Source organism: Massilia eurypsychrophila, assembly GCF_002760655.1.
Lineage (GTDB): Bacteria > Pseudomonadota > Gammaproteobacteria > Burkholderiales > Burkholderiaceae_D > JAFCUW01.
Window position 1 is genome coordinate 399,941 of the sequence record NZ_PDOC01000001.1, and the last position, 198,618, is coordinate 598,558.

General features: G+C 64.4%; 178 protein-coding genes and 3 tRNA genes (1 of these 181 running past the window's edge). 98 read left to right on the top strand and 83 right to left on the bottom strand.

What is annotated here, in order from left to right; translation table 11 throughout:
* The 3 genes in view from CR105_RS01895 to CR105_RS01905 are tightly spaced (at most 11 nt apart) and all read right to left on the bottom strand, a layout consistent with a single transcriptional unit that may run on beyond the window.
* Positions 1-168: the 5' end (the start) of an ABC transporter permease gene (locus tag CR105_RS01895; protein WP_099786727.1), read on the bottom strand. It extends 2,250 nt beyond the left edge of the window; the window shows 168 of its 2,418 coding nt (coding positions 1-168); it begins with the start codon at positions 166-168; its stop codon lies off the left edge, out of view.
* A 10-nt stretch (positions 169-178) separates the two neighbouring features.
* Positions 179-862 (bottom strand): ABC transporter ATP-binding protein, encoded by a 684-nt coding sequence (locus CR105_RS01900; RefSeq protein ID WP_099786728.1) that lies wholly within the window; start codon positions 860-862, stop codon positions 179-181.
* A gap of 11 nt (positions 863-873) precedes the next feature.
* Positions 874-2,160 carry an efflux RND transporter periplasmic adaptor subunit gene (locus CR105_RS01905; protein WP_229413549.1) on the bottom strand — a complete coding sequence of 429 codons (1,287 nt, stop codon included), beginning with the start codon at positions 2,158-2,160 and terminating at the stop codon, positions 874-876.
* Between the two features lie 282 nt (positions 2,161-2,442).
* Between CR105_RS01905 and CR105_RS01910 the strand changes: the two genes are divergently transcribed.
* Both CR105_RS01910 and CR105_RS01915 read left to right on the top strand, forming a co-directional pair.
* The gene (locus CR105_RS01910) at positions 2,443-3,783 is read left to right on the top strand and encodes a sigma-54-dependent transcriptional regulator (RefSeq protein ID WP_099786730.1); all 1,341 of its coding nucleotides are present in this window, start codon (positions 2,443-2,445) and stop codon (positions 3,781-3,783) included.
* Positions 3,773-4,996 carry a sensor histidine kinase gene (locus CR105_RS01915; RefSeq protein WP_099786731.1) on the top strand — a complete coding sequence of 408 codons (1,224 nt, stop codon included), beginning with the start codon at positions 3,773-3,775 and terminating at the stop codon, positions 4,994-4,996. Before CR105_RS01910 ends, CR105_RS01915 begins: the two co-directional genes overlap by 11 nt.
* Here the strand turns inward: CR105_RS01915 and CR105_RS01920 are convergent.
* The 9 genes from CR105_RS01920 to CR105_RS01960 form a co-directional block, all read right to left on the bottom strand.
* Entirely contained in the window at positions 4,993-5,445 is a 453-nt protein-coding gene (locus CR105_RS01920) for a GNAT family N-acetyltransferase (RefSeq protein WP_099786732.1), read from the bottom strand. The two genes, CR105_RS01915 and CR105_RS01920, sit on opposite strands and share 4 nt — an antisense overlap.
* 15 nt (positions 5,446-5,460) lie before the next feature.
* Positions 5,461-6,504, bottom strand: a complete 1,044-nt coding sequence (locus CR105_RS01925; protein WP_099786733.1) for a histone deacetylase family protein — start codon at positions 6,502-6,504, stop codon at positions 5,461-5,463.
* A gap of 29 nt (positions 6,505-6,533) precedes the next feature.
* Positions 6,534-8,126: a glutamate--cysteine ligase gene (gene gshA / locus CR105_RS01930; protein ID WP_099786734.1), complete on the bottom strand. Its 1,593-nt coding sequence runs from the start codon at positions 8,124-8,126 to the stop codon at positions 6,534-6,536.
* A gap of 122 nt (positions 8,127-8,248) precedes the next feature.
* Positions 8,249-10,003 carry a DUF885 domain-containing protein gene (locus CR105_RS01935; protein WP_229413550.1) on the bottom strand — a complete coding sequence of 585 codons (1,755 nt, stop codon included), beginning with the start codon at positions 10,001-10,003 and terminating at the stop codon, positions 8,249-8,251.
* Between the two features lie 79 nt (positions 10,004-10,082).
* The gene (gene prmC, locus CR105_RS01940; RefSeq protein WP_099786736.1) at positions 10,083-10,904 is read right to left on the bottom strand and encodes a peptide chain release factor N(5)-glutamine methyltransferase; all 822 of its coding nucleotides are present in this window, start codon (positions 10,902-10,904) and stop codon (positions 10,083-10,085) included.
* Positions 10,901-11,371 (bottom strand): disulfide bond formation protein B, encoded by a 471-nt coding sequence (locus CR105_RS01945; protein ID WP_099786909.1) that lies wholly within the window; start codon positions 11,369-11,371, stop codon positions 10,901-10,903. The genes prmC and CR105_RS01945 overlap by 4 nt, the downstream gene beginning before the upstream one ends.
* Before the next feature lie 56 nt (positions 11,372-11,427).
* Positions 11,428-12,504 (bottom strand): peptide chain release factor 1, encoded by a 1,077-nt coding sequence (prfA, locus tag CR105_RS01950; protein WP_099786737.1) that lies wholly within the window; start codon positions 12,502-12,504, stop codon positions 11,428-11,430.
* Positions 12,505-12,585: 81 nt separating this feature from the next.
* Positions 12,586-13,860 (bottom strand): glutamyl-tRNA reductase, encoded by a 1,275-nt coding sequence (hemA, locus tag CR105_RS01955; protein WP_099786738.1) that lies wholly within the window; start codon positions 13,858-13,860, stop codon positions 12,586-12,588.
* A gap of 381 nt (positions 13,861-14,241) precedes the next feature.
* Positions 14,242-14,931, bottom strand: coding sequence for a response regulator transcription factor (locus CR105_RS01960; protein WP_099786739.1), 690 nt, complete (start codon positions 14,929-14,931; stop codon positions 14,242-14,244).
* 242 nt (positions 14,932-15,173) lie between these two features.
* Here CR105_RS01960 and CR105_RS01965 point away from each other — a divergent pair, with 242 nt between their 5' ends.
* Positions 15,174-15,677: a hypothetical protein gene (locus CR105_RS01965; RefSeq protein WP_099786740.1), complete on the top strand. Its 504-nt coding sequence runs from the start codon at positions 15,174-15,176 to the stop codon at positions 15,675-15,677.
* Positions 15,678-15,700: 23 nt separating this feature from the next.
* Here CR105_RS01965 and minE read toward each other — a convergent pair whose 3' ends face one another.
* Genes minE through minC form a run of 3 tightly spaced genes read right to left on the bottom strand, consistent with a single transcriptional unit; the run spans position 15,701 to position 17,587 of the window.
* Positions 15,701-15,952 carry a cell division topological specificity factor MinE gene (minE, locus tag CR105_RS01970; RefSeq protein WP_099786741.1) on the bottom strand — a complete coding sequence of 84 codons (252 nt, stop codon included), beginning with the start codon at positions 15,950-15,952 and terminating at the stop codon, positions 15,701-15,703.
* Position 15,953: 1 nt separating this feature from the next.
* Positions 15,954-16,769, bottom strand: a complete 816-nt coding sequence (gene minD, locus CR105_RS01975; protein WP_099786742.1) for a septum site-determining protein MinD — start codon at positions 16,767-16,769, stop codon at positions 15,954-15,956.
* A 41-nt stretch (positions 16,770-16,810) separates the two neighbouring features.
* A complete protein-coding gene (minC, locus tag CR105_RS01980) occupies positions 16,811-17,587 on the bottom strand; it encodes a septum site-determining protein MinC (protein ID WP_099786743.1) in 777 nt (258 codons plus the stop codon).
* A gap of 266 nt (positions 17,588-17,853) precedes the next feature.
* Here minC and CR105_RS28165 point away from each other — a divergent pair, with 266 nt between their 5' ends.
* From CR105_RS28165 to CR105_RS02015, 8 genes are all read left to right on the top strand, one after another.
* The gene (locus CR105_RS28165; protein ID WP_180288057.1) at positions 17,854-18,000 is read left to right on the top strand and encodes a hypothetical protein; all 147 of its coding nucleotides are present in this window, start codon (positions 17,854-17,856) and stop codon (positions 17,998-18,000) included.
* 80 nt (positions 18,001-18,080) lie between these two features.
* The gene (locus CR105_RS01985; RefSeq protein WP_099786744.1) at positions 18,081-19,259 is read left to right on the top strand and encodes an acetyl-CoA C-acetyltransferase; all 1,179 of its coding nucleotides are present in this window, start codon (positions 18,081-18,083) and stop codon (positions 19,257-19,259) included.
* A 45-nt stretch (positions 19,260-19,304) separates the two neighbouring features.
* Positions 19,305-20,045, top strand: coding sequence for an acetoacetyl-CoA reductase (gene phbB, locus CR105_RS01990; RefSeq protein WP_099786745.1), 741 nt, complete (start codon positions 19,305-19,307; stop codon positions 20,043-20,045).
* Positions 20,046-20,129: 84 nt separating this feature from the next.
* Positions 20,130-20,879: an AAA family ATPase gene (locus CR105_RS01995; protein WP_099786746.1), complete on the top strand. Its 750-nt coding sequence runs from the start codon at positions 20,130-20,132 to the stop codon at positions 20,877-20,879.
* Positions 20,876-22,195, top strand: coding sequence for an amino acid deaminase (locus CR105_RS02000; RefSeq protein WP_099786747.1), 1,320 nt, complete (start codon positions 20,876-20,878; stop codon positions 22,193-22,195). Before CR105_RS01995 ends, CR105_RS02000 begins: the two co-directional genes overlap by 4 nt.
* Before the next feature lie 49 nt (positions 22,196-22,244).
* A complete protein-coding gene (pip, locus tag CR105_RS02005) occupies positions 22,245-23,201 on the top strand; it encodes a prolyl aminopeptidase (protein ID WP_099786748.1) in 957 nt (318 codons plus the stop codon).
* Positions 23,198-23,644, top strand: a complete 447-nt coding sequence (locus CR105_RS02010) for a DUF2721 domain-containing protein (protein WP_099786749.1) — start codon at positions 23,198-23,200, stop codon at positions 23,642-23,644. Before pip ends, CR105_RS02010 begins: the two co-directional genes overlap by 4 nt.
* A 34-nt stretch (positions 23,645-23,678) precedes the next feature.
* Positions 23,679-24,134 (top strand): hypothetical protein, encoded by a 456-nt coding sequence (locus tag CR105_RS02015; RefSeq protein ID WP_099786910.1) that lies wholly within the window; start codon positions 23,679-23,681, stop codon positions 24,132-24,134.
* A 15-nt stretch (positions 24,135-24,149) separates the two neighbouring features.
* Here the strand turns inward: CR105_RS02015 and CR105_RS02020 are convergent, their stop codons facing one another.
* Positions 24,150-24,701 (bottom strand): SRPBCC family protein, encoded by a 552-nt coding sequence (locus CR105_RS02020; protein ID WP_099786750.1) that lies wholly within the window; start codon positions 24,699-24,701, stop codon positions 24,150-24,152.
* A gap of 205 nt (positions 24,702-24,906) precedes the next feature.
* Between CR105_RS02020 and CR105_RS02025 the strand changes: the two genes are divergently transcribed.
* Positions 24,907-26,937 carry an NADPH-dependent 2,4-dienoyl-CoA reductase gene (locus tag CR105_RS02025; protein ID WP_099786751.1) on the top strand — a complete coding sequence of 677 codons (2,031 nt, stop codon included), beginning with the start codon at positions 24,907-24,909 and terminating at the stop codon, positions 26,935-26,937.
* Between the two features lie 76 nt (positions 26,938-27,013).
* Here the strand turns inward: CR105_RS02025 and CR105_RS02030 are convergent, their stop codons facing one another.
* Positions 27,014-28,135: a beta-ketoacyl-ACP synthase III gene (locus tag CR105_RS02030; protein ID WP_099786752.1), complete on the bottom strand. Its 1,122-nt coding sequence runs from the start codon at positions 28,133-28,135 to the stop codon at positions 27,014-27,016.
* Between the two features lie 112 nt (positions 28,136-28,247).
* The gene (locus CR105_RS02035) at positions 28,248-29,687 is read right to left on the bottom strand and encodes a S41 family peptidase (RefSeq protein ID WP_099786753.1); all 1,440 of its coding nucleotides are present in this window, start codon (positions 29,685-29,687) and stop codon (positions 28,248-28,250) included.
* 261 nt (positions 29,688-29,948) lie between these two features.
* Between CR105_RS02035 and CR105_RS02040 the strand changes: the two genes are divergently transcribed.
* From CR105_RS02040 to CR105_RS02055, 4 genes are all read left to right on the top strand, one after another.
* Positions 29,949-30,962, top strand: a complete 1,014-nt coding sequence (locus tag CR105_RS02040) for an NAD-dependent epimerase/dehydratase family protein (RefSeq protein WP_099786754.1) — start codon at positions 29,949-29,951, stop codon at positions 30,960-30,962.
* Positions 30,959-32,011, top strand: a complete 1,053-nt coding sequence (locus CR105_RS02045; RefSeq protein ID WP_099786755.1) for a bifunctional UDP-4-keto-pentose/UDP-xylose synthase — start codon at positions 30,959-30,961, stop codon at positions 32,009-32,011. Before CR105_RS02040 ends, CR105_RS02045 begins: the two co-directional genes overlap by 4 nt.
* A gap of 530 nt (positions 32,012-32,541) precedes the next feature.
* A complete protein-coding gene (locus CR105_RS02050; RefSeq protein WP_180288069.1) occupies positions 32,542-34,545 on the top strand; it encodes a M13 family metallopeptidase in 2,004 nt (667 codons plus the stop codon).
* 72 nt (positions 34,546-34,617) lie between these two features.
* A complete protein-coding gene (locus tag CR105_RS02055; protein ID WP_099786757.1) occupies positions 34,618-36,666 on the top strand; it encodes a M13 family metallopeptidase in 2,049 nt (682 codons plus the stop codon).
* 64 nt (positions 36,667-36,730) lie between these two features.
* On the opposite strand, the gene rfbA is transcribed toward CR105_RS02055, so the two are convergent.
* From rfbA to CR105_RS02070, 3 genes are all read right to left on the bottom strand, one after another.
* Positions 36,731-37,600, bottom strand: a complete 870-nt coding sequence (gene rfbA / locus CR105_RS02060; protein ID WP_099786911.1) for a glucose-1-phosphate thymidylyltransferase RfbA — start codon at positions 37,598-37,600, stop codon at positions 36,731-36,733.
* 2 nt (positions 37,601-37,602) lie between these two features.
* The gene (gene rfbB / locus CR105_RS02065; RefSeq protein ID WP_099786758.1) at positions 37,603-38,646 is read right to left on the bottom strand and encodes a dTDP-glucose 4,6-dehydratase; all 1,044 of its coding nucleotides are present in this window, start codon (positions 38,644-38,646) and stop codon (positions 37,603-37,605) included.
* Between the two features lie 136 nt (positions 38,647-38,782).
* Positions 38,783-39,655 (bottom strand): c-type cytochrome, encoded by an 873-nt coding sequence (locus tag CR105_RS02070; protein ID WP_099786759.1) that lies wholly within the window; start codon positions 39,653-39,655, stop codon positions 38,783-38,785.
* Positions 39,656-39,848: 193 nt separating this feature from the next.
* Between CR105_RS02070 and CR105_RS02075 the strand changes: the two genes are divergently transcribed.
* From CR105_RS02075 to CR105_RS02120, 10 genes are all read left to right on the top strand, one after another.
* Positions 39,849-39,924 (top strand) — tRNA-Arg (locus CR105_RS02075).
* 261 nt (positions 39,925-40,185) lie between these two features.
* Positions 40,186-40,950, top strand: coding sequence for an NIDO-like domain-containing protein (locus CR105_RS02080; protein WP_099786760.1), 765 nt, complete (start codon positions 40,186-40,188; stop codon positions 40,948-40,950).
* A gap of 487 nt (positions 40,951-41,437) precedes the next feature.
* On the top strand, positions 41,438-42,727 hold the full coding sequence (locus CR105_RS02085) for a nucleotide sugar dehydrogenase (protein ID WP_099786761.1): 1,290 nt from the start codon (positions 41,438-41,440) through the stop codon (positions 42,725-42,727).
* Between the two features lie 55 nt (positions 42,728-42,782).
* The gene (locus CR105_RS02090; protein ID WP_370660664.1) at positions 42,783-43,829 is read left to right on the top strand and encodes an SDR family oxidoreductase; all 1,047 of its coding nucleotides are present in this window, start codon (positions 42,783-42,785) and stop codon (positions 43,827-43,829) included.
* A gap of 113 nt (positions 43,830-43,942) precedes the next feature.
* Positions 43,943-45,343, top strand: coding sequence for a TIGR03013 family XrtA/PEP-CTERM system glycosyltransferase (locus CR105_RS02095; RefSeq protein WP_180288058.1), 1,401 nt, complete (start codon positions 43,943-43,945; stop codon positions 45,341-45,343).
* Positions 45,344-45,433: 90 nt separating this feature from the next.
* Positions 45,434-47,518 carry an XrtA/PEP-CTERM system histidine kinase PrsK gene (prsK, locus tag CR105_RS02100; protein WP_099786763.1) on the top strand — a complete coding sequence of 695 codons (2,085 nt, stop codon included), beginning with the start codon at positions 45,434-45,436 and terminating at the stop codon, positions 47,516-47,518.
* 17 nt (positions 47,519-47,535) lie between these two features.
* Positions 47,536-48,897: a PEP-CTERM-box response regulator transcription factor gene (gene prsR, locus CR105_RS02105; RefSeq protein WP_099786764.1), complete on the top strand. Its 1,362-nt coding sequence runs from the start codon at positions 47,536-47,538 to the stop codon at positions 48,895-48,897.
* Positions 48,898-48,905: 8 nt separating this feature from the next.
* The gene (locus tag CR105_RS02110) at positions 48,906-49,673 is read left to right on the top strand and encodes a YdcF family protein (protein ID WP_099786765.1); all 768 of its coding nucleotides are present in this window, start codon (positions 48,906-48,908) and stop codon (positions 49,671-49,673) included.
* A 13-nt stretch (positions 49,674-49,686) separates the two neighbouring features.
* Positions 49,687-51,123 carry a right-handed parallel beta-helix repeat-containing protein gene (locus tag CR105_RS02115; RefSeq protein ID WP_099786766.1) on the top strand — a complete coding sequence of 479 codons (1,437 nt, stop codon included), beginning with the start codon at positions 49,687-49,689 and terminating at the stop codon, positions 51,121-51,123.
* 39 nt (positions 51,124-51,162) lie between these two features.
* Complete coding sequence (locus CR105_RS02120) at positions 51,163-53,376, top strand: VanZ family protein (protein ID WP_099786767.1); 2,214 nt, start codon at positions 51,163-51,165, stop codon at positions 53,374-53,376.
* A 42-nt stretch (positions 53,377-53,418) separates the two neighbouring features.
* Here CR105_RS02120 and CR105_RS02125 read toward each other — a convergent pair whose 3' ends face one another.
* The 6 genes from CR105_RS02125 to CR105_RS02150 all read right to left on the bottom strand — a co-directional run bounded on the left by CR105_RS02125 (position 53,419) and on the right by CR105_RS02150 (position 58,493).
* Positions 53,419-54,060: a tetratricopeptide repeat protein gene (locus CR105_RS02125; protein WP_099786768.1), complete on the bottom strand. Its 642-nt coding sequence runs from the start codon at positions 54,058-54,060 to the stop codon at positions 53,419-53,421.
* Between the two features lie 70 nt (positions 54,061-54,130).
* Complete coding sequence (locus CR105_RS02130; protein WP_229413551.1) at positions 54,131-55,018, bottom strand: hydrolase 1, exosortase A system-associated; 888 nt, start codon at positions 55,016-55,018, stop codon at positions 54,131-54,133.
* Positions 54,957-55,832: a hydrolase 2, exosortase A system-associated gene (locus CR105_RS02135; protein WP_099786770.1), complete on the bottom strand. Its 876-nt coding sequence runs from the start codon at positions 55,830-55,832 to the stop codon at positions 54,957-54,959. The genes CR105_RS02130 and CR105_RS02135 overlap by 62 nt, the downstream gene beginning before the upstream one ends.
* A complete protein-coding gene (locus tag CR105_RS02140) occupies positions 55,829-56,077 on the bottom strand; it encodes an acyl carrier protein (protein ID WP_099786771.1) in 249 nt (82 codons plus the stop codon). Before CR105_RS02140 ends, CR105_RS02135 begins: the two co-directional genes overlap by 4 nt.
* Positions 56,078-56,154: 77 nt before the next feature.
* Positions 56,155-57,183, bottom strand: a complete 1,029-nt coding sequence (locus CR105_RS02145) for a polysaccharide deacetylase family protein (protein ID WP_099786772.1) — start codon at positions 57,181-57,183, stop codon at positions 56,155-56,157.
* A complete protein-coding gene (locus tag CR105_RS02150; protein ID WP_099786773.1) occupies positions 57,180-58,493 on the bottom strand; it encodes a putative O-glycosylation ligase, exosortase A system-associated in 1,314 nt (437 codons plus the stop codon). The genes CR105_RS02145 and CR105_RS02150 overlap by 4 nt, the downstream gene beginning before the upstream one ends.
* A gap of 234 nt (positions 58,494-58,727) precedes the next feature.
* Here CR105_RS02150 and CR105_RS02155 point away from each other — a divergent pair, with 234 nt between their 5' ends.
* The 13 genes from CR105_RS02155 to CR105_RS02215 all read left to right on the top strand — a co-directional run bounded on the left by CR105_RS02155 (position 58,728) and on the right by CR105_RS02215 (position 77,466).
* A complete protein-coding gene (locus CR105_RS02155) occupies positions 58,728-60,320 on the top strand; it encodes an acyl-CoA ligase (AMP-forming), exosortase A system-associated (protein ID WP_099786774.1) in 1,593 nt (530 codons plus the stop codon).
* Positions 60,317-61,552, top strand: a complete 1,236-nt coding sequence (locus CR105_RS02160; RefSeq protein WP_099786775.1) for a pyridoxal-dependent decarboxylase, exosortase A system-associated — start codon at positions 60,317-60,319, stop codon at positions 61,550-61,552. Before CR105_RS02155 ends, CR105_RS02160 begins: the two co-directional genes overlap by 4 nt.
* 54 nt (positions 61,553-61,606) lie before the next feature.
* Positions 61,607-63,457, top strand: coding sequence for an asparagine synthetase B family protein (locus tag CR105_RS02165; protein ID WP_099786776.1), 1,851 nt, complete (start codon positions 61,607-61,609; stop codon positions 63,455-63,457).
* A gap of 12 nt (positions 63,458-63,469) precedes the next feature.
* Positions 63,470-64,639 carry a DegT/DnrJ/EryC1/StrS family aminotransferase gene (locus tag CR105_RS02170; protein ID WP_099786913.1) on the top strand — a complete coding sequence of 390 codons (1,170 nt, stop codon included), beginning with the start codon at positions 63,470-63,472 and terminating at the stop codon, positions 64,637-64,639.
* Entirely contained in the window at positions 64,636-65,757 is a 1,122-nt protein-coding gene (locus tag CR105_RS02175) for a GNAT family N-acetyltransferase (protein ID WP_180288059.1), read from the top strand. Before CR105_RS02170 ends, CR105_RS02175 begins: the two co-directional genes overlap by 4 nt.
* Positions 65,758-65,846: 89 nt before the next feature.
* Complete coding sequence (locus CR105_RS02180; protein ID WP_099786778.1) at positions 65,847-66,881, top strand: polysaccharide deacetylase family protein; 1,035 nt, start codon at positions 65,847-65,849, stop codon at positions 66,879-66,881.
* Complete coding sequence (locus tag CR105_RS02185) at positions 66,878-67,474, top strand: arsenate reductase/protein-tyrosine-phosphatase family protein (protein WP_218968644.1); 597 nt, start codon at positions 66,878-66,880, stop codon at positions 67,472-67,474. The genes CR105_RS02180 and CR105_RS02185 overlap by 4 nt, the downstream gene beginning before the upstream one ends.
* Positions 67,471-68,610, top strand: a complete 1,140-nt coding sequence (locus CR105_RS02190) for an acyltransferase family protein (RefSeq protein WP_099786779.1) — start codon at positions 67,471-67,473, stop codon at positions 68,608-68,610. Before CR105_RS02185 ends, CR105_RS02190 begins: the two co-directional genes overlap by 4 nt.
* On the top strand, positions 68,607-69,845 hold the full coding sequence (locus CR105_RS02195) for a carboxylate--amine ligase (protein ID WP_131021632.1): 1,239 nt from the start codon (positions 68,607-68,609) through the stop codon (positions 69,843-69,845). The genes CR105_RS02190 and CR105_RS02195 overlap by 4 nt, the downstream gene beginning before the upstream one ends.
* 485 nt (positions 69,846-70,330) lie before the next feature.
* Positions 70,331-73,600 carry a hypothetical protein gene (locus CR105_RS02200; protein WP_099786781.1) on the top strand — a complete coding sequence of 1,090 codons (3,270 nt, stop codon included), beginning with the start codon at positions 70,331-70,333 and terminating at the stop codon, positions 73,598-73,600.
* Positions 73,601-73,875: 275 nt separating this feature from the next.
* Positions 73,876-74,877, top strand: coding sequence for an NAD-dependent epimerase/dehydratase family protein (locus CR105_RS02205; RefSeq protein ID WP_180288060.1), 1,002 nt, complete (start codon positions 73,876-73,878; stop codon positions 74,875-74,877).
* A gap of 44 nt (positions 74,878-74,921) precedes the next feature.
* Positions 74,922-76,310 carry a GMC oxidoreductase gene (locus CR105_RS02210; RefSeq protein WP_180288061.1) on the top strand — a complete coding sequence of 463 codons (1,389 nt, stop codon included), beginning with the start codon at positions 74,922-74,924 and terminating at the stop codon, positions 76,308-76,310.
* 28 nt (positions 76,311-76,338) lie between these two features.
* The gene (locus CR105_RS02215; protein ID WP_099786784.1) at positions 76,339-77,466 is read left to right on the top strand and encodes a glycosyltransferase family 4 protein; all 1,128 of its coding nucleotides are present in this window, start codon (positions 76,339-76,341) and stop codon (positions 77,464-77,466) included.
* Between the two features lie 38 nt (positions 77,467-77,504).
* On the opposite strand, the gene CR105_RS02220 is transcribed toward CR105_RS02215, so the two are convergent.
* The 17 genes from CR105_RS02220 to CR105_RS02300 form a co-directional block, all read right to left on the bottom strand.
* Positions 77,505-78,977, bottom strand: a complete 1,473-nt coding sequence (locus CR105_RS02220; RefSeq protein WP_180288062.1) for a lipopolysaccharide biosynthesis protein — start codon at positions 78,975-78,977, stop codon at positions 77,505-77,507.
* Between the two features lie 49 nt (positions 78,978-79,026).
* A complete protein-coding gene (locus CR105_RS02225) occupies positions 79,027-80,298 on the bottom strand; it encodes a glycosyltransferase family 4 protein (RefSeq protein WP_099786786.1) in 1,272 nt (423 codons plus the stop codon).
* A gap of 126 nt (positions 80,299-80,424) precedes the next feature.
* On the bottom strand, positions 80,425-81,180 hold the full coding sequence (locus tag CR105_RS02230) for a class I SAM-dependent methyltransferase (RefSeq protein ID WP_099786787.1): 756 nt from the start codon (positions 81,178-81,180) through the stop codon (positions 80,425-80,427).
* 100 nt (positions 81,181-81,280) lie between these two features.
* Positions 81,281-82,234 carry a glycosyltransferase family 2 protein gene (locus CR105_RS02235; protein ID WP_099786788.1) on the bottom strand — a complete coding sequence of 318 codons (954 nt, stop codon included), beginning with the start codon at positions 82,232-82,234 and terminating at the stop codon, positions 81,281-81,283.
* Between the two features lie 73 nt (positions 82,235-82,307).
* On the bottom strand, positions 82,308-83,702 hold the full coding sequence (locus CR105_RS02240; RefSeq protein WP_099786789.1) for a phenylacetate--CoA ligase family protein: 1,395 nt from the start codon (positions 83,700-83,702) through the stop codon (positions 82,308-82,310).
* Positions 83,699-84,811, bottom strand: a complete 1,113-nt coding sequence (locus CR105_RS02245) for a glycosyltransferase family 4 protein (RefSeq protein WP_229413552.1) — start codon at positions 84,809-84,811, stop codon at positions 83,699-83,701. The genes CR105_RS02240 and CR105_RS02245 overlap by 4 nt, the downstream gene beginning before the upstream one ends.
* Entirely contained in the window at positions 84,808-86,025 is a 1,218-nt protein-coding gene (locus tag CR105_RS02250; RefSeq protein WP_099786916.1) for a TIGR04063 family PEP-CTERM/XrtA system glycosyltransferase, read from the bottom strand. The genes CR105_RS02245 and CR105_RS02250 overlap by 4 nt, the downstream gene beginning before the upstream one ends.
* A 35-nt stretch (positions 86,026-86,060) precedes the next feature.
* Positions 86,061-87,965 (bottom strand): XrtA/PEP-CTERM system amidotransferase, encoded by a 1,905-nt coding sequence (locus CR105_RS02255; RefSeq protein WP_099786790.1) that lies wholly within the window; start codon positions 87,963-87,965, stop codon positions 86,061-86,063.
* Positions 87,950-89,131, bottom strand: coding sequence for a TIGR03088 family PEP-CTERM/XrtA system glycosyltransferase (locus tag CR105_RS02260; protein ID WP_099786791.1), 1,182 nt, complete (start codon positions 89,129-89,131; stop codon positions 87,950-87,952). The genes CR105_RS02255 and CR105_RS02260 overlap by 16 nt, the downstream gene beginning before the upstream one ends.
* A complete protein-coding gene (gene xrtA, locus CR105_RS02265) occupies positions 89,131-90,687 on the bottom strand; it encodes an exosortase A (RefSeq protein WP_229413553.1) in 1,557 nt (518 codons plus the stop codon). Before xrtA ends, CR105_RS02260 begins: the two co-directional genes overlap by 1 nt.
* Complete coding sequence (locus CR105_RS02270) at positions 90,684-91,898, bottom strand: TIGR03087 family PEP-CTERM/XrtA system glycosyltransferase (RefSeq protein WP_099786792.1); 1,215 nt, start codon at positions 91,896-91,898, stop codon at positions 90,684-90,686. The genes xrtA and CR105_RS02270 overlap by 4 nt, the downstream gene beginning before the upstream one ends.
* Positions 91,899-91,903: 5 nt before the next feature.
* Positions 91,904-93,007: a FemAB family XrtA/PEP-CTERM system-associated protein gene (locus CR105_RS02275; RefSeq protein ID WP_099786793.1), complete on the bottom strand. Its 1,104-nt coding sequence runs from the start codon at positions 93,005-93,007 to the stop codon at positions 91,904-91,906.
* A complete protein-coding gene (locus CR105_RS02280) occupies positions 93,004-93,888 on the bottom strand; it encodes an XrtA system polysaccharide deacetylase (protein WP_218968645.1) in 885 nt (294 codons plus the stop codon). The genes CR105_RS02275 and CR105_RS02280 overlap by 4 nt, the downstream gene beginning before the upstream one ends.
* Positions 93,885-94,961 carry an XrtA/PEP-CTERM system-associated ATPase gene (locus tag CR105_RS02285; protein ID WP_099786794.1) on the bottom strand — a complete coding sequence of 359 codons (1,077 nt, stop codon included), beginning with the start codon at positions 94,959-94,961 and terminating at the stop codon, positions 93,885-93,887. Before CR105_RS02285 ends, CR105_RS02280 begins: the two co-directional genes overlap by 4 nt.
* A gap of 17 nt (positions 94,962-94,978) precedes the next feature.
* The gene (locus tag CR105_RS02290) at positions 94,979-96,553 is read right to left on the bottom strand and encodes a TIGR03016 family PEP-CTERM system-associated outer membrane protein (RefSeq protein WP_180288063.1); all 1,575 of its coding nucleotides are present in this window, start codon (positions 96,551-96,553) and stop codon (positions 94,979-94,981) included.
* Positions 96,534-97,532 (bottom strand): XrtA-associated tyrosine autokinase, encoded by a 999-nt coding sequence (locus CR105_RS02295; RefSeq protein WP_099786796.1) that lies wholly within the window; start codon positions 97,530-97,532, stop codon positions 96,534-96,536. Before CR105_RS02295 ends, CR105_RS02290 begins: the two co-directional genes overlap by 20 nt.
* Positions 97,533-97,556: 24 nt before the next feature.
* Positions 97,557-99,107, bottom strand: a complete 1,551-nt coding sequence (locus CR105_RS02300) for an XrtA system polysaccharide chain length determinant (protein WP_099786797.1) — start codon at positions 99,105-99,107, stop codon at positions 97,557-97,559.
* A gap of 696 nt (positions 99,108-99,803) precedes the next feature.
* Between CR105_RS02300 and CR105_RS02305 the strand changes: the two genes are divergently transcribed.
* The 6 genes from CR105_RS02305 to CR105_RS02330 all read left to right on the top strand — a co-directional run bounded on the left by CR105_RS02305 (position 99,804) and on the right by CR105_RS02330 (position 104,521).
* Positions 99,804-100,586, top strand: a complete 783-nt coding sequence (locus CR105_RS02305) for a S1 family peptidase (protein ID WP_229413554.1) — start codon at positions 99,804-99,806, stop codon at positions 100,584-100,586.
* 174 nt (positions 100,587-100,760) lie between these two features.
* Positions 100,761-101,396 carry an XrtA/PEP-CTERM system exopolysaccharide export protein gene (locus CR105_RS02310; protein ID WP_229413555.1) on the top strand — a complete coding sequence of 212 codons (636 nt, stop codon included), beginning with the start codon at positions 100,761-100,763 and terminating at the stop codon, positions 101,394-101,396.
* 214 nt (positions 101,397-101,610) lie between these two features.
* Positions 101,611-102,216, top strand: a complete 606-nt coding sequence (locus tag CR105_RS02315) for a hypothetical protein (protein WP_131021634.1) — start codon at positions 101,611-101,613, stop codon at positions 102,214-102,216.
* A gap of 84 nt (positions 102,217-102,300) precedes the next feature.
* Positions 102,301-102,546, top strand: a complete 246-nt coding sequence (locus tag CR105_RS28770) for an HPr-rel-A system PqqD family peptide chaperone (RefSeq protein WP_267873875.1) — start codon at positions 102,301-102,303, stop codon at positions 102,544-102,546.
* A complete protein-coding gene (locus tag CR105_RS02325) occupies positions 102,543-103,457 on the top strand; it encodes an HprK-related kinase A (protein WP_099786800.1) in 915 nt (304 codons plus the stop codon). Before CR105_RS28770 ends, CR105_RS02325 begins: the two co-directional genes overlap by 4 nt.
* Positions 103,457-104,521, top strand: a complete 1,065-nt coding sequence (locus tag CR105_RS02330; protein ID WP_099786801.1) for a nucleotidyltransferase domain-containing protein — start codon at positions 103,457-103,459, stop codon at positions 104,519-104,521. Before CR105_RS02325 ends, CR105_RS02330 begins: the two co-directional genes overlap by 1 nt.
* 112 nt (positions 104,522-104,633) lie before the next feature.
* Here CR105_RS02330 and pepA read toward each other — a convergent pair whose 3' ends face one another.
* Positions 104,634-105,500 carry a flocculation-associated PEP-CTERM protein PepA gene (gene pepA, locus CR105_RS02335; RefSeq protein ID WP_099786802.1) on the bottom strand — a complete coding sequence of 289 codons (867 nt, stop codon included), beginning with the start codon at positions 105,498-105,500 and terminating at the stop codon, positions 104,634-104,636.
* A 315-nt stretch (positions 105,501-105,815) separates the two neighbouring features.
* Between pepA and CR105_RS02340 the strand changes: the two genes are divergently transcribed.
* Positions 105,816-106,691, top strand: a complete 876-nt coding sequence (locus CR105_RS02340; protein WP_099786803.1) for a class I SAM-dependent methyltransferase — start codon at positions 105,816-105,818, stop codon at positions 106,689-106,691.
* 19 nt (positions 106,692-106,710) lie between these two features.
* On the opposite strand, the gene CR105_RS02345 is transcribed toward CR105_RS02340, so the two are convergent.
* From CR105_RS02345 to CR105_RS02365, 5 genes are all read right to left on the bottom strand, one after another.
* Positions 106,711-107,778 (bottom strand): nitroreductase family protein, encoded by a 1,068-nt coding sequence (locus CR105_RS02345; protein WP_099786804.1) that lies wholly within the window; start codon positions 107,776-107,778, stop codon positions 106,711-106,713.
* Positions 107,775-108,689 (bottom strand): ThiF family adenylyltransferase, encoded by a 915-nt coding sequence (locus CR105_RS02350; RefSeq protein ID WP_099786805.1) that lies wholly within the window; start codon positions 108,687-108,689, stop codon positions 107,775-107,777. Before CR105_RS02350 ends, CR105_RS02345 begins: the two co-directional genes overlap by 4 nt.
* A 58-nt stretch (positions 108,690-108,747) precedes the next feature.
* Positions 108,748-109,407 (bottom strand): N-acyl amino acid synthase FeeM domain-containing protein, encoded by a 660-nt coding sequence (locus tag CR105_RS02355; RefSeq protein ID WP_229413556.1) that lies wholly within the window; start codon positions 109,405-109,407, stop codon positions 108,748-108,750.
* 238 nt (positions 109,408-109,645) lie between these two features.
* Positions 109,646-112,411: an XrtA/PEP-CTERM system TPR-repeat protein PrsT gene (prsT, locus tag CR105_RS02360; protein WP_099786807.1), complete on the bottom strand. Its 2,766-nt coding sequence runs from the start codon at positions 112,409-112,411 to the stop codon at positions 109,646-109,648.
* Between the two features lie 198 nt (positions 112,412-112,609).
* A complete protein-coding gene (locus tag CR105_RS02365; RefSeq protein WP_099786808.1) occupies positions 112,610-112,915 on the bottom strand; it encodes a hypothetical protein in 306 nt (101 codons plus the stop codon).
* 111 nt (positions 112,916-113,026) lie between these two features.
* On the opposite strand from CR105_RS02365, the gene CR105_RS02370 reads away from it, so the two are divergent.
* Entirely contained in the window at positions 113,027-113,296 is a 270-nt protein-coding gene (locus CR105_RS02370; protein ID WP_099786809.1) for a ubiquitin family protein, read from the top strand.
* Complete coding sequence (locus tag CR105_RS02375) at positions 113,297-114,385, top strand: WD40/YVTN/BNR-like repeat-containing protein (protein ID WP_099786810.1); 1,089 nt, start codon at positions 113,297-113,299, stop codon at positions 114,383-114,385.
* Between the two features lie 211 nt (positions 114,386-114,596).
* Here the strand turns inward: CR105_RS02375 and icmF are convergent, their stop codons facing one another.
* Both icmF and CR105_RS02385 read right to left on the bottom strand, forming a co-directional pair.
* Complete coding sequence (icmF, locus tag CR105_RS02380; protein WP_099786811.1) at positions 114,597-117,884, bottom strand: fused isobutyryl-CoA mutase/GTPase IcmF; 3,288 nt, start codon at positions 117,882-117,884, stop codon at positions 114,597-114,599.
* Positions 117,885-118,012: 128 nt separating this feature from the next.
* A complete protein-coding gene (locus CR105_RS02385) occupies positions 118,013-121,567 on the bottom strand; it encodes an indolepyruvate ferredoxin oxidoreductase family protein (protein WP_099786812.1) in 3,555 nt (1,184 codons plus the stop codon).
* A gap of 272 nt (positions 121,568-121,839) precedes the next feature.
* Between CR105_RS02385 and CR105_RS02390 the strand changes: the two genes are divergently transcribed.
* The 13 genes from CR105_RS02390 (at position 121,840) to CR105_RS02450 (ending at position 134,672) form a co-directional block, all read left to right on the top strand.
* Positions 121,840-123,060 (top strand): HD-GYP domain-containing protein, encoded by a 1,221-nt coding sequence (locus CR105_RS02390; protein ID WP_099786813.1) that lies wholly within the window; start codon positions 121,840-121,842, stop codon positions 123,058-123,060.
* Between the two features lie 299 nt (positions 123,061-123,359).
* Entirely contained in the window at positions 123,360-123,548 is a 189-nt protein-coding gene (locus tag CR105_RS02395; protein ID WP_099786814.1) for a Flp family type IVb pilin, read from the top strand.
* Positions 123,549-123,613: 65 nt separating this feature from the next.
* Positions 123,614-124,147: an A24 family peptidase gene (locus CR105_RS02400; protein ID WP_099786815.1), complete on the top strand. Its 534-nt coding sequence runs from the start codon at positions 123,614-123,616 to the stop codon at positions 124,145-124,147.
* Between the two features lie 116 nt (positions 124,148-124,263).
* Positions 124,264-125,688 (top strand): DUF8689 domain-containing protein, encoded by a 1,425-nt coding sequence (locus CR105_RS02405; RefSeq protein ID WP_180288064.1) that lies wholly within the window; start codon positions 124,264-124,266, stop codon positions 125,686-125,688.
* Positions 125,688-126,536 carry a Flp pilus assembly protein CpaB gene (cpaB, locus tag CR105_RS02410; RefSeq protein WP_099786816.1) on the top strand — a complete coding sequence of 283 codons (849 nt, stop codon included), beginning with the start codon at positions 125,688-125,690 and terminating at the stop codon, positions 126,534-126,536. The genes CR105_RS02405 and cpaB overlap by 1 nt, the downstream gene beginning before the upstream one ends.
* Positions 126,537-126,568: 32 nt before the next feature.
* Positions 126,569-128,125 carry a type II and III secretion system protein family protein gene (locus CR105_RS02415; protein WP_099786817.1) on the top strand — a complete coding sequence of 519 codons (1,557 nt, stop codon included), beginning with the start codon at positions 126,569-126,571 and terminating at the stop codon, positions 128,123-128,125.
* Between the two features lie 10 nt (positions 128,126-128,135).
* On the top strand, positions 128,136-128,423 hold the full coding sequence (locus CR105_RS02420; protein WP_099786818.1) for a hypothetical protein: 288 nt from the start codon (positions 128,136-128,138) through the stop codon (positions 128,421-128,423).
* Between the two features lie 156 nt (positions 128,424-128,579).
* A complete protein-coding gene (locus CR105_RS02425) occupies positions 128,580-129,755 on the top strand; it encodes a CpaE/TadZ family protein (protein ID WP_099786819.1) in 1,176 nt (391 codons plus the stop codon).
* Between the two features lie 15 nt (positions 129,756-129,770).
* Positions 129,771-131,117 carry a TadA family conjugal transfer-associated ATPase gene (locus CR105_RS02430; RefSeq protein ID WP_099786820.1) on the top strand — a complete coding sequence of 449 codons (1,347 nt, stop codon included), beginning with the start codon at positions 129,771-129,773 and terminating at the stop codon, positions 131,115-131,117.
* A gap of 14 nt (positions 131,118-131,131) precedes the next feature.
* Positions 131,132-132,109 carry a type II secretion system F family protein gene (locus CR105_RS02435; RefSeq protein WP_099786821.1) on the top strand — a complete coding sequence of 326 codons (978 nt, stop codon included), beginning with the start codon at positions 131,132-131,134 and terminating at the stop codon, positions 132,107-132,109.
* 13 nt (positions 132,110-132,122) lie between these two features.
* Entirely contained in the window at positions 132,123-133,073 is a 951-nt protein-coding gene (locus tag CR105_RS02440) for a type II secretion system F family protein (protein ID WP_099786822.1), read from the top strand.
* Positions 133,074-133,258: 185 nt separating this feature from the next.
* Entirely contained in the window at positions 133,259-134,266 is a 1,008-nt protein-coding gene (locus CR105_RS02445; RefSeq protein ID WP_267873876.1) for a LytR C-terminal domain-containing protein, read from the top strand.
* Positions 134,267-134,360: 94 nt separating this feature from the next.
* Entirely contained in the window at positions 134,361-134,672 is a 312-nt protein-coding gene (locus CR105_RS02450) for a BON domain-containing protein (RefSeq protein WP_099786824.1), read from the top strand.
* A 71-nt stretch (positions 134,673-134,743) separates the two neighbouring features.
* Here CR105_RS02450 and CR105_RS02455 read toward each other — a convergent pair whose 3' ends face one another.
* The 4 genes from CR105_RS02455 to CR105_RS02470 all read right to left on the bottom strand — a co-directional run bounded on the left by CR105_RS02455 (position 134,744) and on the right by CR105_RS02470 (position 136,827).
* Positions 134,744-135,514, bottom strand: coding sequence for a GIN domain-containing protein (locus CR105_RS02455; protein WP_099786825.1), 771 nt, complete (start codon positions 135,512-135,514; stop codon positions 134,744-134,746).
* Between the two features lie 31 nt (positions 135,515-135,545).
* The gene (locus tag CR105_RS02460) at positions 135,546-135,749 is read right to left on the bottom strand and encodes a hypothetical protein (RefSeq protein ID WP_099786826.1); all 204 of its coding nucleotides are present in this window, start codon (positions 135,747-135,749) and stop codon (positions 135,546-135,548) included.
* Between the two features lie 193 nt (positions 135,750-135,942).
* Positions 135,943-136,338, bottom strand: coding sequence for a YXWGXW repeat-containing protein (locus CR105_RS02465; RefSeq protein WP_099786827.1), 396 nt, complete (start codon positions 136,336-136,338; stop codon positions 135,943-135,945).
* A 129-nt stretch (positions 136,339-136,467) separates the two neighbouring features.
* Positions 136,468-136,827 carry a hypothetical protein gene (locus CR105_RS02470; RefSeq protein WP_180288065.1) on the bottom strand — a complete coding sequence of 120 codons (360 nt, stop codon included), beginning with the start codon at positions 136,825-136,827 and terminating at the stop codon, positions 136,468-136,470.
* Between the two features lie 245 nt (positions 136,828-137,072).
* Between CR105_RS02470 and CR105_RS02475 the strand changes: the two genes are divergently transcribed.
* The 3 genes from CR105_RS02475 to CR105_RS02485 all read left to right on the top strand — a co-directional run bounded on the left by CR105_RS02475 (position 137,073) and on the right by CR105_RS02485 (position 139,936).
* Entirely contained in the window at positions 137,073-137,936 is an 864-nt protein-coding gene (locus CR105_RS02475; protein ID WP_099786828.1) for a sensor histidine kinase, read from the top strand.
* A 124-nt stretch (positions 137,937-138,060) separates the two neighbouring features.
* Positions 138,061-138,462: a hypothetical protein gene (locus CR105_RS02480; RefSeq protein ID WP_131021635.1), complete on the top strand. Its 402-nt coding sequence runs from the start codon at positions 138,061-138,063 to the stop codon at positions 138,460-138,462.
* A gap of 13 nt (positions 138,463-138,475) precedes the next feature.
* On the top strand, positions 138,476-139,936 hold the full coding sequence (locus CR105_RS02485; protein WP_099786830.1) for a DUF7125 family protein: 1,461 nt from the start codon (positions 138,476-138,478) through the stop codon (positions 139,934-139,936).
* A 474-nt stretch (positions 139,937-140,410) separates the two neighbouring features.
* On the opposite strand, the gene CR105_RS28170 is transcribed toward CR105_RS02485, so the two are convergent.
* Together CR105_RS28170 and CR105_RS02490 are read right to left on the bottom strand one after the other, a co-directional pair.
* Positions 140,411-140,505, bottom strand: a tRNA-OTHER gene (locus CR105_RS28170).
* Positions 140,506-141,307: 802 nt separating this feature from the next.
* Positions 141,308-141,877: a recombinase family protein gene (locus tag CR105_RS02490; protein ID WP_099786921.1), complete on the bottom strand. Its 570-nt coding sequence runs from the start codon at positions 141,875-141,877 to the stop codon at positions 141,308-141,310.
* 924 nt (positions 141,878-142,801) lie between these two features.
* On the opposite strand from CR105_RS02490, the gene CR105_RS02495 reads away from it, so the two are divergent.
* Together CR105_RS02495 and CR105_RS28175 are read left to right on the top strand one after the other, a co-directional pair.
* Positions 142,802-143,263 carry a hypothetical protein gene (locus tag CR105_RS02495; RefSeq protein ID WP_131021636.1) on the top strand — a complete coding sequence of 154 codons (462 nt, stop codon included), beginning with the start codon at positions 142,802-142,804 and terminating at the stop codon, positions 143,261-143,263.
* Between the two features lie 120 nt (positions 143,264-143,383).
* Positions 143,384-143,530 (top strand): hypothetical protein, encoded by a 147-nt coding sequence (locus CR105_RS28175; RefSeq protein ID WP_180288042.1) that lies wholly within the window; start codon positions 143,384-143,386, stop codon positions 143,528-143,530.
* Positions 143,531-143,767: 237 nt separating this feature from the next.
* On the opposite strand, the gene CR105_RS02500 is transcribed toward CR105_RS28175, so the two are convergent.
* The 9 genes from CR105_RS02500 to petA form a co-directional block, all read right to left on the bottom strand.
* Positions 143,768-144,118 (bottom strand): hypothetical protein, encoded by a 351-nt coding sequence (locus tag CR105_RS02500; protein WP_099786832.1) that lies wholly within the window; start codon positions 144,116-144,118, stop codon positions 143,768-143,770.
* Between the two features lie 851 nt (positions 144,119-144,969).
* Positions 144,970-146,316, bottom strand: coding sequence for a type II toxin-antitoxin system HipA family toxin (locus CR105_RS02505; RefSeq protein WP_099786833.1), 1,347 nt, complete (start codon positions 146,314-146,316; stop codon positions 144,970-144,972).
* A gap of 2 nt (positions 146,317-146,318) precedes the next feature.
* Positions 146,319-146,582: a helix-turn-helix domain-containing protein gene (locus CR105_RS02510; RefSeq protein WP_099786834.1), complete on the bottom strand. Its 264-nt coding sequence runs from the start codon at positions 146,580-146,582 to the stop codon at positions 146,319-146,321.
* 318 nt (positions 146,583-146,900) lie between these two features.
* Positions 146,901-146,976 (bottom strand) — tRNA-Thr (locus CR105_RS02515).
* Between the two features lie 19 nt (positions 146,977-146,995).
* On the bottom strand, positions 146,996-147,487 hold the full coding sequence (locus CR105_RS02520; protein WP_099786835.1) for a ClpXP protease specificity-enhancing factor: 492 nt from the start codon (positions 147,485-147,487) through the stop codon (positions 146,996-146,998).
* Positions 147,488-147,612: 125 nt separating this feature from the next.
* Entirely contained in the window at positions 147,613-148,224 is a 612-nt protein-coding gene (locus CR105_RS02525) for a glutathione S-transferase N-terminal domain-containing protein (RefSeq protein ID WP_054265664.1), read from the bottom strand.
* Between the two features lie 89 nt (positions 148,225-148,313).
* Complete coding sequence (locus CR105_RS02530; protein ID WP_099786836.1) at positions 148,314-149,075, bottom strand: cytochrome c1; 762 nt, start codon at positions 149,073-149,075, stop codon at positions 148,314-148,316.
* A gap of 34 nt (positions 149,076-149,109) precedes the next feature.
* A complete protein-coding gene (locus tag CR105_RS02535; RefSeq protein WP_099786837.1) occupies positions 149,110-150,522 on the bottom strand; it encodes a cytochrome b in 1,413 nt (470 codons plus the stop codon).
* Between the two features lie 2 nt (positions 150,523-150,524).
* A complete protein-coding gene (petA, locus tag CR105_RS02540) occupies positions 150,525-151,139 on the bottom strand; it encodes a ubiquinol-cytochrome c reductase iron-sulfur subunit (RefSeq protein WP_099786838.1) in 615 nt (204 codons plus the stop codon).
* Between the two features lie 285 nt (positions 151,140-151,424).
* Here petA and mscL point away from each other — a divergent pair, with 285 nt between their 5' ends.
* From mscL to CR105_RS02560, 4 genes are read left to right on the top strand one after another with little or no spacing between them, the layout of a single operon-like run.
* Positions 151,425-151,847 (top strand): large conductance mechanosensitive channel protein MscL, encoded by a 423-nt coding sequence (gene mscL / locus CR105_RS02545; protein ID WP_099786922.1) that lies wholly within the window; start codon positions 151,425-151,427, stop codon positions 151,845-151,847.
* Positions 151,848-151,867: 20 nt separating this feature from the next.
* Positions 151,868-153,034, top strand: a complete 1,167-nt coding sequence (locus tag CR105_RS02550) for a Do family serine endopeptidase (RefSeq protein WP_099786839.1) — start codon at positions 151,868-151,870, stop codon at positions 153,032-153,034.
* Positions 153,035-153,086: 52 nt separating this feature from the next.
* Positions 153,087-153,791, top strand: coding sequence for a DUF2461 domain-containing protein (locus CR105_RS02555; protein WP_099786840.1), 705 nt, complete (start codon positions 153,087-153,089; stop codon positions 153,789-153,791).
* A 13-nt stretch (positions 153,792-153,804) separates the two neighbouring features.
* Positions 153,805-154,188, top strand: a complete 384-nt coding sequence (locus CR105_RS02560) for a cupin domain-containing protein (RefSeq protein WP_099786841.1) — start codon at positions 153,805-153,807, stop codon at positions 154,186-154,188.
* Positions 154,189-154,265: 77 nt separating this feature from the next.
* Here the strand turns inward: CR105_RS02560 and CR105_RS02565 are convergent, their stop codons facing one another.
* From CR105_RS02565 to CR105_RS02580, 4 genes are all read right to left on the bottom strand, one after another.
* Positions 154,266-155,288, bottom strand: a complete 1,023-nt coding sequence (locus tag CR105_RS02565) for an NAD(P)H-dependent glycerol-3-phosphate dehydrogenase (protein ID WP_370660660.1) — start codon at positions 155,286-155,288, stop codon at positions 154,266-154,268.
* A 90-nt stretch (positions 155,289-155,378) separates the two neighbouring features.
* Entirely contained in the window at positions 155,379-155,852 is a 474-nt protein-coding gene (gene secB / locus CR105_RS02570) for a protein-export chaperone SecB (protein ID WP_099786843.1), read from the bottom strand.
* Positions 155,853-155,985: 133 nt separating this feature from the next.
* On the bottom strand, positions 155,986-156,255 hold the full coding sequence (gene grxC, locus CR105_RS02575) for a glutaredoxin 3 (protein ID WP_099786844.1): 270 nt from the start codon (positions 156,253-156,255) through the stop codon (positions 155,986-155,988).
* Between the two features lie 19 nt (positions 156,256-156,274).
* Complete coding sequence (locus tag CR105_RS02580) at positions 156,275-156,676, bottom strand: rhodanese-like domain-containing protein (RefSeq protein WP_099786845.1); 402 nt, start codon at positions 156,674-156,676, stop codon at positions 156,275-156,277.
* A 117-nt stretch (positions 156,677-156,793) separates the two neighbouring features.
* Here CR105_RS02580 and gpmA point away from each other — a divergent pair, with 117 nt between their 5' ends.
* The 19 genes from gpmA (at position 156,794) to CR105_RS02675 (ending at position 175,683) form a co-directional block, all read left to right on the top strand.
* Positions 156,794-157,540: a 2,3-diphosphoglycerate-dependent phosphoglycerate mutase gene (gene gpmA / locus CR105_RS02585; protein WP_099786846.1), complete on the top strand. Its 747-nt coding sequence runs from the start codon at positions 156,794-156,796 to the stop codon at positions 157,538-157,540.
* Between the two features lie 15 nt (positions 157,541-157,555).
* The gene (locus CR105_RS02590; RefSeq protein WP_099786847.1) at positions 157,556-159,004 is read left to right on the top strand and encodes a murein hydrolase activator EnvC family protein; all 1,449 of its coding nucleotides are present in this window, start codon (positions 157,556-157,558) and stop codon (positions 159,002-159,004) included.
* Positions 159,005-159,012: 8 nt separating this feature from the next.
* Positions 159,013-160,551 (top strand): S41 family peptidase, encoded by a 1,539-nt coding sequence (locus tag CR105_RS02595; protein ID WP_099786848.1) that lies wholly within the window; start codon positions 159,013-159,015, stop codon positions 160,549-160,551.
* A 14-nt stretch (positions 160,552-160,565) separates the two neighbouring features.
* Complete coding sequence (locus tag CR105_RS02600) at positions 160,566-161,327, top strand: HesA/MoeB/ThiF family protein (protein ID WP_099786923.1); 762 nt, start codon at positions 160,566-160,568, stop codon at positions 161,325-161,327.
* Between the two features lie 134 nt (positions 161,328-161,461).
* Positions 161,462-161,929 (top strand): type II secretion system major pseudopilin GspG, encoded by a 468-nt coding sequence (gspG, locus tag CR105_RS02605; protein ID WP_307189605.1) that lies wholly within the window; start codon positions 161,462-161,464, stop codon positions 161,927-161,929.
* 40 nt (positions 161,930-161,969) lie between these two features.
* Positions 161,970-162,449 carry a type II secretion system minor pseudopilin GspH gene (gene gspH / locus CR105_RS02610; protein ID WP_099786849.1) on the top strand — a complete coding sequence of 160 codons (480 nt, stop codon included), beginning with the start codon at positions 161,970-161,972 and terminating at the stop codon, positions 162,447-162,449.
* Positions 162,446-162,829: a type II secretion system minor pseudopilin GspI gene (gspI, locus tag CR105_RS02615; RefSeq protein ID WP_370660661.1), complete on the top strand. Its 384-nt coding sequence runs from the start codon at positions 162,446-162,448 to the stop codon at positions 162,827-162,829. The genes gspH and gspI overlap by 4 nt, the downstream gene beginning before the upstream one ends.
* On the top strand, positions 162,826-163,461 hold the full coding sequence (locus CR105_RS02620; RefSeq protein ID WP_099786850.1) for a PulJ/GspJ family protein: 636 nt from the start codon (positions 162,826-162,828) through the stop codon (positions 163,459-163,461). The genes gspI and CR105_RS02620 overlap by 4 nt, the downstream gene beginning before the upstream one ends.
* A complete protein-coding gene (gene gspK / locus CR105_RS02625) occupies positions 163,458-164,426 on the top strand; it encodes a type II secretion system minor pseudopilin GspK (RefSeq protein WP_099786851.1) in 969 nt (322 codons plus the stop codon). Before CR105_RS02620 ends, gspK begins: the two co-directional genes overlap by 4 nt.
* Positions 164,427-164,442: 16 nt before the next feature.
* Positions 164,443-165,660, top strand: a complete 1,218-nt coding sequence (gene gspL / locus CR105_RS02630) for a type II secretion system protein GspL (RefSeq protein ID WP_180288066.1) — start codon at positions 164,443-164,445, stop codon at positions 165,658-165,660.
* Positions 165,657-166,178, top strand: a complete 522-nt coding sequence (locus CR105_RS02635) for a type II secretion system protein M (protein ID WP_099786853.1) — start codon at positions 165,657-165,659, stop codon at positions 166,176-166,178. The genes gspL and CR105_RS02635 overlap by 4 nt, the downstream gene beginning before the upstream one ends.
* Positions 166,175-166,948 (top strand): type II secretion system protein N, encoded by a 774-nt coding sequence (gene gspN, locus CR105_RS02640; protein WP_099786854.1) that lies wholly within the window; start codon positions 166,175-166,177, stop codon positions 166,946-166,948. Before CR105_RS02635 ends, gspN begins: the two co-directional genes overlap by 4 nt.
* Positions 166,945-169,197: a type II secretion system secretin GspD gene (gene gspD / locus CR105_RS02645; protein ID WP_099786855.1), complete on the top strand. Its 2,253-nt coding sequence runs from the start codon at positions 166,945-166,947 to the stop codon at positions 169,195-169,197. The genes gspN and gspD overlap by 4 nt, the downstream gene beginning before the upstream one ends.
* A 13-nt stretch (positions 169,198-169,210) precedes the next feature.
* Positions 169,211-170,632: a type II secretion system ATPase GspE gene (gene gspE / locus CR105_RS02650; RefSeq protein WP_099786856.1), complete on the top strand. Its 1,422-nt coding sequence runs from the start codon at positions 169,211-169,213 to the stop codon at positions 170,630-170,632.
* Between the two features lie 6 nt (positions 170,633-170,638).
* The gene (gene gspF / locus CR105_RS02655; protein ID WP_099786857.1) at positions 170,639-171,859 is read left to right on the top strand and encodes a type II secretion system inner membrane protein GspF; all 1,221 of its coding nucleotides are present in this window, start codon (positions 170,639-170,641) and stop codon (positions 171,857-171,859) included.
* A gap of 32 nt (positions 171,860-171,891) precedes the next feature.
* Positions 171,892-172,530 (top strand): type II secretion system protein N, encoded by a 639-nt coding sequence (locus CR105_RS02660; RefSeq protein ID WP_229413560.1) that lies wholly within the window; start codon positions 171,892-171,894, stop codon positions 172,528-172,530.
* 48 nt (positions 172,531-172,578) lie between these two features.
* On the top strand, positions 172,579-174,822 hold the full coding sequence (locus CR105_RS02665; protein ID WP_099786858.1) for a patatin-like phospholipase family protein: 2,244 nt from the start codon (positions 172,579-172,581) through the stop codon (positions 174,820-174,822).
* Between the two features lie 67 nt (positions 174,823-174,889).
* Positions 174,890-175,159: a hypothetical protein gene (locus CR105_RS28775; RefSeq protein ID WP_099786859.1), complete on the top strand. Its 270-nt coding sequence runs from the start codon at positions 174,890-174,892 to the stop codon at positions 175,157-175,159.
* A gap of 2 nt (positions 175,160-175,161) precedes the next feature.
* Entirely contained in the window at positions 175,162-175,683 is a 522-nt protein-coding gene (locus tag CR105_RS02675) for a helix-turn-helix transcriptional regulator (RefSeq protein WP_099786860.1), read from the top strand.
* Positions 175,684-175,954: 271 nt separating this feature from the next.
* On the opposite strand, the gene CR105_RS02680 is transcribed toward CR105_RS02675, so the two are convergent.
* On the bottom strand, positions 175,955-176,692 hold the full coding sequence (locus tag CR105_RS02680) for a helix-turn-helix domain-containing protein (protein ID WP_099786861.1): 738 nt from the start codon (positions 176,690-176,692) through the stop codon (positions 175,955-175,957).
* A gap of 471 nt (positions 176,693-177,163) precedes the next feature.
* Between CR105_RS02680 and CR105_RS02685 the strand changes: the two genes are divergently transcribed.
* The 8 genes from CR105_RS02685 (at position 177,164) to CR105_RS02720 (ending at position 187,095) form a co-directional block, all read left to right on the top strand.
* The gene (locus CR105_RS02685; protein ID WP_099786862.1) at positions 177,164-179,887 is read left to right on the top strand and encodes a TonB-dependent receptor plug domain-containing protein; all 2,724 of its coding nucleotides are present in this window, start codon (positions 177,164-177,166) and stop codon (positions 179,885-179,887) included.
* 73 nt (positions 179,888-179,960) lie between these two features.
* Positions 179,961-181,457, top strand: coding sequence for a sodium:solute symporter (locus CR105_RS02690; RefSeq protein ID WP_099786863.1), 1,497 nt, complete (start codon positions 179,961-179,963; stop codon positions 181,455-181,457).
* Positions 181,454-182,230: a GntR family transcriptional regulator gene (locus tag CR105_RS02695; protein ID WP_099786864.1), complete on the top strand. Its 777-nt coding sequence runs from the start codon at positions 181,454-181,456 to the stop codon at positions 182,228-182,230. The genes CR105_RS02690 and CR105_RS02695 overlap by 4 nt, the downstream gene beginning before the upstream one ends.
* A complete protein-coding gene (locus CR105_RS02700; protein ID WP_099786865.1) occupies positions 182,223-183,425 on the top strand; it encodes an anhydro-N-acetylmuramic acid kinase in 1,203 nt (400 codons plus the stop codon). Before CR105_RS02695 ends, CR105_RS02700 begins: the two co-directional genes overlap by 8 nt.
* A gap of 11 nt (positions 183,426-183,436) precedes the next feature.
* On the top strand, positions 183,437-184,327 hold the full coding sequence (gene murQ, locus CR105_RS02705) for an N-acetylmuramic acid 6-phosphate etherase (protein WP_099786927.1): 891 nt from the start codon (positions 183,437-183,439) through the stop codon (positions 184,325-184,327).
* 203 nt (positions 184,328-184,530) lie between these two features.
* Complete coding sequence (locus CR105_RS02710; RefSeq protein ID WP_099786866.1) at positions 184,531-185,184, top strand: hypothetical protein; 654 nt, start codon at positions 184,531-184,533, stop codon at positions 185,182-185,184.
* 114 nt (positions 185,185-185,298) lie between these two features.
* Entirely contained in the window at positions 185,299-186,174 is an 876-nt protein-coding gene (locus tag CR105_RS02715; RefSeq protein ID WP_099786867.1) for a DUF6920 family protein, read from the top strand.
* Between the two features lie 477 nt (positions 186,175-186,651).
* The gene (locus tag CR105_RS02720; RefSeq protein ID WP_131021862.1) at positions 186,652-187,095 is read left to right on the top strand and encodes a hypothetical protein; all 444 of its coding nucleotides are present in this window, start codon (positions 186,652-186,654) and stop codon (positions 187,093-187,095) included.
* A 184-nt stretch (positions 187,096-187,279) separates the two neighbouring features.
* Here CR105_RS02720 and CR105_RS02725 read toward each other — a convergent pair whose 3' ends face one another.
* The 11 genes from CR105_RS02725 to CR105_RS02775 all read right to left on the bottom strand — a co-directional run bounded on the left by CR105_RS02725 (position 187,280) and on the right by CR105_RS02775 (position 197,678).
* A complete protein-coding gene (locus tag CR105_RS02725; protein WP_099786869.1) occupies positions 187,280-187,585 on the bottom strand; it encodes a DUF6841 family protein in 306 nt (101 codons plus the stop codon).
* Between the two features lie 49 nt (positions 187,586-187,634).
* Positions 187,635-187,835: a hypothetical protein gene (locus CR105_RS02730; RefSeq protein ID WP_099786870.1), complete on the bottom strand. Its 201-nt coding sequence runs from the start codon at positions 187,833-187,835 to the stop codon at positions 187,635-187,637.
* Positions 187,836-187,849: 14 nt separating this feature from the next.
* Positions 187,850-189,190 (bottom strand): ATP-dependent protease ATPase subunit HslU, encoded by a 1,341-nt coding sequence (gene hslU / locus CR105_RS02735; RefSeq protein WP_180288067.1) that lies wholly within the window; start codon positions 189,188-189,190, stop codon positions 187,850-187,852.
* Positions 189,191-189,198: 8 nt separating this feature from the next.
* Positions 189,199-189,735, bottom strand: a complete 537-nt coding sequence (gene hslV / locus CR105_RS02740; protein ID WP_099786871.1) for an ATP-dependent protease subunit HslV — start codon at positions 189,733-189,735, stop codon at positions 189,199-189,201.
* Between the two features lie 74 nt (positions 189,736-189,809).
* Positions 189,810-191,132, bottom strand: a complete 1,323-nt coding sequence (locus CR105_RS02745; RefSeq protein WP_099786872.1) for an STAS domain-containing protein — start codon at positions 191,130-191,132, stop codon at positions 189,810-189,812.
* Between the two features lie 210 nt (positions 191,133-191,342).
* Complete coding sequence (gene dksA, locus CR105_RS02750) at positions 191,343-192,038, bottom strand: RNA polymerase-binding protein DksA (RefSeq protein WP_229413568.1); 696 nt, start codon at positions 192,036-192,038, stop codon at positions 191,343-191,345.
* A 57-nt stretch (positions 192,039-192,095) separates the two neighbouring features.
* Positions 192,096-193,157, bottom strand: a complete 1,062-nt coding sequence (locus CR105_RS02755; protein WP_099786874.1) for a CobW family GTP-binding protein — start codon at positions 193,155-193,157, stop codon at positions 192,096-192,098.
* Between the two features lie 135 nt (positions 193,158-193,292).
* Complete coding sequence (locus tag CR105_RS02760; protein ID WP_099786875.1) at positions 193,293-194,240, bottom strand: tyrosine recombinase XerC; 948 nt, start codon at positions 194,238-194,240, stop codon at positions 193,293-193,295.
* Position 194,241: 1 nt separating this feature from the next.
* Positions 194,242-194,904, bottom strand: a complete 663-nt coding sequence (locus CR105_RS02765) for a DUF484 family protein (RefSeq protein WP_099786876.1) — start codon at positions 194,902-194,904, stop codon at positions 194,242-194,244.
* A 129-nt stretch (positions 194,905-195,033) separates the two neighbouring features.
* Positions 195,034-196,374, bottom strand: coding sequence for a porin (locus CR105_RS02770; protein WP_099786877.1), 1,341 nt, complete (start codon positions 196,372-196,374; stop codon positions 195,034-195,036).
* Positions 196,375-196,613: 239 nt separating this feature from the next.
* Complete coding sequence (locus tag CR105_RS02775) at positions 196,614-197,678, bottom strand: porin (RefSeq protein WP_099786878.1); 1,065 nt, start codon at positions 197,676-197,678, stop codon at positions 196,614-196,616.
* A gap of 431 nt (positions 197,679-198,109) precedes the next feature.
* Between CR105_RS02775 and CR105_RS29330 the strand changes: the two genes are divergently transcribed.
* Positions 198,110-198,618: tetratricopeptide repeat protein (locus CR105_RS29330; protein WP_370660662.1), on the top strand; the 509-nt coding region annotated here is incomplete at its 3' end.

Here is a 198,618-nt window from a genome sequence, read left to right on the forward strand (position 1 = left end):
CTGCGCGGCATCGGGCACCTGTGCGTCGTAGCTGAACGAAAAGCGCACGAGGCCAAGCAGCAGGAAGCAGGCGGCAAAGCCGATTGAGAGCCCGAACACCACGACCGCCGAATAGCCCGGCTCCTGGACCAGCATGCGCCAGCCGATGCGGAAATCACGCAGGTTCATGGCGTCCCCCTCACGCTGCCGCTTGCAGCGCGTCGACCACGATGCGCCCGTCGAGCAGGTGCAGCGTGCGCGAAGCCTGCGCAGCGTGCGACGGCGAGTGCGTCACCATCACCACGGTGGTGCCCTCGGCATTGATGTCGCGCAGCAGGCGCATCACTTCGTCGCCGTGCGCGGTATCGAGGTTGCCGGTCGGTTCATCGGCCAGCAGCATCGCCGGGCCGGCCACCAGTGCGCGGGCGATCGCCACGCGCTGCTGCTGGCCGCCCGACAGCTGCGACGGCCGGTGCGTGGCGCGGTGCGCGATGCCGAGCCGCGCGAGCATGGCGCCGACCCGCGCGCGCCGCTCGGCGGCCGGGGTGCCGGTGTATTCGAGCGCCAGTTCGACGTTCTCGAACACCGACAGCTCCTCGATCAGGTTGAAGCTCTGGAAGATGAAGCCGACCCGCCCGCGCCGCAGCGTGTTGAGCTTCGCTTCGCTCCAGCCGGCCACGTTCTGGCCTTCGAACCAGTACTCGCCGCTGTTGGGCACATCGAGCAGACCCAGAAGGCTGAGCAGGGTCGACTTGCCGCAGCCGGACGGGCCGGTGATGGCGACGTATTCGCCGGCGTCGATCGCCAGGTCGATGCGGTCGAGCGCGGTCGTCTGCACTTCGCCGGCCAGGTGGATCTTGCTGACGCCTACAAGTTTGAGCATGATGGTTCCTCTTATTTGGACAACTGAAGGCGTTCGTTTTTTCCGAACGCCGCGTAACTCGATACGATCACTTTGTCGCCGGCGGCAAGGCCCGACAGCACTTCGACCTGGCTGTTGCTGCGCCGGCCGCTGCGAATCGCCCGCCGCGTCACCGTTTCGCCGTCGGTGCCGACGACGAACACCCAGGCGCCGCCGGTCTCGTTGATGAAGGCGCCGCTTGGCAGCAGCATCGCCTTGCCCGGCTCGCCCAGCGTCACCTGCGCGTCCAGGCTCTGGCCGGCTCTGAGCACCGGCGGCTGGCCATTGGTAAATACCATCTCGAGCGTGAAGCGGCCCTCCTTGATCTGCGGGTAGATCGTGCTGACGTCAGCCGCATAGGTCTGCTCGCCCTGTTTCACGGTGGCGTGGCGGCCCACCGCCACCCGGTTCAGGTAGAACTCGTCGACCAGCGCCGACAGCTTGAAGCGGTTCGGATCATCGATGCGGCCGATGTTCTGGTTGGTCTTGACCGTTTCGCCGATCTGCAGCCGGAAGCCGGTCAGCATGCCGGCGACCGGCGCACGCACCGCCAGCGCATCGACCGTCGCGTTCACCAGCAGCAGGCCCGATTGCAGGCCCTTGATCGCGCTTTGCATCTGCGCCAGCGCGTCGCCGCGCACGCGCGACTCGGTCTCGGCCGCCTCGCTTTGCTGGCGAAACGCGCGGCGCTGCTGCGCCAGCTTGTCGGCTGACTCCTCCAGGCTGACATCGGAGATGAAGCCCTGCGCCGCCAGTTTGCCGTTGCGACCGTGCTGCTTCTCCGCCTGCGCCAGCGCGAACTCGAGGTCGGACAGGCGGCGCTGGTGATCGGTGCGGCCCGCTTCCTGCGCCACGCGCAGGTTCGACAGGTTCGAGATCTGCTGCGCGTGTTCGGCCTGGCGCGCCAGCAGTTCGAGGTTGCGCTGCGGGTTTGACAAGCGAAACAGCAGTTGGCCTTTTTTCACCATCGCGCCGTCTTTGGCGAACACCTCTTCGACGCGGCCCGATTCGACCGAGTCGAGGATGACGGCGTTGAGCGGCTCGGCGCTGGCGCGCACCACGAGGTCGTCGAGGAACACGCCTTGTTCGACGCTGGCGATGCGCACCTCCTGCGCCGGCACCTGCAAGCCGCGCGGCATGAAGTGCCAGGCCGCGTAGGCGCCGGCGGCGGCCAGCACGACGACGGCGGCGACGCGCGCCAGCAGCGGGCCGCGCCGGCGCGGCACCCGCACATCCATCGCGGCGCCGCTGGCGGCGAGTTGCGCACTAATTCGATCCATCTGCCGCTTCCATCAAAAGTGAGATACCACCTTTACTGCAAGCGCCGTGCCAGCCCGTTTCCGGGGCATTTGCGTGCACTTTTGGCGCTCCCTGTCCGGATCCGGACAAGCGCGGGTGTTCGGAAGTGAACACTTGTTCGCCAAGGCCGAAATAGCGATGCGGCAAAAGCTGGTGTCAGGTCTGACATTCGGACATTTCGTTTGGAAATGTCCGAATGTCAGACCTGACACCAGAAATTCTGCTGCTAGAATGGCTGCGACTTCACTCTGGGCTCGCACCGAATGGCCGATAACGCAGCCAGCATCCTGATTCTCGATGACGACCTTGATGTCGCCTGCGCCGCGCAATTGCTGCTGCGCCGCCGCTACGGCAAGGTCGCGACGCTGAACGATCCGGCGGGCCTGGCCGCCGTGCTGGCTGCCGGCGTGCCCGACGTGGTGCTGCTCGACCTCAATTTCACGCCCGGCCGCATCGACGGCGCGCAAGGCCTGGCGGTGCTCGACCAGCTGCGCGCGCAAGCGCGACCGCCCGCAGTCATCGCGCTGACCGCTTATGCCGACGTGCCGCTGGCGGTCGAAGCGCTCAAGCGCGGCGCCGGCGACTTCCTCACCAAGCCGTGGGACAACGCGCAGCTGGTGGCGGCGGTCGACAACGCGCTGGCGCGCCGCGCCGCCGGGCCGTCGTCGGCCGCTGCCACCGGCTTGATGGGCGAGTCGGCGGCGATGCGCGAAGTGAAAGCGATGGTGGCCAGCGTCGGCCCGACCGAAGCGAACGTGATGGTGTTAGGAGAGAACGGCGTCGGCAAGGAATTGGTGGCGCGCGCGATCCACCTGGCGTCGCGCCGCGCCGGCGCCATCTTCATGCCGATCGATATGGGCGCGCTGCCGGAATCGACCTTCGAGTCCGAATTGTTCGGCCACCGCAAGGGCGCCTTCACCGATGCCAGGGCCGACCGCGCCGGCCGCTTCCAGGCCGCGCGCGCCGGCACGCTGTTCCTCGACGAGATCGGCAACATGCCGCTGCCCGGCCAGGCCAAGCTGCTCACGGCGCTCGAACGGCGCGAGGTGACCCCGCTTGGCGCCGACCGCGCCGAAGCCATCGACGTGCGCGTCGTCAGCGCCACCAACCTCGACGAAGCGCGCCTGTTCGACCCGGCCGTGTTCCGGCCCGACCTGCTGTTTCGCCTCAATACCATCGTCATCCGCGTGCCGCCGCTGCGCGAGCGCCGCGACGACATCCCGGCGCTGCTGCTGCACTACCTCGCACTGTACGAACACCAGTACCAGCGCCCGGCGCGGACCTTGGCCGACAGCGCGCTCGACCAGCTGTGCCGCTTTGACTGGCCAGGCAACGTGCGCGCCTTGCGCCACGCGTGCGAACGCGCCGTCATCCTCGGCAGCGAACTGCAGTACCGCTACGCCGACTTCGGTCTCGGCGCCACCGCGGCGACGCCGCAAGCCGCGCCGGTGATCGCGGCCGACGCCTTGCGTCTCGGCGCGGTCGAACGCGACACCATCGCCGCCGCGCTGGCGCAGGCGCAGGGCAACATCAGCCACGCCGCCCGCATGCTGGGCGTGAGCCGCGCGGCGCTGTACCGCAAGCTCGGCAAGCATGGCATCTGAGCGGCGCCTGAAGGGCGGCGTGCTGGCGGCGGTGGCCGGGCTGCTGGCGCTGGCCGCCTGCGCCGGCGCCGCGGCCGACTCGCCGCGCCTGCTGGTGCTGTGCGCGCTGGCGGCGCTGCCGCTGGCCGGCCTGCTGTGGCATGCGATGAATGGCCTGGTGTCGCGCAGCGCGGTGCGCGCCGAACTGCGCGACCCGCTGCCGGTCGACCAGCAAAGCCTGGTCGACAATGCGCTGGCGCTCGAAGCGCGCCTCGAGCACGCGCCGATCGCGCTGTTTCGCGTCGAGACGGCCGGCACGGTGTCGCCGCTGAACGCGAATGCGCGCCGGCTGGTAGCGCCCGGCCGCGCCGCCGACCCGGCCGACCTGTATCGCCAGCTGGCGGCGCAGCCGCTCGACGTGCGCGGCATGATCGGCTTCGACACCGAGCGCGGCGTCGAGCGCGCGCTGGTGTCGGTGTCGGCGCTGACCTTGCACGGCAGCGCCCAGCGGCTCGCCGCGCTGATGCCGGTCGAAAGCGAACTCGAAGCCGAGGCCCTCAACGCCTGGCGCCAGCTGGTGCACGTGCTGACCCACGAAATCATGAATTCGCTCACGCCGGTGGCGTCGCTGTCGCGCACCGCCCATGAACTGCTGGAGGAATTTCGCGCCGGCCTGCCGGATGACGTCAGCGCCGACCTGGTGACCGCGCTCGACGCCATCAGCCGCCGCGCCGACAGCCTGGTCGCGTTTGTCGGCAGCTATCGCAGCCTGTCGAACCTGCCGGCGCCCAATCCGGAACGGGTGCGCCTGGCCGAGCTGTTCGAGCGGGTGTCGGCGCTGGTCGACCCGGCCTGGCGCGCGCGCGGCGGGCGCACCGCGTTCAGCGTCGAGCCGGCCACGCTTGAACTGATGGTCGACGCCGGACAGCTCGAACAGGCCCTGATCAACCTGCTGAAAAATGCGTTTGAAGCGACCGCTCTGGTGGCCGGCGCCGAAGCGCACGTGGTGGCGCGCCTGGGCCGCGGCGCACGCTTGCGCATCGAAGTGGGCGACAACGGCGCCGGCGTGCCTGACGCGCTGGTGGCGCATATCTTCACGCCGTTTTTCACCACCAAGAAGCAGGGCGGCGGCATTGGCCTGGCGATGGTGCGCCAGCTAATCCACGGCAATGGCGGCACCGTGCGCTACGCCAAATCGGTCAGCGCCGGCGCCCGCTTCATCGTCAGCTTCTAGCGCAGCATGTCGATGTGCTGGATGCCGTCTTCATCGTACGGCGCGCTGATCGTGACGAAACCGAAGCTGGCATAAAACGACTCGAGGTACTGCTGCGCGCCGATCTTGATGCGGTGGCCCGGATACTGGCGCTCGGCGTGCTCGATGCCGCGCGCGATCAGTTCGCGGCCGATGCCGGTGCCGCGCGCCGCCTTTGCAGTGAGCACGCGGCCGAGCGACATTTCGTCGTACTTGGCGCCAGGCGCCAGGCAGCGCAGGTAGCCGGCCAGCTGGCGCTTGCCGTCGATGACGCGCCAGCCGAGCAGGTGGTGGGCATCGAGGTCAAGGCCGTCGAAATCGTTCCACAGGCATTCCTGTTCGAGCACGAACACATGCTGGCGCTGGGCCATCACTTCGTACACGTCGTAGTTGCTAAGTTCGGCGAAGCTGCGCCACTGCCATTCTGTCATTGCGTATCCAAATGCTTATGCCGCCGTCTCGAAACCTTCGAGCACGTTGACGACGTTGATGCCGATTTCGCCGACCGCGTAACCGCCTTCGAGCACGAACACGGTCGGCATCCCGAGGTGGGCGATGCGCTCGCCAATGCGCAGGAAATCGCCGCTTTGCAGCGCGAAGTGCGACAGCGGGTCGCCGGCGAAGGTGTCGACGCCGAGCGACACCACCAGCGCGTCCGGCCCGTAGCTGGCCAGCTTGATGCACGCCGTTTCCAGCGCGGCGAACCATTGGGCGCTGCTGGAGCCGGCCGGCAGCGGCAGGTTCATGTTGTAGCCGGCGCCAGCGCCTTCGCCCGTTTCGTCGGCGTGGCCGAGATAGAACGGGAATTCGGTGCGCGGGTCGGCGTGGATCGACGTAAACAGCACGTCGCCGCGGCCGTAGAAAATGCTCTGGGTGCCGTTGCCGTGATGGTAGTCGATGTCGAGGATGCCGACCCGCTTGGCGCCGTCATCGAGCAGGTGCTGGGCCGCCAGCGCGGCGTTGTTGAGGAAGCAGTAGCCGCCGAAGAAATCGGCGCCGGCATGGTGGCCGGGAGGGCGCGTCAGCGCGAAGGTGCCGCGCTCGCCGAGGCGCAGCGCGTGCGCCGCATTGACGGCGCAGTCGGCGCCGGTCTTGGCGGCGATCCAGGTGCCGGCCGTCAGCGGCGTGCCGCTGTCCATCGAGTACAGGCCCATGCGGGCGGTGAAGTTGTCCGGTTCGACGTCGGCGCGCAGGCCGCGGATCGGCCACACCGACGGGAACGCGTCCTTGCCGGCGTTGGCCGGATCGAGCGCCACCCAGTCGTTCCAGGCGCCGCGCAGGAAATGCAGGTAGCGCGGCGTGTGGATGCGCTCGAGCGACACCAGCGGCACGCCGTGCGGCGTGACGATCTGGCCGAGGCCGCGGCGTCCCAGTTCGGCGACGACCATGTCGGCGCGTTCCGGTTTTTCGAAGCAGGGCGTCAGCTCGCCGCGGAACATCTCGAAGCGGCCGCGGTGCTGCGCATGGTGTTCGTTATAGAAGGTGAGCACGGGACTCCTCGGCGGGTTATTGGACCTTGTCAGTCACCGCACAGTGTACTTGAGTTATAGGCGGCGACGAAGTCGTCGAAGCCCGGCCCCGGCGTTTTTTCGATCGCGGCCTGCTCGGCCAGCGACGCCTGCGCCATCTCGTCGAACATGCTCATTTCGGCCGGCATCAGCGCGCTCTCGCGGAAGTACGCCGCGTGCAGCTCGCTCTGGCGCAGACCGAATGCGGAAGACGAGCCGATTGCGCGCACTTCGTCCAGCACGCGCGCCGATGGCGTCAGCGCCGGGTTGTCGATCTTGGCCTGCTGCGCCGCCAGCGAGGCGGCATGCACGCCGCCGTCGTTGTGCTGCTCGTCGAGCAGCGCCGCGACCGGGCGGATCCGCTCGATCAGTTCATTCGCCCATGCCTGCAGGCTTACTTCTTCGTCGCCGCGCGTCAGCAGCAGGCCCGGACGGCGGCCTTCCTTGACGGTGCGGGCAAAATTGCGTGCGTGGACCGCGCTTTCGGCGACGTTGATCGCCGGGCTCTCGTCGAGCGCGCAGAACAGCAGGAAGGCGTCAAGGAAGCGCCCGGTCTCGACACTGATGCCGATCGGCTCGAACGGATCGACGTCGAGGCAGCGCACTTCGATGTACTGCACGCCGCGCTTGCACAGCGCCTGGATCGGCCGCTCGCCGGTGCGGATCACGCGTTTGGGCCGGATCGTCGAATAGTATTCATTCTCGATCTGCAGCACGTTGGTCGACAGCTGGATCCACTCGCCGTCCTTCTTGGTGCCGAGTTCCTGGTATGGCGCGTACGGCCGGTTGACCGCGTCCATCAAGGTGGTGACGTAGCTCTCCAGGCTGTTCTCGTGCGGTGTCAGGCCCGACTGCGCGTCGTTCTGGTAACCGAGGTCGCTCATGCGCAGGCTGGTGGCGTACGGCAGGTACAAGGTGTCGTCGGACAGCGTCTCGAGCTTGTGCTCGCGGCCGCGCAAGAAGCCTTTCGACAGCGCCGGCGAGGCGCCGAACAGGTACATCAGCAGCCAGCTGTAGCGGCGGAAGTTGCGGATCAGGGCGATGTAGCTTTCGGACTGGAAGTCGCGCAATCCCTTGCGCCTTTCTTCGGGAATGCCTTCGCTGGCCAGCAGCAGCTGCCACAGCTTTTCCGGCAGCGAGTAGTTGTAGTGGATGCCGGCGATGCACTGCATCGCTTTGCCATAGCGCAGCGCCAGGCCGCGCCGGTAAACGTGCTTGAGCATGCCGATGTTGGAGGTGCCGTAGTTGGCGATCTCGATCTCGTCCTCCCCAGGCAGCTCGCACGGCATCGATTCGCTCCACAGCATCTCGTCGCCCAGCCTGGTATAGGCGTAGCGGTGGATCGCGTCGAGCTTGTGCAAGGTCAGGCCGATGTCATGCTCGGCCGGCGTGATGAACTCGAGCAGCGCTTCGGCGTAGTCGGTGGTGATTTGCGGATGGGTCAGGGCCGAGCCGAGTTGTGGCGGGTGCGCGCTGCGCGCCAGCCGGCCTTGCGGGTCGACGCGCAGCGTCTCCCTTTCGATGCCGCGCAGGCCCTGGGCGAGCAGCGCGCGGTGCGCATCGTCGTCCAGCAGGGCCAGGCGGCGGGTCAGTTGGTTCGGCACGGTGAATCCTTTCTTGTCCTGCGTAGCATGTACGGCGCAATAATTGGTGCAGAGAGTAACCGAAAATCGCCATCTTCGCCCGGCGGCACGGAAAACCGGGGGGCCCCCCGGGCAGCGCGCCGCTAACCGGCCGGCGCCGTTTTTGGCATCGCCACGCCTTCGCGTGCGCTGGCGCGGATCCAGCGTTCGACCTGCTGCTCGAGGATAGTCAGCGGCAGCGCGCCGTTGTCGAGCACCGCGCCGTGAAAGCGCCGCAGGTCGAACTTCGGCCCCAGCGCCGCCTGTGCCTTGTCGCGCAGCGCCTTGATGCGCAGCTGGCCGATCTTGTAGGCCAGCGCATGGCCCGGCGCGGCGATATAACGGTCTACTTCGATCTCGTTGTCGGACGCCGGATTGGCGGTGGTGGCGGCCAGGTAGTCGATCGCCTGCTGGCGGCTCCAGCCAAGCGCGTGGATGCCGGTGTCGGCCACCAGCCGCGCCGCCCGCAGCAGGTCGGCGTTCAGGTGGCCGAAGGCGGAAAACGGCTCGGCAAAGAAGCCCAGCTCCGGGCCCAGGCTCTCGGCGTACAGCGCCCAGCCCTCGCCGAATGCCGGGTACCAGCCGAAGCGCCTGAACTCGGGCAGCTCGGCCAGTTCGTGGGCGCGCGCGACCTGCAGGTGGTGGCCCGGCACGCCCTCGTGCAGGGCCAGCGTCTCGGTTTCCCACAGCGCCCGCGTGGCCAGCCGCGCCGTGTTGATGACCAGCGCGGCCGGCTGGCCGTCGACCGCCGCTTCATAGTAGGCGGCGCCCTGGAAGTCGGCGCCGGCTTCCTGCGCCGCCTTGACGCCAAGCGGTTCGGCCGGCCGGGTCTCGAACAGCCGCGGCAAGCCGGCGCTGGCGCGCGCCACCAGCTTGCGGTAGCGCGCCAGCAGCTGCTCCGGGGTGCTGTAGAACAGCCGCGGGTCGCTGTTGGCAAACGCCGCAAACTGGCGGAAGGTGCCGCGAAAGCCGGTGCGCGCGATCGCCATGCGCATCTCGGCGCCGATGCGCGCCACTTCCTTCAGGCCCAGTTTGTGGATGGCGGCCGCGCTCATGTCGGTGCCGGTGTTGTCGGCAATGGCGAACTGGTAGTAGTCGGCGCCGCCGGGCAGGCTGCTGGCGGCAATGGTGTCGCGCGCGGCCGGCAGGTATTCGATGCGCACGAAGTCTTCCAGCTTTTGCAGCGCCGGCGCCGCCCTGGTGCGCAGCGCGGCCGGGCCGGCGGCCGCCAGTTCGTCGCGCACCGGCTTGGCGATGGCGCCGGGGATGGCGCGAAACGGCAGGCTCAAGGTCCCAGCGGCCAGGCTCTCGCGCAGCTGGCGCAGCATCGCCGGCAGCGCGCGCAGCGCAGGTTTGGGCGTCGACCAGCCGCTGCGCAGCGCTTCGCGCATCTGCTCGATCAGGCCGTCGACGTGGGCCGGCAGCGCGTCGATGCGCGACAGGTAGTTGCGGTAGTCGGCCTCGGTGGCGAACGGCATTTGTGCGACCAGGCGCGGAAACGTCAGGTGGATGCCGTCCTGCGCGGTGAGCGGCTGCAGGCGGTAGGGATAGAAGGCGGCAGCTTTCAGCGCGCGTTCCTTCTGTTCGACGAACAGGTCGTATGACAGCTGGGTCTGGCCGGTCAGGCGTTCGCGTTCGATCGCGCGGGCCTGCTCGAGCATCGTGCGTTCGTGCGCGGTGGCGGCGCGGCTGGCGGCCAGCGTGGTGTCGGACAGGGTGGCGTCGTAGCGGTTGTCGCCGACCGTGGTGGCGAATTCGGGATTGTTTTGCATGCGCCATTGCCAGTCGGCGGCGAACATGGCGCGCGCCTGCTGGTCCGCGCTGTCCGCGGCCCAAGCCTGCCCGGGCGGTGCGAACATCAGAACACAGATGGCGAACAGTCTACGCATGGGTCATTTTAGCAAAACCGGCCAGGGTGCAGCGCCGGGTTGACGCCGATTACGCTGCCGCCGCCCGGCCGCCCGAGACGCGTTCGATGCCGGACAGGTCGCGCCAGCTTTGCACGTCGGTGTAGCCGTCGGCCAACATGGCGCGCACCGCCGCCGCCTGGTCATAGCCGTGTTCGAGCAGCAGCCAGCCGCCGGCGGCCAGGTGCGCCGCGGCGCCGGCGACGATGGTGCGCAGCGCCGACAGGCCGTCGGCATGGTCGGTCAGCGCCGCTGCCGGCTCGAAGCGCAGGTCGCCTTGCGACAGGTGGACGTCGCCGCTGGCGATGTAGGGGGGATTGGACGCGATCAGGTCGAACTTTTCGCCGGCCAGCGCGGCGTACCAGTCGCTGTGCAGGAAGCGCACCTGCGCGCCGTTGGCGGCGGCGTTGGCGCGCGCGACGTCGAGCGCGGCGGCGCTGGCGTCGAGCGCGCTGACGCGGGCGTCGGGCCGGCTGTGCGCGACGGCCACCGCAATGGCGCCGCTGCCGGTGCCCATGTCGAGCAGCGCGGCGCCAGGGGCGAGCCGTTCGAGCGCCAGTTCGACCAGCAGTTCGGTGTCGGGTCGCGGGATCAGCACCGCGTCGCTGACCTTGAAGTCGAGGCCGAAAAACTCGCGCTTGCCGACGATGTAGGCGATCGGTTCGCCCAGCTGGCGGCGCGCCACCAGCGCTTCCAGCGCATCGGCTTCAGCGGCGCTTAGCGTGCGGTGCGACTGGGTGATCAAGCCGACGCGGGTCAGGCCCAGCGCGTGGCACAGCAGGATGCGGTTTTCCAGCGCATCGAGCGGCAGCGCCGCCTGCGCCGCGCTGACCGTGGCGCCGGTCAGGTTCATGCGCGGCGGCGAAACAGCAGGTACGCCAGCGAGACGGCCAGCAGCACGAACCAGACCGCCGACCACTGCGGGATCGACAGGCCGAGCAGGGTGTCGCGCGCGTCTTCGCACAGGCCGTCGGCCTGGAACAACCACGGCATCATGGTGGCGGTGGGGATCTTGTTGAGCATCGTCTCCATCGGGTCGATGCCGCACGACAGGCCGGGATGGGCCAGCACCCACAGGTGCTTGCCGACCACGCCGAGGCCGCCGAGTGCGCCCAGCAGGCCAAGGCCGGCGCCGATGCGCGGCTTGCCGCCGTAGGCGCCGACCGCGCAGCACAGCGCGATGGCGAGGAACAGGTAGCGCTGGATCACGCACAGGGGGCAGGGCAGCAGGTTCTGCACGTGCTGCAGGTACAGCGCGACGCCGATCAGGGCGAGGCAGACGGAGGCGATGGCGAGCAGCAGGCTACGGGATGTGATCATGGTTTTCGGTTTGGCGTTGAGGGCAGCGGTGATTTTCGCATACAACCACGATAGGCTTAGTCGCCGAGCGCGGCGAGCAGTTCGGCCTGGTGCTCGGCGGCGAGGGCGTTGGTCAAGTCGGTCAGCTCGCCGTCCATGATGAAATCGAGCTTGTAGAGCGTCAGGTTGATGCGGTGGTCGGTCATGCGCCCCTGCGGGAAATTGTAGGTGCGGATACGCTCGCTGCGGTCGCCCGAGCCGATCAGGCTCTTGCGGGTGGCCGCTTCCTTCGACTGCTGCTCGCGCAGCTGCACGTCCTTGATGCGAGCGGCCAGCACTTTCAGCGCCGAGGCCTTGTTCTTGTGCTGGCTGCGGTCGTCCTGGCACTCGACCACGATCCCGGACGGCAGGTGGGTGATGCGCACCGCCGAATCGGTCTTGTTGATGTGCTGCCCGCCGGCGCCGGACGCGCGGTAGGTGTCGATGCGCAGGTCGGCCGGGTTGATGTTGACGTCTTCGACTTCATCGGCCTCCGGCATTACCGCCACCGTGCAGGCCGAGGTGTGGATGCGGCCTTGCGTTTCGGTGGCCGGCACGCGCTGCACGCGGTGGCCGCCCGACTCGAACTTGAGCTTGGAGTAGGCGCCGTTGCCGACCAGGCGCACGATCACTTCGCGGTAGCCGCCCAGGTCAGAGGCCGACTCCGACACCATCTCGACCTGCCAGCGATTGCGCTCGGCGAAGCGCGTGTACATGCGCAGCAGGTCGCCGGCGAACAGCGCCGACTCGTCGCCGCCGGTGCCGGCGCGGATCTCGAGGAAGATGTTGCGATCGTCGTTGACGTCCTTCGGCAGCAGCATCTTCTGCAGCTCGGTCTCGAGCTGGGCCTGGCGGGCGCGCGCCGTCTCGATTTCTTCCTGCGCGAAGTCCTTCATGTCCGGGTCGGCCAGCATGTCCTGCGCTTCGGCGAGGTCGGCGCCGGCGGCCTGGAACTGGTGGTACAGCGCCACCAGCGGGCCGATCTCGGCGTGCTCGCGCGTCATTTTGCGGTAGCTGTCCATGTTCGACGTCGCGCCTTCGGTCATCAACAGTTCGTCGAGTTCGACCAGGCGGTTGGCCAGTTGGTCCAGCTTGGCCAGCATGGATGGTTTCATAGGAGTGCCTTGAACGGGAATGGGGAACGACAGCGGAACGGCGGGAGGACCGCGCGGGCGGCCGGTGGTGCGGGAGGGACGCTAACGGCGGCCGCGGAACAGCTGCGGCAGCAGCGCGGCCAGGCGGGCGCGCTCGTCGCCCTGGGCGCGGTGCAGCGCCTGCTGCGGGCCGTGCAGGAACTTGGCGGTCAGCCCTTTCGACAGGGCGTCGAGTACCGCTTCGACGTCGTCGCCGCGCGCCAGCATCTTGCGCGCGCGTTCGAGTTCGAACAAGCGCATTACTTCGCTCGATTCGTGCAGGTCCTGGATCACCGGCACCACCGCGCGATCGCCCACCCAGTGCATGAAGGACTGCACGCGCGTGTCGATGATCGCTTCGGCCTGCGCCACCGCGGCCTGGCGGCTTTCGAGGCCGGTCTGCACCACCTGGCCGAGATCGTCGACGGTGTAGAGGAAGACATCGTCGAGGCGCGCCACTTCCGGCTCGATATCGCGCGGCACCGCCAGGTCGACCATGAACATCGGCTTGTGGCGGCGCGCCTTGATTGCGCGCTCGACCAGGCCCAGGCCAATCAGCGGCAGCGACGACGCGGTGCACGAGATGACGATGTCGAACTGGCCCAGCTGCTCGGGCAGCGCGGCGAGCGTGATGGCGCGGCCGTTGAAGCGCTCGGCGAGCGTCTCGCCGCGCTCCATGGTGCGGTTGGCAACCGTGATCGATTTCGGGTTGTGCGCGGCGAAGTGGGTGGCGCACAGCTCGATCATTTCGCCGGCGCCGATGAACAGCACGTTCTGGTCGGAGATCTTGTCGAAGATGCGCTGCGACAGGCGCACCGCGGCGGCGGCCATCGACACGCTGTGGGCGCCGATCGCGGTGGTGCTGCGCACTTCCTTGGCCACCGAAAAACTGCGCTGGAACATCTGGTGCAGGTAGGTGCCGAGGCCTCCGGCCTCGTCGGCGTGGCGCACCGCGTCCTTCATCTGGCCGAGGATCTGCGGCTCGCCCAGCACCATCGAGTCGAGGCCGGAGGCGACGCGGAAGGCGTGGCGCACCGCCTGGTCCTGCGGCAGCATGTACAGGTGCGGGCGCAGTTCGGCGACGTTCAGCTGGTGGTAATCGGCCAGGAAGCAGGCGCTCGCCTCGAGCGGATTGGGCGCGCGGCTGGCGGCGTACATCTCGGTGCGGTTGCAGGTCGACAGGATCGCCGCTTCGTCGCCGCCTTGCTGGTCGATGCGGGCAAACCAGCCGCGCGCCGCCCGCACCGCCTGACCGAGCTGGTCAGGCGCCAGCGCCAGTTGCTCGCGTAGCGAGACCGGTGCGGTGGTGTGGTTGAGGCCGACGGCGATCAGTTGCATGTTGGTGCAGATGGGGGAATCAAGCCGACATTATAACTTGGATGGCCCGGGACATTCACGGCGTCGCCCAAAATTGGTGCGTTGCGGCAACCAGTCGTTTCCCCAAAACCAGGGTCAGACCCCGTTTTTATTCGGTCGAAGGACGATGCGCCGCTTGATCAAACGGGTCTGACCCTGGTTTTGAGGCAACAAACCGGGTCTGGCCCCGGGTTTGGAATGTTGCGGCAACCAGTCGTTTCCCTAAAACCAGGGTCAGACCCCGTTTTTATTCGGTCGAAGGTCGATGCGCCGCTCGATTAAACGGGTCTGACCCTGGTTTTGAGGCAACACCGCGGCTGATCCCCGGTTTTGGCGTGCGCAAGCGTGGGCGGTGCAAGTTTGCTAGGCGCCCATCTTTTCGAGGCGGTAGCCGTAGCTGTAGACGGGCACCAGGCGAAAGCCGTTTTCGGGGCGCAGCTGCAGCTTGTTGCGCACCCGCGACACGTGGGTGTCCATGGTGCGCGACGGCAGCGCCGTCTCGCGGATCCATACCGCTTCGTGGATGTAGGCGCGCGACAGCGGCCGGCCGATGTTGCGAAAGAACAGCAGCGCCAGGTAGAACTCCTTGTGGGTGACGTCGATTACCGCGCCGTCCATCAGCAGCCGCCCGGGCCGCGTCTCGAACACGTACTGGCCAAACTGCAGCTGCTCGGCGCCGTTTTGCGACGGATAGGCGCGCCGCAGCAGGGCCTGCACGCGCGCCAGCAACTCGCCGCGGCGCAAGGGCTTGATCATGTAGTCGTCGGCGCCGGCGCCAATGCCGGCGACGATGTCGTCTTCACCGGAGTTGCCGGTGACGAACATCATCGGCGTGTGCGCCGGCAGCTTCTCCTTGGCGCTCCGCAGGATTTGGGCGCCGGACAGGTCATCGACATGCCAATCGAGAATCAGCATATCGAAGCTGTCTTTCTTGAGCATGCCGAGCATGTCCTTGCCGCTGTCGAAAGCCTGGCAAGCATGCCCGGCCCCTGTCAGCACCTGGCAGATCAGGTCGGCCTGGCTGCGATCGTTGTCGAGGACGGCTATTCTCATAGGTGCGGGCTATCGGCAGGATGTTGAGCGATTTGTAGGAGCTAACCTACATGCGCTAATGAATAGTTACCTGAAATACTACAGACATTTACAAACCAATGCTACAAAAATAGCAAGTTTTTTAGGTCCGCCAGAGCCCGCCCTAGCGTGCATTTCACGAAACAATAACAAGGTACACTGGAAAAACCCCGATATCAATGGGCCTTTATCGATCGATAGAGTCCACCAACAGGAGAGTGGCGATGGCAGATGCGCTGGCAACTGACTGGGGATTAATTCCCGGTAACAATAAGGAGATCGCCCTGGTGCGCGAGCGGTGCCGCCGGCTGGTGCGCAAGCGCGCGACGATGGCGGCCGGTTTTTCGGCCATCCCGGTGCCGGGGCTGGACGTGGTGTCGGACCTGTCGCTGTTTACCCGCCTGGTCGACGAGGTCAACGAGCAGTTTGGCCTGACGCAAGAGCAGGTCGACCGGCTGCAGCCGAAGTTTCGCCTGATGGCGTACGAAGCGGCCGTCAGCGTCGGCGGCATGCTGGTCGGCCGGCTCGTCACGCGCCAACTGCTGCTGAAGGTATTCAGGATGGTCGGCGTCAGGATCGCCAGCAAGACCGCGGCCAAGCTGGTGCCGATCGCCGGCTCGCTGGTGTCGGCGGCGATCGGCTTCGCCATGTTCAAAAAGCTGGGCTACCAGCACGTGGAAGCGTGCGCCCGGGTCGCCGACCAGCTGCAGGTCGCCCGCCCGGCGTAACGCCGGCGCGGCGGCCCGGCAGATCAGGCGTCCGGCAGCACCACGTTGACCTCGAGGACCTCGAGGTTGCCCTGGCGGTCGAGCGAGAGCTTGATGTTGTCGGCGCTGACCTTGGTGTACTTCGAGATCACCTCGATCAGCTCGCGGTGCAGGGCCGGCAGGAAATCCGGTCCGGCCCGGCCGGTGCGTTCGCGCGCGATGATGATCTGCAGACGTTCCTTGGCTGCGGTCGCGGTTTTCGCCTTGGGGGGGAACAGGAAAGAAAGCAGGGCCATATCACTTCGTCCCAAAGATACGCTGCAGGAATCCTGGCTTTTCATAGCTGGTAAACCGCAGCGGCAGGTCGGCGCCAAGGAAGCGCGAAACCACGTCTTCGTATGCCTCGGCGACGTCGGTGCCCTTGAAATGGATCGCCGGATTGCCCTGGTTCGAAGCGTGCAGCACCGATTCCGATTCCGGAATGATGCCGATCAGCGGAATGCGCAGGATTTCCTGCACGTCCTGGTACGACAGCATCTCGTCGTTCTCCACCCGCTTCGGCGAATAACGCGTGATCAACAGGTGCTCCTTGACCGGCTCGGCGCCGGTCTGGGCGCGGCGCGACTTGGCCTGGATGATGCCCAGGATGCGGTCCGAATCGCGCACCGACGACACTTCCGGGTTGGTGACGATGATCGCTTCGTCGGCGAACGTCAGCGCCATCAGGGCGCCGTGCTCAATGCCGGCCGGCGAATCGCAGACGATGTACTCGAAGCCCATGTTGATCAGGTCGTGCAGCACGCGCTCGACGCCTTCTTCCGACAGCGCGTCCTTGTCGCGCGTCTGCGATGCCGGCAGGATGAACAGGTTCTCGCAGTGCTTGTCCTTGATCAGCGCCTGGTTCAGCGTCGCTTCGCCGTTGACGACGTTGATCAGGTCATACACGACGCGCCGCTCGCAACCCATGATCAGGTCGAGGTTACGCAGGCCAACGTCGAAGTCGAGTACCGCGGTCTTGTGGCCGCGGCTCGCCAGGCCGGTGGAAAAGCTGGCGCTGGAGGTGGTCTTGCCGACGCCGCCCTTGCCGGATGTCACAACAATAATTCGTGCCACTTATAGGTCCTTTGAAGTGTTGGGAGATAAGGCTCGAGCCATTAGGCTCGGGAAGCCGGACTGAGCGATAGTATATCGATTCGGTCCCCCACTAATCGGATTTGCGCCGGCTGGCGCGCCATCTCGGGCGGGAAGCCGTCGTCGAAGGTGCGGTACACGCCGGCAATCGAAACGAGCTCGGGTTGCATGGACAGCGCGAAGATGCGCGCCTCGGCATTGCCCGAAGCGCCAGCGAGCGCGCGCCCGTTGAGCGGTGCATAAATATGGATGCTGCCGTCGGCGATCACTTCGGCGCCGTTGTTGACGGCGGCGGTGATGATCAGGTCGCAGCCACGCGCATAGATGCGCTGGCCGGCGCGCACCGGGGTGTCGATGATCATCGCGCCGGGCGATACGACTGCGGTGACCGCCGCCGGTACCGGCGTTGCCGCTGCCACCGGCGTTGCAACAGCCGCCGGCGCACTGGCCGGCGCGTCGTCGGCGCGCGGCTTGGCGCCGCTGCTGCCGTCGTCGAGCGACAGGCCGCGCGCGCGGATGGCGTCGGCCATCGCCGGCGTGGCGCCGCGCACGGCGACCGCGTTCAGGCGGTATTTCTTGAGCAGGTCGACCAGCGCGCGCCAGTCGATGGCCGGTGCGCCCTCGGCAATCGCGCCGACGTCGATGACGGCAAACTCATCTTCAAAAAAGTCCGACACGCCACCGGTCATTTGCTTCAATGCAGCGTCGATGGCCAGCGGGTCGGCCGAGTGAAGGATCGCCGAGATGGCGACGACGGTGGAAATCTTGATTTCGATAGGCAGTTTGGAACTTTTTTGCATAGACCGAGTTCGTGAGAGTTGGGCAGGTGTCGCCCAATTGCTGCAGGCCCGTGCATTCTACTGTGAAATTTGCTGGAGGGGGAGTGTTTGCAAGGTGGTTCCGCTTGGCAACAAACCCTAGGGCCGCTTGGCTCGCCGCAAGGTTGGCCCCTGCGCCGATGAACTGCGGCGCGAAATTTCAGCCTAACGATAAAGACAGCTTTCCTTTCGTGAATAAGCTGATAAGATTGATCGTGCTCAGATTCCGACATGAACCGAAAACTACCATGGATCCTTTGCCGCTTCGGGCACTCCCGGTTTTCGATGGCTGCAGCAACGGCGGCGCGCCGACCTGGCGCGCGCCGATGCCGGAGCTGCCGCCGCCGGCCACTCCCGGCGCCGCGGCGCACCGGCCAGCCTTGCCGGACACGTAGCGCCGGCGCCTTCCGCCTTTGGGCCGGACGCCGACTTGACAACCACACTGGCCCAGCGCCAGCAAAACTCGGAGATTGACATGGAAGAAGTCGTAATCGTGGCCGCAGGCCGCACCGCCGTCGGCAAGTTCGGCGGCACACTGGCGAAGATCCCGGCCGTCGAGCTGGGCGCGCAAGTCATCAAGACGCTGCTCGAGCGCATCGGCGTCGATCCGGGCACTGTCGACGAAGTCATCATGGGCCAGGTGCTCACCGCCGGCGCCGGCCAGAACCCGGCGCGCCAGGCCAGCATCAAGGCCGGCGTGCCGAACATGGTGCCGGCAATGACCATCAACAAGGTCTGCGGCAGCGGCCTGAAGGCGACCCACCTGGCGGCCCAGGCCATCATGTGCGGCGACGCCTCGATCGTCGTCGCCGGCGGCCAGGAAAACATGAGCGCCTCGCCGCACGTGCTGCCCAATTCGCGCGACGGTTTCCGCATGGGCGACGCCAAGCTGGTCGACACCATGATCACCGACGGCCTGTGGGATGCGTTCAACCAGTACCACATGGGCGTCACCGCCGAAAACGTCGCCAACAAATACGGCGTCTCGCGCGCCGAGCAGGACGCGTTCGCGCTGGCCTCGCAGCAGAAGGCCGAAGTTGCCCAGAAAGAGGGCAAGTTCAAGGATGAGATCATCGCCATCGAGATCCCGAGCAAGAAGGGCGCCGTGATGTTCGATACCGACGAGTATCCGAAGCACGGCAGCACGATCGAGGCGCTGTCGTCGCTGCGCCCGGCTTTCAACAAGGAAGGCAGCGTCACCGCCGGCAATGCCTCGGGCCTGAACGACGGCGCCGCCGCGGTCATCATGATGTCGGCGTCGAAGGCGAAGGAGCTGGGCCTGAAACCGCTGGCGCGCATCAAGGCCTACTCGTCGGCCGGCATCGATCCCGCCATCATGGGCATGGGCCCGGTCTCGGCGGCCAAGCTGTGCCTGAAAAAAGCCGGCTGGACCCACGAGCAGGTCGACCTGATGGAAATTAACGAAGCGTTCGCCGCCCAGGCAGTTGCGGTCAACAAGGAAATGGGCTGGGACACCAGCAAGATCAATGTCAACGGCGGCGCCATTGCGCTCGGCCACCCGATCGGCGCCTCCGGCGCGCGCGTGCTGGTGACCTTGATTCACGAAATGATCCGGCGCGACGCCAAGAAGGGACTTGCCATCCTGTGCATCGGTGGCGGCATGGGCGTCGCGTTGGCAATCGAGCGGGATTGATACCCGATTTTTTAGCAGTAGAAACGCACGACGGAGGAGACAAAAATGGCTAGAGTTGCATTAGTAACCGGCGGTATGGGTGGTCTGGGCGAAGCGGTGTGCATCAAGCTGGCCGCGCTCGGCTATACGGTAGTGACGACGTATTCGCCAGGCAGCACCAAGGTGCAGGGCTGGCTCGCGTCGACGCGCGACATGGGCTTCGATTTCAAGGCCTACGAGTGCGACGTCGCCGACTACGATTCGTCGGCCGCGTGCGTGGCGAAGATCGTCGCCGAAGTGGGCGAGGTCGATGTGCTGGTCAACAACGCCGGCATCACGCGCGACATGACGTTCAAGAAAATGGACAAGCCGAACTGGGACGCAGTGATGCGCACCGACCTCGACTCCGTCTTCAACATGACCAAGCCGATCTGCGATGGCATGGTCGAGCGCGGCTGGGGGCGGATCATCAACATCTCGTCCGTCAACGGCCAGAAGGGCGCGTTCGGCCAGACCAACTATTCGGCCGCCAAGGCCGGCATGCACGGCTTTACCAAGGCGCTGGCGCTGGAAGTGGCGCGCAAGGGCGTCACCGTCAACACCATCTCGCCCGGCTACATCGGCACCAAGATGGTGATGGCGATTCCGCAGGAGGTGCTCGACACCAAGATCATCCCGCAGATTCCAATGGCGCGCCTGGGCAAGCCGGAAGAAGTGGCCGGCCTGGTCGCTTACCTGTCGTCGGACGAAGCGGCCTTCGTCACCGGCGCCAACATCGCCATCAACGGCGGCCAGCACATGTCGTAAGCGTTCGTCGTTACACGAAAGACCGTCGTGCCCGCCACTGGCGGGCACGACGCTTTTAAGTCGACGTATTCCTGTGAGGAACGTATGACGCTGAGTGCCAAACCCTACCTGCGCGACATCTCGATGCGCGACGATGACGACATCGACCTCGATCGCTACCCCTTCAACATCCCCGCCGTGCGCGACCTGAACCGCCTGTCGTTCCACCCTGACGTGACGTTTTTCGTCGGCGAAAACGGCGCCGTCAAGTCGACCATGCTCGAAGCGATTGCCGTGGCGATGGGCCTGCCGGCCGAAGGCGGCTCGCGCAATGTCTCGCGCCAGCAGCAGGAGGTATCGCCGCTGCAAAGCGTGCTGCGCCTGTCGAAGGGCTTCAAGGCGCCGCGCTGGTCGTACTTCCTGCGCGCCGAAAGCGCCTTCGACGTCATCAGCTACATCGACGAGACCTGGAAGGATTCGTTTCCGCGGCGGCCGCCCCCGGTGTCGCTGCACAAAAGTTCGCACGGCGAAGCGTTCATGCAGCTGCTGCTCGACCTTGGCCCCGACGGCTTTTACCTGCTCGACGAACCGGAAGCGGCGCTGTCGCCGAACCGCCAGCTGGCGGCGCTGTCGGCCATCGACCAGCTGGTCAAGCGCGGCTCGCAATTTATCATCGCCACCCATTCGCCGATCCTGCTGGCCTACCCAAACGCTAAAATCATGGTGTTCGACCAGGCCGGCCTGTCCGAGGTCGCCTACGAGGACACCGAGCACTACGCGGTCACCCGCGATTTCCTCAACCACTACCAACGGCGCATCGAGCAGCTGCTCGGCGACGACGAGGACGACGAATGAACTCTTTGCCCCACGGCGGCCTGGCGCTGGCAGCACTTGACGAACAGCTGCTGCAGCCCGGCGTGAAAGGGCTGCCGATCACCGCGCCGCTGCGCCAGGGCGCGCTCGGCGTGCAAGGCTGGAACGTGCTGCGCGGCGACACCAGCTTCCCGGTCGCGCTGCTCAAGGCGTCGGCGCTGCGCCACAATCTCGACTGGATGCGGCGCTTCTGTGCGCAGTACGGCGTCACCCTGGCGCCGCACGGCAAGACGACCATGAGCCCGCAGCTGTTCGGCGCCCAGCTGGCCAACGGCGCGTGGGGCATCACGCTCGCTAGCGCCACCCAGGTCCAGGTCGCGCACCGCTTCGGCGTGCGCCGCGTGCTGCTGGCCAACCAGCTGGTCGCGCGCGCCGACATCAACAGCGTGCTGCAGCTGATGCACGACGATCCGGCGTTCGAGTTTTTCGCGCTGGTCGACTCCGTCGCCGGCGTCACGCGGCTGGCCGATGCGCTGGCCGACCATCCACTGGCGCGCCCGCTGCCGCTGCTGGTCGAGCTGGGCCTGGCCGGCAAGCGCGCCGGCTGCCGCACCGACGCCGAAGCGATGGTCGTGGCGCGCGCGGTGGCCGCCGCGCCCAACCTGCAGCTGGCCGGCATCGAGGGTTACGAGGGCTTGCTGGTGTCGGACCAGCGCGACGACGACCTGCGCGCGGTGAACGACTTCGTCGCGCGCCTGGCCGCGCTGGCCCGCGCCTGCGACGAGGAGCGCCTGTTCGGCGGCGCCCAGATTGTGCTGTCGGCCGGCGGCTCCGGCTACTTCGACCTGGTCGCGCGCGGCTTCGCCGGCATTGAAGGCATGTCGCGTCCGGTGCTGGCGGTACTGCGCAGCGGCTGCTACCTGACGTCCGATCACGGCTCCTACCTGCGCCAGATCGGCGAACTCGACGTGCGCGAGGAAGGCCATGCGGCGCTTGGCGGCGCGGCGCTGCAGCCGGCGCTGGAAGTGTGGAGCGTGGTGCAGTCGCGGCCCGAACCGGGCCTGGCGATCCTCGGCATGGGCAAGCGCGACGCCTCGTACGACATCGAGCTGCCGATTCCGCTGGTGTGGCATCGCCCCGGACCCGGCGCGCCCGAGCCACTGCCGGCCGGCTGCGCCATTGTCAAGATGAACGACCAGCACGCCTACCTGCAGCTGCCTGCCGGCTTTGATCTGGAAGTGGGCGACCTGGTCGGCTGCGGCATTTCGCATCCGTGCACCACGTTCGACAAATGGCCGCTGCTGCTGGCGGTGGACGACGACTACGCAGTGCGCTACGCGATCAATACCTTCTTCTGAGTGCTGGCCGGCAGGGTACAATCGCGGCTCCACCATGATGAGAAACGCCATGCACGAGAGCCCGCCATCGCTGTTCCCGCCGATCCAGCCGAACCGGCACGGCATGCTCGACGTCGACCCGCTGCACAGCATCTACTGGGAAGAAGTCGGCAATCCCGACGGCGTACCGGTGCTGTTCCTGCACGGCGGCCCGGGCGCCGGCCTGTCGCCGCAGCACCGCCGCTTTTTCGATCCGCAGCACTACCGCGTGATCCTGTTCGACCAGCGCGGCGCCGGCAAGTCGACGCCGCTGGGCGAATGGCGCAACAACACCACCCAGCTGCTTATCGAAGACATTGAAACGCTGCGCGTCAAATTCGGCATCGAACAGTGGCTCGTGTTCGGCGGCTCGTGGGGTTCGACCTTGGCGCTGGCATACGGCCAGGCGCATCCGCAGCGCTGCCTCGGCTTCGTCTTGCGCGGCATTTTCCTTTGCACCGCCGCCGAGATCGACTTCTTTATCAACGGCGTGCAGTCTTTCTATCCTGAGCTCTACGATGAATTCATCGCGCCGATTCCCGAAGCCGAGCGCGGCGACCTGCTCAAGGCCTACACCACGCGCATGCTGTGCGACGACCCGGCGAGCTACTGGCCGGCGGCGCGCGCCTGGAGCCGCTTCGAAGGCCGCCGCGTATTCCTGCTGCCGCAGCCGGAAGACCCGGCGTCGGACACGCTCGACCTTGGTGTCGGCCGGCTCGAGTCGCACTACATGAGCCACCTTGGTTTTTTCGACGAGGGCCAGCTGTTGCGCGACATCGGCCGCATCGCGCATTTGCCGGCGGTGATCGTGCAGGGACGCTACGACGTCATCTGCCCGCCGGTGTCGGCCTACCGGCTGCACCAGGCCTGGCCGGGATCGCGGCTGCGCATGATTGCCGACGCCGGCCACGGCGCGCTCGAAACCGGCATCGCGCAGGCGCTGGTGGCGGCCACCGAGCAGTTCAAGCGGCTGGGCCGATTCGAATGAATATCCAGATCAGCGATATCGGCCACGTGATCCAGCTGGCGATCGCGCCGGTGTTCCTGCTCACCGGCGTGGCCACCAAGCTGACGGTGCTGACGAACCGGCTGGCGCGCATCATCGACCGTTCGCGCGTGCTCGAAGACCGGCTCCAGGTCAACCACGACATCCAGTACACGGCCGAACTCGACATCCTGTACGGCCGCGCGCACCTGATCAACGCCGCCATCACGCTGTCGACCGCCTGCGGGCTGCTGATCTGCGTCGTCATTGCGATGCTGTTCCTGGGCGACACCACCAGCCTGCCGCTCGACCGCTACATCGCCGCCTTCTTCGTGCTGGCGATGGTTGCGCTGATCGGCAGTTTCTGCTTCCTGCTGCGCGAGATCTTCATCGCCTCCAAACACATGCGCATCGCCCATGTCGCGCGCCGCGCGCGTGGCCGCTGATCGCGCCCACACCATTACCGGATCAATTCACACCATGCACGACTACAAACGCCCACCAACCCTCCACCGCTACGGCCAGCGCGCCGAACTCGAACTGGCGCTGCGCGAAGGCCAGTTCCGCCTGGTGCCGGCCAATCCCTTCATGACGCTGTCGTTTTCCACCGTCTGGGACAAGTCGCTGTTCGACCTGCTCGGCCAGGCCGACAGCTGCCTGGTCATTCATAACACCGACGCATTCGGCGAGATGCTGCACCGCGCAGTGCAGAAGGTGCTGCCCACCTGGGCCGGCATCGACGGCGAAGTCGAATACGGCGTGCGCGCCGCGCTCGGCGCCGCGTTCACCAAGTCGAGCGCCGAAGCGCACGAACACGAGTGGCTGTTCGCCTGGCGCCCAATGACGCCGCAAAGCAGGATGAATCCGCTGACGATCAAGATCGGCAGCATCGAGTCGTTTGCCGAACTGCGCGAGCGCGATAGCTACCAGGCGTAAGGCCGCGAGGGTTGTCTAGTCGGTGCGGTCGAGGCGCTGCAGCACGGCGGCCATCATCTTTTCGATGTCGCCGCGGATCAGGTTTGAGCCGAGCATCCCCGGCACATGGAACTTCGGCGCCAGCGTGCCGCTGTAGAGCACCCGCGTGCCGCCCGTCTGCGCCACCGGCACCAGCTGCCAGGTGCAGCGGTAGACCCGCATGTCGCCGTCCACCAGGCTGATGTCGATCTGCGTGATCGGCTGCTCGCGCACCTGCACCACCAGGCGGATCTCGCGCCGCAAGAACAGCAGGCGCGCTTCGCCGAACTGCTCGATGACCGCCTCGTCGCCGCTGCGCGAGATCACCCGCGCGCTGCGCAGGTCGGGCACGAATTCGGGCATGCGCTCGTAGTCGGTCAGGATGCGCCACACCGCCGCCGGCGCCGCCGCTACTTCGCCGCGCGCGCTGATCTGGTAGACCTTGCCGTCGGCGCCGTCGACCCGCTCGACGCTGACGTCGACCGCAGGCTGCGCCAGCGCCGGCAGCGCGGCAGCCATCATCAAACAAAAGCACAGTCGCGCGATCATGGTCTTAGCCTACGGTAAAGCGTTGCGGCTGACAAGCGTGCGCCCGTGTCGTCAGCGTCAACAACACCGGGGTCTGACCCAGAAAACGGGTCAGCCCCCTCGGCGAGCGCCGCGGCTTGTCAAAATTTAGAAGCCGGCGTCTACGGAAGTGGGTTTTAATGCGGTTGTGCCGCGCACTCGCGCGGCAACCCCTCTTGAAGCGCCCATGACCGCCACTTACCCGCACCTGCTTGCTCCGCTCGACCTTGGTTTCACCACGCTGCGCAACCGCGTCATCATGGGCTCGATGCACACCGGCCTCGAAGACCGCTTCTACAATTACGGCAAGCTGGCCGAGTTCTACCGCGAGCGCGCCCGCGGCGGCGTCGGGCTGATCGTCACCGGCGGCATCTCGCCGAACATGCAAGGCTGGCTGCTGCCGTTCGGCGGCACCCTCAACTTCGCCGGCGACGTCCTCAATCACCGCCGCGTCACGCGCGCCGTGCACGAGGAGGGCGGCAAGATCCTGATGCAGATCCTGCACGCCGGCCGTTACGGCTACCAGCCGCTGGTGGTGTCGGCGTCGGGCGTGAAGTCGCCGATCTCGCCGTTCAAGCCGCGCGCGCTGACCGAACGCGGCATCGCCAGGACGATTGCCGCCTACGCACGCTGCGCCCGGCTGGCCAAGCAGGCCGGCTACGACGGCGTCGAAGTGATGGGTAGCGAGGGTTATCTGCTCAACCAGTTCCTGTGCGCGCGCACCAACCAGCGCCAGGATGCCTGGGGCGGCAGCATCGAAAACCGCATGCGCCTGCCGGTCGAAATCGTCAAGCGCATCCGCGCCAAGGTCGGCCCCGACTTCATCATCATGTACCGCCACTCGCTGCTCGACCTGGTCGACGGCGGCAATACCTGGGACGAAGTGGTCGCCGTCGCCCGCGCGCTCGAACTGGCCGGCGTCACCATCCTCAACACCGGCTTCGGCTGGCACGAAGCGCGCGTGCCGACCATCGTCACCTCGGTGCCGCGCGGCGCCTTCGCCAGCGTGGCCGGCCGCCTGCGCCGCGAAGTGAGCATCCCCGTGGTGGCGTCGAACCGCATCAACATGCCGGCCGACGCCGAGGACATCCTCGCCCGCGGCGACGCCGACATGGTGTCGATGGCGCGCCCGTTCCTGGCCGACCCCGAGTTCGTCGCCAAGGCCGCCGCCGGCCGCGCCGACGAAATCAACACCTGCATCGGCTGCAACCAGGCCTGCCTCGACCACACCTTCGCCAACAAGCGCGCCAGCTGCCTGGTCAACCCGCGCGCCTGCCACGAGACGGAGCTGGTGTATGCGAAAACGTCCGCGCCGAAAAAGGTGGCGGTGGTCGGCGCCGGCCCGGCCGGGCTGTCGGCGGCGACGGTGGCGGCCGAATGCGGCCACGACGTCACCCTGTTCGACGGCAGCGACAGCATCGGCGGCCAGTTCAAGATCGCCATGCAAATCCCCGGCAAGGAAGAATTCAGCGAGACGATCCGCTATTTCGGCCGCCGGCTGGAGCTGCTCGGCGTGAAAGTGATGCTGGGCCAGCGCGTCACCCGCGAACAGTTGCTCAAGGGCGGCTTCGATGACGTCATCGTCGCCACCGGCATCAAGGTGCGCATGCCGCCGATCGAAGGGATCGGGCATCCGAAGGTGCTGTCGTACGTCGACGTGCTGCAGCATAAGGCGCCGGTCGGCAAGCGCGTGGCGATCATCGGCGCCGGCGGCATCGGCTTCGACGTCGGCGAATACCTGCTGCACGATCCGTCGCACCGGTTGCCGGTGCCGATCGCCGAGTGGACGCGCGAGTGGGGCGTCGACCTGGCAGCGACCACCAAGGGCGGGCTGGTGAAGCCGGCCGATCCGGCGCCGGTGCGCCAGCTGTACCTGATGCAGCGCAAGGCATCGAAGCTTGGCGCCGGCCTGGGCAAGACCAGCGGCTGGGTGCACCGCGCCACCTTGCAGCGCAACGGCGTGGTGATGATGGCGGGGGTGCAGTACGACAAAATCGACGACCAGGGCCTGCATGTCACCGTCGGCGGCGAGCGCAAGGTGATCGAGGTGGACAACGTGGTGATCTGCGCGGGACAGGACAGCCTGACCGAACTGATGCCGGCGGAAGGGGAGAGTGGCGGGCCGCGCTTTCACAAGATTGGCGGGGCGGCGCTGGCAGCGGAGCTGGATGCGAAGCGGGCGATCAGGGAAGGTGCCGAACTGGCGGTGAGCTTGTGAAGTGCGGGTCTGACCTAGGTCAGACCACATCTACAGCGTGTTAGTTCCCGATGATCGGCACGTTTGCGATATCGGGTTATTTTTTGCGGACGACGACGCAGCCGATCGAGTAGCCGGCGCCGAACGAGCAGATGACGCCGAGCGCGCCAGCCGGCATGTCGTCCTGGTGCTTGTGGAAGGCGATAATCGAGCCGGCCGACGACGTGTTGGCGTAGGTGTCGAGAATGACCGGCGCCTCGTTCGGCTCGGCGTCGCGTCCGAGCAGCATCTTGGTGATCAGGAGGTTCATGCTCAGGTTGGCCTGGTGCAGCCAGAAGCGCGATACTTGCGCCACTTCGAGGCCGGCCGCCGCCACCGTGTCGCGGATCATCTCGGCGGCCATCGGGCACACTTCCTTGAACACCTTGCGGCCTTGCTGGCGAAACAGCTTGTCGGCCTTGCCGACGCCGGATTCGTCGAAGCGGTTCATGAAGCCGAAGTTGTTGCGGATGTTGTTGGAGAACTTGGTCTTGAGCTTGGACTCGAGGATCTCGAACTGGTGTTCGCCGACTGCGTTGTCGGCGCCTTCGATGACGATGGCGGTGCAGGCGTCGCCGAAGATGAAGTGGCTGTCGCGGTCGCGGAAGTTCAGGTGGCCGCTGGTGATTTCGGGATTGAGCACAAGCGCGGCGCGGGCCTGGCCGCTTTGCACGGCCGCCATCGCGGTCTGGATGCCGAACGTGGCCGACGAGCAGGCAACGTTCATGTCGAAGCCGTAGCCGTCGATGCCGAGCGCTTCCTGCACTTCGACCGCCATCGCCGGGTAGGCGCGCTGCATGTTGCTGCAGGCGACGATCACCATGTCGATGTCGGCGGCGACGCGGCCGGCGCGCGCGAGCGCCTGGCGCGCCGCGGCGACGCAGATTTCGGCCTGCAGCGACAGTTCGTCGTCGGGCCGCTCGGCGATGCGCGCCGTCATGCGGGTCGGGTCGAGGATGCCTTCCTTTTCCATCACGTAGCGCGACTTGATGCCGGACGCTTTTTCGATGAAGGCGGCGCTCGAGCCTTCGATCGCGGCGACGTCGCCGGCGGCAATCGCGGCGGCGTTGTCGGCGTTGAACAGTTCGGCGTAGGCATTGAAGGCGACCACCAGTTCTTCGTTGGAGATGGAGTGGGTTGGCGTAAACAGGCCAGTGCCGCTGATGACGACTTGTTTCATGTTGGTGCTTTCAGAGAAGTGCCAGGCGGGCCGGCGTGTGCACATATTTTACACATGCGCGTTGCGGCCGGGGAGTTTTGAAGCTGCAGAGCGCAGGCGGCCCTGCGGCGGCTCAATGCGCCGGCGCCTTCGGCTCCTGGCGCGCCAGTTTCGACGCCGGCGTGCTCTTCGACAGCTGTACCGGCAAGCCCTTCAGGTGGTTCAGCGCCTGTCTGAGCTGGAAGTCGTCGGCGCTGCCGTATTCGAGCGGCGTGCGCTTGCGCTCGATGGCGGCCAGGCGCAGCTCGTCCTCGGCGTCGTCGCGCGCGGCGCGCGCTTCTTCCTTGCTGCGGTCGTTGGCCAGGTGCTTTTGCAGGTCGGCTTCGCGCATGCGCAGGCCGTTCAGCGCGTCGCCGTCGGCGTTTTCGTCGACCAGGAAATCGGGCACGATGCCGCGCGCCTGGATCGAGCGGCCGGCCGGCGTGTAGTAGCGCGCGGTGGTGAGCTTGACGGCGGCGTCGTTCGACAGCGGCCGGATGGTCTGCACCGAGCCCTTGCCGAAGGTCTGGCTGCCCATGATGATGGCGCGCTTGTAGTCCTGCAGCGCGCCGGCGACGATTTCGGACGCCGACGCCGAGCCGGAGTTGACCAGCACCACCAGCGGCACGCTCTTGACGGCGGCCGGCAGGCGCGCCAGCGCGTCGCTGTCGCCGCGCAGCGAGTAGAACTCGGCGCGGCCGTAGAAGCTTTGTTTGGAGTCGGCCAGCTGGCCGTTGGTCGAGACGATCTCGGCGTCCTTCGGCAGGAACGCGGCCGACACGCCGATGGCCCCTTGCAGCAGGCCGCCGGGATCGTTGCGCAGGTCGAGCACCAGGCCTTTCAGGTTCGGCTCCTGCTTGTACATGGCGGCCAGGCGGGCGGCCAGGTCGTCGACGGTGGGCTCCTGGAACTGCGACACGCGCAGCCAGCCGTAGCCCGGTTCGACGATTTTCGCCTTGACGCTTTTCTGCACGATTTCTTCGCGCGCGATGACGAAGGTGAGGGGCGCGGCGGCGCTCTTGCGCAGCACCGTCAGGGTCACCCTGGTGCGCGGCTCGCCGCGCATCAGCTTGATCGCTTCGTCGAGCGCGAGGCCCTGCACCGGCAGCGCGTCGATGCGGGTGATCAGGTCGCCGGGCAGGATGCCGGCGCGCCAGGCGGGCGAATCCTCGATCGGTGCGACGATCCTGATGTAGCCTTCCTCGCTCTGGGAGATCTCGATGCCGAGGCCGACGAACTTGCCCTGGGTGCCTTCGCGCAGCTCGCGGTAGGCTTTCTTGTCGAGGTAGGCCGAGTGCGGGTCGAGCGAGGCGACCATGCCGGCGATCGCTTCGGTGAGCAGCTTGCGGTCTTCGGTCGCTTCGACATAGTCCGACTTGATCAGGCCGTACACGTCGGACAGCTGGCGCAGTTCTTCGAGCGGCATGCCGGCGTCGACCGGCTTTTGCGCCAGCGCCGAAAACTGCATCGAGACGGCCACGCCGGCAATCAGGCCAAAGCCGACCAGGCCGGCGTTCTTCAGTGTAGTGCCCATGATGGTCCTGACGGCGGCGGTGGCTGCAAGTGGAAACGGTTTTCGCGCCAGCGTGGCGGCGCGCCGATCCAGTATACGCTCGATTGCCGCGCACGCGTGTTGCCCGCGCAAGACTTGCCGCTTCGCACGCCAGCGGCGCGCGCGCAGCAGACCGCGCTCCTGCTGACCAAGATCACCTGCCGCTGCCGCGCGCTCTGTCACGCTTGGACGCGGCCGTGCCACTTTCGGTCAGCGCCGCCATCTTCTCGGGAACAGGCAACCATGACAGCGGGAAAACAGACGATATTGGTGACGGGCGCGGCCGGCTTCATCGGCAGCTTCGTGGCGGCGCGGCTGGCCGGGCTCGGGCACCAGGTCGCCGGCTGCGACAATTTCAACGATTACTACGATCCGCGCCTGAAGATCGGCCGCGTGCGCGCGCTGCTCGGGCCGCTGGAAGTGCCGTGCCGCGCGGCCGAACTGGCCGACCCGGTGCAGGTGGCGGCGCTGTTCGCGCGGGTGCGCCCGACCCTGGTGGTGCACCTGGCGGCGCAGCCCGGCGTGCGCCACTCGCTGGTGGCGCCGGGCGCCTACTTGCAGTCGAATCTGGTCGGGTTCGGCAACGTGCTCGACGCGTGCCGGCGCCACCATGTCGAGCACCTGCTGTATGCGAGCAGCAGCAGCGTGTACGGCGGCAATACCAAGTTGCCGTTCAGCGAGGACGACCCGACCGACGCGCCGCTGTCGCTATACGCGGCGACCAACAAGGCCAACGAGCAGATGGCGCATGCGTACAGCCACCTGAGCCGGCTGCCGGCCACCGGCGTGCGCCTGTTTAGCGTCTACGGGCCGTGGGGCAGGCCGGACATGGCGTACTTCAGCTTCACCGAAAAGCTGCTCAAGGGCGAAGCGATCCCGGTGTTTGCCGAAGGCCGGCTGCTGCGCGACTTCACCTACATCGACGACATCGTCGAAAGCGTGGTGCGGCTGCTGTTCAAGCCGTGGACCGGCAGCGACGTGGCCGCGCCGCACTGGGTCGTCAACGTCGGCAGCGAGCGGCCGGTGACGGTGCTCGACTTCATCAATACGCTCGAGCGGGTGCTGGGCGTACGCGCCGAACTCGATTTTCAGCCGATGCAGCCGGGCGACGTGGCAGCCGCCCATGCCGACGCCAGCCGCCTGCAGGCGTGGGTCGGATACGCGCCGACAACGCCGCTGGAAACCGGTTTAACCCTCTTTGGAGAATGGTATAATCCGCGCTCTCTCATCCGGCCAAACGCAGCCCCTTCAAAATGAAAAAAGTCCTTATCCTCGGTGTCAACGGCTTTATCGGTCACCACCTGTCCAAGCGCATCCTGGAAACGACCGATTGGCACGTGTACGGCATGGACATGCAATCGGAGCGCATCGAGGACCTGCTGGCGAACGAATCGTACAAATCGCGCCTGCACTTTTTTGAAGGCGACATCACGATCAACAAGGAATGGGTCGAGTACCACGTCAAGAAGTGCGACGTGATATTGCCGCTGGTGGCGATCGCCACGCCGTCGACCTATGTGAAGGAACCGCTGCGCGTGTTCGAACTCGACTTCGAGGCGAACCTGCCGATCGTGCGCTCGGCCGCCAAATACGGCAAGCACCTGGTGTTCCCGTCGACGTCCGAGGTGTACGGCATGAGCCCGGACGCCGAATTCGATCCGGAATCGTCCGACCTGGTGTACGGCCCGATCAACAAGCCGCGCTGGATCTACGCGTGCTCGAAGCAGCTGATGGACCGCGTGATCTGGGGCTACGGCATGGAAGGGCTGAACTTCACGCTGTTCCGCCCGTTTAACTGGATCGGCGCCGGCCTCGACTCGATCCACACGCCGAAAGAAGGTTCGTCGCGCGTGCTGACCCAGTTCCTCGGCCACATCGTGCGCGGCGAGAACATCCAGCTGGTCGACGGCGGCGAGCAGAAGCGCTCGTTCACGTACGTCGACGACGGCATCGACGCGCTGGTGCGCATCATCGCCAACGTCGACGGCATCGCCACCGGCAAGATCTACAACATCGGCAACCCGAGCAACAACTACTCGATCCGCGAACTGGCCCACATGATGCTCGAGCTGGCCGCCGAGTACCCGGAGTACCGCGCGTCGGCCAAGCAGGTCAAGCTGGTCGAGACCAGCTCCGGCGCCTACTACGGCAAGGGCTACCAGGACGTGCAGAACCGCGTGCCGAAGATCGACAACACGATGACCGAGCTGGGCTGGGCGCCGAAGTTCGCCATGCGCGACGCGCTGGTCGGCATTTTCGATTCGTACAAGGACAAGCTGGTCGATGCGAAGCAGTTGAATAACTGAGTCGAGGTCGATCAAGAATAAAACGGGCTGCTTCTGCAGCCCTTTTTATTTTGCAATGACCGCAAGACCGTCGTGGGTTGGCGGCTATCACGAACTCAGCGGTAAGCAAATGTAAGGTTTGGCATTATTGCCGAAATGCCAGCTTATAGTGCTTCCGTTTCTCCCCTCCACCTTAAGTGGTTTTGCCCATGGTCCGCCGTGGGCTTTTTTCATTGTGCGCACGACAAAACAACGCGTTGTGTATCGTAAAGTAAAAAACGGGGAGGGCGCGGCTGCGCGATGCGGGCCAGGGCTAGAATTGCTTTCTCGAGCAGCGACCCGGTTCCCCCGCGCCCTATGCATACACTCATTTTGATGGCCGCCAGACGTATGCATACCTGGCAAAAAATGACATTGCGGCTACGAAGTAGTCACCAGGCGCGGGGGCGCCATGTTACATTTGCGCTCGGCTTATCCGCCGACTCTTTAATCCTGCCCCATAAGGACAACCCGTGAAACGATATTTCCTGAGCACCCTGACCCTGAGCCTGATGGCCGCCTTCGCCGGCGCCGCCGACAACGCCAAGCCGGCCGCGCCGATCTCCGGCATCGACACGCAGTACATCGACAAGACGGTGCGCGCGCAGGACGACTTCTTCACGTACCTGAATGGGGAGTGGCTCAAGACGACTGAAATCCCGGCCGACAAATCGAGCTGGGGCACGTTCGCCAAGATGCGCGACGATCTCAACCCGCAGCTGCGCGGCCTGATCGAAGCGGCGCAGAAGGATCCGAAGAAAAAGGCCGGCACCGACACCCAGAAAATCGGCGACCTGTACACCAGCTACATGGACGAGTCGAAGATCGACGCGCTCGGCTACCGTCCGCTGACGGGCGAGCTGCAGCGCATCCGCGCACTGAAAGACAAGAAGGCGCTGCCGGCGCTGATCGCCCACCTGGCCAAGATCGGCGTGGCCGCGCCATATTCGATCGGCATCGGCCAGGACCAGCGCGAGTCGACCCGCTACGCGACCTACATCAGCCAGGGCGGCCTCGGCCTGCCGGACCGCGACTACTACCTGAAGAAGGACGACGCCAAGCTGGCCAACGTGCGCGCCAAGTATGAGCTTCATGTGGCGAAGATCCTCGGCATGGCCGGCGAAAAGGACGCCGCCGGCGCCGCCGCTAAGATCCTCGCGCTGGAAACCGCGCTGGCCGAAGTGCAGTGGACCAAGGTCGACAACCGCGACCCGGTCAAGCGCTACAACAAGATGGACTTTGCCCAGCTGGCCGCGCTCACGCCTGGCTACGACTGGAAGGGCGCGCTGTCCGCGGCCGGCGTCGCCGGCAAGGTCGACTACGTGATCGTCAACCAGCCTAGCTACTTCGCCGCGATGGACAAGATCGTCGCCAACACCGACCTGGCAACGTGGAAGTCGTACTTCGAGTGGCAGCTGCTGCGCAGCTATTCGGCCTACCTGTCGAAGCCGTTCTACGACGCCAACTTCGCGTTTTACACCGCCACCTTGTCGGGCGTGACTGCGCAGCAGCCGCGCTGGAAGAATGGCGTCTCGACGGTCGAAGGCGTGATGGGCGAAGCGGTCGGCCGCCAGTACGTGGCGCAGTACTTCCCGCCGGAGCGCAAGGCGCGCATGGAAGTGCTGATCGCGAACCTGCTCGAAGCGTACAAGCAGAGCATCGACACGCTCGACTGGATGAGCCCTGAGACGAAGAAGGAAGCGCAGGCCAAGCTGGCCAAGTTCAAGCCGAAGGTCGGCTACCCGAACAAGTGGCGCGACTATTCGGCGCTGACGATCAAGCAGGACGATTTGGTCGGCAACATGATGCGCGCGCGTACCTTCGGCTACAACCGCGGCGTCAACAAGCTCGGTAAGCCGATCGACCGCGAAGAGTGGGGCATGACGCCGCAAACGGTGAACGCCTACTACAGCTCGACGATGAACGAGATCGTGTTCCCGGCGTCGATCCTGCATCCGCCGTTCTTCGACATGCGCGCCGACGACGCGGTCAACTACGGCGCCATTGGCGCGGTGATCGGCCACGAGATCAGCCACGGCTTCGACGACAAGGGCAGCCAGTCCGACGGCGACGGCAACCTGCGCGACTGGTGGACCAAGGAAGACCGCGTCAAGTTCCAGGCCAAGGCCGACGCGCTGACCAAGCAGTACGACGCCTACAGCCCGGTCAAGGGCTACAACGTCAACGGCGCGCTGACGCTGGGCGAGAACATTGGCGACAACTCCGGTGTGGCGGTCGCGTACAAGGCCTACAAGCTGTCGCTCAAGGGTCAGCCGGCGCCGGTGATCGACGGCCTGACCGGCGACCAGCGCTTCTTCATGGGCTTCGGCCAGGTATGGCGCATGAAGATGCGCGACGAAGCGCTGATCGTGCAGGTCAAGACCGACCCGCACTCGCCAGGCCAGTTCCGCGCCAACGGCACCATGATGAACCAGCCGGCCTTCTATGAAGCGTTCGGCGTCAAGGAAGGCGACAAGATGTACCGCGCGCCGGCCGACCGCGTCATCATCTGGTAGTCGCAGCATCGGTAAAGGGAGGGGCGCGTCGCGCCCCTTTTTCGCATTCTGGCGAAGACATTGGAGTATTGAATGAACAAATATTTATTGAGCGCGCTGACGCTTAGCCTGATTGCCGGCCTTGCGCAGGCAGGCGGCGCAACCAAGGCGGTCGCCAAGGCGCCGGCGTCGGGCATCGCGGTCGAGTACATCGACCCGGCGGTGCGGGTGCAGGACGACTTCTTCAAGCACCTGAACGGCAAGTGGCTGACGTCGACCGAGATCCCGGCCGACAAGTCGAGCTGGGGCACCTTCGTCAAGCTCGACGACGACCTGCGCCCGCAGCTGCGCGCGATCATCGAGGACGCCGCCAGGAGCCCGAACGGCAAGGCCGGCACCGACGCCCAGCGCATCGGCGACTTCTACGCCAGCTACATGGACGAGCAGCGCGCCGACGCGCTGGGCCTGGCGCCGTTGAACGCCGAACTGGCGCGCATCGCGGCGATGAAGGACAAGGCGGAACTGCCGGCGATGCTGGCGCACCTGGGCCGCCAGAGCATCGACACGCCGTTCGATTTTGCGATCCACCAGGACGCCAAGGATTCGACCAAGTACGTCGCCGACATCATGCAGGGCGGGCTTGGCCTGCCGGACCGCGAGTACTACCTGAAGGCGGACGACGCCAAGCTGGCCGACGCGCTGGCGAAATACCAGGTGCACGTCGAGAAGATGCTGGCGCTGGCCGGCTCGAAGACGGCGGCGCTTGATGCCGCGCGCATCGTCGCGTTCGAGACCGCGCTGGCCAAGGTGCAGTGGACGCCGGTGGAAAACCGCGACCCGGTCAAGACGTACAACAAGGTCGACCTGGCGAAGATGGCGGAAGTGGCGCCGGGCTTCAACTGGAAAGCCTACCTGGACGGCGCCGGCATCAGCGGCAAGACCAGCTACGTCGTGGTCAGCCAGCCGAGCTACCTGAAGGGTTTTGCGCAGGTGTCGAACGAGACCTCGCTCGACACCTGGAAGGCGTACCTGCAACTGCGCCTGATCAGCAGCTACGCCAACGTGCTGTCGAAGCCGTTCGTCGACGAGCGCTTCGCCTTCAACGGCACCGTGCTGGCGGGGATCAAGGAGATGCAGCCGCGCTGGAAGCGCGCGGTCGGCACGGTCGAAACGGCGATGGGCGAGAGCCTGGGCAAGCTGTACGTCGAGAAGCACTTCCCGGCCGAGCGCAAGGCGCGCATGGAGGTGCTGGTGAAGAATCTGCTGGCGGCCTACAAGGTCAGCATCGACAAGCTTGACTGGATGAGCCCTGCGACCAAGAAGGAAGCGCAGGCCAAGCTGGCCAAGTTCACTTACAAGATCGGCTACCCGAACAAGTGGCGCGACTACTCGGCGCTGGTGGTGGTGCGCGACGATTTGGTCGGCAACGTGATGCGCTCGCGCGTGTTCGAATCGAACCGCCAGCTGGCCAAGCTTGGCCAGCCGATCGACCGCGAAGAGTGGGGCATGACGCCGCAGACGATCAACGCGTACTACAACCCGGAGATGAACGAGATCGTGTTCCCGGCGTCGATCCTGCAGCCGCCGTTTTTCGATGCGGACGCCGACGACGCGGTCAATTACGGCGCCATCGGCGGCGCGATCGGCCACGAGATCAGCCACGGTTTCGACGACCAGGGTTCGCAGTACGACGGCGACGGCAACCTGCGCAACTGGTGGACCGCGCAGGACCAGAAGAACTTCGCGGCCAAGACGCAGAAGCTGGTGGCGCAGTACGGCGCCTACAGCCCGCTGCCGGGCTATAACGTCAACGGCGAACTGACGCTGGGCGAAAACATCGGCGACAACTCCGGCGTGGCGATCGCGTACAAGGCGTACAAGCTGTCGTTGAAGGGCAAAAAGGCGCCGGTGATCGACGGCCTCACCGGCGACCAGCGCTTCTTCATGGGCTTCGGCCAGGTGTGGCGCGCGAAGATGCGCGAGCAGCAGCAGATCGTGCAGGTCAAGACCGATCCGCACTCGCCGGGCCAGTTCCGCGCCAACGGCACGATGATGAACCAGCCGGCGTTCTACGAAGCGTTCAAGGTCAAGCCGGGCGACAAGATGTACCTGGCGCCGAAGGATCGCGTGATTATCTGGTAGGGGCTCGCAGGTTAGGGCACTAATGCAGAAGGGCCGCATGCGCGGCCCTTCTTTGTCGATGACACTATTTCAACAGGCCGAGCAGGTAGCGGCCATACTCGCTTGCCGCCAAGGGTGCGGCAAGTTCGCGCACCTTGTTCGCATCGATCCACCTTTGCGCGTACGCGATCTCTTCAGGGCAGGCAACCATCAGGCCCTGGCGCCGCTGCAGCGTCGAGATGAAGCTCGACGCCTCAAGCAGGCTGTCGTGGGTGCCGGCATCGAGCCATGCGTAGCCGCGGCCCATTAGTTCGACGTTTAACTGGCCTTGCTCGAGGTAGCGCCGATTGAGATCGGTGATTTCGAGTTCGCCACGCGCCGAGGGCGCGATGCCGGCTGCGATATCGCATACCTGTTCATCGTAGAAGTACAGGCCGGTGACGGCGTAGCTGCTTTTCGGATGCAGCGGCTTTTCTTCGATGCTGACGGGGAGCTGGTTCCTATCGAATTCGACCACGCCATAGCATTCTGGATTGTGAACGTGGTAGGCAAAGACGGTCGCGCCACTGGCGCGGCTGCCGGCATTCTGAAGTTGCCTGACGAGGTCATGGCCGTAGAAGATATTGTCTCCCAAGACCAGCGCGCTTGGATGCGAGCCGACGAAGTCGCGCCCGACGATAAACGCCTGGGCCAGCCCGCCCGGAGATGGCTGCTCCTTGTATTGGATGCTCAATCCCCACTGCGCGCCGTCGCCGAGTAGCTCGGCGAAACGGGGCAGGTCGTGTGGCGTCGAAATGATCAGGATGTCGCGTATGCCCGCCAGCATCAGCGTGGTGAGAGGATAGTAAATCATCGGCTTGTCGTACACCGGCATCAGCTGTTTTGAAAAGGCTTTGGTCGCAGGATAGAGCCGCGTGCCGGACCCGCCGGCGAGGATGATTCCTTTGCGTGGCAAGTTCATACGCCGCGCTCTTGTTGCGCACCGCCAGTGACGGCGGCCACCCAGTCCTGATGTTCCAGGTACCACAGCACCGTCTTGCGCATGCCGCTGGCGAAGGTCTCGCGCGCTTGCCAGCCAAGTTCGCGTGCGATTTTGCCGGCGTCGATGGCATACCGGCGGTCGTGGCCGGGACGGTCGGCGACAAACGTGATCTGCGCCGCATAAGACTGTCCATCGGCCCTGGGTTTAAGCTCGTCGAGAATCGCGCAGGCCGTGCCGACGACATCGAGGTTGGACATTTCGCAGCCGGCGCCGACGTTGTACGTCTCGCCGGGAGTGCCGACGTCCAGCACGCGCCGGATGGCGGCGCAATGGTCCTTTACATAAAGCCAGTCGCGAATTTGCCGGCCGTCCCCATACAGTGGAAGCGGTCGACCAGCGAGCGCATTCTGGATGATCAGCGGGATCAGCTTCTCAGGATAGTGATAGGGGCCGTAATTGTTGGAGCAATTCGTCGTTACGACGGGCAGGCCGTAAGTGTGGTGATAAGCGCGCACCAGATGGTCGGAAGCGGCCTTGCTCGCAGCATACGGGCTATTCGGCGCGTAGCGGTCCGTTTCCCGGAATGCAGGTGCAGGGTCGCTCAAGGCGCCGTAGACTTCATCGGTGGATATGTGCAGGAAGCGAAAACTTGCCTTGGCGTCGGGGTCGAGGCTGCTCCAGTAGGCGCGTGTCGCCTCCAGCAAGTGAAAGGTGCCGACGATGTTGGTCTGTATGAATGGCGCCGGGCTGTCGATCGATCGGTCGACATGCGACTCGGCAGCGAAGTGAACGATGCCGCGCGGACGATGTTCACGCAGCAGGCGTGTGACAAGTGGCTGGTCCGCGATATCGCCTTGCACAAAGATAAGGCGCGGGTCGCCGTTCACGCTGGACAGCGTAGCCATGTTGCCGGCGTAAGTCAGCTTATCGAGGGTGAGGATGCGCTCGGCCGAGCCGGCAAGCCAATCGATTACAAAATTCCCGCCTATGAATCCAGCGCCTCCGGTTACTAAGATCATCCCGCCGCCTCTCTGTGGATCGTCGCACGCGCAGTCATCGTAAGCGTCGTGCCCATTTCAGTCTACTGCGGCAGAACGAGCCGACGAAAAAAAACCGCTCATGCAACCGAGCGGTATTTTGCGTCAAGCGAATGACTTATTTCACTGCGGCGGTCATGTAGTCGACTGCTGCCTTCACTTCGTCGTCCGAAGCGGTCGAGCCGCCCTTTGGTGGCATCATGCCTGCCTTGCCCTGGAAGCCCTTGATTGCGTGCTCGTACAGAAGTGCGTCGCCCTGCTTGACGCGATCTGCCCAGGCTGCCTTGTCGCCGAGCTTCGGCGCGCCGGCGATACCTGCGCCGTGGCAAGCCACGCACGAGGCGTTGTAGACGTTCTTGCCGGTATCGACAGCGAGCTTCGGTGCGGCGGCGGCTGGCGCCGGCGCTGCTGCGGCCGGTGCGGCTGCAGCAGGAGCTTCCGCCACTGGCGCGGTGGCCGCTGGTGCGGCTGGCGCCGCTGCCGGCACTGCAGGCTCCTTGAACTTGCCGCCGGACTGGTTGGCCAGGTAGACCACTGCACGGGCCACTTCCACGTCGTCGAGGTCCGGGTTGCCGCCTTTGGCAGGCATGCCGCGGATACCTTCGATAGCGTGCTTGAGCAGCGTGTCGTAGCCTTGCGCGATACGTGGCGCCCAGCCAGCGGCGTCGCCGAGCTTAGGAGCACCGGCGGCGCCGCTGGTGTGGCATGCGGCGCAGATGGCCGTGTAGACGGATTCGGCCGACTGCAGCACTTTCGGTGCGTTGACGTCTTTCAGCGTGAAGCCCTCTTCGGCCACCGGACGCAGGCGCGCCGCAATCGCTTCCGCGCTCTGGCTCTCGGTGCCCTCGCCGGTCAGCTTGCTGGTGGTGACAAACGACACCAGCAAAATGATGCCGATGACGGTGACCAGGAAGAAGCCGGCCACGGCAGCAACTAGCTGCTTTGGCGTACGGATCGCGGATTCGTGGTGTTCGTTGTGTGCGTCGCTCATGATGTCCTTAATACAATTTTGAAATCTGCCGGGCCGGAGTGGTTTGTTTGAGATATGCAAACACTCGCCAAACCCGCGATTATAGACGCAATGCCCTTGTTTTGGAACGGAAATTGCCCTTGCCGCGACACTTTCCATGGACGGCGCGACGGAAAAACTGTATCCTTCGCATCTCTTCAGATATTCCCCCTACGCGGCTGTAGCTCAGTGGATAGAGTATTGGCCTCCGAAGCCAAGGGTCGTGGGTTCGATCCCCGCCAGCCGCACCAAATTCCCAGCGTTCGACCCAGCCAGGCTCTTACAGGTCAGGCAGCTCTGCCACCAGCGGTTGCCCCGGCTTTGCTCTCTTCCAGGTTTGTTCATTTATCCTTTGCCGTACTGAGGCAGCCGTCTCCGCGCCAAAGGGTGTCGAAATATCTTACAGCTGCTTTGCACCGGAAGCGTCAAGTGATTGTAAACGCAGCAATATATCTGTTGGCCTGCTTCTTGCTTCTACTATTTTTGGTAAGCAAAGTCGATCCGGGGGATGTATGAGAAAAATATTACGAGTTCTATTGATTGCAGTCGGAGCGCTCGCGTGGATACCAGCTGCGAACGCGGGGCTGTTCACGACGAACTACGGCGGGTTGGTTGCCGAGTTGAGTGACTGCGACGATTGCGCAAGTTCGACTCCCACACTGTTCGGCGGCGGGCAATCGATTAATTTTTTCGGGAACAACTACACCGGACTGTATATCAGCAGTAACGGTTACCTGACTTTCGACGCTCCCCACACCCGATTCGACACGCAACCTATCGATACACAGACGGTTGGCCCCATGATCGCGGGGCTGTTCACCGATCTAGACACAACTGCCGACAGCGAATCGAACGTGTACGTCAACAATTTGACCGTCGGCGAAATAATCGTCACCTATGAAATGGTATTTCATAGTGGTGACAACACAATGCGGAGCACTTTTCAACTGCTGGTCCGGTCTGATCAGAAGAGCATTCCTGCGGGCGAAGGCCAACTGGGGTTTTTCTACGGCGATATCAACGATAGCAACCTCGTATCCGCAGGCTTCGGTGATGGACTAATCACGGTCGACCCCCGTGAGGTCTCCTTTGCGTCGGATGTTCCCGGAATCACGTTGAGTAATAATGCGCCGCGCTTTTATACCCTGGAGGGCGGCGGTACTGTCGAGCCGCCGCCTGCCGGTGTGCCTGAGCCGGCGTCGCTAATGCTAATTGGCGTTGGAATGGCCGCGCTGGCCGCCTGCCGATTTCGACTCCGACCTCGATCTGCAACCTGATATTGAGGGCCGCCATGTGCGGCCTTTTTTTTGCCTGGTCGATCTTCCACACCCTCAACGCTGTTCGGTCGCAGAACCCGGTATTCAACATCGCGTCGCCCGCACACGACAGACACATATCGTTTGGAAACATTCTCATGTGTCGGTGCTAGAATTGCATCCTCAAACGCTGTGGATGTGCTTTCACAGCAGTTTTTGCTGCGCAAGGAGCAACATTAGGTTCTCTAGAGATCCAGTGCAGCCCGCGAATCCCTTAGCGGCGCATTATTTTTGCAGCCGATAGGGGATTTTTTTCGGTGCGCGCGCAGGTTTGGTTCAGCGGGGGAGCCGAAGTTGTCGGTGCCCGCATAGCATGATGACAACGGATTCGGTTGGGTGTTGTTTCTTTTGGACAAATTTAATTGCTTTTTGACGTGGCGCATGTATTTCTGTGATATATTTGTTGTTAATATAATTGCAAAACTGATTTTCGAACGGAACCTGGAAAATGAAACTTGATGACATCGTAGCAGTGGTGGGACTTGGATATGTTGGCATGCCGCTGGCAGTCGAATTTGGCAAGAAGCGCACGACGATCGGATTCGATCTTTCCAGCAGCAAGATCGAAAGCTACAAAAAATATATCGATCCGACCGGCGAATTGTCGTCGGCGGAATTGAAAGCGGCCGACCAGCTGTCCGTCAGCACCGATCCGGCCGCGCTGGCTGATGCCAAATATATCGTCGTGGCGGTACCGACCCCGGTCGACCAGGCACACAATCCGGATTTCACGCCATTGGCCGGCGCCAGCAAGACCGTCGGCATGCACATGAAAAAGGGCGCGATCGTCATTTTCGAGTCGACCGTGTATCCGGGCGCGACCGAAGAAGTCTGCATCCCGATCCTGGAACAGCACTCCGGCCTGAAATGGAAAGAAGATTTCCACGTCGGCTTTTCGCCTGAGCGGATTAATCCGGGCGACAAGGAACACACGCTGACGACGATCTTGAAAGTGGTTTCCGGCGACGACGCCGAAACGCTCGAACTGGTCGCCCAGCTATATGAATCGATCATTACCGCCGGCGTGCACCGCGCCTCCAGCATCAAGGTGGCGGAAGCGGCCAAGGTTATCGAGAACACCCAGCGCGACCTGAATATCGCGCTGATGAACGAACTGGCGATCATTTTCGACAAGATCGGCATCGATACGCTGGAAGTGCTGAAAGCGGCCGGCACCAAGTGGAATTTCCTGCCATTCCGCCCGGGCCTGGTCGGCGGCCATTGCATCGGCGTCGATCCGTATTACCTGACGCACAAGGCCGAAATGATCGGCTATCACCCGCAAGTGATTCTGGCAGGCCGCCGCATCAATGACGGCATGGCCAAGTTCGTTGCCGAGAAAACCGTCAAGTCGATGATCGCCGCCGGTTTCCACGTCAAAGGCTCGAAAGTCAACGTGATCGGCCTGACGTTCAAGGAAAACTGCCCGGACCTGCGCAATTCGAAAGTGGCCGACATCGTCTACGAATTGAAATCGTACGGCGTCGATGTGCACGTCTACGATCCAGTGGCGTCCGCCGCTGAAGCCAAGCACGAATACGACATCGACCTGGTCAGCTGGGAAGACCTGCCGCGCGCCGACGCCATCATCGCGGCGGTATCGCACAAGGAACTGCTGGCCCGGCCGCTGTCGGACCTGCAATCGAAACTGAACGAAGGCGGCTGCTTCATCGACGTCAAATCGCAGTTCGACCAGAAGGCGATCACCGAAGCAGGTTTTAGCGTCTGGCGCCTGTAAGGCTTTGCAGTAACGGTGCCGGCGCGGCTTGCGGCGGCACCGGCATCAACCAGGAATAACAGTGACGAAATTTAACGACATCCAGCAGCACCTCAGCACGCATAGCTACCACTGGCTGGTGACCGGCGCGGCCGGCTTCATCGGCTCGAACCTGGTCGAAGCCTTGCTCAAGCTGAACCAGCGCGTCACCGGGATGGACAATTTCGCGACCGGCCACCAGCACAACCTCGACCAGGTGCAACAGCTGGTCGGCGCCGATGCCTGGCAGCGCTTCGACTTCGTCAACGGCGACATCCGCCAGCTGGCCGATTGCGCGCGCGCCTGCCAGGGCGCCGATTTCGTGCTGCACCAGGCCGCGCTCGGTTCGGTGTCGCGCTCGATCCAGGATCCGATCGCCACCAACGAGACCAACGTCACCGGTTTCCTCAACATGCTCACCGCCAGCCGCGACGCCAAGGTCAAGCGCTTTGTCTACGCCGCCTCGAGCTCGACCTATGGCGACCACCCGGACCTGCCGAAGCAGGAGCCGGTGATCGGCAACCCGCTGTCGCCGTACGCGGTGACCAAATACGTGAATGAGCTGTATGCAAATGTGTTCGCGCGCACATACGGCAGCGAGACGATCGGATTACGATACTTCAACGTTTTCGGTCCACGCCAGGATCCGCATGGCGCTTACGCCGCGGTGATTCCGCAGTGGATCGCCGCCCTGATCGGCAACAAGCCGCTGTTCATCAATGGCGACGGCGAGACCAGCCGCGATTTTTGCTTTATCGATAATGTAGTGCAGGCGAACCTGCTCGCCGCGCTGGCCGACCAGCCGGGCGCGGTCAACCAGGTGTACAACGTGGCGCTGAATCAGCGCACCAGCCTGAACCAATTGCACGCGATGATGTGCGAACTGCTGCGCGACCGCTTCCCCCATGTGCTCGAGCACAAGCCGGAACATGCGGGCTTTCGCGCCGGTGACGTGCGTCATTCGCAAGCGGACATCAGCAAGGCGCAGACGCTGCTCGGTTTTGCGCCGACCCACCGTATTGGCGAAGGCCTGAAGCAGGCGATGGACTGGTATGTCGACAGCCTGACCAAAGACAGCAAGTGATTGAGCAATTGATACAGCAAGTGATCGCTCAAATGAAATTGCCGCTTCTGAATTGCGGACAGGCACTTGCCTGATGCAGCGCGGAGCGGCAAAGAAGAAAGCGGGAGATTAACGTGTTAAAAATTTCGAATCACTATGTATCGAAGATCGTCTTCGTGCTGTTGTTCGTCGAAGTGCTGGTGCTCATTGGCGCCGCCTACGCCGGCGCGGCCGTGCGCCTGCTCGACCCCGGCGCGCCGGCCACGCCGCAGCTGGAACACTTTTTCATTTCCGCCGTCGCCTTTGCCGGCGCCATCATCTTCAGCATGAGCGCAATGGGCATGTACCAGCTCAACTTCAGCGAAGGGCTGCGCAATCCGTTTTTCCTGAAGCTGATGCCGTCGTTCCTGATGGGCTTCGCGATCCTGACCCTGGTGTTCTATGTCGCCCCGGAGCTGTACTTCGGCCGCGGCATCCTGCTGCTGGTGTTTGTCATCGCCGCCTGCGGCATTTTCCTCGCCCGCATCATCTTCTTCAAGACGTCCGAGCAGCGCTTCTTCGAGTCGCGCATCATCTTCCTCGGTGGCGGGCCGCTGGCCAAGGAATGCGCCGACCTGGCGAAACAGAACAACAAGTACCACAAGTACGACATCGCCGGCTTCATCCCGAGTCCGTCCGAGGAGCTGTGCGTGCCGGCCGACAGCCTGCTGACGATCCGCGACGGCGATTCGCTGGTATCGCTGGCCAACCAGCACAACGTCAGCGAAATCGTGGTGTCGGTGCAGAACCGGCGCGGCGGCTTCCCGATCAAGGAGCTGCTCAACTGCAAGCTGCAGGGCGTCAAGGTGACCGACGCGGCCACCTTCTTCGAGCGCGAAACGTGCCAGATCCGGGTCGACTCGCTGCAGCCGTCGTGGCTGGTGTTTGGCGGCGGCTTCGACCAGAGTTTCTTCCGCATCTTCATGAAGCGCGGCTTCGACCTGATCTGCTCGACGATCATCCTGGCCGTGTCGTTCCCGGTGATGATGGTGACCGCGCTGCTGATCTACCTGGAAGACGGCGCGCCGATTTTCTACTCGCAGGAACGGGTGGGCCTGGACGGCAAGTCGTTCAACGTGCTCAAGTTCCGCAGCATGCGCAACGACGCCGAAAAAGGCGGCAAGCCGCAGTGGGCGGCGCAGAACGATCCGCGCGTGACCCGCATCGGCAACTTCATCCGTCGCGTCCGCATCGACGAACTGCCGCAGATTCTCAACGTGTTCAAGGGCGAGATGTCGTTTGTCGGCCCGCGCCCCGAGCGGCCATTCTTCGTCGAACAGCTGATCGAGGTGGTTCCTTACTACAACGTGCGCCACAGCATCAAGCCGGGCATCACCGGCTGGGCGCAAGTGCGCTACGGCTATGGCTCCTCGGCCGAGGATGCTTTGCAGAAGTTGCAGTATGACCTGTATTATGTGAAGAATAACAGCCTGTTCCTGGATATCCTGATCCTGATCGATACGCTGAAGGTGGTGCTGTTTCGCAGCGGCCGCTAAGCGCATCGCCGAACGGCCGACCACCTTCGATGTCGACTTAAACCGGGAACAACGCATGCGCACAATCGCTGAACAGATGGACGGTCCACGTTGACCACCATCGCCAGCTTCAGCTATGCGACCGCCGCGCTGGCGTTCTTGCTGCTCAGCGTGCTGCTGTCGACCACCTGGCGTGGCCGCGCCCACGGCCGCGTGCTGGTACTGGCGTCGGCCATCACCGCCGGGTCGAACGCGCTGCTGGCGTGGGAAGCGCTGCACCCGATCCAGTGGTCGGTCGCCACCGACAGCGTCGAGATCCTGCGCAACGGCGCCTGGTCCGCCTTCCTCATCATCCTGCTCGGCCATTTCGAAGACAAGGACAGCAAGCTGCCGTTCCGGCTGCGCCCGAGCCTGGCCCTGATCATCGCCTTCTACGTGCTGTTCTTCGGCGCCACCTTGCTCGGCTATTTCCGCCTCGAGCTGGTCAGCGAGTCGGGCCTGATGCCGGGCGTGGCGGGGCGGATGGGCATGGCGGTGCTGGGCATGCTGCTGGTCGAGCAGCTGTACCGCAACAAGCCGGAGCAGGAGCGCTGGGCGATCAAGTTCGCCTGCCTTGGCATCGGCGCCATGTTCGCCTACGATTTCTACCTGTACAGCGACGCCATGCTGTTCCACAAGGTCAATGCCGACATCTGGGCCGCGCGCGGCGCCGTCAACGCGCTGACCGTGCCCTTGATTGCAGTGTCGGTGGTGCGCAGCGCGTCCTGGTCGGCCGAGCTGGCCGTGTCGCGCCGCGTCATGTTCCACTCGGCCGCGCTGTTCGGTTCGGCGATCTACCTGCTGACGATGGGCTCGGCCGGCTACTACCTGCGCTACTTCGGCGGCAGCTGGGGCTCGGTGATGCAGGTGACGTTCCTGTTCGGCGCCGTCATCCTGCTGCTCGGCATCTTGTTTTCCGGCTCCTTCCGCGCCTGGCTGCGCGTATTCATCAGCAAGCACTTCTACAGCTACAACTACGACTACCGCGAAGAGTGGCTGCGCTTTACCAGCACCTTGTCGAAGCCCGGTCCGGGGCTGGGCGACCGCGCGGTGCAGGCGGTCGGCGCGCTGGTCGAGAGCTCGGCCGGCTTGATGTGGATCCGCCGCGAGTCCGGCTTGTTCGAGCCGGCCGCCAACTGGCAGGTGGCGCCGGCAATGGTGTCGGAGCCGGCCGATTCGCCGTTCTGCCAGTTTCTCGACAGTAAAGAGTGGGTGGTCGACCTGCAGGAATACGAGGAGTGGCCCAGCAAGTACGACGACGTGGCGATGCCGGCCTGGCTGCAGGCCTACCCGCGCGGCTGGCTGGTGGTGCCGTTGATGATGCAGGGCCGCCTGTTCGGCTTCATGCTGCTGATGCAGCCGCGCAGCGCCATCAAGCTGAACTGGGAAGTGATCGACCTGCTTAAAATTGCCGGCAACCAGGCGGCCAGCTACCTGGCCCAGTACGAGGCGGCCAACGCGCTGATGGTGGCGCGCCAGTTCGAGTCGTTCAACCGGATGTCGACCTTCGTCGTGCACGACCTGAAGAACCTGGTGTCGCAGTTATCCTTGCTGATGTCGAACGCCGAGCGTCACAAGCACAACCCCGAATTCCAGAACGACATGATCGAGACGGTCAATTTCTCAGTGCAGAAGATGAAGCTGCTGCTGCAAAAGCTGAGCCGCACGGTGACGCCGGAAAATCCGGTGGCGCTGCCGATCGAGCGCCTGCTGCGCCAGGCCGTCGCGATGAAGGGCGGCTTCGAGCCGCAGCCGGCGCTGACGGTGGCCGACGCCGGCCTGACCGTGCGCGCCGACTGGGAGCGGCTCGAGCGCGTGGTCGGCCACCTGATCCAGAATGCGATCGAGGCGACCGCGCGCGACGGCCGCGTCGAGATCGGCCTGGCCAGGCGCGGCGAGAGCGTCTTGATCCGCATCACCGACAATGGCGAGGGCATGAGCGAGGACTTCATCCGCGAGCGCCTGTTCAAGCCGTTCGAGTCGACCAAGTCGGCCGGCATGGGCATCGGCGCCTTCGAAAGCCAGGAATATATCGAGGAACTGGGCGGCACGCTGGAAGTGACCAGCGAGCGGGGCCGCGGTTCCACGTTTACCATCATCTTGCCGCTGCTAAAGCAAGAGCGGCAGGACGCGCACACCCTCAATCAGGCAGCATGAGTACCTAAGGATTTGCCGTGACGACAACCAAACAAAAACTGCTGATCATCGAGGATGATCCCGGCCTGCAAAAGCAGCTCAAGTGGAGCTTCGACGCCTACGACGTGGTTGTGGCGGGCGACCGCGAAAGCGCGCTGGCGCAGATCCGCCGCCACGAGCCGGCGGTGGTGACGATGGACCTGGGCCTGCCGCCCGATCCGGACGGCTCGACCGAAGGGCTGGCCACGTTGCAGCAGATCCTGGCGCTAGCGCCGGACACGCGCGTCATCGTCCTGACCGGCAACCAGGAGCGCGGCAACGCCGTCAAGGCGATCGCCATGGGCGCCTACGACTTCCACCAGAAGCCGTGCGACCCCGAGGTGCTGGGCCTGGTGATCGAACGCGCCTTTTTCCTCAACGCGCTGCAGCAGGAAAACCGCCGCATGCAGCAGTCGCAGGCCGATTCGCCCATGTCGGGCGTGATCTCGCGCGACGCCGGCATGCTCAAGGTGTGCCGCAATATCGAGAAAGTGGCGCCGACGTCGGCGTCGGTGATGATTCTCGGCGAAAGCGGCACCGGCAAGGAAGTGCTGGCGCGCGCGCTGCATGCATTGAGCCCGCGCGCGTCGAACCGCTTCATGGCGATCAACTGCGCGGCGATTCCCGAAAACCTGCTCGAGAGCGAACTGTTCGGCTACGAAAAGGGCGCGTTTACGGGCGCGGCCAAGCAGACCAAGGGCAAGGTCGAACTGGCGCACGGCGGCACCTTCTTCCTCGACGAAGTGGGCGACCTGCCGATGGCGCTGCAGGCAAAGCTGCTGCGCTTCTTGCAGGAGCGCGTGGTCGAGCGCGTCGGCGGCCATGAAGAAATTCCGGTCGACGTGCGCATCGTCTGCGCGACCCACCAGAAGCTGCGCGACCTGACCGCCACCGGGCGCTTCCGCGAAGACTTGTATTACCGCCTGTCGGAGATCGTCGTTACCATCCCGCCGCTGCGCGACCGCGTCGGCGACGCGGCGCTGCTGGCGCACCACTTCAAGAACAAGTTCAGCGCGCAGGAATCGCGCTCCGCGCTGCACTTTTCCAACGAGGCGATCGGCGCCATCGAAGCATACGGCTGGCCGGGCAATGTGCGCGAAATGGAAAACTGCATCAAGCGCGCCGTCATCATGACCGACGGCCAGTACATCGCCGCCGACGACCTTGGCCTGAACGGCCCGGCGCCGGAGGAAGAGCCGTTAAATCTGCGCCAAGTGCGCGACGAGGCCGAGTACAAGGCGATCGTCAAGGCGCTGGCGCGCGTCGACGGCAACATCGTCAAGGCGTCCGAGATGCTAGGCATCAGCCGCCCGACCATGTACGACCTGCTGGGACGGCACGGCATCAAGTCGCCCGGCTAAGCCGGCCCATGGGACTGACGACGGTGCTGGCAACGGCGTGCAAGCTGCTGGTACTGCCGCCTGGCGGCATGTTCGCGCTCGCCGCGCTCGGGCTGCTGGTGTGGCGGCGCCGGCCGCGCCTCGGCAAGGCGCTGTGCGGCGTGTCGCTGGCGCTGCTGTATGTGCTGTCCACCGGTGTGGGCAGCTGGCTGGTCGTGCATCCGCTCGAGTCGCTCGAGCCGGCCCTTGGCGCCGGGCCGTCGCCGGCGCAGGCAATCGTCATGCTGACGGCCGGGCGCGTGCGCAACAGCCCTGAATACGGCCTGCAGCCGGTGCCCGACTTCACCGCCCTCAAGCGCATCAGCTATGCCGCCCACCTTTTTCGCAGCCGCCAGCTGCCGCTGCTGGTAACCGGCGGCATGGCCACCGATCTCGCCAACGAAGTGCCGCTGGCGATCATTACGCGGCGGGTGCTGGAAAACCAGTTCCAGATTCCCGTCACCTGGACTGAAATTGCGTCGCGCAATACGTCGGAAAATGCGCGCTTTTCGGCCGCGATCCTCAAGCGGGCCGGCATCGGCCACGTCATCCTTGTCACCGATGCGGTGCACATGCGGCGCGCGCGCCTGGCGTTCGAGCGCGCCGGCATCGCCGTCACGCCGGGCCCGACGTTTTACCAGGAGCCTGGCCCGTTCGGACCGCTGCGGCTGTGGCCATCGGCCGAAGGCCTGCGCCGCTCGCATGCCGCGCTGTACGAGTGGCTGGGGCTGGCCTGGTATGCCCTCACCGACAACTAACCGGGCAAGCTCCATGTATCCACGTCGTCACCGCGCTGTCCGCACCTGGTCGACCCTTGCCTTGCTGGCGCTGGTCGCTGCCGGCGCCGTTGCGGCCGTGGTGGTGCAGTCGGCCGGGGTCGCCCCACGTGCGCTGGCCAGGCATATCGATCGCCATGCCGAAGGCCACCCTGCGCTGCTTACCAACAGCGCCGGCTGGGTGGCGCGGACCTTGACCACGCTCGACCGCGGAGACGGCGCGCCACTGGCCATACCCGGCATCGGCGCACTGCCGCGGGCGATGGCGTCACGGCAAACTGGCCGCGAAGTCTTGCTCGGCAGCGCCACGGAAGTGCGCAGCGCAATTGCGCAAGCATTGCCGGGCGACGTACTGACGATGCTGCCGGGTCACTACAAGTTCAGCCAGACGCTGTCGCTGGCGCAGCCGGGGCGGCCCGACAGCAAGATCACGCTGCGCGCGCGGCGGGCCGATACGGTGTTGATCGATTTCGCGACCGCGCAGGGCGTCGTCGTCACCGGGCCGGACTGGCGGGTGGAAAACCTGACGGTGCGCGGCGCCTGCACGGCGCAGCCGGATTGCCAGCACGCGTTCCATGTGGTGGGCGGCGCCGTTCGCTTCACCGCGGTCAACAACACCATCTCCGACTTTAACGCCCATTTCAAGATCAATGGCGAGCAGGGCCGCTTTCCCGATGACGGCCTGATCGAAGGCAATACGCTGACCAATGCCAGCGTGCGCGAGACCGCCGGCGCCGTCACGGTGATCGACATGGTGGGGGTGAACGGCTGGACCATCCGGCGCAACCTGATCAGCGACTTCGTCAAGGGCGGCGGCGACCGCATCAGCTACGGCGCATTTGCCAAGGGCGGCGGCGCACGCAACGTGTTCGAGCAAAACGTCGTCATCTGCGAGTCGCGCCTGCGCGGCCTGGCCGGCCAGCGCGTCGGCCTGTCGCTAGGCGGGGGCGGCAGCGGCAAGCAATACTGCCGCGACAGCAAATGCATCACCGAGCAGGACCAGGGAGTGATCCAGTCGAACCTGGTGGCGTCGTGTTCCGACGCCGGCATTTACCTCAACGGCGCCGCGCGCAGCCAGGTGCTGCACAATACGCTGCTCGACACCAGCGGCATCGAGGCGCGCTTTGCCGGTTCCACCGGCGACATCGAGGGCAACCTGGTCGATGGCCAGATCGTTCAACGCGACGGTGCGCTATTGCGCCTGCGCGAGAACCGCACGACGGTGGCGGCGGCGCTGTTCGTCGGCCAGCATCCGGTGCGCCGGCTGTTTTCCACCGATGGCGCGGCGGTACTGGCATGGCGCGGGGCGCCACCGCGCCGCACAGCGCCCACGCCAGCGCTGCCTGACTTGTGCGCGGCCGCGCGGCCGCAACTGGCGGCGTTGGGCGCGTTTGAAGACCTGGCCCGGTGCAGGCACAAAGCGGCGCCATGATCGTGGCGACCTATCTCAATCTCACGGCCAGGATGAACCATGTCTGAAATCAGCCCGGCGTTAAAGTCCCGCCTACACCACGTACGGCCGCCTGCGGTATCGACGCTGCCGGCGCGCTTGTTCCTGGCGGCGGTGGTGGCGTTCATCGTCTACGGTTCGCTGTTCCCGTTCGATTTCTCCGGCCAGGCGCAGTCGCTCGAAATGTTTTTCGCCGAGTCGCGCATTTTTGCCAACCGCGCGGACGCGACCGACAACTTCATCCTGTTCCTGCCGCTCGGCGTCGCGGTGCACCTGGCGTTTCGCAGCTACGCCGCGCGCGCCACCGCCGTGCTGCTGGCGGTGCTGCTGCTGGCGCTGGGCATCCAGCTGCTGCAGCTGTATCTGCCGAGCCGCATCGCGTCGGTGGCGGACGCGTTCTGGAATACCGCCGGCCTCGCCGTCGGCCTGCTGGTGGCCGCGCGTGTGCGCCATGCGTTGCGCGCCCAGCTGTCGGCCGACACCGCACACCGCGACCTGTTCCTGGTGTGCCTGGTGCTGCTGTGGTTCCTCTACGAGTCGTTCCCGTTCGTGCCCACGCTCGACATCGGCCTGCTGCGCGCGCACGTCAAGTCGGTGGTGTTCGCCCCGCCTTTCGAACCAATGCGCCTGTTCCAGCACGGCCTGGCGGCCACCCTGGTCGGCATTGCGGTGACGCGCATCGGCATGCTGCGCCGCCCTGTGGCCGGCGTGATCGGCCTGGGCGTGGTGGCGGTCGGCCTCGAAGTGCTGGTCGCCTACGGCAGCCTGCGGCGCGAAACGCTGCTCGGCATCGTGGCGGGGCTGGCGGCAGGCTTCGTCGTCGGCCGGCGCGTCAGCGCGCGCAGCCACGACCTCGCCTTTGCGCTGGCGCTCGGCGCCTACCTGATCACCGTGCTCACGCCGTACCGCGGCCAGGCGCTCGATGGCGGCTTCACGTTGACGCCGTTTTCGCACCTGGTCTGGCGCGGCGTGCTCAAGGAAGTGCCGCCGGCGGCATTCGAGGCGCTGGCGATCGGCGCCATGCTGTGGGCCGGGATGGCCGGGCCGGCACGCTGGCGCCAGCGCCCGCTGTTGTGGAGCGCGCTGGTGGTGCTGCTGTTGCTGGTGCTCGAATGGGTGCGCGTGGCGCTGGTTGGCGTGCACGGCGACACCACCACGCTGGCGATTGCGCTGATGCTGGTGCCGGCTGCCGTCGCCCTGCATGCCGGCGCGGGTGGGGAGGCACCCGTCGCTGCGGTGGAGCCGCTATCGCCGCCGCAGAGCCAGTCGACGCGTGCTGGCCATCCGCTGCTGCCGCTGGCCGCCACCGCCGCCGTGCTGACCTTGGCGATGTGGCTGGTGCTGCAGCTGCCCGGTATTCCGTACAACCTGAAAAAGCTGTTCGGCGAGCATGCGCTCGCGGGTGCGGCGGTGTTTTCGCTGGCGCTGCTGTGGCTCGGCGGCGGACCGTGGCTGGCCGCGCGCGCGGTGCTGCAGCTCGATGCGCGGCGCCGCCACGGCGCCTTCTGGACGCCGCTGATGGTGATCGGCCTGGCGCTGGTCAGCTACGCACTGGTCAACATCGCCACGCCGGCCATCATGCTCGAGAAGATCATCGGCGCGCCAGACCTGTATCGCCGCGTCGTCGACGACAATTACTGGGGCGAGGCCTGGCGTGCCGGCTTGGCCGGCTGGCCGCGCGTTGCGGTCGACGCGGCCGAACGGCTGGTGCGCTTCGTCGCGCTGTACGCGGTGTTTGCGATCCCGCTGGTGATCGGCTTGGCGGTGATCGCACGGCGCGACCGGCGCGCGCGCGTCATCGTCTTGGTACTGTGCCTGCTGCCGTTCTGGGTGCTGGCCAAGTACGTCGTGCTGGACTGGGCGATCACCGATAATCTCACCGAACTGGTGGTCGACGGCGGCGCATTCTACCTGGCGCTGGCGGTGGCGCTGTTCGCCGCCAATGCGGTGCTGATCGGAGGAGGGCTGGGTCGTTTGCCGGTGATGGCGGCGGCGACTGCGGCGCTGCTGGGCGCCAGCTGGATGCTGCTGAACCATGCCATCGAGACGGTGGTAATCAACGGCGGCAGGGTGTTCGGCGGCTTGCAGTTTCTACTCGGCGCCGACCGCACCACCTTGCTGGCGGCGCCGGAGCTGTTCGCCCGCTGGGGCGCGCTGTACCTGGCTGCGCTGGCCGCGGTGGTCGCCGGCATCGTGCTGGCCAGGAGATTGCGGCCGCTGCCGGCCGCGTCTTGATTACGCCTTCTTTTCGTGCGGTAAGGCACCGTAACTCATGGATTATTTAGGCTTAGGCTCGTTCGACCCCTGCCGTACCTGGGCCAGGCGGTTGCGCAGGCCCGGCAGTGGAAAGCCGAGTGCATAGGCCTTGTCGGCGTACTGGGCTGCCTTGTCGTACTGTTTCGTCTTCATGTACTGCAGGCCGAGATTGTAGTTGATGGTCGCATTCTCCGGCGCCAGTTCGACGCCCGTCTCGAACATGGCGATCGCTTCCTTCGTCCTGCCGAGGGAAGCGAGATAGTTGCCATACACGGCACGCACCAAGGGGTCATCCGGGGTGAATCGAATCGCGCGAATGAAATAGCATTCAGTCGGGAAGCGGGCACCCGGCATGTGCAAGGATTTGTCGCGCAGCGATATCCTGCCCATGGTTTCAAGCGCCCGGGGATGGTTTGGGATCGCCCGCAAGGTGTAGTCGATGTCGCCGGCGATCAGACCGGAAACGCCGCGAATCCCTTTTTCCACGTCCGCCGTGAAGTGCGCGTCTTCGACCAGGTCAAAGCCACCCGGCCCGCGAGTGCGGAAATCGAATGGTCCATAGTGGTTCTTCAATTCGCCGCAATAATTGGCTTTCGCGGCGAATACCGGGCCCGCCAACACCAGCAAGGCGCACGCAATGGCGTAGCTCACATTTTTTTTCATGGATTTCCCCGTGATTGACTCGCACCTGCGTGCGGCGATAATGTACAAAACTGTTCCCGTCGGCCAGAGCTTACCATGTCGTTAACCATGCGCCAGTCCAGCTGGACACCTGGTCCCGCCAGTGGCGTCGCGAAAACGTATGGTCGGCCGCTTCCAGGGTCTGGCGCGAGATGCGGGGCGCGTCGAGCAGCGCGCGCCATTGGCTCGTGCCATTGGCCATGTCGAGAAATTCCTTAGCCGTCAAGTCGGCGCCGCTGATCACCAGCAGCACTTTTCCGTCGAAACGCGCCAGCCCGGTCTGCATGCGGGTGTGGAATGAAGGCCGGGATGGCGTATTGTCCGAAGTGGCAGCGGCCCGGCCTAACACCGTGGCGAGCTGGTTCCAGAACGAGCGGGCGGCGGCGCCGTAATCGAAACGCAGCAACACGATCTTCCTCCACATCGCAGGGTCGAGCAGGCGCGCACGGTAGTAATGTTTGAGCGTGGTCTTGGCAAATCCCTGCGCGCTGCGCGCCCATGGATTGAGCAGCACCAGGCCGGTCACACGCGGATCCTGATTTGCGTAAAACAACGCTGCCGACGCGCCGTCGCACAGGCCCCAGATCACCACGTCCTCGAGCTGCGGAACGGCGGCGAAGAACTGGTCGATGGCAGCGCGCAGGTCCTCGTCGACTTGCTCAAAGTCGCGCATCTCGCCGCCGCTGTCGCCCATGCCGCGATAGTCGAACCGCAGCACGGCGAAGCCCTGCTCGGCGAGCGAGCGGGCCAACAAGGTGAATTGACGGTGGCTGCCGACGCGATATTGCGGGCCGCCGACAAGCACCAGCACGCCGCGTTTGGCCGGTTGTTCAGGCACGCTGGCTATGCCATATAAGGCCTCGTCGCGGCAGGCAAATTTAAGCCCAAGTTCTTGATAGTTCATGAGAATTCTGCAATAAAACTTGCGTGGTTGCGGCAACCAGGTCGGGCGCCTCGGCAATTTCCTGGGTCGCCCAGAATGCCGTCACGACTGCCCGGTGCATCTGCAGCGCCACGCCCTGGTCGCGCCAGCGCGCCGTCAGCTTGGTCACGGCGACACTTTCCGGGCGGTCGAGCGCCGATACTACCTCGAACCAGGCGACCGGACAAGTGGTGACGGCCAGGTGGGCGGCGTCCAGCCGGTCGATCGCCGCGCCCAGTTCGGGCGCGATTTCATAGCCGCCGACCTCGAGCATCTGGCCACCGATCAGGGTGTCGCGCAGCGACAGTCCGGCCGCGCTTTTATTGCTCTCCTTGTCCTCCGACAGGATCTCGCCGGCCGTCAGCAGGCGTAGAAACTGCTTGAGGAAGATGGCGCCGTTTTGCACCGGCTGCCACAGCACCAGACCCGCCAGCGGCAAGGCGCAGGCACACGCATAGTCGAGCGCAAGCAGGGCGCCCAGGCGCAATCCAAGCAAGCTGACTGGCTGGCCGAGGCGGTCGGAAAGCCATTGGTGGCCGGCCGCCAGGTCCTGCTTCCACAGATCCCAGCGCGCATCGCTGAAGTCGCCGCTACTGTCGCCGCAGCCATACAGGTCGATCTGCAACACGCCAAACCCGGCCGCAGCCAGGGCGCGCGCCTGCAGCGCGGCCACGCGGCGCGACTTGTTCATCTCGTCGGCAAATGGATGGACGTACAGCACCGCGCCGCGGCAGGGACCAGGCGCGGGGGGATGGAACAGGCAGAAGCGCTGGCCCGGACTGCTCTCTAAAAAGAAAGGGTCGGCGCTAGCACCCGGTAACGCTGGTTTCATTCGCCGAGCTTTTCCTGCACGAAAGCGGCCAGGCTGCCGAGAGTTTCGAACGTGCTGGCGCTGATTTCGTCATCCTCGACAACGATGCCGAAGTGCTCCTCGAGCGCTGTGATGAGAGTGACGACGGCCATCGAGTCGAGCTCGGGGATGCTGCCAAGCAATCCCGAACTGGCGGTCATCGTGTTGCGCGCGTCGCCCAGGCTGAGCACATCGGCGACGATATTTTTGACTTCCTCAAGATACATGCTAACTCCATTTTTTATTGGCTGTCATAGTACACCGCGGCGAGCTGGACAGTCCACACGGGATGTTGCCGATTTGCTCAGACGGTATCGCCAGCCGAACGCAGGTTCTTCATCATGCGCAAGGTAAAGCGCAGCCGGTCGCGGTCCCATGGGGTAAAGCGCGGCAATTGAAACTGGTCGCCGCCCGGCCGCGCCGCGCCCCACGACGTCGATACCGCCGCCTCGAAACCGAGCTGGCGCACCATCGCGACGTGTTCGGCGTGGTAGTCCTGGCCTGGTTTGCCGTTCGGGTAGGCAAATACGGTCACCGGTGCGTCGATCAACGCTTCGAGCGCGTGCTTGCCATCGGCAATTTCCTGCCGGGCCGCCGCTGACGGCAGGCGCGCAATAATCGGGTGATTGACGGTGTGGCCGCCGATTTCGATTCCGGCCTTGTGCAGCTGGCGCACCTGGGCCGAGGTCATCATCAGGTCGTTCGGCAGTACGACAGGCACGAGCGCGGCGATGGCATCAACATGCTGCTGGCGCTGCTCCATCGGAACATACTTGAGCTTGCCGAGCAGGGCCGTGATCGCCTGGCGGCGCTGCTCGATGGAGTCAAGCGTGAACGCGCCGTAGCCGACAGCAGACAAGTCGATCACTGATGGCGCATTGCGGATCAACTCGATGATCGTGTCGTTCCACATTCGTCCGCCGTTGAGAAAGCCGGTCGCCACGAACACGGTCGCCGGCACCCCATGCTTTTGCAGCAGCGGCAGCGCGATCTCTGCGTTGTCGGCATAGCCATCGTCAAATGTCAGGCAGGCTGCGCGCGCCGGCAGCGTGTTGTCGCGCAAACCGGCGACGGCCTCGCGCAACGAAATAATGTTGAAGTTTGCTTTAAGGAACGCCAAATGCTGCTCGAAGCGGGGTGCATCGATTTCGTCCGGGAACAATGGGTCCGGCCGCGCCAGGACCCGGTGATAGATCAGGATCGACAGCCGGTTTCGCAATGGCCGAAGCGAACCGAGCTGCTTGAGGGCGCCACAGGCCAGTGAAGGCAGTGCGTCACCGAGCCCACCGGAGGTGGCGCCGGCGCGTGTCGTAAGTGCGTTAGTCAGATTCATGCATGTACCTGTGGTGCCGCCGCAACGGCGCGCGGCTGTTGATTTGCCGAGGCGCGCGCCGCGGCCGCTTCAGCCTTCAAGGTGTTTTCGACCAGATAGCCGGTGCACACCACCAGAGCCATTAGATAATACGGTACGTCGTAGTACGCAAGGCTGAGAAAGGCGCCACCCACTGCAAACCCGAGCAAGCTGACCTGAATCATTGTACCGAGGGTCGCGGCCCACTTCAGGTCATCGCGTTTGGCCGTCATGCGCACTATCCAGGAACAACGCCTGAAGGCAAGGGTAGCCAGCAGCAAGTACAGCCCGAGGCCGACGAACCCGTGCTCCCCCAACACTTGGAAATAGATGCTGTGTGCGGCATGAACATCGTTCGGGTTGGGTGCATACAGGGCGAAGATGTTGCCGGTCCAAATGTGAAAACCGCCGCCAACCAGTGGGCGCTCCAGGGCCAGGTTGGTCGCCATTTTCCAGGCGTTAATGCGGCCCATTGCCGATTCATCTTGCTCGTACGTATTAATAGTATCCATTCGCGCGGTCCATTTGTCCGGCATGAATGCGATCGCCGCTGGCAGCAGCAGGACCATTACCGTTCCCATCACTGCTTTCTTTGGACTCTTCCACCACAGGTATCCCATCATGGCGACGATTCCGACTAAGGCCCCACGCGAATACGAACCGAGCGCAGCCATCGCACACAGCGCCATTACGGCGAGAATGCCCCGCTTGATCCATTTGTTGGGCGTCTCATGTACCAGAAAATACATCATTGGGATAATTGTGATGAAGGCCAGCGCGACCTCGTTGTTGCCCTCGATATAGCTGCCCTCGGGCCCCCACACCGTACTCGCACCGCCGCTCGCGACGGTAAATACGCCGCCCTTTGCGCCGTAGTAGCCAATCGACAGGCACAGCGCACACACAACCAGGTAAATCTGCCGGCGGGTCTTAATCAGCAGGATCATCGCCACCGTCATTACTGCCGTTTTCCACATGCGGATTAGCAGATCGGTGCACTCGGCCGGAAAGAACGCAAACAACGTGGTGACTACCATCCAGACGCAAAAAGCAAGATACGTCCAAACGATGGACGATCGGGGAAGCTGTTTTGGATCTTTTGTCAACAGCAGTGCGACCAGGGTGGTGGCGGCGACAATTGCTGCGAAAGGATAGGAGAATGCAAAGCCCCAGCTCAACCGGTGGGGATTCATCACGCTGATCCAAATATACATCAGGATTCCGATGTAGGGCCGCTTGAAAATGAAGGGCAGCGAGCCGAACACGATCAGCGTGATGATGATGTCTCTCATGGGATCGCTCGGCGAGGATGCGTTAGGGTTCTGAACAGTTGCATTGTCGACCGATAACGAAATGTTTGGCAACACATAATTGATATTGTTATTCTTCAAGTGTTAAGATTGCGTTGCAATTTTCTGCAATATGGTATGTTGCTGGGCGAACAGATAAGCTCCCCGCGTGGCGGTCGGCGTTGAATGGTTCATCAATCCGTAGTAACTACCCAACCAGCAACACACAAGGTTTTCATGAGCGCCCTGATCCACGACTTTATTTATCGCTCCGAGGGGCGAACTCCGGACGCGGAAGCACTTGTATACGGCAAACAACACCTCGACTACGCGTCGCTCGCCACAGCCGTACGCACTGTAGCTACGGGGCTGCTGCGCGCCGACATCGGACGCGGCGAACGAGTCGCCGTCTATTTGGAAAAGCGCGTTGAAAACGTGACTGCGATGTTCGGCGCCGCCGCCGCGGGCGCCGTGTTCGTACCCGTCAATCCGCTGCTCAAGCCCGAGCAGGTCAGCTACATTTTGGCCGACTGCAACGTGCGCGTGCTGGTCACCTCGGCCGACCGGCTCAAGCAGCTGGCGCAGGCGCTGCCGCAATGCCACGACCTGCACACGATCGTCGTGGTCGGCGACGGCGCCGAGCTGACGACGATTGGCCACATCCGGGTGCTGGCGTGGGAGTCGGCGATGAACGGCGCGGCAGGCGACACGCCGGCGCCACACCGGGCCATCGACGCCGACATGGCGGCGATCCTGTACACGTCGGGCAGCACCGGCAAGCCGAAAGGCGTTGTGTTGTCACACCGCAACATGGTCGCCGGCGCCGAGAGCGTAGCCAGCTATCTTAATAACACGGCAGCGGACCGCATCCTGGCGGTCTTGCCGCTCAGCTTCGATTACGGCCTTAGCCAGCTGACGACCGCCTTCAGCGTCGGCGCCACCGCGGTATTGATCAACCATCTGCTGGCGCGCGACGTGCTGCGCGCCGTAGTGGCCGAACGCATCACCGGCCTGGCCGCAGTGCCGCCGCTGTGGATCCAGCTGGCCCCGCTCGACTGGCCGGCCGATTGTACGCTGCGCTACCTGACCAATTCGGGCGGCGCGATGCAGCGCCCGACCCTCGACGCTCTGCGCGCGGCGCTGCCGAAGGCGCAGCCGTTCCTGATGTACGGGCTGACCGAAGCATTCCGTTCAACCTATCTGCCGCCGGCCGAACTCGACCGCCGTCCCGATTCGATGGGCAAGGCCATTCCGAATGCCGAAGTGATGGTGCTGCGCCCCGACGGCAGCGAATGCGCGCCGGGCGAGCCGGGCGAACTGGTGCACCGGGGCGCGCTGGTATCGCTGGGGTACTGGAACGATGTGGCCAAAACGGTCGAGCGGTTCAAGCCGGTCGTGTCGGTTCACCATGGCCTGCCGCTGACCGAAATGGCGGTGTGGTCGGGCGACACCGTCCGCAAGGACACCGAAGGCTTCCTGTATTTCATCAGCCGCAATGACGAAATGATCAAGACATCTGGCTACCGGGTCAGCCCGTCGGAAGTCGAGTCGGTCGTGTATGGCTGCGATGCGGTCGCCGAGGCGGCCGCACTCGGGGTGCCGCATCCGTCGCTGGGCCAGGCCATCGTGGTCGTGGCGTTCCTGAAAGAGGGCGCCGACATCGACGCGGCCGGCCTGTTGGCCGCCTGCAAGCCGCACCTGCCCGGTTACATGCTGCCCGCCCGTATCATCGTGGCGCCGGCCAGCCTGCCGCGCAATCCGAACGGCAAGATCGACCGCAAGCTGCTCAGCATGCAGCTCGAATCGAGCTTCGATGGCAGCGCGGCATGAACGCGCCGCGCCCAAAACACGCCGAGCTGACCCAGTTCGCCGTCGTCGACGACGTGCTGCAGGTCGGCGGCATCGCCTTGACCCGGCTGGCCGAACGGATCGGCCACACCCCGTTTTATGCTTATGACCGCGCCAGCCTGACGGCGCGCGTGGCGCTGCTGCGCGAGCACCTGCCGCCTGAAATTCACTTGCACTACGCAATGAAGGCCAATCCGATGCCGGCCGTGGTGCAGCACATGGCGTCGTTGGTGGACGGCATCGACATCGCCTCCGGTGGCGAGCTGCGCGTCGCGCTCGATACCCCAATGGATCCCGGCCTGATCAGTTTCGCCGGTCCCGGCAAAAGCGATGCCGACCTGTCGTGTGCGGTCGCCGCCGGGGTAGTGCTGAACATGGAATCGGAAGCCGAGATGGAGCGGCTGGCGCTGGTCGGCAAGCGGCTGGGCATCACGCCGAAGGTGGCGATCCGCGTCAACCCAGACTTTGAACTGAAATCGTCCGGCATGAAAATGGGTGGTGGACCGAAGCAGTTCGGGGTCGACGCCGAGCGCGTGCCCGAGATGCTGGCGCGCCTTGGCCAACTTGAGCTGGCGTTCCAGGGCTTTCACATCTACAGCGGCTCGCAGAACCTGAAGGCGGCGTCGCTGCAGGACGCGCACGAAAAAACGTTTGCCCTGGCGATCCGGCTGGCGCAGCACGCGCCAAGCCCGGTGCTGACGCTCAATATCGGCGGCGGCTTCGGCATTCCCTATTTTCCGGGCGAGGAGCGGCTCGACCTGGCTGCTGTCGGCGTCAACCTGAAGCGCTTGCTGCCAGATGTTCAGCGCGCACTGCCGGGCGCCCGGATCGACATCGAACTGGGACGCTACCTGGTCGCCGAAGCCGGTGTCTATGTCAGCCGGGTGATTGAGCGCAAGGTCTCGCGCGGCCAGGTGTACCTGGTCACCGACGGTGGCTTGCACCACCACCTCGCCGCGTCGGGCAACTTCGGCCAGGTGATCCGCAAGAATTATCCGGTCGTGGTCGGCAACCGCGTGCGCGGTGGCGAGCGCGAAACCGCTTCCGTGGTGGGGCCACTGTGCACGCCGCTGGACTTGCTGGCCGACCAGATGGACCTGGCGCGTGCCGACGTCGGCGACCTGGTGGTGGTGCTGCAATCTGGTGCCTACGGCCTGTCGGCCAGCCCGGGCGGATTCCTTAGTCATCCTGCCGCGCTCGAAGCGTTGGTCTGAACAATAAAATTGCAATAAGAGGAAAGCGATGACGGTATTTTGCGGAGTGGCGCAATGAGCGGCCTGTGCGGCTGGATCGGTCACGGCGCCAGTGCGGCGGATAATCGGGGTTTGATAGAATCGATGGCGGCGCCGCTGGCGCGCTTCGATGCGAGCGCGGTCACCAGTGCGCAAGGCAGCAGCAGTGCGGCGGCGGTAGCCGCCAGCGCCGCCAGCACCCACGTGTACCAGCAGGACGGCCTGATCATTGCCTTGTGGGGAAATGCGCGGGCTGGCGATGGCCTGCTGCACGCGCAGGCACAGGCCGAAGGGCTGGCGCCGGCGCTGGCACAGGCGTGGCGGCGTGACCCGGGCTCGGTGTGCGCACAGCTGCGCGGCGCCTTTTCGCTGTGCATCCTCGACGAAACCAGCGGCGAAGCGCTGCTGGCGATTGACCGCATGGGCACCCAGCCGATGGCCTACCAGAGCGTCCGCGGCGCGCTGGTGTTCGGCTCGTCGGCCGATGCCATCTTGCGCCATCCGCTCACGCCGGCAAAAATCGACCACCAGGGACTGTTCAACTACGTCTCGTTCCACATGGTGCCGGCGCCTGGCACCGTCTACCAGGGACAGCAGCGCCTGCTGCCGGGCGAGTCATTGCGCTTCAAGAACGGCGCCATCAGCAAGCAGCGTTACTGGCGTATCGAGTTCAAGGAAGACCACGCGCGCCAGTTCGGCGAGCTCAAGGAGCAGTTCATCCAGACGCTGCGCGACAGCGTGCGCGAAGCGAGCACCGGCGCCGAAGTCGGCGCCTTCCTCTCTGGCGGCACCGACAGTTCGACCATCGCCGGCATCCTGTGCGAAGTTGGCGGCAAGCCGGCAAATACCTATTCGATCGGCTTTCAGGCCGAAGGCTACGACGAGATGGAGTACGCGCGGCTGGCGTCGCGCCATTTCGGCACCGCCCACCATGAGTATTACGTCACGCCCGACGACATCGTCGCCGCCATACCGCAGGTAGCCGGCGTGTTCGACCAGCCGTTCGGCAATGCCTCGGCGCTGCCCGCCTTCTATTGCGCCCAGCTGGCGCGCAAGGATGGCATCACGCGCATGTTCGGCGGCGACGGCGGCGACGAACTGTTCGGCGGCAACGAACGCTATTCGAAGCAGCATATATTCGCGTTGTATCAGCAAGTGCCGGCGGCGCTGCGCTCCGCGTTGCTGGAACCGGTGATCGGCAATTTCCCGGGCGGCGAGCACATCAAGCTGATCCGCAAGGCGCGCAGCTACATCGAGCAAGCCAATGTGCCGATGCCGGACCGTCTCGAAACGTACAATCTGCTCGGCTTCTACGGCCACGACAAGGTGTTTACCTCCGATTTCATGGCTGGCGCCGATGCCAGCGGTCCGATCATGAGCCTGCGCCAGAGCTACGCCGAGAATCAGGCGTCGTCGCTGATCAACCGCATGCTGGCGCTGGACCTGAAGGTCACGCTGGCCGACAACGATCTGCCAAAAGTGCTGAAGGCCTGCGAACTGGCCGGAATGGAAGTGGCGTTTCCGTTCCTGTCGGAAGAAATGGTGGCGTTTTCAGCCGGCCTTACGGCGAAGCAGAAGCTCAATGGCACCAAACTGCGCTACTTCTTCAAGGAAGCGCTGCGCGGTTTCCTGCCCGACGAGATCATCACCAAGCAAAAGCATGGCTTCGGGCTTCCGTTCGGCGTCTGGCTGCAGCAGCACAAGCCGCTGCAGCAGCTGGCCAGCGACAGCCTGACCGACCTGAAGAAACGCAACATCATTCGGCCCGAGTTCATCGATACGCTGGTCGGCCAGCACCTTAACGAGCATGCCGGCTACCACGGGACCATGGTGTGGGTGCTGATGATGCTCGAGCAATGGTTCCGCCAGAGGGAGCAGCGCGTCTAGTGCCGTAACTCTATGTTGACGTTCCAACGATTCGATGCTGCAGGCTGCGATTTTCCGCCGCCGCGGGTACCGCTGCTGCCGGTCCCGAGGGCGCGCGACCTGACGTTTCGCCGGTCGCCGTCCGCCCGCGCGCTGAGTGGCGCCGGCGTGCGCCATTTTTCGCGCGGCCGCTATGCATTGCATGCGGCCTACCAGGCGGCCGGCGTAGGCGGTGGCGGCACTTTGCTGGCGCCGGCTTACCATTGCCGCACCATGCTCGATCCGGCCCTCGCGCTAGGCGCCGAGATCATGTTTTACCCACTCGGCGAAGACTTGCGGCCGGACGTCGCAGCAATCGCTGCGCTGCTGAGCGAAGTGAGCCAGCCGGTCAGGGCGCTGCTTGTGCCGCACTATTTTGGCTTCCCTCAGCCTGCCGAAATGATGTCCTCGCTGGCCGAACTTTGCCGCATGCGTGGCGTTTTCCTGATCGAAGACTGCTCGCACGGCTGGCAAATCGCCACCGAGCAGGGCCCACGTTGCAACTCTGGAACTGGCCGCATGGTCGTGGCCAGCCCGTATAAATTTTTCCCCTCTCCTGACGGCGGCACGCTGTGGGCCAATGAGTCGCAGCTCGACAACGCGGCGCCGTCAAAAGCGAGTGCAGCAGTCGACGAACTGAAGGCGCTGGTTAAGGTGCTCGCTCACGGGGGCGGCGCAGCCGGGCTCGGCGTCGCCGCCGCCGCCGGTGCGCAAGCCGCGCGCGGCCAGGACTATTGCGAAACCGGTGCGCTCATTTCAATCCACTATCAGCGCGCGGCTGAGAATCAGCGCGGTCTGGCGCTGTCGCGCGCGATTGTGCGGCATACGTGTGCGGATGTTGCGGCAGCGAGAAGGCGAGCAAACTACGTGCGCTGGCTCGGTGTCACCGCCAAGTTGGGTAGCGCTGAAGCGCTGTTCGATGCGCTGCCGCCCGACTGCACTCCCTACATGTTCCCATTGCTGCTGCAGGCGCCCGATCCGCATTTCTTTCAGCTCAAGCAACTCGGCATGCCGGTATGGCGATGGGACGACATGGCCGTTTCGCCGTGCAAGGTAGCGGCCCGGATGCGGCTGCACCTGCTACATCTGCCTTGCCATCAAAGTCTAAGCGAGCGTCAGATGGACTGGATGACCAGTGCCGTGACGCAGGTGCTGGCAGAATGACGACGATCCCTCCACTTGCCGGCCCGATGGCCCCGCACGCGACCGGTGTTGAAGTCGTGCGTAGTCCCGACCTGCTGGCGGCCGATGTAAGGGCGTTCCTGGATGATGCAGAAACACGCTGCGTTGAATTCGGTCTGGCGTGGTTCAGCAATCTGGCAGCGACCGTCTACCCCGGCAGTGACGAGTTGCGCTTTTACGTGCTGCGCCGCCACGGTGCCGTGCTGGCGGTACTGCCGCTGCGCGCCGAGCGCGCACGTCTTGGCTGGACCTTGCACGCCTTCGGCAATTTCTATACGACGCAGTTCGAGCCTTTGTTTGCGCCCCGGTGCTGCGCGGCCGACCTGGTGCCGCTGATGGCGGCGATGCAGTCCGACTTTCCCGGCTTGAGCGCCTTGCGCCTTGCGCCGATGGACCCCACCGGCCAGCCGTTCCAGTTGGTGATCGAGGCGATGCGCCTTGCCGGTTGGCGACCGTTCGATTTTTTTTGCTTCGGCAACTGGTATCAGCCGGTGGACGGTTCGTGGATCGCTTACCTGGCGCAACGGTCCGGCACGTTGCGCAGCACCATCAAACGCATGACGAAAAAATTCGGCGGCGACGGCGGCACGCTTGAAATCGTCACTGGCAGCGCCGATGTCGCGCGCGCGATCGACGCCTACAACCTGGTGTACGCCAGCAGCTGGAAGCAAGCTGAGCCTTATCCTGAATTCATGCCTGGCCTGGCGCGCACCTGCGCTGGTAACGGGTCGTTGCGCCTTGGGCTGGCATGGCTGAACGGCAAGCCGATCGCCGCGCAGTTGTGGATCGTCGCGCACGGCCGCGCGGAAATTTATAAGGTCGCGTACGACGAAGGCTTCAAGGCGTACGCGCCGGGCACACTGCTGACGGCGCTGTTGATGGAACACGCCATCGAAGTGGACAAGGTCATCGAGGTCGATTACCTGATCGGAGACGATCCGTACAAAAAAACCTGGATGAGCCACCGGCGCGAACGATGGGGCATCATCGCTTACAACCCGCGCTCGGTTGGGGGACTGGCCGGCTGGGCCCGTGAAGTGCTGGGCCGGCGCGTCAAGGCGCTCAGGGCCAGGCTCAAGGCAGTTTCCGCACCGGCCTGAGGTGCCAACGCCGGCCGGCGTCCACAGATCAGGCGCCGACATTTAGCTGCTGCGTGATAACATTTCCATATTGAATATCCTGTTGAATTATGCGCACACGAGTTTGCCTCACCATCGACACCGAATTTAGCATCGCCGGCGCGTTCCAGGACGCGGCCTGTGTGCCGGTTGCCGAGCCGATGGTGTGGTGCGACGTCGACGGCCGGTCTGAAGGCCTCGGTTTCCTCTTGCAGCAATTCGCCGAGCACAATATTCCTGCTACATTTTTTGTCGAAGCGCTGCACCGGGCCTACTTTAAACACGATCCGATGGCTCCCATCGCGCGCCGCATTCATGACAGCGGCCACGAAGTGCAGTTGCATGTGCATCCCTGCTGGTCGGTATTCGACCATGACGACTGGGCCGCGCGCGTGCGCGCGCAGCCGCGCCAGGATGACTTTTTTGGCCGCAGCGAAGACGACTCGCTGCGCCTGATCAAGCAGGGCATCGCGGCGTTCGGCGACTGGGACGTGCCGCGGCCGCGCGTGTTTCGCAGCGGCAGCCTACAGCACGACGATGTACTGTACCGGGCGCTGGCCCGTGCCGCCATTCCATACAGTTCGAATGTCGGCCTGGCCATTTTCGATAGTGGCGATCCCGACTACCAGATGTACAGCGGGCGGCACGTGCGTCACGGCGTGGCCGAGTTTCCCGTGCTGACGTTTTGCGACTGGCGCCTGGGCAGCCGGCGCCACCTCAAGTCGCTGACCATTGCCGGCACCAGTTTTGCCGAGATGCGTACGCTGCTCGACCAGGCACAACGGGCCGGCGTCGCGCTGGTCGTCATCTTGACCCATCCGTTTGAGTACGTGCAAAGCCGCGACCTCGGGCGCCAGCGGGCGCGCCGGCATGGGGTCAATCAGCACAGGCTGGCGTCGCTGTGCCAGTACCTCGACCAGAACCGCGACCGGTTCGAACCGAGCGGCATGGCGGCGGCGGCCGATCATGCCGGCCCCGACACCACGGCCAACAATTTGCAGCTTGAAAGCGGCCTGTTGCACAGCGTCTGCCGCATGGCGGTCCAGGTTTCCTATGACAATTATGGCGCGCTGGCGTTGGCCGGCAATACAGGAGTGAGACATTGAAAGCGTGGATCGATCGCCGTTTCGGCACTTCGCGAGGCCTGCTGCGCCTGCTGCTGGCGTATGCAGAACTGGGCACTGGCCGGCTGCGCCAGTTCCGGCTGCATCGACCCGAGCAGGTACAGCGTTTGGTCTACGTTTGCCTCGGCAATATCTGCCGTAGCGCGTTTGGTGACCAGGTCGCGCGCGAAAGCGGCCTGAAGGTGGCATCGTTCGGCCTGTCGACCAGCACCGGGGGCGGCTCGCCGGTCGCAGCGCTCGAGGCGGCGCGGCGCAACGGCATCGACATGGCGGCGCACCGCGCGGTGGACTGGACCGACTTCAAAGTCCAGCCTGGCGACCTGTTTCTGGTGATGGAGGTGCGTCAAGCGCACGAAGTGCGGCGCCGGCTTGGCGACCGCGATGACGTCCAGGTTTGCCTGCTGGGCATGTGGTGTTCGCCGCCGGTGCCGCACCTGCATGACCCGTTCACACTCAGCCCGGGCTATTTCGACACCTGTTTTGCGCGCGTACGCCAAGCCACGGACAAGCTCAGCGGCGAACTTTCCGGATCGGTGCGAGTGGCGCCAGGGCCCACGATGCCGGAAGCGAAATGAACAAGGAATTCTCGATCTATCTGGACCTGGTGCGATTTCTAGCATCGGTGCTGGTGGTGGTGTATCACTCGAACATTCGCGCCGTGATCACCGAAAAGCTGCCTTTCAGCAATCACGGCCATGCAGCGGTGATCGTTTTTTTCATTCTGTCGGGCTACGTCATTTCGTATATCGCCGCCACGCGCGAAAAGACGCCCGTCGCCTACTGGTCAAGCCGGCTGTCGCGGTTCTATTCGCTGGCCATTCCCGCCGTCCTGCTGTGCCCGTTGCTGGACATGGCCGGCGAAGCGCTGGCGCCGAAATTCTACGTCGACGCCACCACCCACAGCTTTGCCTGGCTGCGCGTGATGACCAGTCTGCTCTACCTGAACGAGATCTGGACAATTTCGATCATGTCGTTCTCGAACGTGCCGTACTGGTCGCTGTGCTACGAGATGTGGTACTACGTCCTGTTTGCCATTATTACCTTCACCCGCGGCAAGGCCCGCGTGCTGCTGTTTGCCACGACGGTGGTGTTTCTCGGTCCCAAGATCCTAGTGCTGGCGCCGTTATGGATGCTGGGAGTGGCGTTGCATCGCTGGCAAGCCTTGGGGCGCTTGCCGGAATGGCAGAACTGGTTGCTGTTTCTCGCTTCCTGGCCGGCCTATTTCGTCTTTCACCACTTCGACCTCACCGAATACGGCAGCCAGATATTGCGCAGCCTGATAGGTGACAAGTGGCACACCACAGCGGCTTTCTCGAAATTCTTCATTACCGACTACCTGTTGGCCCTGATTATCGCCGCCAATTTTGTCGGCTTTCGCGGCGTCGCCCACCGATTCGCCGCGCCGCTGCTGCTCGCTGAAAGACCGATTCGCTGGCTGGCCGGTTATACCTTTTCGCTGTACATCCTGCACCAGCCGCTGCTGCAGTTCTTCGCCGCGCTGTTCAACGGCGATCCGTCGGGAATCCTGTTCTATTGCGAGGTCATGGGCGCCACCGTGCTAACCATCGGCGTGATCGGCGCCTTTACAGAACATAAGCGGCATCACCTGAAGGCATGGATCGGTAAGGTGCTGACGTCGCTGATGGCGAGCAGATGGTGGCGCCAGGGCGTGACGCCGGCGCTGGCCGGAAAAGCGGAAGCGGGCAGATGATGAGCGAGTTGAAGCCCGCAGTCGTACTCGGCATTGATACCCCGATCGGCCTGGCCATCATTCGCGACCTGGGAAGCCGCGGCGTCGCCGTCACCGGCATTGGGCGCCATGCCGGCGCGCTCGGCATGTCGTCGCGCTACCTGCATCAGGGGCTGCTGCGCGCCAGTGGCGAAGCGGCGCTGGTGGCGCAGTTGCGGGCGCTCGGTCGCCAGCTAGGTCCGGCGTGCCTGTTCGCCATTTCAGAAAGCGACATCGCGTTGCTCAACCGGCACCGCGCAAGTCTGAGCGGGTTTGCACTGATGTTCGCCGATGAGGCGCGCATGACGAGCGTGCTCAACAAGGAGCAAACATACGCGGCCGCCGCGCGGGTCGGCATCCGCGTCCCCCGCACCGAACAGCCAACCTGCATGGCGGACGTGCTTGCGCTGGCCGGCGTGTTGCGGTTTCCGGTTGTGTTGAAGTGGGCCAATCCGAACGATATTGCGGCAACCCTGGCCGACGCCGGACTTGCGCTCGACAAGACGCATTACTGCGACTCGGCCGGCGAACTGGCCGCCTATCTGCAGCCTTACGAACAGGTCGGCATCTATCCGCTGGTCCAGGAGTATTGTGCCGGCTACGGGCTCGGCCAGTTCATCCTGATGCACAACGGACAAGCCCACTACACCTTCCAGCACCGCAGGGTCCACGAATGGCCGCCGGAAGGCGGTTTTTCCAGCATGTGCGAATCGCTCCCGGTCGATGCGCACCAGGGCCAGATGGCACACTCTATTGCGCTGTTGCGCGAATTGAACTGGGAGGGCGTGGCCATGGTGGAATATCGCCATGACCCTGTTACGGATACTTCCGCGCTGATGGAGATAAACGGGCGCTTCTGGGGCAGCCTGCCCCTCGCCTACCATGCCGGCGCAGCTTTCCCATGGCACATGTATTGTCTGTTTGGCATGGGCGAACCAATTGATCAGCAGGCTTACCGCAGTGGCCTGCGCTGTCGTTTTATCATTCCGGAAACGAAGCGGCTTCTACGCATCTTGTTTCAGCAGCACGCCATTGCCGACCGCACGCTGGCATTTCGCCGACTGCCTGAGCTGGCCGGGTTTCTGGCGGATTTTGTGCGCCCCCAAACACGCTATTACGTGTTCGAATGGCGCGACCCGATGCCTCTGCTCGCAGACCTAGGCCAAATGGTAGTAACGATCGGACGCCGCCTGCTGTATCAAGGACGTCGCGCCTGATTCGCGGCGGGGGGGCCGGCCCTTGCCGGTCTTCATCAGGTCACCGTAGTATATCACTGACCAGCGGACGCTACGATGCGTCCCCCACCCTGCATGCCTGCGCCCTGCGGCGTCAAAGTCGCATGTGGGAAGCTAGTGCCGCACCTCTGTCCAATGACAATGCGTAAGACGATACCTAAGAGATAATTACTTTTAGCCATCTTCATTGCTCAATCAAAACATTGCCCTCTACATACAGTCTTTTATTGGCTTAACGCAACAGAACGCAAATTATTCGTTGATAATCGGCATTTCTTGCCAACCGGACATTTTCATCGCTAATTCTGAGCAGTAGAATCGGACCAGCTCATCCATAAAGGCATTAAAGATTTCCTAGCAGCACTAAACTGCGCGGTAGCCGCTGCACCTGGCGCGCTTCTCTCCTCCTAGGACCATTGGACCTCTGCCGTGTCCCTAGCATCTAATCGACCAAGTTCGGAAAAATCATGATCAACAACGACCGTCGTAATTTCATCTTTAAATCAACCATGCTGGCCGCATCAGGGGTCCTCACGGCCTGTGGCGGAGGTGGCCCCGGCCACGCCGGCGTTGATCCGGTCTCGCCGGGCGTGCCGGGCGATCCGTCCAGCCCGGCGCCGACCGAGCCGCCGCAATCGGCGGCCGTCGCGGTGATCGGCCCGCCGTTGGCCAATGCAACAATACGCCTGTCAGGCACATCCGCCGTGAGGGCTGCGCCGTATTGCCTGGGCTATGCCTTCCGCCGCGGCGATGTCCCCGCCGGCAAAGTGCTGATTGGCGCGACGGGCAGCATGCAGGTAGTGCCCAAAAATGTCTGGCCTGACGGGTCGCTAAAGTTTGCCGTCATTTCCGGGCACGCCGATGTGACGGCCGCCGCCGACACGATCCTCAATGTGGTGGTGACGTCGCCGCCGGCCAGTGCGCCAAGTCAGCTGTCGACCGCCAAGCTGCGGGCCACTGAAATCGTCGCCGAGGTCGGTTGTGGTAGCTTTGGCACAGTCCGCTGGACCGGGGCGGATTGGGACGCGCCGTTCCAGACTTGGGTGCAGGGACCGGTCATGTCTTCCTGGATCTATCGCAAGCCGGTTGGCGCCGATAAGCACCTGGTCGCTTGGCTCGAAGTAAGGCTGTGGGCGAGCGGTGCGGTAGAAGTACTGCCATGGATCGAAAACGGCTACCTTAAGGTTGCCGCGCCAACCAACAAATCTGCAACGTTCACTTTTACACTTGGCAAGACGCAACGCATGAGTGCCGCCATTGACCTCAAACACCATCAACGCACTCCGCTCATCAATGGAGCAGCGTTGTCGTATTGGCTTGGGGTCGATCCGGGCGTAATTGCCCGCCACAATACAGCGTACTTGCAGGCTACCGAACTGGTGCCATCGTACCAGGCGGTAGTTGACGCAAGCGCAACCGCCGTGACCCGTTTGCCGACGACTTATCTGCCCCTGCAGGCCGGCAGCTTCAATTTCGACAGCGACTCGATGGGCTCGTCAGGTTACCAGGATCCGATTGGATTGTTGCCGCAGCACGATGTACTTTACCTTACGACCGATGCCAAAATTGCGCATGCAGGGGTGATCCGGAACGGTTTCAGTGCCGGCCGGTACGCACTGCACTATCGGGACGAAAGCACAAACCGACCTCTTCGGTTCAGTAGTTATCCGACCCTAAATATTGGCAATAGCCAAGCATTCAAGGACAATGGTGGGTCTACCACCAACTCGTACACACCGACCCCGACGGGCGGCAACGGTCCCAGTTGGGATGTCGCACACAGCCCGTCAGTCGGCTACATGGCGTATCTGGTAACCGGTCGCTGGTACTTTATGGAGGAGGTCCAGTTTGCCACTACCGCTAACTACTTGGGCAACGGCGACAATCAGTACCTGCGCCTGGGCAGCAAGGGCTTGGTCCGGGCCGCGCCTGGCGCCTGGCAGACGCGCAGTTGCGCATGGGACTGGCGCGCCCGCGTCCAAGCCCTTTGTGTCACACCAGACGCTGACACTGTGTTGCGATCAGAATTCATAGCGTCGGTCGAAGCAAACATCGACTATTTCCATAGCCTGTATATCGTGCAACCTAACAATCCGTTCGGCTGGATCAAGCCGGGAGAAGGCTATGGCGATGGCAGTCTACGCCAAGGCGCGTCTTGGCAGCAAGACTTCGTGACGGCCGCTTTCGGCTACTCGGTTTCGCTCGGATTGCCGATATCGGCCAAGGCGACATCGGATCTGGCTGCGTTCTTCCAGTGGAAAGCACGCAGCGCAGTGATGCGACTCGGGCCAAAGAGTGGCTTCTGGTATGTCAACGGCGCGCCGTACACCATGATAATCACTCCAAGCAGCGCACCTAACTATGATAACGGTACCGGCCCTTGGTACCAGTCGGACGCCGAGGTCTACAACGCGACCTACGCTGTTGCACCTCCCTGGATGGGAAAGGTAGAGGGAACATTGGCTGCGGAAATACTGCCGGGAGCAGACGCAATGTGGGGCAATCTGATTCCTGCAATCGCTTACGCGGTACGGCACAATGTACCGGGCGCCCTGGAAGCTTACAGCCGCATTCAGAGTGCGAGCAATTGGCCTGCCTTGCGTGCTGCATTCAACACCCGGCCGGTGTGGTCAATAAAGCCTGCCGACGGGTCGCTAGTATTGCCGCCTGTTGTGGTCGCACCAGTAGAGCAGAGTTCGACGACCGCTGGCGCGCCGGCATGGGCTGTAAATGCGCCGCTTAACGCTTGGATGGAGATTCCGGGCACTGCGGGCGCAGGTGGAACCCAGATCGAGTCGTACTCTGGTTGGGCTAAGCTACCCAACGGGAAAATCGCCATCACCTTGGCAGGAGGCCACGGCGACGGGACCAGGAACAGTACGGCCATGATCGATATGCTGGCCAATGCACCGGCCTGGGTAGAGATTGGCGCACCGAGCCCAACCAATACATACGACGTTGCTTACAGAGAAGACGGAAAGCCAAATACTTCGCATACTTACTACACGACAATGTGGGTGCCTGCCACGAACCGCTTGATGCGTATTGGTTCGATCTACACCTCCGGCGCGTCAACCATGATCTTCCCGACTGTTGACGGCTTCGACATGGCCTCGAAGACGTGGGCGCCGGCAGGAACCTACCCCAACGTACCGGTGGGCGGCCAAGGCTTCGGATACAACCCAGTGACAAACCAGGTATTCTTGGGTAATAAATACTACAACCCCCTTAACGGCGCTATTACCAACATTGCCACTGGCGGGGTCATCATGCCCCGGTCACCGTGGGCTTGGGATACCAAACGCAATCAGTTCTTTGGGATCTGCCTGGGCGACAACCAGCGTTACAGCATTAGCCTCGGAGTGTTGGCGGCAAAAATCGCGGGCACGACGGCGGCTGCCATTACGATCGGCGACAGCCTTGCGAAAGCACGTTTTGCCAGCGAATACCCGGAATACGCAGCGCTGGAATACGACCCTGTAAATGATTGTTACCTTCTTTATTCTGGTGCACCGACCCCTTCGGGTGCTTCGACGGCAGGCCATCTGTACAAGATCAAACCTAATGATTCTTCGGTGTGGCCGATCGATTTCTTTAACTACGGACTGGGTGGCATTACGCCGATTTCATCGGTGGCATCAGGCGTGCTCAACAAGTTTTCGTACATTCCTGAGCTGAAGGGATTCGTGATGATGGCGACCAAATCTTCGAACCTTTACTTCCTACGTACCGCATGATGCATTGATGTGACTGGGCTCGAATGAGGCAACTATTGCCCTAGTTCCCACAGTCTCGCAAGAGCTGTGGGATTTTTTTATCGACGACGCTGCGTAAAGAATACGTATTGCTTACGGCATTGAATATGGGCAAAATGGTTCCTTTGATGAAATTGAAATTTCATTGAAGTACACGCGATTCGGCGCTTCCCAAGGTCGGTCCATCAAGCTGTCGAGCTACGCTATTTAATTACTGGTACCGAATGCATCCTCTTATATCGCGCCCGGAAAGGTGCTTGATTACCGGCGCCTCTGGCTTTATCGGAACGCGCCTGTGCGAACTGCTCGATCAACAGGGTGTTCAGCCGTACACGCCGCTGGTGCGTAGCCCCATTGCCGCAACTGCGCTGCGGGCACGCTGGCCGCATCTGGCAGTGGCCGATCTGCTCAATACCGCTGACCTGAAGCGGGCGATGCAAGGGTGTGATTCCATTATTCACTTGGCCCATAGCGACCGCGGCCCCGAGGCGACCCGGCGGCTCGTCGATTGCGCGATCGAGCGCGGCATTGCGCGCTTCGTCCACGTCAGCACGATGTCAGTCCATGGACCTGCGCCCGGGCCCGAGGCGGCGCGCGAGGACACGGCTCGTATCGGGCGCTACGATCACGATTACTCCGATTCAAAAGCAGAGCAAGAGGAAATCGTGCAGTCCGCGCATGACCGGGGCGACCTGCAAGTCGTTATCCTCAGGCCGACGGTGGTGTATGGCCCGAACAGCCACTTTGTGCTGCAAGTCATCGAGCAGGCGCGCGATGGCACAGTGACCGTGTTCGACCACGGCACTGGACTTTGCAATGCCGTGTATGTCGATGACGTGTGCGACGCAATCGACGCCGCCCTGGTACGCGCAGAAGCGACCGGACAGGCGATGTTCATCAACGGCGATCAGACAGTCACCTGGGGTGAATTTATCAACGCCTTTGCCGCGATGGTCGAGCCGGCACCGCAGGTAACCAATCTTTCGTCGGCCGACGCGCTTAGCTACTGGGCGGCGCATCCGCCGGTGCACGCCAGAAGTCTGCTCGGCCGGATCGGTATCAAGTTGAAAAAGCTGGGTGGCTGGCAGCCACCGGTGGCGCCATGGCCAAACGCCGGCAGGGTCCAGCGTGAAATATTCCCGGTCGCCTTCCATAACGAGAAGGCCAAGCGCGTGCTTGACTGGGCCCCCAAATTCGACTTTCCGCACGGCGTTTCTGCAACCCGAAGCTGGCTTGGCGCAGCGGGTTACCTGGCATGACGCGTCCAAAGGCAGTAATTGTCGGCGCCGGGCTTGGCGGGTGCATGCTTGCCAATGCATTGCTGGCGACCCACGACGTGACGATGATCGAACGCGGTGCCGCAACGATCGATCCACGGTTTCCCGTCATCGATGTCGGTTTGCCGGCGCGTACCGAACCGCACTTCGGCGCCGGCCTGGGCGGGTCCACCCAGCTCTGGCACAACGGCCTCATCGAGATCGACGACCAGACCTTCGCCAGGCACTGGCCGATTGCGAAAACCGACCTCGATCCGTATTACGAAGAGGCATTTCCATTGCTGTCCGGCGTCCCCATGCAGCAGGTGCACGCGGCGATCGCCGCGCTGCGGGAGAAATATCGCGCGCTTGGGCTGCCTGCTGAGTCGCTGCCGGGATTGTTCTACCCGCGCTGGCCGCTGAACGTTTGGGACAGCCTCAAGCTCGATGGCCGCGTGACGCTGGTGCGCGGGGACGTTACCGGCTTTCAGCTGACAGAGCAGGGTGCGGTGGCCGCACTGACCGTGGCTGTCGACGGCGTTGCCGAGCAGGTTGGCGGCGATCGGTTCGTGTTGTCGGCCGGCGGTCTCGGTTCGCCTGTCTTGCTCCAGAAGCTGGCGACCAAGGTCGACTTGCCGGCGCTTTCCCATGCCGGCTACCACTACGAAGATCATCCGATGGGCTTCGTCGGCGAGGTGGAGCTGAGCGTGCCGCTGTATCAGCTATGGAATTATCACGTGCCAGGCACCGGTGGCAACTTGCGCCTCCCGCTGGTCGTCTCCACAAACGGCATGGACATCTCGTTTCAGTTAAGGCCGGCGGCATCATTTCATCGCGACAGTCGCCGCGAGCGGGTTGGTAGCGTACTGCACCAACTGCGCCAGCGCCCGTGGAACCTGTTTAACTATGTGAAGCTGCTGACGCATTGGGACGACGTGTTCGACATATTGTCGTTCAAGCTGGGCATTCATTTGCCGACCAAGCGATACACGCTGCTGATGATGGCGCAAATGCCGCCTTCCAAAGAGCGGGCGGTCTGGAGCGAAGCTGATCCAGCCAGCGGCCAGGAGCGACGGATCCGTGACTGGCGCTTTACGCCCGCCTATCAGGACGACCTGCGCGCCGCCGTCGGCGCCGTACTGAACCAGTTGAGTCCCGTGCTCAAGAGCGCCAGACAATTCCCGGACTGGCTCAGCGGACTGGCGACCGGCGCCCATCATTCGGGTACGGCGCGCATGTCCGATTCGCCCGCATCCGGAGTATGCGACCGCGACTGCCGGGTCCACGGCATGGCCAACCTTTACGTCTGCGACGGGGCGGTCATACCGGCCAGCGGGGTGGCCAACACAGGCCTGACGATCAGCGCCCTTGCGCTTCGCCTGGCCAAGCATTTAGGGCAGCGCGCCGACGCCAGCGCGCTGCCAAACGACCAGTAGTCCTGCACCGCTGCCGCGCCGTGTATCCATGGAGAATACCGAAATGACCTTACGAGTTGGGATTACTGCCCAGACACTGAACGTACAACATCTGCGTGGTACCGGACGCTACGTCCAGGAACTGCTAAGGAATACGACCGCGAGCGATGACGTTAAATGGACGGCATACGCACAGGACGCCAGCAAGCCGTTTCGGGTGCCGTCGCCGCTGTTGGGTAATACCGATGTATTTAATTTCCCCGGCGATCGCTTTCAGCTGTGGGAACAAGTCGGCTTGCCGCAGCGGCTGAAGCGATCCGGCGTGGCGCTGTTACATTGCGCCGAGAACACTGTGCCCGTATGGCAGCCGGTGCCGACGATCGTGACAATCCACGATACGGTGCTGTGGGAGGAAGAGCGGGCTCGACTTGACCACTTTTACCTGCACAAGGTCCAGGCGCTGGCGTACAGTCGTTGCGCCGCCGTGATTACCATCAGCGAGTCGTCGAAGCGCGATATTGCCGCGCGATGGCCGGTGCTTGCTGATCGCCTCACTGTGATACCGCATGGGATTGCAGATGAGTTCTTCGACGATCGCCGGGCAACCATCCCGGCCGTGCTGCAGCAGGCCTTGGGCACATCTCCCTACCTGTTGTTCATGGGCGGGCCACAGCCGCGCAAGCGTTTCGGCTGGGCGTTGCAGTTGTTGGCGCAATGCGGACGCGCCGACCTCCATCTGGTCGGGTGCGGCTTCGGCGCCGGCACCACATCGATTGATCAGATTCCGCCGGCGTTGCGCCACCGGGTTCATTTCGCCCCGTTTGTCGAAGACAGCGAGCTCGTCGCGCTGTATCGCGGCGCGCAGGCAGCGGTTTACCCCACCTTGTACGAAGGCTTCGGTTTTCCGGCGGTCGAGTCGCAAGCAGCCGGCACACCCATCTTGTTCAGTCCAGTCAGCAGCCTGGTCGACCTGATTGGCCCGCTGGCATGGCCGGTCGATGCCGAAGATCTTTCCGCCTGGATTGCCGCGCTCAAGGAAGTCTTGACGCTGCCTGCGCAAGCAAGGAGCGAACTTGCCGCCCGCAGCATTGAGTGGGCTCGTCAGTTCTCCTGGCGCAAGAGTGTGGAGCGGCATTTCGACGTCTATCGAGACGTGCTGGCGCGTTCGCGCCAGTGATGACCGCACAAAGCAGGTGCGGCGCTTAGCGCCGCAGCCTAAGTTCCGGTCGTTTTGCGCAGCCGTCCAGCGTTGCGCATTTTTTGGAATATGGGCTCGCTCGCCAGTGGATGCCGAACCGCAACTAGCGCCGCTGCCCAACACGCGACACAAACCAGCGCCGCGCATGCAAATGCGAACCAGCCGATCGCCGTGTCACGGCTGCCACGGGTATAGAACGCTATTACAGACGGCACGATCAGACAGGCCAGAGTCACTTTCGCGCTTTGCCCCAGCCCGAAAAACAGTGCACGATAGTCGTTGGCGATGCACCGGCCCTTGGCGTAGTAAACCATCGGCAGCTGTATCAACAGCGATATGGCGAGCGCCAGCGCACAAGCCATCGTGGTCTGAAAGATGAGCGCCGCTGCGACGATCATCGCTGCGCGTAGTGGTTGAAATGACAGTTCAACCTTCGTGACAAGGTCGATGCGTCTCACCGCCAGGATTACGCTGGACGCGAGGCTCGAGATCGCAGCGATCGCGCCGGCGAGGCAAAAGATCGGCACGAGTGGCGCCGCAGCATCCCATTGCGGCCCGAACATCAGCCGCAAGATCTCATGCGAATACAACGCCAAAAAGCCATAAAAAGGCCATGCAACCGCCGTCACATTGGTGACACTGGTGATATAAACCGGCTCAAGTGCTTGATTATCGCGGTGCGCCTGCGCGTACGCGGGGTAGGCGACATTTCTGATCGCCGCCATCATGTCGCGGTGGAACAGATTCATTAAACCTTGCGCCCGGCTGAGGATGGCAACGGGGCCAAATCCCATCAGTTTGCCGACCACCAGATCATTCGTGTCCATGGCCAGACTGGTCACGATTCCCGAAACAGAACTTTGTGCGCCGAAATTGATGACCCTGCGCCATTCGGCAAACGCCGGCATCAGAATCCGGCGATCCTCGCGCACTATCCATGCGCCAATGCCGGTCACGGCGTTGAGCAGCACGGAGCCGATCGCCAGACTGATGACCCCGTAGCCGAGAAAGGCCAGGCCGGTCGTGGCAATCGCTCCTGCCGCAGTGGCGGCCAGATTGACTGCAGCAAGTCGCTTGAACTGCATATTTCGTCGAAGGATCGCAAGCGAGACGGTACAAAACGGTATCAGCAGAAAATTGAGCGCGCAAACCCGCAGCGTCGGTATCATCCGCGGTTCGCCGTACAGGGCGCCGATGTAGGGTGCTGCGAACAGGAGAACGATCGCCACGCCCACGCCGAGTACCAGCAAGATGCCGAAGGCTGCTTGGATATACTCATCCTTCAGGTCTTTTTCTTGAATCAGGTAGCTGGCTACACCGAAGTCGCGTAGCACCTGCGCAACCCCGACAATGGCCATGCTGACCGAGTAAATACCGATTGCCTCGGGCGTCAGGAGCCGCGCAATGGCCATGTTGCTGGCCAATGCGATCACCAGCATGACATAGCGTTCGCCGATCGAGAATGCCAGGGCGCGGCGTACGCCGCTCATGACTCGGCTTCCCGATCGGAAAGACAGGCGACAAGAAAAGGTGGCATTTTCATGTCTTCGCAATCGCATTGAGTGCCAGTGCGAGCTTACCTGTCAGGTTGCGCCTTGTGTACATAGCTAATTCTTCTGCGCAGCGCGTGGAGAACAGTTCGGCTTCGGCACCATCGCACAGGCGGGCAAGTGCCTTGGCGAGGGCATCGACATCGCCGGGGTCGACGCGGTGCGCCCCGCCAACTTGGGTCAGCGTGGAGGCCACTTCGCTGTTGGCTTGCGCGGACGCCAGCACCGGACGTCCGCAACCCAGATACTCGAACAGCTTGCCTGGCATGCTGGCAAATTCGTAGAGCCCTTGTGACACGGGGAGATAAACGGCGCTGGCCCCGGCCATTAGCGTGATTGCGTCGGCGTGCGTGACGCGCCCCTTCTCCTCAACAAAATCGGCAATGCCGTATTCGGCAGCGCGGCCAGGGGGGAACCCCGCCATGACGACCTTGAGCCGCGCCAGGTTTTTCAGGCCATGATCTTTCAACAGCTTTACCGCCTTGTACAGGTCCTCTGGACTGTAACCCGGGCGCCACACACCCGTGTAGACAATCCTGATACTGTCGTCGCCGGGCGCACGCAGCGGCGTTGCGGAATGGAAATCGTTTTCGTCGAAACCGTTCGTGATCGCAAACCGTTTCTCTGGCAGCACATCTTGCGGAAGCAAGGTGAGGAATGTCTTGGTCGTAGCGATCACGCCCGCCGCCCTGCGCAACACTTTTCTTTCGAGCATAGGATTTAGGCGGCGCTGCAGCCATGTGCGCTTGTCCCACTCGACATCCGACGCTTGCCAAAGGTCGCGATAATCGATAATGAAGGGCACGCCAGTGACCCGGCTCAATTTCTCGGCGACAAGGAAAGAAGTCCACGGCCCGCCGGTGGCGTAAATCGCATCGTAGGATTCGTTCGCCAGCAACTGGCGGCCTTTAGCGACGACCGAAGGCCCCCAGCTGGCGATGTTGTCAGGCACATTCCAAAAGCGCTGCAGGCGCCAGTTTACGGCGTCGAACATCCTTTGCTCACTCACCATACCGGACGTCTTCGACGCGATTGCACGCGCGATGACTTCGCTCGATAAAGGCGCCCGCTCAATGCGCGTTCCCTCCCTAACTTCGGCCAGCAAAGTGTCGTCGCAAAATCGCTCTTCCGGATCTGCGATCGTCAGGACGGTCGGCGACCATCCGTGGTCAGGAAGGTGGTTGACAAACTCCAGGCTCCGGCGCGTGCCGGAATTGAAGATCGGTGGATATAAATACGCAATAAACAGAACTTTTTTCATCGTTATTCATTTCTTTTTTATACAACGCGCTCGGCGCGACGCCAGGTCGCCAAGGCGAACCGCACTACTGCGGCGACGAAACTGCTTTTGCCCCATGTTCGCCGCGTTAGAATCCGTTGCCGTACTTTATGCGTTCGCCGGTTTGTTGATCACTGCGCAGCCTTTCTCGCAATACGCCATTTGATAAGCATAGTCGGGAAACTCGCTTGCCCACCGCTGCAAGGTCGCCTTTTCGGTGGCCCGATTGGCATCGTCCAAGTAAACCCTCGCGCCGCTTGCAAGTCGGGGAAACAAGGCCGGACCTGCCGGATAGCGCGCCAATGGGCCTGTTGTTTCCGGTGGGCCATCAACGACGAGCATTTCGATCGATAGCTGTCCTGGAAGGTTTTCTACGGCGTACCAGTGCCATGATTTGCCATTCAAATCGATTGCTCTCAATGGCGCATGGATTACCTCGGCATACTCGCTCAGCCCATGCAGCATCAGCTGTTCTGTGGTCTTTGCCGCATATATGGCGTCGTGTTCCAAACTGTAGACTTTACCGACTCCATTCATCTGCATGCAGCGCGCCAGTACGATCGTCGACGTGCCACTGCTGCATTCGACCACGATCGCCGGCTTCGCCCTGAGCGCATAGCGGCTTAGTTCCATTAAGAAATCCGGTGACGCTGCCCACCCGCGCGTGCCAGGCAGACTCTTCGTGATGCCGAGGTCAATGTACAGTCCGCGCAAGCACTCGGCTTGGTGGTAGGCGGACTCTATTTGAGATTGCAACTGGTCTCTGGATGAATAAACAAGTAGATGAATATTCCGCACTTTCCTGAGCGTGTATAAACAGATCAAGCAAACTGCTAAGACGAGCAAAAAAGTTGCCTCATTCATTGAATTCTCCAATATGTGTAACTGCGCTTCGGAAACTTCCCCTTTTAAATCTACTTATGCATTCATCGTGGCGGGCGAAACGTCAATCCTTCTCCAGGAACTACGCCGTCCGCTTCATTGTTTTACGGATGCCTGCATATGTCTTGATGAGTGTTTTCCAGCCGGCTACATTAGCTGGAAATTCGCGCAGCGATTGCCACCCGCATCGCTTAGCGTCTGCCACGTGACCGGCATGCAAGAGTGCGGCAGCGAAATCGCTCCAGCTTCTTGAGAGCATGCGGCGAACGGCCTTGGGATCGGCCTGTCTGCCGTCGGGAGAACGAACGCCCCACTGCGACAGCGCCCGCCCGATCACCTTGGCGCGATGATTTTCGGTCGGTCGCGAGTGCGTGATACTGGCCGGATGGATGCGGTACAAGGCGTAGGGACGGGCCACGCGCAGGATCGGCGTAACGCGCGAAGCACGCAGCCACAGGTCATAATCTTCGCCAAGGCGCAGGGTAGTGTCAAAGTTGCCGATCTCGTCGAATAGCGAGCGGTGCGCCAGCACAGTCGAGGTCCACACCACGCAGTCGAGCAGCAACTCTGGATAAATCCAGCCGCTCGGGCCATCCCAGCGCGCCGAATCGCCAACTGTTAGCGCCAGTTCTGCGAGGTAGGCTGGCGTTGGCCGGGGCGCATCGTTAGTCCAGACCTGCCAGGCGCAGTAACTCATCCGGCACTGCGGGTTGGTGGCGAGCTGTTCGCGCTGGGCCGCGAGTTTGCCAGGAACCCAAATGTCGTCGGCGTCGACAAAGGCAATCCATTCGCCGCTGGCCACGCGCATGCCATTATTGCGTGCGGCAGCCACCCCCTGGTTTGGCTGCTGCTCGACTCGTACTTGCGGGAACGTTGCGCGGACCATTTCGACCGAACGATCGGAAGAACCGTCGTCGACGACGATGATCTCGAGGCCGGCCCGGTCTTGCGCCAGCACCGATTCAATGGTCGCGACGATATAACGCTCGGCGTTATAGCAGGGAATAACAACGGATATGGTGGCTTCGGGATGCACGGTTGGCTTTGTTGTCGACTAAAAAAAAAGAATGTGTAAATGGGGTCTGGCTGGTGGTGTGCAGCCGACTAGCTCAGGTCGCAACGGCCGCCGTCGCGTCGACCTTGCTGACGACGTAGCGGAACTTGCCGGATTTTTCCGGCAGGATGGCCGGCACCTGCTCGACCTCGATGGCGACGGCGGCGCCGAGGCGCGCCTTGAAGCCGGCTTCGATTTTTTGCAGCAGCGCCAGCGCCAGCGGCGCGTCGGCCACCATCTGCACCCGCGTCAGGTCGAGCGTTTCCTGCACGATCTTGAACGCCTTGACTTCCGGCAGGTCGCGCAGGATGTACACCAGCGCCAGGCCGTGCATGACGGTGCCGTCATGCGCGACCAAAAAGTCGGTGCTGCGGCCCTGGATTTCCTTCAGCAGCGGCAAGCCGCGCCCGCAACTGCACGGCGCCGTGTCGAGCACGCCGACGTCGCCGGTGCGGTAGCGGATGAACGGGAAGTCGCCGGTGGCCAGGTGGGTGACGACGATTTCGCCGGCGTTGCCCTTCGGCACCGGCTGGCCGTCGGCGTCGAGGATCTCGACGATGATGTCTTCGGCGGTCAAATGCATGCCGCCGGCCGGGCACTGGTGGGCGATGAAACCGGCGTCGCGCCCGCCGTAGCCGTTGGCCACCGGGCAGCCGAACGTTTCGGATATCTGCTGGCGCTGCTCGTCGTACAGCCGCTCGGACGTGACGAAGGCGACCTTGATGCCGAGGTCGTCCATGCGCACGCCCTTCGACTTGGCGTGGCGCGCGATGTGCGACAGCGCCGACGGGTAGCCGAACAGCATGCGTGGGCGCACCGCGCGGATGCGCGCGAGGAAGCCGTCGAGCTTGGCTTCGGACATGGCGAACGCCGGCAGCAGCTCGGTGCGCAGCATGCGGTCGCGCACGGCGCGCACGCTGTCCTGCGCGCCCAGTTCGATGGGCGAACCCCAGACGACGATTTCGGCGTCGCCAATGTCGACATCCCACCAGCGCGTGGCGCGCCACTTTGCGGCGACGTCGTGGCTGACGCGTTCCTTGCCGATGTAGAAAATCAGCGGCTCGCCGCTGGAGCCGCCCGTGTTAAAGCGCGCCAGGCCGTCGGCGTTGGAAGCTTTCATGCCTTCGCCGGCGGCGCGGATGCGCGCCTTGTCCAGCAGCGGCAGGCGCTGCAGGTCGGCCAGCGTCTTCAAGTCGCGTTCAGGGTCGAAGCCGGCGGCGGCGAACAGGTCGCGGTAGTACGGCACCTTGGCCTGGGCGCGCAGCAGCAACCGGCGCAGGCGCTTCAGTTGCAGCGCTTCGAGTTCGGCGGCCGGCCACCATTGCGATTGCTCCATCGACTCGCGCACCGCGACGGTGGTGTGGCGCTTCATGCGCTCGTGCAGCGGAAACAGCAGGCGCGACACCACCGAGGTGTACAGGCCGGTGTTGGGCAATGTCTGGGTACTCATGAGTGGCTTGCTACCTTGGCTAGGCTGGTGTTGGTGACCGATCGGTAGACCGCGAGCAGCCGCGGCCGTACGCCTGGCCACGCGTATTGTTGCACATAACTAAGTCCTGCCGCGCGTAAACGCGACGCCAGTTCGGGCGAGTCGGCCAGGCGCAACATGGCGTCGGCCATCGCCTGCGGCGCACGCGGCGGCACCAGCAGCGCCGTCTTGCCGTCTTCGACCATGAACGGCACGCCGCCGACATCGGTGCTGACGACGGCCACGCCGCTGGCGAGCGCTTCGAGCACCGAATTGGGCATGTTGTCGACCGTGCTCGGATTGAGCATTACGTCGGCGCCGCGATACAGCGCGCCCATGCCGGCGTTGTCGACGCGGCCGGTGAAGGTGACGGCGGCGGCGACGCCGAGGTCACGCGCAAGCTGTTCAAGGTCGGCGCGCAGCGGGCCGGAGCCGGCCACTACCATTGTGGCGCCGGGAATGCGCGCGGCGACGAGGGCGAACGCGCGCAGCGCCGTTTCATTGTCGTAGATCGGTTCGAGGTTGCGCGCCACCAGTACCCGCAGCGGCACTGCGGCGCCGGGAACGGCCGCCGAGAAGCGCTCCAGGTTGATGATGTTGGGGACCACCGTGGTGGGCACGCCGTACTTGCTGAACACGTGCTCGAGAAAGCCCGACGGCACCACCACGGCGTCGGCGCGCAGCAGGCTAGGGCGCACCCAGCGCTGCGACTTTTGCATGAAGACGTCCGCTTCGCCGCCCCGGTAGTTGACCACCACCGGGCAGCCGCGCAGGTGGCCGATCCAGATCGCCGGCGCGGCGAACAGGTGCCACGACCAGCCGGAATTGGCCATCACGTGAAACAGCTGAACGCGGCCGGCCGCGCCCCACAGGTGCGCCAGGTAAGGCACGAGGCGAAACAGCGCGCGCAGGCCCGGCAGCTTGCCGGCCCACGCCGGCGTGTAGGGCGCGTTGACCTGGATGACTTCGACCTGGTGGCCTTCGCCTTCGAGCAGGCCGATGAGCTGCAAGGTCTGGTTGGCCATGCCGCCCGACGGCGGCGGCAGCGGGCCGACCACGCCGATGCGCAGGGGCGCTTGTTGAGAGATCAAGGCGTCGCCTTGCCGGTCACGCCCTTGTAGACGTTCTTGTAGCGCGCGACGCTGGCCTTCCAGCTGCGTTCATTTTCCACAAAACTGCGGCCCTGGGCGCGCAAGGCGGCCCAGCGTTCCGGGGCGCCGAGCAGCGCCAGGGTTTTCTGCGCCAGCGCTAGCGGGTCGCCGGCGCGAAACAGCACGCCGGTCTTGCCGTCTTCGATCAGTTCCTTGTGGCCGCCGACGTCGGAGGCCACCAGCAGGCGGCCCTGCGCCATCGCTTCGAGCGGTTTCAAAGGCGTTACCAGGTCGGTCAGGCGCATCTTCAGGCGCGGATACACCAGCACGTCGACCAGGTTGTAATAGCGCTGCACGTCGTGGTGCGGCACGCGGCCGGTGAAGATGACCTTGTCGGCCACGCCCAGCTGCGCGGCCTGCGCTTTCAGCGCGGCGTCCTGCGGGCCGCCGCCCACTAACAGCACGCGGATCGCGGGGTTCGCTTCCAGCATCGCCGGCAGCGCCTGCAGCAGCACGTCAAGGCCCTCGTACGCATAGAACGAGCCGATGAAGCCGAGCACCGACTTGCCCTGCAGGCCAAGGCTGGACGCGAGCACTTCGTCGCGCGCGCCGTCGACCGAAAAGTCGCCGATGTCGACCGCGTTCGGGATCACCGTGATCTTGTTGGCCGGGATGCCGCGGGTGCCGACGATTTCGGCGCGCAGTCCCTCGCAGATGGTGGTGGCGGCGTCGACGCGTTTGAGCGCGTACGTTTCCATCGCGCGGGTGATGCGGTAGCGCAGGCCCCATTCGCTGGCGGTGCCATGGTCGACGGCGGCGTCTTCCCAGAAGGCGCGGATTTCATACACCACCGGGATGCCGAGCTTTTTGCCGACCCGCAGCGCGGCGATCGCGTTCAGCGCCGGCGAGTGCGCGTGCAGCACGTCGGGCTTGATTTCGCGCGCCACTTCCAGCAAGCGCGCGGCCAGATGGTCGATGACGGCCAGCTGGTTCAGCACCGGCAGGCGGTCGAGCAGGCCGGTGCTGGGCGCCGTGCGGTAGAAGCCGAGGCCATCGACATCTTCGTGGGCCTTCGGCGCCGCGCCTTGCTTGGGGCTGGTCAGGTGAAACGTCTGCCAGCCGAGCGCGCGCTGCTGCTGCAGGATCGAGCGGGTGCGGAAGGTGTAGCCGCTGTGCAACGGGATCGAGTGATCGAGCACGTGCAATATGCGCAGCGGCGCGCTCAAGGCATCCGCCTTCGGCAGCGCGCTCATGCCTCTTCGCCCTGCAGTTCCTTGCGCAGGAACGCTTCGAACATCAGCACCGTCCAGATCGGGGCGCTGTAGTCGCGCCGGCCCGACTCGTGCTGCTCGACCATCTGGGCGAGGTAATTGGTGTTGAAGATGCCGGTCGAGGCCAGCGTGTCGCCCAGCAGCGACTCGCGCACGCGCTGGCGCAGCGGACCGCGGAACCAGCTCGCCAGCGGCACGGCAAAGCCCATCTTCTTGCGGTACAAAATATCATCCGGCAGGTACGATTCGAGGCTCTTCTTGAAGACGTACTTGCCTTCGCTGCCGTTCAATTTCATCGACGGCGGCAGGCCGGAAATCCATTCGACCAGCTTGTGGTCGAGCAGCGGCACGCGCACTTCGAGCGCGTGCGCCATGCTGGCGCGGTCAACCTTGGTGAGGATGTCGCCCGGCAGGTAGGTCTTCATGTCGAGGTACTGGATCATCGACAGCGGGTCGTCCGTCGGCGACGCGGCCGCGTGGCCCTTCATGACCTCAATCGCCTGGTAACCCTGCAGGTTCTTGCGGAACTTGTCGGAGAACAGCTGCGCGCGCATGTCGTCGGACATGATCGAGACGCCATGGAAATAGCCTTCGACCAGGTCGCGCGACAGCGCCTCGAAGGTGGTCTTGGCGCGGAACACGCGCGGCGCCCAGTCGGCCTTCGGATAGTATTTGCCGAGCGGGCCGAAAATGAGCTTGCGCATGGTCGGCGGGATCTTCGAGCGCACGCTGTCTTCGGCCATCGCGTAGCGGTAGCGGCGGTAGCCGGCCAGGTTCTCGTCGCCGCCGTCGCCGGACAGCGCCACCGTCACGCGCTTGCGCGCGAGCTGGCAGACGCGGTAGGTCGGGATCGCCGAGCTGTCGGCATACGGTTCGTCGTACAGGTCGGCCAGCGTGTCGAGCAGCGCGTAGTCGTCGGTGTCGACCGTTTCGGTGACGTGTTCGGTCTTGTACTGGCGCGCGACCTGTTCGGCGTACTGCGACTCGTCGAAGGCCTTTTCCTGGAACGCGATCGAGCAGGTGTTGACCGGGTCCTTCATCAGGCCGGCCATCATCGCCACGATGGCGCTCGAGTCGACGCCGCCGGACAGGAAGGCGCCAAGCGGCACCTCGGCCTTCAGGCGGATCTTGACCGCTTCGCGCAAGCGCACGATCAGCTCTTCCTCGGCGTCCTTCGCGCTCATCGGCGCGTGCAGCTTGAACGGCACGTCCCAGAATTTTTTCGGCTGCGGCACCGGCTGGCCGATATGGATCGTCAGCGTGTAGCCTGGCGAGAGTTTCTTCGCGCCGAGGTAAATCGTTTTCGGCTCCGGCACGTAGCCGTAGGCGAAATAGTCCTCGACCGCCTGCGGGTCGATCGCGTGCGGCAGGTCCGGATGCGCGCGCAGGGATTTCAGTTCGGAGCCAAAAATGAACATCCCGTCGGGCAGCAGCGCGTAGTAGAACGGTTTGACGCCGAGGCGGTCGCGCGCCATGAACATGACCTGTCTGGTGCGGTCCCAGACGCAGATGGCGAACATGCCGCGCAGCTTGTGGACGCAGGCTTCGCCCCATGCCGACCAGGCGTGGACGATGGTTTCGGTGTCGCTCTTGGTGCGGAATACGTAGCCGAGCTGCTGCAGTTCTTCGGTCAGCTCGGGGTAGTTGTAGATCTCGCCGTTGAACACCACGCCGACGTCGCCGGCGGCGTTGAACATCGGCTGCTGGCCGCTGGCGATGTCGATCACCGACAGGCGCCGGTGGCCGAAGCCGACACCGGGTTCGGTATAGATGTCGCCTTCGTCCGGCCCGCGGTGGTGATGCCGCTCGTTCATGCGGCTCAGCAGCACGCGGTCGATCGGTCGCGCGCCGCGCGTATCAAAAATTCCTACGATTCCACACATGATTTTATGTTCTTTCTGAAGCTCGTTTTTCGTTCACACAGCGTGTCGTACATCGATTGGTAGCCCGCTACCATCGCATTCATGTTGTAGTGGCGCTGCACGCGCTCGCGCCCGGCGGCGCCGTGTTCGCGCGCCATCGCCGGCGAGCGGGCGTAGCGCTCGAGCGCCTGCGCCATCGCCGCCGGATCGGAGGCCGGCACCAACAGGCCGGTAACGCCGTCGGCGATCACTTCGGGGATGCCGCCGACGCGCGTGCCGACCACCGGCAAGCCACTGGCCATCGCTTCGAGCGCCGAGCCGGGCGTGCCTTCGGCGATGGACGACATGGCGAAGATGTCGAGGCCGCGGAGGATGTCGGCAATGTCGGTGCGCGAGCCGGGCAGCCAGACCTGGTCGGCGATGCCGGCGGCGGCTACCCGGGCGCGCAGCTTTTCCAGCAGCGGGCCGTCGCCGACGATGGCCAGGCGCAGCTGCGCGCGCTGTTCGGGCATGCGATCGAGCAGCTGCACAAAGGCGTCGACCAGGGTGGCATGGTCCTTGACATCCTGGATGCGCCCGACCGTGCCGATGACGATGCAGCCGGCGGCGAAAAAGGCGTCGCTGCGGTCGCCGGCGGCAGGGCGGAACTTGTCGCTGTCGATGCCGTTCGCCAGCAGGCGGCTTTTATGCGCCGGCACGCCGATGATGGTGCGGTTCCACTCGAGCATGTCGGCCGAGTTGGCGTAGCAGCAGTCGTAGAACGGCACCATCATGCGGCGCAAAAAATTGTGCTTGCGGTTGCGGCCCTGCGGGTCGGCGGCGTCGCGGCCGTGGGCGCCGTTGACGCGCACCGGCACGCCGGCCAGCAAGGCGGCCGGGGCGTATTCGATCGCCGACAGGTTGTAGCTGTGCAGGACGGCGGGTTTGAGCTTGCGCAGCAGCTTCCACAGCGCGGCGTGGGTGCCGAGCGACAGGCCGGATTTTTTTCCGAGCGAGTACAGGTCGACGCCGGGCCGGGTGATCTTTTTCGAGAAATCGGTGTAGCCGGTCAGGCACACCACCGCGTGGCGGTAGGCGTCGGCCGGCATGCGGTTGATGCGCTCGACCATCAGGTTTTCCAGCCCGCCGAAGTCGAGCCGGTAGATCAGGTGGACAACCAGCGGCGCCTCGTTGCACGGGGCGGCCATCAGCGCCGCCGGGTCTGATCGAGCGCCGCTTCCACCGGCGCCAGGTTCGCCGCCAGGAAGGCGCGCAAGGTGGCGCGCGCGTGCTCCGGGTCTTCGTCGAAGCGGGCATAGACGATGATGGCCGCGCCGTCGTCGCTGCCATGCAGCGCCTTCTGCGCTACCTGGTAAGCCTTGCCGATATAATCGCTGCGGGTGTCCTTGCCGTCGATGCGATACCAATGCCAGAACAGCACCTTGCCGCGTCGGTCGGACAGCACTTCCTCACGCAAGCCCAGCACGCGGGCGCCGACCGTTTCGGTTCGCACAGCCGTTGCGTGGCTACGCCAGCTGCTCTTTGCCGTTACCAGATGGTTAGTCGAACTGATCAACCTGGTGCCGAGGCGCTGACCCCGGTAGTACAGCAGCGACAGACCGGCCGCCTGGCCGCCGTTGGCGTAGAAGGCCTGAAACTGAGCGGCCGGCTTGGCAAAGCCCGGCGTCCATTCGGCGAACGGCGCAGTAACCTGCCAGGCCGCCTGCGGCGCGCTCAGCTGCGGCGCGGCCGGATTGACGGCGTTGTGTTCGAGCCAGGCGGCGTACAGCGGAAAGGCGCCGATGCAGACGGCAACGGCCAGCGCGGCCGCAGCCAGTTTGGCGGTCGATGCCGGCGGTCCTTGCGGCGGCAGGACGCGCGGCGCGCTCTTGGCCGGCTGGCGGTCTTCGCGCCAGAAGGTGCCGATCCAGAACAGCACGAACATGACGATGCCGAAAAATACCCAGCCGTAGATCAGGTGGTCGACGCCGACGGCCATCGTCATGCCCGACAGGTGGCCCATCATCACGATCATGTAGGCGCGGCCGGTGTTGGCGACGATTGGCACAATGATCGCCAGCAGGATGAACAGCGCCTGGCGCCAGCGCGAACGGTAGGTCAGGTGGGCGTACAGAGTGCCGAGTGTGACCGAGGCGATCAGGTAGCGCAGGCCGCTGCAGGCCTCGACGACCGACCAGTTGCCCGACGGGATGGAGAAGTTGTTGCCCTCGCGCAGAACCGGAATGCCGGTCGCGCGCAGCAGGTCGATGGTGAAATTGGCGGTGATGTTGATCAAGGGGTCGATGAAGACTTCGCCGAACGGCACCGCGAACAGCAAGAACAGCAGCGAGAAGGCAAGCACACGGGAGATGCGGCGCCCGAGCACGGCCAGCGCGGTCAGCGGCAGCATGGCGGCGAACGCATACTGCTTGACGATCTGCACGTCGCCCAGGTCGGCCAGCAGCCAGCCGAAGCCGCACAGCGCCAGCAGCACGAAGCCGGGCCAGAAGGGCGAGGCCGTCATCTGGACCAGTGTGGCGCGCCGTTCCCACGCCAGCCACAGGCTGATCGGCACGATGATGTAGCCATGGGCGAAGGTTTCGGAGCGGTTCCAGATCGAGACGATCGAACTGGCGGTGGCATAGTGGATCAGCAGCGGCAGCAGCAGCGCGACGGCGATGATCAGGTAGCGCGTCATGCTGCCGCGTTCGGCCGTGGCGATGGCCTGCGTCAGCTTGGTGGTGGAGGGCGTGATGGCGCTCATGCGGTTTCCGTCATGGTGGTTTTGTTGTCGAGCAGGGAGTCGACCCGCGCCAGGTTGGCCGACCAGCCGTAGCGCGCTTCTACCTTGCGGCGCGCGGCCTGGCCAATGGCGGCATCGGGATGGGCCAGCGCGTGCAGCACGGCGGCGGCAAATTGCGGCGCGTCGCCGGCCAGCAGCAGTTCGCTTCCCGGTTCGGCTTCGATGCCTTCGAGCGCCTGCGGCGAGACGACGATGGTCTTGGCCAGCGACATCGCCTCGAGGACCTTGTTCTGGATGCCGCGGGCGATGCGCAGCGGCGCCACCGACAGCGCGGCGTGGGTGACGTACGGGCGCACGTCGTCCACGGTGCCGGTGACGAACACGTTCGGCAGCGCCGCCAGCGCCTGCACCGCCGCCGACGGGCGCGCGCCGACGATGTAGAACGCCGCCGCCGGTTCTTGCGCCAGCACCGCCGGCAGCACTTCGGATGCGAACCACTGCACCGCGTCGATGTTGGGCCAGTAGTCCATGGCGCCGGCAAAGGCGATCACTTTCTGGCCTGGGGCGTACGGATTCGGCGAGGCGGCATTCGGCGCGAAGAACTCGGTGTCGACGCCGTTGTTGAAGTAGCCGATGCTTGAAGCGCTTTCGGGCGCCAGCTGCTTGAACAATGCCGCTTCCGGCTCGGAGACGAACAGCGAGGCGTCGCATTCGCGCGCGACTTTTCTTTCGTAGGCGAGCAGCTGGCGCGCTTCATGGCCGTACAGCCAGCTCATGGGCCCGGTTTTTTTCTGTGCGTACTGGCGCCACTTGTCGGAATCGACGTCGCAAAAATCGATCACGCGGCGCGCCGCCGGATAGGGCTGGGCGTACTGCGCCATCGGCGACGAGAACACGACGATCTTGCTGATCGCGTGCGCCTGCATCGTGCGCGCGACCCATTCGTGCATGCCGGCGTCGTGGTAGTAGTCGAGCGACAGGGCGCGGTTGCCGAGCAGCGCGCCCAGGCTTTTGACGCGCGCCAGGGTCGGGTTCAGTTTGGCGAAGTGGCTGCTGGCGCACATGCGCTGCACCAGCGGCACGTGCTGCCAGTCGTCGGCGTCGTCGACGAACGTGCCCAGGTGCACCCGGTAGTGCTGCGCCAGGTGCTTGAGCAGGTTGTAGGAGCGGATCTTGTCGCCCTTGTTGGGCGGATACGGCATACGGTGGATCAGCAGGAGCAGGTTTTCCACGTCGGTCAGCCCAGGTTCCTGACGATGTGCGGCCCGATGATGTTGGCCAGCTTCAAAGGCATTTTTTTCCACATCTTGATGAACAGCTGGTACTTCGGATTGAGCGGATTGTTGTCCGGCAGCTCGGTCGACTCGTACAGGCGGTATTCGTACGGCAGCGGCTGGGCGGTGAAGCCCCAGTTCTTCTTGAAGTCGTAGGCGCCGGTGCCAAGCTTGCTGCGGCCGAAGTCGAACAGGCGGGCGCCGCGCGCGGCGGCGGCCTGCATCAGGTTCCAGTACATGAAGTCGTTGCCGGCGACGTCGCGCGCCAGCGGCATGCCGCCGCCGTAGTAGGGCACCACTTCGTCGCGCCAGTAGAACGACAGCACCGCGGCGACCAGCGCGCCGTTCTGGGTGATGACGCGCACTTCGCAGTCGTCGCCGAATTCTTCCTTCAGCAGCGCGAAATATTTTTTCGGGAAGACCGGCGTGCCGAGCCGGTGCACGCTGCTGGCGTAGGCGTCGAACATGCGGTCGACGTTGTCGTCGACTTCGCCCACCAGGCCCAGTTTGATGCCCTTGCGCACCATCGCGCGCTGCTTGCGCGGGATCGCGTTCAGGTTTTCTTCGTCGTCGGCGGAAATCGCCTTGCGGAACGTGACGTACAGTTCCTTGGTGTGCCAGGCCGCGTCGCCCGGGTGGGCAGCGACCATGTTGCGGTATTCGAGGTGGCCGACCTTCAACTGGCGCGCGAGCGCATCGGCGGCGGCGTCGAGCGCGGCGCGGGCCGGCTCGCTGATGGCTGCAACGCCGCCGTAGACGCAGAACTGCATGGCGCCGAGCGCGTGGCCGAACAGCCTGCTGTTGATCTCGCACAGCGGCAGCACGCCCTGGATCTGCCCGCCCTGTTCGGCGTAGTAGAACCAGGTGTTGAGCTTGAACGACTGCTCGATGACGCGTTGCCAGCCGGCGCGGTGGAAAAACGTCGCTTCTGGACAGGCGGCGACGAACGCGTCCCAGCGCGCCTTGTCCTGCGGGCCCATCAGCTTGACGGTGAGCGGGCCGCCGGCGGCCTGCGGCGTCACGTGTTCAGGTGCTGCTTCGATGTGACTGACTGCGATCGAACTCATTGCTTACCCAGGAAAATGCGGTCCATGCGGTCCCACGCGAAGTCGCGCGTCAACGCGCCGATGCGCGCTTCCATGCGCTCCAGATTGACGTAATGGCGGAAGCGGCTCTTGGCGCCGACGCCTTCCGGACGCGGCTGGCCGGGATCGACTTCCCACGGATGGAAATAGAAAATGGCCGGCTGGCGGTCGGCCTGGTTGACCTGTTTCATCATCCAGCGCGACAGCGCGTACGGCAGCAGACGGAAGTAGCCGCCGCCGCCGGCCGGCAGGTTGCGCCCCATCAGCTGCACGGTGGTGATCGGCACTTCGAGGAGGCCGTCGGGGCCGTTCGGGTAGAACGCGAAACGCGGCGCGTCGGGCATGCCGTAATGGTCGTGCTTGATCGGGTAGATGCTCGAGCTGTAGCGGTAGCCGGCTTCCTTGAGCACGTCGAGCGCCCACAGGTTGCCGGTGCCGATCGAAAAGCTCGGTGCGCGGTAGCCGAGCACTTCATTGCCGCCGATGTCTTCGAGCAGCGCCTTGCTGCGGGTGACGTCGTCGGCAAACTCGGCGCGGCTCTGGTCGGACGCGCGCAGGTGGCCGTAGCCGTGGCTGGCCAGTTCGTGGCCGCCGGCGACGATGCGGCGCACCATGGCCGGATAGCGCTCGGCTATCCAGCCGAGCGTGAAGAAGGTGGCGTGGACGTTGCCGGCGGCGAGGATGGCGAGGATGCGGTCGATGTTCGCTTCGACCCGGCATTCGAGGTTCGGCCAGCTGTCGCGGTCGATGTAGGGCGCGAACGCCGAGACCTGGAAATAATCCTCGACGTCGATCGTCATGGCGTTGCGGATCACCGCACCAGGGGCCGCGCCCTGGTGCGCGGTTGGGACGTCGCGCTTCATTGGCGCTGGTCCAGCGTTTCGGCCGGCAGGTCGGCAGCGTCGGCGGCAGGCGCAGAGGCGGCAGGTGCAGGAGCGGCGGCAACGGCTGCGACGGCGGCAGCCGGCGTGGCGACGATCTTTTTCAGGATCGACAGCACCGACACGATCGACTTTTCCAGCCGCATCATGCGTTCGTCCATCTGGCCGCTGCTGCCGACCGGTTCGGCGGCGACCGGCTCGGACGCTTCAGCGCGCTCGGCTTCAGCGGCGCCTGGCGGCAGCTGGAATTCCTCGTCGATGTCGGCGATCACGGCGTTGACCTCGGTTTCGGTAAACGCGTGCAGCTCTTCCAGGTAGCCCATCAGCAGCAGGCGGTCGCACAAGGTGTTGGTCTTGCGCGGGATGCCGCCGGTGTAGCCGTAGATGGCGGCGTAGGCGCCGGGCGAAAACGCCGGGTCGCCGTTCCAGCCGACCGTGTGCAGGCGGTGCTCGATGTAGGCTTGCGTCTCGTCGGCGTCCATCGGGCCGAGGTGATAGCTGGCGATGACGCGCTGGCGCAGCTGCAGCATGCTGGCGCTGTGCAAGGTGGTGCGAAACTCCGGCTGGCCGAGCAGGAAGGTTTGCAGCAGCGACTTTTCGTCGGTCTGGAAGTTCGATAGCATGCGCAGTTCCTCGACCGTGCGGGCGGTCAGGTTCTGCGCCTCGTCGACGATCAGGAGGGCGCGCTTGCCTTGCTGGTCGGCGGCGCGCAGGAATTGCTCGAGCCGCGTCAAGAGGTCAGGCTTGCTGGCGTTTTCGTAGGGCAGGCCGAACGCCGACACCACCATCCGCAAGGTGTCGTCCGAATCGAGATTGGTGTTGACGATGTGGGCGGCGATGATCTGCTCTGACGGCAGGTTGTTGAGCAGGTTGCGCACCAGCGTGGTCTTGCCGGCGCCGACTTCGCCGGTGATGACGATGAAGCCCTCGCCCTGCGACAGGCCGTAGTCGAGGTAAGCCATGGCGCGCTTGTGGCCCTTGCTGCCGTAGAAGAAGTGCGGGTCCGGACGCAGCCGGAACGGCTTGGCGCTGAGGCCATAATAGGTTTCGTACATCGCTTGCTCGACTTTCGCTATAACTGATATGAAAGGGACGCGCTGATTGAATTCTCGCGGTACTCGTTGCCGCCCGGGATAGCGGCCGTGCCTCGCTGGTGGCGCACTTCGACAATGCCGCGGATGCTGCGCTGGAACTGCCGCGTCAACGCCAACGACATCAGGCTCTGGTCGCCGGTAAAGCCGGTGGTCAGCGATTCGGTACGGGTCTTGCCGAGCGACGCGTTGACATTGCTGCGCGGCGACAGGCGGTAGGTCGCCGCCAGTGTCGCGCCGACCGTGCGCAGGTCGTCGTTGAGCGAGGGCAGGCTCGGCGGCAGCAGGGCGCTGTCGGCCCGCTGCGGCGACAGCGCGGTGCGCTCGGTGGCATTGAACGACAGGATCGCGCTGCTGCGCGAACCGATCAGGCCGACCGACGCCTGCAGCGTTTTCTGCAGCAGGAAGCGGTTGGTCAGCACATTGGTCGCCTGGCCCTGCACGATCGGCACACCGGTGGCGCGCATGTAGGCCTCGACCGCCAGGCGCCGCTCCACCGGATCGGGGTAGGTGGCGATGAACAGGCGCTCGAGGATGCTGAAGGTGGTGATCGGGGCCGGCAGCAGGAACTGCTCGCGGGCGGTGGTGACGGCGTCGTTGTAGGTGATGTTCCAGGTGGTGTTGCGGCTGCGGTGCAGCGCGCTGAGCGAGTAGCTGTCGCCATAAAAACGCTTGCCGATGCTGGCGTCGATGCTGGTACGCAGCGACGGCGTCCAGATGAAACCGACCGAGCGGCTGCTGCCGGCAGTCTCGCCACCCTCGCCATCGTAATCGTAGCGGTCGTAGCCGCCGGATGCCTTCAGGCTGAATTCGTTGGTCACGCGCAGCCGCAGGTTCAGGGCCGACGTGTCGACGCGCGAGTCGCCCCTGAGCGAGTCGTCGATTTCCTGGCGGCTGGCCTGGAAGCCCCAGCCGACGGTGCGGAAGGTCGGGCCGCTGGCGAGCGTGACCGCGGCGGTGTTGGAGGTGCTGTTGCCGAACGCGGCATTGCTCGTCTGCACCGAGTCGCGCGTGTAGCGCGCTTCCGCGCTGGCCAGGTTGCCAAAACGGCGCCGCAGGTAAGGGCTGGCGCGCCAGGTGCGCACTTCGTCGCGCTTGGCGTCGGAATAACCGTTGCCGGACTGCGGGCCGAACGCGGAGACGCTTCTCTGGCCGATTGTGGCGTTGCCGTCGAAATACAGCAGCTCGTCGATCAGGTTGGCGCGGGCATCGGCCGACAGGTCACGGGAGGAACTGTTGGTGCCGCTGACGCGCTCGCCCGAATAGGCGTACATGTGGACGGCGGCCCGCGCGTGCAGCTTGAGCCGCGGGGTGTTGCTGACGATCGCCACGGAAGGCGACAGCTCGGTGACGAACTGGCCGCGTGCCAACTCGTCCGATGTCAGGCTGACATTGTCGGAATAGGTCGCGCGCAGGTCGACCGCCGGGGTGACCTTGATTTCGGCGCCGGCGTGCGGCGCCCACAGCATGGCCAGCAGCGCTGCCGGCGCCGCCATGGGCAGCGTCGTCGCGCCCATCGCCGGCGCCCGCACCCGCTTAGCCATAGTGATAGTCATACGTTTCTTCGATGCCCGGGAATTCGCGCGTCTTGTTGTAGATGAGGTTGACGTTGGTGCAGCCCTCGAGCTGGCGCAGCGATTCCTTGACCGCATGCTGGGTTGTCGTTTCGGACTCGACAACGAGGACGATCTGGCCCATGTGGGTGGCCAGCACGTGTGCTTCGGAGGTCAGCAGCAGAGGCGGCGAATCGAAAATGACGATCCGGTCCGGATAGCGGTTGGCGATTTCGTAGACGAAGGTGCTCATCGTCTGGCTCGCCAGCAGCTCGGTGGCGCGCGGCGTGCTGGTGCCGGCCGGCAGGATGCTGAGGGTGTCGACGTTGGTGCGCAGCATGACGTCGGCCAGTTCGAGCTTGTCGTCGAGCAGGATGTCCATCAGGCCGCGCTGGGCCGGCAGGCCGAGCGTGCGCAGCACCGACGGGCGGGCCACGTCGGCGTCGATCAGCAGCACCGTGTGGTCCAGTTCCATGGCGATGCTCATGGCCAGATTGATGGCGCAATAGGTCTTGCCTTCGCCCGGCAGCGAGCTGGTGATCATGATCAGGTTGCCCGGCGGCGTGCCTGGCGTGTGCTCGGCGAACGCGCGCTTGATCAGCGGGCGCTTGATGATGCGGAAGTCTTCCACCAGCAGGGTGCGCCCGCCGGCGGCGGTGACCATGCCCATCTCGCGCATCCGGTTCAGGTCGAGTTCGACCTTGCGGGTGCTCTGCTTGCGCGGCGCTGCCGCCGGTTCGGCTGCGGGGGCCGGTGCAATGACCGGCATTTCGACCGGCGCCGGCACCGGCACTGCTGCCGGAACTGCGCGCGCGACCACCGGCGCCGGGGCGGCATGACTGGCCGCGGCGGCTGCGGCGGCGACGATGATCGGCGTGTGCGCCACTGGCGCCGCTATCGGCACGGAGATCTCGACAGGGGAGGCCGGTGCGGCTTCCCTCTTGTGGTCGATCCGACTTGCTGCTTTTTCGATAATACTCACATGTTCTCCCGGGATTCAATCGCGTTACAGCGAAGGCCTGATCAAGATCGCTGCCATTACGCCGCCGTACGCGCCAAACAGCGCAAATACGGAGGCTCCCATCGCGTACAGCCGTCGCCGGCGCTTCACTTTTTGTTCGGTGGTCCAGTTCATGCCGATGGTGCCGAGGATCGGCACGCCGGTCACTTCACGCAGCGCCGCCTGGCTGAGGAAGGTCGGACGGACCTGGCTCATCAACAGGGCGACGACCAGGCCGGCCACCAGCGCGCCGGCAAACACCAGCGAGAACAGGCGTGGACGGTTCGGTCCGGCCGGGCTCAAAGGCACGGTCGGCGGATCGATGACGCGGAACGTCAGCATGTCGGTCGCCGAGCTCAGGTCGCCCGACAGCTTGGCCGATTCACGCCGCTCGACCAGCTTCTGGTAGTTGTCGCGGTTGACGGCGTAGTCGCGGTTGAGCTGGGCCAGCTGCGCTTCGACTTCGGGCGCTTCGTTGCTCTGGCTGCGCATGCGGGCCATGCGGGCCATGCGGGTGTTGTATTCGGCCACGCGGGCGCTGAGCGAAGCGACGCGCGCTTCGGCCACCGACAGCGCCACGTTCATCTGTTGCAGCATCGGGCTGTAGTTGATGCCAGGATCGCTACTGCGCTTGCGCTTCTTGGCTTCTTCCTTCTTCTTCGCGTCGAGCTGGGCCATCAGGCGCTTGGCCGCGACGATGTCGGGATGCGCCTCGGTGTATTGCAGGCGCAGCAGGTCGAGTTGCTTGTTGAGCGCCGAGATGCGGCCGTCGAGTTCCGGATTGTCGCTGGTGTCGCCCGCCTCGGCCGGCGCGGTGACCGGCGCCGGGTCGTCGCCGGCGATCTGGCGCTTGATGGCGTTGCGCGACTGTTCAGCTTCGAGCAGCTCGAGCTTGGCGGCGCTGAGCAGGTCGGCCGTTTCGACCATCTTGCCGCTGTAGTCGCTGCCGGTGCGCGGCAGCATGCCCATGTTGCGGATCTTGAAATCCTTCATCGCGTTTTCGGCGGCGGCGAGCTTTTCTTCGTACGTCTTGATCTGGTCGTCGATGAACTGGACGGCCTTCTCGGAATCCTGTTTTTTTCCGCCAAAGCTGCCTTCGACGAAGATGGTCAGCAGCGACTGCACGATGTCCTTGCCCAGCTTCGGGTTCGGGTTGTTGTAGGTAATCGTGTAGATGTCATCGCGCTCGGTGCCCAGAATCTTGATGTTATTCATCAGCTCGTCGACCTGGCGCTCGTGATCCTTGGCGTTGCTCGACTTGACGTCGAGGTCGACCATGCGCATGACGCGCTCGACGTTGGGCCGGCTGATCAGGGTGCGGCGCATGAACACGACCTGCTGGTCGAGGTTCGGCAACGTCGTCATGCCCGACAGCAGCGGCTTGAGGATGCTCTGGGTATCGACATAGACGCGGGCCGAAGCCTGGTAATCGTTCGGCAACTTGTAGACCACGGCCCAGCCCACGAGCGCGACGATCCAGGAAATGGCCACTGCATACCAGCGATATTTGCCGATCGCCTTGAGGAAGCTTAGTACTACGGCTGTCAATTCTGCCATCTCGTCAATCTCGGGTTAATGCTACTTCTGGGGTTGGGGGCGCCGATGCGCACAGGGAACTCAACATATCATCGCTTGTACTGGGAGCAATTGCAATTGCATAATGGAAAAAGCCCGACCGGCGTGCAATAAATGCTATGTATTGCAACACATTGCTCGGCCGCCATTCTAGCCTGATTGCGATTGGCTATCGAATTTCGCTTGTGCGAAGGCTTCGTCTTCCCGTTGCGCGATCTGGGACCATTGTATTGTTGCTTCGCAAAAAATGCCACAAGTAATGTAATAAACACACGCAATTTGCACAGCGCCACTTAAAAATGCCTTGCGGAATCGTTTTTCTTGCATCGGAGAGCGCGTGGAGCAGTAGTAGAACTGCAAGCAGTGCGAGGCGTGGGAAATCAGACACACTGTTTACCGTTGACAACACAATGAATGCGGCCGGCGCCGCCTCGTCGCGCGTGCGTTCATCACGCCAGGAACGGCAGGGCGATGCCGAATCACGCTATATATATAGTGTCGTCGACATGCACGGCGGAAAATAGGCGGACAGCCGTAACCTGCTGCGGATGACGGCTTGCGATCAAAAGCGTTTCGCCAGGAAAATCTGTTATGGTTGGCGGACACGACAATCATGCCGCAGACACGCAGATTCAAGCGATTTGTCGGGCATCCACCAACCATTCAGTATTCGAAACCATGCACATGTCGCCCCGCGTTCTTGCCCGCCCGTTCGTCCTGCTGGCCGCCTGCGCGCTGGCGCTGCCCGCGTTTGCTGCCGGCGAGCTGGCGCGCACCATCGCCGCCGTCAAACCGTCGGTGGTCGGCGTCGGCACCTTCCTGCAGACGCGCAGTCCGGCCACCGCCTTCAACGGCACCGGCTTTGTGGTCGGCGATGGCCTCTCGGTAATTACCAATTCGCACGTGGTGCCCGAGCTGCTCGACAGCGAGAAGCGGGAAACGCTCGGCGTGGTCATCTCGCGCGGTGGCCAGATCGAGTTCCGCCCGGCCGTGCTGGCCGGGCGCGACCGCGCGCACGACCTGGCGCACCTGCGCATCAGCGGCGCGCCGCTGCCGGCGCTGGCGCTGGGCGACTCCGACGGCGCCGTCGAGGGCCAGGACCTGGCGTTTACCGGTTATCCGCTGGGCATGATCCTCGGCCTGCATCCGGCCACCCACCGCGCGCTGCTGGCGGCGATCACGCCGATCGTGATGCCTTCGCTCAGTTCGCGCGCGCTCAACGTGCGCGCCATCGTCCAGCTGCAGCGCACCCCGTTCGCCATCTTCCAGCTCGACGGCACCGCCTATCCGGGCAACAGCGGCAGTCCGGTGTACGACCCGGCCACCGGCAAGGTTCTGGCGGTGATCAACATGACGTTCGTAAAGGGGCTCAAGGAAAACGCGATCAGCCAGCCGAGCGGCATCGCGTACGCGATCCCGGCCAAATATGTTCGTGACTTATTGCAACAAAAATCGCCGTAAGCAAATATTTGTCATCGGTGGCAGCCTGAATCGCATGCTTGATGGTATAAAATACAGTCGAGCAAAAAATATTCAAATTACAATTATTCGGCGCCACAGCAAGTATATTTTGGCAAACAACACGGACCGCATGCGCATTTTTTCGCCGCCGCGTGTCATCAAGGGGATATCGACGTGACTACACTATCAACAAAATCGTTCAAATGGCTGGCCGTTGCCGCGCTCGCGCTGTCGGCGCTGGCGCTGGGCGGCTGCGCAACCAAGGGCGGCGCCAGCAACGCGGCCAACATGACGCAGGCGGACAACCACGACTACCTGATCGGGCCGGGCGACAATGTCAACATCATCGTCTGGCGCAATCCGGAAGTGTCGATGTCGGTGCCGGTGCGCCCTGACGGCAAGATCACCACCCCGCTGGTGGAAGACTTGCCGGCCAGCGGCAAGACGTCGACCCAGCTGGCGCGCGACATCGAAAAATCGCTGGAGAAATTCATCCAGCAACCGGTGGTCACCGTCATCGTTACCGGCTTCGTCGGCACCTACGGCGAGCAGATCCGCGTCATCGGCCAGGCCGCCAAGCCGCAGGCGCTGCCGTACCGGCGCGACATGTCGCTGATGGACGTGCTGATCGCCGTCGGCGGCGTCACCGAGTTTGCTTCGGGCAACAGCGCAAGCATCATCCGGAATGTCGGCGGCAAGATGGAAAAAATGCCGGTGCGCCTGAATGACCTGATCAAGAAGGGCGATATCTCGGCCAACGTGGCGATGCGCCCGGGCGATGTGCTGGTCATTCCCGAAAGTTTTTTCTAACATTGCCGGATAGCGCCTTGTCGATTTATCTTACAGATTCATCGCTTTACCGGGCGTTACGGGAAAAACGGGCACGGGTCCGTTCCTAAGTCGTTGAATCCATGGTGAAATGTTGCCGGGTGTAACGTCTGGAACGACTTTTGCTTAGTGTTTCTATAGAAATTTCTTCCGTCAGGCATGTGGTTTGACGGCGCCAATATTGAGGAATACAGACGTGTCCAACCAACGACCAACCGATGCCGAGGGCGGCGCAGTGAGCGCCGCAGCCGACCAGCCCGCCGCGATGACGCCTTCGGGCGCCAGCCGCCGCCGTTTCGCCAAGAGTGGCGCCGGCGTGTCGGCCGGCGTGTTGCTGACACTGGCCAGCCAGCCGGCAATGGCGACGGTGTGCACGTCGCCGTCGGGCACGACGTCGGCCGCTTCAAGCCGGAAAACCGGCACGGCGAGTGCCTGTGTTGGACGCTCGCCGGGCTACTGGAAGACCCATCACTATGACTGGAGAAGCGCCGGCACCAACGGCGGCGCGTTGTTCAAGTCGACGTTCTATTGTGGCGGCCGCTGTTCGGCGTTAGCAAAATACAGTTGCTTCGATGTCGTCGACCCCGACAAGGTCACCAATGGCGACGATCCCGACAACGTCGCGATGCATATCATGGCAACGCTGCTCAATGTCCGTTCGGGAAAAATCTCCTTCCTGACGATCAATCAGGTGGTGGCGATCTGGTACGCGTACGCCACCACTGGCACTTACAAGCCGACTGTCGGCGTGACCTGGGATGGCGCGAGGATCGTCACCTACCTGAAAAGCACGATGATCTGACCGTAGCCGAGCAACGCCATCACCGCACTTCGCATCACCCCTTCGCAGCCAGACCTGGCCTGGTGCCTGACACCGGGACAGGCGCTGCGCCATCGCCAGTGGCAGGGCGAATCGGTACTCTACAACGACCTGTCCGGCGACACCCACCTGCTGAGCGAGGCCGGCCTTTTCCTGTTGCTCGCATTGCAGGCCGGGCCGCTGACCGAGCGCGCCTTGCTGGCCGGCGTGCGCGCCGAATTCGACGCCGATGATGGCGAGGTCGGCGACGCCATGGTGGCCGAGTTGCTCGACGAGCTGCAGGCGCTGGTGCTGATCGAGCCGGCCGCATGAGCACCGTCTCGAGCCTGTCGCGCGCCGAACTTGGCGAGCGCCTCGGCGCCGGCGGCATCCGGTTGCGCACCGGCGCGTTTGTCACGTCGATCAGCAGCCCGATCGCCAGCGTGGCCGACGGCATCAGCCTGATGTACGCCGACTATTCGCTGGCCGACGCCGCCGACTTCGCCGACTTCCACATCAGCCTGTCGCCGACCGGCGGCCTGCGCCGCTGGTTCAGGCGCCAGGTGTTGTTCGATGCGGACGGCACCTCGCCGTTCTTGCCGCTGCCGATCGCGCAGGCCTACCCGCTGTTCGAGTGGTCGATGAACGCGTGCGTATCGAGCCGCGCCAACGCCAACCTGATCATCCACGCCGCGGTCGTCGAAAAGGACGGCCTGGCCGCGATCCTGCCGGCGCCGTCCGGCTCGGGCAAGAGTACGCTGTGCGCCGCACTGGTGACGCGCGGCTGGCGCCTGCTCTCCGACGAGCTGGCGCTGGTGCAGCTTGGCAGCGGCCAACTGCAGGCGCTGCCGCGCCCGATCAGCCTGAAGAATGCATCGATCGACATCATGCGCAGCTATGCCCCTGGCGCGGTGTTTTCGCGCGCGGTACGCGACACGATCAAGGGCGCCATCGCGCACATGAAGCCGCCGGCGGCGAGCGTCGCGCGCGCCCTCGAGAGCGCACGGCCGGCGTGGATCATCTTCCCGCAGTATCAGGCAGGCGCGGCCGCGAGCCTGGCGCCGGTGGCGCCGGCGCGCGCCTTCATGGACCTGGCCGGCAACTCGTTTAACTACAGCCTGCTCGGACCCGATGGCTTTGCGGCCATGGCCGGCCTGATCGAGTCCTGCGCTCACTACCAGTTTACCTACAGCTCACTCGACGAGGCGGTCGAGGTGTTTGCGCGTCTGCGGCCGATCCCGTGATGGCCCTGCCGCTGGCCGTGCAGGCCTTTCGCCAACCGCAGCGGATGTCAGCTTTCAGCCTGACCGAATGGGAAATGCTGCTGCGCCAGGCGGCCAGCGCCAACCTGACGGCGGCGCTGTACTACCTGGCCGAACAGCACGGCCAGCTCGAGGCGATGCCGGCGCGCGTGCGCGAACACCTTGCGTGGGCGCATGTGCAAGGCGAGCGCCATCGGCAAGGAGTGCGCTTCGAAGTGCGCCAGATCCGCCGCGCACTGGCCGAGCTCGACGTGCCGCTGATCCTGCTCAAGGGCGCCGCCTACACGATGGCCGGCCTGCCGCCGGCGCCGGGGCGGCTGTTTTCCGACATCGATATCCTGGTGCCGAAAGGGCGGCTGGCCGAAGTGGAAGCGGCGCTGATGCTGCACGGCTGGGCCGCCAATCACCACGACGAATACGACCAGCGCTACTACCGCGAATGGATGCATGAATTGCCGCCGATGGAGCACGTCATGCGGCAGAGCCTGATCGACGTGCACCATGCGATCTTGCCGGAAACATCAAAGGCACGGCCCGATCCGGCGGCGCTGCGCGCGGCCTCGCAGGCCATCGCCGGCGACGACGGCCTGCGCGTGTTCGCGCCGGCCGACATGGTGCTGCACAGCGCCGTGCACCTGTTCTACGATGGCGAGTTCGATCATGGCATGCGCGACCTGATCGACATTCACCGGCTGCTGCAGCAATTTGGCCAGGAACCCGGTTTCTGGGCCGAACTGCCACGGCGCGCTGCGCAGCTGCAACTGGAGCGGCCGCTGTTTTACGCGCTGCGCTACGCCGAGCGCCTGCTCGGCGCGGCCGTGCCGGCCGACGTGCTGGCGGCGGGGCGCCCGCCGGCGCCGCTGCTGGCGCTGATGGATGCGCTGTTCGGCCGCGCGCTGCTGCCGGCGCATCCGAGCTGCGCCGACCGCTACACCGGCATCGCCCTGCGCCTGCTGTACATCCGCGCCAATTGGCTGCGCATGCCGCCGCTGCTGCTGGCGCGCCACCTGTTCCACAAAGCGTTCATCTCCCCCAAAGCAAGCTGAAATCGCGGCGGGCGCTGGCGCGGCCGACCGGCCCTCGCTTGCCCGCGGCATTGCGTAAACGAAAAAAACTGCCTGGCTTTCACCAGGCAGTTTTTAAGCAAGCTTGCTGCGATTACTTTTTGTTTTTGCGGCTGCGAGCAGTTGCTACGCCAGCCAGTGCCAGGCCGAACAGTGCCAGCGACGCTGGCTCTGGAACTTCGGTGATGGCGTTGCTGAAAGTGGTCGCGCCGCTTTCGTCGGTGATGGCGAATGCGGTGCCATCGGTGGCCAGGCCGCCGGTGTTGTTGTTAAACGAGTTGAACGTCAGCGTGTAGAACGGGTCTGGCTTGACGAAGAACGCCGAGCCTGCAGCGGTCAGCGCGATGTTGGTGTTGACGTTCTGGTAAGCGCCACCCAGTGTGTTCAGACCAGCAACGCCGTAGGCGAAGTTGCCCGATGCCAGCAGGACCTGGGTGCCGACGCCGGTGACGGTCGGATCAGCTGCGAGCGTCGCTTCGGTGAAGAGAGCAGCGCCGTCAGCAATAGCGTCAGCGAACAGGTTCAGGTTGATCGAGGTCACGCTGCACTCGACGCCGACGGACAGGGCGCTGGCGCACGAGAACGTCTGGGTGAAGGTAGCGTACAGGTTGTAGCCCTGGACAGTGCCGAATGGGGTGATCAGATCTACACCGAGGTAGCTGTCGTTGATGTTGCTGCTGGCCAGTGCAAATCCGCTGTACTGGATGTAGCCAGTGCCGGTGTAGTTAAAGCCAGGACCGGCTTGGGTCAGCAGGCGAACGGTCGAGTTACCGACGATTTTGTCAGCGTCGAATTGAGCGGCTGGGGTCGGTGCTACAGGCGTACCATTGACGCTGACCAGACCGTTGCTGGTTGGATCGACGGTGAAGACCATGCCGGCGTTAGCGTTGGCAGCGGCGAAAACGCCGACAGCCAGTACTGCTTTGACGATGGTGCGCAGGCGAGGGGTAAATTTGATCATGGTAACTCTCCAATTAATTCGAATGATGTTCTAAATGTTTTTATTGCTGCTCAACACTATGGCGGTTAAACTTGTTTCGCCTGATGTTTAGCGCTGCTGTTTTGTCTGACTACGATCAACATAAAGCAATCATCGTGCCACCATATGCGGGATGTATACGAATCAAGGACTTACGATCACAGCCTCGTGTTTTTGATCGGTTAGAAAATCGTACTGTAAGAAATCTCGACACCACTACTCAATTATATTTTCCGGGTGGCATCTATCCGCGCCGCCGCTCTCCGATCTGCGCAGCATCGAATAATAGGAATCACAATGCCTAGTCCACAACTGGTTCAATCGGTCATCCGAGAGTTGTTCACTTCCGAGCGCAGCCCACGCCGTACCGAGCCCGATCTGGTGATGGACGATCCGGCCAATGTCGCCGCGTATGTCGAGGCGGGCCGCGAGCACGCGGTGATGGCGCCGGTCTACTTGTTTCATGCCGCTAATATCTGCGAAGTGATCCGGCCCGGCGACACCGTCGTCGACCTGGCCTGCGGACCGGCCAACCAGCTGGCGATGGTGGCGCGGCTCAATCCGCTAACAACCTTTATCGGCGTCGACCTGTCGCCGCCGATGCTGGCGCAGGCGCAGGAGCTGATCACGCGCCAGGGCCTGACCAACGTGACGTTTCGCCACGGCGACATCACCGACCTGTCGATGTTCGCCGACGGCTCGATCGATGCGGTGGTGTCGACGATGGCGCTGCACCACCTGCCCGACAGCGATTGCCTGGCGCGCACGTATGCGGAAGTGGCGCGCATCCTGAAGTCCGGCGGCGGCATTTACATGGTCGACTTCGGTCACCTGAAGGCGCAGCGCAGCATCGACTATTTCGGCAACCAGTACGCCGACCGCCAGCCGGCGTTGTTTACCGAGGACTACATCAATTCGCTGCACGCGGCGTTCTATCCGGACCAGTTCCGCGCGGCGGCGGCGCCGCTGCTGCAGCGCGCCAAGCTGTATGCGACGATTGCGCTGCCGTTCATGGTGGCGCTGAAAAGCCCGGCGCGGCGCGGCGACGATCCGGCGCTGCGCACGACACTGGCGGAGATGAAGAAGAATTTGCCGCAGTGGCATCATGCCGACATCGCCGACCTGATCCGTCACTTCGGCATGAACGGCATGCGCTGCGCGCTGTTGCCGTAAGACGAAAGAAGCGCTGCGGCTAGCGCTGCAGCAGTTCTTCCAGCGGGCGCCGCTCCGAGCGCGCGCGCGCGACGGGGCCGGCGCCGAGCCGGCCCATGTAGACTGGAAACGCATTGCCGTTGAAGATCAGCTTGGCCGTCTGCTCCTGCAGGCGGGCGGCGCGGCCATGCAGGTTTTTTGCATGCGTGAAATGGCGCTCTTCGCGCACATACTTCGAAAAAATCAGCGGCGTCATTTCCGGCTGCATCACCAACCCGAGCTCGGTCAGCGTCAGCCAGTAGCGCTGCACGGCGCGGCCGGCGGCGACGTAATCGTCGATCGTCTGCGGCTGACGCCTGGCCTTGATGACGAAGTGGGCGGCGCAGGCGATACCCGGCACGAAATCCATTTGCAGGCGCGGCGCCCAGGTGCCCATCAACGTGTTCATCATCGACAGCCGGCCCCAGCTGACCATTGCCCACTTCATCAGCTTCAGGGTGGCGGCATCGACGCCGAGGGCCTGGTCGGGCACGCGGTCGTCGCTGCGCTCGACACCCCAGTGGATGATGCGGCGGTGCACTTCGTATGCTTCGGGCATCGTCAGGCGCAGCTTGGCGTTGTTGAACATTATCCGCGCGGTGCGGAACTTGACGCGCAGTCCTTCCAGCCACTGCACTTCGTAGTCGTCGCCGACGGCGTGCTCGAGGGCGAGCTTTTCGGCTGCCGTCAGGGCCCGCGTTTTCATCGGCCGGCGCTGCACGCTGCGCACCGCGATCGACCCGAGCAAGGGACTTGGCGTGACGGCGGCGTCGGCCACCAGCTCGACGTCGAACAGGTAGCGGTGTTCGGCGCCGCTGTCGCGCCGCGTGATGTCGGCGCGCAGGCCGTGCGCGCTGGCGGCAATGGCGATCGTCTCGAGCAGGGCGCCGAGCGAAATCTGGCTCGGATGGCCGTCGAGGTCGTAGACGCAGTCCTCACGTGTGTCGAAGCCGTGCACGACGAAGCGGGCGCTGTCGATCAGCTCGAAGCGCCAGCACTGGGTGTTGTCGCCCGAAGGCGCCCAGCGCGCCAGTTCGAGGATCTGACGGATCACGGACGGTTCGCTCATTTTGCCGCCGCCATGCGGGCGAACTGGCGCTTGCCGATCGCAATGGCGATGCGGTGCAGCCAGTTGTTGTTGCCCCACGGGCGCCAGGTGCGCGCCAGCCGGTTGCGGTAGGCGTCGAACTGCAGCCCGTGCGGCGCGGCATGCACGTCGCCGCGGCCGAGCAGGATCTTCAGCGCTTCGGTGGCGGCGATGCCGGCGCACAGCTGGCAGGCCATGAAGGTCGACGGCCCGCGCCGTTCGGCGAAATTGACCGCCGACGGCTCGACCAGGTAAGGGCGATGCAGGCCGGCCGGCGCCAGGCCGACGACGAAGCGGATCGCCTTGTCTTCCTCGGGCAAGCTGCCCCAGCGGAAGTATTCTTCGAACGTCATCTTGCCGGGCATGAAGTTGAGCAATGCGGCGCCCATGCCCAGCGGCGCCACCGTGGTGGCCGGAATGCCGCGCTCGGCGCACAGGGCGAAGGTTTTCTGGCGGATGTCGAAGGCAAAGAAATCGAGGCCGTCGATGTACAGGTCGACGCCGTCGAGGAAGGCGGGCAGGTTGCCCGCATCGATGCCCTTGTCGAAAATCTTGATGTCGAGTTCGGGATTGACGTCGCGCGCCATGCGCGCCATCACCGCCGCCTTCGGCTGGCCCAGGGTCGAGACGTTGGCGCCGACCTGGCGGTTGAAGTTGACGTAGTCGAAGCTGTCGAAATCGGCGATGTGAAAGCTGCCGATCCCCAGCCGCACCAAGGTCATCAGGTGAACGCCGCCGACGCCGCCGCCGCCGGCGATCGCCACCCGCTTGCCGCGCAGGCTGGCCTGCTCGGCCTTGGTGACCCAGCCGATGTTGCGCGCGAACGCTTCCTCATAAGGAAAGGACGACTCCGCGGCGGTTGCGGCGGAACTTGGCTGGAGAGATGATTTCATTCTGGGCTAGGGAGACGGTGCCGAACGGCGGTGCGGCGAAGGCGGCTGCCTGCGCAGCTCAAGCGGCGTGTTGCTCGTGGTCGACGCGCAGCAGGCGGTTGAGAATACCGGCTTCCTCGCGTGGCGAAAAGAAATAGGGGTAGAACGAGCGTTCGGCCGTGTCGCTGCCGAAGGTGCCGCCATGCTTGCCGATCTGTTCGGTGACGTATTCGAGATTAACGCGCAGCAGAAAGGCCGGCGCGTTGACGCGCGGATTGTTGCGCATTTCCGCTTCGCGCTGAAAGCCGAGCATGTGCTCGTAGAAGCGGCGGTGGCGCGGATTGACCTCGATGAGGATGTCGGTGCAATTGTGGATGTCGCGCGCATAGATGACGGCCAGGTGGAACAGGTTGGCCAGCGCGGTCTTCGACTTGACCTGGGTGTCGAACGCAAACTTGGTAAATTCACACAGTTTCGCGCCGCGCATGCGATGCGCGTCCATCTCGGGCTTGAACACCTGGTCGGCCATCAGTCCGATCGGTGAATCGATGCCGATCGTCAGCGTGCCAATGACTTCGCCATTGTCGGTCGCTGTCAACGTGATCCGGTTTGGATCGTCGTTGAACTGGTGGGTTCCGGCATAGCCGCGCCAAGCGTACATCTTGCTGATGAGCAGGCTGGCGGAATTCCGGCCTTCCGCAGTGTCGGTCAGCCGGATACCGTAATTATCTTGATTCACGATAATATCCTCGTATTCGGTGGACGCTATAGTAGCCTGTTCCGTCATAACTTGCGCGGGTGAATCGGACTCAAGCGAATCCTGGGTTAACTCGAGAGCAACCTCTGCAGCCATGGTATTCACGGGATCCTCACCATTTCTCATTGCGTTCGTGCAGCGAAGTAGCGTGTGCCGGTGACCGTCGCTGCAACGGTCACCGGCATTGTATTCGATTACATTTGCTTACCAAAAAGATGCTTTAAAGTACCTTCAGCAAGGCCTTAGCTTCTTCCATTTGGGCGAAGGGCTTATTGTCCGAGAGCAACTTGTTCAATTCTAGCTTGGCATTGGCCTTATCGCCAGACTTATTCAGTGCAACCGCCAGGTGGTAGCGGAACTCGGTGGCCGCCGGCGCCAGCGCGACGGCGCGCTTGAGGATCGGCAGCGCACGCGCGGTGTTGCCCTGCTCGACGAGCATCCAGCCGAGCGTATCCATCACGGCCGGGCTCTCGGGTGCGGCGGCCAGCGCCTTTTCGGCCGTCGGCAAAGCGCGCGCGTCGCCCAGTTGCTGGTAGGTCCAGGCCAGGTTGTTCAGCGCCACCGGGCTGCCTGGCGCGATCTTCAGCACCGCCTCGAACTGGGTTGCGGCCTGCTTGTACTGCTTGCTCGCGAGCGACATTTCAGCGACGTAGGCGGCGATGATGACATCGTTCGGATTGGCCGCCTGCCATTGCTGCAGGCGCGGCATCGGATCCTTGCCGGTCGCCTTCATCACCTCGGAGATCTTGACCAGCATCTGCGGCGTCTTGGCATTGGCAAACGCCTTTTCCATCGCCGCCAGCGCCAGCGCCGGCTTCTTCAAGCCGAGCTGCAGCTCGCCTTCCATCATGAACCCGGCGGCCGACTTCGGATCGAGCCGCTGCACTTCGCGCACGATGGCCATCGCCTCGTTCGAATTGCCTTTCCGCATTGCCAGCTCGGCCAGCGCGACGCGCGCCGGCAGGTAGGACGGATCGGCCGCGCTGGCGCGCTTCAGGTCCTGCACCGCGGCCGGCTCGTTTTTCATCATCATGTGCACCGACGCCAGGCGCATGTGGACGGCGGGCGCCTTCGGCGTCAGGCCGGCCAGCTTGCTGTACGTCTCGAGCGCGCCGGCCTGGTCCTTGTTGACCAGCTGCATCTGGCCCATCATGTCGAGCACGGCGGGATTGGTCGGATTGGCCGTTTGCAGCTTGCTCATCAGGCTGAGCGCTTTTTGCTCCTGCTTGTTGCGCGCGTAGTGCTCGGCCAGCTTGATGGCCGGATCGACCGCCTCCGGCTTTTCGGCGGCGGCTTTTTCCAGCCAGCTGCCAGCCTGGGCCGGCTGGTTGCGCACGGCGGCAACCTCGGCCAGCGCCATCATGGCCGGCACGTTTTTCTTGTCTTTCTCGAGGACCGCTTCGAAGCGCTTCTGGGCCGCCTCGGGCTTGCGGTCCTGCATGTCGAGGCGCGCCAGGTTGGCCACCGCCGGGAAAAACGTCGGCTGCAGCGCAACGGCTTTTTCGAAGCTGGCGCGGGCGCCGGCCATGTCGCCCTTGGCGACCGACACGCCGCCTTTCAGGTTGTGCACCTGTGGATCTTGCGGATGGGCTTTTTCGAGCGCCAGTGCGGCGGCCATCGCCTTGTCGTAGTGCTTCAGCGCCATTTCGGTCTGCACCAGCGTGACGCCGGCGCGCGTCGATTTCGGGTCGAGCGAGGCGGCCGCTTCGAGTTCGGTGACGGCGCCGGCCTGGTTGCCCTGGGCCAGTTTCGACAGGCCGAGCGAAGTGCGCAGGTCGGCCGATTTCGGCTCCAGCGCGCTGGCTTTTTCGAAGAATTCAGCGGCCTTGCCGTAGTCCTTGTTCTGCATGTGCGACTGGCCGGCCAGCGCCATCAGTTGCGGGTCGAGCGAGGCTTCCTTCGTCAGCGGCGCCAGCAGCGCGAGGGCATCGGCCGGCTGCGCGCCCTTGAGCATCGCATGGGCCAGCAGCTTGCGCGCCGCCGCGTCTTGCGGGAACGCTTCGAGGTATTTCTTCAGGTGGGCTTCGGCTTGCTGGGTGGCGCCGGTGCGCAGTTCCAGCTGGCCGGCCAGCAACAGGCTCGGCATGTGATCGGGCGCCACGCCGAGCACTTTCGTCACCCCGTCCAGCGCCGGCTGCAGTTTTTCCCGGCGGGCATCGAGCAGCGCCTGCACATACGTGATCATCAGGTTACCAGGCGCATACTTGCGCGCCGTCTTCAGGTCTGCCTCGGCGACGTCGTACTTGCCGTCGCCGATTTCGATGTATGCTTTTTCGATGTAGGCGCTGCGGTGCGTCGGGCGCAGCTTGATCGCCTGCTCGTAGCCCTTGCGCGCTTCGGCCGGCTTGCCGTGCTTGCGCAGCAGCATTGCGTTGACCATCCACACTTCCGGATTGGTCGGGTCCTTGACCAGGCTTTCGGCCGAATAGCGGTCGGCGCCGGCGATATCGTTCTGCGTCAGCGCATACATCGTCATGCCGATCAGCGCGCCGCCGGCGTCGCCTTGCAGCGCCAGCGCCTGGTCGTACGCCGCTTTTGCCTTGGGCGCATCACGCAGCGCCAGGTAGGCGTTGCCGCGCATGGTCGACAGCTGCGCCGACCTGGCGGCCGCCGCCTCCGGGATTTCATCGAGCACCTTCTGGAACTGGTTGGTGGCGATCAGACTCTTGCCCAGCAGCGGCATGGTGCGCTCGGCCGGGATGCCCAGGCTGCTCGCCTTGCGCACTTCCTTTTCGGCCGAGACGGCGTCGCCGCTGTCGCTGTACAGGGTGGCGAGCAGCATGCGCGCTTCGCCGTCTTCAGGACTCTTGGCGACGGCATTCTTCAGCTGGATCAGGGCGGCCTTGGTATCGCCCTTTTGCTGGTATTGCTTGGCATCGGCCAACAAGGTTTCGGTCGTTTCGGTACGGCTGCAGGCGCTGATGGCTACGCTCAGGAGCAAGGTGAGGAGGAGTGCGGCGTTTTTCGATCGCGTCTGGACGGCCATGTAATTTCCCTTTTTCGGGTCGCAGCGGCAAAACGCCGGCAACCAATTCGATAATATTTAGTCACCTAGTAGCTAATAATACCCCAAAGAACGCACTTGTTGTCCAGGGTAACGAATTGGTGTTGCAAATCTGGCTTGGCGGCCGCACGGCAGCGGCCAAGCGTGGTGGTTTGGCACTGTTTTGACGGCGTCACCCGACTATTCAGGCTTGCGCAGGCGCGCCAGCAAGGCCTCGACGCCGTCGCCGACCGGCAAGCCGTGGCGGCGCAGCAATTGCAGGTGCAGCACCAGGTTTTCCAGCACCAGCTTGGCCGACACCGCGAGCAGGGTCAGCAGGCGGTCCTCGGTGCTGAAGTTTTCCATCGCCGCGGCCATCTCGCACAGGTGCGACGCCACCAGCTCGCGCAGTTCGTCCTCGGCAAAGGGCAGGTCGGCAAAATCGATCGGGTCTTCCTGTTCCACTTCGTGCATCAGCGCAGCTAACTGCTCGGGCTTGATCGGCATGGCACTCTCCGCGGGTTTGCTCGCTTCCATTTTAGGCCAGCAGGGCCGGCGGAATCGGCTAAAATCGTCGTCACTGGCTTATTCGTCATTATTGTCATAGGCGGCACCGCGATGGCGCGACTGTACTTTACCCGGCAACTGGCGCGCTTCACGGCGCTGCCGCAGGTCGACAGCACGGCCGGCGACCTGCGCGGCGCGCTCGAGACCGCCTTCGCCGTCAATCCGGCGCTGCGTGGCTACGTGCTCGACGACCAGGGCCACCTGCGCGAGAACGTCGTCATCTTCATCGATGCGCGCCGCTGCAGCGAGCGGGTGGCGCTGAGCGACGTCCTGCAACCCGACAGCAAGGTCTACGTGCTGCAAGCACTTTCCGGAGGTTAAATGAGCGATCGCGCATACCTGTCGACCCGCAAGGGCTTGTTCGAGCTGGACCGCATCGATGGCCGCTGGCAGGTCGGCGCCAGTCACCTTCTCGGCGAGCCGGTGTCGCTGACCCTGGCCGACGGGCGCGACGGCACCTTGTATGCGGCGCTGAACCTGGGCCACTTCGGCGTCAAGCTGCACCGGCGCGACGCCGGCAGCCAAGAGTGGCGCGAGATTGCCGCGCCGGCCTATCCGCCCAAGCCGGACGGCAGCGTCGACACGGTGGACTGGACCAACCGGCTGATCTGGTCGCTGGAAGCGGGCGGCGCCGACCAGCCCGGCGTGCTGTGGGCCGGCACCCTGCCGGGCGGGCTGTTCCGCTCGGGCGACCGCGGCGACAGCTGGGAACTGGTGCGTTCGCTGTGGGACGTGCCGCAGCGCGCCGAATGGTTCGGCGGCGGCTACGACGTGCCCGGCATCCACAGCATCTGCGTCGATCCGCGCGACAGCGACCGCGTGCTGGTGGCGGTGTCGTGCGGCGGCGTGTGGCAAAGTGGCGATGGCGGCGCCAGCTGGACCATCAGCGCGACCGGCATGCGCGCCGACTACATGCCGCCCGAGCTCAACGAGAACGAGGCCGTGCAGGATCCGCACCGGGTGGTGCGCTGCGCCGGCAGCCCGGACGTGCTGTGGTGCCAGCACCACAACGGCATGTGGCGTTCAAGCAACGGCGGGCGCCAGTGGGACGAGATCAAGGCGGCGCCGTCGAGCTTCGGCTTTGCCGTCGCGGCCCATCCGACCGATCCGCTTACCGCCTGGTTCGTGCCGGCCGAGGCCGACCAGCGCCGCATTCCGGTCGGCGCCGCGCTGGCCGTGAGCCGCACCACCGACGGCGGCGCCAGCTTCACGCAACTGCGCAGCGGCCTGCCGCAGCAGCACTGCTACGACCTGGTGTACCGGCACGGGCTGGCGGTCGACGCCGACGGCCGCACCTTGCTGATGGGCTCGACGACGGGCGGCGTCTGGATCTCCGCCGACGCCGGCGAGCACTGGGACACCTTGTCGACGACGATGCCGCCGGTGTACGCGGTGTGCTTCGCGCCGTGATGCCCTGAATTTCCTCCCGCCCCATTGCACCGCTTCTGTGCAAGCGCCAGGTCAAGCGCGCGCCTGCCGCGCCGCTTCAGCAAGCGCCGCACGTATCCGGCCTAGCGCTGCGTTGACGCGCGCCAGCGCTTCGCGGTTGTCGAACTGGGCGTGCGCGCCGGCTCTGTCGATGAGGCATGGCGGCGCAACTGCTTGCCGCTCTTTTCCAGCCTTACATGTTGCGGCGGTACTGGCCGCCCACCTCGAACAGCGCGGTGGTGATCTGGCCGAGCGAGCAGACGCGCACCGCGTCCATCAGCTTGTCGAACACGTTGGCGTTGTCGATCGCCGCCTGCTGCAGCGCCGCCAGCGCCTGCGGCGCTTCGGCCGCGTGCAGCTGGTGGAACTGCTCTAGGCGGCTCAGCTGCGACTGCTTCTCCTCGTCGGTGGAGCGCGCCAGTTCGATCTTCTGCGGCACGTCGGTGGCCTTCGGATTGCGGAAGGTGTTCACGCCGATGATCGGCAAGGTGCCGTCGTGCTTCTGGTGCTCGTACAGCATCGACTCTTCCTGGATCTTGCCGCGCTGGTAGCCGGTCTCCATCGCGCCCAGCACGCCGCCGCGTTCGGCGATGCGCTCGAACTCCTGCAGCACCGCTTCCTCGACCAGGTCGGTCATCTCGTCGATGATGAACGAACCCTGGTTCGGGTTCTCGTTCTTGGCCAGGCCCCACTCGCGGTTGATGATCAGCTGGATCGCCAGTGCGCGGCGCACCGATTCGTCCGTCGGCGTCGTGATCGCCTCGTCGTAGGCGTTGGTGTGCAGGCTGTTGCAGTTGTCGTAGATGGCGATCAGGGCCTGCAAGGTGGTGCGGATGTCGTTGAAGTCGATCTCCTGCGCGTGCAGCGAGCGGCCCGATGTCTGCACGTGGTACTTGAGCTTCTGGCTGCGGTCGTTGGCGCCGTACTTGTCGCGCATCGCCACCGCCCACAGGCGGCGCGCCACGCGCCCCAGCACCGTGTACTCGGGATCCATGCCGTTACTGAAGAAGAACGACAGGTTCGGCGCGAAGTCGTCGATGTGCATGCCGCGCGCCAGATACGCTTCGACAAACGTGAAGCCGTTCGACAGCGTGAACGCCAGCTGCGAGATCGGGTTCGCGCCGGCTTCGGCGATGTGGTAGCCGGAGATCGACACCGAGTAGAAGTTGCGCACCTGGTGGTGCACGAAGTACTCCTGGATGTCGCCCATGACCTTGAGCGAAAACTCGGTCGAGAAGATGCAGGTGTTCTGGCCCTGGTCTTCCTTCAGGATGTCGGCCTGCACGGTGCCGCGCACGTTGGCCAGCACCCATTCGCGGATCTTGGCCGCTTCGTCATCGGTCGGCAGGCGCTTGTTCTCGGCGACGAACTTGTCGATCTGCTGGTCGATCGCGGTGTTCATGAACATCGCAAGGATGGTCGGCGCCGGGCCGTTGATCGTCATCGATACCGACGTCGATGGGCTGCACAGGTTGAAGCCGTCGTACAGCACCTTCATGTCGTCGAGCGTGGCGATCGACACGCCGGAGTTGCCGACCTTGCCGTAAATGTCGGGGCGCAGCGCCGGATCGGCGCCGTACAGGGTGACCGAATCGAATGCGGTCGACAATCGCTTGGCGTCCATGCCGGTCGAGACGAGCTTGAAGCGGCGGTTGGTGCGGAAAGCGTCGCCTTCGCCGGCGAACATGCGGGTCGGGTCTTCGTTCTCGCGCTTGAAGGCGAAGACGCCGGCGGTGAACGGGAACGAGCCGGGCACGTTTTCGAGCATCAGGAATTTGAGCACTTCGCCGTGGTCTTCGTACTTCGGCAGCGCCACCTTGCGGATCACTGTGCCCGACAGCGTGTGCTGCACCAGCTGCGTGCGGATTTCCTTGTCGCGGATCTTGACGACGTAGTCGTCGCCGGCATATGCGGCCTGCATGTCGGGCCACATCGCCAGCAGCTTCTTGGCGCCGGCGTCCATCGCGCTATCGCGCTCGGTGATCAGGTCGTCGAAGTCGGTGGCCTTGTTGGCCGCGGCCAGCATGCGCTTGGCGCTGATGAGCTGCTGGCGTTCGCGCGCCAGCGTGACCTGCTTGCGGGTGTTCTTGTGGTAACCGCGCACGGTGTCGGCGATTTCGGCCAGGTAGCGCGCGCGCGCTGGCGGCACGATGACGTGCTTGCCGCTCGAGTGCTTCGCGTCGACGACCGGCAGCTTGCCCGGCTGGAGGGCCAGGCCGAGTTCGGCCAGTTTCGGCAGCAGGCCCTGGTACAGCGCGGTGACGCCGTCGTCGTTGAAGCGCGACGCCTGGGTGCCGAAGACGGGCATCTGGTCGGGCGGCACGCTCCACATTTCGCGGTTGCGCTGGTACTGCTTGGCGACGTCGCGCAGCGCGTCCTGCGCGCCCTTGCGGTCGAACTTGTTGATGGCGATGAAGTCGGCGAAATCGAGCATGTCGATTTTTTCCAGCTGCGAGGCGGCGCCAAATTCCGGCGTCATGACGTACATCGACAGGTCGACGTGCGGCACGATGGCGGCGTCGCCCTGGCCGATGCCGGACGTCTCGACGATGACGAGGTCGAAGCCGGCCACCTTGCAGGCGGCGATGACGTCGGGCAGCGCGTGCGAGATTTCGGAGCCGGCTTCACGCGTGGCGAGCGAGCGCATGAACACGCGCGGCTGGCCGCTCCAGGGATTGATCGCGTTCATGCGGATGCGGTCGCCCAGCAGCGCGCCGCCGGACTTGCGGCGCGACGGATCGATCGAGATGATGGCGATGTTGAGGGCGTCGCCCTGGTCGAGGCGGATGCGGCGCACCAGTTCGTCCGTCAGCGACGACTTGCCGGCGCCGCCGGTGCCGGTGATGCCGAGGGTCGGCACCGCGCGCGCGGCGGCCGCTTGCGTCAGCTGTTCGCGCAGCGCGGGCGCGGCCTTGCCGTTTTCGAGCGCCGTGATCAGCTGGGCGAGCGGGCGGTGGCGTTGTGCCATCTCGCCGGTTTGCAGCGGCTCGAGCGAGGTCGGCGAATAGTCGGTCAGGTCGATGTCGCACTGCTGGATCATCGACTGGATCATGCCCACGAGGCCCATGCGCTGGCCGTCCTGCGGGCTGAAGATCTTGGTCACGCCATAGGCGTGCAGTTCGTCGATTTCTTCGGCGACGATGACGCCGCCGCCGCCGCCGAACACCTTGATGTGGGCGCCGCCGCGTTCGCGCAGCAAGTCGATCATGTACTTGAAGTATTCGACGTGGCCGCCCTGGTAGCTGGAGATGGCGATGCCCTGCACGTCTTCGGCCAGCGCCGCCGTCACCACTTCGTCGACCGAGCGGTTGTGGCCGAGGTGGACCACTTCGACGCCGTTCGACTGCAGGATGCGGCGCATGATGTTGATCGAGGCGTCGTGGCCGTCGAACAGCGAGGCGGCGGTGACGAAGCGGACCTTGTTGGCCAGCTTGGGTGCTTCAGGAGGGGTCAGTTTGGCGGCGGCGGTGTTGTCGTTCATATTGATCCTTGGTGATCTTGTACGGTATATGACGTTTACGTTAACGTCAAGTAGGGTCTGAGCCCCGGTGTGTTGACGTCAGCACAACCGGGGTCAGACCCTTTGGAAGCAGAAATCGGGTCTGGCCCCTAGGCAACTTTCTGCTGCGTACTGACGGACAGCAAGCGCGCTTTTTCTGCGCGGAACTTTGTTACCGCCGCTTCCTTGACGTGGCCAAAGCCGCGCACCTGCTCCGGCAGATTCGCCAGGTCGACCGCCGTGGCCAGGTTGTCGGCATTCAGGCCGGCCAGCAAACCTTCGACCATCTCGCGGTACTCGATAATCAGCGCACGTTCCATCTTACGCTCTTCGCTGTAGCCGAAGATGTCAAATGCGCCGCCGCGCACGCCCTTGAATTTGGCCAGCAGCTTGAACGCGCTCCACGTCCATGAGCCGAATTCGGCCTTGACCAGGTGGCCCTTGCCGTCCTTTTTCGCGAACAGCGGCGGCGCCAGGTTGAATTTCAACGAGAAGTCGCCTTCGAACTGCGACTTGAGTTGCTCGACGAAGCGCCCGTCCGTGTACAGGCGCGCGACTTCGTATTCGTCCTTGTAGGCCATCAGCTTGAAGTAGTACTTCGCCACCGCGGTCGACAGTTTGGTGCCCAGGCCCTGCGCCGCTTCGGCGCTGCGCACCCGCGCCACCAGGTCCGTATAGCGCGCGGCGTAGGCGGCGTCCTGGTAAGCGGTGAGGAATTCGACGCGCTTGTTGATGACGTTGTCGAGGCTTTGCGGCATCTGCACGACGATGGCCTGGGTCGGGGTGGCGATGCGGGTCACGCGCGCCAGGTCGACGGCGGCGCGGCGGCCCCACAGAAAGCTCTTCTTGTTCGACGCGGCGGCCACGCCATTGAGTTCGATCGCGCGCAGCAGTGCCGCTTCGCCCAGCGGGATGCGGCCCTTCTGCCAGGCATAGCCGAGCATGAACAGGTTGGCGGCGATCGAGTCGCCCATCAGCGCAGTGGCAAGCTTGGTGGCGTCGATGAAGTCGGCGCCGGCGCCGGCCGATTCGCCGATCAGCGCGCGCACTTCTTCGACCGGATACTGCCAGTCGGCGTTCTGCGCGAAGGTGCCGGGCGGCTGCTCGTGCAGGTTGATGACGGCCATGGTGCGGCCCACGCGCATCTTCGAGATGGCGTCCTGGGCGCCGGCGGTGAGCATGTCGCAGCCGAGCACCAGGTCCGCTTCGCCTGTGGCGATGCGCTGCGCGTGCAGGTCGGAAGGCAAGCGCGCGACCTTGACGTGCGAGGTGACCGAGCCGTTTTTCTGCGACATGCCGGTCATGTCGAGCACCGACGCGCCTTTGCCTTCGAGGTGCGCGGCCATGCCCATCAGCGCGCCGACGGTGATCACGCCGGTGCCGCCGATGCCGTTGATGAGGATGTTGTACGGCGCGTCGAGCGCCGGCAGCACCGGTTCCGGCAGCGGGCCGAAGCCGTCGTCGGCGTTGTCCTTGGTGACGCCGGTCTTCGATTTTTTCAGCGCGCCGCCTTCGACCGTGACAAAACTCGGGCAGAAGCCCTTCACGCACGAGTAGTCCTTGTTGCAGGACGACTGGTCGATGGTGCGCTTGCGGCCAAACTCGGTTTCCTTCGGCAGGATCGAGGTGCAGTTGGACTGGATGCCGCAGTCGCCGCAGCCTTCGCAGACCGCTTCGTTGATGACCATGCGCTTGGCCGGGTCGGGGAACTCGCCCTTTTTCCGGCGGCGCCGTTTTTCGGCCGCGCAGGTCTGGTCGTAGATCAGCACCGACACGCCTTCGATCTCGCGCAGTTCGCGCTGCACCGCATCCATGTCCTTGCGGTCGTGCAGCGTGACGATGGCCGGCAGGTTCGACCTGTCGGTGTAGCGCGACAGGTCTTCGGTGACCAGCGCGATGCGCTTGACGCCTTCGGCGGCCATCTGCTGGGCGATCATCGGCACCGAGGTCTGGCCGTCGACCGGCTGGCCGCCGGTCATGGCGACGGCGTCGTTGTAGAGGATCTTGTAGGTCATGTTGACCTGCGCGGCGACGGTGGCGCGGATCGCCAGGTAGCCGGAGTGGAAGTAGGTGCCGTCGCCCAGATTCTGGAACACGTGCGGCACCTTCGAGAACGCGGCCTGGCCGATCCACGGCGCGCCTTCGCCGCCCATGTGGGTGGTCAGCTTGTTCATCTCCGGGTAGATCGAGGTGGCCATCACGTGGCAGCCGATGCCGGCCAGCGCGAACGAGCCGTCCGGCACCTTGGTCGAGGTATTGTGCGGGCAGCCGGAGCAGTAGAAGGCGGGGCGGAACGGCGTGTTGATGGCCTTTTGCAGCACGGCGTCCTTGGCGTCGAGGAAGGCCAGGCGGGCGCGGATCAGGTCACAGGTTTTCTCGTCGGTGATCAGGCGCGACACGCGCGAGGCGATCACGCGCGCCACCTGCGAGACCGAGAAGTCGGCCTTTGAGGTCAGCAGCCATTCGCCGCGCGGCGCCACCCATTCGCCCTTGTCGTCGAACTTGCCGACGATGTGGGGACGGACATCGTCGCGCCAGTTGTAGAGCTGCTCCTTGAGCTGGTACTCGACCATCTGGCGCTTTTCTTCGACCACCAGGATCTCCTCGAGGCCCTGGGCGAATTCGCGCACGCTGTCGGGTTCGAGCGGCCATGGCATCGCCACCTTGAACAGGCGCAGGCCGACTTCGGCGGCCATCGGCTCGTCGATGCCGAGCGCCTCGAGCGCTTCGAGCACGTCGAGGTAGGACTTGCCGGAGGCGATGATGCCGAGCCTGGCGTTGGGGCTGTCGATGGTGGTGTGATTGAGCTTGTTTTCACGCGCATACGCCAGCGCCGCGTAGATCTTGTAGTCCTGCATCAGCGCTTCCTGGTTGCGCGCCTGCTGGCCCAGCGGGACCGACGACAGCCGTGCGTTCAGGCCGCCTTCGGGCATGACGAAGTCAAGCGGGATCTTCACTTGCACGCGGTGCGGGTCGGCGTCGACCGACGCGCTCGACTCGACCGTGTCGGCGAGCGCCTTGAAGGCGACGGTGCAGCCGGAAAAGCGCGACATGGCCCAGCCATGCACGCCGAGGTCGAGATACTCCTGAACGTTGCAGGGATACAACAGCGGCACCATGCAGGCGGAGAAAATGTGGTCGGACTGGTGCGGCAGGGTCGACGAATAGGCGCCGTGGTCGTCGCCGGCCACCAGCAGCACGCCGCCGTGCCTGGCGGTGCCGGCGTGGTTCATGTGCTTGAAGACGTCGCCGCAGCGGTCCACGCCCGGTCCCTTGCCGTACCACATGGCGAACACGCCATCGTATTTGGCCGGTCCGATCAGGTCGACGGTCTGGGTGCCCCAGACGGCGGTGGCGGCCAGGTCTTCGTTGACGCCGGGAATAAACTTGACGTGATGCGCCTCGAGGTGGCCCTTGGCCTTCCACAGCGTTTCGTCGAGGCCGCCCAGCGGCGAGCCGCGGTAGCCGGAGATGAAGCCGGCGGTGTCGAGGCCGGCGGCGAGGTCGCGCTCGCGCTGGATCATCGGCAGGCGCACCAGCGCCTGGATCCCTGACAGGAAAATGTTGCCGGACTTGGCGGTGTATTTGTCGTCGAGGGTGACGGTGGTGAGACGCGTTGAGACGTCCTGCGCGCGGGCAGGATTGGCCGCCGTGGTATCTGGCATGGGGTGCAGCTCCAAAAGGGTGTTTCAGAATGTCGCCCACGAATCGATGACGCCGGGTAGGCGCCTGGATGGCGGGCCAGGGGGCCGCGGTTGGCGGCAGCCGGTCATTTTACCCCGGCCGCGCCCGGTCGCGGACCGCGATGCCGACTGGCTAATCAAAAATTAAACTTGCGCTTTGGTACAGTGCAATGCTTTTAGGAAATATCTTCTATATACTTGTGGTACCGCGGAATCGGCGGATCTTTACCAAACAATGATAGCGGGACAAGAAAATGTTGAAGAAAATCGACGCCTCGCAACTAAAGGTCGGAATGTTCATCCACGATCTCAGCTGCGACTGGATGACCCACCCGTTCGCGCGCAACCGGTTTCTGCTGACGACGGACGACGAAATTGGCAAGATCCGCAGTGCCGGCATCCATGACGTCGTCATCGACAACACGCGCGGACTGGACGTGCGCGATGCGCCGACGCTGGCCGAGGCCGAGGCATGCATCGAGGCCGAGCTGACGGTGCTCGCCGCCAAGCCGGTGATCGTCACGCGCGTCTCGCTTGGCGAGGAGTTGCAGCGCGCCGAGATGATCCGCCACCAGGCGACCGGGCTGGTGCGCACGGTGATGCAGGACGCGCGGCTGGGCAAGGCGGTCGAGCTGGACCAGGTCGCGCCGGTGGTGCAGGACATTACTGCGTCGATCCTGCGCAATCCCGGAGCACTGATGAGTTTGTTGCGCATCAAGACCGCCGACGACTACACGTTCTTGCATTCGGTCAGCGTGTGCACGCTGCTGGTGGCGTTCTGCCGCTCGCGCGGGATGGATGCCGCCATCATCTATGAGGCCGGACTCGGCGGGCTGCTGCACGATACCGGCAAGGCGCTGGTGCCGGACAAGATCCTCAACAAGCCAGGGCCGCTGACGCCGGAGGAGTTTGCCATCATCAAGAAGCACCCGCGCGACGGCTACGACCTGTTGGTCAAGACGCCCGGGATTGGACCGATTCCGCTCGACATCACTTTGCACCATCACGAGCGGCACGACGGCAGCGGCTATCCGGACAAGCAGGGCGGCGCGGCGATCAGCGAGCTGGCGCAGATGGCGGCGATCGTCGACGTGTATGACGCCATTACCGCCGACCGCTGCTATCACAAGGGGCTTTCGGCGGCCGAGGCGCTGCGCAAGATCTACGAGTGGAGCAAGTTCCACTTCAATCGAGGGTACGTGCAGGAATTCATGCGCTGCGTCGGCATTTATCCGGTCGGCACCATGGTGATGCTCGAGTCGGGCCGGCTTGGCGTGGTGATTGAGCCGCACGAGACGAATCTGCTGGCGCCGAAGGTCAACGTGTTTTTCAACAGCAAGAGCAAGGTCTATATCAAGCCGGAGACGGTCGACCTGTCGCGCGCGCTCGGCTTTGGCGGTGGCGACAAGATCGTCGGCCACGCGGCGCCGGCCAAGTGGAACGTCGACCCGAAGAAATTTCTCCAAATCGCCTGAGATCCTGCGCCCCCGCCGGGCGGTGCTGCACTTGCGGCAACACCGCCCGCGCGCCCTCCTCGTTGCACCCTGCATTTTTCCCGCCAAAAATTCCCACCTCAGCAGTTTCGCTGCGTCATTAAAAAATGCCGTGTGGAAAAGTTGCGCATAGTCAAGTTGCCGTGTTGAATCAACCTCTATAGTTACTTCAATGGCGCGGCACTTGAAAGACAGCAGTCAGGTCAGACAGGTGAAGGTCGCAGTCGGACGCTTGTCACACGCCAGGGTTTGCACTTTTATCCACTTCACAGGAGTTAGCCATGAGCAAGATCATCTCGACAGTACGCGCTTTTGTTGCCGATGAAGACGGAGTAACGGCGCTGGAGTACGGCATGCTGGCAGCTGCGATCGCTGCCGTCATTGCTGCTACCGTCATGGCGATTGGTCCGGTCATCAAGGACGCCTTTGGCGACGTCTTGGTGGCCATGGGCGGTACTTTACCTACGTAACCTGCCCAGCTTCCCCGATGGGGCCCCGTCGGGGAAGCTTTTTCTCCCTTCAAAGCGAGTCGTCCATGACTTTGCAAAATTCCCTCGAATTGTCCCTGGTCGTTCTGCTGCTCGTGGCCTGTGGCTACGACCTGGCGCAACGCCGCATTCCGAACCGGCTGCTCGCGTGCGGGCTGCTGTGTACCGTCGGCCTGCACCTTGCCGCCGGCGCGCCGCTCGCGCTGCTGACCACGGTGCTGGCCGGCATGTGCATCGGCCTGTTGATGTTTCTCCCCCTTTATATAGTGCGTGCGATGGCCGCCGGCGACGTCAAGCTGATGGCCACCGTCGGCGCCTTTTGCGGCCCGATGCTGACATTTCACATCGGCCTGGCCACCTATTGCTGCGGCGGCCTGCTGGCGTTCGCCATCGTGCTGTGGCGCGGCAAGACGCGCGTCGCCGCAGTCAACGTCGGCGCGCTGCTGCGCCCGCTGCTGCTGCGCATGACCGGGATGCCGCTGGTGGCCGAGCCGATGCCCTCGCCTAGCGTCGGCGGCATGCCGTATGCATTGGCGATCGCCCTCGGCGCCTTCCTGATGCTGGGACTGCGCCACCTGTGAGGCGACGAAAAATTTCCCCGGAGGATGAGCTTGCTAACCGTCAATAGGCGCTCGGCAACGCTCGATAAAATGAATCTTAATCCAGCGAAACAGTCTGGCCCCGTGGGAGATACGCCATGTTCGAAACCGAAACGATGACTGCGCTGGTGGCCCCGTGCGGAGCCGCAGGCGTCGCGCCGGGCCCCGGCGAGATCGTCGCCCGCCTGCCGCCGCAACCGAAGACCGTCAGCGACACCGGCCTCGAGCTGAGCTTGCTGGTCGAACTGGCCGCCAAGACGATGTATGCGGTCGGCAAGATGCACTTGCCGGTGCTGATGGGCAAGATGCGCCTGTCGTTCAGCGTGCTGCGCGAAGTGCTCGGCTTCATGGTCGCCGAACAGATCGTCGAGGTGGCCTTGCGCGGCGACTCCGACCTCGACGTGCATTACCAGCTGACCGCCACCGGCAAGCTGCGCGCGGCCGAATACCTGGCGCGCTGCCGCTATGTCGGCGCCGCCCCGGTGACCTTGCACGCCTACCGCGAGCTGGTGCTGCGCCAGTCGCAGCGGCAGGCGCGCGTGAACCGCGTCGGCGCCGCCGAACTGGCCGCCGCCTTCTGCGACGACGGCCTCGACGCGTCGGTGCGCGAACTGATCGGCGCGGCGCTGCAGTCGGGCCGCTCGCTGATGCTGCACGGCCCGTCCGGCAGCGGCAAGAGCACGCTGGCGCGCAAGCTCGGGCAGCTGCAGTGCGGCCTGGTGGCCACGCCGTACGCGATCCTGGTCGACCACGATATCGTGCAGTTTCACGACCCGCTGCTGCATCCGGCGCCGCTGCAGCTGCGCCAGGCCGAAGACCGGCGCAGCAGCGACAGCCGCTGGGCACTGTGCCAGCGGCCGGTAGTGCAGGTCGGCGCCGACCTGAGCGCCGAGATGCTCGACCTGCGCCACGACAAGGCCGGCGGCGTCTATCACGCGCCGCCGCACTTCCTGGCCAACAACGGCATGCTGGTAGTGGACGATCTGGGCCGCCAACGCATTGCCGCCGCTCAGCTGCTCAATCGCTGGAGCGGGCCGCTCGACAGCGGCACCGACCAGCTGACCATCGAAGGCGGCCACAAGATCAGCGTGCCGTTCGACGTCACGCTGGTGCTGGTGACGCACCGCGCCCCGCACGACCTGCTCGACGAATCGGCGATGCGGCGGGTCGGCTACAAGATTCATATCGGCGCCCTCAGTGAAGCGGGCTACCGCGGCCTGTTCCGGGGCCAGTGCCTGCTGAGCGGACTCGAGTGCGACGAAGGCGTGCTGGCGCACCTGATCGACGTGCTCCACGGCGGCGGCGGCCCGCCGCTGCTGGCGAGTTACCCGCGCGAACTGATCGAGCGCATCGCCGATTTCGCCAGCTTTGCCGGCGCCGCGCCGCGCCTGACGATCGGCGCGCTCGAGCAAGCCTGGACCAGCCTGTTGGCCGGGGAGGGCGGCGCCAGCGCCGCCCGCAGCAGCGCCCACCCGGTTCCCTATTTCGTCGCCGCCGGCGACCCACTGAGCGAGACAATCTGATGAAAAATAAGCGCGCACTGGCGATGATGGCGGTCGCGGTCCTGTTAGGGACCGTGGCTGTGGTGCTGGCCTCCTTCTGGCTGTTGCGCCAGTCGGCCGGCAATATGGGGCGCATCGTGGTGGCCACGGCCGATGCCAACCGCGGGCAGCGCCTGACGCCCGAAATGCTCGGCTTTGCCGAGTGGCCGAAGAAGGACATTCCGGCCGACGCCTTCACCGACCCGGCCCGGCTGCACGACCGCGTGCTGAAAGGCAATCTGCTGAAGAACGAGCCGATCAGCGAATCGAAGCTGGCGCCGGCCGGCACGCTGGGCGGTTTGTCGGCGTTGATCAGCGAGGGCAAGCGCGCCATCACGGTGCGGGTCAACGACGTCATCGGCGTGGCCGGCTTCGCACTGCCGGGCAACTACGTCGACGTCATCGTGCACACCGAACGCGAGCCCGGACAAAACACCATGCCCGGCGCCGCCCAGCACATCTCGAAGATCGTGCTTGAGCGCATCCTGGTGCTGGCGGTGGCGCAGGAAGTGAGCCGCGACGAAACCAAACCGAAGGTGGTCAACGCCGTCACGCTCGAGGTCTCGCCCGAGCAGGCCGAACACCTCGACCTGGCGCGCGGCGTCGGCACCTTGTCGCTGGCCTTGCGCAACCAGGTCGATCCATCGCTGCCGTCGACGATCGGCGCGACCAAGCGCACCTTGCTCAATGAACAGCAAGCGGCCGTGGCCAAGGTGCTGCCTGCGGTCGCCAGGCCAGCGCCGAAGCCGGCCGTTGTGCTGGCGGCACCGGTCAAGCGTCAATGCGTGAGTGTGCTCAACGGCTTGCAGTCGTCGCAAGAGTGCTTCTGATGTTTCACTTTCCACTTTGCGGGAGCAGCGAGATGAACCTACTCATCAAGAATGGCCAACCAGGGCGCGCCGCGCGTCTTGCCGTGTTCGGCGTGCTGGCCGTGGCCCAGGGGCTGGCCGGCGCCGCGCAGCCGAAGGCAAATCCGGCCGAGCGCGCCGACAGCGGCCCGCACTGCGTCGGCCAGGCCGCGCGGCCGGCCAGCATGACACTGCAGATGGGCAAATCTACGCTGATGCGCCTGCCAGAACAGGTGCGTCACCGCAGCGTCGGCAATCCGGCCGTGGCGCAGGCGATGCTCGTCGCGCCCGATACCTTGTACCTGGTCGGCGTCGACGTCGGCAGCACCAACATGATCATCCAGGGCCGCAGCGGCAGCTGCAGCATCGTCGACCTGGTGGTGACGATGGATACGGCGCCGTTGCGCGCGGCGCTGGCAGCGGCCATGCCGGACGAGCGCAACATCAGCGTGAGCACCGCCGGCGACACCATCGTGCTGAGCGGCGTAGTGGCCGACGCGCCGGCGGTGGCGCGGGCGATGGAACTGGCCGCCGCGTTCGTGCGCAGGCCGCTGCGCTCGCTGGCAAAGAATGTCGAGGGCAGCGGCGCCCAGGCGGCTCCCGAGGCACCCGGCGCCGGCAACGTTGCCGGCGTTCGCGTGGTCAACTTGCTGTCGGTGAGCGCGCCGCAGCAGGTGATGCTGGAAGTGAAGATCGCCGAAGTGTCGAAGAGCCTGCTCGAACGGCTCGACGTCGGCCTGACGTGGCGCTTCTCGTCGGGTAGCTGGGCGGCGACATTGTTGTCGAACTTCCTCGCCGGTAACGCCAACAGCGTGTCGCCGGCCAACGGTGTGCTCGACCTGCGCAAGTCGAACGGCAACCGCATCGGCGCCGATGCCGAGCGCAAGGACGGGCTGGTGCGCATGCTGGCCGAGCCGACCGTGATGGCGCTCAGCGGCCAGGAAGGCAGCTTTCTCGCCGGCGGTCGCATCTTCATCCCGGTCGCCCAGGACAACAACAAGGTCACGCTGGAAGAACGTGAATTCGGTGTCGGCCTGCGCTTCACCCCGACCGTACTGGCCGGCGGGCGCATCAACCTGAAGGTGGCGCCGGAAGTGTCCGAGGTCTCGCGCGAGGGCATCGGCATCACCGCCGGCGGCGGCCTGGCGGTGCTGCCGCTGATCACCACCCGGCGCGCCAGCACCACGGTGCAGCTGTACGACGGCCAGAGCTTCGCCATTGGCGGCCTGATCAAGAACAACACGGTCACCGGCATGAACGGCCCGCCCGGCATGTCGGAGGTGCCGATTCTCGGCGCGCTGTTCCGCAGCACTGATTACCAGCAGGACAAGACGGAAATGGTGTTTGTCGTGACGGCGCACCTGGTCAAGCCGTTGGCGCCGAACTATGCGCTGCCGACCGACGTGGTGACGCCGCCGACCCGCACCCAGCTGATGCTCGGTGGCCGCCTCGAGGGCGACGCGCCGGCGGCGATCCAGCGCCAGACGCCGGCGCCGGCAGTGCCGCCCCAGCCGCCAATGGCGCAAGGCGAGGCCTCGGCCGCCGCCGCACGCGGTTTCGAACTCAAATAAGGGAGTGACCATGGCAACGCGACATACCAAGGCAATCTTCAGCGCCGTGCTGGCGCTGGCGGCGACGCTGTCCGGCTGCGCCCACAACAGCTATCGCAGCGACAGCGGCAACGGCCTGTCCGGCGACGCGGTTCGCCTCACGCTCGCCGCGCAGGTCATCAATCCGGCGGCGGCGCTGAATCCGAATCCTGCAGCCGGGGTGGACGGCAACAACGCACGCGCCGCCATCCAGCGCTATGAAGCGCCGCCGGAGAAGAACAACGGCGCCGTGTCGACTATCCCCCTGATGACCAAATGAAACGGCGCGGCGCCGCACGATCGGGTATGGCTGCGCACCCGCTTCACTGACGCCGCGGCGTGTCGCCACCACCCCGATCGGCACGCCGGGCGACAGCGAGGTGTTGGCGCCTGCACCTGCACCTGGAATGGTACCGTCCATCGACAAGGATAGTTTATGAAAGCCTTACTTATCACCCGCGACGGCGACTTGCAGGCGGAACTCGCCGCGCAGGGGGCGGCGCGGGTACCGCCGCTGAGCCTTGGCGCGTGCCGCAGCAGCATCCAGGATGCGCTCGACCGGCCGCTGCCGGACCAGCCGGCGCTGGTGATTATCGACGCGAGCGAGCTCGACGATAACGATGCCGCCCACCTCGAGCGGCTGGCCAAGCATTACCCCGGCGCCAGCCTGATGCTGCTGACCCGGGCGCACCACCAGGAACTGCTGATTCGCGCCATGCGCGCCGGCGTGCGCGAAGTGCTGCAGCTGCCGCTGGTGCACCGCGCCTTGCACGAAGCGATCGACCGCGTCGCCGCCGCCGCCGGCGTGACCAACATGCGCGACGGCAAAATCCTCGCGTTTATCGCCTGCAAGGGCGGCAGCGGGGCGACCTTTCTGTCGACCAATTTTGGCTATGCGCTGGCCGCGCTGGCCGACAAGAAAGTGTTGCTGATCGACCTGCACGGCCAGTTCGGCGACGCCACGCTGTACGTGTCGGACCAGAAGGCGGCGATGACCTTGTCGGACGTGTGCCGCCACATCGCCCGCCTCGACGCCGCCTTCCTCGAGTCGTCGCTGGTGCACGTGTCGCCCGGCTTCGGCATTCTCGCCGCCGCCGACGACCCGAGCCAGGCCGTCGAACTCAAGCCCGAACACATGGACGCAATCTTGCGCGTGGCGCGCCAGCACTATGACTACATCGTGCTCGATGTCGGCCGCCAGATCGACGCCATTTCACTGCGCGCGCTCGACAACGCCGACGTCATCTACCCGATCTTGCAGCTGGGCCTGCCGGACATCCGCGATGGCCGCCGCCTGCTCGACATCTTCCGCTCGCTCGGCTACCCGATCGAGCATACCCGGCTGATTGTCAATCGCTACGAAAAGGGCGGCAAGCTGCGCCTGCAGGACTTGCAAAGCGCGCTCGGCGCCGAGGTGGTGCACACCATCCCGAACGACTACATTGCCGTTACCGATTCGGTCAACCAGGGCGTGCCGGTGCTGCGCCTGTCGCGCGCGGCGCCCGTCTCGCGCAGCCTGGCCGACCTGGTCGAACTGGTGACGGCGCGCCGCGTCGTGGAAAACAAGGGCCTGTTCGACCGCCTGTTCGGCCGCGCCGACGCCGACCAATAACCGAGGAGACCGTTGATGACTTTACGCGAGCGTTTGAATGGGTCCGACGACCTGCGCACGGCCGCTCCGGCCGCACCGGGGGCAGCCACCCAGGCCTACCAGGAACTGCGCAAGAATGTGCACCAGCTGATCCTCGACCGGATCGACCTGGAGCGCCTCAAGCGCCTCACCACCGAGCAGTTCAAGCACGAACTGGCGCTGCTGATCCAGCGCATCATCGAAGACGAGCGGATCGTCCTGAACCAGACCGAGCGGCACAACCTGGTGCTCGACATCCAGCACGAGATGCTCGGCTTCGGCCCGCTCGAACCGCTGTTGGCCGACCCATCGGTGTCCGACATCCTGGTCAACACCCATTCCAGCGTGTACGTCGAGCGGCACGGCAAGCTCGAGCTGACCGACACCAGCTTTCACGACGCCGCCCACCTGATGAAGATCATCGAGAAGATCGTCTCGCGGGTCGGGCGCCGGGTCGACGAGTCGAGCCCGATGGTCGATGCGCGCCTGCCCGACGGCTCGCGCGTCAACGCCATCATCCCGCCGCTGGCGGTGGACGGGCCGATCCTGTCGATCCGCCGCTTTTCGGCCTCGCCGCTGACGGTCGACAACCTGCTCGCCTACAAGAGCATGACGCCGCCGATGGTGCAGGTGCTGCAGGCGCTGGGCCACGCCAAGATCAACATCCTGATCTCCGGCGGCACCGGCAGCGGCAAGACGACCTTGCTGAACCTGCTGTCGGGCTTCATCCCGCCCAACGAGCGCATCATCACCATCGAGGACGCGGCCGAGCTGCAAATGCGCCAGCCGCACGTGGTCAGGCTCGAGACGCGCCCGCCGAACATCGAAGGCAGGGGCGAGGTGTCGCAGCGCGCACTGGTGCGCAACGCCTTGCGCATGCGCCCCGACCGCATCATTCTTGGCGAGGTGCGCGGCGCCGAGGCGCTCGACATGCTGCAGGCAATGAACACCGGTCACGAAGGCTCGCTGGCGACGATCCACTCGAACACCCCGCGCGACGCGCTGGCGCGGCTCGAGAACATGGTCGGCATGGCCGGCGTCAACCTGACCCCGCGCGCCACCCGCCAGCAGATTTGCTCGGCGGTGACGGTGGTGCTGCAGGTCACGCGGCTGACCGACGGCGCGCGCAAGCTCGTCAGCATGCAGGAGATCACCGGCATGGAGGGCGACATCATCGCCATGCAGGAGATCTTCCGCTTCGACCAGACCGGTGTGGCGGCCGACGGCAAGGTACTCGGCCATTTCATCGCCACCGGCGTGCGGCCGCGCTTCGCCGAGCGGGTGCGCCTGTTCGGCGCGCCGGTACCCGATTCGGCGTTCGATCCGAGCCGCATCTACGAATAGCGCCAGGAGACGACATGGATGCATTGTTCTACGGCTTTGCGGTACTGACGTTCGCCGCGGTCATCCTGATCATCGAGGGCGCCTACCTGTGGTGGACCGGCGCCCACGGCAGCGCGGCGCGGCGCATCTCGCGGCGCCTGCGCCTGATGTCGGGCGGCATGGAAGACAGCGGCGAGCGCGTATCGATTCTCAAGCAGCGCCGTTACGCCAGGTCGGAGTGGCTCGACCGTCGCCTGCACCGCCTGCGCGCCGCGCACACGATCGACCGCCTGCTGCTGCAGTCCGGGCTGAAGTGGTCGGTCGAGCGGTTCCTCGGCGCCACCGGCCTGGCGCTGGTGGTGGCGCTCGCGCTCGGCGTGCTGCAGCCGATGCCCGGCGCGGTGCAACTGCTGCTTACCTTGCTGCTGGTATCGATGCCGGTGATGTTCCTGCGCCGCGCCCGTACCGCGCGCCTGCGCCGCATCGAACGCCAGCTGCCCGAGGCCGCCGACTTCCTCGCCCGCGCGATGCGCGCCGGCCATTCCTTCAACAACGTGATGCAGATGGTCGGCAACGAATTGCCGGAGCCGCTCAGCGGCGAATTCCGTACCGCGCACCAGGAAATCAACTACGGCGTGCCGATGAACGAGGCGCTGCACAACCTGGCCGAACGGGTGCCGCTGACCGACCTGCGCTATCTGGTGATCGCCGTGGTGATCCAGCGCGAGTCGGGCGGCAACCTGGCGGAAATTCTCGGCAACATCAGCCACATCATTCGCGAGCGCCTGAAGCTCGCCGGCAAGGTGCGGGTACTGTCGGCCGAGGGCCGGCTGTCGGCCTGGATTCTTGCCTCGCTGCCGTTCGTCATGATGGGCGTGATGATGCTGGTCAACCGCGGCTATGTCAGCACGCTGTGGACCCACCCGCTTGGCATCCGCATGCTGTGGGTCGGCACCGTCATGATCATCCTGGGCGGTCTGTGGACCCGCCGTATCGTCCGCATCCGCGTCTGAGGAGCCTGGCACCATGACCACTTCGCACATCATCTTCCTGCTGATCCTGTTCGGCGTCGTCGTCGGTCTCGTCATGCTGGCGCTGGCCATTTTTTCGCCCAACTACATGCGCGAGCGCCTGGCCAGTTTCGACCAGCCGAGCGAACCGAGCGAGCCGAGCGCGCTAGAGAGCAATGGCTGGGTCGAGAAGGTGGTCAAGGCGGCGCAGCCGTTCAGCCGGCTGTCGTTGCCGGAAGAAGGCTGGGAGCAGTCGGCGCTGCGCACCCGCTTCATGAATGCCGGCTGGCGCACCTCGGGCGCGGCGACGCTGTACTTCGCCGCCAAGACCGTGCTGGCGCTGATCGTGCCGTCGATCGCCGCCGCCGTGATGGTGTGGGTGGCGCCGAAATGGGCGGCGCACCAGTTCATGCTGCCGCTGCCGCTGCTGCTGGCGGTGGCGTTGGGCTACTACCTGCCCAACGTGGTGCTGCGCCGTATCGCCGCGCGCCGCCAGCGCGAGATTTTCGAGACGATCCCGGACGCGCTCGACCTGCTGACCGTCTGCGTCGAGGCCGGCCTGAGCCTGGAGCGCGGACTGATCAAGGTCGCCGGCGAGATCCACATCAAGAGCATGGTGCTGGCGCAGGAACTGCAACTGGTGCTGATGGAAATGCGCGCCGGCTTCACCAAGGAAAAGGCGCTGCGCAACTTCGCGCTGCGCAGCGGCGTCGAGGATGTCGACACGCTCGTCGCCATGCTGATCCAGTCGGAGCGCTTCGGCACCAGCATGGGCCTGTCGCTGCGGGTGCATTCGGACACGCTGCGCTCGAAGCGCCAGCTGGTGGCCGAGGAAGCGGCGGCGAAGATCGCGCTCAAGCTGCTGTTCCCGCTGATCTTCTTCATTTTTCCGACATTGCTGATCGTTCTGGTCGGGCCGGCCGGCATCCAGGTTGCCGCCGCGCTGACCGCCATGAACGGCAACTGAACCCATCGAAGGAGCCACCATGCACCCCAGCTTGAAGCATCTTTCCGCAGCGTGCGCCGGCACGCTCCTGGTGGCGTGCGTTCAGGTCGCCCGACCCGATCAGCGACCAATCTGGCCGTCGGCGCAGCCGGCGTTCGCCCAGGCTGACCAGGCCTACCTGGCCGGACGCAACGCGCAACGCGCACCTGGCCCAGCGCCCGGACGACGCGCTGGCCGCCTACCGCCAGGCGCTGCTGGTGGACCCGGCCCACGTCAACGCTCAGAACGGCCTGGCGACGCTGTACGCCGAGCAGGGCCAGTATGCACGCGCCATTCCGCTGTGGCAGGCGCTGACCGCGGCGACGCCGGCCAACACCGCCACCGCCTATCTGTTCAGCAATCTCGGCTATGCGCACTTGCTCAATGGCGACCATGACGCCGCCGTTGTCGCGCTGGAAAAAGCGTGCCTGCTCGATCCGCTCAGCCACCGCGCCTGGCGCCATCTCGGCACTGCGCTGCAAAAGCTCGGCCAGCACGAGCGCGCCCAACAGATGCTGCAGCAAGCCGCCGCCCTTGAAACGCACGACTTCAAGGCCGACTACGCGGCGGCGCAGCGCAGCGGCGTGGCGGCGATCGACAGCGCGGTGGCCGTCGCACCACCGGCCGACAGCTTTCCGGTCAATGAGATACACCAGACCGAGAGCGGCATTTTCGAGCTGCGCCGCCGTGGCGCCGACGTCCAGCCGGCCGATGCCATCGCCGCCACGCCGCTCGCTGTCGCACCGGCCGACAGCGATCCGGCGCCAATCGCGGCCGCCCCGCGCGGCGTGCTGGCCACCGGTCGCCAGCCGGAGGCGCCGCCGGTGCGCGCGCCAGGCGGCACCACGCTGGAGATTCGCAACGGCAATGGCGTGACCGGCATGGCGCGCAAGCTGGCCAGGAAGCTGGGCGACATCGGCATGCGCGTGACGCGGCTGTCGAATCACAAGGGGTTCAATGTCGAGCAGACGCGCATCGAGTACCAGCCCGGTTCGCGCGCCGCTGCCGTGCGGCTGGCCGAGCGTTTCGAGCACGCCGCGCTGGTCGAAGTCGCGCCCGGCGTGGCGGTTGACGTGCGGGTCGTGCTTGGGCGCGATTTGATGCGCAGCAAGCTCGAAGCGCGCCGGCTGATCCGCGCCGCGCTGGCGCGCTCGGCGTCGCGCACGGCGTTCTGAGCGCGAGGCGGCCTATACGGTTGGCCGACATCAAGTCGGCCCGGCAGAGTCGCGCGACAATGGGGGCGAGTTAACCTGACCCAGGAGTCCCGCCATGCGTATCGCACACTTTCTGAAAGCCCTCTTCGCCAGCCTGCTGATCCTGTCGATGGTCGCCTGCGCGCCCACCGCCACGCGCGAAGGCACCGGCGAGTACATCGATGACACGGTGATCACCACCAAGGTCAAGGCGGCGCTCGCGGCCGATCCCACCGTCAAGGCCACCGAAGTCAATGTCGAGACGTTCAGGGGCACCGTCCAGTTAAGCGGCTTCGTCTCGTCGCAAGAGGCGGTCCGCAAGGCGCTCGAACTTACGCGCGCGGTTGCCGGCGTGCGCGGGGTGAAAAATAACATGGTCGTCAAATAACGACATAAAAAAAGCCGCCTCGTTTCCGGGGCGGCTGCTTGCCTTGTGCGGCGAATTTGTTCCCCGCGAACTTACTCCCAGCTAACGCTGCCCAGTCCGCTGGCGCTCGACTTGCGGCTGCTGGGCTTGCCATATACGGTAGCCGAGCCAAGGCCGTTGAGTACCAGGTCGGCGCTGCTCCTGGCGTATACCGTTGCGCTGCCGAGTCCGCTCATTTTGAGCTCGACCGTGTCGGCGCGCAGGTCGCGCGCTTCCAGGCTGCCGATGCCGCCAAGCTTTGCGCGCAGCAGCTTGCTCTGGCCGGCAACTTCGATGCGTCCTGCGCCGCGCAGGCTCAGCTCGACGCGCTCGCTGTCGGTGGTGCCGAGCGCCATGTTGCCAACGCCGCCCAGCGTGGCGTTGATGCTGCGGTAGCGGCTGGCCAGCGTGACGGTGCCGGCGCCGTCCAGCGACAGGCGGATCTGCTCGCCGGTGAAGCCGGTGATGCTGGCCGATCCGACGCCTTGCGACACCAGTTCGTTAAAGCCGGGTAAGGTCAGTTCCACGCGCAACTGGTCCTTGTTGTTCTTGCCGAAGTTAAAGTGGCGGTCGTTTTCTATATCGATATGCAAGGTGTCGCCGCGCTGGGTGGTGGTCACCTTCGGTACGTAGCGTTGGTCGCCGGTGATCACCAGCGAAGCGGCCGGTCCCTGCTTGACGCGCAGGTCGATGGTGCCGCCCAGTTTTACCTTTTGCACGCGGGCATCGATGACCCGCGTTTCGCTGCTGTGCTGGCCCAGCGCCGCGCCTGAAGTGACGGCCAGTGTCAGGGCGATGCAGACAGTACCGATCAGTGCTTTCATGATGATTCTCCGCGTGGTCGAGGGCGACGAATCAGTTGCCGAGCTGCGCTTTTTGCGCGGCAGTCAGGCGCTTGGCGGTGATCGTCACCACCGCCATTGGCGCGCTGGTGTCGACTTGCTGGATCAGCGGCGTCGCTGCGCGGTGGGCCGGCGCGGCGGCGTGGGCAAGCGTGGTCACCGAGGCCAATGCGAGGGCGGTGATGAAGATGACTTCCATGTTTTTTGCGATGTTCATGTTGGGCTCCTGGGTCGTTAAGTTCGTTGGGTTGAGTGAACTATAGCCAGGTGCCAGGCGCAGGCCCATCGGATTGCGACAGACTGCATTTAATGCGGTATGGAGTGCAGGAAACGGCCCGAACGCCGTATGGGGAAAGGTGCGCGCCGCGCACGGCGGGCCTGCCGCCGCGCGCGCTGTTGCGTGTTGCCGCTTAACGGTTCGGATTGTTCGGCCGTGCGTCATAGCGGTTCGGCACGCCGTCGCCGTCGCGGTCGCTGCGGCCATCGGCGCGCTCACCGCGCTGCCAGCCGCCGCGCTGCATGCGCCAGCCGCCGTCGCGTTGCTCCCACCGCGGCTGTTGATACACATAGCCTTTGCGCATGCGCTCCCAGTGACCGGCGGTCCAGACGTGACGCCGGCCGGTCCAGTTCCAGTATCCGGCGACCCATTCGTAGCCGCGGCGTGCGTGCGGTACGGCTTCATTGCGCGGCGGTGGTGGCGCGGTGCGCACGACGATGACACTGTCGCGCTGGGCCGCCTGTGCCGGGGCGAAAGCGGCGCTGCCGATCAGCAGCGCGGCTGCAGTACCGAGGATGGTGGCTTTCATGTTTTTCTCCTGATGAAGTGAGTGTGACTTCACTATAGAGAATTGGCGGCGCGCAAACGGAATTGATGCGTTCGCTTACACCAGATACATTAGGCCACACGCGGCGTGCCTGGCGCCGCCCCTGCCAAGCTAGCGCCTGCCGCGGTGCCCGTGTCCCCAGCCGCCGTGATGGCCGCCGCCGCGCCAGCCGCGATGGCCCAATCCATGGTGCCGATGATGGCCGTGATGGCCGCGAAAGCCATGGCCGTGATGGCCGCGAAAGCCATGGCCCCGGTGCGACCCGAACCACAAGTCGAGCGAGACGGGGGGGCCGACATACGCCGGCACGTCGCCATACGCCGGTTGCCCATACGGGTAGCGGTATCCGTACGGATCGTAGGCCGTGTAGCTGGCGGGATACGGTTCATAGACAGCGCAACCGCCCAGCGAAGCGGCCAGCGACAGCGAAAATAGCAGGCGTTTCGCGGCGCCTTTCAGGTCCAGGTTCATGTCTTCACACCAAGTTGATGCTGCATGGCCCTTGGATATGCCGCAACCGTTGCCGGTTCGCTCTCCTCACAGTCCGTTACAAAGTCCTATGCGTTCGGCGCGCCGAATATGCTCCTAGCATTTATTTACTTTTATTATTATCATGGCTTTTCCGGCATGCGACGCGAACTGCAGCAGTCAGGCCCGGCTGACGCGGTAACCGTCGCCCGCAGTCTCTTGTTGAGGGCCACGAAACACGATGCGACATGCGAACATACAAACCCTATAACGGCGCATCGGCAACGCTGCGCCCCCGCCGGCGCTCGGCAGCGCGGGCACCGGCCGATCGGCTGTCGTCCGACACGCTGCTCAACGTCGAGCAGATGCTGATCAACGAGGCGCTGGTGGACAAGGTGTTGCAGTACGAAAAGACCGAGGCTGCGCTGCGCGCCAGCGAAAAGAAACTCAACGAGCTGCTCGCGCACCAGGTCGCCTCGCGCGAAGAAGAGCGCAAGCGGATCGTGCGCGAGATCGACGGCAATCTCGGCCAGAACCTGATGGCGCTGCGCACCGACATTTCCGCTCTGCATGCGCGTACCGCCAGGGCGCACCCGCGCTTGCACGACTGGGTCGACAAGGCGCTCGACAGAATCGACGGCACCATCAGTTCGGTCGGCCAGATCGTCGCCCACATGCGGCCTTTTCAGATCGAACTGGGGGTGGTGGCCGCGGTAGAATGGGAACTCGACAGATTCGAGCGCACATCCGGCCTGCGCTGCAGGCTGTCGCGCGATGCGCACTTCGACGGCAAGGCGCTGTCCGACGAGCAGACGCTGGCGCTGTACCGGGCGCTGCAGGAATGCCTGAGCAATGTGTTCCGCCACGCGCTGGCCAGCCGGGTCGACGTCAGCTTCGCGCAGCTCGACAACGCGGTGACGATGAAGGTCAGCGACAACGGCGTCGGCTTCAATACTGGTCAGGCGCGCAAGTCGAGTTCGTACGGCCTGCTCGATGTCGAGGAGCGCATGACTGCCCTCGGCGGCCAGCTGAGCGTAATCAGTTCGCGCCCGCACGGCACCACCGTGACGCTGACGATCCCGCTCGTGCAGTTTTCATCCCGCAATCATTAATTTTTCATCATTGAAGTTCACGCTTTCAGCTAAAATCTCACCAAACGAACCAGCCCCGAGAAGACGAGAGCGATGTTAGTGCAGTGCAAGAGGGCGGCGCCCCGCTGTCGCCGAAAGGGCATTTATGGCTTTGAGAAGTGAGCTCCTGCGCACGCTGCTGGAGCAGGTCGACAACCGCGCTGACGGCACGGCGCAGCGCGACGCCATCGTCGTCTGGCTGGCGTTGCTGGGAAAATTTTCGCCGCTGATCGGGCCGGGCAGCGTGAACGTGCTGTTCATGCGCAGCGTCGAAGTCAACCGCGCCGCCTTTGCCTGGCTGCCGCCGATCGCGCTGGACGGCGCCGGCGGCGCGCATTTCAGCGCCTTCGAGACCGTCCTCAAGACCCAGCCATCCGAAGAGGTGATGCGCGCCACGCGCGCCTTGCTGGGCACATTCATTGACTCGCTGTTCACGTTGATCGGACCGGCACTCACCGCCAAGTTCGTCGGTTCGGCTGTCGGCGACAAACGCGACCAAAAAAAGTAGATAGGAGCATTTGATGAGCGACAAACTGAAGGTAAAGCTGTTAAAGACGGGCGTTCCCGGACTCGACGAGATTCTCGGCGCCGGCTTGCCGGAGCTGTCGTTCAATATCATTGGCGGCTCGCCCGGCAGTGGCAAGACGACCTTTGCCCAGCAGATCATGTTTTCCCTCGCCACCCCGACGTCGAAGGCATTGTTCTTCACGGCAATGGGTGAGCCGCCCGTCAAGATGCTGCGCTACCAGCAGCAGTTCGATTTCTTCGATTTCGACAAGGTTGACGGATCGATCGAGTTCATCAACCTGGCCGCAGAGGTCGAGCAGGGCAATTTCGACCTGGTGCTGGCGCAGATCCTCGATGCCGTGCGCATCCACGCGCCGGCGTATGTCTTCATCGACTCGTTCCGTTCGTTCATCCAGGGCGCCAAAGGCGAGCACCGCGAGATCCAGGCACTGCAGTCGTTCGTGCAGCAACTGGTGACGCAAATGACCGGCTGGCACGCGACCACCTTCCTGGTCGGCGAATATCTTGCCAACGAAGCGGACCAGAACCCGATTTTCACGGTGGCCGATGGCATCATCTGGCTCAATCAAGTAGTCCAGCGCAACGCCATGGTGCGCAAGGTGCAGGTCATCAAGATGCGCGGCCAGCGCCAGCGTCCCGGGATGCACACCTTTCGCATCAGCAACGTCGGCGTCGAAATATTCCCGCGCATGATCGCGGCCCAGGAAACGACCGGCGACGACGCGCCTGCTGCGGCCTCGGCCAGCCGCCTGTCGATGGGTGTGCCTGAGCTCGACGGCATGCTTGGCGGCGGCCTGCCGTCCGGCTATTCGATGCTGCTGGTGGGCCCTTCCGGCTCCGGCAAGTCGACGCTGGCGACCGAGTTCGTCGCCGAAGGTGTGCGGCAGGACGAAAGGTGCGTCATCGCGCTGTTCGAGAAGAGCCCGAGCCAGATGATGAACGGCAAGCTCGATCGCCTCGTTCGCTCCGGCAAGGTGGCGATGCTCAACGTGCGCACGCTGGACCTGTCGGTCGACGAGACCTTGCACGAGCTGGTGTTGCTGATCGATCAGACCCGTGCCACCCGCGTCGTACTCGATTCGCTGTCGGCGTTCGAGCTGGCACTGGCGCCAGAGTTCCGTGAGGATTTCCGTGAGTCGCTGTTCCGCATGACCACGGTGCTGACCGAAAAAGGCGTGACCCTGCTGATGACGGCCGAGCTGGAAGACCGCTTCACCGAGCTGCGCTTCAGCCCGAACGGCAGCGCCTTCCTGGTCGACGCCATCGTCATGCTGCGCTACATCGAAACCGAGGCCGAGATCCGCACGCTCATTTCGGTCATCAAGGTGCGCGGCAGCGCCCACAGCCGCGAGTTCCGGGTGTTCGAGATCGGCGACGATACGGTCAAGATCGGCGGCCGGCCGGCGCCTTACGCCGGCATCCTCGGCGGCAGCCCGGACACGACTACCGGCTGAGTACCAGGCGGCTGGTCCGCCCGGCCATCAGGAAGCCGATAGCTGCACCGAACTGCCGCCAAACACAGCGTGCTGCCGCAGCGATGGCGTGAACAAGCTGTAAAGCCCGTTCCGCGCCGTGCTGCGCCGCCTCATCGCTAGGCGACTTTCTCGCGGGGCCAGGATGGCCAGCGCCTGCTTGCGTGGGGTGAGCGACGCTAGATCTGCTGGCGAACTTGGGAGTAAACGAGCCCATCCCTCGCTGAGGCGGGTGTGACGGGATTGGCAAACAGCTTTTGGCCGGGGCTTAGTTATGGTCGCTATCCGACGATAGCCGGGATGCATATCTTCAGCGGGCGGATACCAAATCGCTACCGGAAACGGAGCGGGATTCTTGAGCGATGTCGTGCGGCCTAGAAACCTACACAGTGCCTACACGGCGTCCAGAAAGCAAAAAGCCCAACCTGAAAGGCTGGGCTAAGTGCTTGATTATATTGGTGCCGACTGCCGGTTTCGAACTGGCCACCTGATGATTACAAATCAACTTCAACACCCTGTAATCAACTGGAATTTTCAATAAAATCAATGGCTTAACATACCCTAGTATACCGCATTTTACCACCATTTACTGCAGCCACTGCAGCAGATTTGCAGCAAGGTGGACTATGTATGGTCACCCCGGTAGGGCTTGGTAACCGTGAAGAGGTCAGTCTGTCCAACCCCTGTGGCTGCGCAACAGTCGAGGGATGAACCGGCACAGCGGTAAAGAAAAGGAGCTGGTAGCCCGCAGCGCAGCACCTTGCAGCCGGCAGGCGGGACGGCAGCCTGAAGTCGCTCGCACTCGAACACCACACCCGCCCCAAGGATGCGCTTGTTCCAAGCAATCTTGCTGCGTCACGGCCATCAAATTTTGCATGCCTTATATCGCTCGCTCAGATTGACTGAGAAAGTAGGGTAGCGAATCGTTGGAGTGACTGTGTTTGGCGCGCTCGTCAGTTCCACGCCCGAGCACGGATTTTTGCTTAAATTCAAATAGTGTTGGGCAAGGTCATTATTTTCGATGTTTGAGATGTTCATGTAAGGTATGCCTAGGCGACCTAGTTCTCTCATCAATGTGTTCAAGAAGCCATACCGCTGGAACTCTGGGCGAAGTCGTATGTTTTCAATAGCAGGACAGCTACGAATGATAGTTGATATTTCGTCCATTGATGCTTTCTGTCTTCTCGTCAGCTTTTCGCTGATCAAAAGTTTGATGCCTTCTTGCTAACGGGAATTTTTCCATTTGTATGCTTTCGCCGGTAGAGGCACAATTTGGGAAATGTTAGCACGAACGTCTCCTGAAAGCCTGTCGTCGGCAGGCGGCTAACAGAATGTTTTCTGCCGCCGTTTTCTTTACTTCGCTGCACGTCCGCCCGCAGCTTGTATGTTGTACAGAGTAGAACGTGAAACACTGAACTGCTTCGCAATTTCAGTAATCGACATTTCTCTGTCTTTCATCATTGCCAGTACGGCTCGTTGCTGCACCGGGCTGAGAACGCATCGTCGGCCGCCTACGCGGCCACGAGCCCGAGCGGCCGCCAAGCCGGCTAGGGTTCGTTCTCTCAGCAGTTCGCGCTCGAACTGCGCTAATGCCGCAAACATGTGAAAAACCAGTTTCCCCGCTGGCCCGCTGGTGTCGATGGCTTCCTTCAGTGATTTGAACTTAACCTCACGGGCGTCGAGGTCGTTGATGATGTTGACCAGGTCTTGCAAGTTCCGCCCCAGGCGGTCAAGCCGCCAAACGACCATTGTGTCGCCCGCGCGAAGGGCTCTCAGGCAATGACTAAGTGCGGGCCTGTCGATGGACTTCCCGCTTGCTGTGTTTTCGTAGATGCTAATTGTTCCGGCGTCGTTTAGTGCGTCACGCTGAAGGTCGAGCGTCTGCTCATTTGTGCTAACCCGTGCGTATCCAAAAACTGCCATTGCATACCCCTTTGTTAGACGCTGATTGATGGAGCGGATGATGAACATCCAAAGGGGTATAGCGCGATGTGAAAGTGATGAATTTACAAACGTCCACAAAACCATCCATTTTTGCGCGCGAGCATATGGCCACCCCCCAAAGTTTGGCCATTGTGCCAGCGCTGGTGTTGGTCGCCACGGCCTTCGAGGACCTGGTGCCGCGCGCCGCGTCCTGAACCAGCACCTCAACTCATTACCTCGCGCCATCTTGACCGGCTTTTTTACGCCCTGGATGGCGCAAAAGAGGACGGGGCGCCGACAGGGCGCGCAGAAGCAAAGTCAATCACGGAAAGGCAAGCGCCGCAGCCCCCGACAGATTTCTGCCAAACCTCTGTTCGAGAACCAAAGGACCTAAAATCAATTTACGGACAATGGGTGTGCTTCCCACGGGGCAAGGCTGACTACGTCGCCTTTCTGGATATCCCGGTTCTGGCTATTCCAGGTTAGGCTATTCCGGGTACGGTATTTCCAAAGAGCGTCAGCCAGCAGGGAGGGGAAGGGGGGGCGGCCCTGCCTCGTTGTCCGTAAATTGATTTTCGAATTGTTGCCGTGTTCGCCCTCGCCTGCCCGACAATTGCTGCGAAAAGCCTGGTGTGAGCGACCGCAGCGGTAGCCCCATCGCAGTTGCTGGAAGCTCACCAGGTCGGAAGGCGCAGCTCGGATAATTTATATTGCGATGTGGAAATATAGTGCTTTGTTGATAAACGGAAACGACGTACAATTTCGTTGGTATTCTGTCACCCACCTGGAGCTACTCTTGACTCAACCCTTACCGTCGCCATCGCTTTGCTGGCAGCCTTGGCCTCCCCCGCGTTTGCAGGGCAGTTTGCCTGCAACGCACTCTCGACCAAAAAGATTGATTGCGTCGAGGAAATACGGAGCATCGTGACCGACCGCTTTACGACCCGTTACCCGGCTTCGAAATATAAGCTCGTCGTTGTGTCCGGCGTCGCGCATTACCCTAACGGTGCCTTTTCCGGTTCCGCTTCAGTGTGGCTCAGCGCCCCCGGGCAGGATTCGCCCGAAGTCGCTAGCTGGGCGATGCACCATTTTTCGAGCTCCAAGCCAGGCGAGGACGCACTCGAGTCCGAAAAAGAGGCAATCCAAGGTGCGACGCGTGAAGTCATGATTAAGCTCGGGATGGCTGCGCCGGCAACGGCCAAGGCCAAGGCCAAGGCCAAGGCCTATGACCCGGGTCTCACCTTCCGTCAATGCCGTAACGTCCCGGTGGAGGAAATGGAAACTGTGGTGAAAAACGTTTGCGATGCTGGTACCTACGGACCGACCAACTGCCGCGATGAGGCGTCAGGGGTGCTTCGAACCGTGAACAAACGGGTTTGCGATTGAGGTTCGCGGTCGCCACAGAGGTAGCGTAGCAGCACAAAGGCCAGCTCAGCTGGCCTTATTCTTTTGGCCTGCGGGTTCCGAGCGTCATCGCCGTGTTGCTCGCTAGCGCTATACTACGGCATGACCAAAATCGCAAGAGCGAGCCGCGCCGCCGATGAGTGGCTGAAGCGACTCGACATCCCGGTCGACGAGCTGCTGGCGTACAAGGCCCGGCTGCTCGCGGAACCGAAGCTTTCAGCGCCACCGCCGCCTGCTCGAGGTATTTAGGTCTGAGCGACGCTCAACGTGCGTGTGCACACAATCAGAATGGCTGTGGTCACACGTGCAACAGCATCATCTGCTCTTGGACGTCGGCCGGCGCGTTTGTGCCCGCGACGACCTGGCGCCACTGATGGCTGGCGTACGGCCCAGCGCTGTAGCCGAACAAGTCGTTTTCACTGATGGCCGCCGATGACCAAGGCCCGATGCGTTGCAGTCCCCGCGCCATCTGTAGGAGCCAGTGCGTCAGCGCCTGGTTGCCCCGATGCGGGCATTGAGCGACGCCGTGGCCGCTTCATCGGACGTGGGTGCTCGACAGGATATGGACCCGTAGAAGCCGCCACCGCGGTCGCGCTCATTGAACAGCTCAATGCTGCATTGCTCGGTTGGGTGCGCTGCATGGAATGCCCGCATCTCGACCACCATCTCGCGGAAGGCGGCCAGCTCAGCCGATGGCATGGCCCCTAACAGTTGCAGCAGCTTGGCCAGGTTCACGACTAGGACGGTGTAGCTCACGCCCGCCGGCGCCGGCGCCGGCGCCAGCTCCAGGTCGATTTCATTGATGAACTTCTTGATCGGGGCAAGCCGCAGCGTCACCGCTGCGTTGTACCTGAACAGCCCCGCAAGAAACTGTCGGGCCTGTTCCTTTCACTGTCGGGCTTTTTTACGAGTAGGGTGACTCGCCGCCAAGCAGAGCGAGCTCTCGGCAGTTACTGCGGGGTAAGCTGGAATAGTCATTTCGACAACGTGGTAATAGTTGGATAAATCTTTCCTGATAATAGCCATTATCAGGAAACATGCTGCGATACCATTTACTGGACCTGTTGCATGCGGCCCAGCTCTCGCATTCATAAGGTTTGGACTTTGGTTGAAGCCGGCGCGGCGGTAGACTAGGAGTCGAACTGTGCAGTGAAAAGGTCCTGATAGGGCAGTTTCTGTTGGGCGCAAAACACGCAGCTGCGGCGACTGGCGGCAACCAATACGAGAAACGTGTCCTAGTAGGACACTTTCTGTTGGGGTCAGAGAGCGGTCACAACTGGTGGCGGTAACCGAGTTAGGAAAAGTGCCCTATATGGACACTTTCTGCCGTGTCAGAGAGCGCGGCCAAGGGCTTGTAGGGCAAACGGCAGGTAAGAGTGTTCTCGTAGGACACTTCTATTTAGACCGAGAGCAGTCACCACTATGGTAACCGACAGGAAAAATGTCCTAGTAGGACACTTTCTGTTGAGGCCGGAGGACGGTTAGTTTTGGTGGGGGAACCTGGCAGGGGAAAGCGTCCTAGTAGGACACTTTCTATCGAGGGCCAACGGGCAGCCAGGACTCGCGGAGGCAAGGTGCAGGGAAAGTGTCCTACTAGGACACTTTCTGCGCTGCCAGGGAGCTGCCGTGGCTATTGACGGGTAACCGCATTGGTGCCCGGTGAGTGGCACCGTCTGCGAGGTACCCGGTCAGGCTGGCGGCATCTGTTCAAGTGCGCCCGCTGCGGCAAGCAGGCCGCCCAGAATTTTGTCGGCAACCTTTTCCGAAAATCCCACAGGAAGCTCGCCGCGGACTTTGTCTACAATTGCGGGCGTGCGGGCAATGAAATCGAGCAGGAGCGGTTCGGCGTCTGCGCCGTAGCCGACCGCTTTCGCAGTGCTATTAAAGTGTCGCCGCTGTATGCTATGTGCGAGGTAGTGGCGGTTGCTTCCGAGTAGCGCCATTGCCATCTTGAGCTTGTGTTCGGCCCACTGATTGGGTCCAGGGCCGATGACTGGATAGCCGGACATCACATCATAGATGGGCGTCAGCTTGAATCGACCGGCCCCCGCGAGTAGTTGGATACTGAAATTTTTGGCGTGGCCATCGGGTGCGCGCAGCATCCAAAACAGAATTTGCGAGGCCATGAGCGTGTGCATGTCGGCAGCGCTTTGCTGCGATTGTTGCAGCAAGGTAAACATCTGTTTTAACCCCGGCCCGCCGTCATTTTCGTATTTCAAGAGCGGAGATGTTCCCGTTGCCTGGCAAAAATCCTCCTGAACAAGCCGGAACAGCTTCTTCCCGTTGGTCGACCGCAGGCGGTCAAAGCGCTCGACGACGAGCACCCGTTGCGCGCCGAACGTCGCAATCTCGGCATTTGCCGTGGGCAGCCCGTACTCCTTGAACAGCCGCAGGCATAGCCACTCGTTATCGACCGACGTGGTGAAGTCGGCTCTTTTTCCGCCTACCATCCCGATTGGGAGCTTGAAGATGTGCGTTGTCGGCGTGGCGCCGCGCGGCTTCATCCATTTGCCATCCCACCACAGAAAGGCGTCCTTTTCTTGCGCGCCGGCGAGAGAAATCCGGAAGTCGTCGTCGGGGTCCTCTGGCGCACCGTGCCGCTCCAAGTTCACAACTTCGAGCAGATGCCGCTCGATGGCATCCTCATCGACGGCAACGCCGTCGACCTCGGTCAGTCCCTCCGGTTTAGTGCCTTCTGGCAGGAGCTGCAAGGCGCCGACACAGTCACGGCCAACGGCCGCGAGAAGGTCGAAAGGGTCGAGCGAACCTGTCTTAAACCGGGTCGCAACACGTTTGCGAATGATGTCACTATCCGGCAGCAAGCCCTCGAAGTAGTTCGAGACACTAGCTCCTTTAAGCGGCTCGTTGTGGATATTGAAGGGCAAAGACAGCGAGATTGGGCGGCCGAGCTTGGAGTGACGCCATGTAGCGTCGTATGCCAGTTCGGAATCCCCATTGGCGTTGACCGTCCAGCGGCCGACGTAGTCGCCATTGGCCCAGAGGTGGAGTGTTTGGCTGTGTGAGCGGCGACCCATGATTACCACTCCACCGAGCTGCTTGCAGTCGACGTATCGCGCTCGCCCAGCTGTAGCTCCAGCTCGAGGGCTGAACACCAGCTCAGGAGTTGCTTTACGCTGATTTCGTCGGCATGACTCTCAAGATAGGAGATGCGATTCTGGCTCAAGCCGACACGTGTCGCTACAGCTGCCTGGGTGAGCTTGTGCCGCTTGCGGGTTGATATGAGCAGCTGACCGAGTTGGGCCGCTGTGAGCAGAAGATGAGATGTGGGCGAGAGGGACATGTGCGTTATCCGTTATTCAGATAGATTGATTTTATCTGAAATTCGGCTAAAGTCAATACAGCTGGATAACGGATATGTCAGATATAGCTGGGAAGCAGATAAAGTAGTTTTATCCGCATATCGGATAAATGGAGTGCGAGCGTCGAGCAGGCGAAAGGGGCGTGCGTGCCTGCGCTCGTGTGTATTGCTCCAAAGTTGAGTGTGGGAGCAGTGGTATAGCGTTGCCGTGGGGGGATGATTGCAGCATTATTAATGCAGCAAATACTCCAGAAACGACAAAGGGCTACAGGCGAATTCGCTGTAACCCTTTGATTTTATTGGTGCCGACTGCCGGTTTCGAACTGGCCACCTGATGATTACAAATCAACTGCTCTACCAAATGAGCTAAGTCGGCATGGGTGCGAATTATACCGCTATTTGATGACTGTCAGCGTCGGCCGCCCGCCTTTTTTGGGTGGCTCGTTGTTATCGTCGGGAATCAGCGACAGCTCAGGGGCGCTCTTTTCAGCGGCCGCGCTCGGCACCGCCGACAAGGCCGGCGCGGCAGCCGCTGGCACCTCGACGGCGGGCGCCGCGGTGCTCTCGGCAGAGGTGCTGCTGACCTCGAACGCCATCCCCTGGCCGTTCTCGTTGGCATAGATCGCCAGCACATTTTGCACCGGCACGTAGATCTCGCGTGAGACGCCGCCGAAGCGCGCGTTAAAGCGCACCGCGTCGTTGTCCATCTTCAGGCCGGAGGTCGCGCCGAAGCTGATGTTGAGGACGATTTCGCCCTTCTTCACGTACTCCATCGGTACCGTCGTGGCGGCATCGACCTTGACGGCGAGGTAGGGCGTGAAGCCGCTGTCGGTGCACCACTCGTAGATGGCGCGCAGCATGTAGGGTTTGGTTGAGATGTCAGGCATGTTCTGGGAAAAGAATGTTGCGGGTGATACTTCGGTAGTGCGGGCAGGAATGCGCGCTTGCACGCCAGTCTACTGCGACTGGCCGAACGGTGTCGCCGCTCTGGCGTGCAAGCTTTTTCTACTGATTAACGACGCATGACTTTCTCGGACGGCGTCAGCGCTTCGATGTAGGCAGGGCGCGAGAAGATGCGCTCAGCGTACTTCATCAGCGGCGCTGCCGTCTTCGACAGCTCGATACCGTAATGGTCGAGGCGCCACAGCAATGGCGCGACGGCCACGTCGAGCATCGAGAACTCGTCGCCAAGCATGTACTTGTTCTTCAGGAACAGCGGCGCGAGCGTGGTCAGGCGGTCGCGGATTTCGGCGCGCGCCTTGTCGTGGCTCTTGTCGTTGGCCTTCGCGCGTTCGCTCTCGAGCACGTGGACGTGGACGAACAGTTCTTTCTCGAAATTGAACAGCATCAGGCGCGCACGCGCGCGCATCAGCGGGTCGGCCGGCATCAGCTGCGGATGCGGGAAGCGCTCGTCGATGTACTCGTTGATGATGTTCGATTCGTACAGGATCAGCTCACGCTCGACCAGGATCGGCACCTGGCCGTACGGGTTCATCGTCGAGATGTCTTCCGGCTTGTTGAACAGGTCGACGTCGCGCACTTCGAAGTCCATGCCCTTTTCAAACAGGACCAGGCGGCAGCGTTGGGAGAAGGGGCACGTGGTGCCGGAGTAGAGAACCATCATTTTTATAGTTCCTTAGAAACAAAGGGGGTGAAACGGCTAGCGGCTCACCCCAAAGTGATCGCCCGCGAAGTTCACGGGCGATGAATGACTTACTTGACGTCTTTCCAGTACGATACCGACAGGCGCCAGCACAGCAGCGAGAACAGCGACAGGAACAGCAGCACCCACACGCCGAGACGCTTGCGCGTGCCTTGCGCCGGTTCGGCCATCCACTCGAGATAGCTGACCAGGTCAGCCGTCGCGGTGTCGAATTCCATCTGGTTCATCGTGCCGGGCGCGACCTGCTCGAAGCCGGCGAACTTGTGCACCGTCTTGGTGGCGTCGTGCGGATCCTTCTCGTCGACCATCTTGACAGTGCGAATGCCCTGCAGCTGCCACATCGCGTGCGGCATTGCCACGTTCGGCAACACCATGTTGTTCCAGCCGGTCGGACGGGTGTCGTCCTTGTAGAAAGTACGCAGGTAGGTGTACAGGTAGTCGCCGCCGGTGCCGGCCGGCGATGCCTTGGCGCGCGCGATGACCGACAGGTCAGGCGGTACCGCGCCGAACCAGGCCTTCGCGTCGGCCGGACGCAGCGACGTCGTCATCAGGTCGCCGACCTTGTCAGCCGAGAACAACAGGTTGTTCTTGATCTGGTCTTCGGTCAGGCCCAGGTCCTTCAGGCGGTTGTAACGCATGTTGACCGCCGAGTGGCAGTTCAGGCAATAGTTGACGAACAGCTTGGCGCCGTTTTGCAGCGAGGTCAGGCTCGTGCGCTCCGGTGCCTTGTCGAGCGGGATCCCGCCTTCGCTGGCAAATGCCAGGCCTGGCAGCAACGCCAGGATGGCGATTAGTTGTTTCGTGAAATTCATGTAAAGAGTCCTTTTGCGCTTGTGATGTCGTCGATTAGTGCGGCTGGAAAGTCACACGTTTCGGCACCGGCTTGAAGGTGCCCATCGCGCTCCACCATGGCATCAACAGGAAGAAGCTGAAGTACAGCAGCGTGCACACCTGCGAGACGACGCCGCCGATCGGGCTCGGCGCCTGGGTGCCGAGGTAGCCGAGGATGACGAACGACAGGCCGAACACGATGTAGACATACTTGTGCCAGTCCGGACGGTAGCGGATCGAGCGCACCGGCGAGTGGTCCAGCCACGGCAGGCCGGCGATGATCATCACCGATGCGCCGAAGAACACCACGCCCCAGAACTTGGCGTCGAGGACCTGCGGCAGCATGCCGATGATCATCAGGATGCCGACCACGGCGATGATCGCCTTGGTCTTGGACGACAGGCGCGACTTGAGCCAGATGAACACGACGTAAGCGGCAACCACAGCCATCATGACGTACATGAAATCGGCGGTGGTGGCGCGCAGCACCGAGTAGAACGGCGTGAAGTACCAGGTGGGCGCAATGTGCAGCGGGGTCTTGAGCGAATCGGCCGGGATGAAGTTGTTGTACTCCAGGAAGTAGCCGCCCATCTCAGGGGCGAAGAAGATCACCGCGCTGAAGATCAGCAGGAACACCGACACGCCGAACAGGTCGTGGTAGGTGTAGTACGGGTGCGACGGCACGGCGTCGAGCGGATGGCCGTCCGGGCCCAGCGTATCCTTGACTTCGATGCCGTCCGGGTTGTTCGAGCCCACTTCGTGCAGTGCGATCAGGTGCGCCATGACCAGGCCGAGGATAACCAGCGGAATGGCGATGACGTGGAAGGCGAAGAAGCGGTTCAAGGTGGCGTCGGAGACGACGTAGTCGCCGCGGATCCACAGCGACAGGTCCGGCCCGATCAGCGGAATGGCGCCGAACAGGTTGACGATCACCTGGGCGCCCCAGTACGACATCTGGCCCCATGGCAGCAGGTAGCCGAAGAACGCCTCGGCCATCAGCGCGAGGAAGATGCCGAAGCCGAACAGCCAGATCAGTTCGCGTGGCTTGCGGTACGAGCCGTACAAGAGGCCGCGCGTCATGTGCAGGTAGATGACGATGAAGAACGCCGACGCGCCGGTCGAGTGCATGTAGCGCACCAGCCAGCCCCACGGCACTTCGCGCATGATGTACTCGACCGAGCCGAAGGCCAGGTTGGCGTCCGGCTTGTAGTGCATCGTCAGGAAAATGCCGGTGACGATCTGCAGCACCAGAATCAGGGTCGCCAGGATGCCGAAAATGTACCAGAAGTTGAAGTTTTTCGGCGCGTAGTACTTGCCCCACTGGTCATTCCACAGCTTGGTCAGCGGAAAGCGGTCGTCGACCCAGCCCAGTGCCTTTTCGGCAACCGGCGCATCGGCAGGGAATTTGGTTTCTTTAAAAGCTGCCATGATTATGCATCGCCTTTCTCGTCTTTACCAATTACGATCCTGGTGTCGGACAGGTACATATACGGCGGCACGTCGAGGTTGGTCGGCGCCGGCTTGTTCTTGAATACGCGCGCGGCCAGGTCGAACGTCGATCCATGGCAAGGGCAGATGAAGCCGCCTGCCCAGTCGTCCGGCAGGCTTGGCTGTGCGCCGGTGGCAAAGCGCGACGACGGCGAGCAGCCCAGGTGCGAGCAGATGCCCACCACGACCAGCACTTCCTTGTGCTCGGCGCGCGAACGGGTGGCGTTCTTGGCGTAGGCCGGCGTGTCGATCTGATAGAACTTGTCGGACGCCGGATCGGCCATTTCGGCGTCGAGCTTGGCGAGCGACGCCATCATTTCGGGCGTGCGGCGCAAGATCCACACCGGCTTGCCGCGCCATTCCACCACTTTCATGGTGCCCGGCGCAATGTCCGAGATATCCGCTTCCACCGGGGCGCCGGCCGCTTTGGCCCGCTCCGACGGCTGGAAAGTACTGACCAAGGCGCCTGCCGTGGCTAAACCGACAACACCGCCCGCCGCGCACGTGGCGACCAACATGCCCCGGCGGCCTGGATCGACCTGTTTTTCGTTACTCATACCAACCCCAATCAGTCAAAATGCGAAATCTTCAGAAGCCCTACGGAGCTTCTAGCAACCTTAAATTATAAGGGAAGCGGCATCCGAATTAAAGAAAAAATGTTGCAGTTGCCCCATCGCGCCCCATATGGCGGGGTTTTCGGATGCTAATGTGCGCATAAAACTACCCAGATGGGGTAAAAAGAACATGCCGACGCCCGATTGGCGCCGCAGCCGGTTGTTTTGTTTCCGATAGGTTCGATGTATGATTAAGATGCATTTTTCATAAAATCACCGGGGATGACGATGAGCATGATGGGCGAATTCAGGCAGTTTGCAATGAAGGGCAATGTCGTCGACCTTGCCGTCGGCGTGATCATCGGCGGCGCGTTCGGCCGCATCGTCGATTCGCTGGTGCAGGACATCATCATGCCGCCCATCAGCCGGCTGTTCGGCGGGCTCGATTTCGCCAGCTATTACATCCCGCTCAACGACCAGGGCTGGACCTTGCCGCTGGTGGAAGCCAAGAAGGCCGGCGCCGTGCTGGCATACGGCAACTTCCTGACCGTGCTGATCAATTTCATCATCCTCGCCTTCGTCATCTTCCAGATGATCCGCATGATGAACCGGCTGCGCATCACCGCCGCGCCGGTGCCGATGGCGACCGTCACGCCGGAAGAGGTGCTGCTGCTGCGCGAGATCCGCGACGGCCTCAGGCTGCGGCCGTAACGATAAAGGCGGAATCCACCATGCGACGCTTCTGGCTGCTGTTTGCGCAAGCTGTCACCATCGCCCTGGCGGTGTACTTCGTGCTGCAGGCGATGCGCCCCGACTGGCTTGGCGGCCTGCCGCGGCCGCAGCCGAGCAGCCCGGGCAGTCCGGTGGCCGTGCTGCAGGGCTCGGCGCCTGCCGTCGCCGGCATGCCGGCCGTCGGCAGCTACCGCGACGCCGCCGGGCGCGCCATGCCGGCGGTGGTCAACATCCTCACCAGCAAGGCGCTCAAGCAAAACCATCCGTTGCTGCGCGACCCGTTCTTCCGCAAGTTCTTCGGCGACCGCCTGCCGCGCGACGAGCAGGCGTCCAGCCTCGGCTCGGGCGTCATCGTCAGCCCCGACGGCTATATCCTGACCAACAACCACGTCGTCGACGCCGCCGACGAGATCGAAGTGGTGCTGGCCGACGGCCGCAAGGCGCCGGCGACGGTGGTCGGCACCGACCCGGAGACCGACCTGGCGGTGATCCGCATCAACCAGAAGAACCTGCCGGTGATCGTGCTCGGCCAGGCCGAGCAGGCGCGCGTCGGCGACGTCGTGCTGGCGATCGGCAATCCGTTCGGCGTCGGCCAGACCGTCACCATGGGCATCATCTCGGCGGTCGGGCGCAACAACCTGCACATCAACCAGTTCGAAAACTTCATCCAGACCGATGCGGCCATCAACTTCGGCAATTCGGGCGGCGCGCTGATCGACACCCGCGGCAACCTGATCGGCATCAACTCGGCGATCTATTCGCAAACCGGCGGCTCGGTCGGCATTGGCTTTGCCATCCCGGTCTCGACCGCAAAGTCGGTGATGGAAGAAATCATCAAGACCGGCCAGGTGGTGCGCGGCTGGATCGGCATCGAATCGCAGGACATCACGCCGGAGCTGGCCGAAAGCTTCAACCTGGCGCGCAGCACCGGGGCGATCATCGCCGGCGTGGTGCGCAACGGCCCGGCCGACCGCGCCGGCATCAAGCCTGGCGACATCTTGCTGTCGGTGGCCGGCAAACCCGTCGCCAACACCGCCGAGATGCTCGCCGCCATCGCCCAGCTCGCGCCAGGCGCGAAGACGCGCATGACGGTGATGCGCAAGGACCGCGAGGCGACCGTCGACGTCACCGTCGGCAAGCGCCCGCGCGTTGTCGCCGCCGAATAATCCCGGCTTCTATTATCCTGCCAGTTATCACCACATCCCTGGAAGTTGATCCATGCATTTGCGCGACCTGACGCAGTTCCTCACCGAACTGTCGAGCAACAACAACCGTCCATGGTTCATCATGAACAAGCCGCGCTACGACATCTTGCGCGAGGAATTTCTTGCCGTCGTCACCGAGCTCATCGCCGAGCTGTCGACGTTCGACAAGCAGGTAGCTGCCTGCAACCCGAAGAAGGCGATGTTCCGCATTAATCGCGACATGCGCTTTTCGCACGACAAGAGCCCGTACAAGACGCGCTTTTCGGCCGGCATCACGCCGTTCGACAAGCGCCGTCCCAGCGCCGGCGGCGGCTCGACCTATTATTTCCAGCTCGACGGCAGCGGCAAGCTCAGTTTCGGCGCCGGCGAATACCTGCCGCCGCCGCCGCGCCTGAAGGCGATCCGCGACAACGTCGTCAATGATGCGACAGGATTTGCCAAAGTGCTGAAGAATAAACAGCTGCGCGCCACCTACGGCGACCTGCTGTTCGAGGACAGCTTGCAGCGCCCGCCGAAGGGGTTCGATGCCGACCACGAGCACATCACCTACTTGAAGCTGAAAAGCTTTTTCGTATGGACCGAGGTCGACCTTGCGTTAAATAGCCCCGAGCTGCTGGTGCCGCAGCTGGCGTACGGATTCAAGGACGCGTTCGCGCTGGTCACCTGGCTGCGCGGCGTGAAGGAAGCAGTCGATGAAGCGGACTTAGGTGCCGCTTAGAAAAGGACCCATCATGGCATTGCAACACGCAGCATCCGGCGACAAGATCAAACTGGCGCGCGGCGACGACGACATCGCCTTCTTCACCTCGGTGGCGCTGGCCAAGACAGAGCACATGGAGCTGATCCGGCTGGTGTTGCCGAAGGAGCGCCCGATGCCGGTGCACCGCGTCGATGGCGACATGACCTTGCAATGCCTGGAAGGCGAGATCGAAGTCGACGCCCACGGCCGTACCGTCAGCTTGCTGCCCAACGAGATGCTGTACCTGGCCGGCGGCGTGCCGCACGCGGTGCGCGCGGTGGTCGACGCGGTCGGCCTGCTGACGATCCTGCTGCACCAGCGGCGCGATACCGAAGACCTGCTGACGCGCGGCGGCACCGAAGAGCAACTCGCTTAGTCAGCCGCAAGGCCGTCATTCCTGCCACCGCCAGCAATGACGCCGCGCGAACGAGGGCGACGCGCTGGTGGTCGCCCTTACGCCGACTCGCCGCGCGGATCGCGCGCCAGCAGCTGCGCCACCATCGCGCGCGGATCGTCGCCGTCGAACAGCACGCCGGCCACCGCGTTGGTGATCGGCATGTCGACGCCGAGCCGCGCCGCCAGTTCGCGCACCGCGCGCGCGCACGGCACGCCTTCGGCCACATGCCCCAGTTCGGCCACGATGTCATCGAGCTTCTTGCCGCGCGCCAGTTCCAGCCCGACGCGGCGGTTGCGCGACAGGTCGCCGGTGCAGGTCAGGATCAGGTCGCCCATCCCCGTCAGCCCCATGAAAGTGGCCGCCTGGCCGCCGAGTGCGGCGCCAAGCCGGGTGATTTCGGCCAGCCCGCGCGTGATCAGCGCGGCGCGCGCATTCAGGCCCAGCCCCAGGCCATCGGCCGCGCCGGTGGCGATCGCCAGCACGTTCTTGACGGCGCCGCCGACTTCGACGCCGATCAGGTCGTCGCTCGAATACACCCGGATATTGCCGCCATGGACCAGCGCGACGACCCGCTCGCACAGCGCCGCCGATTCGGACGCCACCGTCAGCGCACACGGCAGGCCGCGCGCCACTTCCTGCGCGAACGACGGCCCCGACAGCGCCGCGCCCGCCACCGCGTCGCCCAGCACGGCGCGCACCACCTGGTGCGGCAGCAGGCCGCTGCCGTATTCGAAGCCCTTGCACAGCCACACCACGTTCGGCAGGCGACGCCCCTTGAGTTGCTCGAGCAGCGGGCGCAGCCCGGCCACCGGGCAGGCGGCAATCAACAGCGCGGGCGCGTCGAGCGCATCGGCCACGTGGGCGACGGCGGCACCGAAATCGGCGCCGATGCGCAGTTGCGGCGGCAGCGCGAAGCCGGGCAGGTAGCCGCGGTTCTCGCGCTGTTCGGCCATCTCTGCCATGGCGGCGCCGTTGCGCCCCCATAGCAGCACGTCGTGGCGCGCGGCCAGCGCGATGGCGACCGCGGTGCCCCAGGCGCCGGCGCCGAGCACGGTGATTCTGCCAACAGGTGAAGCCAAGTTATTTTGCATGGAAGTTCAGACGCCCAAATGAGGCGCGGGCGGGGAAAACCCCGCCCGCTGCCAATTACTGCCGTAAAGCCGACCTGCTTAGTTCAGCGCGCCGTCCGCCGGGGCGCCGGCGGCAGCTTCTGCCAGGGCCTGGCGGCGCTGCTGGTAGAACACTTCGAAGTTGATTTCGGCCAGGTGCACTGGCGGGAAGCCGGCACGGGTGATGACGTCGGCGATGTTGCCGCGCAGGTAAGGGTAGACGATGTTCGGGCAACCGATTCCCAGCAGGGGATCCATCTGGTCCGCGGGAATGTTGCGCGCTTCAAAGATACCGGCTTGCTTGCCTTCAACCAGGAACGCGACCTTGTCCTTGACCTTGGCGGTCACGGTGATCGTCACGGTCGACTCGTAGATGCCGTCGGCAATGGCTTCGGCGCCAACGTCGAGCGATACTTCGATGGTCGGTGCTTCCTGCTCGAGGAAGATCGATGGCGAATTCGGCTGTTCCAGCGACATGTCTTTCAGGTAGACGCGTTGGATTTGGAATACGGGTTGCAGGTTTTCGTCAGACATGGAGCGCTTTCGTTGAGAGATGAGAGGCGCGGCGACCGGCCGCGCCAAATGTGCTTGGGATCAAACGCGACGGCAATTGTATCAAAACCAATGTCGTAACAATAGCTTTGCCGCCCAGGCGTCAGTTTTTCAGTCAAACGCCATTTAACAAGGGATCGAGCCGTCCCGCCTGATCGAGCGCATACAAATCGTCGAATCCACCCACATGGGTGTCGCCGACGTAGATCTGCGGTACCGAGCGGCGCCCGGTTTTCTGCATCATCACGACGCGCTGCTCGGGATCGAGGTCGACCCGGATGCGTTCGATATCGGTGACGCCTTTCGCTTCGAGCAATCGTTCGGCGCGCACGCAGTACGGGCAGCTGGCCGTGTGGTACAGCACGACATGGGCTTGGGTGGTCATGTTCGGAACTCCTTGTTAATTACTTTGTCACCGGCAAGCCTGCGGCCTGCCATGCGGTGAGGCCGCCGTCGAGGCTGACCACATCGTCGAATCCGGCCGCGGCAAGTTGCCGGACCGCCTTGTCGGCGCGCGCGCCGGTCTGGCACACGATCACCACGGAGCGCGACTTCGATTTGTCGAGTTCGCCGATCCGCGTGGCCAAGTCTGCCAGCGGAATGTTTTTCGCGTCGCGCAAATGCCCTTTTGCAAATTCTTCCGCCGGGCGCACGTCGACGATGGTCGCCTTGCCGCGGTTGATGACCTGGGTCACCTGCAGCGGCGAAGAGCGCTTGCCGCGCGGCTGCAACGCCGGCCACAGCAGGGCGCCACCGGAAATGAGCACCAGCGCAACGGTAAAAATATGGTCGATAATGAATTTCACAAGGGTTCCAATGGTTTAAGTCAATCCGCGCATTATAAAATAGAAGATCGAACTGTTTATAATTCGCCGCTTTTTGCGCCGCGCCCGTCCACCCGCTCACCTAAAGAATTCAAGATCATGTACAAAATCGTTCTCATGCGCCATGGCGAATCGACCTGGAACCTGGATAACCGCTTCACCGGCTGGACCGACGTCGACCTGACCGCCAAGGGCGCCGCCGAAGCGAAAAACGCCGGCAAGGTCTTGAAAGACGCCGGCTTCACCTTCGACCTGGCCTACACGTCGGTGCTCAAGCGGGCGATCCGCACGCTGTGGCTGACGATGGACGAGATGGACATGATGTGGCTGCCCGTGATCAACGACTGGCGCCTCAACGAGCGCCACTACGGCGCCCTGCAAGGCCTCGACAAGGGCGAGACGGCCGCCAAGTACGGCGACGAGCAGGTGCTGGTGTGGCGCCGCAGCTACGACACGCCGCCGCCGCCGCTGGAAGAAAACGACGAGCGCGCCTCCTTCAACGACCCGCGCTACGCCAGGCTGCCGAAGTCGGCCATTCCGCTGACCGAATGCCTGAAAGACACCGTCGAGCGCGTGATGCCGGCCTGGGACGAGGACATCGCCCCGGCCATCCGCGCCGGCCGCCAGATCCTGATCTCGGCGCACGGCAACAGCCTGCGCGCGCTGATCAAGATGCTCGACGGTATCAGCGACGCCGACATCGTCGGCCTCAACATTCCGAATGGCCAGCCGCTGGTCTACGAGCTCGACGCCGACCTGAAACCGATCCGCCACTACTACCTGGGCGACCAGGTCGCGATCGCCGCCGCCACCGCCGCCGTCGCGGCCCAAGGGAAGGCCAGGTAAGGTTTGCAAGAAGCAATGAAGAAGCAAGCCGGCAGGGCGGTGTTGGCATTTTGCCTAACTGCCCTGGTACTGGCCGCGAACGGCGCCCATGGCGCCGCCAAGCCCACCGAACGGAGCAAGCAGAAGGCGAGCGCCGAAGCGACCCGCGCTGGCATCCAGCAAAAGCTGTCGACCTTGAAGCGCGACATCAGCCGCACCGAAAGCGAAAAGGAAAACGCCGCCGACACGCTGGCCGAGTCGGAGGAAGCCATCTCCGACGCCAACCGCGCGCTGCGCGACCTCGCCGCCGAGCAGGGCGGCACCAATGCCAGGCTGGGCGAGCTGGAAACGGCGCAGGAAAAGCTGGCCGCCACCATCGCCGCGCAGAAAAAGCAGCTGGCCAGATTGCTGCGCGAACACTACAAGGCCGGCAACGAAGACCGCATCAAGCTGCTGCTGTCGGGCGACAACCCGAACCGCATCAACCGCGACCTGCAACTGATGGCGTATGTGTCGCAGGCGCAGGCGCGCCTGCTTGCCGCGCTGCGCGGCAATTTGCTGGCGGTCGAGACGAACCGCGAGCAGACCCAGAACGCCAAGGACGAGCTGGAAGAAATCGCCGCCGAACAACAGCAGCAAAAAACCGTGCTGGAAAAGGAAAAGATCCGCCGCGCCGCCTTGCTCAGCTCGGTGTCGAGCAAGCTCGCAGTCCAGCGCAAGGAGGTGGGCAACCTCGAGCGTGACGAGCAGCGCCTGGCCGGCCTGGTCGACAAGCTGACCCGGCTGATCCAGGAGCAGGCCGAAGCGGCCGCCGCCGAGCAGCGCCGCCTGGCCGTCGTTGCCGCCGCGCGCGCCAGGGCCGACGCCGAGGCGAAGGCGCTGGCCGCCGCGCGCAAGAAGGCCGAACGCGAACGGCTGGCGCGCGAGGCGGCCGCCAGGCCGAAGCCGAAGCCGGGTGAGCCGAAGCCTGCCTTCAAGCCCGATCCGATCGATGCCGACGAACCGAAGGTGGCGGCCAAGCCAGCCACGCCGGTCCCGGACCCGGCGGCGGCGCGCCCGGCCGACATCGCGCTGGCGCCAACCGGCACCGACGGCGCCTTTGCCAGCCTGCGCGGCCAGTTGCGCCCGCCCGTGGCCGGCAGGGTCGCCGCCAAGTTCGGCGCCAAGCGCGAAGGCGTCACCTGGAAAGGTGTGTTCATCAAGGCCGTCGCCGGCGCCGAAGTGAGCGCGCTGGCCGACGGCCGCGTCGTCTACGCCGGCTGGCAGCGCGGCATGGGCAACCTGATCGTCGTCTCGCACGGCAGCAACTATCTGGCCGTCTACGCCAACAACGAGACCTTGCTCAAAAGCGTAGGCGCCGCCGTCAAGGCGGGCGATCCGATTGCCACTGTCGGCAACACAGGCGGTAACGAGGAATCGGGTCTATACTTTGAGATAAGGCATATGGCCAAGCCGCTCGACCCGGCAAGCTGGATCAAATTCTAAGGTACACCATGAAGCAGAACACTATTCCCAAGGCGGGCGGGCGCGCCCGTACCGCCGGCCTGGTCGGCATCGGTTTGGTGGCCGGCGTCGCCCTGTCGATGCAGTTTCCCGCCATCGCGCAAAAGGCCGGCGGCGCGTCGCTGCCGCTGGACGAATTGCGCCAGCTGGCCGACGTGTATGGACTGATCAAGTCCGATTACGTCGAGCCGGTCGAAGACCGCAAGCTGCTGTCGGAAGCGATCACCGGCATGGTCGCCTCGCTCGACCCGCATTCGGTCTATCTCGACAAGAAGGCCTACAAGGAAATGCGCGAGAGCATGCAGGGGCGCTTCGTTGGCCTCGGCATCGAAGTGTCGACCGAGGACGGCTACGTCAAGATCGTCTCGCCCATCGAGGATTCGCCGGCCTACCGCGCCGGCATCAAGCCGGGCGACCTGATCACCCGCATCGACGCCACCCCGATCAAGGGCCTGTCGCTCGAAGAGGCAATCAAGAAAATGCGCGGCGCGCCCGGCAGCAGGGTCGTGCTGACGATCGCCCGCCGCGGCGAGGACCGGCCGCTGACGGTGCCGCTGGTGCGTGAGGAAATCCGCGTCCACAGCGTCAAGGGCAAGATCGTCGAGCCGGGCTATGCCTGGCTGCGCATCAGCCAGTTCCAGGAACTGACGCTCGACGAGCTGGCGGCAAAAGCGAATGCGCTGTACGCCCAGGAGCCCAACATCAAGGGCCTGGTGCTCGACCTGCGCAACGACCCGGGCGGCTTGCTGCCGGGCGCGATCGGCGTGTCCGCCGCCTTCTTGCCTAAAGATAAAGTCATCGTCTCGACGATCGGCCAGTTGCCCGACTCGAACCAGAAGTTCTACGGCCGCCGCGAGTTTTACGCCGGCCGCAGCGGCGGCGACCCGCTGGCCAAGCTGCCGGCCGGCCTCAAGACCGTGCCGATGGTGGTGCTGGTCAACACCGGCTCGGCGTCGGCGTCGGAGATCGTCGCCGGCGCGCTGCAGGACTACAAGCGCGCCATCATCATGGGCAGCCAGACCTTCGGCAAGGGCTCGGTGCAGACCTTGCGCCAGCTCTCGCCCGAGACCGCCGTCAAGCTGACCACCGCGCGCTACTACACGCCGCAGGGCCGCTCGATCCAGGCCAAGGGCATCATGCCCGACCTGCTGGTCGACGAGACCGCCGACGGCGACGGCCTGAACGGCCTGCGCGTGCGCGAAGCCGACCTGATGAAGCACCTCGGCGCCGGCGACGACAAGGGCGAGAAGGCCGCCACGATGGGCGAAATGCAGGCCAACAAGGTCAAGCGCGACGAGCTCGAGGAGGAGCGGCGCGGCGCCGCGGCCAGCAAGAACCGCAAGCCGCTCGAGTTCGGCAGCAAGGACGACTTCCAGCTGACCCAGGCGCTGAACCATTTCAAGGGCTTGCCGGTCCAGCTGGCCAAGGCCGACCTGGCGATCGAGGCGGTGGAGCCGGCAGTGCCGGTGGCGCCGGTGCCGGCCAAGGTCACGCCGCCCGACATCAAGGGCGCACCGGTCAAGAAATGAGCCATGGCGCTTCGATGGACGATGACCAGCTGCTGCGCTACTCGCGCCACATCCTGCTCGACGAGATCGGCATCGAGGGCCAGCAGCGCCTGCTCGGCGCCCGCGCGCTGATCATCGGCGCCGGCGGTCTCGGTTCGCCCGCCGCGTTGTACCTGGCCGCGGCCGGCGTCGGGCGCATCGTGCTGGTCGACGACGACGACGTCGACCTGACCAACCTGCAGCGCCAGGTGATGCACGCCACCGCCCGCATCGGCCAGCCGAAGGTCGATTCCGGCCGCGCCGCGCTGCTGCAGATCAATCCCGGCATCGAGGTGGTGGCGCTGCGCGAGCGCGCCGGCGCCGAGCGGCTGACCGAACTGGTTGGCGCGGCCGACGTCGTGCTCGACTGCAGCGACAACTTCGCCACCCGCCACGCCGTCAACCGCGCCTGCGTGGCCGCGCGCGTGCCGCTGGTGTCGGGCGCGGCGATCCGCTTCGACGGCCAGCTCAGCGTGTTCGATCCGCGCCAGGCCGATTCGCCCTGCTACGCTTGCCTCTTTCCCGAGGCGGCCGGCTTCGTCGACGCCGCCTGCAGCAGCATGGGCGTGTTCGCCCCGCTGGTCGGCGTGATCGGCGCCATGCAGGCGGCCGAGGCGCTCAAGTTGCTGGTCGGCATCGGCCAGTCGCTGGCCGGGCGCCTGCTGCTGCTCGATGGGCGCGCCATGGAATGGACCAGCATCGCCGTGGCCCGCAACGCCGATTGCCAGGTCTGCAGCGGTGTCGGCAAACCGGTCTGATCGAAGCGGCAACGAGTGGGCGTCGCCGTACACACTACCTTACAATGTTCACCGGCCCGCAATCTGGCCGTCGCGGCGAAACCGCTCTATACTCTGCCAATTACACTGCATTCTTTTTCGGATCGCACCTACTCATGACTATGCAAATCCCATTTCGTACTTCACGTCGTTCACTACGCCAGCGCCTGCAGCGCGGCTTCACCCTGGTCGAGATCATGGTGGTGGTCGTCATCATCGGCATCCTCGGCGCGCTGGTCGTGCCCAAGCTGATGGGCCGCACCGGCGAATCGCGCATCACCGCCGCCAAGGTTGACATTTCGACCCTGATGCAGGCGCTCAAGCTTTACAAGCTCGACAACCAGCGTTACCCGACCACCGAGCAGGGCCTGCAGTCGCTGATCGCCAAGCCGACCGGCGGCCCGGCCGCCAACGGCTGGAAGGCCGGCGGCTACATCGACAAGCTGCCAAAAGATCCATGGGGCAATCCTTACCAGTACATGTACCCTGGCGTGCACGGCAGCGAAGTCGATCTGTTTTCGCTCGGCGCCGACGGCCAGCCGGGCGGTACCGGCGACGACAGCGACATCGGTTCGTGGGAATAAATAAGGAAGCCACGTCAGGAATCTAACCCAGGGGGTTCGCTTGCCCGTCATCGACAGCCGCCGCGCGGCCCGCGGCTTCACCCTGGTGGAGCTGATGGTCGTGATGGTGATCATCGGCATCACGCTGGGCATCGTCTCGCTCAATGCGATCCCGAGCCCGCAGCAGAACCTGCAAAACGAGGCCCAGCGCCTCGCTTTGCTGCTGCAGCTCGCCCGTGACGAAGCGATCGTGCGCAACCGGCTGGTCGCGTTCGAGGCCGACGGCGAGCGCTACCGCTTCCTGGTGCGCAACGAAACGCGCTGGGACCCGGTCAGCGGCGACGACCTGCTGCGCGAGCGCGCCTTCAAGAACGCCCCGGTGTCGCTGCTGATCGACCCGGCCGGCGCCGGCTCCGGCAATCCTCTGCGCATCACGTTCGGCCGCGAGCCGGTCGACAAGCCTTTCCTGCTCACCCTCTCCAGCGGCGACGCCCGTGTCGCCATCCGCGCCGACGGCATCGGCCACTTCGTCGTCGAATGACCATGCGCCCCTACACCCGGCAATCCGGTTTTACCCTGCTCGAGGTGCTGGTGGCGCTGGTCATCGTCGGCACCGCGCTGGGCGCCTCGATGCGCGCCGTCGGCAGCCTGGCGTCCAACAGCGCCGGCCTGCGCACCGCGATGATGGCGACCTGGTCGGCCGAAAACCGGCTGGTGCAGATCCGCCTGGCGCGCGAATTTCCCAGCGTCGGCAAGCGCAGCTTCGAGTGCCCGCAGGGCGACCTGAATCTCGTCTGCGAAGAAGAAGTGCTGGCCAGCCCGAACCCGCTGCTGCGCCGCGTCGAAGTTGGCGTCTACGACATGCAGAATCCGGAGCGGCGCATCCTGAAGCTGGTGCAACTTGTGATGAGGCCGCAATGAGGCCGGTCCTGATCCGGTCGCGCGGTTTTACGCTCGTCGAGCTGCTGGTGGCGATCAGCATCCTGGCGATGGTGGCCGTGCTCGGCTGGCGCGGCCTGGACGGCATCGTGCGTGCGCGCGTGGCGCTGACCGACCAGATGGAAGTGACGCGCGGCATGCAGCTGGCATTTGCCCAGATGCAAAGCGACGCCGAACACATGGCCGAAGGCGCGCTGCTCGACAAGCGCGCCTACCTGCAGGCCGGCGTCGACCGCCTGACGCTGGTGCGCACCAGCTACATCGAGAACGAAGCGATGCGCCTGCAGGTGGTGTCGTACCGGGTGCAAGACGGCATGCTGACGCGCCGCGAATCGGCCAGCACGCGCGACCTGATGCAGCTCGACGTGCTGTGGCAGGCCGCCATCAGCGACGTCGACCCGACGCCGCCGGTCACCTTGCAGGCCGGGGTGACCGGCATGCAGGTCGACACCTGGCAGCAGAACCAGTGGCAACAGGGCGCCCAGCAACAGAAGGATGTCCAGCCGCAACCGCCGGCACCGGGCGAGGCCGGCCCGGGCGGGCTGCAGGTGGCGCTGCAGGTGCAAGGCCTGGCCGCGCCAATGCGCAAGGCTTTCCTGCTGGGGGGCATATGAGAAAATTTACGCAGCCGGCGCGCCAGCGCGGCGTTGCCGTCATCACCGCCTTGCTGCTGACCACCCTGGCGGTAACGATCGTCGCCAGCCTGTTCTGGGCCCAGCAGGTGCAGGTGCGCTCGATGGAAAATCAGCGCTTGCACCTGCAGACCAAGTGGATCCTGCGCGGCGCGCTCGACTGGGCCGGCCTGGTGCTGCGCCAGGACGCACGCGACAATGACTACACGTCGCTGAACCAGGTGTGGGCGACGCCGTTGGCCGAAACCCGGCTCGACCAGTACATCGAACGCGAGCGGGTGCAGGGCGAGGTATTCGACGCGACCTTGTCGGGCAGCATCGTCGACGCGACGTCGCGGTACAATCTGACCAACCTGGCCGCCAACCGCACGCCGGCGCTGGCGCAGGTCGGCATCTACCGGCGCCTGCTGATCAACCTCAAGCTCGATCCGGCGCTGGCCGAACGCACCGCCATCGCCGTGGCCAGCGCGCAGGTGCTCGAGGCCAGCCCCGAGCCGCCCGAGGTCGGGCCGAAGCCGGTGCCGAAGACGAATAACGCACCGGTCCGCTTGACGCAGTTGGACGACTTGCTGACCATTCCGGGTTATACGGTGGAAGTGGTCAACAAGTTGCGCGACTTCGTCATCGTGCTGCCTGGTGTCAGCAAGGTCAACGTCAATACCGCGGCGCCGGAAGTGTTGGCCGCGCTGATCGAGGATTTTTCGCTGGCCGAGGCGAATGCGCTGGTGGCACGGCGCAAGAGCGCGGCCTGGCTCGACATCGGCCAGTTTAAGACTGAGCTGAACGGCAAAAGCATGGTCGACAATGCGGGCGAAGTGAAAAGCAATTATTTCCTGGTATACAGCCGGGTGCGGCTCGACCGCGCCGCGCTCGACGCCGAAGCATTGATCAACCGCGGCACCGATGGCCGCAAGCTCACGACCTTGGTGTGGGTGCGGCAAAACTAGAAGAAAGCGAGACCGTTTGAGCACTTTATATATCCGCCTGCCGGCGCGCGCTGACGGCGAAGCGGCCTTGTCGCGCTTCGCGCTGGTGGCCGACAGCGGCGCCATCGAGCAGCAGGGCGAGGGCGCGCTGCGCGGCTTCGCCGACTTGGCCGCGGCCAGCCGCCGCGTGCTGCTGCTGATCGCCGCCGTCGACGTCACCATGCTGCACGTCAAGGCGCCGCCGCTGTCGGGCCCGCGCCTGAAGGCCGCGTTGCCGAGCCTGGTCGAGGAGCAGGTGCTGGGCGATCCGTCCGAAGCGGTGCTGACGGCGGCGCCCGCGCAGTCGCCGGACGGCCTGCGCAGCGTTGCCGTCGTGCAGCGCACCTATCTCGAGTCGCTGGTGCGCACCGTGCTGGCGATGGGCGCGCGCAGCGTCGGCGCGCTGCCGGCGCAGCTGTGCCTGCCGCTGCAGCCGGGCCACGTCAGCGGCGCGGTCGAACCGTCCGTGCTGACCTTGCGCGACGGCCTCTACCACGGCATGGGACTGGCCGTCGCCAGCACCCCCGACACGGCGCTGCAGATGGTGCGCGCGCTGGCCGGCGACGCCCCGCTGACCCTGTACGTGCCGGCTGCCGACCTCGGCCAGTTCCAGGCGCTGGCGGCCGAAGCCGACCCGGCCACGACGATCGAAGCCGACGACTGGACCCACTGGATCGCCGGCAGCCGCAGCACCAACCTCGACCTGGTGCCGGCGCTGGGCGCGGCGGGCGCGCGCGCCACCGACTGGCAGCGCTGGCGCTGGCCGTTGCGCCTGGCCTTGCTGGCGCTGGTGGTCAACCTGGCCGGCCTGAACATCGAGTGGCTGCGCCTGAAGCGCGAAGCCGACGCCACCCGCGCGGCGATGCTGCAAACCTACAAGGCGACCTACCCGAAAGACACCGTGATCCAGGATCCATTGGTGCAGATGAAAATGAACATTGCGCGCGCGCGCGCCGCCAGCGGCCAGCTCTCGCCGGACGAATTTACCTACCAGGCGGCAGCCTTCGGCGAGGCCGCGCGCTCTCTGCCGCGCCCGCTGTCGATCGCCTCGCTCGAATACCGGGAACGTTCGCTCAGCATTAAGGTCAAACCTGAGTCGGCCGATCCAGGCGTGGCCGGCCAGCTCAAGAGTGCTCTGGCGGCGCGCAACCTCGCCTTCAGCGAACCGGCGCCGGCCACCTGGCTGATCCGCAACACCACCGGAGCGAAGCCATGAGCGTCGTCACCAGCATTGCCCAGTGGCGCGAACGGATCGGCCTGGCCTGGCGCGCCCGCACAGACCAGGAGCGCAAGACGCTCACCATCGGCGGCGGCATCGCCGCCGGCGCACTGATTTACATGCTGTTCATCGATCCAGCCGTCAGCGGCCGCGCTCAGTTGGAAAAAGACTTGCCGCGCCTGCGCCAGGAAAGCGCGCAGCTGCGCGCGATGGCGCTTGAAGCGGGCGAACTGGCGCGCCAGCCGCAGCCGCAGGTCACGCCCATGACGCGCGACAGCGTCACTGCCAGCCTGGCGGCGATGAGCATCACGCCGCAGAGCCTGACGGTGTCCGGCGAGAGCGCGCGCATTCAGTTGACGGGCGTGTCGTTCGCCAACCTGGTCACCTGGCTCGACGCCCAGCGCCGCGAGAACCGTATTGCCGTGCTGGAAGCCGTGATCAGCGCGCAAACGCCCGCCGGCCAGGTTGACGCCACCTTGACGTTGCGCCAGGACACCGGCGCGGGGAATCAGTGAAGCGCGCCTTGCTATGGGGCCTGGCGACGCTGTTGGCCGGCGCGCTGACGGTGCTGACGTTTTTCCCCGCCGCCTGGCTGGGGCGGATCGTCGAACAGCAGACCGGCGGCCGTTTGACTCTGGGGGATGCGCAGGGTACGCTGTGGCGCGGCTCGGCCTTTATCGGCGGGGCGCCCGGCGCCGGCGGCGCGGTGACGCCGCTGTTGCCGGGACGTTTTGCGTGGCGCTTGTCGCCGCTGGTGTTGCTCGGCAGCGTGTCGCTGCAGCTGGAAAACCCGCTGGCGCTGTCGCAGCCGGTGCGCATCAGCGGCAGCTGGTCGCAGTGGCAGGTCAGCCCGGCCGAACTGATGTTGCCGGCCGAAGGACTGGCTGGCCTGGGCGCACCGCTCAATACCTTGGCGCCGAGCGGGGTGATGCGGCTGTCCTGGTCTACACTGGAGCTGATGCGCCAGCAGCAGACGGTGGCGGTGAATGGCCGCACGGTGCTCGTGATGAACGACATGGGCTCGCGTATGAGCCCGGTCAAGCCGCTCGGCAGCTACGAGCTGGCGATGGACTGGCAAGGCCAGCAGGCAAAACTGAATTTGACGACCGTGCGCGGTGCATTGCTGCTGTCGGGAAACGGGTCGCTGGACCGCGGCCGGCTGCAGTTTTCCGGCCAGGCCGCGGCCGCAAATGGATATGAAGAAACGCTGGGCAACCTCCTGAATTTACTGGGCCAGCGCCGAATGGTGGGTGGCAAGAATATTATCGCGTTAGAGTTCAAATGAAAAAAACAGCACACAGCACCATCCCCGTCCCGGCGCTGCGCCGGCTCGCCGCCGCCGTCCTGTTGGGCTTTGCGGCCGCGCCGATCGCGCTGCCGCTGCCGGCCACCGCGCAGGAGCCGTCCGCTTCCGGCGCCGCGCTCAACTTCGTCAACGCCGACATGGAGTCGGTCATCAAGGCGGTCGGCCACTACACCGGCATCACCTTCGTGATCGACCCGCGCGTCAAGGGCACGTTGACCCTGGTGTCGGAAAAGTCGCTCTCGAAGTCGCAGGCGTTCTCGCTGCTGACCTCCGCGCTGCGCCTGCAAGGCTACGCGGTCGTCACCGCCGAAGGCTACGCCAAGGTGGTGCCGGAAGCCGAAGCAAAATTGCAAAGTTCGCCCACGCTGGTTGGCCTGGGCGCGCCGCGCGTCAAGGGCGACCAGATCGCCACCCAGGTGTTCCGCCTCAATTACGAGTCGGCCGCCAACCTGACGGCCGTGCTGCGCCCGCTCATTTCGCCGAACAATTCGATCATGGGCAACCCGGGCAACAACAGCCTGGTGATCACCGACTACGCCGACAACCTGCGCCGCCTGGCAAAGATCATCGCCGCCCTCGACGCCCCGGTCTCCGGCGGCCTCGACGTCGTGCCGATCCGCTACGCCATCGCCAGCGACATCGCCACCATGGTCAGCCGCCTGATGGAGCCGACCGCCGGCGGCGACTCCGGCCGCGTGTCGGTGCTGGCCGATCCGCGCACCAATTCGGTGGTGGTGCGCGCGCCTTCGCCGGCGCGCGCCAACCTGGCCAAGTCGCTCATCGCCCGGCTCGACCAGCCGACCGCGGAAGCGGGCAACGTCCACGTCGTCTACCTGAAAAACGCCGACGCCACCAAGCTGGCGCAGACCTTGCGCGCAGTGGTGTCGTCCGACACCTCGCTGCCGCAGCAGGCGCAGGGCACCGCCGGCGGCACCGTGCAGCCCGGCGGCGCCGGCCAGACCGGCCAGGGCCAGGGCCAGCAGGGCCTCGGCGGCGGCGGCAGCACGCTCAGCGCCAACAGCCCGGGCCAAGGCGGCGGCGGCACCCAGGGCGCCACCGGCGCCGGCTTCATCCAGGCCGACGCGGCCACCAACACGCTCATCATCACCGCCAACGAGGCGGTCTACCGCAACCTGCGCGCCGTCATCGACCAGCTCGACGTGCGCCGCGCCCAGGTCTACATCGAGTCCCTGATCGTCGAAGTGACGGCCACCCGCGCCTCCGAATTCGGCGTGCAGTGGGCCGCCGTCAGCGGCAGCGAAAACAGCAAGTACCGCGTCGGCGGCCTGCAGTCGTTCTCGTCCGGCTCGAACAACCTGCTGGCCGCTGCCACCGGCGCCAGCCCGCCGCCGACCGGCTTTTCGATCGGCGTGTTCAAGCAGATCGGCGACCAGATTGGCCTGGGCGCACTGGCCCGCGCGCTCGAAACGGACGGCAACGCCAACATCCTGTCGACGCCGAACATGCTCACGCTCGACAACGAGCTGTCGACCATCAAGGTGGGCCAGAACGTGCCGATCATCAGCGGCCAGTTCACTACCCCGGCCGGCGGCGCCAACGCCAATCCGTTCCAGACCATCGACCGCCGCGACGTCGGCCTGACCCTGAAGGTGCGCCCGCAGATTTCCGAAGGCGGCACCATCAAGATGGCGATCTACCACGAGACCTCCAGCGTCGATCGCTCGACCCTGACCGCGCCGGCCGGCGTGACGACCAACATCCGTGTCATCGAAAACAATGTCATCGCCGACGACGGCCAGATCATCGTGCTCGGCGGCCTGATCGAGGACACCGAGGGCGACAGCGAGGAAAGAGTGCGCGGCCTGGGCGACATCCCGGTGCTCGGCAACCTGTTCAAGTACAAGACGCGCTCGCGCCAGAAAACCAACCTGATGATCTTCCTGCGCCCGGTTGTCGTGCGCAGCAAGGAAGACAGCAACACCATCGCCGCCGACCGCTACGACTACATGCGCTCGTCGGGCCTGTCGGCGCAGCCGAAGGACAGCTCGGTCCTGATCCGCGACCTCGGCGCGCCGGTGCTGCCGCCGCTCGACAGCGGTCAGCCGCCGCCAGGCGGCGCGATGGCGACGGTGCCGCCGAAGCGGCCAGCGCCGGTGCCGGCGCGCCCTGGCGTGGTCGGGCCGCAAACGCCGCCTCAGCAGCAGCCGCAGCAGCCGCAGCAGCAGCCGCAAGATCCGGCCACGCAATACCGGCCGGTGCAGAAATAGAAAGGTAGTACCAATGAGTAATTTGTTGCCGTATGCATTTGCCCGTGATTTTGGTGTGCTGGCCAGGAGCGTCGACGGCGGCGCCGACGCCATCGAAGTGTGGATCTCCGGCGCCACCGCGCCGGCGGCGATCGCCGAAGTGTCGCGCCGGTTCGGCCGCGTCGCGCTGCGCCGCATGGAGCGCGCCGACCTCGAGGCGGCCATTGCCACCGCCTACGCCGGCGCCGGCGGCGACGCCTCGCAGGTGGTCGACGAATTCGACGCCGACCTCGACCTGACTAAGCTGCTGCAGGACGTGCCGGCCATCGAAGACCTGCTCGAGTCGTCCGACGACGCGCCGGTGATCCGCATGATCAATGCGCTGCTGACGCAGTCGCTGCGCGAAGGCGCCTCCGACATCCACATCGAGCCGTTCGAGCAGACTTCGGTGGTGCGCTTTCGCATCGACGGCGCGCTGCGCGACGTGGTCCGTCCGCGCAAGGCGATCCACGCCTCGCTGATCTCGCGCATCAAGATCATGTCGCAGCTCGACATCGCCGAAAAGCGCCTGCCGCAGGACGGCCGCATCACCTTGCGCGTCGGCGGCAAGCCGGTCGACGTGCGCGTGTCGACCCTGCCGACCGGCCACGGCGAGCGCGCCGTATTGCGTCTGCTCGACAAGGAAGCGGGCCGCCTCGACCTGTCGCACCTGGGCATGAGCCCGTCGCTGCTGCCGCAGTTCGACCGCATGATCAACCAGCCGCACGGCATCGTGCTGGTGACCGGCCCGACCGGTTCGGGCAAGACCACCACGCTGTATGCGGCCTTGTCGCGGCTGAACGCGTCGACCACCAACATCCTTACCGTCGAAGACCCGATCGAGTACGACCTGATCGGCGTCGGCCAGACCCAGGTCAACGCCCGCATCGACATGAGTTTCGCCAAGGCGCTGCGGGCGATCCTGCGCCAGGACCCGGACGTCATCATGATCGGCGAGATCCGCGACCTCGAAACGGCGCAGATCGCGGTACAGGCGTCGCTGACGGGCCACCTGGTGCTGGCAACCTTGCACACCAACGACTCGGCCGCGGCGGTGACGCGTTTGCTCGACATGGGGATCGAACCGTTCCTGCTGTCGTCGTCGCTGCTGGGCGTGATGGCGCAGCGGCTGGTGCGCAAACTCTGTGAAAGCTGCAAGCAGCCCGACGGCCAGTACTGGCGCTCGGTCGGCTGCGACAAGTGCGGCCACACCGGCTACCAGGGCCGGGTCGGCGTCTATGAGCTGCTCGAGACGACCGACGACATCCGCGCCCAGATCCACAACCGCGCCTCCGAAGCCGACATCCGCGGCGCGGCCCAGCAGCACGGCATGAAGATGATGCGCGAAGACGGCGAACGGTGGCTGCAGAACGGCACCACCACCCAGGCCGAACTGCTGCGCGTGACCAAGGACTAACACCAGATGCCCGCTTTCCGCTACGAAGCCGTCGATGCCGGCGGCGCCACCCGCAAGGGCGTCGTCAACGCCGACAATCCCCGTTCCGCGCGCGCCGACCTGCGCAGCCAGGGATTGACGCCGCTGATGGTCGACGCCATCGCCGCCCAGCTCGATGCCGCCGGCGTCGCCAAGAGCCGCGGCTTCGGCGAGCGCCTGTCGCAGATCGAGCTGGCGCTGTTTACCCGCCAGCTGGCCAGCCTGCTCGAAGCCGGCCTGCCGCTCGAACAGGCCTTCACCGCCTTGCTCGAGCAGGCCGAGCGCGCCTACGTGCGCGACCTGGTCGCCTCGATCCGCTCCGAAGTGATGGGCGGCGCCTCGTTCTCCGACGCGCTGTCGCGCCACCCGCGCGATTTCGCCGAGATCTACCGCGCGCTGGTCGCCTCGGGCGAGCAGATCGGCCAGCTCGCGCGCGTGCTGTCGCGCCTGGCCGACTACATCGAACGCAGCAACGCGCTGATCGCCAAGGTGCGCCTGGCGTTCATCTACCCGGCCATCGTCACCGTGGTGGCGTTCGCCATCGTCATTTTCCTGCTCACCTACGTGGTGCCGCAGATCGTCTCGGTGTTCGCCAACACCAAGCAGAAGCTGCCGCTGCTGACGGTGATGATGCTGGCGGTGTCGAACTTCATGCGCGCCTACGGCATCTACCTGGCGATCATCCTGATCGGCGCCGCCTTTGCCTGGCGCCGCGCGCTGAAAAACCCGGACCTTAAAAAGCGCTTCCATTTGTGGCTGCTCGACGCGCCCGTCTACGGCAAGTTCGAGCGCAGCATGAACACCGCGCGCTTTGCCAGCACCCTGGCGATCACCACCGGTTCCGGCGTGCCGATCTTGCGCGCGCTCGACACCAGCCGCGACACGCTGTCGAACGTGGCGATGAAGGACCTGGTCGAGGAGGCCAGCGCCAGCGTGCGCGAAGGCGTCAGCCTGGCGCGCGCGCTGTCGGCGCAAAAGTACTTCCCGCCGATGCTGATCCACATGATCCGCGCCGGCGAAATCACCGGCGAGCTGCCGGCCATGCTCGAGCGCGCGGCCAGCGCCCAGCAGGCCGACCTCGAACGGCGCGCGCTGACCATCGCCGGCCTGCTCGAGCCGGTGCTGATCCTGGTGATGGGCGTGGTGGTGCTGCTGATCGTGCTGGCGGTGCTGATGCCGATCATCGAAATCAACCAGCTGGTGCGGTAACCGAGGGAACCTGAAGGATGTCGATGAAGCGTATGCCAATAGTATTAACCCTGCTTGCCCTGATCCTGTTGTCGGTCTCGATCGTCTATTGGGTCATGCAGCTGTACCAGCCGGCCCAGCGTCCGCTGGCGGCGGCCGCGCCGTCGGCCATGCCGCAGCCGGGCATCGACGCCGCCGCCACCCTGTTCGGCGGCCAGGCTTCGGCCGCGGTGGCCGCCAACTACCAGCTGACCGGGGTGGTCGCGGCCGGGCGCGAAAGCGTTGCCATCATCGTCGCCGACGGCGCGCCGCCGAAGGCGCTCCAGCTGGGCAAGGAAGTCGTCGCCGGCGTCACCGTGCGCGAAGTGCACCCGCGCTACGTGATGCTGTCCGACGGCGGCGTCCTCAAGCGCATTGAACTGGCCACCGATACGCGCGCTACCAACGGCGTGCCGCCGTCTCCGCTGCCGGGCCAGCAGCAGTTCCAGGCGCAGCAGGAACAACAACAGCAACAGCAGCTGCAACAACAGCAGCAACAACAACCGCCACCGCAGCAACAGCAGCAACTGCAGATGGGCCCGGTCCTGCCGCAGCAGCAGGCGCAGCCCGCGCCGCCGCCGCCGGCACCGGCGCAGATGGCGCCGCCAACGCGCGCCGTCAATCCGAACGGCGCACCTTCGCAACTTCAGTAAGCCGGCGTGCCCAGCCTTTTGCGCCTGCGCCCAAGCCCGAGACTGTCCGTGGTCCTGACCGCCCATGTCGTGCGCGGCGCCTGCGCGCTGCTGCTGGCCGTCGCCTTGCCGGCGCAGGCCGGCGCCGAGCCGACTGCGGCGCCGACTGCGGCGCCGACTGCGGCGCCGGCGGCGCGCCCGCGCATCGCGCTGGTACTGTCCGGCGGCGGCGCGCGCGGCTTCGCCCACATCGGCGTGCTGCGCGTGCTGCGCGAACTGCGCGTGCCGGTCGACCTGGTGGTCGGCACCAGCATGGGCAGCGTGGTCGGCGGCGCCTATGCGGCCGGCGCCTCGGTGGCCGACCTCGAACGGATGGCGCGCGAGACCGACTGGGAGCAGGTCGTGGCCGACCGCCCGGCGCGCGACCAGCTGGCGTTTCGGCGCCGCGAGGAAGACGTGCTGCTGCCCTCGCGCATTGAATTTGGCGTCAATCCGCGCGGCCTGTCGCTGCCGCCGTCGGCGGCCGGCAACGCCGCGCTGGAGCAGGCGCTTGACCGCCTGCTGCCGGCCGGCACCCGCGACCTGGCCGTCAGCCAGCTGGCGCTGCCGTTCCGCTCGGTCGCCTCCGACCTGCTGACCGGCCAGCCGGTCGAGCTGGTCGACACGCCGCTGTTTTTGGCAATGCGCGCCTCGCTCGCCGTGCCCGGCGTGTTCGCCCCGGTGCGGGTCGACGGCCGGCTGGTCGTCGACGGCGGCCTGGTGCGCAACCTGCCGGTCAACCTGGCGCGCGCGATGGGCGCCGACATCGTCATCGCCGTCAATGTTGGCACCGCGCTGGCGCCCGAAAAAGAGCTCGGCAGCGCGCTCGGCGTGGCCCAGCAGATGCTGGGTATCCTGACCGAACAGAACGTCCAGCGCTCGATCAAGGAACTGCAGCCGCAAGATATCCTCGTCGCGCCTGAGCTCGACGGCGTCGGCTTTCTCGACTTCGCCCAATCCGCCGACGCGATTGCGGCCGGCGAACGCGCTGCCCGCGCGCTGGCCGCGCGGCTGGCGCCACTGGCGATGGAGGCGAAGCAGTACGCGCTGTTCGAAAACGGCCGGCTGGCGCCGCCGGCGCTGCAGGACGGCGCGCTGCCGCTGGCCAAGGTCGACGCCACCAGTTCCGGGCGCATCAACCCGCAGGCGCTGGTGGTGCAGTCCGGCCTGGTCGAAGGCAAGAGCGCCACCGTCGCCCAGGTGCGCCGCGCCGCCGACGCGCTGTACGGGCGCGGCGACCTGGCGCGGGTCGAAACCGACATCAGCGACCAGGACGGCAAGCGCAGCGTGCGGATCCGCGCCACCGAAGCGGAGTGGGCCAGCGACCGGCTGCGCGTCGGCCTCGAGCTGGCCAGCGACTTCTCCGACGCCAATACCTTCGCCTTGAAACTGATGTACGTGCGCACCTCGGTCAACCGCTGGGGCGCCGAAGTGCGCGCCGTGATGGGCATCGGCGACAAGCGCGACGCCGGCGTGCAGTTCTGGCAGCCGCTCGGCGCCGGCTCGCAATGGTACGTGGCGCCGTCGCTGCAGTACGGTTCGTCCTCGGGCGACGTGTTCGCCGACGGCCGCCGCCTGTCGCGCATCGGCTACAACGCGCGCAGCGCCAGTTTCACCTTGGGTCGCCAGCTGGGCAACTGGGGCGACGCCCAGGTCGGCGTCACCCGCCGCAGCGCCGGCACCCGCGTGGTGGTGCCGGAAGTGGCCGGCACGCCGACCGCGCGCGCGTTCGACACCACCCAGTTCCTGCGCTACCGGGTCGACACGCTCGACTCGCTCGGCTTTCCGAGCCGCGGCTACCTGCTCGACGCCTCGCTCGAGCGCTCGCCCGGCAGCAACAGCGGCGCGTCGCTGGCGCGCTCGTCGCTGGTCGGCATGGCGGCGCTGCACACCGAAAACTGGGCCGGCCACCTGTATGGCGAATGGGCCCACGCGCAGCAGGGCGCGGCGCCTTTGAACCTGGGCGGCTTCTTGCGCCTGTCGGGCACCGCCGCCGATTCGGTGCAGGGCCGCACCATCGCGTTTGCCCGCCTGGTGCTGGCGCGCCGCGTCGGCGCCTTGCCCGTCACCTTGGGCGGCACCGTGCGCGCCGGCTTCTCGCTCGAGACCGGCGGCGGCTTCGACCAGGACCTGTCGATCCGCAGCAGTTCGCGCAAGCAGGCCGCCAGCGTCTTCCTCGCCGTCGACACGCGCTTCGGCCCGGCGTATCTGGGCGCCGGCGCCACCCGCGACGGCAACCGCACGATGTATCTGTTCCTCGGGCCGAGCTGGTAGGGCCCGAACATGGGTAGCTGGTTGTCACTTGACAACCTGGTGGGTTGTGCTTACATTGGAGCTGTCGATGGCCCGTCCGGTGCATCCTAAAAAGGAGATCGAGGCTGCCTTGAAGCACGCCGAATTGCACGGCTGGCGTATCGAGGTAGGTGGATCTCACGCATGGGGAAGGATGTATTGCCCTTATAACGATAACGAATGCAGGTGCGGTCAGTTCTGTATCACCAGCGTTTGGAGCACGCCCAAGAGCGCTGCAAACCATGCCAAAGCGCTCAGGCGCGTGGTCGACAATTGTACGGCGCACCGAAAAAAACTGACAGCGGACCGGAGTACGTAACCATGGAATACTCGTTCACTCTGACATATCGATTGCCTGACGACGCAGCCGATGTGGATGAAACTGTAGAACGCTTAGGTGAGGCAGGCTGTAACGATGCGTTGATCGGGCTGGGGCAATCAGGCCGGATCGCGCTGGCGTTCGACCGAGAGGCGAACTCAGCAAGAGAAGCGATGGTGAGCGCGCTCGGCGACGTCAAGCGTGCCATCCCGGCCGCTTCTTTGATCGAAGCATCGCCAGATCTGGTCGGCCTGTCGGATGTCGCGGAAATTGTCGGCGTAAGCCGCCAGAACATGCGGAAGCTGATGATGAACTCGGCCAGTTTCCCGAGTCCCATACATGCGGGGAGTACGGTCATCTGGCATCTGGCCCATATCTTGGCGTGGCTCGATGCCAAGGGCTGCTACGAATTCGATACAAAGATTCTGGAAGTCGCTGGATCAGCGATGCTGATCAACTTTGCCAAGGAATCTCGCCAGCACGGCGCAAATATTCCGAGCGACATATCGGAAGTAACAGCTTAGCCGAATGCTCACGTAACGTGACCTGCCCGAAGCGGCAGTACCCGACAGGGGCCGCGCGTTAGCAGAGTACTCAACGCCTGACAGATGACTCGAACTGCGCGAACCTTACTCTGGCGTTCAATTTATTTGTCTGTTCAAGAAACGTGAACAGCGTTGGAGGTTGAACAGTTTAGCGTTGCCAGCCAAATCTCCCGCGACGTCATAAACCATGTACACGACTCGCAGCGATAAGCCGATGGATCCGGGAATGAAGCAGCCGCCAGCGAAGTGATCAGCCGTGCCGCCGCATCTCGGTAAAGGCGGCAAACTCCCACGACCTGAACCCGAGCAGCAAGGTAAAGCCATCGCGCTCGTCGGCCGGCAGGCGGCGGTCGCTCTGGTGCAGGCGCGCCAGTTCGGCGGCCAGCTGCTGGATCTTTTGCAGCAGCTCGCGCGCGCTCGGCAGCGACAAGCGCGCCGGCAGGCACATCAAGGTCTCGCCGGGGCCGTCGAAGCGCCCGCCGAAGTAGTCGCCCACCACGTGCTCGCGCACGTATTGCTGCACCGGGCCGTCGGCCAGCCAGTGGAACGCGTTCGATACCCGCAGGCTGTAGCGGTTCAGCGGCTTGAGTTCGATGACGCCGAGGCGGTCTAGCTCGGCAAGAAAGCCGATGCACTCCGGCTCGCTGATGGCGTACGTCTCGATGACCTGCTCGAGCGTCCAGTGGCCGAGGCAGCAGATCGCCACCAGCAACAGGCGCGGCTTGGCGATCAGCGCCTTTTCCTGCACCGCGGTGAGGGTGTCGGCGTGCGGCTGGACGTCGGCGGCGCGGCGCAGCACGTCTTCCATCGCGATGCCGCTGGCGGTGCAGATTTGCGCCAGCCGCGACAGCGCCATGTCTTTCTGGCCGAACATGCGCTTGACGCTCGATTCGCTCATGCCGATGCGCTCGGCGAGCGCCTTGTAGGTGATCGACGCGGCGCGCAATTCGGCGCGCAACACCTGCAATACCAGCTCGGGTGAGCTCATGTCTTCCCTTTCTTTTTGAAATGTACTGAAATACGCTACCTAATGTAGCGTTATATTGGACTTCGCACAAGCAGGTGGTACTTCATTCCCGGCAACAGGCAATCAAGTGCGAGCGCGGCGCCATCGGCCAACCGTTGCGTTAACCACACGCCAGCGAAAAGACAACGGGCATACCACTTTGAGCTGGATCGGCCCACCTCGACCAAGTGGTCCTATGCTGCGCTGCCGCCGGCACCCGCGGTACCCGTGGGCCGCCTTTTCCTGCTCTGAAGTTATTGCTTCTCAGCCATGAGTGCGGTATGTTCCATATTAGACATCGTGCATACCAAACAGATGCCAGTACAAGGCGGCAGCCACTGGGCGGCCACGATTTCTCAGCAAAAGCGTTCGATCGGCAAGACCATTTGCGGCGCCCTGGCAGCCGCGCCACATTCACCACAGGAATACAACATGACAGCTAGCGCGTCCCGTATGAGCAGAACAACAATTTACCTGGCGGTTTTAGCGCTGGCGCATGGCATTGCACAGGCGCAGCAGGACGCCGTGCAGCCGGCGCCGCCGCCGGTAGCGGACGCGGTGCCTGGCGAGATGCAGCAAGTGGCCGTAACCGGAACCCGCATCCGCTCGGCCAAATTGACCTCGACGAGCCCGGTGAGCCAGTTCACCGACGCCGACATCGCGCTGACCCGCGCCATCACGGTCGAAGACTTCTCGGTCAAGCTGCCGCAGCTTGCCGGCGGCGTCAACGGCACCTCGGCCGGCAGCGACGGGTTCGGCGCGCAGACGCTGGACCTGCGCAATCTCGGCCAGAGCCGCACCTTGGTGCTGATCAACGGCACGCGGGCAATTCCGTTCGGCTTTCGCAACGCGGTCGACGTCAACTTCATTCCGGCCCCGCTGCTCAAGCGGGTCGATGTGCTGACCGGCGGCGCGGCCGCCGTGTACGGCGCCGATGCGATTGCCGGCGTGGTCAATTTCGTCATCAACGACAAGTTTCAAGGGCTGCAGACGTCGGCCAACTATCGCCGCTCGGCTGACGGCGGCGCGCAAAAAGGCGTCAACTTGACAGGCGGCATGGCGCTCGGCGACAAGGGCAGCATCGTCGGCTATCTCGAAGTCACCGAACGCGACAGCGTGCTGGCCGGCGAGCGCGCGTTTGCTGGCCTGAAACCAACGCTGCGTCCCGGCACCGGCGGCAATTTCGTCGACGTCGCCAGCGGCCGCGCGTTCTCGTACACCGACGCCGGCCAGTTCACCACGGCCAAGCAGTCGACCGACTTCACGCCGGGCTACACGCTGGTGCAGCCGCTCAAGCGCGTCAACGCTTCGACCTTCTTTTCGTATGAGCTCAGCGATGCCGTCGAAGCCTACGGCCGCCTGATGTATTCGCGCGTCAACACCGTCGGCGCCCCGACCACCGGCCAGGCGCCGGCGCTGCTGTCGGGCGTTTTTGCGGTCAACGAAAGCAACACGTCGATTCCGGCCGCGGTGCGCAACCAGCTCACGTTCGTAGGCGGCGTGGCCAGGGTGCAGGTCGACCGCTCGCTGGGCGAACTGGGCGTCATCACCATCGACAACGAGCGCGATACTTACCAGGCCCAGGTGGGCGCGCGTGGCGCCGTCACCGGCAACATCAACTGGGATTTCTACGTGCAGTCGGGCCGCTCGGCCGAGTCGCTGGTCGTGCATGGCGACGCTCTCAAGTCCGGCGCGGCCGCGCTGGTGAACCGTACCAATATCTTCGGCCCTGGCGCCGACCTGTCGTCGATCGCGCAGGATTTCGACTATGGCGACCGGGTCCGCAAGCAGCTCGTCACCGCCGCCACCGTGTCGGGCGACAGCAGCGACGCGTTCAAGCTGCCGGCCGGCCCGGTCGGCTTCGCTGTCGGCATCGAGGCGCGCCGCGAGACCGGCGACTTTGCCTACAATCGGGCGCTGGCGCTGTCGTTCAACCAGGCCGCCGTCAGCGGCCCGACCGCGCCGCCGTCGTTCCGCGCCAAGGAAATCTACGGCGAAGTGCTGGTGCCGATCCTGGCCAACAAGCCGCTGATCCAGAACCTGTCGCTCGAAGGCGCCGTGCGCCGCTCGTTCTACAGCAAGTCGCTCGGCGAAGACAAGGCCTACACCACCGACAAGGTGGGCGCCTCGTGGACCGTCAACGACGACCTGCGCTTCCGTGCCACCAAGCAAAGCGTGATCCGCGAGCCGAACATGGGCGAATACGCCAACCCGGTGTTTTCGATCCCGTTCAACTCTCTGGTGACGACCGCGCGCTTGCGCCCGCGCTACCAGGGCGATCCATGCGCGCTTGGCACCGGCGACGCGGCTCAGTGCAAGCGCTTCGGCGCGCCGGCGCCGGGCTCGTACAATTCGCTCGATGCGGCGGTGCTCGGCGGCGGCTACTTCTTCGGCGGCAATCCCGACATCAGCGCCGAGAAGGGCGATACCCGCACCCTGGGCATCGTGCTGACGCCGACGTTCGTCAAGGGACTGTCCTTGACGGTCGACTACTACAGCATCAAGCTCAAGGACGCGGTCGGCCAGGTGCAGCCGGTCGACGCGCTCACCAGCTGCTACATCACCGATCCGCGCGCCGACAACCCGCTGTGCCAGGCCGTCACGCGCGACCCGGCCACCGGCCGCATCAAGGACGCTTACCCGGTCGACCGCAACCTCGCCTTCATCAAGCAGGAAGGCTTCGACATCGACGCCAGCTACAAGCACAACGTGCCGTTCGGCCTGCCGGGCAAGAAGCTCAGCTGGCAATACCAGGCGGCGGTCGTGAAGTCGTATTCGATCCAGAAGAACCCGGTGCTCGACCCGATCGACTGCAAGGGCAGCTACGGCTTCCGCTGTTCGTCGGACGCGGTGTCGCTGGTGGCGCCGGCCTACCGCCATCGCGCCTCGATGGCATGGGACTTCGATGCCGTCACGGCGCAGCTGGGCTGGAAGCGCGTCGGCAAGGTCAAGGACAGCACCGTCGGCAGCACCGAGTCGATCGGCGCGCAGGACTACTTCGACCTGAACTTCTCGCTGCGCCCGTCGATTGCCGGCCTGACCGTCAACGTCGGCATCGACAACCTGTTCGACAAGCAGCCGCCGATGCCGGCCAACGCCGCCATCTTCAACACCTATCCAGACACCTACAACGTGCTGGGCCGTTCGCTGGGCTTCACCGTCACCTACAAGCGCTGACCGGCGCATGCCTTACCCTCCGCCGGCGGCAGCGCCGGCGGAGTCTCTTTAGCGCCACGGCCGAAAGAACCGCATGTCCTCCTCCATCCTTTTTTGCGTCGTGCTCGCCTATTTCGGCGTGCTCTTCACAGTGGCCCGGCTGGCTTCGCGCAACGCGACCAGCGAGTCCTTTTTTCACGGTAACAAGAACAGCAACTGGGTCGTCGTCGCCTTCGGCATGATCGGCACTTCGCTGAGCGGCGTCACCTTCGTCAGCGTGCCCGGCCTGGTAGGGCAGAGCGGCTTCATGTACTTCCAGATCCTGCTTGGGCAGCTGCTCGGCTACCTGGTGGTCGCTTTTGTGCTGCTGCCGGTTTTCTACAAATTCAACCTGACCTCGATCTACGCCTACCTCGGCATCCGGCTCGGGCCCACCTCGCGCGCCTGCGGCGCCTGGCTGTTCCTGCTGTCGCGCTGCATCGGCGCCAGCGCCCGGCTGTACCTGGTCATCATCATCTTGCAGGAATTCATACTCGACGGCCTGAACGTGTCGTACTGGTTCAGCTCGGCGGCCACCATCGGCCTGATCGTGCTGTACACCTACCAGGCGGGCGTGAAAACCATCATCTGGACCGACCTGCTGCAAACGGCGCTGATGCTCGGCGGCCTGGTCGCCGGCGCCGCCTACCTGCTTAACGCGCTCGACCTGTCGATCGTCGACAGCTACCGCCAGATGGACGTGAAGGGCCTGGCGCGGGTGTTTTCGCACGATGTCGACAGCAGCTACTTCTGGCCCAAGCAACTGCTGGCCGGCATGCTGATCTCGATTGCGATGACCGGCATGGACCAGGAGATGATGCAGAAAAATATCTCGGTCAAGTCGCTGCGCGATTCGCAGAAAAACGTCGTCACCCTGGCGCTGGCGATGACGGCGGTGGTGTTCGTGTTCCTGTTCCTCGGTGGCTTGCTGAGCCTGTTTGCCGAAGGCGCCGGCATGACCGCCGCGGGCGACCGCATCTTCCCGGCCGTCGTGTTCCAGCACATGCCGCAGGTAATGCAACTGGTGTTCGTCATCGCCCTGATCTCGGCGCTGTTTCCCAGCGCCGACGGCGCGCTGACCGCGCTGACGTCGAGCTACTGCATGGATATTGCCCGGATGGACCAGCGCACCGACTGGACCGACCAGATGCGCCTGGCGTTCCGCCGCAAGGTGCAGCTGATCTTCGCCGTCGTCATCTTTCTGCTGCTGGTGGTGCTCAAACTGATCGACAGCCAGAGCATCGTCAACCTGATCCTGCGGCTGGCGGCGATCACCTACGGCCCGCTGCTCGGCCTGTTCTGCTTCGCCATGTTCACGTCGCGCTCGATTGCCGACCGCAAGGTGCCGCTGGTGGTGCTGTCGGTGCCGGTGCTGTGTTTCCTGCTCGACGAATTCCAGTCGCACCTGTTCGGCGCTTACCGGATCGGCCTCGAAATGCTGGCCATCAACGGCGCCCTGACCCTTGCCGGCCTGCTGGCCATCAGCGACCGGCCGCTTGCCAGGCAGGACGGCGCGGCGGCGTTTCCGTTGCCCGATCGGCTGCCGCGATGAAGACCCGTTCGCCGATTCCGTTCCAGCTCGACCGCAGTGAGGTGGTGCCGCTGTACCTGCAGATTTCGCGGCGCCTGTCCGACGCCGTCTGCGCCGGCTACTACAAGGTCAACGAGGCCTTGCCGTCGGAGCGCACGCTGGCCGAAACCTTGTCCGTGTCGCGCGCCACCGCGCGCAATGCGCTCGAGCATCTGCTCAGCGTCGGCATGATTCACCGCGTGCGCGGTTCCGGCAACTACATCGCGCCGATCCAGATGCCGCTGTCGCGCCTGAGCGGCTTTTCGGAAGACCTGACCAAGCGCGGCTACCAGCCCAGTTCGCGCTGGCTGTCGCGCATCCTGGCCGAGCCGCGCGTCGACGAGCAGATGACGCTGGGCCTGTCGCCAGGAGCGAAGGTCGCCAGGCTCGAGCGCATCCGCATGCACGACGCCGTCGCCGTCAGCTACGAAATGAGCGTGGTGCCGGCGCGCTACATTCCCAATCCGCTGGAGATCGAAAGTTCGATGTACCAGTACCTGGCGATCGGCGGCAACCGGCCGGTGCGGGCGCTGCAGCATTTCAAGGCCGTCAACGCCAGCGCCGACGTGGCCGAAAAACTCGGCGTGGCGCCGCACCAGGCGCTGTTTTTCATCCGCCGCGTCGGCTTTCTGCAAAGCGGCGCGGCGGTCGAATTGACGTCCTCGTACTGCCTCAGTGAATATTTCGACTTCGTCGCCGAAATGACTCGCGACGGCGAACCCGACCTTCCACTTCATGGAGAAGACAATGAATGACAACATCGCCAGGCTGTACCAGATCGCCGGCAAGCCGGAACGACACATCATCGGCCTGATGTCGGGCACCTCGCTCGACGGCCTCGACATCGCCTACTGCCAGGTGCGCGGCGAAGGCGAGAGCACCGCGGTGTCGCTGCTGCGCTTTGCCACGGTGCCGTATACGGACGACGTCAAGGCGCGCATCCGCGAGATCTTCGCCCGGCAGCTGGTGGACTTCCCGCTGGTGGCGATGCTCAACGAGTGGCTCGGCGAATTGCACGCGTCGATGATCCTGGCCACCCTGGCCGAGTGGGGCGTCGCGCCCGCCGAGGTCGACCTGATCGCCTCGCACGGGCAAACCGTCATGCACGCGCCGAAATCGCTGCATGGCCGCGAAGGCTACGGCAACGCCACCTTGCAGATCGGCGATGGCGACCATATCGCCGTCAAGACCGGCATCATCACCATTTCCGACTTCCGCCAGAAGCACATCGCCGCCGGCGGCGAAGGCGCGCCGCTGGCCGTGTATGGCGACTTCTATATCCTCGGCAAGGTCGGCGAGAACCGCATCCTGATGAACCTGGGCGGCATCGCCAACTTCACCTACCTGCCGGCCAGCATGAACGCGCACGAGGTGTTCGTCACCGACACCGGGCCGGGCAATACGCTGCTTGACGCCTGCACGCGGCGCTTTTTTCCCGGCAGCGACTACGACAAGGACGCCGCCCATGCCTTGCGCGGCGCGGTCAGCGACACGCTGCTCGCCGCGCTGATGGCAAGCGCCTTCTTTCGCGAACCGTTCCCCAAGACCACCGGCCCCGAATTATTCAACGTCGACTACGTGCTGCAGGCGCAGGCCGCCAGCGGCACGCAGGACCTGTCGCCCGAAGACGTGCTGGCCACGCTGACGCATTTCAGCGCGCGCACCATCGCCGCGGCGGTGTTGACGGCAACGGCCGGCATGCAGATCGACACCTTCGACGTCTACATGTCGGGCGGCGGCATGCACAACCCGCTGCTGGTCGATACGCTGAGGCAGCTGCTGCCATGCCGCTTCCGTCCCACCGATGACCTCGGCATTCTGGGCGACGCCAAGGAAGCGGTGCTGTTCGCCGTACTGGCCAACGAAACCGTGTCGGGCGGCCATTCCGACTTCGGCCGGCGCCTCGGCGTGCCATCCGTCGCGATGGGCAAGATTTCCTTGCCGTCCTAGCTATGAAAAACATGACTGCCACTGAAAGCCCGAATCCGCTGCATGCTGACCTCGACCTGTATTCCAGCGTAGCGATGGCCGAAGCCCTGATTGCCGACCAGCGCCTGGCGGTCGAGGCGGTGTACGCGGCGCACGCAAAGATCGCCGAAGCGGTCGACGCCGCGCTGCCCAGGATGGCGCAAGGCGGCCGCCTGATCTACGTCGGCGCGGGCACGTCGGGCCGCCTGGGCGTGCTCGACAGCGCAGAGCTGCACCCGACTTTCTCCTGGCCGCAGGAGCGTGCGCTGGGCATCCTGGCCGGCGGCACCAAGGCCGTGTTCGATGCGGTGGAAGGGGCCGAAGACAGTCATGCGGACGGCATCGCCGACCTCGAGCGGCACGGCGTGAATGGGCATGACGTCGTGCTGCTGATCACCGCGTCGGGCGGCACGCCCTACGTCATGGGCGCCTTGCTGGCCGCCAGGCGGGCCGGCGCGCTGACGGTGGGGTTTGCCAACAATCCGGGCGCGGCGCTGACGGCCGGCGCCGATATCGGCATCACCCTCGACACCGGCGCGGAGATGATATCGGGCAGCACCCGCTTGAAAGCTGGCACCGCGCAAAAGGTTGCCCTCAATACGTTTTCCACGATGATGATGGTGTCGATGCACAAGGTCTACGGCAACCTGATGGTCGACGTGCGCGCCACCAATAACAAGCTGGTGGCCCGCACGGTCGCGCTGACGAAGCACGCAACCGGCGCCACCGACGCGCTGGCGGCATCGACATTGCAGGCGTGCGGGCACAACGTCAAACTGGCAATCGTGGTGATCAAGACGGGGCTGGTCGCATCGGTCGCCGCAAAATTGCTCGAGGACAAAGGCGGCAGCGTGCGCGCGGCGCTCGGCGAAACGGCCAGTTGATGGGCCGGCGCCGTGATTGTGTTGTTCAATAATCGGCAAGGTATCGACGCGCGGTACTGAAGGTGCCGGCAGGCGGTGCTTTGCACAAGGCGGTGGCGGTTCCGGCGGGGAGCGGTGACACTTCAGTCATGGCCTGATCGCGGGTGCCCTTGAGGGCGCCCGCTGGCGGCCCCCACCTTCCCCGACTCCAGGACACGATGCCAATGCCGCGCCGCAGTCTGCCGCTGGCGCTGACCATCGCCGTGCACGTGTTGCTGCTGGCATGCTTCTACCTGGCCCGGCCCGCAGTGCCGCAATTGGCCGGCGCCGGCCCGCAGCGCAGCATGCTGATGCTGGTCCTTCCCAAGCTACTACCCGTAGTTAAGCAGGAAATCACGAAACCGGTCGTGCGGGCTACGGCGCGGCCGCAGGCGCCGGTGGCGCGGGCGCTACCGCCGCGTCCCGCGCCGGACGCGCCGCAGGCGCCGGTGCCGGTCGCAGTCGAGCCCGACGCGCCGCTGCCTGACGCGTTCGCTGCCGCGCCGGTTGCCGGCGACCTGGCAGAGCGCGCCCGGCGCGCCGCCGGAAAAATCGACCGCCAACTGCGGGCCGGCAAGCCGGTCGCCCTGAGCGCCGACGCGCGCCAGGCGCGCTTCGAGCGGATCATGGCCAGTGCCTATATCGACAAATCGAACACGCTGACGGTGGACCGCTACGAGTCCGGCGACGGCGTCATCATCGAACGGCTGACGCGCGGCGGCAAAAGCAGCTGCTACATGAGCGGCACCATCAACTTCGTCCCCGGCATCCTGCGCGACAGCAGCAAGCCGAAGGGCGTCAGTTGTCCGCCCGCAGAAGCGGGCTGGACGCGCAAGTAGCGTGCGTTGCCGGCTTGCGCCAGACGGCGTATTGAAAATTGAACATTGACTGGCAGAGCGCCGCACCCCTATATTGCAGTACGCCTTTCTCATCGCGTAAGCAAAGGAGTTCAAATGACGTGGTTGCTGTGGATAGGCCTGGCTGTATGCCTGCTGGCGGGGTTTGCTGCCGGGCTGGCTGCGTATGGCGCCAGCAGATGGACAGCGGCTACCGCGGCACTGACGCGCGAACTGGAGGCGGCCCGGGTCGGCGCGCAGTCGGGCCCGTCACGCGCGACGCGCTACGACGCCGCCGAACTGGCGGGGTTGCCGGCGCCGGTGCAACGCTACTTCCGCGCGGTACTGACGGATGGCCAGCCGATCATCGCCGCCGCCACGATCGACATCACCGGCACGTTCAACCTGTCGGCAACCGGCGAACAGTGGAAGCCGTTCACGTCGAGCCAGCGCGTTGTCGCGCGCCGTCCGGGTTTCTTGTGGAACGCGCGCATTTCAATGCTGCCCGGTTTGCCGGTGCGCGTGGTCGACTGCTACATCGCCGGCAAGGGACGCCTGCACGCCGCCATGCTTGGCTTGTTCACGATGGCCGACGTCAGCGGCGGCGGCGAGCTTGCCCGCGGCGAGTTCATGCGCTTTTTCGCCGAAGCGGCCTGGTACCCGACCGCGCTGCTGCCCAGCCAGGGGGTGAGCTGGGACGCGCAGGGCGACCGTTCGGCAAACGCCACAATCGTCGACGGCCCGCTCACCTTGACCTTGCTGTTCAGGTTCAACGATGCCGGCCTGATCGATTCGTTTCGCGCCGAGGCCAGGGGCGCCGGCGTGGGCAAGGAAATGGTCATGCTGCCCTGGGAAGGGAGCTGGTCGAACTACCAGGTGCGCGACGGCATGACGGTGCCTTTCAGCGGCGAGGTGGGGTGGATGCGGCCGCAAGGGCGCAGGCCTTACTTCCTTGGTACCGTCACGGCGCTCGCCTACGAGTTCGCGCCGTGAGGGCACGGGCGAAGATCGCCGCCTTCGACCGGGGTCCGACCGGGTCAGTGCCGGCAAACGTACACGAGCTGAACTGTACGAAAACGACAACGACCAACGACCGGGGTCAGTGCCGGCAAACGTACACGAGCTGAACTGTACTGAGGACCGGCAGCACCTTTTGCGGCCGAGGCCGTGTGCGATTGCCGGCACTGACCCCGCATGAAACGGGCAGCACCTTTTGCGGCCGAGGTCGTGTGCGATTGCCGGCACTGACCCCGCAGAAACGCATTTCTAAGAGTCGCCGCAGCCGCTAAGAAGGGGGCACAAGGAACGCGGATCACCAGAATGGTATCGCCGCGTGCGCGAGGATGACGAGCCGGGGGCTTTCGCAACAGCCTCGTGCGCCAGGAGTCATTTCTGCCAGCGGCAGGATTGACCGTTTTGGAGTTAACACGCTTGCAGGCATGAGACGAGCTCATCTGATACGATGGGTTCATGAAAACACAACTAGCCCGAATCGCTGTTATTGCCGCCGCCACCTTGCTCGCGGCGCACGCCGGCGCGCAGGAGAACATCACCGCCAAGGGCGTCGCCGCCCTCGAACAGGCCAAGCGCAGCGCCGTCGAGGCGGACAAGGATATCCGCGCCGCCGAACCGCCGCCGCCGGAGAAAAAGCCGCCGGCCCTCAGCGGCGGCGAATCGGCGTCGGAGCGCTTCGACAAGGCGGCCGAAGGCGCCTTCAACGACCGCTCCAAAACGCGCACGATCGACCACTACCGCTCGGCCGACGGCGTCGTCATCGAGCGCATCACCTACGCCGGCAAGAGCTATTGCGTCACCAGCAGCACCGTCAACTACATCCCGGGCATCCTGCACGACAGCAGCAAGGCGCGCGAAGTGACGTGCCCGCCGGCCGACGCGGGCTGGGTGCGCAAATAATTCAGGACCTGGCGAGCCCGGCAACACGTCTCGCCATGGCGCCTGCACAGCACAGGCCCGTCAATCAGGCGCATCGGGGATCAGACCCGCGTCGCGCATGACTTTCTGCTCATCCTCGTGGGATATCCAAAACACCGCTTTCGGTCCCGTTCCTGGGTCGTAGAGAAAATATGTGATGTAGAACTTAATTGAGCGGCTGACCCGGATCCTTCTCGAACAACATATGCCAGTGGACTTTGGCCATCGTGTAATGGTCATCGAGCGCTGTCGCCTTGACGTCCAGCACTTTCGCGTTCCTGAAGCCGATCTGTTGAAAAAAGGCCTTGCGCGCGGAAATTACATCCCGAAAACCTTCGTCGTTGCGCCCGCACACCACCCCGCCCGGATCGGCTCCCATGAATTCCTGCGTGTAGAGGGAACAGACCAGGTCTGCATCGGATGTGTTCGCCCCCTCCTCATACCGGGCAAAGAATTGCTGGATCTTATCCATGATTCTTATCCTTTTGCCAGATTTGCCAAGCGTAGGTGTTGTCAGTCGCTCAGTTGTCGTCGGCCACCAGCTTGGCCTTGGCCAGCGCGCGCTTTTCGGATTGGCGCTGCGCCGTGGCGCCCTTGGTGTGCGGGCCGGCGGCGCGCAGCTTGGCCGCCACAGCGACCGGGTTGCGCGGCTTGCCGAACCGCTGCGACGGTTCGATCTTGACCTGCATCTTCTGGCGCGTCGCCAGTGCCTTGTTCGCCATCGGCTTCTCCTGCTTTACAAAACGTAACGCGACAGGTCCTCGTTCTCGGCCAGCTTGTCGAGCCGCTCGTTGACGTAGCCGGCGTCGATCGACACCACCTGGCCGCCCGATTCGCTGGCCGTAAACGACACTTCCTCGAGCAGCTTCTCCATCACCGTGTAGAGCCGGCGCGCGCCGATGTTCTCGGTGCGCTCGTTGACCGCAAACGCGATCTCGGCCAGGCGGGTGATGCCGTCCGGGGTAAACGTGATCTTCACGTCCTCGGTCGCCAGCAGCGCTTCGTACTGCGTCGTCAGGCAGGCGTCGGTGGAAGTGAGGATGCACTCGAAATCGGCGATCGACAGCGATTCGAGTTCGACGCGGATCGGAAAGCGCCCCTGCAGCTCGGGAATCAGGTCGGACGGCTTGGCCAGGTGAAACGCGCCGGACGCGATGAACAGGATGTGGTCGGTGCGGATCATGCCGTACTTGGTGTTGACGGTGGTGCCTTCGACCAGCGGCAGCAGGTCGCGCTGAACGCCGGCGCGCGAGACGTCGGCGCCGCCCACTTCCGAGCGCGACGCGATCTTGTCGATCTCATCCAAAAAGACGATGCCGTTCTGCTCGACGTTGGCAATCGCCTTCTGCTTCATGTCGTCTTCGTTGATCAGCTTGCCTGCCTCTTCCTCGGCCAGCAGCTTGATGGCGTCCTTGATCTTCATCTTGCGCGGCTTCTTGCGGGCGCCGCCGATGCCGGAGAACATGCTCTTGATCTGCTCGGTCATTTCTTCCATGCCCGGCGGCGCCATGATTTCCATCTGCGGGCCGGCCTCGGCCACTTCGATCTCGATCTCGCGCTCGTCGAGCGCGCCTTCGCGCAGCCGCTTGCGGAAGGTCTGGCGCGTGCTGTCGCCGTCCTTGGCCTCGCTTGGCGCGGCGGCAACATTGAAGCCGAAGTCGCGCGACGGCGGCACCAGGATGTCGATGATGCGGTCTTCGGCGGCGTCCTCGGCGCTCTGGCGCACCTTGCGCATTTCGCTCGCGCGCGTCTGCTTGACGCCGATGTCGATCAGGTCGCGGATGATGGTGTCGACGTCGCGCCCGACGTAGCCGACCTCGGTGAACTTGGTCGCTTCGATCTTGATGAACGGCGCGTCCGCCAGGCGCGCCAGGCGGCGCGCGATCTCGGTCTTGCCGACCCCGGTGGGGCCGATCATCAGGATGTTTTTCGGCGTGATCTCGTGGCGCAGCGGCTCGGCCACCTGCTGGCGGCGCCAGCGGTTGCGCAAGGCGATGGCAACCGCGCGCTTGGCCTTGCCCTGGCCAACCACGTGCTTGTCGAGTTCGGAAACGATTTCAAGAGGGGTCATGTTCATAGGTGTGCTCAGTCCAGCGTTTCGATGATGTGGGAAAGGTTGGTATAGATGCACAGCTGGCCGGCGATGGTCAGCGATTTCTTGACGATCTCGGCCGGCGACAGGTCGGTGTTTTCCTGCAGCGCCTTGGCCGCGGACTGTGCATAGATGCCGCCGGAACCGATCGCGCCGACACCGTCTTCCGGCTCGAGCACGTCGCCATTGCCGGTGATGACCAGGGTCGATTCGTGGTCGGCCACCAGCAGCATCGCCTCGAGGCGGCGCAGCACGCGGTCGGTGCGCCAGTCCTTGGCCAGTTCGACCGAGGCGCGCAGCAGATTGCCCTGGTGTTTTTCCAGCTTGCCTTCGAAGCGGTCGAGCAGTGTGAAGGCGTCGGCGGTGCCGCCGGCAAAGCCGCACAGCACCTTGCCCTGGTACAACTTGCGCACCTTGCGGGCAGTGCCCTTCATGACGATGTTGCCCAGCGTAACCTGGCCGTCGCCGCCCAGCGCAACTTGCTTGCCGCGCCGCACGCACAAGATGGTGGTGCCGTGAAATTGTTCCATTGTCTGCCTCGTAGTGGTCCAACTACCAAACATTGGGGGTGCTGGGCCAAATTGCAAGACGCCGGCCCGGACGGTCAGTACTTGTGCGGAAACAGACGCGCCACTTCCTGGAATCCCATCAGTTTGAACAGCGCGGCCACCAAATGGTTCACGTCGCGCAGTTCGATCGTCTTGTCGGCGGCGGCCAGCGCGCGCAAGCGCTTGTGCAGCGCGGCGGCGGCGGCGTAGTCGACCCGCGCCAGGCGCGAGCAATCGAGCACCACCGGCTGGAATTGCGCCGCGTAAGCGTCGATGGCGTCAAACAGCGGCGCGCTGGCGCCGTCGATCAGCGCCGGCAGCAGGAAACGGTCGGAGCGCGACTGCGCCTGCGCGCCGGCCGCGTTGGCCACATTCGCCGGCGCCTCGAACGAGGGCGGCGACAGCTCGTAGGTGACGCAGTAATCCATCGCCGCCTCTTCGAAGTCTTTTTCGCGGTTCATCAGCTGCAGCAGTTCGAGCAGCAGCAGCCACGGCGCCTCGCTGGCGTCGCGCTGGCCGATGGCAATCGTGGCGCGCACCGTCTCGGCCAGTTCGGTGGCGCCGGCGACGATCAGCTCGCGCCCGCCGCCGCGCAGCAGCACCAGCGCAGCCAGCAGTCGCGCACAGCCTTCCGGCGTCACTTCCCGCACGCGGCCAAATTCGAGCCGCGTGGCCGGGCTGCTGGTGGCCAGCTCGAGCAGCCGCGCCAATTGCGGGGTGATCGCCGCGTCGAGCACCGGGCCGAACGACTCGGTCGGCGTGACGCCGGCGAGCGCATGTTCGGCGCCGGCCAGCGGCAGCGGCTGCCAGGTCGGCGGCGATGTTTCGAAGCGGCTGGCGTAGTCGATCGCAATGTCGTCGAATGCGTCTTGCTGGCCGCCGGCCTGGTACAGGTCGAACAGCATCCACCACACGGCGCGCTCGTCGCGGCCGGCCTCGGCCAGGCTGGCCAGCAGCATCTGCTCGGCCACTTCCGGCTGGGCGTTGGCGTACATGATGGCGATTTCCTCGATCACCGGCTCGGTGCCGGGGGCGGCGGCATCGGCCACGAGTTCGTCGGCCAGCAGCTCGGTGGTGGCCAGTTCCAACAGCGGCAAGGTGTCGGTGCTTGTGTCGGCGGCGATCTGCGCTTCGGTGCGCACCGGCCGGCGCGTCTGGCTGCCCCAGGCCGGCTCGGGCTCGTTGAAGATGTCGAACGCCATCGCCGACTCGATGGCGTCGATCTTGGCGGTGGTGGCGCGGGCGATCTCGCGCTGGCGCGCGCGCTCGGCTTCATTGTCGAGGGACAGGCGCGATGGCTCGCCGCTGCGCAGCCGGGTGTCCGGCCCGGCGCTGTCGGCCTGCCCATCTTTCTTCCTGAAGAAGGAGAAAATTCCCACGTCGGTTCCTGTGTAGCCAAATTGCCGCTGTGGCGTCGCCACCGGCCGCCAGCGGGGGCACGGCGGCGGGCCGGCGGCGTCAAGCGCGCCGCGGTGTCGCCATAGTGTATCCCATGGGCAAGCTATTGGCGCGCACGGCAGCTTCGCCAAAGCAAAAAAGCATGCGACAACGGCGCATGCTTTTCTGGTTCAGCCCGACGCCTGCGCGGCTCAGTCGCCGTACAGCTTCTGCTTCAGTTCGCGGCGTTGCTGCGCTTCCAGCGACAAGGTCGCGGTCGGACGGGCGATCAGGCGCGGAATGCCGATCGGCTCGCCCGTTTCTTCGCACCAGCCGTAGTCGCCGCCGTCGATCGCGGCGATCGACTGCTGCACTTTTTTCAGCAGCTTGCGCTCGCGGTCGCGCGTGCGCAATTCCAGCGCGTGCTCTTCCTCGATGGTGGCGCGGTCGGCCGGATCGGGCACGAGCACCGTTTCGCGCAGGTGTTCGGTGGTTTCGCCGGCGTTCTTGAGCAGGTCTTTTTCAAGCTGCTGCAAGCGCGCCTTGAAAAACGCCAGCTGCGCCGGGTTCATATAGTCCTTCTCGTTCATCGCCCGGATTTCATCTTCGGACAGGAGACGGATTTCTGTGGTCGCGGCGGGGGAGGATTTAGTTGTTTTAGTCATGACTTCACTTACCTTCGATACGACAGAGGTTTTCATTTTATCAGCTAACTCGGCCGTTTCATCCGGTTCTGCGCCGGACCTTTCAGCTAAGTTCACTACCTTGGCGGCCTGCTGCGCTGCCACCTTTTTGTTGCCTGCGCCCGCTTTCGCGGCCGGCCTCGTTACGCCATCCTTGACACTATCCTTCACGCTTTCCTTGACGGCCATCCCGATGTTCCTCTCGCCGCAACGGCGCGTTGCCATTCGTGGTCCAGCAGGCGCCGCCCGTGCGCCGGCGTGCGATCGTAAAGCCGGGATAGTTTATACCAAACATTGCTCCAAACCTCGGATAAAGACGTCCTGTGGTAAATTTTTGCCAATAAAGACCATTTTGCTGCCACGTTCTTCCGATTCGCCCCATTTTGCGCCGAGGTCGCTGCCCATGATCTGGTGCACGCCCTGAAATACCACCTTGCGGTCGGCGCCGTCCATCAGCAGCACGCCCTTGTAGCGCAACATGCGCGGGCCAAACACGTTGACCAGGCTGGCGAGGAACTCGTCGAGCCGGGCCGGGTCGAACGGTCGATCGCTCTTGAACACGAAGGCGGCGATGTCGTCGCTGTGGTGGGCATGGTGGTGATCATTGCTGTGATCGCACGCCTCGGTGTGAACGTGCTCGTGCTCGCCATCGTCGTCATGCGCGTGGTGATGTTCGTGCGCTTCGTCGGCCGTCAAAAATGCCGGGTCGATGTCGAGCTTGTCGTTGAGGTTAAAGCCGCGCAGGTCGAGCACCTCCGACAGCGGCGCGCGGCCGAAGTCGGACTGGCTGATCGGCGCGCGCGGGTTGATCCGCTTCAGGCGCGCGGTCAAGGCGGCGAGCTGGCCGGCGTCGACCAGGTCGGCCTTCGAGATGAGGATCTTGTCGGCAAAGCCGACCTGGCGCTGGGCTTCCTCGTGCTCGTCGAGCTGCATCATGGCGTGGCGCGCGTCGACCACCGTCACCACCGCGTCGAGCAGGTAGTGGGCGCCGACTTCCTCGTCGACGAAGAAGGTCTGCGCCACCGGGCCCGGATTGGCCAGCCCGGTCGTTTCGATGACCACCCGGTCGAAGGCGATTTCGCCGGCGTCGCGCTTTTGCGCCAGGCTCGCCAGCGCCACGATCAGGTCGCCGCGCACGGTGCAGCAGATGCAGCCATTGTTCATCTCGACGATCTGCTCGACGCTGTCGTGCAGCAAGATCTCGTTGTCGATGTTTTCCTGGCCGAACTCGTTCTCGATGACGGCAATGCGCAGCCCGTGCTCCTCTTGCAGGATGCGCTTGAGCAGCGTGGTTTTGCCGGCGCCGAGAAAGCCGGTCAGGATAGTGCTGGGAATCAATGCCATTCGGGTGTCCGTCGGTGTGTGTGAGCGTAGCGCCGCAGTGCGGCCATAAAAGAATCGAGCGATTATGCCGGATTTCCCTATTTGCTTCCAACTAGCGCGCCCGAGCTTGATAAGCATCAAGCCCAAGAGCTTGCTTTATTTGGCTTTCGCTCGCGGGTGGGCCTGGTCGTAGACGGCCGCCAGGTGCTGGAAATCGAGCGCCGTGTAGACCTGGGTCGAGGCGATGCTGGCGTGCCCCAGCATTTCCTGCACCGCGCGCAGGTCGCCCGACGACTGCAGCACGTGCGAGGCAAACGAGTGACGCAGCACGTGCGGATGGACCTTGACGGCGCTGCCGGCCTGTTGCGCGTGGCGGGCCAGTCGCAGCTGCACCACGCGCGGCGACACCCGCGTGGCGCGCTTGCTCAGAAACAGCGCGTTGCCGCCGTCGGCCGCGCTCGGGCGCACCGCCAGCCAGGCCGCGATCGCCGCCGCCGCATGGCTGCCGACCGGCACCCGGCGCATCTTGTTGCCCTTGCCGGTGACCAGCACTTCGCCGGCGTCGCGGTCGAGCCAGCCGAGCGGGGCAGGGCAGCCCGGTTCCGGCTTGCTCCAGGCCACGTCCAGGCCGGCCAGTTCGGACACCCGCAGCCCGCTTGAATACATCAGCTCGAACATGGCGCGGTTGCACAATTCAAACGGCTCGGGATGGTCGCGTAGCAGCGCGCCGCCTGACACCAGCTGCACCGCGTCGTCGACCGACAGCGCCTTCGGCAGGCTCTTGGCGCGGCGCGGCGCGCGCACGCCGTCGACCGGGTTGGCCGCCAGCGCCAGCTGGCCCGACAACCATTCGTAGAAGCCGCGCCAGCTCGACAGCTTGCGCGCGATCGAGCGCGCGCTCTGGCCGCGCGCGTGCAGCATCGAGGCGAAGCGGCGGATGTCGGCGTGGACGATCGCTTCCCACGCCGCGGCGCCGGCCAGGGTGTCCAGTTCGAGCAGGTCGCGCCGGTAGGCCGACACGGTGTGCGGCGACAGCTGGCGCTGCGTGGCCAGCTCGGCCAGGTAGCGCGCCAGCCACTCGTGCTGGGCGGCGCGCGCCTCCATGCTAGGCCCGCAGCGCGGCGAGCGCGGCGCTGGCGGTCTCGCCGATGTGGATCAGGAAGTCGGTCGCCATGTCGGCGCCGAAGCGGGCCGGATCGGGCGAGCCGAGGATCAGCAGGCCGAAGGCGCTGCCGCCGCTGCGCAGCGGCAAGATCACGGTCGACTGCACCGCGGCCGCGTCGTCGAGCCAGCGCACCGCCTCGAAGTCGTTGTTGCTGCCGCAGTAGGGCGCCAGCAGGCTGGCGGCGAACAGGCGGGCGTCGTCCGACACGCCGTGGGCAAACCACTGCCCGGCATTGGCCGGCGCCAGGTCCCACAGGCGCAAGGTTGCCTGCGGCACGGCGAACTGGGCGCACAGGCCGTCGACCAGCGCGCGCGGCAGGTCGGCGCCGTGGCGCGCCTGCAGCAGCGACTGGGTCCAGGCGTGGAACTTGTTGGCGATGGCGGCGTTGTCCTGCGCCAGGCGGATCAGCTCGCTCATCTGCAGCTCCAGCGCCTTGTACTTGTCGCGCATCACTTCCATCTGGCGTTCTTGCAGCGACACGGCCTTGCCGGTTAGCGGACTGGACAGCTTGACCCGGCCCAGCAGCGCGGCGTTCTGTTCAAAAAACTGCGGATTGTCGACCAGGAATTGGGCGACGGCGGCGGGGTCCAGAGTGTCGGTCATTGAATTCTTTACAGGGGGGAATGGTTTGTCTGCAATTCTAACCGACCACGGCGGCATTGCCGGTCTGCGCCGCCGGCGAGCCATAAAAAAAGACGCCCGCAGGCGTCTTTCAGGTGAAGCGGGAAACGATCAGAAACGGTGGCGGATGCCGACCTGGACGCCGCGGGTGGTCGAGCCCGGCATCTTGGAAAAGCCGCCTGGCGAACCAGCCGCGCCAGGGATGTACTGCGCTTCGTTGTCGTTCTTGATCACCGCGACGACGGTGTAGATGTCGGTACGCTTCGACAGGTTGTAGTCGTAGCCGAGCGCGTACAGGTTGGCATCGCTGTTCGACACGGTGCGGTCGTTCTGGTGTGCAACCGACGCCATCACGCGGCCGGCGCCGACGCGGTAGTGCAGGCCGACCTGGTAGCTGGCCGCATCGACCTGGCTGTTCTGCGCGATGTTCGACAGGAACACGTTACGCAGGCCATTGCCGAGGGCGGTGGCGGTTGCCGCGCCGAGTGGCGCCAGCTGGGCGGCGACGCCAGGGCCGATCGAACCGTTGTAGGCGGCGGTGTAATCGGCCAGCAGCACCGAATTACGGTTGCGCTGGTCATGGTAGCCGGCGAAGAACTTGAACGCGTTCATCGTGTACGAACCGCCGACCGTGGTGGTGGTCAGGCTCTTGCGGTCGCTCTGGTCGTAGCCGCGGTTGTGCGCCAGGCCGACGTCGAGGTTGTTGGCCTTGTAGGTGACAGCGGCGCCGTAAAATTTGTTGTAGCGGCCGAGGTAACCCGACTGCTTGCCGCCGTACATCAGCGACGCGCCGATGCCCGTTGGGGTGACGATACGGTACTGGATCGACTTCTGCGACCGGATATCGGCGCCGAGCGAGGTGAAGCCGGCGGTGCCGCCGGTGATGCCGCCCCAGGTGCCGGCGGTGCCGCTCTCGAACACGTCGGCCGCGGCGAACACTTCATAACCAGGGGTGTACATGCGGCCGAGCAGGATCGCGCCGACCGGGGTGATCAGGCCGACCATCGCGGTGCGGTCGAAAATGGCGCCTTCCGCATTGACGGCGGCCGAACCGCGCACCTGCAGGCCGCTGCGGATCTGCTGCAGCAGGCCGGCCGACAGCGCGCCGCCGGTAGGGCCCAGCGGGGTCAGCACGGTGGAAAAACCGGCGCCCATGCCGCGCGTCAGGTACAGGCCCTGCTCGTCCGACAGCAACGTCGGCTTTTGCGAGCCGGTGTCGAGTTCGACGCGCGCTTCCAGATTGAAGATGGCCTTGTAGCCGCCGCCGATGTCCTCGGTACCACGGAAACCGATACGCGAGCCGTCAGCGATGCCGCTGACCACGCGCAGAGTCTGTCCGCTTTGCTTCATCAGGCCGGCATCGGCGATACCGTAGACGGTCACACTCGACTGCGCCATGACGGGCAGGGCGAAACAGGTAGCAATTGCAGCGGCGAGGAATTTTGTTTTCATTGGGTCTCCAAGAATATTTATTTATTTGTCTGGTAAAAAAACGAACGCACGTACTAATTCGCCTTCATCCAATATGCCATCGTTCTTGTTGCTTGTACAGAAACGCTGCGCATACAGGCGAGAACGGGTTGCGTAAAAGACACAATGTCCACCAGGTCAAAGATGAAACAAGGGCGAGGATGGTTGCCCATGCTCGCCCTTGGTGTCGTTCACATCAGCAGGCCGAAGCCCGCGGCCGATCAGAACGCGTGGTTGACACCGACGTCGTAGGTGTTGATCTTGGTGGTGACACCAGGAGTGGCCAGGTTGACGTTAGCTTGCTTGCGCGACGCGTCGACGTACAGGTACGTACGCTTCGACAGGCTGTACTCGTAACCGAGCGAGAACTGCTTGGTCTTGGCGACGCCGTCTGGTGTCTTCTGGCCATAACCGGCCATGAACTTGCCTGGGCCCATCGTGTAGTTCGCGCCCAGGACCCATGCTTTGGTCTTTGGGTTAGCCAGCACGGTGGTAGCGCGGTCTTGACGGGTGTACGAACCCATCAGCTTGAGCGAAGGCGACACCATCATCGAAGCGGCAGCCGACATCAGCTTGTGCTCGACGGCGTTGCGCTCGTAAGCGAGCATCGCGGCGATCGGACCGTTCTTGTAGGTACCCGACACCGAGAATGGGTTCACTGGTGCTTCCCAGTTTGCTGGGAACTGTGGGAAGGCAGTCGAACCACGGCCGACGAACGGCGCGTTGTTGTTCGCTTCTTTGGTCGCGATCGTCGTGTTGATCTGGAAACCGCTGAATTCTGGCGAGTTGTAGAACAACGCGTTCGAGAAACGGTTGGTCGAGTTGCCGACCAGGCCGAGTGGATCGGACGTGTAGCCAGCGACGGTCAGGTCGGTCTGGAAGCCAACTGGCGAAGGCACGCCATGGAACGGCTCGAAACCGGTGCTGGTTTCCTGGAAGGCGGTCAGGCCGCGGCCCAGACGAACCATACCGAAGTCACCTTGCAGGCCGACGCGGCTCTGGCCCTGGAACAGCGGACGCTGAACGCCGTTGCCGCCCTGCTCGATGGTGCCCGAGTCCGGCTCGTAACGGATTTCCAGTTGGAACAGCGCCTTCAGGCCGTTGCCCAGATCTTCCGTACCTTTGAAACCGAGGGTGTTGTTAGCGCGCTTGCCGATAGCCAGCGTCTGGTCCGTACGCTTGATCATGCCAGCGTCGACGGTACCGTAAATTTGAACCGCCGATTGTGCGTGTGCAACGCCGGCGAATGCGCCCAGAAGTGCCACGGCCAAAAGTGATTTTTTCATTGAGTAGTCCTTAAAAAGTAAATCGGGATGATCCGTTGAGCATTGAGACTTGTATTTGCTGAACACTCGGATGTGGTGAACCTTAATTGCTTGTTGCCTCAAGATTGCCGGATTGGTCAATTATGGGGGCTAGCCTTGGTTGAAAGCCAATAAATCGAACTGGGCTGTTGTATTTTTGAAACGCGGAAACAGTGTCGCGGCCCCAAATCTGTGCGTAATGGCAACGTTGCGCACCGCCCCGGTGCGCATGCCGCGCGTCTGCGCAAACGCAAGAAAGCACGGGAATCGGGACGCCGCCGGCGCGGCCCTCGCTTAGACTGTGCGGCGCAGCGGCGGCGTTCACGGCATCGATCGCAGCGCTGTTGTATATTGTCGGCGCACGTCGACCGCTCCTGCCGCACCCCTTTTCAATCACTGTGAAATGCATGTCGATGGCGAACCGTGAAGCACTGAGCATCATCCGCGCCGCGCGCGCCGGCCAGGCCGACGGCCAGCTGGCGCTGGGCAAGCTGTATCTGTTCGGCAGCGCCGGCCTGCCGCTGAGCCTGCCGACGGCGCTGCACTGGCTCGAGCGCGCCGCCCAGCAGGGCAGCGCCGAAGCGTGCGCCCTGATCGGCGAGAACATCCCGTACGAACTGGCGCGCCGCAGCGACCGTCCGCTGGCGCAGTGGTACCAGCGCGCCAGCGATGCCGGCGTGGCGCGCGCCGGCCTGGTGCTGGCGCAACTGGTGCTCGGCGACGGCGCCGGCGCCGACGCCGCCGCCGCCGGGCCGGCCGGGCGCGCCAGCCGGCCTTGCGGGTCGACGCGCAGCGTCTCCCTTTCGATGCCGCGCATGCCCTGGGCGAGCAGCGCGCGGTGCGCATCGTCGTCCAGCAGGGCCAGGCGGCGGGTCAGTTGGTTCGGCACGGTGAATCCTTTCTTGTCCTGCGTAGCATGTAC

Bases quoted from the DNA above. Each gene is read 5' to 3' on its own strand.
- CR105_RS01900 (WP_099786728.1), bottom strand. From the start codon at position 862: ATGCTCAAACTTGTAGGCGTCAGCAAGATCCACCTGGCCGGCGAAGTG.
- CR105_RS01905 (WP_229413549.1), bottom strand. From the start codon at position 2,160: ATGGATCGAATTAGTGCGCAACTCGCCGCCAGCGGCGCCGCGATGGAT.
- CR105_RS01910 (WP_099786730.1), top strand. From the start codon at position 2,443: ATGGCCGATAACGCAGCCAGCATCCTGATTCTCGATGACGACCTTGAT.
- CR105_RS01915 (WP_099786731.1), top strand. From the start codon at position 3,773: ATGGCATCTGAGCGGCGCCTGAAGGGCGGCGTGCTGGCGGCGGTGGCC.
- CR105_RS01920 (WP_099786732.1), bottom strand. From the start codon at position 5,445: ATGACAGAATGGCAGTGGCGCAGCTTCGCCGAACTTAGCAACTACGAC.
- CR105_RS01935 (WP_229413550.1), bottom strand. From the start codon at position 10,003: ATGTTCGCACCGCCCGGGCAGGCTTGGGCCGCGGACAGCGCGGACCAG.
- prmC (WP_099786736.1), bottom strand. From the start codon at position 10,904: ATGAACCTGACCGGCGCCACGGTCAGCGCGGCGCAGGCGGCGCTGCCG.
- CR105_RS01945 (WP_099786909.1), bottom strand. From the start codon at position 11,371: ATGATCACATCCCGTAGCCTGCTGCTCGCCATCGCCTCCGTCTGCCTC.
- prfA (WP_099786737.1), bottom strand. From the start codon at position 12,504: ATGAAACCATCCATGCTGGCCAAGCTGGACCAACTGGCCAACCGCCTG.
- hemA (WP_099786738.1), bottom strand. From the start codon at position 13,860: ATGCAACTGATCGCCGTCGGCCTCAACCACACCACCGCACCGGTCTCG.
- CR105_RS01960 (WP_099786739.1), bottom strand. From the start codon at position 14,931: ATGAGAATAGCCGTCCTCGACAACGATCGCAGCCAGGCCGACCTGATC.
- CR105_RS01965 (WP_099786740.1), top strand. From the start codon at position 15,174: ATGGCAGATGCGCTGGCAACTGACTGGGGATTAATTCCCGGTAACAAT.
- minE (WP_099786741.1), bottom strand. From the start codon at position 15,952: ATGGCCCTGCTTTCTTTCCTGTTCCCCCCCAAGGCGAAAACCGCGACC.
- minC (WP_099786743.1), bottom strand. From the start codon at position 17,587: ATGCAAAAAAGTTCCAAACTGCCTATCGAAATCAAGATTTCCACCGTC.
- CR105_RS28165 (WP_180288057.1), top strand. From the start codon at position 17,854: ATGGATCCTTTGCCGCTTCGGGCACTCCCGGTTTTCGATGGCTGCAGC.
- CR105_RS01985 (WP_099786744.1), top strand. From the start codon at position 18,081: ATGGAAGAAGTCGTAATCGTGGCCGCAGGCCGCACCGCCGTCGGCAAG.
- phbB (WP_099786745.1), top strand. From the start codon at position 19,305: ATGGCTAGAGTTGCATTAGTAACCGGCGGTATGGGTGGTCTGGGCGAA.
- CR105_RS01995 (WP_099786746.1), top strand. From the start codon at position 20,130: ATGACGCTGAGTGCCAAACCCTACCTGCGCGACATCTCGATGCGCGAC.
- CR105_RS02000 (WP_099786747.1), top strand. From the start codon at position 20,876: ATGAACTCTTTGCCCCACGGCGGCCTGGCGCTGGCAGCACTTGACGAA.
- pip (WP_099786748.1), top strand. From the start codon at position 22,245: ATGCACGAGAGCCCGCCATCGCTGTTCCCGCCGATCCAGCCGAACCGG.
- CR105_RS02010 (WP_099786749.1), top strand. From the start codon at position 23,198: ATGAATATCCAGATCAGCGATATCGGCCACGTGATCCAGCTGGCGATC.
- CR105_RS02015 (WP_099786910.1), top strand. From the start codon at position 23,679: ATGCACGACTACAAACGCCCACCAACCCTCCACCGCTACGGCCAGCGC.
- CR105_RS02020 (WP_099786750.1), bottom strand. From the start codon at position 24,701: ATGATCGCGCGACTGTGCTTTTGTTTGATGATGGCTGCCGCGCTGCCG.
- CR105_RS02025 (WP_099786751.1), top strand. From the start codon at position 24,907: ATGACCGCCACTTACCCGCACCTGCTTGCTCCGCTCGACCTTGGTTTC.
- CR105_RS02030 (WP_099786752.1), bottom strand. From the start codon at position 28,135: ATGAAACAAGTCGTCATCAGCGGCACTGGCCTGTTTACGCCAACCCAC.
- CR105_RS02035 (WP_099786753.1), bottom strand. From the start codon at position 29,687: ATGGGCACTACACTGAAGAACGCCGGCCTGGTCGGCTTTGGCCTGATT.
- CR105_RS02040 (WP_099786754.1), top strand. From the start codon at position 29,949: ATGACAGCGGGAAAACAGACGATATTGGTGACGGGCGCGGCCGGCTTC.
- CR105_RS02045 (WP_099786755.1), top strand. From the start codon at position 30,959: ATGAAAAAAGTCCTTATCCTCGGTGTCAACGGCTTTATCGGTCACCAC.
- CR105_RS02050 (WP_180288069.1), top strand. From the start codon at position 32,542: ATGGCCGCCTTCGCCGGCGCCGCCGACAACGCCAAGCCGGCCGCGCCG.
- CR105_RS02055 (WP_099786757.1), top strand. From the start codon at position 34,618: ATGAACAAATATTTATTGAGCGCGCTGACGCTTAGCCTGATTGCCGGC.
- rfbB (WP_099786758.1), bottom strand. From the start codon at position 38,646: ATGATCTTAGTAACCGGAGGCGCTGGATTCATAGGCGGGAATTTTGTA.
- CR105_RS02070 (WP_099786759.1), bottom strand. From the start codon at position 39,655: ATGAGCGACGCACACAACGAACACCACGAATCCGCGATCCGTACGCCA.
- CR105_RS02080 (WP_099786760.1), top strand. From the start codon at position 40,186: ATGAGAAAAATATTACGAGTTCTATTGATTGCAGTCGGAGCGCTCGCG.
- CR105_RS02085 (WP_099786761.1), top strand. From the start codon at position 41,438: ATGAAACTTGATGACATCGTAGCAGTGGTGGGACTTGGATATGTTGGC.
- CR105_RS02110 (WP_099786765.1), top strand. From the start codon at position 48,906: ATGGGACTGACGACGGTGCTGGCAACGGCGTGCAAGCTGCTGGTACTG.
- CR105_RS02115 (WP_099786766.1), top strand. From the start codon at position 49,687: ATGTATCCACGTCGTCACCGCGCTGTCCGCACCTGGTCGACCCTTGCC.
- CR105_RS02120 (WP_099786767.1), top strand. From the start codon at position 51,163: ATGTCTGAAATCAGCCCGGCGTTAAAGTCCCGCCTACACCACGTACGG.
- CR105_RS02125 (WP_099786768.1), bottom strand. From the start codon at position 54,060: ATGAAAAAAAATGTGAGCTACGCCATTGCGTGCGCCTTGCTGGTGTTG.
- CR105_RS02135 (WP_099786770.1), bottom strand. From the start codon at position 55,832: ATGAAACCAGCGTTACCGGGTGCTAGCGCCGACCCTTTCTTTTTAGAG.
- CR105_RS02140 (WP_099786771.1), bottom strand. From the start codon at position 56,077: ATGTATCTTGAGGAAGTCAAAAATATCGTCGCCGATGTGCTCAGCCTG.
- CR105_RS02145 (WP_099786772.1), bottom strand. From the start codon at position 57,183: ATGAATCTGACTAACGCACTTACGACACGCGCCGGCGCCACCTCCGGT.
- CR105_RS02150 (WP_099786773.1), bottom strand. From the start codon at position 58,493: ATGAGAGACATCATCATCACGCTGATCGTGTTCGGCTCGCTGCCCTTC.
- CR105_RS02155 (WP_099786774.1), top strand. From the start codon at position 58,728: ATGAGCGCCCTGATCCACGACTTTATTTATCGCTCCGAGGGGCGAACT.
- CR105_RS02160 (WP_099786775.1), top strand. From the start codon at position 60,317: ATGAACGCGCCGCGCCCAAAACACGCCGAGCTGACCCAGTTCGCCGTC.
- CR105_RS02165 (WP_099786776.1), top strand. From the start codon at position 61,607: ATGAGCGGCCTGTGCGGCTGGATCGGTCACGGCGCCAGTGCGGCGGAT.
- CR105_RS02170 (WP_099786913.1), top strand. From the start codon at position 63,470: ATGTTGACGTTCCAACGATTCGATGCTGCAGGCTGCGATTTTCCGCCG.
- CR105_RS02175 (WP_180288059.1), top strand. From the start codon at position 64,636: ATGACGACGATCCCTCCACTTGCCGGCCCGATGGCCCCGCACGCGACC.
- CR105_RS02180 (WP_099786778.1), top strand. From the start codon at position 65,847: ATGCGCACACGAGTTTGCCTCACCATCGACACCGAATTTAGCATCGCC.
- CR105_RS02190 (WP_099786779.1), top strand. From the start codon at position 67,471: ATGAACAAGGAATTCTCGATCTATCTGGACCTGGTGCGATTTCTAGCA.
- CR105_RS02195 (WP_131021632.1), top strand. From the start codon at position 68,607: ATGATGAGCGAGTTGAAGCCCGCAGTCGTACTCGGCATTGATACCCCG.
- CR105_RS02200 (WP_099786781.1), top strand. From the start codon at position 70,331: ATGATCAACAACGACCGTCGTAATTTCATCTTTAAATCAACCATGCTG.
- CR105_RS02210 (WP_180288061.1), top strand. From the start codon at position 74,922: ATGCTTGCCAATGCATTGCTGGCGACCCACGACGTGACGATGATCGAA.
- CR105_RS02215 (WP_099786784.1), top strand. From the start codon at position 76,339: ATGGAGAATACCGAAATGACCTTACGAGTTGGGATTACTGCCCAGACA.
- CR105_RS02220 (WP_180288062.1), bottom strand. From the start codon at position 78,977: ATGAGCGGCGTACGCCGCGCCCTGGCATTCTCGATCGGCGAACGCTAT.
- CR105_RS02225 (WP_099786786.1), bottom strand. From the start codon at position 80,298: ATGAAAAAAGTTCTGTTTATTGCGTATTTATATCCACCGATCTTCAAT.
- CR105_RS02230 (WP_099786787.1), bottom strand. From the start codon at position 81,180: ATGAATGAGGCAACTTTTTTGCTCGTCTTAGCAGTTTGCTTGATCTGT.
- CR105_RS02240 (WP_099786789.1), bottom strand. From the start codon at position 83,702: ATGAGTACCCAGACATTGCCCAACACCGGCCTGTACACCTCGGTGGTG.
- CR105_RS02255 (WP_099786790.1), bottom strand. From the start codon at position 87,965: ATGTGTGGAATCGTAGGAATTTTTGATACGCGCGGCGCGCGACCGATC.
- CR105_RS02260 (WP_099786791.1), bottom strand. From the start codon at position 89,131: ATGGCCGCCCCGTGCAACGAGGCGCCGCTGGTTGTCCACCTGATCTAC.
- xrtA (WP_229413553.1), bottom strand. From the start codon at position 90,687: ATGAGCGCCATCACGCCCTCCACCACCAAGCTGACGCAGGCCATCGCC.
- CR105_RS02275 (WP_099786793.1), bottom strand. From the start codon at position 93,007: ATGAGTTCGATCGCAGTCAGTCACATCGAAGCAGCACCTGAACACGTG.
- CR105_RS02280 (WP_218968645.1), bottom strand. From the start codon at position 93,888: ATGAAGCGCGACGTCCCAACCGCGCACCAGGGCGCGGCCCCTGGTGCG.
- CR105_RS02285 (WP_099786794.1), bottom strand. From the start codon at position 94,961: ATGTACGAAACCTATTATGGCCTCAGCGCCAAGCCGTTCCGGCTGCGT.
- CR105_RS02290 (WP_180288063.1), bottom strand. From the start codon at position 96,553: ATGACTATCACTATGGCTAAGCGGGTGCGGGCGCCGGCGATGGGCGCG.
- CR105_RS02300 (WP_099786797.1), bottom strand. From the start codon at position 99,107: ATGGCAGAATTGACAGCCGTAGTACTAAGCTTCCTCAAGGCGATCGGC.
- CR105_RS02305 (WP_229413554.1), top strand. From the start codon at position 99,804: ATGCACATGTCGCCCCGCGTTCTTGCCCGCCCGTTCGTCCTGCTGGCC.
- CR105_RS02325 (WP_099786800.1), top strand. From the start codon at position 102,543: ATGAGCACCGTCTCGAGCCTGTCGCGCGCCGAACTTGGCGAGCGCCTC.
- CR105_RS02330 (WP_099786801.1), top strand. From the start codon at position 103,457: ATGGCCCTGCCGCTGGCCGTGCAGGCCTTTCGCCAACCGCAGCGGATG.
- pepA (WP_099786802.1), bottom strand. From the start codon at position 105,500: ATGATCAAATTTACCCCTCGCCTGCGCACCATCGTCAAAGCAGTACTG.
- CR105_RS02340 (WP_099786803.1), top strand. From the start codon at position 105,816: ATGCCTAGTCCACAACTGGTTCAATCGGTCATCCGAGAGTTGTTCACT.
- CR105_RS02345 (WP_099786804.1), bottom strand. From the start codon at position 107,778: ATGAGCGAACCGTCCGTGATCCGTCAGATCCTCGAACTGGCGCGCTGG.
- CR105_RS02350 (WP_099786805.1), bottom strand. From the start codon at position 108,689: ATGAAATCATCTCTCCAGCCAAGTTCCGCCGCAACCGCCGCGGAGTCG.
- prsT (WP_099786807.1), bottom strand. From the start codon at position 112,411: ATGGCCGTCCAGACGCGATCGAAAAACGCCGCACTCCTCCTCACCTTG.
- CR105_RS02365 (WP_099786808.1), bottom strand. From the start codon at position 112,915: ATGCCGATCAAGCCCGAGCAGTTAGCTGCGCTGATGCACGAAGTGGAA.
- CR105_RS02370 (WP_099786809.1), top strand. From the start codon at position 113,027: ATGGCGCGACTGTACTTTACCCGGCAACTGGCGCGCTTCACGGCGCTG.
- CR105_RS02375 (WP_099786810.1), top strand. From the start codon at position 113,297: ATGAGCGATCGCGCATACCTGTCGACCCGCAAGGGCTTGTTCGAGCTG.
- icmF (WP_099786811.1), bottom strand. From the start codon at position 117,884: ATGAACGACAACACCGCCGCCGCCAAACTGACCCCTCCTGAAGCACCC.
- CR105_RS02385 (WP_099786812.1), bottom strand. From the start codon at position 121,567: ATGCCAGATACCACGGCGGCCAATCCTGCCCGCGCGCAGGACGTCTCA.
- CR105_RS02390 (WP_099786813.1), top strand. From the start codon at position 121,840: ATGTTGAAGAAAATCGACGCCTCGCAACTAAAGGTCGGAATGTTCATC.
- CR105_RS02395 (WP_099786814.1), top strand. From the start codon at position 123,360: ATGAGCAAGATCATCTCGACAGTACGCGCTTTTGTTGCCGATGAAGAC.
- CR105_RS02400 (WP_099786815.1), top strand. From the start codon at position 123,614: ATGACTTTGCAAAATTCCCTCGAATTGTCCCTGGTCGTTCTGCTGCTC.
- CR105_RS02405 (WP_180288064.1), top strand. From the start codon at position 124,264: ATGTTCGAAACCGAAACGATGACTGCGCTGGTGGCCCCGTGCGGAGCC.
- cpaB (WP_099786816.1), top strand. From the start codon at position 125,688: ATGAAAAATAAGCGCGCACTGGCGATGATGGCGGTCGCGGTCCTGTTA.
- CR105_RS02415 (WP_099786817.1), top strand. From the start codon at position 126,569: ATGAACCTACTCATCAAGAATGGCCAACCAGGGCGCGCCGCGCGTCTT.
- CR105_RS02420 (WP_099786818.1), top strand. From the start codon at position 128,136: ATGGCAACGCGACATACCAAGGCAATCTTCAGCGCCGTGCTGGCGCTG.
- CR105_RS02425 (WP_099786819.1), top strand. From the start codon at position 128,580: ATGAAAGCCTTACTTATCACCCGCGACGGCGACTTGCAGGCGGAACTC.
- CR105_RS02430 (WP_099786820.1), top strand. From the start codon at position 129,771: ATGACTTTACGCGAGCGTTTGAATGGGTCCGACGACCTGCGCACGGCC.
- CR105_RS02435 (WP_099786821.1), top strand. From the start codon at position 131,132: ATGGATGCATTGTTCTACGGCTTTGCGGTACTGACGTTCGCCGCGGTC.
- CR105_RS02440 (WP_099786822.1), top strand. From the start codon at position 132,123: ATGACCACTTCGCACATCATCTTCCTGCTGATCCTGTTCGGCGTCGTC.
- CR105_RS02450 (WP_099786824.1), top strand. From the start codon at position 134,361: ATGCGTATCGCACACTTTCTGAAAGCCCTCTTCGCCAGCCTGCTGATC.
- CR105_RS02455 (WP_099786825.1), bottom strand. From the start codon at position 135,514: ATGAAAGCACTGATCGGTACTGTCTGCATCGCCCTGACACTGGCCGTC.
- CR105_RS02460 (WP_099786826.1), bottom strand. From the start codon at position 135,749: ATGAACATCGCAAAAAACATGGAAGTCATCTTCATCACCGCCCTCGCA.
- CR105_RS02465 (WP_099786827.1), bottom strand. From the start codon at position 136,338: ATGAAAGCCACCATCCTCGGTACTGCAGCCGCGCTGCTGATCGGCAGC.
- CR105_RS02470 (WP_180288065.1), bottom strand. From the start codon at position 136,827: ATGAACCTGGACCTGAAAGGCGCCGCGAAACGCCTGCTATTTTCGCTG.
- CR105_RS02475 (WP_099786828.1), top strand. From the start codon at position 137,073: ATGCGAACATACAAACCCTATAACGGCGCATCGGCAACGCTGCGCCCC.
- CR105_RS02480 (WP_131021635.1), top strand. From the start codon at position 138,061: ATGGCTTTGAGAAGTGAGCTCCTGCGCACGCTGCTGGAGCAGGTCGAC.
- CR105_RS02485 (WP_099786830.1), top strand. From the start codon at position 138,476: ATGAGCGACAAACTGAAGGTAAAGCTGTTAAAGACGGGCGTTCCCGGA.
- CR105_RS02490 (WP_099786921.1), bottom strand. From the start codon at position 141,877: ATGGCAGTTTTTGGATACGCACGGGTTAGCACAAATGAGCAGACGCTC.
- CR105_RS28175 (WP_180288042.1), top strand. From the start codon at position 143,384: ATGACCAAAATCGCAAGAGCGAGCCGCGCCGCCGATGAGTGGCTGAAG.
- CR105_RS02505 (WP_099786833.1), bottom strand. From the start codon at position 146,316: ATGGGTCGCCGCTCACACAGCCAAACACTCCACCTCTGGGCCAATGGC.
- CR105_RS02510 (WP_099786834.1), bottom strand. From the start codon at position 146,582: ATGTCCCTCTCGCCCACATCTCATCTTCTGCTCACAGCGGCCCAACTC.
- CR105_RS02520 (WP_099786835.1), bottom strand. From the start codon at position 147,487: ATGCCTGACATCTCAACCAAACCCTACATGCTGCGCGCCATCTACGAG.
- CR105_RS02525 (WP_054265664.1), bottom strand. From the start codon at position 148,224: ATGATGGTTCTCTACTCCGGCACCACGTGCCCCTTCTCCCAACGCTGC.
- CR105_RS02530 (WP_099786836.1), bottom strand. From the start codon at position 149,075: ATGAATTTCACGAAACAACTAATCGCCATCCTGGCGTTGCTGCCAGGC.
- CR105_RS02535 (WP_099786837.1), bottom strand. From the start codon at position 150,522: ATGGCAGCTTTTAAAGAAACCAAATTCCCTGCCGATGCGCCGGTTGCC.
- petA (WP_099786838.1), bottom strand. From the start codon at position 151,139: ATGAGTAACGAAAAACAGGTCGATCCAGGCCGCCGGGGCATGTTGGTC.
- mscL (WP_099786922.1), top strand. From the start codon at position 151,425: ATGAGCATGATGGGCGAATTCAGGCAGTTTGCAATGAAGGGCAATGTC.
- CR105_RS02550 (WP_099786839.1), top strand. From the start codon at position 151,868: ATGCGACGCTTCTGGCTGCTGTTTGCGCAAGCTGTCACCATCGCCCTG.
- CR105_RS02555 (WP_099786840.1), top strand. From the start codon at position 153,087: ATGCATTTGCGCGACCTGACGCAGTTCCTCACCGAACTGTCGAGCAAC.
- CR105_RS02560 (WP_099786841.1), top strand. From the start codon at position 153,805: ATGGCATTGCAACACGCAGCATCCGGCGACAAGATCAAACTGGCGCGC.
- secB (WP_099786843.1), bottom strand. From the start codon at position 155,852: ATGTCTGACGAAAACCTGCAACCCGTATTCCAAATCCAACGCGTCTAC.
- grxC (WP_099786844.1), bottom strand. From the start codon at position 156,255: ATGACCACCCAAGCCCATGTCGTGCTGTACCACACGGCCAGCTGCCCG.
- gpmA (WP_099786846.1), top strand. From the start codon at position 156,794: ATGTACAAAATCGTTCTCATGCGCCATGGCGAATCGACCTGGAACCTG.
- CR105_RS02590 (WP_099786847.1), top strand. From the start codon at position 157,556: ATGAAGAAGCAAGCCGGCAGGGCGGTGTTGGCATTTTGCCTAACTGCC.
- CR105_RS02595 (WP_099786848.1), top strand. From the start codon at position 159,013: ATGAAGCAGAACACTATTCCCAAGGCGGGCGGGCGCGCCCGTACCGCC.
- CR105_RS02600 (WP_099786923.1), top strand. From the start codon at position 160,566: ATGGACGATGACCAGCTGCTGCGCTACTCGCGCCACATCCTGCTCGAC.
- gspG (WP_307189605.1), top strand. From the start codon at position 161,462: ATGACTATGCAAATCCCATTTCGTACTTCACGTCGTTCACTACGCCAG.
- gspI (WP_370660661.1), top strand. From the start codon at position 162,446: ATGACCATGCGCCCCTACACCCGGCAATCCGGTTTTACCCTGCTCGAG.
- CR105_RS02620 (WP_099786850.1), top strand. From the start codon at position 162,826: ATGAGGCCGGTCCTGATCCGGTCGCGCGGTTTTACGCTCGTCGAGCTG.
- gspK (WP_099786851.1), top strand. From the start codon at position 163,458: ATGAGAAAATTTACGCAGCCGGCGCGCCAGCGCGGCGTTGCCGTCATC.
- CR105_RS02635 (WP_099786853.1), top strand. From the start codon at position 165,657: ATGAGCGTCGTCACCAGCATTGCCCAGTGGCGCGAACGGATCGGCCTG.
- gspD (WP_099786855.1), top strand. From the start codon at position 166,945: ATGAAAAAAACAGCACACAGCACCATCCCCGTCCCGGCGCTGCGCCGG.
- gspE (WP_099786856.1), top strand. From the start codon at position 169,211: ATGAGTAATTTGTTGCCGTATGCATTTGCCCGTGATTTTGGTGTGCTG.
- gspF (WP_099786857.1), top strand. From the start codon at position 170,639: ATGCCCGCTTTCCGCTACGAAGCCGTCGATGCCGGCGGCGCCACCCGC.
- CR105_RS02660 (WP_229413560.1), top strand. From the start codon at position 171,892: ATGCCAATAGTATTAACCCTGCTTGCCCTGATCCTGTTGTCGGTCTCG.
- CR105_RS28775 (WP_099786859.1), top strand. From the start codon at position 174,890: ATGGCCCGTCCGGTGCATCCTAAAAAGGAGATCGAGGCTGCCTTGAAG.
- CR105_RS02675 (WP_099786860.1), top strand. From the start codon at position 175,162: ATGGAATACTCGTTCACTCTGACATATCGATTGCCTGACGACGCAGCC.
- CR105_RS02680 (WP_099786861.1), bottom strand. From the start codon at position 176,692: ATGAGCTCACCCGAGCTGGTATTGCAGGTGTTGCGCGCCGAATTGCGC.
- CR105_RS02685 (WP_099786862.1), top strand. From the start codon at position 177,164: ATGAGCAGAACAACAATTTACCTGGCGGTTTTAGCGCTGGCGCATGGC.
- CR105_RS02690 (WP_099786863.1), top strand. From the start codon at position 179,961: ATGTCCTCCTCCATCCTTTTTTGCGTCGTGCTCGCCTATTTCGGCGTG.
- CR105_RS02695 (WP_099786864.1), top strand. From the start codon at position 181,454: ATGAAGACCCGTTCGCCGATTCCGTTCCAGCTCGACCGCAGTGAGGTG.
- CR105_RS02700 (WP_099786865.1), top strand. From the start codon at position 182,223: ATGAATGACAACATCGCCAGGCTGTACCAGATCGCCGGCAAGCCGGAA.
- murQ (WP_099786927.1), top strand. From the start codon at position 183,437: ATGACTGCCACTGAAAGCCCGAATCCGCTGCATGCTGACCTCGACCTG.
- CR105_RS02710 (WP_099786866.1), top strand. From the start codon at position 184,531: ATGCCGCGCCGCAGTCTGCCGCTGGCGCTGACCATCGCCGTGCACGTG.
- CR105_RS02715 (WP_099786867.1), top strand. From the start codon at position 185,299: ATGACGTGGTTGCTGTGGATAGGCCTGGCTGTATGCCTGCTGGCGGGG.
- CR105_RS02720 (WP_131021862.1), top strand. From the start codon at position 186,652: ATGAAAACACAACTAGCCCGAATCGCTGTTATTGCCGCCGCCACCTTG.
- CR105_RS02725 (WP_099786869.1), bottom strand. From the start codon at position 187,585: ATGGATAAGATCCAGCAATTCTTTGCCCGGTATGAGGAGGGGGCGAAC.
- CR105_RS02730 (WP_099786870.1), bottom strand. From the start codon at position 187,835: ATGGCGAACAAGGCACTGGCGACGCGCCAGAAGATGCAGGTCAAGATC.
- hslU (WP_180288067.1), bottom strand. From the start codon at position 189,190: ATGAACATGACCCCTCTTGAAATCGTTTCCGAACTCGACAAGCACGTG.
- hslV (WP_099786871.1), bottom strand. From the start codon at position 189,735: ATGGAACAATTTCACGGCACCACCATCTTGTGCGTGCGGCGCGGCAAG.
- dksA (WP_229413568.1), bottom strand. From the start codon at position 192,038: ATGGCAACGCGCCGTTGCGGCGAGAGGAACATCGGGATGGCCGTCAAG.
- CR105_RS02755 (WP_099786874.1), bottom strand. From the start codon at position 193,157: ATGGCATTGATTCCCAGCACTATCCTGACCGGCTTTCTCGGCGCCGGC.
- CR105_RS02760 (WP_099786875.1), bottom strand. From the start codon at position 194,240: ATGGAGGCGCGCGCCGCCCAGCACGAGTGGCTGGCGCGCTACCTGGCC.
- CR105_RS02765 (WP_099786876.1), bottom strand. From the start codon at position 194,904: ATGACCGACACTCTGGACCCCGCCGCCGTCGCCCAATTCCTGGTCGAC.
- CR105_RS02770 (WP_099786877.1), bottom strand. From the start codon at position 196,374: ATGAAAACAAAATTCCTCGCCGCTGCAATTGCTACCTGTTTCGCCCTG.
- CR105_RS02775 (WP_099786878.1), bottom strand. From the start codon at position 197,678: ATGAAAAAATCACTTTTGGCCGTGGCACTTCTGGGCGCATTCGCCGGC.